This is a genomic window from Rathayibacter sp. PhB151 (genome assembly GCF_004366415.1).
Taxonomy (GTDB): Bacteria; Actinomycetota; Actinomycetes; order Actinomycetales; family Microbacteriaceae; genus Rathayibacter; species Rathayibacter festucae.
In genome coordinates, this window is the sequence record NZ_SOEN01000007.1 from 735819 (window position 1) to 956992 (window position 221174).

Below are 221174 nucleotides of genomic sequence, written 5' to 3' on the forward strand. Positions count from 1 at the left end.
GGTCCTCCGCATTGTCCGCCGAGCAGATCCAGCAGAGCGCCGCGGGTGTCCACTCCGCGCTCGCGACGAAGGACGCGGCGGTGTCGCTCGGCGGCACGTCCGCTGTCACCGCGGATCTCTCCCTCCCCGCCGGCGGCGCGAACGGCTCGACTCTCACCTGGTCCTCCAGCGCTCCCCGCACGGTCTCCAGCACCGGAGCGGTCACCCGGCCGGCCGCCGGCAGCTCCGATGCCGTCGTGCAGCTGACCCCGACCGCCACCCACGGGGCGGCGACCGTCATCGGCTCACCGATCACCGTCACCGTGAAGGCGTTCGCCGCCGGTGACAGCGTGCAGGCCGAGCTCGCTCGCGCCGTCGCCGACGCCGTGCGCAGCGACCCGGCACTGCAGGGGCCGGTCCGCGGCAGTCTCTCGCTGCCCGACTCGGGAGCCGACCTCGACGCGGTCGCCTCCCGAGCGGGAGCCGCGGACGCGGTGATCGAGTGGTCCTCCTCCGCACCCGCCGTCGTCAGCGCCGTCGATGAGGGCGCGGAGCCGGACGTCGTCCGGAAGGGCTCGGTCACCCGCGGGAGCACCGACACCGCCGTCACCCTGACCGCCACCGTGCGCGTCGCCGGGACGACCCCGGTGACGGTGTCGCTGCCGGTCACGGTGCTCGCCGCATCGCCTCTCGACCCCGCCGACCTGGACGCCTACCTGTTCGTCTACTTCACCGGCGACAGCGTCGAGGGCGAGAAGCTGCGCTTCGCGACGTCCGACGGCGACAACGCCCTGCAGTGGAAGACCCTCAACGACGCCCAGCCGGTCCTCACCTCGACCAAGGGGACCCAGGGGCTCCGAGACCCGTACATCCTGCGCTCGGCCGAGGGCGATCGCTTCTTCCTCATCGCGACCGACCTCTCCGTCGGCCGCTCGGGCTGGGGAGAGGCGACCAGCAACGGCAGCCGCCACCTGGAGGTCTGGGAGTCCACCGATCTCGTGAACTGGGGCGAGCAGCGCCACATCGAGGTCAACGTCCCGAACGCCGGGATGACCTGGGCGCCCGAGGCGACCTACGACCCGGCCATCGACGCCTACGTCGTCTACTGGACCTCCTCGATGTACCTCGACGACGCGCGCACCCGGCCCGACGGCAACGGGCCGCAGATCGTCACCTCCATCACCCGCGACTTCCGCACCTTCACCGAACCCGAGCCGTGGTTCGCCTCCGCCGACGTCGCCGGGCTGAACAAGGGCAACGGCCTGATCGACGCGACCGTGCTCAGGGAGGGCGATCAGTACTACCGCTTCACCAAGGCCACCCAGAGCTCCGGGTGCCCGTCGCCGGACATCATCGGCCAGCGCTCCAGCGACCTCCGCGCCACCACCGCCTCCGGCGCCTGGAGCCTCATCGACACCTGCATCGGCCGCACCGCCGGCACCCCCGAGGTGGAGGGTCCCGAGATCTTCCGCGCCAACCCCGGCGACACCAGCGGCTACCGGTACTTCCTCTGGGTCGACAACTACGGGGGAGTGGGGTACATCCCGCTCGGGACGAACTCGCTCGAGGGCGACATCCAGTGGACGTACCCCGCCGCGTTCTCGCTGCCGAGCTCGCCCCGGCACGGCTCCGTGGTGTCGATCACGGCGAAGGAGCGCGACGCGCTCGCGGCGAAGTGGAACCCGGCCCTCCTGGTCACCTCGGTGAAGCCCGTCGCCGCCACCGCCCCGGTCGGCGCCACGACGGTGGCACTGCCCGCCACCGTCTCGGCCGGCTTCCGGGACGGTCACAGCGAGACCGTCGGCGTGACCTGGCGCACGGCCGACCTCTCAGGGCTGAAGAAGGCCGGCGACAGCGTCCAGGTGACGGGACGGCTGCAGAACTCGTCGGCGACCCTCGCCGTGGCGACGATCACGGCCACGGCGCCCCCGGCGGCCCCCGCGATCGCGGCGACGGCCACGGCGTCGACCCGCTGCGTGCAGGGCAAGGTCGTCCTCTCGGTCGTCGCGACGAACCCGAACGCCTTCCCGGTGAAGATGGTCGTCACCTCGACCTCGGGCTCGAAGACGTTCGCGGAGGTGGCCGCCGGCAAGAGCGTCACCCACTCGTTCACGACCCGCACCGCTGCGCTGCCCGCCGGCTCCGCGACCGCCACGGCCACCGCGTTCGTCGCGGGCAAGCCGGCCACCGCGACGGCCACGGCGCCGTACGCGGCGGCGAGCTGCGGCTGAACCCTGTTCCTTCCACGACCCGACCGACCACCCGACACCACTGAACCGGACGGCGAAGCTGCCGTCTCGAGAACGGAGAACACCCGCATGCAGAACCACACCTCCACGGCTCGCTCCTTCCTCCTCCGCGGCGCCGCCGGTCTCGCCGGAGGCCTGCTCCTACTCGGCGTCGCCGGCACCGCCTTCGCCGACGAGCAGCAGGGCGCGGACGACGTCGACGTGAACGTGCAGATCGCGCCGCTGACCGGCGGCGGCGCCCTCTCGATGACCGTCGCGAGCGACTCCACCGCCCTGACCGAGAACGGCTCGAACAGCGTCGTCCGCCAGTTCACCGGCACCCTGCCGACCGTGACGGTGACCGACACCCGCGACCCGGCCGACATCCCGGCGGAGGCCGGCTGGTACGTCCTCGGAACCGCGAGCGACTTCACCTCGTCGACCGGCGACATCATCGGCGCGGAGAACCTCGGCTGGGCGCCGAACCTGATCGACGGCGGCGACTCCGGCCTCGTCGCCGAGGGCGACGTCGTCGACACCGCCATCGACGGCGGCCCCGACGGCGTCGGCCTCGTCGACCAGGAGCTGCTCGCCATCACCAACGACAGCGCCGGCGTCGCGGAGGAGGGCTCCTGGACCGCGAACGCGGCCCTGACCCTGAAGACCCCGACCACCGTCGACGCGGGCGACTACAGCTCGACGCTCACCCTCTCCCTCTTCGAGTGACCCGGCGCACGCCGACCGAGCGGCCGCCGTCGTGCCCCTTCGATGCTGGTCGAGTAGCCACCCCCCGGCGGCGCGTGCGCGTCATGCTGGTCGAGTAGCCGCCGCAGGCGGCGTATCGAGACCCACCCTGCCGAGCACGGTCGATCTCGACCCACCCACTCCGCGGCCCACTCGATCAGCACGCCGACGTCCCCGCCCGCCACCGCCCGCCCCTTTCCCCCAGGGATGACCTTGCGCTCACCGCACCCCCGATCACTCGGCCTCCGCTCCTGATGGCAGCCTTCCGCCCTGACGCGGTTCCCATCACCTGCCGCTCCTGCGCCGCCGGCCGGTCCCTCGACGCCCTGATCCTCATCGAGCTCGCGCGAGGCGTGAACTGCGATGAATCGCGCCTGCTGTCGGCTCTGGCGGTTCGAGTGGATCACCGGATCGGCCTCGTGCAGTTGCGGTCACGACTCCGCGAGCTCACGAACCGAGGCATGGTGCTCCTGGAAGGACACCGTCGAACGATGCTGCTGCGCATCGCGCAGTTCTCGATCACGCGTGCCGGGCGGGACTCCCTCGCCGCTCACGCGCGAGCGCTGGACCTCCTCGCGGAGGAGATCCATGTCGCGCTCCTCACCCGGCGCTGACGGCGACGCCGCCGAACCCACGCGCGCACCGAGGTCGGGACGGGGCCCGTGGTCGCCACGGTGCGGTGACAGGGCCCCGCGCGGTCGCCGGTCAGCCCGCAGGGCGGCCGCTCGTGCCCGTCCAGCAGCCACCGATGCGGCCACTCCTGCTGCCACGAAGAGCCACCGAGGCAGCCCATCGTGCTGGTCGAGTAGCCGCCTCCAGCGGCAGATCGAGCGGAGGGAGCGCCTTCGGTGCCGGCGCAGGGCGGGGAAGAGACAGCCGTCCTCACGCTGGGCGGGTCTCGATACGCCTCTTCGGGGCTACTCGACCAGCATGTCTGCGGACGTCTCTTCCCAGTAGACCCACCCGTTGGTCGAGTAGCCGCCTTCGGAGGCGTATCGAGACCCCACATCGCCGAGACATCCGGGAGCGAGTCTCCTCCACACTCGTCGATCCGACGGCGTTGTCCCCGATCAGCCCATGGTTCCGGTCCCGGTGTCGGTGGCTCCTGCTTCAATACGCGTATGTCAGAAGATGAGAATGCGGCAGCACTCGCGGAGGTGCGCGACTGCTTCACCGACGCCGCCGCCACCGAGCGCGCCGCATCCCCGACGCGCCTGAGAACCGCGGAACGCATCCACCGCGGCTACCGCGTCGCGCTCACCGTCCCGGAATCGTTCGCTCGCGGCACGTCCCGCAGTGAGACCCGGGTCCTCGTCGAGCGCTCCATCCGCGCCGAGCTCGCGGTAACGCTCGGCGTCTCCGAGCGAGACGTCTCGCGCCGCCTCGAGACCGCGCAGATGCTGATGGAGCACCTGCCGCTCACTCGCGCCCTGCTCAGGGACGCGCGGATCCTCTGGGAGGCGGGCGAGGCGATCTGCAGAACCGCGATCAGCCTTCCCGAGGCCTCCCGCGCGGCCCTCGACGAGCGCGCGGCCGACGCCGCGCTCACGATGACGACGACCCAGCTGCGCCGCGCCCTGAGTCGCTGGCGCGAGGAACTGCACGAGCAGCCCCTTGCCGAGCGCCACTCCCGCGCCACGCTGGACCGCGCGGTCTGGGTCACACCGGATGTCGACGGCATGGCCACGCTCTGCGTCCACGCTCCCGCGCCGGCGGTGACGGGCGCGTACGACCGGCTGCGCCGCATCGCGCGCACCCTCCGCGATGACGGCGACCCCCACACCCTGCAGCAGCTCAGCGCGGACGCCGCGGTCGATCTGCTCTGCGACGGCGACATCGCCGGCACCACCCCGGACCCCGAGCACCGACCCGACCCGACCTTCGTCCCCGGAGTGCGGGCCGAGGTGCGCCTCACCCTCGCCGCCTCGACCGCGGTCGGTCTCGACGATGCGCACGCGGACCTCGACGGCTACGGACCGGTCCCCGCACCGATCGAGCGCGAGCTGATCCGCACCGCAGCCTCCTTCACCCGCGTCCTCACCGACTCCGATACCGGCGCGGTCGTCTCCGTGGGCCGCACCTACCGCGTCCCACCGCCGCAGATGCGCCTGCACCTGCAGCTGCGGGACCAGACCTGCCGCTTCGCCGGCTGCACCCGCCCCGCCAGCACCAGCGAGGCCGACCACACCCTCGAGTGGCGCAACGGCGGAGAGACCTCCCTCGAGAACCTCGTCTCGCTCTGCACTTCGCACCACCACGTCCGGCACGGGGACCAATGGACCTACGTCACAAGCGGTGACGGGACAATCGTCTGGACGAGCCCGACGGGCCGGCGGATCAGCAGCCAGCCACCGGCACTACCCGGGCGTCCGCCCGACCCGCCACCGAAGCCCCGCTTCGACGACGTACCCGCACCGTTCTGACGACCGTGGATCTCGATACGCCCGCTGCGCGGGCTACTCGATCAGCATGCACCGCGCGGGACGTCGGTGTGAGCCCGTACGTGCTGCACGAACCGCACTCAGGGTGCGCTGGCGCACGTCCGCACAGGCTGGTCGAGCAGCGCGCAGCGCGTGTCGAGACCCGCCGTGGTCAGGCAGGCAGCCGCTGGGGCTGCGACACGGGGGACTCGGTCGGCACGGCGGCGGCGGCCACCGACGCCGGGTCCTCGCCGCTGCGCAGGGGGAGGAGGCGGAAGTGCTGGCGGTAGGGGCCCTTCTCCGGGGTGTTGCTGTACTTCTCCGGGCGCGTCTGCACGTCCCAGTTGCCGCCCTGGAGGCCCTCCTGGGCGGCGTCGACCCGGACGACCGTCCTCGTCGACGAGGGGACCTCGTGCCAGTGCCGGCGGTCGGCCAGCTCGTCCGGGCTGTTCGGCTGAGCGTTGAAGAACATGCTCCCGGCCGACGTGCTGCCGCCGGACGTGCTGCCGTCGGACGCACTGCCGCCGGACGCACTGCCGCCGGAGGTGCCGTCGCCGGCCAGGACGAGCACGCCCGCGCCGCCGCCGTCGACGAGGGCGGCCCAGCGGGTGTCGGCCTTGTTCGCGCTGTCCTGCGGGCGGCTGTATCGGGTCGGCTGGTCGGCGACGGCACCGCTCCAGCGGCCGAAGAACGCCGACGCCCGGCGGTCGGCGGACGACTCGTGCGGGCCGCGGCCGTACCAGTGCAAAGTCGAAAGCTCCGGCGCGAGCCCGAACGTGGTGCCGACGACCTGCGGGTTCGGCGTGCCCTCGACCGGCGAGAAGGTGGAGCGCACGTCGACCTGACCCGTGCCGTGGATCGTGTAGACGATCGACTGCGGAGAGGTCGTCACCCGGCCGCTCGGCCGGAACGGCACCGCCGTCGTCACCGACCCGTCGACCGTGATGCGGACGGCGCCCGGCGTCTCCTCGACGTCCACCCGATCGATCGCCCACTCCTCGCCGACGCCGCGCCAGGGCAGCGACGGCTCCGGGCGCTCGAGCCGGATGTCCGGGATGGAGAGCTCGGGGTCGTTCGGGGTGCGCCAGAAGTTCGGCAGCAGCGGCGCGGCGAGCCGCTCGCGACCGCCGTAGCGGAGCGAGGTCAGGCGGCCGGTGGAGCGGTCGACGGTCGCGGAGAACGCGGGCCCGCGCACGACGATCGCCGTGCCCTCCTCGGTCGCGGTCACCGGCGGCAGCTCCCGCGGCGCCCGGCGGCGGGCCGCAGAGGCGTCGACGGGCAGCTCGAACTGGGCGCGCGCGACGACGTGTCCCTCCTCCGCCCAGGCGGTGGGAGCGGCGAGTGCCAGCTGCACGTCGAGGCGGTACTCGCGCGCCGCGTCCTGCGCGGCGGGCTCCGGCAGCGGGTAGGGCAGCGTGACCCGCCCCTCCTCCTGCGGGCCGATGGCCCACTCCGCGCCGGGCAGCGAGCCCCGCTGCACCGGCTCGCCGTCCGCCGACACGGTCCAGTGCACGACGTAGCCGTCGAGCCCGGTGAACAGGTGCTCGTTCGCGACGAGGAGCTCGCCGGCGCGCAGATCGACCGCGGTGACGGAGACCGGCTGGTACGCGAGCGCCGCCTCGGCCAGCTTCGGGGTCGGCGTGCGGTCGGCGAGGACGAGGCCGCTCATGTGGGCGCTCTCCTGGTTCGGCTCGTCGCCCCAGTCGCCGCCGTAGGCGAGGAACTCCTCCTCGGGCCGGTCGGGGCGCGGCCAGTACAGGCCCTTGTCAGCCCAGTCCCAGAGGAAGCCGCCGGGCATCGCGCGCGGGTCCTCACGGGCGGCCGCCCAGTACTCCTCGAGGTAGCCGGAGGTGTTGCCCTGGCTGAAGGCGTACTCGACCAGCAGGTAGGGCCGCGGATCCCGGCGCGAGCGCTCGGCGAACTGCGCGACCGGCGGGTAGAAGTCGCCGTCGAAGTCCGAGAGGCCGGCCGGGACGACCCAGGTGCCGGAGCCGACGGGGTCCTGGTAGCTGACGGGGCGGGTCGGGTCGTGCTCCTTCGCCCACTCGTACATCGCCTGCAGGTTCGCGCCGACTCCGGACTCGTTGCCGATCGACCAGGCGATCACGCTGGGGTGGTTCTTGTCCCGCTCGACCATGCTCCGCATCCGCTGGAGCAGGGGAGCGCGCAGCTCCGGGCGGTCGCCGGGCAGGAAGGGCGCCCCGTCGTCGTCGATGCGGTTGATGTGCGTCTCGTTGTTCGCCTCGTCGACGAGGTAGAGCCCGTACTCGTCGGCCAGGTCGTACCAGCGCGGGTCGTTCGGGTAGTGCGAGGTGCGGACGGCCGTGATGTTGCTCTGCTTCATCAGCCGGATGTCCGCGATCATGTCGTCGCGGCTCAGCGTGCGGCCGGTGCCCGGGCTCCACTCGTGCCGGTTGACGCCGCGGAGCGAGACCGCCCGGCCGTTCACGAGCAGCACGCCGTCCACGATCTCGACGCGGCGGAAGCCGACCCGGACGGCGACGCGCTCGAGGACGGCGCCGGTCGCGTCGCTCAGCTCGACGACGAGCGTGGAGATTTCGGGGGTCTCCGCGGACCAGAGTCGCGGGGACGAGACGGGGATGCTCGCCTGGTTCTCCGCGCGGCCGTCGGTGTCGAGAACGACCGTCCGACTCTGTCCGCCGACCTCCGCCGCACCCGGCGCGGTGCCGTCGAACAGCCGCATGCGGAGCTCGAGACCGGCCGCGGACGCTCCGGGGCGCGCGTCGATCGCGACCGAGACCTCGACCGACCCGGCGGTGAACGTGTCATCGAGCGGCGTGCGCACCGTGACGTCGCGGATCATCGCCGCCGCGCGCGAGAGCAGCCGCACGCTCCGGAAGATCCCCGAGAGGCGGACGTTGTCCTGGTTCTCGAGGTAGGAGCCCGTGCACCAGCGGTGCACCTCGACGGCGAGGACGTTCGAGCCGGCCCGCACGTGCTCCGTGACCTCGAACTCGCCCGTCGTGTAGCTGTCCTCCCGGTAGCCGAGGCGCTGCCCGTTGAGCCACACCGAGCAAGCCGACTCCACGCCGTCGAACTGGAGGAAGGTGCGGCGCTCGGCCCAGCCGTCCGGCAGCTCGAAGGCGGTGCGGTACTGGCCGACCGGGTTGTAGAGGGTCGGCGCGTTCGGGTAGTCGCCGCGCGGGTCCGGCTGCTCGTGCCGCCCGTTCGCGCCGGTCCACGGCAGCACGAGATTGGTGCCGATCGGGAAGTCGTAGCCGTGCAGCTGCCAGCTGGCGGGGACGGGGACGGTCGGCCAGGCCGAGTCGTCCCAGTCCTCGGCCGCGAAGCCGTCCAGGCGGGCGGCCGGGTTCGGCGCCCAGTGGAAGCGCCAGTCGCCGTCGAGGCTGTGCGCGAGCGGCGTGCTCGCGCGGTCGCCCTCCAGTGCGGCGTCGAGCGTGGCGAAGGGGGTGAGCTGGGCGTGCGCCGGCTCCGTGCCCCACTCGAACACGTCGGGGTCGTTCCACTCCTGGGCGAGGGTCATGCGGTGCTCCTTGGGGTGCGTCGTGCGTGGGGCGTCGGGCTTGGTGCGTCGGGCGTGCAGCGGTGCGGGCGGTGACAGCGGAGTCCCCTCCCGCCGCCCGGGTCGCGGGCGAGGGGAGGGGACGGGTGAGCCGCTACTGGTCGTAGGCGCTCTGCCAGATCTCGGCGTAGCGGTCCGCGCCGAGGCTGGTCAGGGCGTCGAGGTAGGACTGCCAGTCGGCGTCGCTCTCGGGGTCGCGGACGCCGGTGACGAACTCGGCGGTCGTCGTGGCGACGCTGCTCTCGACGTTGGCGGTGAGGGTGGAGAGCTCGCTCGCGTCCTCCGAGGGGACCCAGATGTTCCAGTAGGGGAACATCGCGTCCGACTCCTTGCCGGCGTACTGGTCGGTCGCCTCGAACAGGCGGCGCTCGAAGCCCGCCTCGGTGTAGATGTCGAGCGGCTGGACCTGGCTGGCGCGGAACTCGGCCGTGTCGAACACCTGGGCCATCGGGCCCCAGTTGCCGTTGTAGTCGGCCTCGTTCGCCTCGTCCATCTTCGTGTCGACGAGGGACGGCTCGAGGCTCTGGTCGAGCGCGATCTCGCCCTCCTCGGGGGCGCGCCAGCCGATGCCCTCCTCGCCGAACTCACCGCGGACGTGGCCCTCCGGCGAGAACAGGTAGTCCATCATCTCGACGATGACCTTCTGCTCCACCTCGTCGGCCGCCTTGGTCACGACGAAGGTCGCACCGGGGACGCTCGGGAGCAGGAAGGTGGCGTTCTGGCCGCCGGGGCCCGTCAGCGGCGGGAGCAGGTCGTACTGCGTGTCGCGCCCGTCCTCCTGGCCGATGGTCACGGCGAAGCCGGGGTGGATGGCGGTGAAGCCGCCGATCAGGACACCCTGCGCCGCGTTGCCGGTCGCGGTCATCTGGTCGCCGCCCTGCGAGAAGGTGGCGGGGTCGATCAGACCGGCGTCCCACAGCTTGCGGAGGAACTTGAGGCCGTCGCGCCAGCCGTCCTGCATGGTCTGCAGCTGCACGGTGTCGCCGTCGAGACCGAGCGAGACGGGCTGGCCGTTCGCGCCGGAGCCGGTGTTGAACGCGTTGTAGATGAAGGCGTTCATGATGTACGGCACCAGCGACTGCTGGGTGCTGCCGGTCAGCGGGATCTCGTCGGCCTGGCCGTTGCCGTTCGGGTCCTGGGTCTTGAAGGCCTGCATCACCGCGAAGAACTCGTCGGGGGTGGTCGGAGCGGCGAGCCCGAGGGTGTCGAGCCAGTCGGTGTTGATCCAGAACTTGTAGGGGTAGGAGCAGTGATAGCAGTCGTTCCACTGCGGCAGGCCCCAGATCTTCCCGTCCGGGGTCTCGGTGAGCTCCTTGAAGCCCGGCTCCGCGTCGAGGGCCGCCTTGATGTTCGGGCCGTTCTCGTCGATGAGGTCGTTGAGCTGCACGAGCAGGCCCTGGTCGCCGTAGCGCTGGAGTTCGGCGCGGCTGAACTGCGAGGCCCACGGGACGAGCATGTACGCCTCGGGCAGGTCGCCGCCGGCGAGCGAGATCTGGCGGGCCTCGGCCGCCTCGGACGCGCCGTAGGAGGTGGTCTCGAACTGGATGTCCACGTCGAACTTGTCCTCGAGGACCTTGGTGAACGAGTTGGTGTTCAGGTCGATCTGCGCGCCCTGCTCGCCGAAGATCCGGATGACCTTGCGGTCCGCCTCCGGGCTCTCGCCGGTGCAGCCGGTGAGCCCGATGATCGCGGTGGTGAGGACGGCGCCGAGGAGGAGGTGCTTCCTCCGCGCGGCGACTCTGCCGTGCTGTGTGCGAGAGAACTGCTGTGTGCGAGAGAACAAGGTGTTTCCTTCCATGGGTGAGAGAGCCGCGGGGGAGTTCCGCGCGACCGGGAGGAGTCGGCCCGCGAGGGGCGGGCTCGGGGGTGCTCAGCCCTTGACGGCGCCGAGCATGATGCCCTTGTTGAAGTACCGGGCGACGAAGGGGTAGAGGATCATCACCGGGACCGTCGAGATGACGATCAGCGAGTACTTGAGGAGATCCGCGAGCTGCTGGCGCTCGATCTGCGCGGCCGCGTCCATGCCCGGTGTCGCCTGATTGAGGATCAGGACGTTCCGCAGCACGAGCTGCAGCGGATAGAGGCTTGGATCGCGGAGATAGAGCAGGGCGTCGAAGTAGGAGTTCCACTGGTAGATCGCGTACATCAGCGCGACCACCGCGAGCAGCGGCTTCGAGAGCGGGAGCACGATCGTCCAGAGGAAGCGCAGATCGCTCGCGCCGTCCAGCTGCGCCGCCTCGTAGAGCTCGTCCGGGATGGAGGAGCGGAAGAAGACGACCGCGATGATCACCTGCCAGACGCCGACGGCCTGGGGGAGGATCAGCGCCCAGCGGGTGTCGAGCAGGCCGAGCTGCTGCACCACCAGATAGGTGGGGATGATGCCGCCGGCGAAGAGCATCGTGAAGATGACGCCGAGGGTGATCCCGCCGCGGCCCCAGAAGTCCTTCCGCGAGAGCGGATAGGCGATCGCGACGGTCAGCGCGAGGCTGACGAAGGTGCCGGCGGCCGTGTAGAAGAGCGAGTTGGCGAAGCCGGTGACGATCGTCGAGTCGCCGAGGGCGCGCTCGTAGCCCTCGAGGGTGAAGTCGATCGGCCAGAAGCTCACCCGGCCGGACGAGACGGCCAGCGGCGAGCTGAACGAGCTGGCCAGGATGTAGAGCAGCGGCAGGAGGACTGCGAGCAGGAACGTCGTGAGCAGGACGTAGACGGCGATCATGAAGACGCGGTCGACCATCGGGTCCTTGATCCGGGTCGCGCGCTGCCGGCGGCGCGGCGGCCGGGCGGCCTCGCCGTCCTCGTGAGCGGTGGTCGATGGCGTGTCGAGTGCGGTCACCAGAGCCCCTGTCCCGTGATCCGCTTCGCGAGCGAGTTGACGCCCAGGAGCAGGACCAGATTGATCATTCCGTTGAAGAGCCCGATGGCCGCGGCCTGACTGAAGTCGGCGTTGAGCAGACCCACCTTGTAGACGTAGGTGGGGATGATCTCGGACTGCGAGAGATTGAGGGAGTTCTGCAGGAGGAAGGCCTTCTCGAATCCGATCGCCATCACATTGCCGACGCCGAGGATCAGGATGGTGATCGCCGTGGGCATGATGCCCGGGATATCGACGTGCCAGATCTTCTGCAGCCGGCTCGCGCCGTCCATCCGGGCGGCCTCCTAGAGCGAGGTGTCGATGGAGGAGAGGGCCGCCAGATAGAGGACGGCGGAATAGCCGGTCGTCTGCCAGACGTCGCTGAAGACGTAGATGTGCCGGAAGAAGTCCGGGTCGCCGAGGAAGTCGATCGCCCCGAGTCCGAAGAACGACGTGACGTCGCTGACCGGGCCGAGCTTGGGCGAGAGGAACAGGATCGTCATCGAGATCACGACGACCGTGGAGATGAAGTAGGGCGCGTAGGTGACCATCTGCACGGTGCGCTGGAAGAAGCGCAGCCGCACCTCGTTCAGGGCCAGCGCGAGCAGGATCGGGAACGGGAAGCCGGCCAGCACCACGTAGGCGGAGAGCAGGAAGGTGTTCTTCAGCAGCGTCCAGAAGATCGGGTTCGAGAAGAACCGCTCGAAGTGCTTGAGGCCCACCCAGGGGCTGCCCCAGACGCCGTCGATGACGTTGTAGTCCTTGAACGCGATGATCGCGTTCGACATTGGCACGTACTTGAAGACGAGGAAGTAGAGCAGCGGCGCCAGGATCAGCAGGTAGAGCTGCCAGTGCCGCCGGAAGCTGCGCCGGGCGGCGCGGAAGCCGCGGGCGTTCGAGCGGCCTCGGATCGACGCCGGGCCGCCGGGGACCGGCGCCTCCGGACCGGGGGCGCCGGGCACGGTCGAGCCGGGGACGGTGGTCCCGGGGGCGCCGGTCAGCGGCATCACCATGCCGTGCCAACCGGTGTGGGGAGGAGGGGCGGACGGGTCGCCGTGCAGGCGTCGCGTGCCCCAGGTCGGGTCGTCATGTCGAGAGCATCCAATCGCCGGTGATTCGGAACGAGGACGAGACTAAGCAGCCGATAACTCCCGTGTCAATAAGAAAACGAAACGTTTCGTGTACTTCTCGAGCGATGCCTGGAAAAGACGGGGGCGGTGATTCTTTCGAAAGTGTAAGAAGACGTTATTGCGAAAGTTCCGGCTATTCTTGCGAAAGCGGGCGAAGGTGGATCCGCGATAATCCGATGAATCCGAGAACGGCCGAGTCTGCGCCGTCCATGCTGGTCGAGCAGCGCGCAGTGCGCATCGAGACCCACGCTCTGCAGGACGGCGGATCTCGATACGCCCGCTCCGCGGGCTACTCGATCAGCATGGAGGGGGCCCACGCCGCGGGCTGCTGGGTCGGCATGCGGGGGCCGCTGCGCGGGCTGCTGGGTCGGCATGCACGGCGCGCTGCGCGGGGCGAGTGCATCGCAGCCCCTCCATGCTGGTCGAGTAGCGCGGAGCGCGTATCGAGACCCGGGCTCCGGCGGACGATGGATCTCGATACGCCCGCGGCGCGGGCTGCTCGATCAGCAGGAAGGGGCAGCCGCTCGGGCTGCTCGATCAGCGGGCGGGGGCCGCCCCGCGGGCTACGCCGGCGGCTGCTCCGGCATCGCCGCTGTGCCCGTGGCGCGCAGGCGCTCCTTGACGAGCTCCGGGAAGAGGGGGCGGCCGTAGAAGTAGCCCTGGGCGCGGTCGGCGCGCAGGGTCGTCAGCAGCTCGTGTGCGGACGGCGTCTCGACGCCCTCGACGATCGTGTGCATGTCGAGGTCCGAGACCAGGTTGATGATCGAGCGGAGGATCGTCGCGTGCCGGGGGTTCTCCTCGTCGGCGAGGAAGACGCGGTCGATCTTGACGATGCTCAGCGGCACCGTCAGCAGCGCCGCGGCGGCCGCGTGCTCCTGGCCGTAGTCGTCGAGCGCGATCGCGATGCCGTCCGCGGTGAGGGCGCGCACCCGCTCGATGACCGCCTCGTCGACGTGCCCGATCGAGCCCTCCGTCAGCTCGAGGCAGAGCTGGATGCCCTGCTCGGCGGTCCGGTGCGCGCCGATCACGTCGGTGACGCCGTCGTGCATCAGCTGCTCCGCCTCGATGTTGACGCTGAGGAACGTGACCGACGGATCGATCGCACGGAACTCGATCATGCAGGCCACCGCCTGGTCGACGATCTGCACCGTCAGCTCGTCGAGCACGCCCAGCGAGCGCGCGATGTCGACGAGGGTGATCGGGCTCAGCGCGGTGCCGTCCGTCCGGGTGTAGCGGGCCAGCGCCTCGAAGCCGACGATGCGCCGCTCGGCGACGTCGATCACGGGCTGGAAGGCGACGCGCACGGTCCCGTCGGCGACGGCGGTGCGGACCTCGGCGACGAGGTCCATACCCTGCGCCTCGGCCCCCTGCGGATCCTCGCCCTTGCGTTCCTTCTTCGTCTCGTACATCCGCTCGTCCGCCTCCTGCATCACCCGGTCGAATGAGCCGCCGTCGACAGCGACCGGGGCGCCGATGCTGATGCGGGGGTGGAGCTCGGCGTCGCCGACGACCAGGGGCCGCTCGACGGCGCGCGCGATCCGGAGCGCGACGGCTCCGGCGGTGATCGAGTCCAGGAGGACGGCGAACTCGTCGCCGCCGATGCGGGCGACGACGTCGTCCCCGCGCACGCTCTCGCGGATGCGACGGGCGACCTCCTGCAGGACGGTGTTGCCCGTCGAGTGGCCGTGGGTGTCGTTGACGGCCTTGAAGTCGTCGAGATCCATGAACAGCACCGCGCGCTCCTCCTGGTCGCTGATCGCCGCGAACTCCTCGTACAGACCGCGGAGGTTGCTGAGACCGGTGACCGAGTCGGTCGTGGCCTGGTCGCGCAGCACGCGAGTGCTGCGGCGATCGTAGAGGGCCTGGGTCGCGATGTGCGCGAGGGCGAGGAGGGTGCGGTGCTCGAGCGCGGTGAAGCCGCCGGAGTCGGGGCGCCGCGTCAGGACCACGTGACGCAGTCCCAGGCCGGGCGTGGCGATCGGCGCCGACAGCTCGAACGCGCGCCCGGGAGTGGCGGAGATCCGCGTGCTCGCTGACGGGATGGCCGTGCGGGCCGCCCGCTCGAGCGTCTCGAAGATCGCCTCCTGGTCGCCCCACGGCAGAGCGAGCGCCGCCTCGATCAGGCCGTTCAGCTTGCGCTCGATCCGGGCGCGACGCAGATACTGGCTGACCACGGCGACCGCCAGCGCGACGATCAGGAGCGTGTTCGCCGAGCGGATCTCGAGGCCGGCGCCGAGCTCGATGCGCTCGACCCCGGCGGAGAGGTGCGCGCCGTAGGCGAGGGCCACCAGCACGATGTTGAGGCCGAGCGCCAGCAGCACCCGGTCGGGCCGGAGCGCCGGCCGCGGCACGTCGCTGACCTCGGCCAGGGTCAGCCAGGCCTGCAGGTACTCCGCCCCGATCGAGAGCAGTCCGTAGGCCAGCACCGCCGGCACCGCTGCGAGGACCGGCCACCAGCCCGTCTGCGGGAAGAGGGAGAGGACGAGCAGGAACGCTCCGCCCGACAGCGCGGCGAGTCCGGTCCAGTAGACGACGGCGGCCCAGGGGCGCCGCGAGATCAGCTGGAACAGCGCGATCGCGAGCACCCACAGCAGCAGCGCCTGGACGCGCGGCACGTCCTGGGCCAGGAAGGCGAGCACCGACACGCCGACCCCGAAGGTGACCGTGCCGATGCCAGAGGCGAGCTCGAGCCGGAACGAGGCCGTGATCCACATCGCGGCGAGCAGCACCAGGAACGCGAGCCACAGCCCGGGGAGCGCCGGTGCGTGCGGGACGAGCAGGACCAGCGTCAGGAGGAGGCCCGCGCCGCCGACGCCGAGCCGGAGGGCGCGCACCGAGCGCGGTCCGCTGCGCTCCGAGAGCGCGTCGGGCACCACCACGGGCTCCTCGGCTCGCGCCGAGGAGAGTCCCGCCGCCGTGTCGCTCATGCGTTGGCCACCCCTTCCCGCGCGTCGGCCGTTCCACGATCCGGCGCGTGACCACTGTGGCAGAGCGGCGGTGCCTCCGCCCGCGCGCACGACCAGGTGAGGGAAGACGAGTCCGCGGACCGCCCTGTGGAGGAGGCCGGGTCTCGATACGCCCCTCCGGGGCTACTCGACCGGTATGATCGCCGGCGAACCCGGGTCGGCCGCACCGCATCCCTGCTGATCCAGCAGCGCGCGGAGCGACGCTCCCTGCTGATCGAGCAGCGCGGAGCGATGGCCCATGCTGATCGAGCAGCGCGGAGCGACGGCCCATGCTGATCGAGCAGCCCGCGGAGCGGGCGTATCGAGATCCACCCGCGCGAGAAGTCGAGTCTCCGGCCCGCCCCGACCCGCCTTCGCATCCGGGCCGGTCGCTCAGTCGTCCGTGGCGAGGACCCGCACGTCCCACGGGCCGAGCTGGAGCTCGGTGCCTGCGGGCAGCTCGGCTCCTGTCAGCACGTCGGTGGCGGCAGCCGGCAACGGGTACACCGAGGGCTCCCAGGACCAGTTGTGGACGAAGCGGATCCGCTCGCCGTGGCGGTTGGTCGCGCTGGTGACCGTCTGCGACGCGGTCGCGCGGCGCCACCCCGAGGCGGCGTCGCCGACGGCCCAGGACATCAGGGCCCGCGCCAGCTCGAGGTCGGGCACGGTCCCGACGGTCGTGACCCGGCCCGCGCCGTGCGCGCGCGTCGTCACGGCGGCGAATCGGCCGTGGTGCGGGTGGACGTAGCGCACCAGTACCTCGGCGTCGTCGGGCTGCAGGCCGTCGGCCCAGAGGGTGGCCGTCGCGCCGGCCGGCAGCGGGAAGCCCGATTCCGCGACGACCGGCAGCGGGACCGCGAGGTTCGCGAACTCGTCGTAGTGGACACCGGCGGCCTCGGCGAGGAACGCCGGCTTGCGCTGCAGCCGGGCCCGCGCCTCCTCGTCCTCGTAGCCGGTGCGCACGCCCACGACCAGATGCCCGCCCGCATCTGCGTACGCCTCCAGCCACTGCAGCTGCGCGTCGTCGGCGATGGTGAACGCCGCGGCGATCAGCACGGGATGCGCAGCGGCGAAGGCGGCAGGGGTCGTCTCGGTCAGCTGCGAGGGGTGCACCGTGTTCGACTGCAGCCCCGCGTCGAAGGCGCCGCGCGCGAAGGAATCGAAGACGGTCTGGAAGGTGCGCGTCGACGCCACCGGCACGCCGCGGGCGGCGCCGGTGCCCTGTGTCGGGTCGCTGAACGAGGGGTACTCCTCGAGCGCCCACTTGCTCTCGTTCGAGAACAGGATCGCCACGTCGGAGTCGGGGGTCAGCTCGGTCACCCGGTCGCCGGCGGCAGCGAAGTCGGCGCCCAGGGCGGCGATCTGCTCGTAGACGCGGCCCGGCTCCTGCGAGTGCGGCAGGATCCCGCCCCAGTAGGTCTCGGCGCCGTGGTGCAGCGTGTGCCAGTGCCAGTACTCGATCATCGTCGCGCCCCGCGAGACCAGAGCCCAGGCGGCCTGGCGCCACTGCCCGTCGTAGCCGGGCTCGTTCGACCACGGCATCCCGATCGCCTGCGCATCGGTCTCCGTCACCAGGAACGGCGCTTGCTTCGACGCGTACATCCGGTCGGCCGTGGCGTAGAGCGCCCAGGTGCCCGATGTCGTCCAGTGCTGGTCGAACACCCGCGCGTCCGGCAGCTCGAGCCCGTCCTGCATCCGGTAGTAGGGATTGCCGGCGGCGATGTCGAGGGAGCGCACGAGCTCCTCGTCCTGCACCGTCCTGCGCTCGTAGGAGATGCAGGTGGTGACGAACTGGTCGTCGCGGCCGGCCCGCGCGGTGATCTCCCGGACCATGTCGGCCTGCCAGCCGATGAAGTCCGTGGTCAGCGAGGCCTGGAAGCGGCGCCAGGCCAGGTCGTACTGCGGCTGCTGATTGGCGTCCGGGGTCCAGAGGTCGGCCCAGGTCGACAGGCGGTGCGACCAGTAGGTGAGCCCCCACTCGTCGTTCAGCGTCTCGACGGTGCCGTAGCGCGCGCGCAGGTGGTCGACGAAGCGCTGGAAGACCTGCCGGTTGTGGAAGATCTCGTTGCCCGGCTCGTTATCGACCTGGAAGCCGATCACCGCGGGGTGCGCGGCGTAGCGCTCGACGATCCTACGGATGAGCCGCTCGGCGTGGAAGAGGAAGGCCGGGTGCGAGTAGTCGATCTCCTGCCGGGCTCCCCAGCCCATCGGCCGACCGCTCGAGCGCTCGACGTTGATCTCGGGGTACAGCCGCGCGAGCCACATCGGCGCCGCGTAGGTCGGCGTGCCCAGCACGACCGCGATGCCGTGCTGGTGGGCCGCGTCGAGCACCGGCTGCAGCCAGTCGAGCTCGAAGACCCCGTTCTCGGGCTCCCAGGTCGACCAGACCGACTCGCCGACGCGGACGACCGTGAAGCCCGCGGCCTTCATCAGCCGGAAGTCCTCGGCGAGGTCGCGGCGGCCCAGCCGGGAGGTCGGCTGGTACTCGTGGTAGTAGGCCGCGCCGAACAGGATGCGGTCGGTGAGGTGCTGCATGGGAGGGCCTTTCGGACGTTCGGGAGAGGAGTGGCGGAGGAGGGCGGTGCGGGTGTCAGCCCTTGACGGCGCCCGCGGTCAGCCCGTCGAGCAGCTGCTTGCGCAGCAGGAAGAACACCAGGATCGTCGGCACCGAGGCGAGGACCGCGCCCGCCAGGACGAGGTCGTAGGAGCGGTTCTCCGATGCGAAGAGGATGTTCAGGCCCAGCGGGATCGTGTACTGCGACGAGTCCGAGAGCAGCACGAGCGGCCAGAGGAAGCTGTTGTAGCTCTGCAGGAAGCCCCAGACGCCCAGCGCTCCGAGGGAGGGGCGCAGCAGCGGCAGTACCACGCGCCAGAAGGTGCCGAACTCGCTGTTGCCGTCGATCCGGGCCGCCTCGATGATCTCGTCCGGGATCGACTGGACGATGAACTGCTGCATCATGAAGATCCCGAACGCGGGAGCGACCCACGGCACGATCAGCGCGAACCACGGGTTCGAGAGCCCCGCCTTCACGATCAGGATGAACAGCGGCACCAGGATCACGACGAACGGCACCGACAGCGACGAGAACATGATCGTGAAGAGCACCTTCTTGCCGCGGAAGGCGAACTTCGCGAAGCCGTAGCCCGCCATCGCGCAGACGAAGACCGAGACCGCGGTCGCCAGCAGCGAGGTGCCGACGCTCATGCCGAACCAGGCCCAGAAGGGCTGCGTGGTCAGCAGGTTGACGTAGTTGTCGGTGGTCGCCGGGTTCGGGACGAGCGACGGGGGAGTGGAGAAGATGTCGCCGCGGTTCTTGAACGAGCCGCTCAGCGCCCACAGCAGCGGGAACACGAAGACGAGCAGCAGGGCCGAGAGGGTGACGTAGAGCAGTCCGCGGCGGGCGCGCTCGCCTCCGCTCGCCCGGCGCTGCCTCCGCGGAATGCGGCGCTCCGGAGCGTCGGCGGTGACGATTCCCGTGGTGGCAGTCATGAGGTTCTCCCGATGGCGAGGGCGCGGTTGAGGATCTGGCTGACGGCGAAGACGAGCACGAAGAGCACGACTCCGGCCGCGGCGGCGTAGCCGAACTGCTGGCGTTCGAACGCGGCGCGGTAGATGAACATCGAGACGGAGAGGGTCGCCTCGCCCGGTCCGCCCCGCGTGAGCAGGTAGGGCTCGTCGAAGAGCTGGGCGGCGCTGATGAAGGAGGTGACGACGACGAACGCGGTCACCGGGCGGATCGCGGGGAGCGTCACGGTGCGGAACTTGGCGAGCACGCCGGCGCCGTCGAGCTCGGCCGCCTCGTACAGCTCCTTCGGCACGGCCTGCAGTGCGGCGAGGAAGAAGATCGTCAGGTAGCCGACCGTGCGCCAGAGCAGGACGAAACCGATCGCGACCTTGGCCAGCGTCGGGTCGCCGAGCCAGTCGATGTCGCCGAACCCGAAGACCGCGCGGATCAGCGAGTTCAGGAGTCCGTAGCTGCGGTCGAAGATCAGGCTGTAGATCAGCGCGATGACGATCGGCGAGAGCACCATCGGGATGAAGAAGGTGAGCCGGAACAGGTCGCGCGCCTTGAGCCCGCGGGCGTTCAGGCCCTGCGCGATCAGCAGCGAGCACGGCACGATGAGGAACACCGCGATCAGCGTGTAGATCAGCGTGTTCACCAGCGCAACGCCGAAGCTCGTGTCGCCGAGCAGGTTCCCGTAGTTGGCCAGCCCGACGAACTCGGGCGAGCCGAGGCCGACCCACTCCGTGAGGCTGAGGTAGATCGCCGCACCGACCGGGACGATCATGAACAACGCGTAGAGCAGGTAGAACGGCGCGATGAAGAGGTACGGGGCCCGGCCGCCGGAGGTGTTCAGGCGCTTCCGCTTCGCGGCGCGCCGGGCCTCGAGCGGGGAGCCGCCGCGGCCGTCCTGAGCGGAGGCGGGCGCCCCGGCCGTGGTGAGAGTCGACATCATCGATCCTTAGCTGCGGGCCTGGCCGCGGAAGTCCTCGGCCGTGGCGCGGAGCGCCTGCGCCGGGGAGAGGGTGCCCTTGTAGGCCTGGAGGAGGTAGCCCGACAGCACGGTCGTGAGGATCTGCTGGTCCTGGCTCTGGAAGAGCGACGGGACCTCGTCGATGATCTCGCCGTAGACGTCGAAGAGCGCCTGGCCGCCGAAGTAGTCGTCGGTGATCGTCGCGAGCTCGGGGTCGTCGTAGACCGAGCGCAGCGTCGGCAGATAGCCGAGATCGCGGTAGCGCTTCACCTGCTGGGCCGGGTCGAGGTAGGCGGCGAGGACGAGCTCGACCGCGGCGTCGCTGTTGGCCTTGCCGCTGACCGCCGCGAAGCCGGTGCCGCCGCCCACGGCCGTGCGGCTGCCACCGTTCTCGAAGCGGGGGAGCGTCTTCACCCGCCAGAGGCCGGCCTGCTCGGGCACGTTCGGCTTGATGCCGTAGCTCGAGTACCAGGTGGGCATGTCGACCCCGAGGATCGAGCCCTGCTTCAGGCCGCTCTGCATGCTCGGGCCGTAGTAGTCGGCGACGGTCGTGAAGAAGCCGGAGGCGAGTCCGTCGACCGCGAACTGCAGCGCCTCCTCGGCCTCCGGGGTGGCGAGGTCGAGGTTCCCGTCGCGGTCGAAGAGCTGTCCGCCGCGCTGCATCAGCAGCAGCTGGTAGCCCTGCACGACCTGCGGCAGATCGCTTCCGACGGAGAGCGCGCCGAAGGACACGCCCTCCCGCGCGCTGATCTCGCCGCCGACGCGGGCGAACTCCTCCCACGTCTCGAGGTCGGTCGGCACGCCGAGGCGCGCGAACTCGTCCTCCCGGTAGTAGTAGACGGCGAGCGGCGTGTCGGAGTCGAGCGCGTAGAGGGCGCCGTCCTTGCTGAACGCGTCGACGCGGGCGGCGATCAGGTCGTCGCGGTAGGGGGCGGTCGCCTCGGTGAGGTCGACCAGCAGCTCGGGCGCGATCGAGCCGCGGAGCGTGCGGGCGAAGTTCGCGACCTCGATGCCGACGAGGTCCGGCGTGCCGGAGCCGGCGACGGCCTGCGCGATCAGCTTGGTGACGATGTCGGTCGCGCCGATCTTGGTGACATCGAGCGAGTAGGAGAAGTCGGTGCGCGCATCGGCGAGGGCGAGCGCCTCCGAGAAGAACGTCACGTAGCCGTCGTCGTGCGTCCAGAACGAGAGGTCGACGGCGCCGGACTCGACGGCCGCCTGCGGACCGGTCGCGGCGCACGAGGCGAGCAGGGAGGCGAGGGCCGCCGAGCCGCCGGCGGCGGCGCCGAGACGGAGCAGCCCGCGGCGGGAGAGCGCGGGGGACAGTGGGTGCATGGAAGAGCTCCTTCGGAGAAGGGGGAGGGACGGGCCGGCGGGCGCGCCGGAGGGACCGCGCGCAGGCGGCTCGTGCGGACCGCACGGACGGCGGTGGGAAGGGACGGGGAGGGATGAAAGGGGGGAGCCGCGGGCCGAGAGCCGGAACGGGGAGCTACGGGACAGGGGAGCTACGGGACGGGGGAGCTACGGGACAGGGGGAGCTACGGGACAGGGACGGGCGGCGCCGGCGCCAGCGCCGCGCGCTCGGGGTTCGCGGGCCCGCTGGACGCGCGGACGATCAGCTGGGCGGGCACCGAGCGGTGCCGCTCGGTCGGCGCATGGCCGTCGAGGGTGCGGATCATCCGGTGCATCGCGATGCGCGTGACCTCGGCGAAGTCCTGCTTGACCGTGGTGAGCGGCCGGTGCAGGAACTCCGAGATCGGGTCGTCGTCGAAGCCGACGACGCTGAGGTCCTCGGGGATGCGCAGGCCGGCCGCCTCGGCGGCGTGGATCGCCCCGACGGCCATCTGGTCGTTGGCGGCGAAGACGGCGGTGACGTCGCGGCGGTGCAGGATCGACGCCATCGCCTCCGCCCCCGAGCGCGGGCTCCAGTCGCCGCTCAGAACGGGCGGCTCGGCGGCGTCGGCGTCGGCGAGGGCGGTCCGCCAGCCGTCGATGCGACGGCGGGTGGCCGACCAGGTGCCGGCGCCGGCGATGTGCCAGACCGTCTCATGGCCGAGGGCGAGGAGGTGCTCGGTGGCGCTGCGGGCGGCCCCGGCCTCGTCGGTGCCCACGACGAGCTCCTCGGGGCGGTGCGCCTCGCTCGGGTGGTCGAAGCTGAGCACGGTGACGTCGGCGGGGATGGTGAGGCGCGGATGCCCGAAGTCGACCGGCTCCGAGAGGATGATGCCGTCGACGCCCTGATCCACGAGGGCGTCGACCGCTTCCTGCAGCTCCGCGCCGCTGTTCTCCGCCGTGCGCACGACGCTGAGGGAGTAGCCGGCGGCACGAGAGGCCTGCTCGACGCCGTCGAGGATCGCGGACGGACCGTAGAGCGAGGTGCTCATCGTCACCATGCCGATCCGGCGGCTCCGCTGGGTGACCAGGGCTCGGGCCGCGGCGTTCGGCCGGAAGCCGAGGGTGCGGATCGCCGTGGCGACGCGCTCGCCGATCTCGGAGGAGACGTGCGCCTCCCCGTTGACGACGCGGGAGACCGTCTTCTGACTCACGCCGGCGGCGCGGGCCACGTCGGCCATCGAGACCCGGCGACCGCGGTCGTCCGGCTGCGGCACGGCCTTCGATGCGTCCACGTCGCAGCTCCTTCGCTCGTCCTCGGACCCGAGGTTGACAGCGCAGTCAACTGCGCGGTCCGACGAGTACAACACGGTTTGACTGCGTAGTCAATCGCGCCGTGGAAGGCCGTGCATGCTTCACACGACGAGGAAGGGCGGATGCCTGCTGATCGAGCAACCCGCGCAACGGAGATCCATGCTGATCGAGCAGCGCGCGCAGCGGGGATCCATGCTGATCGAGTAGCCCGCGCAGCGGGGATCCATGCTGATCGAGTAGCCCGCGCAGCGGGGATCCATGCTGATCGAGCAGCGCGCGCAGCGGGGATCCATGCTGATCGAGTAGCCGCGCAGCGGGCTTATCGAGATCCACCCGCGTCGGAAGGCGGGTCTGCAGACCACCCCGCTGAGGACGGTGGGTCTCGATACGCCGCCTGCGGCGGCTACTCGACCAGCATGCAACGAGCACGCCCGCATGCGGCCGCCGAGCGCGGATGCATGCTGGTCGAGCAGTCCGCGCAGCGGGCAACCATGCAGATCGACCAGCCCGCGCATCGGGGAACCATGCTGATCGAGTAGCCCGCGCAGCGGGCGTATCGAGATCCAGCAGCGTCAGACGGCGGGTCTGCCCGCCGATCTCGCGGGTCAGCCGCCGAGGGTCACGCGGAGGATCTTCTCGCTGCTGTTGTTCGGGATGCTGTCCTTGTCGCCGGTGTTGGAGGTCGTCATCCAGAGGCCGCCCCGGCCGTCGGGCTCGACGGTGCGCAGGCGGCCGTAGGTGCCGACGAAGGCCGAGGTCGGGGTGGCCAGCGCGTCGCCGGTGATCGGGGCGCGGTACAGGCGGGTGCCGCGGAGGCAGGCGATGTAGACGACGTCGCGGACGACGGTCAGGCCGGAGCAGGAGCCCGCGGAGGTCGGGTACGTCGCCTTCGGAGCGAGGAAGCCGGCGGTGCCGCAGCTGCCGCTGGTGCCCTCGCAGGCCGGCCAGCCGTAGTTGCCGCCGCGGACGATGAGGTTGGTCTCGTCCATGACGCTGTTGCCGAACTCCTGCTCCCACAGGCGGCCCTGCGAGTCGAAGGCGAGCCCCTGGGGGTTCCGGTGGCCGTAGCTCCAGACGGCGTTCCCGAACGGGTTGTCGGCGGGGATGCTGCCGTCCGGGTTGATCCGCAGAATCTTGCCGCTGAGCGAGTTCAGGTTCTGCGCGGTGGCGGTGTTCTGGCCGTCGCCGGTGCTGACGTAGAGCTTGCCGTCGGGGCCGAAGCGCAGGCGTCCGCCGTTGTGGTACTTGTTCCGCAGGATCCCGGAGGCGAGGACCTGCACCGTGCTCGTGTCGAGGCGGTCGCCGACGAGCTTGAGGCGGATCACCCGGTTGTCGGTGGGGGAGGTGTGCATCACGTACAGCCACTGGTCGGTGGCGAACGTCGGCGACACCGCGATGCCCAGCAGACCGCCCTCGCCGTCCGTGCTCTGCACGTTCGGCACGGTCCCGAGGCTGGTCTTCACGCCGGTCGTGGGGTTCAGACGGACGATGTCCTGCGCGTCGCGGCGGGAGTAGAGCACGGTCCCGTCGGGGACGGTGGTCAGCCCCCAGGGGATGTCGGTGTCGGTGGCGACCTGGGTGACGGTGCAGAACGCGGTGCTGCAGGCGCCGCCCGTGGTCACCGCGGCGGCGGCGCTGCGAGCAGAGGTGTTGCCCTGGGCGTCGACGGCCGCGACAGTGTAGGAGTAGGCGGTGTTCGCCGCGAGGCCGCTCTCGGTGAACGTCGTGACCGGCGCCGTCGTGCCGCTGCCGGCGACCGTGCCGACCTGCGCGGAGCCGCGGAAGACGGTGTAGCTGCGCACCCCGATGTCGTCGGTGCTCGCGGTCCAGGTGAGGGTGACAGCGGTGCCGGACGCCCTCGCGGTAAGCCCGGTCGGACTCGTCGGCGCCTGCGTGTCAGTGCTGCACTGCGGGACCGTGATCGCGACGGTGGCGCTGGCCTGTGAGACGTTGCCGGCGGCGTCCCGGGCGTTCACGTAGAGGCCCCACTGCGCGCCCGGCACCACGTCGAGGCCGGTGGACAGGACGTTCCCGGCGACGGACTTCATGAACTGGCCGTCGTGATACACGTCGTATCCCGCCACCCCGACGGCGTCCGTGGACGCGTTCCAGGAGAAGGTCGCCGTGCGGCAGGCGAGGTTCGTCACCCGCGGGCTCCCCGGCGCGGACGGGGCCGTGGTGTCCGCGACGACCGCGCTGGTCCGCCACTTCTGCCAGTCGCCGCCGGCGCAGGCCGCGATCTGCACCGATGAGCGGTTCGCCGTCTTCCGGTCCTTGACGCTCAGGCAGAGGCCCGAGGCGACAGCGCGGATGGTGCCGTCGCTCTCGACTCGCCAGCGCTGCCCGTCTCCGCCGACGCAGTCCGAGATCTGCACGTCGGCACCGGCCAACGTCGCGCGGTTGCGCACCTCCAGGCACTTCGCGCCGCCGTAGACGGTGATCTCGCCGGTCGTGGCGATCGTCCACTTCTGGTTGGCGCCGCTGTTGCAGTCGTAGAGGACCACGATCGTCCGGTTCGCGGTCGACCCGTTCGGCACGTCGAGGCAGCGCTTCGACGCGACCCCGGTGATCGGGCCGACCACGGGAGCTGCAGCTGCCGCCGCGGCCGCCGCCTGCGCCGGAGCGGGAGCCGCCTGAGCAGGAGCGCCGGAGACGATGAGCGCGACGGCCAGCACGGCGACGGCGAGACTGCGGGGGACAGCGGATCGGCGGACAGTGGATCGGCGGATAGTGAAACGCATCAGCGGGTTCCTCTACGGACGGAGCGACCGGGCGCCTGCACGACTCGCCCAGTGCCGACCCTGGCACTCGTGATGACCCGCGACAACGGGTCCTTGCCGTCATCTCGCGCCGTCCCTACCCCCCGAACGAGCGAGACCCGTCACCCCACGACCGGAGACCGCGGTCCTCCGCCAGGGCGGGCGCCGCGGTCGCGGAAGACGGCTCTCGATCGGCTCGCCTCTGCGCCAGGTCCTCGATCGCACGGCGCCGACTGCGCGCCGACTGCGCACCGACTGCGCACCGACTGCGCACCGACGACTCCGGCGATGCCGGAAGGCTGCTGGGCACCGTCGTGAGCACCTCCGCGAGAATGAGGGGAACAGGACGGGGCGGGAGCCGATGAGCGACGAGACAGCGGACGAGGGACGAACGGACGGAAGACGGACGGACGCCGAGGCGCTCCTCCGGGGCGACGGCGGACTCGAGCGGCTGTGGACGGGCGCCGTCTGGAGCGAGGGGCCGCTGTGGATCCCGGCCGAGGGGCGCCTGCGCTGGAGCGACATCCCGAACGACCGCATCCTGCAGTGGGACAGCGCGACCGGGGAGACCTCGGTGCACCGCGAGGGCGTGGAGTTCACCAACGGGCGGCTCCTCGACGCCGACGGGAGCGTGGTCCAGTGCTCGCACGGGCTGCGCCGACTGGAGCGCGAGCGGCCGGACGGCACGGTCGAGGAGCTCGTCTCGAGCTGGGACGGCGGGCGGCTGAACTCGCCCAACGACGTCGCGGTCGCGCCCGACGGCTCCTACTGGTTCACCGATCCGGACTACGGCATCCGGCAGCCGGCCGAAGGGCACCCGGGCGAGCGCGAGTACGGGGCGCGCTGGGTCTTCCGCTGGAGTGCCGAGGACGGCCTCGCGCCGGTCGTCACCGACATCGTGCAGCCGAACGGCATCGCCTTCTCCCCGGACGGCGCGACGGTCTACGTGACCGACACCGCGATGAGCCTCGAGGACGGTCCCGGCCACTGGATCCGCGCCTACGACGTCGTCGACCGGGGAGCGGGCGCCCGCGACGGCCGCCTCTTCGCGGTGATCGAGCACGGCCTGCCCGACGGGATCGCCGTCGACGAGCGCGGCCGGGTGTGGTCCTCGGCCGGCGACGGCGTGCACGTCTTCGCCCCGGACGGCGCCGAGCTGCTGTTCGTGCCCGTGCCGGAGGTCGTGGCGAACGTCTGCTTCGGCGGACCTGACGGCACCGACCTCTTCATCGCCGCCACCACCAGCCTGTACCGGCTGCGGACGCGCACCCGAGCCGCCCGCACCGTCACCGCATAGCGAATCCGTCCGCCATTCGCCAGGATCTGCTGTTCACCGGGGTCCGGAACAGCACATCCTGTCGAACGGAGGAGCCTGTCGATCGGGTGTCGGCAAGCGGGGCAGGTCGCACGCGGATTCGTCGTCGAGCGAGATCCGACAGGATCACGGCACTCTCAGCTCGTGCAGAGGGTCCCTGCTCGCCGCTCTCTGCGCGGGGAGCAGTGCGGCGACGACGGAGACCACGATCGCCAGAGTCCCCGTGGCGGCCAGGAAGTCGACGCTGGGAAGCGGGTCGCCGCCGGCCACCAGGAGCACGGCGGACCCCGCCGTCCCCAGCAGGGCGCCGATCGTCGCGACGAGGAGGACCTGACACACGACGAGCAGGACGATGAGGCCCCTCGTGGCGCCGAGAGCCCTTCGACGTCCGAAGTCCTTGCGCCGCATCAGGACGAGACCGTACTGCGTCGCACCGACCAAGACCGCGCCTGCGCCGGCGATGAGACCCACGAGATCTCGGCCGAAACCACCGAGAGTGCCCTCGAGAACGGCCCGCAGGTCCGCGTAAGGCGCGCTGGTGGTCACGGTGACGCCCTGCGGGTCCGTCGGAGCCAGAAGGGAGCCGATCGAACGCGTCAGCGGGCGGACCATCTCGGGCTCCGAAGCGATGACGATCACGTAGCCCACACTCCCGGACGAGGACGGAGGCATCGGGACCAGGACGGACGGGCCGAGGAAGGACAGGTACTCGGACGAGGCGAAGGTCCCGACGACGTCGACCCCGGCTCCACTGCCCGTCGAGACCGAGCCGGTCTCCTCGGCGAAGCCCAGAGCCGCGAGCGCGTCCTCGGACGTCCACGCCGACCCGCCGGGAGAATGCGCGGCATCGATGCCCAGCTCTGCGAAGTCGGAGGACCACACCGATCGAAGAGCGACCTTCCTCCCCTCCGCGATCCGGGAGTTCCCGACGTCACTGGCATCCGAGAACGCGGCCGCCCACTGCACTCCGGAGAGTCGGGAGATCCTCTCGAGTGCGTCCGACGACAGGCCCGCCTGCGCCTCTCCGCGGACCAGGAGGGACCGGGTTCCCGCCGAGTCCACCGTCGCGAGAACGCTCTGCTCGGCTCCCACCGTCCGCCCGGTCGTCAGAACGATCCCGGCGCACATCGCTACCACCATCACCAGGGTGAGGAGGGAGGTCACCGGTTGCGCGAGCGAGGAGGCGAGGGCCTCTCGGAGCACGGGCAGGACGAATCTCCGCTTCACAGGCGGATCCTCCGATCGCAGGAGGCGACGACCGTCTCGTCGTGAGTGACCACGATCACCGAGGATCCCGATCGGGCGCGCTCTCGCAGCGCGTCGACGACCACCGCCGCGGAGTCCGGATCGAGATTCCCCGTCGGCTCGTCCGCGAGGATGATCGTCGGATCGTTGATGAGCGCCCGGCACAGTGCTATCCGCTGCGCCTGGCCGCCGGAGACCTGGTGGGGTCTCGCCGAGGAGCGCAGGGCGACCCCGAAGCGCTCCATCAGCCCGTGCGCCGTGAGTTCCACTGCCGAGTTCCGGCACCCGCGATAGAGAGCCGTCTCGACGATGTTGTCGAGGACTGTTCTCGTGGGATCCAGAGCGGCGTCCTGGAAGACGAACCCGATGTTCTCGGCTCGGTACTCCGACCTCGATCGATCGCTCATGGCACTCACATCGACGCCGTCGATCCGGACTCCTCCCGATTCCGGCGTCGCCATCAGACCCAGGATGTAGAGCAGGGTCGACTTGCCCCTCCCGGACGGGCCGGTGATCGCGACCATCTCGGAGTGCGTCACGGCAGCACTGAAGTCCGTGAGTATCCGGGGACCTCGTCGATAGCGGAAGTCGATGCTCTCAGCAGTGATCATCGGGGTGCAGCATCATCGCCGTGGACGCGCACTTCCGTGCCCTCCTCGAGACCGGTCACGACCGAGACGCCCTTCGCTGCAGCGACGACCTCGACACGATGCCTCTCGCCGGCCGAATCGGTCACTTCGAGGTCCCCGTTCACGTCGGTCCGGATGCTCGCGGTCGGGACGGTCAGACCGGACGTCTCGGGTGTCGTCGTGATGAGGACGGGGAGGAGGGTGTCCTGCGTCACATCGAGATCCGCGCACGATTCGCCGCAGATGACCTCGCCGTCCGCGCCGGCGAGCGCTATCGACACCCCGACCTCGGGCTTCACCTCCTGGACCGCCGTGACCGCCCGCCAGGGTCCGTCCGGTCCGGTGATCTCCGCCGCGACTCCCACGCCGATCTGGGCGGCCTGCGCCGCTGTCGCCGTGACGGAGAACGTCGGCGTCTTCGGCAGCGTCCTCGCGACGACCTCGCCGCCGGAGACCACTGCTCCTCGGGTGATGAGGGTCTGGTCGACGACCAGCCGGGTCGGCACCTCGGGCACGAAGACCAGGTCGCCCCGACGGACGACGCCGTCCATCGGATATCCCGCAGCCGTCTGCCACTCCTTGATCGCGGCCGCGGTGCGCGGTCCCGGTGCACCGTCCGCAGCGCCGCGGTAGAACCCGAGGTCGCCCAGCAGCTCCTGGAGCTGACCCACGTCCTCGCCCTCGCTCGTCCCGTCGATGTCCCGGAACGCGGGGATCACGCCGCGCGCGAGAACCACGGGCCGAAGGTCCACGGTGTAGAGCTCCTCGCCCTGATCGGCGACGTCGCCGGGCACATGATCGACCGTCGTCACCGTGCCCTTCGCCGAATTGGTCCCCGCGGGGGATTGAGTCCAGTGGGCGGTCGCCACCAGGTTCACCGACGCGCTGACAGCACCGGCTCGAGCGACAGCGGTCGTGTAGTCGGTCACCGGTACGGCCTCCTCTGCGGGCGCGAAGATCACCGCACCCGCCCAGAGGCCCGCGACACCGGCCATCACCACCAGGCAGAAGGCGAGAGCGGCGACGGGAGAGAGAAGACGTCTCTCAGGCGATCGATCGTCTTTCACCAGCACAGTCCTTTCACCAGCAGAGTCCTTTCACCAGCAGAGGCCTTTCGCACGGAGATCGGTCGGAGGGCAGCTGTCGCCCTCCGACCGACCACGCCTGATCAGCGATCGCTGATCGAGGGCGAGAGCTCTCTTACTGGTAGCAACTCGCGCCCGAGCTGTTCAGGCTGGCCGTGCCGTTCGTTCCCACACTCCAACTCGAAACGTCGCGGAACGCCGACTGGGAGAATGTTCTGTGCGAACCCGGCAATTTGGCGGGTGAACTGAAATCCTTGCCGTAGGTCCGACCATTGGTCGACTCGTACCCGTGGAGAATCCCCCCGTCCCCGTCGCTCGACGTCGAGTAGACCGCCGAGATGCCGACTGTGCGGTTGCCCCCGCACGAATAGGACGCAGCGCTGGCCGGAGCCGGGACTATCAGCGCCAAAGCGATTCCCCCCACCAGAGCCACTGCTGCTGCTGCTGCTGGACGTGCTTTCCTCATCATGTTCTCCATTCTGTTTCTGCCACGAAATCCGTGACGTGGGTGAAGGCGGTCGCAGTGATCAGGCATGTGGAGCAGTGAGGCGCTCATCACTCCCCGAAGTAGCCCGGAGGCGTCTCCGGGCAGTCCTTGTTCACCGCGAGCCACTGCGTGTCCCCGGTGGGTTCGAAACTGAGGTAGGGGTTCCACGCCTCTCGCGAATCGATGGTGTCGCGGAAGGTCTCGTAGGTGGGCGCCTCCGGCACGTCGATGCCGTGACTCTCCAGGCACTCGGAGAGGTCGTGCGCGTAGTAGTGGTAAAGGAACTCGTACTGCGCCTCGCTCGTTGCCGTGTCGAATCTCGGATCCATCGGATACTGCGATTCGCACACGAACAGGGCGATGTCGTGAGTCTGCGTCTGCTCCGTGGGGAAGGAACCGTAGTCGAGGCCGCCGTCCGGAGTGGCCTTGGTCTCCGGGAAGCCGACTGAGACCATGCAGTCCGCGATCGCCGACGTCGACTCCGCGGGGTTCACGGTGCGGATCACATCGACCTCGGGTCGGACCGCGTTCGGATACTTCACCGCCAGCAGACCCCAGTCGGCGTCCTGCTTCTCGGCCACTGCACGCTCCACCTCAGCAGCCGGGAGCGGAGCGACAGTGGGCCTCGGCGGCGCGGCGTCTCCCGCTGTGCACCCGGAGAGCGAAGCGGCGATGGTGACGATCGAGGCGACGGCGATAGTCCTCGTCGCCGATGATCGCAGCGAGTTCTCAGTACGGATACTCATGTGTCCACCTCCACTGAGAGACCATACTGATATGGCCAGCGTCTCCGCCCGATTGGCGCGAGACGCGGCGACCTCGTCGCGGTCCGACCCCGATCGCGTCAGGAGACCGTTAGGTTTCCGAACAGGCCGCCGGTAATGCGGTAGAGATGCCCCTGGGCTCGCCGCGACGCGGGGCGCCGACGGCGGAGACGCCGCAGCTCCCTCGCCGCCCCGAGATCCGTCCCACCCGGAACCCTTGATGATCGGACCATCATGTCGACGACGACGACCCCCACCAGCCTCCGACGCTCCGTGTCGAACACCCTGAAGGGATCGGCGGGCAATCTCGTCGAGTGGTTCGACGTCTACGTCTACTCCGTCTTCGCCGTCTACTTCGAGTCGCAGTTCTTCGCTCCCGGCGAGAAGAACTCGACCCTCTACATCTGGGCGATCTTCGCGGTCACCTTCCTCATGCGGCCGATCGGCTCCTGGTTCTTCGGCCGCTTCGCGGACAGGCACGGGCGCCGCCTCGCGCTGACCGTCTCGGTCTCCGTGATGGCCGCCTGCTCCCTCCTCGTCGCGTTCGCGCCGACGGCCGAGTCGATCGGCGGGGGAGCGGTGGTCCTCCTGGTGCTCGCGCGCCTGCTGCAGGGCTTCGCCACCGGCGGGGAGTACGGGACGAGCGCCACCTACATGTCGGAGGCGGCGATCCCCGGCCGGCGCGGCTTCCTCTCGTCGTTCCACTACGTCACCCTCGTGGGCGGCCACGTCCTCGCCCAGCTGACGCTGCTCGTCATGGTGCTGACCCTGCCCGACGAGGCGATCTCCGCCTGGGGCTGGCGGGTGGCCTTCGGCATCGGCGGCGTCGCCGCGGTCGTCGTGTTCTGGCTCCGCCGCAGCATGGACGAATCGCTGGCGACGACCCGGATCGAGGCCGTCAGAGCAGGGGAGTCCCGCCGGAGCGGCTCGATGCGCGAGCTCCTCGTCCACCAGTGGCGGCCGCTGCTGCTCTGCTTCGCGGTGACGATGGGCGGCACGGTCGCCTTCTATACGTACTCGGTGACCGGCCCGAGCATCATCAAGAGCGCCTTCGCCGGAGACGACGTCGTCACGGGCACCGTCATCAACCTCATCGCCCTGACGACGCTGATGCTCCTGCAGCCGCTCGGCGGCTGGCTCTCGGACATCATCGGCCGGAAGACCCTCCTGGTCTTCTTCGGGATCGGGGGAGTGCTCTACACCTGGTTCCTCCTCACCGCCCTGCCGCAGCAGACCGCCCCGCTCGCCGCCTTCGCGATCCTGGTCGGCGGCTTCGTGATCCTCACCGGCTACACCTCCATCAACGCCGTCGTGAAGGCGCAGCTGTTCCCCACGCACGTCCGCGCCCTCGGGCTCGGCTTCGGCTACGCGCTCGCCAACTCGGTCTTCGGCGGCACCGCGCCGCTGCTCTACGCCGGCGCGCTCGGCGCCGACCAGGTGCCGGCCTTCATCGGCTACGCGACCGCCGTGATCGCCGTCTCCCTGGTGGTCTACGCGGTGTTCCTCCGCAACACGGGGCCGAACTGGCTGGACGACGAGGCCGCGATGCGGCTGCGGGAGGAGTCCCGCGGTGCGGAGTCAGCGCGCTCGCGCTCGTGAGCTCGCTTCCGAGCAGGCTGGTCCAGCAGCAGGGCGGATCTCCTCGGCACGGACGCCCACAGACCTGAGCTGGCAGGAGTGCGTCACCCCCCGGGCCGCGTCGCGTTGCCCGCCCGTCCCGCGCCCCACGCCGCACCCAGGCCGAAGAGCGTGTCGACTCCGTAGTGCTCCATCGCGGCGGAGATGCGGCGGCGGCCGGTGCGGGGGTTGATGCCGAGGCGGTTGGAGGCGCTGTCGAGGGTGTTGCCCTGCTGCATCAGACGCAGGAGCGGCAGCCAGGAGTGCTCGTCGCTGCCCAGCGGGTCCGCGCGCTGCCAGAGCTCGTCGAAGTAGGCGCGGACGATGTTCGCGAGGCCCGCGTGGCGGACTCCGAGCACGCTCGTCGGGGTCGCCTCGCCCCAGACGAAGGGGAGCGCGATGTGGTCGCCGTCGACCCAGAACCAGCCCGGCGGCCGGTCGAGCGAGCGGTATTCCAGACCGACCCGTCCGTAGACGGCCATCCGCTCGAGCACCCGGGGGTCGGCCGCCGCGGACGACGGGACGATGATGCGCACCGTGTCCCTCTCCTGCAGGGCATCACCGAAGCGGACTGCCCGGTCGATCGGCGCCGTCATCAGCCGGTCGATGCTGGCGAACACCGCGACGAGGGAGCCCGACGGGGTGCCGACGAGCTCCCACAGCAGGTCCTCCGCGGCATAGGGTCCGTGACGCAGCACCGTGGGCACCAGGTCGGCGGCCGCCTCGCCCGTCGACCAGGCGCGGAGCACGGTGGGCAGGTTCTCCAGGATCTTCTCGATGCCGGACATGGCGTCCTCGGCCGCGACCCGGACTCGTCGGGTGTGCACCGAGACGGCCTCGTTCGCCCAGTCCGCGGGCGGGGGATAGGCCAGGACGTCGCCGGTGCCGCCGATCAGTCCCCGGTCTCGGAGCCGCTGCACGGCCGCCGCGACCTGCGCGGGCTCGAGGTGGGTCGCGAGCACCGCGTCCTCGAGCGTCGCCGGCCGCCCACGCAGCAGGATGCCCAGCAGGGTCTCGTCGTCCATGACTCCCTCTCGGTGACGAACAGTCCGTCTCGGCACGACAGTGCCGGGACGACGGCGCGCCCACAAGGCACTCCGGAAGCCGCCCGGACCTGGTAGGGCTGCGGGTCCGCACGGTCAGCGGGCGCGGTCGGCGGCTGCGTCCCGCGTCAGGTGCCCCGGGTCGTCCGCTGGAGCAGCCTGGTCGCGGAACATGCACTCCCGGCCGCTCGCTGCAGACAGCCGATAATGCACATTATGTCAGTTCGGGTCGACGTGAGATGAGCTGGACTTCGCTCTGAATCGAAGGAGCCGTCCCCGTCGAGGCCGCGCTCGATCGTCGGAAGGCGGGTCAGCCGCCGACGGGCCACTGCACGGGGACCGCCAGTCGCCTCCGCTCGGGCGCTGCGTCACGACGCGATAGCCGGTCGATCAGGAGATCGGCGGCCTCCCGCCCGAGCTGCTCGCCGTCGACATCGACCGCGGGCACCCCGACCAGACCGAGTGCGTCGACGATCGAGCGCTCCGAGCTCACGACGAGCCCCTCCGGCATCCCGCCAGAGGACAGCAGCGCGTACTGCACGCCGAGGCCGAGTGCGGTCGCGTAGGGCACGACGGCTGTCGCTCCGGACTCTCGCACCGCCGCCGCGGTGCCCACTCCCGCTGCGAACGTGGCCGGGAACGGGCCCAGCACGGTCAGCTCCACTCCCCCGCGCCGAGCCGCCTCGCGGACCGCGGCCGCGCGCTGCCGGTCCTGCCATGACCCGTCCGGCCCGCCGATGTAGAGCACGCGCTCGTGGCCGTCGGCCGCGAAGCGCTCGACGAGCGCGCCGAACGCCGAGGCGGTGTCGGCGACGACAGAGGCGATCCCGTCGACCTCGCGGTCGACCAGTACCGTCGGCTTGTGCGATCCCGCTGAGAGCAGCAGCTCGTCACCGCCGCGCGGCGCGACCACGATGAAGCCGTCGACCTGCCGCGAGAGTCGGTCGAACGCTCCGAGCTCGCGCACCGCCTCGAGGGGATGCACAGCCACCGTGAGCTGCAGGCCGTCCTCGTCGGCGCGGCGTTGCGCACCGCCGATGATCGGGGTGAAGAACGCGTTGTCGAGCGTGGGCACGACCAGGGCGACGACGCCGGTGCGGCCGCGGGCCAGTTGGCGGGCCGCCGAGTTCGGGATGAATCCCAGTTTCGCCGCGGCGCTGAGCACGCGGGCTGCCGTCTCGGGCGAGACGACCTCGGGTCGCGACAGGGTGCGCGACGCGGTCGCCTTGGACACCCCGGCGAGAGCGGCGACATCGGCGAGCGTGGCCACGTGCTCCCCTTTCACTCTCCCCTGATCATAGGGGTATCCCTGCAACCGCTCACATCCGGTGCTGTCGATGGCCCCCGGCCCCGAAACACAGTGTTTACATACACGAATCGAAGTGGGTAGCTTCGCCGGTCTACTCTCGATGCAACCGGTTACATCCACTCCGCGGCCTTCCTGACGCCGCCCGACGCGTCCGATCGGAGGTACTCGTGAGGTCGAGGACCGCTCCCCTCCTGCTCCTGCCCGGGCTGGGCTTCCTGCTGCTCTTCTTCGTCGTCCCCTCGCTGGTGATGCTCTTCGCCCCTCCCGGCACGGGTCCCCTCGAGGTGATCGCCCGCGTCGGCGAGATGCTCACCGACCCCTACGAGCTGCGCATCATCGGCCGCACGGTCGGCATCGGGCTCGTGGTCACGCTGATCTGCGTCGTCCTCGGCTTCCCGATCGCCTACCTGCTGGCGCGCTCCTCATCGCGCTGGTCCGGCGTCCTGCTGGCCCTCGCGATCTTCCCGCTGCTGCTCAGCAACGTCGTGCGCACCTTCGGCTGGCTCGTGGTACTCGGCTCGAACGGCGCGATCGGCCAGCTGCTCGTGGGCCTGGGGGTCGTGTCCGAGGCGCCGCAGCTGCTCTACACGGAGCTCGCGATCGTGCTGGGCCTGACGCAGCTCTTCCTGCCGCTCGCGATCATCTCCTGCTACTCCGCCGTCTCCCAGGTCGACGCCGGCCTCGACGACGCCGCCCGCGGGCTCGGAGCGAGCCCCACCCGCACCTTCTGGGACGTGGTCGTCCCGCTCTCGCTGCCCGGCGTGGTCGTCGCCGCGACGCTGGTCTTCGCCGGCTCCGTCACCGCGTACACGACGCCCTACCTGCTCGGAGGGTCGAGCCAGCGGATGCTGAGCACCCAGCTGTTCTCCTACTCCAGCGTCACGATCGACTGGGCCGGCGCCTCCGCCACGGCGATCGTCATGACGGTCCTGGTCTTCCTGGTCTCCGGACTCTCCTCCCTCGTCGCCCGGAAGGGAGCCGTCTCATGAGGACCCGCCGCCCCGTCGCCGCGTCGCTCGCGGTCGCCGGCTACGTGATCATGATCGTGCCGATCCTGTTCGTCGTCGCCACGGCCTTCACCGCCGGCTCAACGCTCCGCTTCCCGCCGGAGGGCTTCTCGTTCCGCTGGTTCGGCGAGGCGCTCTCGTACGACCCGTTCCTGGAGTCGCTGGCGACCAGCGCGCAGCTCGCAGTGCTCTCGACGGCGATCGCCCTGCTGATCGGCATCCCCGCCACCCTGGCGATCTACCGGGGCCGCATCCCCGGGCGCTCGCTGATCGAGGGTCTCTTCCTCTCGCCGCTGATCGTGCCCGAGCTCGTGGTCGGCCTGGCGCTGTTCCAGCAGCTCGTCGTCACGCTCGACGTCGACAACGCGGCCGTGCTGCTGATCGGGCACACGGCGCTCCTGCTCCCCTACGCGGTCCGCGTGACCGGCGCCTCGCTCGCCACCAGCGACCCCGCGCTCGAGGAGGCCGCGCGAGGACTAGGTGCTGGTCCTCTGCGCACCTTCTTCACCGTGACGCTCCCGATCCTGCGCCCCGGCGTCTTCTCTGCCGCGCTGCTCGGATTCGTGACCTCGTTCAACAACGTCCCGCTGTCGCTGCTCCTGCAGAGCCGCGACGCCAGGACCCTGCCCGTCACGATGCTCGACTACGTCCAGCAGAGCTACGACCCCATGGTCGCGGCCACGTCCACCCTCATCCTCGCGGCGACCGTCGTCATCGCGATCATCGCCGAGCGCAGCGTCGGCTTCGCCCAGATCTTCGGAGGCATCAACCGATGAGCGCAGCAGCGGAATTCGTCGACGTCAGTCAGGTCTTCGGTGACTTCACCGCGGTCGACGGCATCGACCTGGCGATCCCGGCCGGGAAGCTGACCACCCTCCTCGGGCCCAGCGGATGCGGCAAGACCACGTCGCTGCGGATGCTCGCGGGCTACTCCACGCCGACCTCCGGCCGGATCCTGATCGACGGCGTCGACAGCACCCGGCTCGCCCCCGAGAAGCGCGGGCTGGGCATGGTGTTCCAGTCGTACGCGTTGTTCCCGCACCTCAGCGTCGCCGACAACGTGGGCTACGGCCTCAAGCTGCGCGGCCTCGGACGCGCCGAGCGAGCGCAGCGGGTGACCGAGAGCCTCGAGATGGTCGGGCTCGCGCATCTCGCGGCCAGCCGGCCGCGGCGGCTCTCGGGCGGTCAGCAGCAGCGCGTGGCCCTCGCCCGCGCCATCGCGATCCGCCCGCGGCTTCTCCTGCTCGACGAACCGCTCTCGAACCTCGATGCGCGGCTCCGCGTCCAGATGCGCTCCGAGATCCGCCGCATCCAGTCCGAGACGGGCCTGACCGTCGTTCTGGTCACCCACGACCAGGACGAGGCGCTCGAGATGAGCGACGAGATGGTGCTCATGCGCGCCGGGCGCATCATGCAGCAGGGCGGTCCGGCCGCAGTCTTCGGCGCTCCGGCCAACCGCTTCGTCGCCGACTTCCTCGGCTACGAGAACTTCCTCGGCCTCGCCGACGGATCGCTCGCGACCGTGCGGCCGGAGCACCTCGCGGTGACGAGCGGCGAGGCCACCGGCTCGTCCGCCTTGTCGCTGCCCGCGGTCGTCGTCGATGTCGCGTACCGAGGGGTCGACGTGCTCGTGACGGTCGAGGCGACGGACCCCGCCGGCGACCGGGTGCGGCTCGTGTCGGACGTGCGCGCCGACTCCGCCGCACGCGTCGCGCCCGGTGACCCCGTGATCGTCTCGGCCGCGGCGTCGCAGATCGTCGCCATCGCCCGCGACTGAGCGCGGGTCCTCCCGCCCCCGCCCCTTCTCCGAAGCCTCCGCTCCCCCGCAGCTCCCCTCCACAGCTCCCCTCGAAAGGAACCGCCATGTCCCGCATCACTCCCCGGCGCGCCATCAGCCTCACCGCCGGCGCCGTCATCGGCGCACTCGCTCTCGCCGGCTGCTCCGGCGGCTCCGACTCCGGCAGCGCGGAGGGCGCCTCCGACACCCTCGTCGTCAGCACCTTCCCCTTCGGGGTCGAGCAGTTCCAGGAGGCGGTCATCGACCCCTTCACCGAGGCGACCGGCATCGAGGTCGAGGTCGAGACCGGCTCCAACTCCGACCGGCTGTCGCAGCTGCAGCTCGCGGGCGGCGACGACCCCGGCGTCGACGTGATGCTCATCAGCGACTACTACGCCGCGCTCGGCCAGGAGGACGACCTCTTCGAGCAGGTCGACGTGGACGCCGTTCCCGCGATCGCCGACATCGCCGACTTCGCGAAGGAGGACGTCTACCTCGGTCCGGCCTACAGCTACCAGCTCAACGGCACGCTCTACTCCACCGACGCCTTCTCGTCCGAGCAGGCCGCCGACTGGGAGCTCTACGGCGACGCCGCGAACGCCGGCCGCGTCGCGCTGCCCGACATCTCGGTCACCGCGGGCCAGCTGATGATCAGCGGAGTCGCGGCCACCTACGGCGACGGGCCCTACGACATCGACACGGCGCTCGACACCCTCTCCGGCTGGGCGCCCGGCGTGCTGCAGTTCTACAGCTCCTCCACCGAGGTCACGAACCTGCTGACCCAGGGTGAGATCACCGCCGCCGACGCCCTCAGCGGCTTCGCCACCGACCTCGTCGCCTCGGGCGAGCCGATCGGCTGGACTCCGCCCGCCACCGGCCGCTACATGGCGACCAACCGCGCGATGATCCCCGCTGGAGCCGCGAACACCGACGCCGCGGAGCAGTTCATCGACTACCTGCTCTCCGTCGAAGCGCAGACCTCCTCCGCCGAGGTCGTGGGCGACCTGCCGGTGAACCTCGCCGCTCAGGTCCCGGAGTCGATCACCGCCGTCGTCGGGGACATCGCTGCCGACCCCACCGCCGCCGGCTACGAGACCCTCGACCCCACCGAGCTCGTCCCCACCCGCTCGGACTGGGTCGACCGCTTCGCCCGCGAGGTCACCGCCCAGTAGGCGGTGTGTCAGGGCGCGGCCGCCGTGTCGCGCCCTGACGCACTCCCTCCCCGCACCACCCGCACCACCCGGAGAGACCGCCATGAGCACCGAGACCGCCACCCCGACCGCCTCCGTCCCCGACGAGTGGATCCGCCGGATCCCCAAGGTCGACCTGCACTGCCACCTGATCGGCACCGTGCGCGCGAGCACGTTCGCCGAGCTCGCCCGCCGGGAGGGCCTCGCGCTGCCCGCCGACCCGGAGCGGATCTTCGCCGACATCAACTCCCTCCCGCCCGACCCGGCGCTCTACCGCGACACCGTCGTCCCGGTGCCGCAGGACCGCTCGGCGTGCGAGCCCGACGTCTCCTACTCCCTCTTCCAGGTCTCGGAGTGGGTCGTGCAGGTGCTCCGCTCCGCGGAGGACCTCACCCGGATCGTCTACGAGGCCTTCGAGGACGCGCACCACCGCAGCGGCACACGCCATCTCGAGCTCTTCTTCGACGGCGTGCCCGAGCACCTCGCGGGGCTCGGGTACCGCGGCAGCATCGAGGCCTACGCCGACGGCATCCGCGCCGCCGAGCGCGACTTCGGCATGACCGGGCGGATGATCGCCGGCATCGACCGCAGCCGCAGCGGGGAGGAAGCCCTCGCCCTCGTGCAGCAGGTCGTCGACTCCCCGCACGAGTACGTCGCCGGCATCGGCCTCGACAACCTCGAGACCGCCGGCCCGCCCGAGCGCTTCGCCGAGGCGTACGCGCTCGCCGGCCGGGCGGGACTGGGCCGCACCGCGCACTCCTCCGAGCACGCGCCCACCGCCGCGAACACGATCACCTGCCTCGACCTGCTGGGCTGCGACCGCATCGACCACGGCTACTTCGTGCTCGAAGATTCGGCGGTCGTCGAGCGGATGCGCGAGGACGGCGTCGTCTTCACCGTCGCGTCGACCACCTCCCGCCGCTCCTGGCGCCCGTGGCGCCGCGCCTCCATCCGCGCAATGCTCGACGCCGGTCTGCGGGTCACCCCCTGCTCGGACGACCCGGGCATGTTCCCGACCACCCTCGTCGACGAGTACCGCATCGCCGCCGGTCCGATCGGGGCGACGCCCGCCCAACTGCGCGCGATGGCACTGACAGGGGTCGACGCGTCGTGGCTGCCGGCGGCGGAGAAGGCCCGACTGCGCGAGGACTTCACGACCGAACTCGACGCTCTCGACACGGAGTTCGGTCTCGAGTCGACGGAGGCACGTGCCCAGGACGCTTCCGAGAACGACATCAGGAGTCTGGAGGGACCCTGACGGCTGGACGGCGCGGTCGGCGGACGGGAGCCGTGCGGCGCACGCCGAGCACGCGCTCGCGATCACAGAGGACGGACCACTCGTGCTGACCGCGTGACGTGCGGTCCGGTGTCTCGCTCATGCTGAGCAGTCGGGGAACGACGAATGCCCTGCCGAGGACGGCAGGGCATTCGGTGGCGTGGGCTTACGGGCGGATCAGCACCTTGAGGGCCTCGCGGGAGTCCATCAGGCGGTAGGCCTCCGCGATCTCCGCGAGCGGCATCTCACGGTCGAACACGCGGCCGGGCTCGATGGTTCCGTCCAGGACCTGCGGGAGGACCTGCTCGATGTACGCGCGGACGGTGGCGGGGCCGCCGGTGAGCGTGGCGTTCTTGCCGAAGAGCGACAGGAAGCCGACGGCCGCGTCCTCGTACTGCGGGACGCCGACGCGGCTGATGGTGCCACCGGGGCGGACGACCCGGTAGGCCTGCTCGTAGGCCGGCATGTGGCCGACGGCCTCGAGGACGACGTGCGACCCCTCACCGTCGGTGATCTCCATCACCTTCGCCACTCCCTCGTCGCCGCGCTCAGCGACGACGTGGGTGGCACCGAACTCGCGACCGAGATCGGTGCGGGCCGTGTGCCGGCCCATCAGGATGATCTTGTCGGCGCCGAGCTGCTTCGCCGCGAGGACCGCGGACAGGCCGACGGCGCCGTCACCGATGACCGTGACGGTCTTGCCGGGGCCGACATCGCCGCGCAGGGCGGCGTGATAGCCGGTGAGGTAGACGTCGGACAGCGTCAGCACGCTCGGCATGAGCGACTCGTCGGTGCCCGCCGGGATGACGACGGCGGTGCCGTCGGCCTGCGGGACGATGAGCTTCTCCGCCTGGGTCGCGGAGGGGGCTCCGTCGAAGAACCCGCCGTGGACGCAGGAGGTGGTGATGCCGTCCTGGCAGAAGGGACAGGTCCCGTCCGACCACGCGAAGGGCACGATGACGGTGTCGCCGACGGAGAGGGTCGTGACGTCGTCGCCGATCTGCTCCACCACTCCGATGGCCTCGTGGCCCATTCGGCGACCCTCGGGAGTGCCGCCGAGGTCGTGGTAGGGGTGGAGGTCGGAGCCGCAGACACAGGCGTAGGTCACTCGGATCAGGGCCTCGGTCGGCTGCTGGATGACGGGGTCCGGGACCTCTTCGACGCGGACGTCGCCGGCGCCGTACATGACAGTGGCTTTCATGGTGTTCCTTTCGGGAGGGGGGTCAGTCGGTGACGCGCTCGTAGGGCGTGGCCTGGCGCGAGTTCGTCGTCATGTGAAGCTCCTGCTCTGCTGGATCGCCGGGTGTCGCATCAGCGCGCGTCGAGGTGGTCGACGGTGAACGCGGTCCGGCGGCCGTAGAAGGTGATGATGAGGGCGACAGCGCCGAGGACCGCCATGAGGGCCGCCAGGACCAGTGCGGGAAGGGCCTCCAGGAGAAGAGCGCCGATGATGCCCGCCGCGAAGATCGCGAGGTTGAACGCGACGGGCAGGAACGAGTTCGCGATGTCGGAGTTCTCGCGCCCGGAGCGGCTGAGTGCCGACTGCAGCTGCGCGGAGGCGCCGCCGAAGCCGATGCCCCACAGCACGCCGGCCAGCAGGACGGCGGCGGGTGCGCCGCGGCCCACGAGCAGGATCAGACCGGCGAGCACGAACACCGCGAGGCTCGAGTGCAGCAGCGCCCGCGGGAAGCGGTCGATGGTCGCGGCGGTGATCGCGACGCCGAGGATCGAGGAGACGCCGTAGACGAGGAGAACGAGGTCGGGTCGGAGTCCTGATCCGCCCTCGCGCAGGAACGGCGCGATGTAGGTGTAGATGGTGTTGTGCGCGAGCATCCAGACGAGGATCGTCAGGCAGACGATCGCCACTCCTGGCATGGCGAAGACGCGCGCCAGCGGGAGGCTCCCGGCTGCGGCTCGCGGCCGGCCTGGGGTGTCCGGGACGAAGAGGGCGATCAGGACGAACGCGAGCAGCGCGAGAATGCTCAGACCGCCGAACGACCAGCGCCAGTCGAGGGCCGTGCCGAGCCACGCTCCGAGTGGCGTGCCGAGCGCGAAGCCGACCGGGGCGCCGACCGACACGATGGACAGCGCCAGTCCCGCTCTGCGAGGCGGGCTGATCCGGCGGCCGTACGCGGCGAGCATCCCCCAGATGATCCCGGTGAACGCTCCGGCGACGAATCGTGAGACGAGGGAGACCGCGACGTCGCTGGAGAGCGCAGTGACGGTGTTCGCGACGATCAGGCAGGCGATGCTCCCGAGGAGCAGCGGCTTGCGGCGGAATCCACGAGTGAGGCTGATCGCGGGGATGGTGACGATGACGGTGCCGAGCGCCCAGACGCTGATGAACTGTCCGACGACTCCTTCGCTGGTGTCCATTCCGTCAGCGATGATCGGCAGCAGGCCCGCCGGCATCGTCTCGGCGGCGACGAGGAGGAAGCCCGTCATGGCGAGCACAGCGAGCGCGAACCAGGGCATCGTCCGCGGTTCGACGCGCTCGCTCCCGTCGGGGAGGCGTACGGGCGCAGTGGAGGTCATGAGGTCCTTCGAGGGTTCGTGCCGGCGGATGAGGCCGTACCCACCGTGAGGCGGGGAGAGGAGAAAGGAAGAGGAGTCAGCTCACGGAGCCGGCGGTGAGGCGCGCGATGTCCTCGGTGGCGGCCCAGGTCGCGAGCATCCGGAGCTTCTCGTCGGAGGCGCTTCCGGGAACGGCGGGGTAGACCGTCATCGAGTGACCAGGGTCGTCCTGCAGCTCGCTCACCTGGAAGGTGAGCTCCAAGAGCCCGACGACCGGATGCTCGAACTGCTTGAGGCCGCTGTAGTGACGCCGGACGTTGTGCTCGGCCCACCGGGTCCGGAAGTCGTCGCTGCGCATCGACAGCTCGCCGATGAGAGCGGCGAGTTGCGCGTCGTGGGGGTTGCGGCCGGCGTCGCGGCGGAGGATCGCGACGTTCACGTCGGCCGCGCGCTCCCAGTCGGGGTAGAAGGTGTGCGCGCGGGGGTCGAAGAAGATGAACCGGGAGTGGTTCGCCGGCCGCGCGGTGTTGCGGTACATCTCCGAGTAGAGGGCGAAGCCGAGCGCGTTGGCGGCGACGAGATCCATCCGTGTGTTCGACACGAAGGCGGGCGCGCCCGTGATCGCGTCGAGCAGGTACTGCACCTCCGGCCGCACGGTCGCGACGGTGCGGGACCGCCTCGTGCGGACTCCGGCCTCGTTCGCGGTCCGCGCCAGATCGCAGAGGTGATCGTGCTCGGCACGGTCCAGGTGCAGCGCCCTGGCGATCGCATCGAGGACGGAGTCGGACACGCCGGCCAGGTTCCCGCGCTCCAGGCGGGTGTAGTAGTCGACGCTCACGCCCGCCAGCCGTGCAGCCTCGTCGCGACGGAGGCCTGCCACCCGGCGGCGGCCGCCGCCCGGCTCGACCCCGGCCTGCTCCGGGGTGAGGCGCCCCCGACGTGATGTCAGGAACTCGCGTACCTCTGCTCGGTGATCCATGCTCGCAACGGTAGGAGGGGCTGATGTCGCCGTGAAGGGTTCTGTCAGAACCTCCCTCGTAGCGCGGGGCCGCCGGAGTCGGCCGCCGAGCACCGGCGCGGAGGATCGAGGCGGGGAGCGGAGGCGCCGGCACCGGTAGCCTCGCGGCATGACCTTCGCGAACGTCGGCACCCTGGGAGCCGCACCCGGCAGACGCGACGAGCTCGTCGCCCTCCTCATCGAGCACAACGGCGCCCTCGTCGACGCCGGCTGCCTGGCCTACGAGGTCGGCGTCGACGACGAGCAGCCCGACACCGTCTTCGTCGTCGAGCTGTGGGAGAGCGCCGAGGCGCACCGGGCCTCGCTGGCCCTCCCGCAGGTCCAGGCCGCGATCGAGCGGGCGCGCCCGCTGCTCAGCGGCGCCTTCGGCGGCCACCGCTTCGACGTCGTGGGCTCTCCTCTCCGCAGCTGACCTCCGGCGCCGGCCCCGGAGCTGACCGCCCGGGCCGACCTCCGGGGCCGGCCTCCGCCGAGGGCTCGATGCGGGCTGCGCGGACGTCTCCCCCGGACGTCGACGCCGTCGGTGATCGCGCCTCCGTCCCTCCGCCCGCTGATTCCGATCCCGCCACCCCGCCACCCGAGAGCAGAGCGCCATGATCAGCACCTTCCTCGTCGAGCACGCCGCGCTCGTGCCGATCGGCTTCTGGATCGCGGTCGCGCTGGTCACGGCGCTGGCCTGGCTGCTGCACCGGCGCGGCGCGAGGAGGACCCTCCTCGTCCTCGCCGCGGTGGCCTTCCTCGCGGGCATCGCGCTGACGATGTACCCGCCGGACGGCACGCCGCTGATCTTCTGCACCGTGCAGTTCTCGGTGCCGTTCGACGGCATCGACACCCTCGCGAACATCGCCCTCCTGTTCCCCGGGACCCTGCTGCTCGCGGTCGCGGTCGGCCGCCGCGTGCTCGTCGCCGCCGCTGTCTCCGGCCTGTCCGCCCTGATCGAGCTGGTCCAGGCGAGCGTCCCGGCGATCGGCCGCTCCTGCGACACGAACGACTGGTTCATGAACACCATCGGCGCCGTCCTCGGCGCGCTCCTCGCCGCCGTGATCCTCGCGGTCGAGAACCGGCGGGCCGGTCGCCGCGTGTCGCGCTGACGCCGCCTCCTGTCGCGTCGCGCTCGACGTCTCGACGTCGGGTCAGTGCGGGGGGCGCAGCGACTCGGCCGGGCTCAGAGCCGTGTCGGCGGTGCAGCCGAGCTCGCCCGGCTGGAGCAGCACCGGGGCCACGACGACGCGGGTGACGGCGCCCGCCTCGCGCTTGACGAGGACGCAGTCCTCGGCGTGCCCCATCGCCACTCCGACGTCCGTGCCCCGCAGCGCGACCGTCGGCTGCGCGGCCACCTCCCGAGGTCCCGTCGGAGTCGCCAGACGCTCGCTGATCGCGGCGGCGATGTCCTCGATCGTGCCCGGGTCCTCGGGCAGCGCGGTCAGCACCTCGACCGCGGCCTCCTCCGCGTTCGCGGCCGGCACGACGACCTCGCGCGTGTCCGGCGGCGCAGTGACGCTCGGCGTCGAGGCGTCGCACTCGACGTCCTGCACCCCGGTCGTGGTGCCGAAGACGGTGACGCCGTCGACGCTGTGCCGGCCGTAGAAGTCGAACTCGATCCGGTAGCAGTAGGACTGTCCGTCCACGCCGACAGTGCGCGTGGTGAGGGCGCCGAACGCATCGCCGAGCTCGGGCGCGTCGAAGGACTCGATCCCGACGAGGTCGGCGCCCTCGGCGGCGGCCTCCCTCGCGACCTCGTCGATGTCGTCGAGCCGGTCGGTGCCGATCCGATCCGCCAGCGCGGCGGTACTCTCGCGCGCGGTCGTCTCGGCGACCTCCGTGGTCGCGTTCCCGGGGCCGTAGAGGGTCGGGGCGCAGCCGGTGAGCAGTGCCGTGGCCGCGAGGCCCGCCACAAGCGGCACGGTGCGAGAGCTGCGCGTCACGATCGATCCTCCCCGGTGGCGAGCGGTACCGGCGAGCCTAGACGGGCTTGCGTCTCCCCCGCCGTCTAGTGTCGGCAGCGATGGGGGCACGCCGCCCCCGCTGAGGGGATCACATGTCTTCGCTCTCGCGCGCCGCCGTCCGGCGCACGCTCGCACTCGCCGCCGCCGTCCTAGTCGCCGCCTCCGCACTCGCCACTCCCGCGTCCGCCGCCGATCAGGGGCCCACGGGCACGATCACCGGGCGGGTCCTGCTCGAGGGGACGCCCGACACGCCTGCCGCCGCCGGCACGGAGGTGCTCCTGCGCCCGACCAGCACCAGCGAGGTGAAGCCGCTCGTCGTCGCGACGACGGACGCTGCCGGCGCCTTCGAGGCCGCCGTCGTGCCCGACGAGACCTACACGGTCAGCGCGCTCGTCGAGGACGGCCTGCACGTCCAGCGCAACCTCGGCTCGGACCGACCGAACGCCGCGGGCACCGTCTTCTCCGTGAGCGCCGGCAAGACCCTCGCCCTGCCCGAGTACGTGCTCCCGCTGGGAGCCACGATCAGCGGCCACGTCGACACCGACGACGGGGTCTCCGTCCCCGTCACCGCCTTCAACCGGCCGCCGTACGGCAGCTACGTCGAGACCCGTACGGACGCGAACGGCGACTACACGATCCGCGGCCTCGACCTCGACTTCTACAACGTCTCCTTCGACGACCGCACCGGCGACCCGAAGGAGTGGTGGCCCAACAGCCCGACCCAGGACGGCGCCGCGCGCATCGTCATCACCAGCCTCGACCAGGCCGTCACCGGCATCGACGCGGACCTCCGCACGGCGCGCGCGAACCCGCTCGACTCCGCCCCCTGCCTCGACCGCTCGACGCTGACCGTTGCGAAGGCCACCGCGGCCGCCCGCGCGTACCTGCGCTCCCACGACCTGGACGCCCTGAAGACCCTCACGCGCGCCGATGTGAAGCAGTACCTCGCCCGCTGCGCCTGAGCACGACCCACCCGAGAAGCGGACGCCCTCGTTCCGCGGCGCCACGACGGTGTCGAGCCCTGACCGGGACGACGCTGCCGCCGGAGCCGGCGTCCGCCGGGCGGAGCATCGCCGACAGGGCGCAGAGGGTCGCGCGCGCGGGGGCGTGAAGGAGCCCGGCTGAAGCTGCTGAGCCGAGAGCCCCGCGGCCGGCGAGCTCCACAGCAGGCCGCGCGAGAGGAGCGGCGAGAGTGCGGTGAGCGCGTACCTCGACCGCGACGACGCGATGGGGGTATCGGGCCTCGCCCGCTCCGATCGGGCGGGCCGTGCGAGAGCCGGGATGATCGAGGCCTTCGTGGCCACGATCCGGCGACAGAGGCTGGGCACCACGCTCATCGGGGCCCTCTTCCCGCTCGCGGCCTGGCTCGGTCATCCCGGAACTCGCGCGCGATCTTTCCGGGGCGGCGAGTCGAGATCAGACGGTGCCCGGAGGTGCCGTGCCCTCCGGCGCGGGGACGACGTCGCCCGTCCGGCGGTCGACCAGCGGAACGCCGACCGGCCAGGGTGAGCCCGTGATGCGGTAGCCGGCGGAGGTCTCCTCCTCGAGGCGGACGGTGCCGTATCGACCGAGAACGAGGGACGCGACGACGCTGACGATGAAAGCGGCCAGCAGCCCGTAGACCGGCACGCCGACGGAGGGTGTTCGGAGCGCCTCGGGCGGCAGGAGCGACACCAGCAGGAGGAACAGGACCGCGCACGCCGTCCCGGCGAGAGACACCCAGCCGGCCCGGACCGCGTAGGCCGTCGAGTCGGTTCCGGGGAGCAGCCGGACGGTGGTGGGCCTGACCTGCGCCACGTCCTCGGCCATCCCGACGGCCGATGCCAGGAGGCGGAGTCGGTTCGCCAGCACCGAGACCGTGATCGCCGGAAGGTGCTGATCGCCGACGCCACCCGGACGCAGCGGGATCTCCACGGTGAGCGCTCGCTCTCCGTGTCGAACTCGGATCCGCAGACCGCCGAGCCTCGACGTGGGGCTCGGACCGTTCATCGCGACCACGCGGCTCCACGGCAGCACGGCACCCGGCTCCGCCTGGCGGCGGTCGTCCCAGAACTCCAGGCCCTCTGCGGTCCCGAGGATCAGCGGGTGCTGGCTGCGGCTGAGGCGGGGATAGCCGGGTGCGATCGCTCGGATGGCGACTTCGGCCCGGTAGTCGACGGCGGGGTACAGAACGATCGCCTCGGCGCTGCGCTTCGTGAATTCGGCCGATGCCACGGAGCGATCCTACGAGCGGGTCCGAGCCCGAGGCGGCGATGTCGCGTCTCACCTCCGCGGACGGAACGCTGTCCCGCGGGCCCGGGCTCTCCGGCACCTAGCCTGGGCGGATGGACGGCACGGTCGATCTGCTCACACGACGACTCCGGCTCCGGCGACTCACCCGGGAGGACGAGGCGGCGGTGACGGCGTACCGCGGTGACGCCCGCGCCTCCCGGTTCCTCGGTCACGGTCCGCTCGCGGAGGGGCAGTACGCCTCCTGGTTCGAGGAGCGGGACGCCGAATGGGAGCTGCGCGAGCCGGGTCACCGCCGCTTCTACGGCGTCGAGGTCCGGGCGACGGCGGCGCTCGTCGGTGACGCCGTGCTCGTCCGTTCAGCGGACGGGCAGCAGGGTGAGATCGGCATGTTCCTCCACCCGTCCACGGCCGGCCTGGGCTACTCGCTCGAAGCGGGCGGCGCTCTCCTCGACGTCGGGTTCGGGTCGCTCGGCCTGCACCGCATCATCGGACGCGCCGCAGCCGACAACCGCGGCTCCGTCCACGCGATGGAGCGGCTGGGACTGCGGCGCGAGGCCCTCTTCCTGCAGAGCGAGAGACGCGGCGAGACCTGGATCGACTCAGCGGTCTACGCGATCCTCGCGGACGAGTGGAGACGCGGGAGAGACGCCGAGACGGTCTTCACCCCGAGCGAGTGACGGACCGCTGCTTTCAGGGAGACGGACAGCGGCCCTCGAGATGCCCGGACATCCCTTCCTCTTCGGAACTCGGAGCAGCGATCCCGCTGGGGCGGGGCAGGATGACACCGTGCGCAGGATCCGATTCAGCAGTCCGGGGTGGGACGACGATGCGGACGTGACTGCACCGATCGATCCGGACCAGGGTCGGTACGCCCGCGACGACGGTGCGCGGTTCACGGCCGTCACTCTCACGTGCCTGTCCGTCCTGCCGGCGATCCTGCTCACCGCGGCGTTCTTCCTCGCGCGGCTCCCGCCCCTCGATCGCGACGACCACCCCGACTGGGCGGCGCCGGGCGCCCTGGACCTGGCCCCGTGGCTGCTGCTGTTCCTGCTCCCGCCCCTCGTCACCGGCGCTCTCAGTCGGCTCGTCGGCGGGCGGGACTCGCTCGCCGGATTCCGGCACTCGGCCGCCGTCTGCTTCGTCGTGATGGTGCCGTTCCTCGGCCTGTCGTCGCTGTCCCTCCTCGGGTAGCGCCGCCCGTCACCCCTCAGGGCGCCGACGATCGCGCCTCCTGAGACGACGGCTGCCAGGACACCACCGACCAGCACGGGCGCACCCCGCCGCGGTCCGCGGGTGCGACTGCTGCAGGCGGAGCCCTCGGCCGGTTCTCGGTCGGGCAGGCTCTGCCGGATCACCGACTCGACGGGGTCGCCGTCCGGTGTGCACTCGGCCGGAGTGTCCTCGAGCGTGAGGTAGCCGCCGCCGCCCTCCACGACGTCGCCCGTCGTCAGCGCTCCGCTCCTCCGCCCTCGGACGGGAGTCGCGAGGCGGAGGGCCGTGCTGGCACGATTCGGGAACAGTCCCCTCCGACCCTCCCCGACTCTCGACAGGACACGCGCGATGACGCCGCTCTTCCCCACCCGCTCTCTCGCCGCGCTCGTGACCGCCGGCGCGCTGCTCCTCGGGGGCGCACCCGCCTGGGCTGCCGAAGCGACGGCGTCCGTCGAGGCGGTCGGTGCATCCGCCGACCTGCTGAGATCAGGAGAGCGCCTCGACGGGGGCGAGCGTCTGGTCTCGCCGGACGAGAGCTCGAGCTTCGTGATGCAGACGGACGGCAACGCAGTGGTCTACGACGCCACAGGGCACGCGACCTGGGCGTCGGGCACTCAGGGCCGCGGACACCACCTCGACATGCAGAGCGACGGCAACGTCGTCGTCTCGACTGCCGACGGGCGCCCGGTCTGGGCGACCGGCACCGATGGTGAGCCCGGCGCGACGCTCGAGCTGCTGGACGACGCCGACCTCGTCGTGCACCGGGCGAACGGGACCGCCCTCTGGTCCTCGCTCGTCGGCGGTCTCCTGCCGCCACCGGTCTCGGATCTGCTGTCCGCGGGCGAGACCCTTCCGGAGGGCGGTCGGCTCACCTCGTACGACGGCTCGACCACTGCCGAGATGCAGACCGACGGGAACTTCGTCGTCTACTCCTCGGGTCGACCGCAGTGGGCCAGCGGCACCTTCGGCGACGGCAACAGCCTGATCATGCAGGGGGACGGCAACGCCGTGGTCCACGACGCGGGCGGCGCGCCACTGTGGTCGTCGGAGACGGCCGGCTCCTCGGGAGCCGTGATGCGCCTCCGAGCCGCGGACCTCGTTGTCACGGCGGACGGCGAGACGCTGTGGAGCAGCGCCGCCCAGGCCGGCCGGGACACCCTGAACGGCAGCGGCGCCCTCGACCCTGGTCAGCAGCTCCTCTCGCTCGACGGCCGCTGGCGCGCCGTCATGCAGGCCGACGGCAACTTCGTCGTCTACGGCGCCAACGGCGCCGCGTGGGCGACCATGACCTCCGGTTCGGACCCGAGGTTCTCGATGGTCGACGAGGGAAGACTCACCGTCGGCGCCGGGTACAGGACGATCTGGTCGGCTTACCCGAAGACATCGTTCGGTGCCGGGCAGCCGGGACTCGTCCAGCCCTACCGCCTCGTCATGCAGAACGACGGCAACCTCGTCGAGTACGACGGCCTCGGCCGAGCGGTCTGGGCGAGCCGCGGCTGACAGCGTGCTGTGCTAGTCGGCCTCTTCGGGGACGGCCCGGCCCGTGCATCAAGCGCGAACGCGATGCTTCCCGTGGTTCGCCGGCTCTCCCCGAGTGGACACCGTCGACCGGGGGTCGGGCGTTCTCAAGTCAGTTCCGGTTCACCGTCCACTCCTAGGACGTCTCGAGTCGTCAGTCGCCCTGCACCGCGGTGGCAGAACGCGACTGCACGAGGCCGGTCATCAGTCGGGCAGGCTCTGCCAGATCACCGACTCGACGGGGTCGCCGTCCGGTGTGCACTCGTCCGGAGTGTCCTCGAGCGTGAGGTAGCCACCGCCGCCCTCCACGACGTCGCCCGTCGTCAGCGCTCCTCGACCAGGGACGTCGATCGTCCGGCCGTCGCCACTGAGGCGCGAGCCGACCGGGAACACCAGCGGGAGGGCGGTCCCGTCGTTCTGCACGGCCAGGCAGCCCTCCTCGGTCGTCGTGAGAGTTCCGGCGATCGACGCCTGCATCACCAGGTCCGGGGCCTCGGAGGCGACCATCGCGGTGACGCCCTCGCTCCGCTGCACCCCGGCGTCGGAGCCGGAGCACGCCGTGAGCGTCATGGCCGAGGCAGCGCACAGCAGCACCGTCAGTGGGCGGAGTCGTCGATGCGGAATCATGAGAACAGCCTACGAATCCCTCCTCGGCGGAGTCGTACCGCTCAGCACTCCCCCGCTGGACACTGCACCGCGCGGGGCGGGTGACCGGTAGCCGAAGGGTCGCTCACCTGTCCGGACAGGGTCACTCTACGGGCCGACGGCCGGCAGGGTCAGCACGGCACCCACCGCAGTGACCGCCGCGAGCAGGACGCCGACCGGAACAGCGACACGGGGACGGTAGGCGCCGATGACGAGGGTGGAGAAGGTCAGGAGCGCGCCGACTCCGACGAGCGCGAACCATTGGACGAGCGGCCAGGCCGGCCCGGCGAGGCAGTCGACGGGCGGATCGTTCACCTCGAGGAACGTGCTGCGGTAGTCGCCCGCGCAGCCGAGGAGGATCAGCCAGTTCGTCACAGCGCCGAGCCCGGCGAGGACGACGCTGGAGACGGCGCCGACGACTCCGACGAGCGCGAGGATCGACGCGACGGCGTCGGAGGTAGCCGTCGTGGTGATCCGCCGGCTCATGGTCCTCCTGACGAGAACGTCGCGGCCGAGGCCGGACCGGAGGAAGAAGGCACGCGCAGGCCGATTCCGGGTCGACCCGTGTGCCGATCCTGAGGGCTCACCGCTCGACCGACCGCGCGGGCAGGTGGGAGGCCGCTCCGCGCCGCCGGCTCAGTGCCCAGACGAGCGCGCCCGCGAGGAGCACCGCGCAGGTCAGCCCGGCGACGTGCAGGACGAGCGACGGCACTCCGTTCTCGGGGAGCAGGAAGCCGTACGGCACCCATCCGTCGGTCGCTCCGCGGACGAGCACGACGACGACCCAGACGATCGGGTAGGGCAGGACCACCCACAGCCGGCGCCAGGAGAGCGGTCCGCGGTCGGCGACGACGATCCAGTCGAGGAGGACGAGCGCGGGGAGCACCACGTGCAGGACGGCGCTGACCCAGGGCGGGGCCGTTCCGGTACCGGGAACGAGAGTGTTGTAGATCACGGCGACGACGATCAGGTAGGCCGTCGCCGCGCCGCGGACGTGGCTCAGCCACCCCGGGGTCGGACGGCGGGCGAGCGCGACCGAACCGGCGACGATCAGCACCGCGCTCGCGAGGAGGCTGGTCTGGTTCGTGAAGTAGCCGAAGTAGTCGAACGGATTCGGCTCGCCGGCCGCGATGCTCAGCGCGTAGGTGTGGAGGATCACCGCGACCGCGGCTGCACCGACGGCGATGCGCGCAGCGCCCACGAGCGGGCGGATCGATGCCGGGGTAGCCACCGGCTCAGCCTAGGAGCCGTCGCGCTCACTGCTGACCCGCGACAGAGTTCTCCCTTTCGGCATGACGGCCGAGGACCTGTTCCACCTCACTGCGTTCCGCTTCCCTTTGAACGAGATTCTGCACGTCGGTGAAGAGCTGAACTCGCCAGCGGCGAGCATTCCGTCAGAGCGCCCCGCACAACCCCCTCAGCAGTGGGCGTGCTGCACTTCGCGCGGCTCGCAGGGGACGGGAGGGCTTGCCTGATCGCCCCGATCCCGGAGCCCGCCGCGCCCGCGTCGAGTGAGAACATCGCGGCCGACGCGATCCAGCTGACCGCCGACCAGATCGAGCGCTTCGACCCGTCTGCCGAGACTTCACTCGTCGGGTACTGCTCTCCCGCGATCGCAGCTTCGGACACGGGACAGAGGGACGACCTCGAATCGACGGAAACGCGCCCCGCCAAACGACGAACTGACGCGGCGCGTCCGGATCGCTATCTTGCTTGGCAATGTTCCATCGTGGAACTGGAGATGAGGGGTTCATGTTCGGATTCAAAACCAAGCTGGTGGCGGGGGTCGCCATCGCTGCGGTCTTCTTCCTCGGCGCCACGCCGGCCAGCGCAAGTACGACCTCGGAGACTCCGGAGGTCGCCAGCGCCCGTGCGTTCTTCTCGGAGTACAGGGTTGCGCCGCAGACGCAGGACGCGCTGATCGAGGCTTATCTCGCCGGCGAGGAGTGGGACTCGTTCTCGAGCTCGAACCCCACCGTCGACGTGGTCGAGGAGACGCGGGCGGACGGCGAGTACACGATCTCGACGTACGAGGACGGGTCGATCAGCGTCGTTCGCATCGGAGCGGATGCCGTGAGCGCAGAAGCACGCGGCATCACACAGTGCTCGGTGCGCGGTCCGGAACGGAACGGCTGCAAGATCGACACCTGGGTCGGTGTGGTGCAGATGAGCTTCTACACCTCTTTCAACCTCTCGAGCAACACCGTGACCGCTGACCCGTGGGGTCCGGCTTGGACGATCGGCGGCGCGTGCAGTTCGACGATGACCTACCTCGGCAGGCCGCTAGCGAATCGCGCCCAGATGAACATCAACGCGCAGATGTGCATCATCGGTTACACGACCACGTTCGAACTGCGCTTGACGGTCTCGGGAGGGGTCGCAACAGTCAGCTGGAACTGATGACCGCGGCTCAACGAGCCTGCATCATCGCCTCGTGCGCCCGCCGCGTTCTCACGTAGCGGGCGCACAAGCGCGATCCCAGGATCAGACTCACCACCCCGCCGACGAACGTGGCTGCGACCACGACCGTCCAGGTCGTCATGGTGGAACTCGGAGTGAGAGTGAACCAGTAGAAGAGCCCGGTGCCACCGCCGACGACTCCAGCCGTGACCAGCGGTGCGATCACAGCCGCCTTCTTCTCCGCGAGGGTCCACGAGGAGCAGAGCAGCAGCGCAACGATCCCGATCAGCCAGCCCGCGCCGGGGATCAGCAGCCAGCCGAACGCGTATGACAACGAGCTCGCAACAGCGAACCACGGGCGATCGAAGACGAGTCCACTACTGCTGGACGACCCGCCGGCCGCCGAGGCGATACGCGCAGGGGTCCCGAGCTCGGAGATGCGCTCTCGCGCAGCGTCGTCATCGAGGCCGTCCAGTTCCTCCGCTATCCCCCCATAGATCTCCTCGCGAAGTTCAGCGCGCACATCGGCGAGCGCGACCTTCAACTCTTCCAGGTAGCGGTCAGCTACCCGCGAGGTGGAGGCAGTCATGGGGTTCCCCTTCCGATCGTCTGGTTCACCTGACTGACGAACGACGGCCACTCCGCTCTGAAACGGCCGAGTTCGATCTTCCCCACGTCAGTCAGTGAGTAGTACTTCCGCGCGGGGCCTTGGTCGCTCGGCACGACGACAGCAGCGATGGACCCGCGATCCCGCAACCGCCCCAGAAGGGGATACAGCGTCCCGATGCTCCCGATGACCCCCACCTCCTGCAGGCGTGTCGACAGCTCCCACCCGTACATCGGCACACTGTCCAGGAGCCCGAGGATGCAGAACTCAGCAACGCCCTTTCGAAGCTGAGCGCCGACGCCTTCTATCATGCGTCACAGGTTACCCGCGCCGGGGCCCGAGTCGCCGGACGCCGCATCGATCGGCCACGTCGAGACGGACGACGGACCTCCTCCGGTAGCTGGACGGCGACGTCGGTGGCCGTCGGGCTGGGTGCCGCGGGCATCACTATGGTTCTCTCTCCGGCGTCCTCTCGAGGTCGAACTCGTGGAGTCGCATCTGATCGAGCACGTGCCGGGGACGGACGTTGGAACCGCTGACCACTCGTGGCGGTGATCGACCCGCTGACGGCACGGCCCCGGCCTGAGCGGTCTCCCGTGAGAGGGTGATCCGCATGCAGCCCACGACAGCGGTCCGGATCTCGGTGGTCGCGTCGGCCGTTCTCTCGTCCGCTCTGCTCTCCGGCTGTGCAGGAACTCCCGCGGAGCCGATCGTCGAGCGGACGTCGCAGATGGCCGTCGACTACCCCTCCTACGACCTGCCGCAGCTCGTCGGGCAGGCCGATCGCATCATCGAGGGCACCGCCGTCTCGACCCGCGACGCCGTCCTGTACCCGACCTACGAGGGCACCGACCCGCTCCTGAACCCGCTGAGCGAGGCGTCGGAGGAGGAGCAGCGCGCCGCCAGTCTCGAGGGCGCCATCGCCGCCACGGAGGTCGAGCTCGAGGTGACCGCCGTCCACAAGGGCGAGGCGGGTGACCGCCTCACCATCACGCAGACCGGCGGCGTCCTGGACGGCGTCCGCTACACGACCGTGCAGGAGCCCCTGCTCACCCCCGGGAGCTCCTACCTGCTCTTCCTGCACGAGGGCGAGCGTCCCGCCCTCCTCGGCGGGGGCGCGGGCAGCTACGAAGCGGGGGACGGCGGCTACCTCGCCATGGCCGCGCACGCACCCGTCGAGTCGTTCAGCCGCGACGAGCTGGCGCTCCTCCTCGCTGAGGACCGCAGCCCCACCGAGTGATGCGGGCGCCCGCCGGACCGCAGCGTGGACTCTCGAACACGCGGTGGATCTCGATACGCCCGCGGAGCGGGCTACTCGATCAGCATGAACGGCTCAGGCCCTGGAGACCTCGACCAGATCGATCCATGCGGGTCGAGTAGTCCCGAAGGGACGTATCGAGACCTGCCCACCGACCCGCCGCGACCCGGTGCTGCGGCCTAGTGCGCTCGCGTCGGGAGCGCGACCGGGAGGGTCAGCTCGCCGCGCTCGACGAGGCTCTCGAGGGCCTCGAGGACGGCGGCCTCCGGTTCGTACCGCGGCGCATAGCCGAGCAGCGTCGCCGCCTTCTCGATGGAGAAGTACTGGCTGCGGTGCAGGTGGCCCCAGCTCGCGTCGGCGAGGTCGTCGCCGACGGTGCGGCGGAACTCCTCCCAGCCGATATTCTTCAGCGCGGCCTCCTGCCCGAACCAGCCCGCGGCGATCTGCGCGAACCCGCGGACCGTGAGCGCCGAGGCGGCCACGATGTGGAAGTCCTCCCCCGCGGCCTCCTCCGGCCGGGCCACCGCGAGCTCGAACGCCTGGGCGACGTCGTCGGCGTGCACGTGGTGCAGGGACTCCGCGCCCGAGCCCGGCATCCGCAGCGTCTCGCCGGTGGCGAGGGTCTCCCAGACGGCGGGGTCGAGGTTGCCCAGCGGGCCGACCGCCGCCCAGCCGGGTCCGCTGATGTGGCCGGGGTGCAGCGTGGTGGTGCGCAGGCCGCCCGCGGCGGTCTCGGCCTTCAGGAGGAGGGCGATCGCCTCCTTCTGGCGGCCGTACTCGTCGATCGCGGGCGTCCCCTCGCCCTCCCGGATCGGGAGCTTCAGGGTGGGCCCGTAGCGCCAGACCGATCCGCAGCTGATCAGGTGGCCGACGTAACCGCGGAGCCCCTCGACGAGGGCCCGCGCCGAGTCGACGGTGAAGCAGACCAGGTCGATCACCACGTCCGGACGCAGATCGCGGACCCGGGCGGCGAAGACGCCGTCCTCGTCCTCCTGCTGCCGGTCGGCGACGACGTTCCGCACCTGCTGCCACTCAGTACCGGCGGTGTAGGGGGTGCTGGTGCCGCGGGTGATGTTCGTGACCTCGTGCCCGGCGCGGACGAGCCGGGGGACGAGGAAGGAGCCGATGTGGCCGCTCCCGCCGATGACGACGACGTGCATGGTGGCTCCTCGAGGGTGGTGACGGGCGGTTCGCTCCACTCCACCACACTCGCGACCGGCGGCGCTGGTACCCCTTCCCTGCTCCGAGCCACGCCCAGCACGTCGGCTCGGCCGGGACGTCTCGAGCGAGGGCGGGAGGCGCCTGCCGTTCAGAGCGCCGCGGGTGGCACCGGTGGCGGGTTCGGGATTTCGAAGACGGCCGAGCGCGGCCACATCAGCGTCGGCGTGCGCTTCCGCTCGGGACCGCCGACGATCAGCGCGGCGCCGAGCAGGTCCGCGGCGTGCGTGAGGACGTGCTCGACGTAGGCGGGGTGCACCCAGTGCGGTCCGGAGAAGGCGGAGATCAGGTCCTGGAGGGCACGGACGGACTCGTGCTGATTCTCGTCCCGCGGGGTCATGGCGGCTCGGATCGGTAGGAGAAGCCCTCTCGGCCGAGCGGTGTCACCGATCGGAGGGAGAGAGTTCGTGCACCTCCGCGACGCGGCCGGCATCCGTCACAGTACGCCTCGGACGACCTCGGAGAGGCGTTTCACGAATATCCCGGTGACACCGCAGAAACCGCCCTTCGCGTCTCCCTCCTGGCGACTGCGAGATCGATCGTCTCGGATCGGTGTGAGCAGTGCGGAACGGGGTTGGTCTCAGAGTCCATCCGAGACCTCGCGTGGCGAACCGCACCCTTCCCGGGCGCACGCGACGGCGGGACTCCCATGGGCAGGCTGCACGGCGACTCCGGCAGCGGTGCCGACGTCGACGGCCGGCCCCTCGCTCCCCCGCAGCCCGTGATCGGGACGAGCTCGGCACGAGCGCGTGCACGCGCGTACCCGGCTTCCTCCCGTGAGCACCAGCCGGCCGGCAAGCGGCGCCTTCGGTGAGGAGATCGACCGGCTGCTCGTGTCCTTCACCACGCTCCTGCCCGGCGAGGACGCTGCCACATCCGTGCTCGGCGCTCCCTTCGAGATGCAGACTCTCGCGGCGACCAGCCGTCGAGCGGCGACCCTCGACGAGACGCAGATCGACCTCGGTGAAGGGCCCGCCTGGAGCGCGTACCGCGCCTACCGCCCTGTCGAGCTGCAGGTCGACGACGAGCGGCACTTCGCCGGCTGGCCCGTGTTCGCGCTCTCCGCGGAGGCGGTAGGAACGAGGACCGTCCTCGCCGTCCCCCTGGTCATCGGCACCTCGAGCATCGGCGCCGTCACCCTGTACAGCAGCACCTCGATGCGGCTCGACGCCGAACAGCTGCGGCTCGCGGGCCGACTCTCAGGAGCGCTCGCCAGGGCCGTGGTCGATCAGGCGATCACCCTGCCGGAGAACGGGAGACTCGCCCGTGATCCCGCGCTCTCGCGCCGGGACGTGCACCAGGCGACCGTGATGGTGATCGGCCAGACCCGGTCGACGCCGGCGGACGCCCTCGCGATCATCCGCGCCTACGCCTTCGCGGAAGGCGTCGGAGTGCGCGACGTCGCCGCACGGATCCTCGCCGGATCGCTCGACTTCTCCCACGATCCGCCCGAGTGATCCCCCTGCTCCGAGGCGGTCGACTGCGGATCCAGCCGGCGGTGACCAGTGCGCCCGGCGCGCCCGGGATCTCGAGATCGATGCCGCCTCTCGAGACGCCCGCAGGATGGTCTTCCCGGCCCAGGAGGCGGCCGGTGCACCATCGCCGATCGTCTCCGAGATCGTCTACCGTGCGGTGATCACCTCACCGCGCATCCCGAGCGCCTGGAGATCGACACCCGTCGAGGAGACGATCGCCTCTCCGGTATCGCCGTCGTAGACGACCGTGTAGACGTCCCACTCCTTGGCCGGAAACCCGTAGGGCGCGTCGTTCACGACGGGGGCGTGCACACTCAGAGCCCACATCGGCGCCTCCGGTGAGATTCGAGTGTCGCCGCCGAGTCCCGGGGCGCAGGAGGACAGCTCCGCAGAGGTCGCCCGCACCGCGTAGATCGGGTACTGCTTCTTCTCCTCCACGCTGAGCGTCGAGAGGCGACTTCCGGCGCCGTCGGCCAGGTCGAGCGCCGGGTTCGTCAGCTGCTGGAGGTCGATCATCGGCCCGTATGCGGTGTCAGCAGTCGGGGGGCACGGCGGGGCTTCCGTCGGGAGTGGAGACGGCTGGGGGTCCCGAGGCGACGCCGGTGCTGCCTGTGTCTCCGTCGAGGTGGGCGTCGCCTTCGCGGTGGCGTCGATGGTGACGGGGCCGGAGCGGATGCGCATCGTCGTGGTGGTCTGCGTGAGGCTCACGTCTCCGGCGCCCAGGACGTCCCTCAGCCACTGCTCTCGTTCTCCGGCGGCATCGAGGCAGCCGACGGAGGTCGTGGCCGGGCCCCCGGTGACGAGCCGGACGGACGTCTGCAGACCTGCGTACTGGAGGTCGTAGGTGAGGGTGTTGCAGGGCCCGTCCACGCTGAGCTTCGACCGGCCGTCGATGTCGATGACGCGGAGGCCGACCGGGTGATCGAGCAGCCAGTCGCCTGATCCCCGAGCAGCGATGACCGCGGTGGTCTCGTAGACGGACTCGGTCGCTTCCTCGGCGCTGAGCAGATCTCCCGCGACCTGCGACGTCGACGGTGAGCCGGGGCCGGCGGCGCTCGCCGCGCAGCCGCTCAGGACGAGCGCCGCGGAGAGGCAGACGGCGCTGAGGGGAACTCTTCTCGCCCGTGTGGCGGTCACTGGTCGCCTCCGGTCTGCGTCGTGGGCGGGTCGGTGCAGTCGACCCTGGTGCTCAGTCCCGTGAAGATCAGGAGGCGCCCGCTCTCCTCGCAGACCTGGCTTCCGGCGAGGGAGTACTGGGCGGCGTCCGTCCCGTCGGTGGTCCCGCCGTCGGCACCCGCTGCGGTGAGTGCAGCGCACGCCGTGGCGAGTGCAGCGGTGGACCGGCCGACGGGTGTCCGGATCTCGCCCGACAGGACGACGCCCTGCCCGTCCGGCTCCCAGCAGGTGACGGGTGCAGCGACCGGAGTGCCGCGCTCCGTCGTCCCCGCCGTGAGGACTGCCGCGCTGAGGACCGCGCCCGCGATGCCCGCGAGCGTCACCGCCGCGGCCTGGCCGAGACGTCGGCGGCGGCGGATGCGGTGCGCGAGGCGTGCGCTGATGCGCTCGAGCTGCTCGTCGCTCAGGTCAGGATCGTCCATGGTCCTCTGTCCGTTCCGTCAGGGTTCTCGCCAGTGATGCCCGCACCCGCGAGAGGCGGTTGCGGACCGTCCCGTGGGACAGGCCGAGGGAGCGAGCGGCGTCGCTGTAGCTGAGGTCGTCCTCGATGCACGCCGTCCAGATCGCACGGTCCGTCGCGCTCATCTGCTGCACCAGACGCCGCACATCGAGCAGCCGGTCGCTCGTGTCCGCGTCGATGCAGCGAGAGGCGGTGTCGTCCGAGAGGGGCAGGTGGCGTCGGCGCTGCTCGCGGCGGTTGGTCGAGGAGCTGAGGTTGCGCGCCGTGACCAGCAGCCAGGGCAGCACCGACTCCCCCACGATGCGCACGCCCGAGCGGCGCTTCCAGAGCAGGAAGAAGGTCTCCTGCACGACGTCCTCCGCCTGGCCGGCGTCCACGAGGAAGCTCCCCGCGGCCCGGTGGACCGCGCGGCCGTGCATCCGGACGAGAGCATCCAGCGCCGAAGGGTCGCCGCCGCGAAGACGATCCACCAGCGTCACCTCATCAGCATCGACCATCCGACATCACCCCCCTCAGTAGTGAATGCCCTCAGCACACGGTTTCGTCTCAGACTTCAGGGAGCGATCGCAGACGACTCGGCGATACGTCCGGGCTCATCCCCTGAGGGGAGGCCCGGTCGCCCGACCGGCGGCGTTGCATTCGCTGAGCGGGCGTGTTCGACTGAACCGACGTCGACGATCGGAGATCACGATGTCCGAAGCACTGCTCATCATGGCGTTCGGCCTCGTCATCGCGGTCGGCTTCACTCCGGGACTCCTCCGACGCCGACGCTTCCGAGAAGCCGTGGCTCCCGCCGGCGCCGCAGCCAGTGTCCTCCGCGACGTGTATGCGGGCCGTGGAACCCAGGAGCGCTCAGCGGACGAGTTCACGGGCGACCCGACGACGTCCATCACTCTCGACGGCCCCGACCCCCTCCGCACCTTCGGCGTGGAGTCGGCGTCGCGCATCGAGCACCAGTAGAGGCGCAACGGTGGCAGCTGCCTTCAGGACATGGCTGCGCGAGAACGGATCGACCTGCTGACCACGACCGGAGCGGTTCTCGCTCCCCTCGGAGTGATCGTGGCCGTCGTGTTCCTCCTCCAGCCGTGGCGCACCTGCGCCGACGACGACGTGACCGCGGCCTGCGCGATGCACCCCGCGGATGCAAAGGTGATGGCGCTCGGAGTCATCGCGGCGATCGTCGGAGTGCTGCTCCTCTGGATCGGCGCTCACCGCGGGCGCCGGTGAGCCGTCGATCGACACTCAGGCGAGGCGGCCGAGGCGCTCGTTCCGGCTCGAACCGATAAGCGACAACGGTCGCACCGCGGTCACGGCAGGGTGAAGACTTCGGCCATGTGGTTGGAGGGGACGGCGCTCGAGCGCCGCTTGCGTGAGATGGACGGGCCTGGGCGTGAGGAGCCAGTCGACTTCGACGGTCCGCGGTTGGCGGCGAAGGTGAACGCGCTCGCTGAGCTGCTCGAGCAGAGCTTCCCCGGCGCCGTCTCGGTCGGCGATCCACTCCGGGACTGGCAGGACTCCGCGACCTTCACTCAGGTGACGGTGAACGGAGCGGCGAACCGCACATCGGCGAACCTCGTGGTCTGCATCAGTCGGCACGGGGACCTCTGCTTCCTCGCGCTCGAGACGCCGGGAGCGTACTCGCGGGAGGAGTTCGATGCGCTGGTCGAACCGGAGGACCTGAGACCGATGACCGCAGCTCTCGAAGCCTTGGATTTCACGGTCGCTGCCGAGGAGTCGCTGTGGGACCGGTACGACGGACCGATCGTGATGAGCCATCCGAGCTGGCACGAACGCTACTTCGGATACCCGCTGTGAGCGCGCATGGCTGACGACATCGGATTGCTCTACGACGCCGAGACGGCTGACCGCGCGCTGCAAGCTTTTGTGGAGAAGATGGTCGGCTTCACGGGACTCGACATGTGGACCTTGTTCTGCAGTATGGAGCGCGACTCGAACATCGAGGGAGTTCCCGACGACTCGGCGTTGTGGACCGACTGGATGTTCGAGCTGTGGACCGCGAGCGGATTCACGTACGACGTGACCGCAACAGAGTTCTCGAGCTTCGCCGCCCCACCGAGACGACCGGACGTCACGAACTCCTACCACCCCGTCACAGTGCAGGTCGGCGACAGAGTGCACCCCGTGAAGATGATGCTCGGCACCGACTCGCTCTGGCCCGCCGAGGCCTCGTACCTCTCCCACCCCCGAGGTCGGACTGAGGGCGAGTACTTCGACCTCATCGTCCGAGATCTGCACCTCCTCCTGACCCGGAACCCCGAACTCGAGGACAAGCGCGCGATGCTCGGCCTCCTGTCCGCCTGGGACGTCCCCGGCGCCAGCACGCACCGCGGACCGACCCGGGTGAGGTGACGCGCCGGCGGGGAGCCCGGTCCGCGTCTCCCGATCAGGCCGACGTGCCGGCGATCACCGAACTCGGACGCGTCGAACTCGAGAGAAGAGCCTCAGTCATCCCATTCGACCGTTGTTCACTCTATGTCCACGGTTTCTTCCAAGGAAGAACCAGGCGACCGAACCGAGGAAGGGAGCGATGATGACTACTGCCACCCACATGGCCTTCAGGATCAGCTCGTTCGGTGAGCGAAGAATTTGCACGAGAGCGAGTATCGCAATCGCAACATAGGCGGCACCGATGAGGGCGACCAGGATACTTGTGAGCAATGCTGACATGTCCATTGCCCGACCATACTCGCATCGAGTGCGTCTCACATCCCCCACGAGACGGAAGGCCTCGCGCCTGAATGGGCAGTTACAAGGCGCCTGATCCCGACGTACGGTGGAACCGGTGGCCTCTGATGTGACCCGCTTTGACTGCGCGCTGGCCTGCGTCACGAGATGCGATTTCACGGTCGGTCGTAGTATCAGACCACACTATTCGGGGGAATTTATGAGTAAGTATCTTTCATTCATCGGCGCTGGGGCGATGGTCCTCGGCACAGCTCTCGCAGCAACACCTACGTCCGCGGCAGTCAGTGAGACAGAGACGACCTACGTTCAGGAATGGGTCGATCAGGTCCAGTCGCTACATGCGTCGGGTGATGCGTCGGGCCTCACCGCCGAAGACTGCGTCGTTGAGACCACCACCACCGCGGGCGAGCAGTACATCTCGAGTGCCTAGAGGCGAAGGCCGCCGACCCGCCTGCGGAGGAGAAGGACCGCCTCATTGCCGCCGCTTCGGCCCAAGCGGTCACAGGCCGCCTCTACAGCCAGTTCACCAACGGGGCCGCCTACAGCCGTACGCAGAACGGTACTTGGTACTTCGACGGTACCTACTCGTGGGTCACTCAGGCTCGATACGGCTTCACCGGTTCGGACAGTTGCTTCACGACTTACTCCGTGAATATCACGGTCACCGGCGTCTCTTGCTCCGACACTGGCACCGAGACCGAACGGTACGGCGAGGACCACTACCAGGTCCAGGCCGTTATCGTCAATGACGGCTACTCGATGAAGGCGACTCTTTTCGCAGACGGAAACATCCCCGGATTCGGGGCAACGACCGGCTGAAGGAGATAGTCGACCTTCGTTCTACGGTGGAGGCTCTCTGTCTAGGACTCCGGTCCGTTCGGAGCGGAGTCGCTGACATCCGATTCGGGGCCACCCTTTTTCCGACCGGGGCCCCGAATTCAGCCCTGGCCCTACTTCACGAACCGATCATCCTCCGTTCGACCACGTCCGTCGGAACGTTATCGCCGTCTCGCATTCTGGCATCCCGCGTTCGCGCTGCTGAGAACCGATTCACCTTTGAGATTCGAGTTCGTCAAAGTCACCCGAAACGACTCAGCCTGAGTAAGACGCGACACGCAGCTCCGGCGGAAGGTCGCCAGACAACGCCGCGATCCACACACTCGGCGCCGCGCACTTTCGCGGCGCCCAGTGTCTCGTCTGCATGAACCGGGGGACGATCCCCTATCGGGACGGGTTCCACGGAGTGAGGGAAAGCACGTCGAGGGCGACCTGGTGGACGCTCCGACCATCGGTGCGTACTCGGTGGACGTCCGGAGCAGCTTGCGAGGCGAGTAGAACGGCGGCGGCCCCGCTCCGAGCAATCGCATCGTCCAACCCCGTTCCAACTTCTCGACCGGCGAGACGTCCGGCGATGGTCGAGTCGTCGGCGGTGAGCAGCACGCCAATCGATCGTGCCTCAGGATCGAGGGCTGCGACGAGGACGTCCCTCTCGAGCACGCTGACGGTGTTGGTGTAGAGAAGCCGGTGATACCCGGCCGCCCGGTAGTTCTTCCACATGGCTGCGAGGTTCAGCTCAGCGAGAGCGAGGCCTCGTCTCCACGGTTCGGGATGGGCTTGATCGAGGTTGTCGCCCTCGATGAGCGCATGGCTCACATCCGCCTCGGCAAGAAGCCGCGACACCTCGGCCGCAACGGAGGACTTGCCGACACCGGACCGCCCTCCGAGGAAGAGCACCTCCGTGCGCCCCTCATCCCCCGATTCGATCGCACCAGTGTTGTCGTCTCCCTCGGTCATGACTCGACGGTAGCGATCGTGACCGCAGAACGATCCTCATACGGGACGCCTGTAGGCCGGTCTGTCAGACGGGTCGCACGCATGCTTCGTCAATCGCTTCTTGCTCGTCGTCGGTCAGCATCGCTGCGCTCGTGCTGGGGAACCAGCCCTGGTTCGGCCACTGGTCGATGAAGTCGGTGCGGCTGGGCGCGTCGGGGTTCTCGATGCCGTTCGCTTCGTAGCAGGGCACGAGGTACTCGGTCAGGTAGCTGTAGAGGTAGTCGATCTGCTCGGACGTCATGGGCACCACGGGGGTCGTGGGATAGCTCGACCAGCAGGTGAACGCGGCGACCGATTCGGCTTCCGTCGAGGCGGACGTCATGATGCTGACGGGTCCGCCGCCGGTGGCGTTCGAGCCGAGGTCGACCGGCAGGCCGGCCGCGGTGAGGCAGCCCAGGAGTGCTGTCGAGTCGTTCGGGTCGCGGTAGTCCTGGAACGGGTCGGCGGGTCTCGTCGCGTCGGGGAAGCCGGCCAGGACTCCTTCCCATTGGCGATCCTGCTCCTGGATGCGCAGCTGCTCCTGCTCGTCGGGCGCGAGAGGTGCAGGGGCGGGAGAGGGACCAAGATCGGGCACCGGGTAGAGGACGACAGAGGAACTAGTCGCCTCGGGGGTGGGGCCAGGTGCGAGGGCCCACGTCGAGACCAGGGCGACCGCGAGGACGACGACGGCTCCGGCGGCGACGATCCAGATCACCCTCGCGCGGCCGGCTGGCTTCGGGTGAGTGCGGCTCTCGCCCAGGGCGGCGGCCGCGATGGATTCCGGTTCGTCGAAGGACCGCACGCGCTCGATGGCTTCTGCCGGCTCGAGAGCGGCGAGCTCCTCATCGATACCGTCTCGGATGGCGGAGGCGACGTCGCGAGGGACGGGCCGCAGCGCCCGATCCAGTCGCTTCAAGTAGGTCTGAACCTCGCGGGGCGCGCTGGTCGGGGTCATGTGTCGTCTCCTGCCACGATCGCTTGGACGGAACGGGTGAAGGGCTCCCACTGGCGGCGGAACTCGCCCAGCTCGGCCTGTCCGGAGGGGGTGAGCTTGTAGTACTTCCGGACCGGGCCCGAACCGCTCTCCCCTGCGTAGGACGTGATCAGCCCGCGATCCTTCAACCGCCCGAGCACCGGGTAGAGCGTGCCGATGCTCGCGATCATGCCCAGCGCCACCAGCTCCTCCGACAGGCGCCAGCCGTACATCGGCTCCCGCGACAGGAGCCCGAGGGCGCAGTACTCCACCACGCCCTTCCGGATCTGGGCCCCCACGTCGACTGTCATGCTTTGCATGTTAGCGTGCGATGCATACTAGCGGTGGTGGGATTCTGGCTGTCCGGCTACCGCGCGACGGGGGGATGCAGATGCAGCACGATCAGGAGGAATCGCCAGGAGGCGGCACCGGCCTTCGGGTGGCGATCACGCTCGTCGCGCTCTTCGGGATGATCATGGCGCCGCCGGTGTTCCTGTTCTTCTCGATCCAGGAGACCGGTATCCAGTTCGCCGGCGGAGGGTCACCGACGCCCGAACAGATCCGGGCGGCGGAGAACTGGCGGGCCACAGCAGGCGGAGCCGCCATCCTCAGCGCCATCGCCATCTGGGTACTCACAGGCATCCGCGCGCAGAAGAACACTCGGAACGGTTGGGAGATCTTCCTCTGCGGACTTGCGGTTCCCGCGCTACTCCTCGGAACGGCCCTGACGGCATTCACCGCATGACCCCGCAGCGACGTCCTCACTCACTTGCGCAGAAGTGGAAGCGCTGCCTTGCCGGTGCGTCCTGGGCGCAGTTCGTCGCGGTCGTCGTCCTCGGCTTCGGCTTGGACCGCCGCATTCCTGGCCTTCACGCTGGCGAGCGTGGCGTTGCAGGTCATTCGAAACTGGGTGGTGTGCTGAGCTCATCACTCAGTAGCTCCGTCGTCTTTCCTGCGCGACTACCCGATGACCGCCAGCCAGGCGGTCGCCCTCCACGGAGAAGCGTGATGGTCGCCGTATCGCCCGCGGCGCTCTTCCTGCCCCAGCTGCGGATGCTGTCGCGACCCGTCATCAACTAGGAGAACCCGTGTTCCTTGCGCTCCTCGCCGGCGCTCCCGCCGTGATCGGAGTCCTCTGGCTCGTCAACCTGTCAGGAGACGGGTCCCAGGAGAAGGTGCGGCGAGACACCTGCATCGGCGCCCTCGTCGTCGGCGTGCTGTTCATCGTCGGAGCCGTCGTCTACTGGTTCGTACCGGTGGAGACGAGCAACGATGCTCAGGGCTCGTTCGGCGCTTCCGCTGTCGTCGGCGCCGCGCTGCTCGTCAGCGGCATCCTCGGCCTCGTCCTCACTCTGATCCTCCGGCTCACGATGCCGGGAGAGGCCCGCGTCGATCGCCGGTGACGCCGAGCTCGGACGATCGGGCTCGCCGCAGGCCGCGCAGCGCGACTCAGCCCACCATCGGAGGGCAGGTCCGGGACGGGAGCCACTGCGGAAGAACACGAGATCCGGTCGGCGCTCCGCCGTACTCTCTCCCCCATGACGGACTACGCCCGACCCGCTGTCGAGGACCGCGTCTTCACCGACGAGGCCGGCCGGCCGATCCCCTACGGGAACCGCTGGAGAGGAGGACCACCTCCGGACGAGAGCTACTCCGTCACCCGCGACACCGAGCGGTTCCGACCCGTCCACACGATCGCGGACGCCCTGCTCGAGTACCTCGCTCGCAGCTACGACGTCAGGATCGAGGACGACCCGGCCCTCGCCGCCCGGGACGAAGCCGAGATCTCCTGGGCCGCCCGCGCCGTCCGCGTGACCCCTCGGTCGGTCGACGCCGCCCCGCTGACGATCGTCTGGACCGTCTTCCCCGGTGTCCTCCTCCACGCCGGAGCACTGCAGCGGTTCAACTATCCCGTCTGCGGCTGCGACGCCTGCGACGACGACTGGACCGCCCTCGCGGACGACCTCGAGCGAACCGTCCTCGACGTCGTCGCGGGACGCTACGAGGAGAGCATCACCGCTCATGACGGCGGCATCACCGTCGCCTACCGCATCGGAGGCGGTGGTGAGCTGGGCATGTCGAGCGGCTACACCAACGAGGAGGGCGTGCATGAGGTGACCAGTCACGACGGGCAGCAGCTGTCCGCGCCCTGGAGCCGGGCGTGGCAGGCCTGGCCGGAACGCAGGCGCTGACGGACGCTCCGCACGGAGTCACCCCAGCAGGAGCGCGCCGGTCGGGCGACCGCGATCCCGCGCCGCCCTTGACCTCCCTCCCCTATCTTCCTATTCTTCGGTCATGCCCAGACGGAAGCAGGGAGCGGTCCTCCCCCTCGAGCTCGACCTCCTGGACGCGCTCATCGATGCGGGCGAGCCGACGCACGGCTTCGCTCTCGCCGCGTCGCTCGCCACCGGAGACGGCCGGCCGCTCACCGCGCACGGCACGCTCTACAAGGCGCTGGGGAGGATGCAGGAGCGCGGTCTCGTCTCGTCGTCCTGGGAGGACAAGGCGGAGGCGAACGCGCAGGGCCGCCCTCCGCGCCGCCGCTACGAGGTGACCGGCGAGGGACGCGCCGTCGCCCACGCGGCCGCCGCTGCCCGCTCGAGCGCTGCCGGTCGCGCCCCGTTCGTCCTCGGTGGAACGGCGTGAGCGCCCGATCGTCGGCGGCGGTGCGCCGCTCCACGGTCGCCGCGCTGCGCTGGTGCCGCTTCTACACCCGCGGACTGGATCCGCACTTCGCGACCGAGCGGGCGGAGGAGATCGCGTCCGACCTCTTCGAGCACACCCGGTGGGCCGAGGAGAGGGAGCAGGCTCCCCGCCGCACGGCTCGCCAAATCGCCTCGCGCACGGTCCGGGGCGCCGGGGCGGATCTGCTGTGGCGCCGCGCCCGACTCCACGAGGGCAGCGCGGAGATGCTCTTCGACGCGCGAGTGGGGTCGCTCTCCACCGCCCTCTGGGCTGTCGTGTTCGTGCTCGTCCTGGCCTCCGTCGTCGTCGGCGGGTGGGCGAGCATCCGCCTGGTCACGGAGAGTCCGGTGCCGTTCGCGACGACGGCACCGGTGTTCGCGGCGACCGCCGTCGCCGCGCTGGCTCTGCTGCTGCTCCTGCACCACCGGACCCGCCGTGCCGGCGCCGTGCTGGGAGCGGTCGCCGTCTCGGTCCTCCCGACGGTCGCGGTCGATGCGCTCTGGTACATCAGCGCCACGGTCCCCGTGCTCGTGTCCTCGGTGCCCTCCCTCGACCTCCTTCTCCTGCTGCTGGGGAACGCGCAAGGACTCGTCCTGCTCGCCGCCGCCCTCTGCTGGTCCATCGCCCGACGCCCCACCGGAAGCCAGGTCACGACATGACGGATCCCCGCCCTCGAGGCACCACCCGGCTGCGCGCCACGATCGCCCTCGCCGCGGGAGGACTGCTCCTCACGGCAGGCCTCGGCGCCGTCCTCGCCACCACCACGGCGTCGGCCGTCCAGGACTACGACGACCGCTTCGCCGCCGCGCGGGCGGCCGACCCGCCCGTCGTCGAGGACGACGTCGCCTCGTCGCCGCTCCCCTCGGTCACCCCCGCCGCCCACGAGCCGGGCACGCCGTTCGAGGAGACGACGCCGACCGCCGCCCCCGACGGGCACCGCTACGACCAGTGGGGCGTCCGCCTCTACGACGTCTCCGACGCACCGGACGACATCACCTACCCGGCGAGCCTCGTCGGCGACGAGCTCGGCAACGCGGTCAGCTGGGTCGACATGCAGCTGCGCATCGCCGGCTGCATGCGCGAGGAGGGCTTCGACTACACCTTCAAGCTGTGGTGGGACCGCTCGCCCGAGGACCGGGGCTCCGAGCCCCTCGCGGAGGACAGCGAGGCCATGGCCGCCCTCTACGGCACGAACCTCACCTCCACCGGCCCCTACGACTGGACGCAGGCCGGCTGCCACGGCCGGATCGTGCACGAGATGGGCAACGACGACGCCCACTGACGCCCCGACAAGCAAGCGTCGACACGGAGCCGGCCTCGCGGCCCCTCGCCGACCGTGTGCCGCTCCGGCGGTGCGCTCAGACCTCGTCCTGCCGCGTCGCCCAGGCGATCAGGCGGCGGAGGATCTCGCGGTGCTCGGGCGACTCGAAGGAGCGGGCGTCGTGGCCGAGGGCGTCGTAGGCGACGCGGCCGCTACCGCCGGTCGCCTCGCGCAGCCAGATGAGGGGGTGCTCGACGCCGTCGTGCTCGTGGACCGCGAGGACCTCGTTGTCGGCGGCGGTGCGGAGGGACGTGTAGCGCTCGTCCTGCAGGACGAAGTCCCCGACCCCGGCGGTGAGCGGGTGGCCGCGGAGGCGGACGCGGGCCTCGCCGTGCTCGGGGTGGAAGGACGTCCCCCGCTCCCACCGGCCCCCGATCGACTGCTCCCACTCCGGCGCGTCGACGAAGCTCGTCGAGGAGGCGTGCAGCGCGAGCACGGGAGCACCGGAGGCGAGCAGGCGTCGGAGGCCGGCACGCGCCGCGGCGGCGGGCGACGGTGAGCCGTCCCGGGGCAGCCCGACGTTGACGACGACGAGATCCGGAGCGTCCTCGAACCGCTGCAGCGCGTCGTCCACGTTCGGCGCGACGGTGAGCGCGAAGCCCGACTCGCGCAGGATGCCGGCCACGCACTCCGTCGTCTCGTCGAAGGGGTGCCAAGGATCTGCGTATCGGCCGGCACCGGGGAGGACGAGGGCGGAGAGGGTTCGCGACACGCTCGGAGCCTAGACGGGGGTCGGGAGCGCGTGCCTCGACCCGGTCCTCGACGCCGCCCGGAGGCGCGGCGCTCCGGACGGTCACTCCCCGCTGGTGTGGACGCTCGCCACGTCGTCGCAGGTCGCCGTCATCGCGGCAACGACCGCGGGGTCGTCCTGCGCGAGGTCGTCGCCGCCGCTCGTGACGGCGCCGTTGGTCGCGGTGCGCCCGTCGGCCGAGAGCTCCACCTGCGTCGAGGTGATGCTGTAGCGCCCGTCGGCGTCCCGCGCGGCGAGGACGCCGGAGATCGAGTGGTGGCCGTCGGCGTCGGCCGCGCCGCAGGTGACGCCCGTGCCGGCGTCACCGAAGCCGGCGAGCACGAATCGGTACGGCTCCCCGTCGACGCCGATCGGCGTCACGAACGCGCAGTCGGTGAAGGCGAAGAGCGCGGCGGTCCTGCCGTCGCTGAGGACGGTCGCCGCGAGGGTCGGGCTCACCGCGACCGTCCAGCCGCGGTGGGTCGCCGGGCCCGCCAGCGTGTCCTGCTGCAGGAAGGTCGCGCCCGAGGCGGTGCGGATGCCGTAGTCGAAGCCGCCGTCCTCGTCGTAGAACGCCTGGTCCGCCCGGCCGTCGCCGTCGACGTCGCCGATCTCCGCCGTCGCGACGCCGGCCGGGACGGGAGTGTCGTTCGGGGTGCAGCCGGTCGAGGACGCGGGCGGTGCGGACGACGGTGCCGACGCGGAAGGGCTCGCCGGTGCGGCGGTCGCGCTGGACGCGGCCGTCGACGTGGACGCCGAGGGCGCCGTCGACGCCTGCGTCTCCTGAGCCGCCCCCGTCGAGCAGCCCGTCACGCCGGCGAGCCCGCCGATCACCGCGACGGAGAGCACGAGCAGACGGAGCGTGAACGGACGGGACTTCCTGCTTGCCGAACGAACCATGACGACCTCCTCGTTCACGATAGGACTGCCGCGCCGCTCGCGCCTCCTCGGGATCTCCACCTCGCCTCCTCCCGGTCTCCCGGGGCCGGCTCAGCGTCCCGGCACGGTGTCGAGCGACCGGGAACGGGCGGCGAGTAGCTCGGCGTAGGTGCCGTCCCGCTCCGCCCAGCGCAGTCGCTGCGCGGCCCGGACGACGATCTCGTCCGGGGTGGGCTCCTGGGTCAGGAGCTCGAGGACCTCGTCGAGGTAGGCGTCGAGGGGCAGGGCCGTCGGATTGACCGCCTCCTGGCCCGCGGTCGCGACGGCCGGCGGGACGAGCTCGGTCACCCGGACGCCCGTGCCGGCGAGCTGCGCCCGCAGCGACTCGGTGTAGGCGTGGACGCCCGCCTTCGACGCGCCGTAGCTGGGCATCAGCGGGAACGGCAGGAAGGCGATGCCCGAGGAGACGGTGACGATGTCGCCCCCGCCCCGGCCGAGGAGGTGCGGGGTGAAGGCGTCGACGGCGCGGATCGTGCCGAGCAGGTTGACGGCGACGGTCCGCTCCGCGGTGGCGAAATGGGCGGGGTCGCGGAGGTCCTCCTGGGGCAGGACCCCGGACATGGTGACGACCGTGTCGAGGCCGGGATGCGCCGCCAGCACCTCGTCCCTGGCCCGGGTCACGGAGTCGGCGTCGGTGACGTCGATCCGGACGGTCTCGAGGTCGGCGATCCGGGCGGTGTCGCGCCCGCCGACGACGACGGTGCTGCCGGCGGCGGCGAAGCGGCGGGCGAGGCCGAGGCCGATGCCCGAGGTGCCGCCGATGACGAGGACGGTGCGGTCGGTGATGTCCATGGTGTCTCCTCCTGGGGGAACGGGTCCGTGCTGAGCGGGCCCGCAGGTGACGGGCCCGTGCTGAACGGCTCGGCTCGATGGTCGTCGGCGCCGCCGGAGGCAGCCAGGTCCCGGCGGATCCGGGGAGTGGCAGGGCCTCTCTCCGCGCGCGACCGGGTGGGTATCGTCGGCCCCATGGATGTCGACGCACCGGCGAACGCGCTCGGCGAGTACCTGCAGGCCCGGCGCGCGCTCGTCGCTCCCGAGCGGGTGGGCCTGCCGTCGGGGACGCGGCGGCGGGTGCCGGGCCTCCGCCGCGAGGAGGTCGCCCTCCTCGCCGGCATCAGCGCCGACTACTACGTCCGGCTCGAGCGCGGCCGCGACGACAACCCCTCCGCGCAAGTGCTCGAGGCCCTCGCCCGCGTCCTGCAGCTGGACGACGTCGAGACCGCCTGGCTGCACGACCTCGCCGCGCCGAAGCCCCGCATGCGGCGGCGCGCGCGGCCGGCGGAGCAGGTCCCCGCGCGGCTGCACCACCTCCTCGCCGCGCTCGACGTCCCCGCGTTCGTCGAGGGCCGCTACTTCGACGTCCTCGCCTCGAACCGGGCGGCCGTGTCGCTCTCGCCGCGGCTCGCCCCCGGCCACAACCGCCTGCGGTCGCTGCTGCTCGATCCCGAGGAGCGCCTCTTCCACCGCGACTGGGAGACGGCGGTCGAGTCGTTCGTCGGCGTGGCCCGGCAGACCCTCGGGCACGACGCGAGCGACTCCCGCGCGGTCGAGCTCGTCGGCGAGCTGTCCCTCGCCAGCGCCCGCTTCCGCACCCTCTGGGCCCGGCACGACGTCCGCCCGCTCCGCGGCGGCACCGCGACGATCGACCACCCCCGGGTCGGTCCCCTCGACCTGCACCGCGAGAAGCTGCCGGTGGACGGGCTCGTCCTGGTGATCTACTACCCCGACGAGCACGGCGACAGTGCCGACCGGCTCCGTCTGCTCGCGGCCTGGGACGGCAGCATCCCCGAGTCCGCCCTCGGGTCCCGCGACTGACGGTCCCCGGAAGCGGACGACGTCAGAGCCGCGGTGCCCGCAGGGACGGTGCCGGAGTCACGGTCCGCGGCGGACGCTCCCCCTCGGGCTCCGGCTCGTCGGTGAGGCGCAGCCCGCCCGGGGCGTAGGAGTCCGCGATCCAGCGCCGCACCCAGGCCTGGTTGAGGACGACGCGATCGGCACTGGCGTAGCGGAACCGGAGCGCGCTCGCGGGATGCAGCCAGATCGAGGTGCGACCGCTGCCCACGGCCGGCAGATCCTTTCAGGAGAGGTAGAAGCTCTCGCCCCGGCCGAGCTTGGTGCCGATGACGACCTGGAGGTGACCGAGGAGGCGGTCCTCGAAGTCCACGTCGAGCCGCGAGTCGTAGACGAGTCGTCCCATGGGGATCCTGACGACGGGTGCATCCGGAATGGATGCTGTGGCCACGCGAAAGGGGTCCGGATGGGGTCGGAACGGAGGCTACGCCCGAACGGGCCGGAATCCTCACGCTTCGTCGATATCGGTGCGACATCCCCCTCCTGGTTCCGCCGGCGGCGTCCGCGCCGGGCGGTGACCGCGGTCCCGGGGGGCGTCCGTGCAGCTTCGGGACCGGCCGGCGATGCTCCTTCCCTCGAACGCTTCCCAGAGCGGCTCGCGAGGTCTAGGTTGCAGACACACGGGGTTCCGGATCCGAATCGGAGGCCGTGAGGAGGGGGCTCACTGTCCTGGCGGCGCCGCCTCTGCGCGGGTTCCCGTCGGCTGCGCGCACTCCGACGGGCGCCGCAGTGCGGAGCCGACCCGACCCGCGCGGCAGTGCGAGCGCCTCGCACCGCAGGACGAGCGGCGGGTCCGCGGCACGGGTCGCTCGCCCGGCACTCCTGTCCGCAAGCGGACATGTCCGCTAGAGGATCTTGCCGCGGGCACTCCCCCGCTGCGACACTCGCCCCGATGAGCACCCACGGCGTCCGCGACCCCCGCCCCTCCGACGTCGCGAGGTGCACCGTGCTCGGGGCCGCCTGGTCGACCCCGGTCGTCGCGGTCGCGACCGCCGCGCCGATGGCGGCGGCCAGCACCGCCGGGCTCACGGCCCGCCTGTCCTGGGACGGCCCGAGGGGCGTCCAGACGGAGTCGTCCCTCCTGTTCCTCACCCTGGAGTCGCCCCCGCGCGGGACGCCGGTGGTCCGCGGGACCGGCACTCTCACCCTGACCGTCCTCGAGGAGTACGCCTTCTCCCCGGCGAGGTCGGTCGTCGCACCGACGGGGTGGACGGTGATCAACGACAACGGCCGGACGATCACGATCCTCGCCCCCGAGGGCGTGACGGCGGGGACCAAGGGCTTCAACGTCGAGTGGGGTGAGCTGTCCGGCAACTGGACGACCACGGCCACCTGGACCGAGAGCGAGGTCGCCGGCTCCGTCTCGTCGACCATCGAGGTCGGGCCGCGGGGCTTCCCCGTACTGGAGTGGCTGACGAACCCCGCCGTCGTCGGCGGGACGTCGACGCTCCGGCTGCTGGTGCCCGCCGACTGCTACGCGATCGGCTACCCCGGGCTCCTGCTGATCCCCGCGGAGTTCTTCGACGCGTCGACGATCGCCCTGCCCGCGGGCTGGAGCGTCGTCGACGAGGACAGCGCCGCGTTCGCCTACCTCACCGGCCCGACCGTCGCCGGTGCGGCCGACTTCGCCTTCACGTTCGGCCCGGGCTCGACCACGACCAGCCCGATCGTGCAGTGGATCTCCCCGGCGGCACCGGGGACGACGCCGATCCAGCCCCGACCGCCCCTCCGGCTCACGCCCGCCTGACGCGCCGCGGCCGGCAGCGCACCCATGCTGATCGAGTAGCCCGCGCAGCGGGCGCATCGAGATCCACCAGCACGGGGCGGCGAGTCTCGATACGCGCCTGCGGCGCTGCTCGACCAGCATGGAAGGCGCGCAGCCGCCTGCTGCCTGCAGCGCACCCATGCTGATCGAGTAGCCCGCGCAGCGGGCGCATCGATCTCCACCATCACCGACACGTCAGGCGACAGCGGGTCTCGATACGCGCCTGCGGCGCTACTCGACCAGCATGGGGCGGCGGGTTTCGACACATCCCTGCGGCGCTGCTCGACCAGCATGCAGAGGGCTCCGCCTCCGCCTGCTGCGGTGCGGCGCACCAGGGCGCCGGCTAGGCCGGGTTCGACTTCAGCAGCCGGGTCACCGCGATCATCGCGCCGCCCACCACCGCGGGGATCCCGCCGCCGGGGTGCACCGACGCTCCGACCCGCCACAGCCAGGGCCGCAGGCGGTCGTGGTACGCGGGCCGGTGGAAGGGCCCGCTCTGCCAGGAGGGCCGCGCCGCGCCGTAGAGCGCGCCGTGCGGTTCGCCGCCCTCGCCGTAGTACTGCGGATCGAGCACCGTCTGCTCGTCGAGGAGGTCGGTGAGGAGCCCGTCGAGCCCCATCGCCCGCGAGACGCGCTCGACCTCGCGCCGCACGAAGGGGTGCTCGGCGGTGTACCGGCCGCCGTCGGCGGGCGCGGTGAGCAGGACGCCGAGGGTGCTGTGCGGATTCGGGTACACCTCGCCCGCGCGGTACTGGTTGACGAACACCATGGTGTCCGCCGGCTCGTCGCCCGCCTCGAGGCTGCGGTGGAGCGCGGCGGGCCGCGTCGGCAGCACCACGCTGTGCGTCGCGATGCTCGCCGGCAGCTCCTCCCGCAGCACGCCGTAGAGCGCGATCGCCGAGCAGGAGAGGGTGCGGGGGCGCAGGCGGGGCAGCGCCGGCAGCCGCGACGGACCCGTCAGCGCCTCGAGCCGGTCCGCGTCCAGGGCGCTGACGACGAGGTCGGCGGAGTAGTGCCCTGCGTCCGTGGTGACCGACCCGCGCTCGATGCGGACGACCGCCTCGCCGGTGCGCACCTCGACGCCGGCCGCCTCGGCCAGCCGGCCCAGCGCCAGCACGATCTCGTAGACGCCGCCGCGGGGCACCCAGACCCCGGTTTCGGCCATGATCGCCGGCATGCTCGCGTAGAGGGCGGGGGTGCGCGCGGGCGAGACACCCGCGTTCAGGGTGTGGATCGCGATGATCTCGCGCAGCCCCTCCGGCAGCCAGGGCAGGCCGTCGAGGTAGGCGCGCGTGGTGAGGCGCGAGCCGTAGACGGCCAGCAGCCGGCGCAGCGCCGGGAGGGCGGCCCGGTCGAGCGGATCGGCGAGCAGCAGCTCGGTCACGTCGTCGGCGAGGGGCGCGTGCAGCTCGGAGAAGCGCCGCCAGGCCGGGTACCAGGGGTGGTCCGGCGCGACCGGCAGCGAGGTCTCCGCGCCGTCGTAGTAGTAGCGGCCCACCTCGGGCATCCGCACCAGGTCGAGCCGGCCGGCGTCCCGGACGCGCTCGGGGGCGCGCTCGCCGTCGCCGAGGCGCCGCAGCAGCTCGTCCCACACCGCCGGGAACGTCACCAGGGACGGCCCGGTGTCGATGCGGTCGTCGCCCAGCTGGAGGCGGCGGCTCTTGCCGCCGAGCTCGGCGGAGGCCTCCAGGAGGGTGACCCGGTGGCCGGCGTGTGCGAGCAGCGCGGCCGCGGTGAGCCCGCCGATCCCGCCGCCGACGACGACGATGCGGCTCATGCGGAGCCTCCCAGCACGATCGAGACCAGCAGCAGGACCCCGGTGAAGGAGCCCGCGATGTACGGGAAGGCGACCGACAGGCGGTAGAGCCGGTGACCGGTCTCCGGCGTCGGGTCGCGCAGCAGGCGCACGACGAGGACGCCGGCGATCAGGAGGTTGACCGCGGCGACAGGCAGGCTCACCAGGGCGAACAGCACCGTGGAGACGATCCACCAGGCCCCGCTCCACAGGGCCGTCCCGCGTGCTCCGAGCCGCACCGCGGTGGTGGTGATGCCCGCGTCGCGGTCCTCCACGATGTCCTGCACCGCGTCGAAGGCGTGCTTGGCCACGCTCCAGGCCATCAGCCCGAGGGCGGCCGGCCAGACCGGCGCCACCTCGAAGGCGGCGGGCACGATGACCAGCGGCAGCGCGTAGGCCGCGTTGCTCAGCGAGTCGAGGAAGGGCCGCGCCTTGAAGCGCAGCGGCGGAGCGGAGTAGAAGACGAACACGCCCGCGTAGAGCAGGATCGCGGCGTTCGCGAGCGGCGGCAGCGCGAGGAGGAAGTAGGCCAGGAACGGGACGTTGGTCGCCGCCACAGCCCAGGCGATCAGCCGCACCTCGGACTGCCGGATCCTGGCGCCCTCGATCGAGCCCTTGCGGGGGTTGGACGCGTCCGTGTCCTGGTCGTAGACGTCGTTGACGCCGTAGATCAGCAGATTGAACGGCAGGGTGAGCCACAGGATGATCGGCAGCGCCCGCAGGTCGAACAGTGCGCCGGTGAGCCACACGGCGACGAGGCCGGAGCCGATGGTGTTGATCCAGAGCACCGGGCGCGAGATGTGCACGAGGCGGCGCACGACCGCGCCGATCGCGAGCGGTGCGGTGCTCGCCGTCCGCTCACTGCCATCAGTCACCCGCCCGAGGCTACCCGGCCCCTCGACGACGGGTGACGACTTGCGGGCCACACTGGGGGGATGCGTATGATGCTCGCCACCGCCGGCACCCGGGGCGATGTGGAGCCCTTCGCGGCCCTCGCCCGGCAGGCCGTCGCCCGCGGTCACGAGGTCCTGCTGGCCCTGCCCGACGACGCGGACGCCCCCGAGGGCGTGGACACCGTGGCCCTCGGCCTGGACGCTCGGCGGGTGCTCTCCCCCGCCGGCCGCACCCCGTGGGCTCTCGCGAACCATCTGCGCCGGGAGGTGCGGCCCGCGATGCGGCGGATGCTCGCCACCGCGGTGCGGGAGACTCTCGCCTTCGAGCCCGATGTGGTGGTCCACCACCCGCTGATCCTCAGTGCGCCGATGGCGGCGGACGCGCTCGGCGTGCCCCGCGTGCTGGTGGAGTTCGCGCCGGTGGCCACCCCGAGCGAGCGGTTCCCTGCCGCCGGCGGTCCCACGGCCACCCGCGACCTCGGCGCCTTGAACCGGCACACCTACGCCGTGCCGCGCAGCGCCGCCCGGCTCTTCGAGGCCGACGTGGCCCGCGCCGCCGCCGAGCTGCCGGGCGGGCGTCGTCCGGACCGGCGGTCGCCGTCGCGCGCGACGCTCATGGCGGTGAGCCCCGCGCTGCTGCCGCGGCCCGACGACTGGCCGCAGCGGGTGCACCAGACGGGAGCGTGGTTCGCGGAGTCGGCCGCGTCTCCCGACCCCGCGGTCGCCGAGTTCCTGGCCGGCGGACCCTTCCTCGTCGCGTCGTTCGGCTCGATGGCGACCGGAGACGCCTCGGCTCGCGGCGACGCGATCGTCACGGCCGCCCGCGCTCACGGCCTGCGGGTGCTGCTCGTCACCGGCTGGGGCGGACTCGCGCTGCCGGAGGAGTGCCGCGGTCCCGACGTGCTGGCGGTGCGGTCGGCGCCGTTCGACGCGGTCCTGCCGACCGCCGCGCTCGCCGTGCACCACGGCGGGGCCGGCACCTCGCACGCCGTCGCCCGGGCCGGCGTGCCCGCCGTCGTCGTGCCCGTCACCGCCGACCAGCCGTTCTGGGCCGTACAGCTGCACCGGCAGGGTCTCGCCGCCGCCCCGGTCCCGCTGCGCCGCCTCTCGGCCGCCACCCTCGTGCCCGCGATGCGCGACGCCCTGTCCCGGCGGGAGCGGGCCGCCGAGGTGGGCCGTCTCCTGCGGACCGAGCACGGGGTCCAGCGGGCGGTCGAGGTGCTCGAGGCGCTCTGACTCGAGGCGCTCTGAGGCGGGCTCTCGACCCGTCGGCAGCGTCGTCCCGCGGGGCGTGCGGCACAATCCCGTGGCCGAGGAGGAGGTCGAGATCGTGCTGATCGAGACCGTCACCACCGCACACACCGGCGACGTCGTCGTCGCCGGCACCGTGCCGATCGCCGCGCAGCTGAACGGCTCATCGCAGCCGGGGGCCTGACCGCTCGCTCGAAGCGGGCGCCGCCCTGCTCGTCGCCGGGTTCCGATCGCCGGGACTCCGCCCGGGTGTACTCTCTCCTCATCTGAGGTAAAAAGCAGTCCGCACTCGTCCGCGGTCTGTGCGCACACGCGGCATCGAGTGATCCGCCACTTCTTCCCCGTGAAGGAGTGCGCCCATGGTGCCCGACGCCCCCGATCCGCCCCGCGAGGCACGGCCCCACGCCGCCTGCGCGAGGAGCGGATCGCCCTCACCGGCCGGTCGGCCGCGCCCCTGCTCGGGATGCTCGACAGCTCGATCCTCACCGTCGCCCTGCCCACCCTCGGCCGCGACCTGCACGCGTCGACCGCGGGCCTGCAGCGGGTGGCCGGCGCCTCCTCGGCCGCGACCGGCGGCCGCCGTCCTCGCGGGGACCGGCTTCGTGATCCGTCAGCGCGCCGCCCGACCTCCTCCGCTTCCAGGACGCGACCACCGTCGCCGCCCTGGCCCTCGCTCTCGCCGCCGCGGTGCTCGTCGCCGCCGGCGCCCTCCGTTCCCGCACCACCTCGACCCAGGAGACCACCGATGTCCGACACCCTCACGCCGCCGCCCTTCGACCCCGAGCTCGCGACCTTCCTCGACCGTTTGCAGGAGCGCGGACCCTTCACCCTGACCACGGCGATGCTCCCGCGCATGCGCGAGCTGGAGACGACGGAGCAGGAGCTCGACGACGCACTGCGCGCCCGCGGCCTCGAACGGCGCACCATCACCGTCCCCGGGCACGACGGTGATCCGATCGACCTCGGCATCCTCCAGCGCGCCGGTCGCACCGGCACCGCCCCCTGCTTCTTCACCATTCACGGCGGCGGCATGATGTTCGGCCACTACCTCGGGAACCTCGATTCCTACGACGACTGGCTGCTCACCCACGACGTCGTCCTCGTCACCGTCGACTACCGCCTCGCCCCCGAGCACCCCGATCCCTACCCCGTGGAGGACTGCTACGCCGGTCTCGTCTGGACCGCCGAGCACGCCGACGCACTGGGCGTCGACCCCGACCGCATCGTCCTGGTCGGCCAGAGCGCCGGTGGCGGACTCGCCGCGGGCACCGCCCTGCTCGCGCGCGACCGCCGGGGACCGTCGATCCTGGCCCAGATCCTGATCTCCCCGATGCTCGACGACAGCGATTCGACCGTCTCGACGAGGCAGATCGACGGGATCGGCGTCGCCGACCGAGCCATGACCCGGTTCGGCTGGGACGCCTACCTCGGCGCCCGGCGCGGCGGCGAGGACGTCTCCGTCTACGCCGCGCCTGCACGAGCCGGCGATCTGTCCGGACTCCCCCAGGCCTACCTCGACTGCGGCAGCGCCGAGGTTTTCCGGGACGAGACGGTCGCCTACGCGAGCCGCCTCTGGGAAGCCGGAGTCCAGGCGGAGCTCCACGTCTGGCCCGGAGCGTTCCACGGCTTCACCAGCATGATGCGCGGCGCCGAGTTGTCCCGCGCCGCCGTCACCGCGCTGGCCCGGTGGACGACCCGCCTCCTGGAGGGACGACCGTGAGCGGCGAGCGGGCGGGGCGCTGAGCGGTTCGCGCGCCGCCCGTCCGCCGGGTCGGGCCGCGTCCCGCAGCGCGCGCCCGTCCTCCGCGGGGACTGCGACCTCAGGGGGAGGCTCGCGCCGAGCCCCGCGGCTACCGTGAAGGGATGGCTTCGAACGAGAATCCCGCCGCGCCGGTCGCGGTCTGGTACTTCGTGGGAGCGACGTTCGTCGCCGCCCTGCCGATGATCCTGCTCCCGGACCTGCCCTGGCCGCTGCGCCTGGGCAGCATCGCGCTCGCGCTCGCCCTGATCGCGGGCGGCGGTGCGCAGCTGCGCCGCGAGAAGCGCGACGCCGCCCGTCGCGGGGACCAGCCGCCCGAGGCGTAGCGCCGGCCTCCGGAGAAGCCGAGCGCCGCCGCGCCCGGCTTCCCCGGTCGAGAGCGTCGACTCCTCATCCCGGACCCTCTCCACTCCGCTGTGCGACACCGGCGGGGCGGGGCGGATGATGGTCAGGTGAACCGCATCGATCGTCTCTACGGGCTCGTCGAGGAGCTGCGAGCGGTCTCGCCCCGGCCGCGGAGCGCACGCCGCCTCGCCGAGCGGTTCGAGGTGTCCGTGCGGACCATCGAGCGGGATCTGTCCGCACTGCAGCAGTCCGGACTGCCGATCTGGGCGGAGCCGGGCCGGACGGGCGGCTACGTCATCGACGCGTCCGCGACCCTCGGCCCCGCGGGATTCACACTCGACGAGGCCCTCGCCGTGCTGATCGGCCTCAGCGCGCTGGAGCGCAGTCCCTTCCGTCACGCAGCCCGGACCGCCGCCCGGAAAGCGGGCCGCCTCATCCGGAGCGAGCACGGCGTGCAGCGAGCGGTCGAGGTGCTCGAGGCGCTCTGAGGCGGTTCCGGCGCGGGGCCTCCGCGAAGAGGATCGGCCCACGAGTCGTCTTGAGTGGAACGCCGCCGAGGCCGACTCGATCCCCGGCCTCGGCGTCCTCCGCGAGAACGTCATCCGTCCGAAACCACCTGGAAACAGCTCCGCGGCTACCGTGCGGATGACCGAGCGTCACTGTGCACCACCGAGAGAGAGTCCTGACATGACCGAGCGCCCCGCAGGCCTGAGCAACATCGTCGACGTCCTCGCCATCGATGCGAGCACCCTGCCCTGGCAGGAGCTGCACGTCGAGCAGATCGACGCCCGGCTCCCCGTGAAGCCCCTGCTCTCCGACCCCGACACCGGCATGACCGTGCAGCTCATCCGCTACCCGGCGGGCTTCACGAACCGCTGGCACACCCACTCCGCGGCGCACGGGATGTACGTCCTCGACGGCGTGCTGCGGACCCACCAGGGCGACTTTGGCCCCGGCAGCTGGGTCTGGTTCCCCGAGGGCGGCTGGATGGAGCACGGCGCAGCGGAGTCCGACACCACCTTCCTCTTCATCACCAACAAGGCCTTCGACATCCACTACACGGAGCAGGAGTCCGCGCCCTACCCGCAGTCCTGACAGGGCTCCGACCACCCGGTCGACCATCCTGCGCGAGACCGGCGGGGCGGGGCGGATGATGGTCGGATGAACCGCACCGATCGTCTCTACGGGCTCGTCGAGGAGCTGCGAGCGGTCTCGCCCCGGCCGCGGAGCGCACGCCGCCTCGCCGAGCGGTTCGAGGTGTCCGTGCGGACCATCGAGCGGGACCTGTCCGCGCTGCAGCAGTCCGGACTGCCGATCTGGGCGGAGCCGGGCCGGACGGGCGGCTACGTCATCGACGCGTCCGCGACCCTCGGCCCCGCGGGATTCACACTCGACGAGGCCCTCGCCGTGCTGATCGGCCTCAGCGCGCTGGAGCGCAGTCCCTTCCGTCACGCAGCCCGGACCGCCGCCCGGAAGACGCTCGCGGTCCTGCCGGACGGGGAGGCCGCCCGTGTCGGCGCGGTCGCCTCGCGGGTGCACTTCCTCGAGAGCGAGGAGGAAGCGGTCGTTCCGGCGGAGTTCGCGACAGCCCTTCGAGCGGAGCGGGTCGTCCGGCTCCGCTACCGGCACAGCAGCGGTGCGGAGTCCGTGCGCGACATCGAACCGCTGGGCTCGATCGGAAAAGAGGAGCACTGGTACCTGATCGCCTGGTGCCGGCTGCGCGAGGGGGTCCGCGCGTTCCGCGGCGACCGCATGCTGTCGGTCGAGATGACCGAGGAGCGGACCCCGCAGCGGACCCTCCGAGCCGAGGACCTCGCGCTCCAGTACGGACGGCTGCGGTCCGTCGTCGACGGCTGATCCGGCGTGCGGATCTCCCGGAGACGCCGACGATCTCCGGAAACACCGACAGGACGGTGTCGCGACGACCGGCGAGCCTGGTGGGACGACCTCACCCTCACCCCTGAAGGAGCTCCATGTCGTTCACCTCCCTCCGCATCGTCACCGACGACCTCGAAGGCCTGGTGGCCTTCTACGAGAAGGTCATCGGCCGACCAGCCGAGCGCCCGGCGCCGGTCTTCGCTCAGTTCACCGGAGCGGGCGCGACCCTCGCCATCGCCCACACCGCGACGGTCGGGATGCTCCACGGCGCCGTCACCCCTGCGTCGAACCACTCCGTCCTGCTCGAGTTCGAGGTGGCCGACGTGGACCGCGCCTTCACCGAGCTCGGACCCGGGAGCGAGGACGTGGTGCTCGCGCCGACCACCATGCCATGGGGCAACCGCTCCGCCCTCGTCCGCGACCCGGACGGCAACGTCGTCAATCTGTTCAGCAGGCCCGCCCCCTGATCGGCCGCACGCCATCGGCCGCGACCGCTCCAGCACGCACACCCCGGTCGGTCTCCCTCGGAGTCGAGACCATCGACGTCCCCGCCCGGACCTCCTCCGACGCCCTCTTCCGGACATGACCGCTGGAGGACGTTGCGTCCCGGTTCGGGAGCGGCCGATGACGGTCGGCCCCACCCGACCCGAAAGCCGCCCGTGCGCTCCGCTTCCCTCCCGACCACCGCCGACATCCCTCCGTCTCGCGGCCCGCGGCGACTCGCCGCCGTGCTCACCGCCCACCTCGGGCGGCGTCTCCTCGAAGGTCGTCCTCCCGCCGAACACGCAGTTCGTGTCCGCCACCGGCACGTACACCCGCGTCGGGAACCTCGTCGTCTTCCAGCGCTCGAAGCTCGCGAACGGGCAGAGCGTCACCGAGAAGATCACGGTCACGGCGACCGCCACCGGGAAGGGCACCGCGCTCGCGACGGGACGAGCAGCGCCATCCGACCGCGAGAGGGGGTCACCACGGGGCCTCCGGAGTGGTGAGGGGGCTGCCGGGGAAGGCATGACGATGATGCACGATGTCGTCGGCGACGTCGGTGACGGAGCGGTCGTGGGCGAACGCGTGAGCGCGCAGGAGCAGCAGCGCGTTCTCCGGCGTGGTGCGGTAGTGGGCGAGGAGCACGCCCATCGCCTGGTGCACGATCCGCCGGGAGCGGGGATCGCTGCTCTCCTCCTCCCTGGTGTCGCTGAGAACTGCGGTGAGCACGCGGAGCGAGGTCATGGTCGATGCGGCCGTGATGTCCCTCACGACGGTGTCGGCGAGAGATCCCGGGGTGCGGGAGTAGACGTCGACGGCGCCGACGGAGAGTCCGGCGAAGACGAGCGGGAACGCAAACACCGCGCGGACGCCGATGGCGCTGACCGCGTCGGCGAACACCGGCCATCGGGTCTCGATGGTCGTGTCAGGAACAGAGACCGGGGCGTCGGAGGTGATGGCGTCCCAGCAGGGTCCTTCACCGAGATCCAGCTGGATCTCATCCAGACGCAGCGCCGTGAGGTCGCTCGTCGCGACGGTCTCGGCGTGGAAGGAGCTCCCGATGGTCGAGATCGCGACACCGTCGATGGGGAAGCCGCGCAGGTACGGCTCGCAGAGGGCGACACCGTTCTCAGCGCCCGCCCTCAGCGCGGGTCGCGGGCGGAGCTCTCGCAGCTGCTCCGCGACGTGTCGAGCGAGACCCGGATGGAGGGCGCCCGGCGGATCGAGAGCGGCGAGCAGATCATCGATGACGGGTTCTGCGGGGTCGCGCACGATCGAGACCTTTCAGACAGCGACCCGCGATCGCCTCCCCTGCCCGCTCACGTGCTGAACGGCCGGGCATTCATCGCACGGGGTCCGGGCGCGACGAAGGACTGGCCCCGACCGTAGGGGACCGGATTCTCGGAGTCGAGAGCGTTGACTTCCGCACCCCGGACCCTCTCGACTCCCTCGTGAACCCCGTCGACGACGGTCCCGTGCGCCGTGCTGTCCGTGCGCCGTGCTGTCCGTGCGCCGTGCTGTCCGTGCGCCGTGCTGTCCGTGCGCCGCAGGCGGAGGGTACAAGCGGGCGCGCGGCCGAGGAACCACCCGAGGCCTCTCCGCCGCGGACGGGTCCGGACGCCCTAGGGTCCTGGGCATGGCTGATTCTGACCGCGAGGTGCTTCTCGCCGAGGTGTTCGTCGCTCTCGCGAGGTCGCTCGAGCCCGACCACGACGTCATCGACACGATGGACGTCCTCGTGCAGGCCGCCACGCGGTTCACGTCCACCGTGGACGCCGGCATCGTCCTCGCCGACGAGAACGGGACCTTGCATGTACTGGCGTCCACGAGCGAACGGGCGGCGGACGTCGAGGAGGAGCAGCTCGGCGTCCACGAGGGACCGTGCCTCGAGTCCTACCGCACCGGGGAGACCGTCGACCTCCCGGACGTCGCGGACGCCGACCGCTGGCCGGCGTTCAGCCGCGTCGCCCTCGGCCGCGGCTACCGATCAGCGCACGCCACACCGCTGCGGCTCGGTACCCGCACGCTCGGAGCGCTGAACGTCTTCTCCGAGGAGCCCGGGCCGCTCGGCTCCCGCGACATCGCTCTTCTCCAGGCGTTCACCGACGTCGCGGCCCTCGCGCTCGTGCACAGCGAGAACCTCCGGCAGCAGAACGACCTCGCCGCCCAGCTCCGGCACGCCCTCGACTCGCGCGTGCTCATCGAGCAGGCCAAGGGCGTCATCGCCGAGCGCAACGGCATCAGCATCGACCGCGCCTTCGCCCTCATCCGCACTCACGCCCGCGCGAACAGCACGCGGCTGCACGACGTCGCCCACCGCATCGTCACCACCACGACCGGCCTCTAAGGACCTCAGTACTGCAGGGTCTGGCTCGGGTACTCGCCGAAGCGGGCGGCGTACGCGGCGGAGAAGCGGCCGAGGTGGCCGAATCCCCACTCGCGGGCGATGTCGGCCACCGTGGTCCGCTCCGGATCCGCGAGCCGGAGGTCGGTCCGCGCCCGGTCGAGGCGCAGGTCGCGGAGGTACTGCAGCGGTGTGGTGCCGAGGACACGCTGGAAGGCGACCTGCAGTCCGCGCACGCTCAGGTGCGCTGCAGCGGCGATCTCGATCGGCCCGAGCGCGAGATGGGCGTTCTCGTGGAGGAACTCGACAGCGGAGCGCACTCCGGCGTTCGGCGGGGTGAGGAGCACCTCGGGCAGCACCGCGGCCTCCGGCGGGTACAGCTCGAGGAACGCGGCGGCCCCGCGGCGCGACAGGCGGTCCCAGAGCAGCGGCGTCACCCGCCCGGTGCGCACGGCGTTCGAGATCTCGCTGATCGCGGCGTGCCACCGGCCGGCGGCCGCCGGATCGACCGGGCGGAGGTGGTCGAAGCGGAGCGGTCCGCGGAGGCCCCGCTCGCGGGCGGTGCGGTCGACGTGGTCGCGGCCCAGGTGCACGAGCTTCTGGTCGTAGTCGGTGAAGGTGAACTCGAACGAGCGGTGGGCGGGGAAGAGCAGGGGGACGCCGCGCCGCTGCGGGATCGCGTCGCGATGGAGGTCGATCGTCGAGCTGCCCGCGACGAGCCACTGCACGATGTAGTCGTCGCCGACGGGGATGTCGCCGGAGTTGGTGCCCTGCATCTGGGAGGTCCGCAGGGTCATCGCCGCGTCGCCGAGGGCGGCGTAGCGGAACGAGAACGGCGCGTCCGACGGGGTCACCGTCCAGTCGGTCCCGGCATAGAAGCCGCTGAGGACGACGGGCGCGCGCTCGACGTCGTCGCCGACGGCCTCGATGCGGATGCTCCCCTGATCCCCCGGAGCATCGCCGGGCGCCGGGTCAGACGTCACGGCGCTGCTTCGAGCGCTGAGCAGGGGCGGCCTGCTCGAAGACGGCGGCCATCTTCTCGAGGGTGTCGATGAGCGTGTCGATCACGGAGTCCTCGAGCCGGTCGACCAGCGCGGTCGCCTCCCGGTCGGCCGGGCCGAACGCGTCGTCGATCGCCTCGCGACCCCGCGGAGTGAGTGCCAGCCAGCGCCGGCGCCCGTCGGACTCGTCGTCGATCCGCTGGAGGTAGCCGGCCTCGACCAGGCGCTTGGACGCCATCGACGCAGCGGCTCGGGTGAGATCGAGCCAGCCGGCGAGCTCCGCGACGGTGACGGAGTGCTCGCGCGCCCGGGCGACGTACTGCAGGACCGCGATGTCCGTGCCGCCGATCCCGAGCTGCGCACGACCGCGCGCGGTCAGCTTCCGCTGCGCGTCCTGCGCGTGCTCGACCGCCTCGACGACGCGGGCGGCACGATTGCCCGTCGGCTCGAACCGTAGATGCTCCGACATCCGACCTGCCTTCATCCGCTCGACCTGGTGCTTCACGCCTCGCCCGTCTCGGCGCCGGAAGTGTGCACCCAGTGGGCAGCCCACCCGGACTGGGGACTGAGCAAAAAAATTGCCTTCTTCATGCACACAGCACAAACCGTCAGCCCCGGACCTCGGCAGACAGGACGACAACCACGCTGCAGCTCCTCTACGGAGCGGTCGATGCAGTCACGACGCGCTCCGTGCCGCCCGCCGACAACGACGACCCGGAAGCGCGCGACGACCGCCAGTGGCCCGCTGAACCGGGTGCACTCCTCCGACATCGATCACGGGGCATCGAGAGAACCGTCTCCTCGAACGAAGTCGCCGCCCCGCCGCCCTCGGCCGAGTTGAGCGACATCGAACGACGACACTCGTGCCGCAGAGGGTCCGCGGCGGAGGAGGACGAGCAGGGTCTGGGACATGACCGTCTCGTCGTGCTGGTCGATCAGCTCGATGCCGATGCGGACGAGGCCCCTGTCGGGTCGTGAGGTGGAGGGGCGCGCGGAGAGGACGACGAAGCGGCCACGCAGCCGGTCGCCCGGGCGCACCGGGAGGTGCCAGCGCAGGTCGTCCACTCCGGGCGAGGCGATGCTGGCGCGCTCGTTGAGGAAGGTGTCGACCAGGAGCCGCATCGTCATCGCCGTGGTGTGCCACCCGCTGGCGATCAGGCCGCCGAAGTCACCCGCACGGGCGGCCTCGGGGTCGGTGTGCATGATGTGCGGGTCGAACGCCGTGGCGAAGGCGACGATCTCGGCCTCGGTCACCTCGATCGGCCCGGAGGTGCCTCCGAGTCCGGGACGGTAGTCGTCGAAGTACCGCTCGGCGAGGGGAACGGTGAAGGGCTCCATCGTCCGACCGTACCGCCCTCAGAATCGACAGCCTGCACGACGGCGTCGACGCCTTCGTCGACGAAGTGGTCGTGGGCGGGGCCGCCGTCTCCGACCCGCTCACCCGAGCAGGTCGAGGCCGCCCTCGGTCACGACGGCCCGCACCTCGGTCAGGTAGCGCCGGGCCTGCTCGGTGAGGGGGATGGCGGAGTGCCCGATCCAGCCGATCTCGATGCGCTCGTCGACGTCGAGCGGGACGGCGACGATGGCCGGGTCGAGGTCGTCGCTGATGATCCCGGTCGAGATGGTGTAGCCGTCGAGGCCGATCATGAGGTTGAAGATCGTCGCCCGGTCGGACACCCGGATCTCCCGGTCGCTCGACAGCGTGGACAGGATCTCCTCGGCGAAGTAGAAGGAGTTGTCCGCCCCCTGGTCGAAGGTGAGCCGCGGCAGATCGGCGAGATCGGCGAGGGTGACCCGCTCGCGCGAGGCCAGCGGGTTCCTCCGCGAGACGAAGATGTGCGGCAGGGCGAGGAAGAGGGGATGGAAGACGAGCCCCGCGTCCCGAAGGATCTTGTCGATGACGTCCCGGTTGAAGTCGTTCCGGTACAGGATCCCCAGCTCGCTGCGGAGAGTGCGGACGTCCTCGATGATGTCCCGGGTGCGGGTCTCGCGCAGCGAGAACTCGTACTTCTCCCCCTCCGTGCTCCGGACCATCCGCACGAAGGCGTCCACGGCGAACGAGTAGTGCTGCGTGGACACCCCGAGCAGACGGCGCGACGGCGGCCGCCCCAGATAGCGCTGCTCGAGGAGCGCCACCTGCTCGATGACCTGCCGGGCGTAGCCGAGGAACTCGGTCCCCTCGGTGGTGAGCGTGACGCCTCGTGCGACGCGGACGAGGAGGGCGCGTCCCACCCGGGTCTCGAGGTCCTTCATCGCCGCGGACATGGTCGGCTGGGCGACGTAGAGCAGATCGGCGGCGGCGGAGATCGAGCCCTCGGACGCGACCTCGACGAAGTAGTGCAGCTGCTGGAGCGAGATCCCGCCCGTTCGACGTGCCATAGGACGGGACTATACCTCGGCATAGTCGCGCCGGATTCTTCGATGCCTCCCGGTGACGGGCACTCTGGTCCCGCACGCTTCCACCAGGGCCGGTGCGGCCTGCTGATCATCGGATTGGGCGCTCATGGCGAACGACGTCACCTTCAGGATCACGACGACCTGCTTCGACGAGCACTACTCGCCGTCGTCTAGCTCGCGGGCCACCACGAACTTCGCCAACCTCGCCCGGGGCGAGCACCGCCGGCAGAACCTCCGCAACGCCCTGACGATGATCGACCGCCGGTTCAACGACCTCGCCCACTGGGACAACCCCGGCCGGGACCGCTACGCCGTCGAGCTCGAGATCGTCTCGGTCGAGGTGCGGTTCCCCGCCGAGGAGGCGGTCCGCGACTTCCCTCTCCTCGAGGTCCTCGACGTCACGATCTGCGACACGCTGACCGGTGTGCGCCACCACGGGATCGTCGGCAACAACTTCTCGTCCTACGTCCGCGACTTCGACTTCAGCGTGCGGCTGCCGGCGGCGAACAAGGGGGCGGCGGAGTTCACCGTTCCGGACGACTTCGGCGATCTGCACGGCGCCCTGTTCCAGAGCTTCCTCGACTCCGACGCCTATCGGGAGCGCTTCTCGGCGCCGCCCGTCATCTGCATCAGCGTGTCGACGAGCAGGACCTACCACCGGACCGCGAACCACCACCCGGTCCTCGGCGTCGAGTACCGGCAGGACGAGCGGTCCCTGACCGACGAGTACTTCGGCCGGATGGGGCTGCAGGTCCGGTACTTCCTGGCGCCCGGCTCCGTCGCGCCGCTCGCGTACTACTTCCGCGGCGACCTGCTCAACGGCCACTCGAACCTCCAGCTGGCCGGCACGATCAGCACGATGGAGACGTTCCAGAAGATCTACCGCCCGGAGATCTACAACACGAACTCCGCCGCGGCGGACGTCTTCCGGCCGAGCCTGCAGCAGCAGGACTACTCGCGGACGCAGATCGACTACGACCGTGCCGAGCGCGATCGGCTCGCCGTCGAGCAGGGCGCGTACACGGCGGAGCACTTCATCGAGCCGCACCGGGACCTGCTGGACGCCTGGGTGTCGAAGCACCGGACCCCCGCCCGCTGACCAGAGAAGGATCGCCACCCGTGAACACTCTCCTGCCCACCTCCATCGCCGGCAGCCTGCCCAAGCCCTCCTGGCTCGCCGAGCCGGAGACCCTGTGGTCCCCCTGGAAGCTCGAGGGCGACGAGCTGGTCGAGGGCAAGCAGGACGCCCTGCGCATCGCCGCCCACGAGCAGCACCGGCGCGGCATCGACATCATCAGCGACGGCGAGCAGACCCGGCAGCACTTCGTCACGACCTTCATCGAGCACCTCGCCGGAGTGGACCACGTGAACCGCGAGACGGTGCGGATCCGGGACCGCTACGACGCGAGCGTGCCGACCGTCGTCGGCGCCGTGAGCCGTGAGCGACCGGTGTTCGTCGACGACGCGAGGTTCCTCCGCCGGCACACGTCGCAGCCGATCAAGTGGGCCCTCCCCGGTCCGATGACCATGATCGACACCCTCGCCGACCGCCACTACGGGAGCCGGGAGGAGCTGGCGTGGGAGTTCGCGGCGATCCTCAACCAGGAGGCGCGGGAGCTCGAGGCCGCCGGCGTCGACATCGTCCAGTTCGACGAGCCGGCCTTCAACGTCTTCCACGACGACGTCCGGGACTGGGGGGTCGCCGTCCTGGAGCGGGCGGCGGAGGGGCTGCGCGCCCAGACGGCCGTGCACATCTGCTACGGCTACGGGATCAAGGCCAACACCGACTGGAAGCAGACCCTCGGGCCGGAGTGGCGCCAGTACGAGACGTCGTTCCCGCTGCTGCAGCGCTCCACGATCGACATCGTGTCGCTGGAGTGCCACCACTCCCGCGTCCCGATGGAGCTCATCGAGCTCCTCCGCGGCAAGAAGGTCATGCTCGGCGCGGTCGACGTGGCGAGCGAGACCGTCGAGACCCCGGAGGAGGTCGCCGACACCCTCCGCAAGGCCCTCCGCTTCGTCGACGCAGCGGACCTCCTGCCGAGCTCGAACTGCGGCCTGGCTCCCCTGCCCCGCGGGGTCGCCCTCGGGAAGCTGAGCGCGCTGACCGCCGGTGCGGCGATCGTCCGCGCGGAGCTCGCCGGCTCGGCGGCCTGACCGCTCGACGGTCGACCGGGCGCCGACCTCGAGGGGCTTCCCGGGCGCGACGCGTCGGGCGACGCGGATCGTGGTCGGGGTGGTGCCTCCGCGTGAGGCGGGTTCAGGCGGACACGTTGATGAAGTCGACGAGCGGGCGGACCGTGCGGAAGACGCCGACGATCTCCTCGCGGGCGTCCTCGCTCTGGGCGCGGGTCATGGACAGCGGATGGTTGGCGCAGAAGCCCTTCATCCGCAGGTACTCGATCGCGGGGTCCTCCGGGTCGTAGCCGTGCGGGGCGATCTTGAGCGTCTCGGGCGCGGTCAGGCCGCCGGGGAACGCTGCCGTCATCTCGTCGGATTCGACGATGGCGAGCCACCGGTCGTAGCGGTCGGAGATGCGTCGGCGGACGTCGTCGAGCAACGGCGGGGCGGTGGTGAACACTCCCCCGCCGGCGTAGCTGTTGCCGCGCTCGACGTGGAGGTAGTAGCCGGCGGAGCCGGTCGCGCCCCCGACGCTGGTCAGGGAGATGAACGCGTCGGTCTTGTAGGGCGGCTTGCTCCCCTTGGTGAAGCGCATGTCGCGGTGGGTGCGGCTGACGCAGCGAGCCGGGTCGGGGTTCGCATCGCTGACACGCGGATCGAACTCGCTCGCGGCGGCAATGAGCTCCTGGGCGACGTCGACGAGGTTCTCGCGCATCGCGTCGTACTCGTCGCGGTGCGCCTCGAACCAGTCCTTCGAGTTGTTCTTCTCGAGCTGAGCGAAGTAGTCGTAGGTGGAGCGGTCGATCATCGGGCGTCCCTTCCGGTGCTGTCGAGGGGTCCGTTGGGCAGGACGGAGACGGTGACGTGCCCGCCGGGTCGGTCGCCGACGAACGCGAGGGCGTCGTTCACCTCGTCGAGGGTGAAGGTGCGGTGCTCGAGGAAGGAGAGGTCGATGACCCCGCTGCCGAGCAGGGCGAGGAGGTCGTACATCTGCGCCCGGGTGGCGAGGCCGGTCCCGACGATCGGAGTGCTGGCGGCCATCGCCTCGGAGTAGGACCGGGTGATGTCGCCCTCGGCGCCGCCCGCTGCGAGAGCGACGCTCCCGGCGGAGCGGACGGTGGCGACGAGTGCGTCGGTGGAGTTCGCGTCTCCGCCCACGCCGAGGCAGTCGTAGAGGACGTCGACGCCCAGGCCGGCCGTCTTCTCGCGCACCCAGGAGGTGGGGTCGGTCTCGTCCTCGCTGGAGAGCACGTCGATGCGCTCCGGTGCGAGGTCGCGGAGGAGTTCGAGCCGCTCGCGGTTGCGGCCGATGCCGAGGATGCGGGTGGCGCCCAGGGCGAGAGCGATCGCGGCGGCGGCAACGCCCAGAGTGCCGGTGACGCCGTTGATCAGCACCGTCTTCCCGGGCGTGAACCGGGCTGCCATCAGGCCGTTGTAGGAGGTGCCGATGTAGCCCAGCCGGGAGGCGGTGAGGAAGTCGAGCGAGTCGGGCAGGAGGTGGATCTTGTCGTCGGGGGCGATCGTGTACTGCGCGAGGCCGCCGTCGCGCCACTGGTCGATGATCTCGCTCGAGCGGGGGCTGGTGCCCATGTAGCCGCGCAGCGTGGCGAACGGGCAGCCGCCGCGGCCGCTGCGGCAGGAGTCGCAGGTCCTGCAGACGAACACGGGGTCGATCCATACGCGGTCGCCGACCGAGAGGTTCAGCACGTCCTCGCCGACGGCGTCGATGGTGCCGGCGGTGTCGAGTCCGAAGACGTAGGGCATCGTCGGCAGCGCGAACGGCGTCCGCCCGTTGACGACGTTCCAGGAGTTGGGGACCAGGCCGCACGCGGCGACCCTCACCCGCACCTCCTTCGGTCCGGGCGCCGGCACGTCGGCGGTACCCACTTCCAGCGGCTCGCCGATCGCCACCAGCCGGGCGACGTTCATGTCGGTCATGTCTCTCCAAACGGGGTGCAACTCGTCGGGGCGAGTTGAGGGGAACGGGAACGGTACGAGGCGTACTGATTATTTCTACCGGGAGCCCCACGAAACAAGACAGTCGCGTACCTTTTCTCCCAGCCTGTTCGCAGCAGGTCCCGGATCGGCCCGTCCCCGGATAGGTACGATTGAGTACGATTCACGAGGAGGTCCGCATGGAGGACACCGCTGCCGCCCGGCCGCGCCGAGGACGCCCGCGCGCCGAGGACGCCGGCGAGGTCGACCGCCGCATCCTGGACGCGGCGACCGCCGTGATCCTCGAGAACGGCTACGGCCGCGCGACGATGGAGCAGATCGCCGACGCGGCTCGCGCCGGCAAGACGACCCTGTACAGCCGGTACCCCACGAAGGCCGACCTCTTCGCGGCGGTCGTCACCCGCTCCAACGAGACCTTCGCCCTCGCGGACCGCTCCCCCGCCTCCGGAGTCCCGCTGCGGGAGCGGGTGATCACCGCCGGCAGCGAGGTCGCCGATCTGACCCTGACCCCCGAGAGCATCGCCCTGATGCGGGCGACGTCGGCCGAGAGCGAGACGTTCCCCGAGGTCGCCCGCGAGGGCTTCCGGCTCGGGTTCGAGAACTGCGCGCGTCACGTCGCCCGCGCCCTCGCCGACGACGCGACCGAGGACTCGGTCGACGCGGCGATGCCGCTGGCGAAGCGGTTCGTGGAGCTCGCGCTGCACCCCCTCTACATGCACGCGTTCTTCGGCACCGACCTGGCCGAGCTGCGCGAGCGCTCCCGCGCCTGCGTGCTCGAGGTCACCGACCACCTGCTCACCGTGACGGACCGCTCGTGACCGTCGTGCTCGGGCTCGTCGGTGGCGAGAGCCGGCCCGACGCGCTGCTCGCGCAGGCCGCCGTCGAGGCGGTCCCGGCCGGCTTCCCCTCGCCCGCGCAGGGCTACTACTCCGGACCCGTCGACCTCAACCGACATCTGATGCGCGACCCGACCGCGACGTTCCTCATCCGTGTCAGCGGCGACAGCATGACCGGGATTGGCATCTACGACGGCGACGAGCTGATCGTGGACCGCGGCCTCGACGCGCACGACGGCGACGTCGTGGTCGCCATCGTCAACGCCGAGCTGACCGTGAAGCGCCTCCTGCTGCACGGCGACCTGATCGCCCTCGCCCCCGAGAACCCCGCCTACCCGGTGATCACCCTGTCCGAGCTGGACGAGCTGAGCGTCTGGGGCGTCGTGACGCGGTGCCTGCACCGTGTCTGAGCGCCGGCACCTCGCGATCGTCGACGCGAACAACTTCTACGTCTCCTGCGAGCGCGTCTTCGACCCGCGCCTGGAGGGGAAGCCCGTCGTCGTGCTCTCCAACAACGACGGCTGCGTCGTCGCCCGCTCGCAGGAGGCGAAGGCGCTGAACATCGACATGGCCGCCCCGTGGCACAGCATCGCCGCCGAGGCTCGGGTGCACGGCGTCATCGCCCGCTCGAGCAACTACGAGCTCTACGGCGACATGTCCGCCCGCGCCGCCGAGATCCTCAGCCGCTACTCCCCCGACCAGGAGGTGTACTCGATCGACGAGAGCTTCATCGCCCTCACCGGCACCGTCGCCGAGACCACCGCCCAGGCCCGCGACATCCGCCGCACCCTCAAGAAGCTCCTCGGACTGCCGATGAGCGTCGGCCTCGCCCCCACCAAGACCCTCGCGAAGCTCGCCAACCGCGGCTCCAAATCCAGCCCCGCCCTCGGCGGCGTCTGCCACTTCAGCGCCTACGACCGCGACCAGCAGACCGCGATCATGCGCACCGTCCCCAGCAAGGCCGTCTGGGGTATCGGCAGCCGCACCGCGAAGAAGCTCGCGGGCCTGGGCATCCACGACGCCGCCGACCTCCGGGACGCCGACGCCGCCCGCATCCGCAGCCGCTTCGGCGTCGTCCAGGCCCGTGTCGTCCAGGAGCTGCGCGGCATCGACTGCCTCCCGCTCGAGGAGCTGCAGACCTCCCGCGACACGATCCAGCACTCCCGCTCCTTCGCGATCCCCATCAGCACCGTCGCCGAGCTGGAAGAGGTGCTCTCCGTCTACACCCAGCGCGCCGCCGCACGGCTGCGCAAGCAGGGGTCGCTCGCGCGGAGCATGCGCTGCTTCGCCGCGACGTCCCCGTTCGCGGAGACGAAGCACACCGCCCACCACGTCTCCCTCGCCTTCCCGGAGCCGATCGACGACGCCGGGACCCTCTACCGCGCCGCCGTCTCCGCCCTCGCTCCGCAGTTCGAACCGGGGCTCAAGTACGTCCGCGTCGGCGTCACGCTCGGCGAGCTCACCCCCGCGGACGAGCACGCCTCCCTCGACATCTTCGGCACCCGCACCGAGACGCCCGCGACGAGTGCCGTCGTCGACCTCATCGCCGAGCGCTTCGGCGAGGAGAGCGTCGGCCTCGGCCTCGGCGGCCTGCGCCAGCGCCGCGCCTGGACGATGAAGCGCGACATGGTCTCCCCGCGGGCCACCACCCACTGGGACGAACTCGCTGTCGCGACCGCGAAGTAGCTCCCGGTGACCCGATCCCGCGGGACGGCCGAGGAACCCCGAGCGCGAGCACTGTCGTCGAGAGCGACCCGGCTCGAGTGAGCGTCGGGGTGTCCGTGCCGGCTCCGAGATCCGCGGCGATGACCGCCACGGGCGTCGCATCACCGTCGTCGTCGAAGGGGAGAGTGTCGGCGTAGGTCGTGTCGCCCCCGGAAGGCGACGCGACCATGGAGTTCCTCCGGGCGTCGTCCTCGACGCGCCCCTGTCGCGTGTACCCGGACACGTGCCGAGCACCATCCGTGAGGCCGACGTTCGGAACGCTGCCGGCGGCGCGGCCGGTCGCGATCCCGTCGTCCGCCGCTGCTCACCTGCCCGCGCACCTTCACGGACATCCGGTCGAGCGGGACGAAGCGGATCACCGCGCGTGCGCCGTCGCCAGCTCCCCCCAGTGGGTCGTCGCGCGCAGCGACAGCGCGCCGCGCTTCATCGTCCAGACCGGCCCCTTGCGGATCCCGGCGAGTCCGAGGCCGACGACGGAGCGGCCGTGGCGCTTGGTGACGGCGTCGATCGTCGCGCCGAGACCCTTGCTGTCGAACGCGGTGTCGAACACCTCGAGGAGGGCGTGCGAGTCGCGCGGCGACAGGTTCGTCAGGATCACGCCGGCCCGCACGTAGCGCGCGCCCTCGCGCAGCCGGGGTCGCAGCGTGCCGATCGCGGCCTTGACGATCGCCACCGGGTCGTCGGTGGGCACGGGGAAGCCGGCCAGTCCGCCCGCGGACTCGTACGGCGCGTCCGCGAACGGCGACGTCGATGCGAAGACGCTCATCGTCTTCGTCACCGACCCCTGCGCGCGCAGCCGGTGCGCGGCGCGCTGCGCGTAGACGGAGAGCACCTGCTCCATGTCCGCGATCGTCGTCACCGGAGTGGCGAACGAGCGGGAGAAGATCAGCTGATCGCGCACCGTCCGCGCCGCCTCGAGCGGGATGCAGTCGACCCCGCGCAGCTCGTAGACGGAGCGCTGCAGCACGACGGAGAACTTCTGCCGGATCAGCGCCGGGTCGGCGTCGCGCAGATCCCGGATCGTGTGGATGGACAGCTCCGCGAGGCGCTTCCCGGTGCGGCCGGCCACTCCCCACAGCTCGGTGACGTGCTGCGAGGCCATCAGCGCGTCGAGCTGCGCCGGCGTGTACCAGTCGGTGTCGCAGACCCCGCCCAGGCGCGGGTGCTTCTTCGCGCCGCCCTTGTTGACGAACTTCGCGAGCGTCTTGCTCGGCCCGAACCCCACGCACACCGGCAGGCCGACGTTCTTCGCGACGGCCGCCCGCATCGCCCGGCCGATTCGCGCCCGCTCCGCCACATCCCCGTCGACGCCGAGGAAGCTCTCGTCGATCGAGTACACCTCCTGCCACGCCGAGTAGCGGCCCAGCAGCTCCATCACCCGCGCGGACAGCTCGCCGTACAGCTCGTAGTTGCTGGAGCGGGCGATCACCTCCGGCAGCCGGCCCGAGCGGATGAGCGGCTCGACCTTGAACCAGGGCGTCCCGTTCTCGATGCCGAGCTTCTTCACCTCGTCCGAGCGGGCGACCACGCAGCCGTCGTTGTTCGAGAGGACGACGACCGGCCGCCCCTGCAGCTTCGGGTCGAACAGCCGCTCGCAGGAGACGTAGAAGCTGTTCACGTCGACCAGGCCGATGCGTCGCTCAGAGCGCACGGTGCAGCCGGTGCAGGCAGACGGTGACGACGCCCCAGATCTGCAGGTCGCTCAGCTCGGCGACGAGGATCGGCGGGTAGTCCGGGTTCTCCGCGCGCAGCACCACTCCCCCGGGGCTCAGCTCGAGCCGCTTGACGGTCAGCTCGCCGTCGAGGATCGCGATCACCACGCTGCCGTGCGTCGGCGTGAGCGAGCGGTCGACCACGAGCTCGTCGCCGTCGCTGATGCCGGCGCCGGTCATGCTCTCGCCCGAGACGCGGACGATGAACGTGGAGGTCTTGTCCCGGATCAGGTGGTCGTTGAGGTCGAGCGAGCCGTCGAAGTAGTCCTGCGCCGGCGACGGGAAGCCCGCCGCCACCGCGTCGGCGGGGACGAGGAGGGAGACGGCCACGGCGTCCCGGGCCGGGGTCGCGATGCGGTCCACCACGGTCACGCTCATTCTCGGCCCTCCTCACGGGATCGAACATGTGTTCGAATACGTCCGAGTGTAGGTCGACCCCACCGACATCGGCACCGGAGGCTCCTTCTTCGTGGACGCCCCCGATGCGCGAGGATCGGACCCGTGGATGCGGAGCGGGTTCTCGGAGACGGTCGTGCCGACGGGGTGTGGTGCCGGCTCGGCGAGCCGCTGACGGTGGCGCAGATCGCGCGCGGCGGACCCGCCTGGCTCTGCCTGGACGCGCAGCACGGCGCCTTCGACGACGCCGCGGTCCTAGGGACCATGCGCGCGCTGGCGACGGTGAGCGAGCGGCCGCCCGTCGCCGTCCGGGTCGCCGGGCTCTCGGACCCGCTGATCGGGCGGGCGCTCGACGCCGGAGCCGACATCGTCGTCGTCCCGATGATCGAGTCGGTCGAGGACGCGGCCGCGGCGGTCCGCGCCGCGCACTACCCGCCGCTCGGCCGACGCAGCTGGGGACCGATGACCGACCTCTGGGGCGCCGCGCCGCCGTCGGCCGCCGAGGCGCGGCCGGCCCTGTGGCTGATGATCGAGACGCAGGCCGGCCTCGACGCGGTCGAGGAGATCCTCGCGGTGCCGGGGGTCGCCGGCGTCTTCGTCGGCCCGTTCGACCTCGCGATCGGACTCGGCCGGGAGCTGCCCGACCTGCTCGCCGCGGACGGACCCGAGGACCCGCTGCCCAGGATCGCCGCGGCCGCCCGACGCGCAGGCAAGGGCGCCGGTGCCTACGCGGGCGACCCGGAGCGCGCGCGGCAGCTTCGCAGCCTCGGCTTCCCGCGGGTCGCCGTCGCGACCGACCAGTCGCTGATCGCGCTCGGCACGGCGGCGGCGCTCGGCGCGGTGGCGGACGGCTTCGGCTGCTGAGCCTCCGAGGGATGCGACGACGGCGATGACGACGACTCTCGAGCGGCTGATCCAGCGGACCGCCGACGCCGCAGACGACGACCTTGCCCCGGGCGCTCCGGCCGACGCGCGCCGCACGCTGACGGCGGCGCTGGAGGCGCATGTCAGGGACGACCACGAGGCCGAGGCCGCGCTGCTCGCCCCTCTCGCCCGCCGCATCTCGGACTCCTGGCCGCACACGTCGGCGCTCGGCCGGGACGTGCTCGGTTACGTGCAGGCCGTTCGGCGCTGAGGCGCGAGCGCGGGCGGAGGCTGAGACGAGTCCGACGTCAGCAGCCGGGTCCCCGCGATCTGCAGCAGCGTGCACTGGAGCAGGGGACCCTCCCGCAGATGCAGTTGCAGCACGCACTGAGCAGCCGCGTCGCCGTCGAGCAGGCCAAGGGTGCTCTCGCCTACGAGCTGGACATCACGGTCGAGGAAGCGTTCGAGCTGCTCCGGAACCGGTCGCGGGCAACGTCCACGCCGATCACGGCGCTCGCTCGGCAGATCCTCGACAGTCATCAGTAGCGGCGACGGGATGGACGGGGCGGCGGGGCGGAACGTGGGGGCACCGCCGACCCTCCACGAGGTCGCGGCCGGCCTCACCGGAGCGGTCTACACCTTCGCTCCGCAGCACCACCTCGAGCCGTTCACCGCGTCCTCCGACCTGGCCAGCGGCCGGCTGGTCGCCGTGAGCGTGTCGTACACCTACTATCAGCACCCCTCACGGCCGGAGGACCCGCGCAACTTCGTCGATCTCACCTTGCAGCAGCGCACGGCGATTGCGCGCGCCGAGACGTCGGCGCTGCCCGACTGGCTGCGGGATCAGATCCGCCGCATGCGCTACCCGACCCTGTTCGACGCGGTCCGGACGTCGCTCCCCTTCCCCGCAGAGCGTGCGCACCCCGTGGAGGGCCGGCTCGAGGCGCACCTCACGGACTCGCTGCGCACCCTCTTCCCGGGCCAGCACCTCTCCACCCGCCTGCGCACCGTCCGCGGCGCACCGCTCGCGGAGTACAAGGTTCACCGCGGGGTCCCCCTCTCCGTCGACGGAGAGATCCACCGCAGCACCCGCGTCGAGATCGCGGGGCACGTGTTCGCCTTCGGCACCCGCTACGTCACCGCCGTCATCCCCTGGGACCTGCGCGCCGACATCGTCCCGGCGCTCGTCATCCTCCGCACGGCGGGCACGCCCCGCGCCTAGGCTCGCGGAACGGCGAGTGCCGGAGTGCAACCCGGCGCTCCTTCTCGCCCGAGATGTACGAGAGGAGATTGCAACGATGGGACTGTTCTCCCGGCGCCGCCCCGAGAGCGGCGATGTGGATGCGGTGGCGGTGGTCGCCGATCCGGCCGCGAAGCGAGCGCGAGTAGGTGCCGACGCCGTGCGGATCCTCCCGCTGGTGCTGGACGACCGCTCCGTCGCGGCGCTGCTCACCCGATCCGCGCCTGCCGACGCTCCGGTCCTGGCGCCGCACGCGTCAGGGCCGACCATCGCCCACGTCCTCGACCGGGACGGGGCGTGGGAGTACGTGACGGCGTCGACGGCGTCGCGCCTCGGGCACACCGCGCAGTCCCTCGCCACGGAGGCGCTCGCCTGGCTGGCGCGCATCGACCCCATCGTGTCCGGCGGCGACGGGCGATTCCTCCTCGAGACACCGCCCGGCAGCGAGGACCTCGCGGCGTCCCTGATCCTGCGCGCGGGGTTCCTGCACGCCCTGTTCGACGAATTCGACGCCGGCGACCCGGTGATCGCGATCGGTCAACGCGTGTCGATGCACGTCTGCGGCACGGAGGACTCCGACGCGGTGGCGGGCCTCCACGAGCTTGCCCGCGGCCTCTACGACGGCGGCGCCGCGGCCCCGGTCAGCACCACCCTCTACCGCCTCAGCGCTGACGGATCGGCCACGCCCTACTGACGACTCATTACCCGCCCTGCTGAGGCCGACGGGTGCTGGCGCTCTCGAGCGCGGCAAGCCCACTGCGGCCGAAACCAGTAAGGCGTCAGAACGCCTGCTTGTCGAACCCCTCCGGGGCAGTGTTCATTGGATCCGCCCACTGCAGGCCGGCGGCGACCGCGCGAGCCAAGCTCTCCAGGCCGGTGCCGAAGTAGCAGTACCCGTGAGTCGTCTCGACCTGCTGATGCGGCGGCATCACCACGAGCCGCCAGTTGAACAGCATCTTCCACACCTCGACCGTGAAGGTCTCCGTCTCCTGCAGCCGGAAGCCGTTCTCTGTCCGCACGATCCGCTCCCCCGCGACGTCGGCCTCGGAACGCAGCTGCTGCTCGAGGTCATCCAGCGCCTCGGCTCGGGTGCGCAGCATCGCCTTCTGGTCCACCACTCCAGTGTCCCGATAGCCGCCCCGTCACCGGGCATTTCATCGGGCGGGTCTTGCGGGACTGTGGAGTTGATCGCTCTGTGGCGGCGTTCTGCCGAGACCCTGTCGCAGTCGGTGCCGAGATAAGAATCGCGGCGAGGGAATCTGGTGCCGGGAACAGCGTCGTCGGCGCTGGCCGATGGGCTACCGCTCGGAAGACGCTTCATCTCGTCGGCGAGGAGGGGCGGTGCTTGCTCGCAGGATGAACTTGGTCGGAACGGTGATCTCGCGTTGCTCGAGGGCTTCTCCTCTGAGCAACGCCAGGACGGTGTGTGCCGCGAGTCGGCCTTGTTCGTGCACCGACTGGCCGACTGTGGTGAGGTCCAGCAGTGCTGCGAGCGGATGGTCATCGATTCCGACGATCGAGATGTCCGCAGGAACGGAGAAGCCCGAGCGTCGGACGCTGCGCAGAGCGCCGGCCGCGACCTCATCCGAGTGCGCATAGACGGCGGTCGGGGGATCGGCGCTGCTCCACGATCAACCGAGTTCGACGCTGCACGCGCCCGCGTCGAACTCAGCTGATCGGCGGTAAAGTACGCGACCGCGTTCTCAGCGGGCAACATCGTTCTTTAGACCTCAAATAATTCCACTTCAGCTACCCCATTGATCTACAATCTAGAACGTGCAGTCAGTTTCTCAGTTGGGCCTGGGGACACTACCGCTGTCCGGCGCATACGGTTCAGTGGGAGAAGGGGTAGCCCAGCGGGTCGTGAGTAGGGCAATTGATCTCGGAGCGACATTGATCGATACTGCGGACGCATACGGTGAAGGCCTAGCAGAGCAGCTGATTGGACGCGCAATAGTCGGCCGGCATCATGAGGTAGAGGTTGCAACAAAAGTCGGTTTGGTCGATGGGGGCCGTGGCGGAGTTCGCAACGACCGCGTCTACCTACGCGCAGCAGTAGCTGCCAGCAAGGCTCGCCTGGGAGTGGAAAGAATCGATCTGCTGTTTCTGCACCGCATCGACCGAAAAATTCCTATCGAGGAGACCGTCGGTATTCTCGGTGAATTTGTTCAAGAAGGAATTGTGGCACGCATTGGACTAAGCGAGGTTACCTCCATCGAGCTGCAACGCGCGTTGGCTGTGCATCCTATCGCTGCGGTGCAATCAGAATGGTCCGTCTGGAGCCGCGACGTCGAGCGACGCATCGTGCCGATGTGTGCTCGCACAGATGTCATCTTCGTCAGCTCCTCACCATTAGGGCGCGGATTTCTTTCCGGACGCACGACGGCACCCCTGAACGGCGATCGGCGTAGTGGAGTACCGCGTCTGTCCAATGATCATCGCTCATTGAATATACCTATCGCACATGAACTCGCGCGCCTCGCCAAGCGGGAGCGGATGAGTCCCGCGCAGGTTGCGCTCGTCTGGTTGCGCGAGACCGGTCGGCGTGCGGGTGTCGACCTGCTGCCGATTCCCGGTGCTCGCTCGGTCGCTCACGTTGAGGAAAATCTGGCATCGCTCGACTGCACCATGACGATTGAAACCCTCGAAGCCTTAGACGGCGTCGCCCATAAAGCATCAGGCAATCGCGGCAATCCTGACTGGCTCTCTTTCGGGCATGAGTGATTTAGCCGAGCTCGGCAATAAGTCCTCCGATCTGAACAGTTTGAATACTTGCTATGCGGGCGCTACGGGCAGCATCTGATGGCCGGCACACTATCGGCTCATCGTGGAGGTTGTACGAGGTGTTGATGATCACCCGCTGCCCGACAAGCCGTTCCAACTCGTCCAAGATTGCCGTCGCGGGCTCGTCGTCGTCGAGCAGTTGAGGTCGCGCCGTGCCATCGACATGAACAACAGCCGGATAGTCACGGCGCATGGCGGCCGTGCAAGGTACGGCGGCTGTCATCGTGCTAAGGGACCCACTTAGGGCTGGTATGTGCGCGAATAGGTCGACCGCATCGCGAACGCGGGCCATGGGTGCAAACGGCATAACGGTGGACCGACGGAGCCTCGCGTTGAGCATCCGCGCCATCCGCGCATCGTTCGCTGGGGCCAGAATGCTCCGGTGACCAAGCGCGCGCGGGCCGTACTCGACGCCCCCGACTAAACGGGCGACGACCTTCCCTCGGGCAAGCTCGGCTCCCAGGACGAGTTCAGGGGCGGAAGCAGGCCGGTAGATGTGGTATCCCTCGCGTAAGAAGGCATCGGAGCTTTCTTGATCTGAGTATGCGGGGCCGAGCCCCAGGTCGCCGAGCGGTATCGGCGCAATACCGTGCTCCGCCGCCGTTACCGCGGCCGCCCCGAGTGCGATACCCGCGTCGGTCATCGCCGGATGTACATGCAAGCGGTCAACCGCGGAGAGTTCGGCCAGCCTTCGGTTGAGACTCACGTTGGCGAAAACACCACCCGCGACCACAAGTGACCGCGATCGTGTGTGCGACAGATGCCACGTGACGAAGTCGGCGACCAGGTTCTCCAAAAAATACTGCACGGTAACGGCAGCATTTGCCGGGGGGACGCTTCCCACAATGTCACGGACAAGGTCGTTATGAAGGTCCGGACGGCGATCGGGGTACGGCCCCACTACCATCCCGTCACTTAGCCGCCCCCGAATTGCTCCCGTCGCATCATCAAGATCGAAGCGGTTCTCTAGCCAAGCCTGAATGCGGCGATCGATGGTGCCCGAGGCGGCCATTGCCTGCAGCTTGCCTTCGTCGCGCTGCGGGCGGAGACCGCAGGCGACAGTGAAAGCCGAGTATAGGTGGCCGAGGGAGCTTTCCGTCGGTAGCGCCAAGTTGCGGGCAAGCCTGCCCCCGTTGCCCATCGAGACCGAGCCGGAGAGGTCATCGCCCTTGCCGTCGAGAGTGACGACCAAAGCGTGATCCTCGCCCGACAGCAGATACGCGCCGCCAGCGTGCGCCGCGTGGTGGTCAACAAACGAGACGGGCAGCTGTGCGGCGAGACCTGCCTCTGCGACCACCCTCTCCAATGTCTCTACCCGACGACGCTGTGTAATCGCGGGAAGTTGCCGGAGTGCATCGGAGCTTAGGCCAAGCTCCTTCGCGCGACGAAGCCGCTGGCGCTCTCCTGCATCGACGGATGCGTCAAAGTTTGCCATCGCGATACGTGACAGGTCGTCGGGATGCGCTAGGCCGAACGCTATTCGAGTGACGGGCTCCTTCAACATGGCAAGGCAGAACGCGACGCTTTCCCGTGGCGGCGCATGATGTCCAGGTCGAGCGTCGTGATTCTTGATCCGGGAGAATCGCTCCTCCTCCACGGCAGCCACGACACATCCGTCGTCAGAGAGGAGCGCGGCCCCGGCATTGTGGCCGTCGTATACGCCGAGAATGCTCAATCCGGCTCGCCGCCGAGTTTGATGCGGATGAGGCGGCGCTTCACGTCCTGTTGAATGCTTGGACCGCGATGAAGGTTTGCCCGATTGTCGAACATGAGCAGATGCCCGGGCTTGACCACGGCACGCACCGGGGGCATCGCGTCGATGGTGGCACGAAACAGGTCGACGGCCTTTTGGAGCTCGCCATCGAGATGGCCCTCTAGGTCAGCGAGCACCGATCCAACCCATCGCGGAGCGTCGAGAGCGAGAATGGGCGCTACGAGGGGGCGTCGATCGGGGAAGTTTCGGCGCCACGGGATTGGTGCAGAACGTAGCGCGTGGAGTGCAGCGGGGTAATCGCTCATAGCTTGGTCGACCATGGCGAGTGGAAGCAGCTCAGTTGCCGGGGCGCTCCGCCCCGACGCCAGATGAACCTGGCCGAGTAGCGTCATCGCGTTCGGTCGCCGCCACGGCGTACTGTCCACGTGCCACTTCTGGTCGTCACGGTGCCCGAGTCCCGATCGCACGATGGTGACCGTTCCTCCAAGGTCCTCGTGTATAGAGTCGGAAGCGGGCCCGATCCACGCGCCGAGGGCCGCTGCGGCATGTAAAGCGCCGTACTCCTGCGGATAGGAGAAGCACGCATGTGCCCCCACCGACGAACGGACCCCGGCCGCGAGCACGCGCACCTCGTCTGGCGTGGTTTGCCGCACGAGTTCGACGAGCGGATGCGACGGGGAGCGCAGCACGGCCCGCACGGTAGCGTCGTCTCCAGCAAGCGGGACGCCGGTGAACCAGGATGCCGGGAGAGGGATGTCGTTCACAGCCGCTCCGGAAGATGACGAAGGAGCGCACCGCGGACGCGCTCGATGCGCTCTTGGGTGGCATCCTGCGTGACGAAAACGTCGAGCTCGGCGTTGTGGCTGAGAGGACTGAAGCTCCCAGTAAATGCGCGAGATGCGCCATCGAGCACGCTCAAGCCGAACCCCGGATATGTGGAATCGAACGAGTGCCCCAGATAAAAGGCGAGCGAGCGCTGGCGCGTGGTCTGCGCGTCGCGCTCCCGATAATTCTCGAGACTGAAGCGCGGATGGCACGCGTCGAGGAGCACCTTCGGCGCGCGCCACACCGGCATGATGATGCGCTGATGGCCGAGAGGCCGGACGGGATAGGCGAGCGGCGCGCGACCGTTCATCAGTGTGAAGGTGAGCTCGGCGAGCAGATCTTCGCGGTTGTAGCCGAATGCCAAATCGCCAAATCCGTGTCGGTGCGCAATGGTGCGGGCCGCGCGAAGGATTAGAAAAGTACCGAAGAAGTGCACCGCCTCCTCACCGAAGGCGTGTTGAAAGTCGTCGTACATCTCAGGCAGAGACGTGCGAAGCCCCAGGAGCACGGCCGTCTCGTCTTCGGAGTAGACCTGGTGGGCGATACCGAGGTCCTGGCATAGCACCGACGCGCGATCGGCCGCGGCGGCCGTCATTACATCACGGAACACGAGGGTGAAGGCGCTGAGTCGATCCGGCGGCATGCCACTCGCGAGTCCAAAGGCGAGCGCATTGCTGTCGCCTCCGCCAGATACACCGAATACGCAGCCGCGCTGACTCACGCCGTGCTCTTTGACAAAGTCGACAACTTGACCGGTGACCAGTTCCTTCGCGCGCTCGGCCTCCAGCAGGGCGCCCTCGGCAACGGCTACATCTTCGGCAAACGAGATGCCGGAGATCCCTGCGCCCTCACCCGCTGTGCGCGCGTCGTCGCCCCACGGGAGAATCGTTTCAAAGAGAGTGTTACGCAGCGCACGCACGACGATCCGGTTCACGTCTGAGGGGACATCTGGTAGACGAGTCCACCCGGGTACGGGCGTGAGCGCGACACCGCGCTCGAGGTAGGCTTGCACCATTGTCCGCGGGATGCCGTTGAGCGCGAGCAGGTCGTCGATCGTCTCAGGTCGGGCACGGAGAGTGCGCGCGCCGCGGACGTGCTCCAAGACGGTCGGGGGCTCGGTCATGATGTCGTCTCCAAGTCGGGGATGAGTGCAGCGCTGCGTCGTCCTATGAGAGCAAGGCGGGCTGCGTAGGGCTCGCCCCCGCCGAATGCGCTGAGCGCAACAGAAATTTGCGTGCGGGCGTAAAGATCTGCCGGGCAACGGCGCGGACCAGAGCCGAACGGCAGTGGAGCCACGGAATCCATGCGCTCGGGGTCGAAGCGTAGGGGTTCATGCCATGCAGTGGAGCGATGGGTAAGCCATGGGCTCACCACTGCCAAGTCACCAACCGACCCCCAGGACTCATTACCCGTCAGCTCGCGCACGATTAGCCAGCTCGGCGGGTAGAGCCTCAGCAACTCGACGATCTTGGCCTCGTCGGGGTCGGTACCAAAGCCCAGAGCCAGCGCCGTCGTGACAGCGGCGGCGGTGCTTTCCCACCCGGCCAGTGCGAGGACGATAAGTTCCTCAACAATCCGGCCGGTCGCCCAACCGCTCGCGCGCAGGGACGACAGGAATGCCGTATCGGCATCGGCCACTCGCCTAGTGAGCGATGCCATGAGTGTAGCGCGGTCATCATTCACCCCTCGCCCCCGCGATACGCCCGTCTGAGCAGTCTCGGCGTCGGCTGTTGCGGCGGCGACGCCTGCCATCAGCACCCCTAGATCCAGTGCAGTAGTGTCACCGCCCGCGAGGTCATGCAACATCCAACGAGTGAACGCAGCTGGAGCTTCATCACGCGGCGGAGCGCCGGAGCCGATCGTGGCCGCGAGGCTCGCTGCCATCGCCGTTCGATCGGCAGCTGCTCGCGACAACGCGACCACGACGTCGCTCCGCCCGCGGTAGAAGGCAGAGCCATTGAGCGATGGATAGCCGCCGATTGCGTTCCGAGAGCGGGCCGAACGCCCTTTCACCACATCGCGACGGCGTAGAAGGCTCCGTGCTTTGGTCGGGTCGATCACAACCCACCCTTGGCGTCTACCAAAGCGCGCCTCGACGACATCGTGCTCGAAGGGGTAAGCGAGCAAAGCGTTGAAGAGCGCCGGCCGCTGGCGCAGCGTTAACTCAGGAAACGTGGCAACATCCGACACGGTCGTCGGAGGTCGTTACATCTGAGCGGTGAGAGCGGATACGCAGAGGACGAATTCGACGCCCCCCTCGGTCATGGTCTGCATGCCCTGTTCGGTGAGCGAACCAAACACAATCCGGCTCGTGGTCTCGACCGTAGCGGGAGTGGCGGTGTCTGCAGTCATTGTTCCTCCGGTTTGGATGAGCTTAGGCCGATGCTATCGCTCCTCAAGCACCCATGGCGAGGTTCGTACGTAGCATTTCGCCCACCCATGGAGGAATCGATCAAGGACCGCGTCTACGCGGCCACGGAGACCATCAACGCCGAGTGCAACCGACGGTCACCTTCGTGCGCTCCGAAGCCGGGGTCAGCAACGCTGACGCGGCGCGGTACCTTAAGAAGTGGCGTGAGCAGAAGCAGACCGCCGACTCCACGATTGCCGCCACTCCCCCGCCCTTCGCGGAGCAGTCGATTCGCCTCGCCAGCGGATCGCGGGCGGAAGCATCCCCGCTGGCGGCATCGTCCCACGCCGTCCTCGAGCGGGAGTGGCGGGAGCAGCACCAGGAGAAGAAGATTGCGGAACTCTGCGACGGCCTCCAGAAGAGCACCGCACAGCATGCGGCCGGGCTTGGAACGCAAGCTGACCGCATCGCGCAACTCGAGCAGACCGCCGCAGGTAGCGCGGCGACCGCGGCGCTCGCGACAGCACGCGCCGAGCACGAGCACGCCCTCTCCGCGCTACGCGCCCAGCTCAGCGAAGTACGCGGCGAGCCCTGGCCGTGAACGTCGGAGTGTCTGCGCGCGCGTGAGGCGCGCAGACACGGTGATCTCTTGCGCAAGTCGCTGCTCAAGCAAGGGTCTACATGTCGGTCTGAGGTGCGCCCACCTGACAGGTCTCACTGCTTCAATGCGACGCGACAAGGGCGCCCCGCGGCGACAGGGAGCGGTCGCAGCGATCTTCCGTCGCGCGCCAGATTGGCGGGTGCAATCGGCGGTGGCGGAGCCGGTTATCGTGCTCGCCCATGATTCGCGCCCCCTGGTCGTGGCGCTAGCCGCGCGTTCGGGCGCGTTCTGCCACGGCGATGTCACGGGCGTCAACATGACATGGGACGCTAACGACCTCGTGCTACTCGACTGGGGCAGGCCACGTTCGCCCCCTAGCTTTAGATGTCGCCCGCTTCCTCCCGTCGGGCTTACGAGGATCGCAGATCAGCAACGACGAGTTGCTGCAGATCTACCGGACTACGACAGGTGCGAGATTCGACCTGGTCGGACTCGAACTCTCACTGCTCGCGGCCTTCGTCTGGTACAGCTGGCAGAAGTCGCTTGACGCCACCTGAGGTGGCGACTCAGCGACGCGCGGGTGGGAAACCGTCCGGCACGTGTGGTGGTGCGACCGGCTACCGGCGGCCCTCAGTTACCTGAGGTGACCTGCGCGTCTCACTCGTCGCTTTTGAAGTCCGCGGTGTTCCACATTTCCTGTGCAGGACCCACTTTCCCAGCATCGGAGACCTCGTGCACCGTCGCGACTCCGCTCGGCACATCGATCTGAATTACCTGCCTGCCGACCTGGTCCGGTGCTTCGCCGACCTGATCAGGGAAGGCTTCGGTCTGTCCGTCCGCTGCCAGGTTCTTGGACATCCATGACGGCTCCATCTGGATGTCAGCGACATTTTTCGTCATCTTCGGCCGTTGATGCTTCCGCGCGTTCGTTGTCTTCACCTCGGTCACAACGACCTGACCAGAAGGCGAGAGACTCTCGATATCGATGCCCTGCCGGCGTGCGCCGGGGGTGTGCTGGGTCAATATCTCGTGCTTCATTCCGGCGTTGAGAATCACGGCGGCTAGCGCCTCGCCGTAGTCGCCTAGTGGGCCGCTTGAGTGCACGGGAGGCGTCACGTTGCGAGGCGGTTTGATGCATGCCATCCGACTCAATCCCTTCTCGCGTATCGCTATGCTAGGACACCTCCGACCCGGAGGCGATACCGACCTTGACCCGAAATTCACACCGGTGACCCTCATGCCCGTTGAACCGACTCCTCCGATCCTCGTGCGCTTCTGGGGTCAGCTCGGCAGCGCGGAGAGAGCACGGGTCTATTTGCGCGAAGCGGCCGTTCCGGGTGCGCCGGTGCTGGCCGATGCCTGGCGAATGCTGGCGGGAAGCGCCGTGCCGCCGCCGGCGTCGGTGGTGCCGATCACCTGGGTCGACGATCGTTCCTTCGCCTGCCTCGTCACTGGCGACGACCTCCCTGGCCGCCGCATAGGCGACGTCATCCGCTGGCATCTCGACGCCATCGACGCCGCCTACCAGGGCGCGCTTCTCGACACCGATGCCAACCAGTACGTCGCGTCGGTCCTCGAAGAAACCGGTCCCGCCTGGCAAAAGGGTTATGACGGGGTTATCGCACTATCGCAGCGGTATCAGCGCGAATTTGTAGAGCCGGGTGAAACCCCGAAGCCCCACCAGCTCCGGCCGTTCCAGCTCGCCTGCCAGAACGTAATCATTGGCCTCGCGGCGTTCCGGCACGACGCCATGATCGACGGTCTCAGCGTGCCGTTCTGGCAGACCTGCGAGGTGCCGCACGTCGCGACCTCGGAAGCTAACCGGGCGATGGCCGCCGTCATGCTCTGTGACGCCTTCCAGTCCGGAGGCACCATGGAGGTGCGATTCACCGGACATCCGGAGGGTCGCGTGCCAGCGTCCCTCCGCCGGTTCGGCCGCACGCTCGGGCTCGCCCTGGGAAAGCAGTCAGACGACGGTGCGAGCCTCTCGCCCGCCGAGTCGCGCGCGCTGTTCTGGGCGGTCACTCCGATGCCCGACGGCCTGCGCAACAGGGCGGCCCACTACGTGGAGAACGGCATCGTGTCGGTCGAGCGTCTGTGTTACTCGCTGCTATCGCCAATCTGGACCGCTCCCGCCCTCGACTTCCTGATGGCGACCGGCGAGCCGCCACGCACCGCTTCGATCCTGGAAGGCGGTGCGACCCCGGACGACCGCCCGGCTCGGACCGCCGAGCTCGAGCTCATGCGCGCCGCTCTACTAGTCGACATGCTGATCTCGCGAGCCAACTCGCGCGACGCCGCCGGCAACACCGACGTCCGCACGTTCGAGGACACCACCGTCGGGGTGATCTGGAGCATGCGAGGTGACCTAGGCGCCGTCGCACTCTCGGGACTCGACGGAGCCGGGCTACCGTGGGGCGCTGACGCGGATGCGAGGGCACAGGTCCTGGCGATCCCGCGCGCACATGTGACCGCGCGCGACGTCGACATGGTGCGCGACTTGATCGCCACCGGTGACTCGGGTGAGATGTCGGTCGTGATCGTGACGACACAGGATGCCAGCCATATCGCCGCTGACGTGACCGTCCTCCGTGCCCCGATCCGTCTGTCCGAACTCGACGCGCAGATCGACCGCAATTTGGTCGCTTCGACTCTGGGGCGCGTATGAGCCGGGAGGAGGTGCTGCACGTGCGACTCGCGCCCGAGCACGCCGAGCGGGCCGCGATGCTCCGGGAGCAACTGGCAGCGGCCGCATACCACCTTGAGCGCTCGGGGTGGGACGACCGCCGCGTCGTCATGCGGTACGAGATTGTGGCGAGCCAGCTCGAGGGGCTCGCGTTCGACGCCCTCGCAGGCGGCGGGCAGACGCTGCCGGTGCCGGACGACGAGTCCGTCACCATCACATGGCCGTTCGCGATCGGCGCGCCCTCATCGGGCTTACCAGCGCGGGACGTTCGACCTCCTTCCGACATGTGGCGCGCTAGCGACCCGCGAGCCAGCCGCACGCAGGCGACGCGGGAGAGGTTCGCAACGCAGGTGAGCGCGTGGGCGAACCGAACTGCTGGGGCGGGCCATCCAGACGTCAACCCGAGCGGTATTCAGAATCGGGCGCTCACCACTGTGCTGCGACGATATGCGGAGGCGGACGGCGGGTCAGTCGTGCACGCGCCGATCACCTACCGCGACGGATCATCGGCGCGCCCGTTCCCGCTGCGGTCCGTGAAGCTTGCTGACGAGGTGCCCGCGGACGGGCGGGAGGAGCTGCGCTTCACGCTGATGTCGGTGCGGCATTTCGAGATGGACCGCGAAGTCGACGGTGCCTGGCTGCGCAATCGCGAGGTCAGCATCCGGCGCCCGCTCGCGCAGACCGACGAGCTCGTTTACGGGCAGTCGATGGCGCAGCTCGCAAGCCTGGTCGTCGATGGCCCGCTAACGATTCACTTATACCAGACCGGTCTCGAGGTGGCGATCGTCGGCTTCTACCGTGCCCTTGTCGACTTCCGGCTCGCCGAGGGTCGCGAAACGGTGTGCGTCATCCCTTACTTCTTCGCGGGCGGGACCCGCTTCGAGAGGGGAACGCCGTGGACGTTCCTGTGAACGAGGAATTGGTCGTCTCCGAGCTCTCCACCTGGACAGCGCTCTGCAAGGACTGCCACAACCGCAAGCTCGCCGAGAGGCGACGCAAGAAGGGCGACGCCCGGCAAGAAGAGTTTGAGTACTCAGAAATGTCGGCGACGCGGGCGATCGAGCGCGGACAGACCCGGTCTGATCGTTGCCCTGAGTGTCGTCGTCGGCACCGGAAGGAGATCAGCGCGTTCCCGGTCGCCTATGTCGACATCACGGCAATCGGTGAGGCGGCGACCTACGTAGCCGATCCCGAGGTCGGACCGACCGGTCCGCTCGGCGGGCTCGGTCCACTGCCTTCGATTCACAGCCGGCGCACTGAGTCGGTCGACCTCCGGTCGTTCGCACTTGGCCTGTCCGATCGCGACATGCTGCACGTGATCGAGACCATGTCGTCCCACCAGGTCGTGGTGCTAGAGGCCGGAACCGGAACTGGCAAATCGACTCTCGCACCCTTTCGCCTCATGAACCCGCCGGAGGGCTCGGCGTACCGACCCGCCGACATAGGCCCGATCGTCGTCACCGAGCCCCGCGTGCCCGCCACCAAGGAGATCGCGAAGTTCGTCGGCGAGGCGATGTGCTTCGGGCACGATCCACGGGAATGCGTCCGGCATGTGGGGCCCGGGTATCCGGTCGGGTATCAGTGCGAGGGCATCAAGGTGTGGGATGACGCATGCAGCCTCATATACGTCACCGACGGCACCATGATCAACTGGATCCTCAACGGCGACCTGGCCCGCTTCAGCACAGTGATCGTCGACGAGGCGCACGAACGCAGCGAGAACATCGATCTAATCCTGACCCTGCTGGCCGCCCACCTGCCGCGCTACCCGCACCTTCGTGTCCTGATCGCCTCCGCCACCATCGATGCGGCCTACTTCACGCAGTTCTTCGCGGCGACGCCGACCGTGACGGTCGGGCATGTGTCGATCGCCGCGGCCAAGTCGATCGGGTACGGAGTGCCGCTCTTCGCCGACGTCGATTTCACGGAAGAGGTGCTAGCGAACGGGTTCAGCGCCCCCGACCTCGCCGATCCGGATGCGGCGCCGCGGTTCAGCCTGCCCGGCTGGTCGACGCAGCCGCTTGCCGAGACTGGCGGGCGCAGCCCGCGCGACGTCACAAGGGACACGATGCTGGGCCTTCGGGCACCCGCGTCGCACTGGCCGGAGAGCATCGACGTCGCGGGAGCGCAGCAGACCATGCGCATCCTTGAGGGGACGGATGAAGGCGATGTTCTCGTCTTCATGCCCAGCCAGACCACGGTACTGCGGACTCGGGACATGGTGCTGGCCGCACTGGATGAGCATCCCTGGGGCGAGTCGGTCGACGTCTACTGGATGATGGCGGCCGCGCCGGACGATCAAAAGCGCGGCGCCCTCGGTGAGACCCCTGCCGGCCGGCGCAAGGTGGTTGTGGCGAGCAATCTTGCCGAGACCTCGCTCACCATCGCCGGAATCCGCTATGTCGTTGACTCGGGGTTGGTGGTCCAGGGCCAATGGGATCCAGCGCTGGCCCTCAAGTACACGCGTACCCACCCGCACAGTCAGGCCGGGGTACGCCAGAGATGGGGGCGGGTCGGCCGCAAGACGCACGGTTGGGTCTTCCCCCTCTACTCGCTCGCGCAATATCAAACGCTGCCCCGCGACAGCCCGGCCGGCTCGACCCAGGCGAACCTTGAAGGCTCGATGCTCAAGGTGCTGGCCGCAGGGGAGGACCCGGAGCGGCTGCAGTTCCCCGCCGACTTCGAGGCCGACGGGATCGTGCGGGACGCATTCGCCCGAGAGAGTGCCCAGGTCTTCCGAGAGGAACGCCACCGGGCTATGACGGCACTGCGGGCGAGCGGCGCGGTCGACGCCGACGGCAAGGCGCTGACGCGACTCGGATCGGAGCTAGTGCGATCGCGTCTGCCTGCGGAGCAGGCGATCGCCCTAATGTTCGCCGACCGGCTCGCGTGTGTGCCTGAGGTCGCCATGGCGCTTGTGGTGCTGCAGGCCGACCGGCTGGTGGGACGCTCGGGAATACTCGCGGCGGACGAGCGTTGGCCGTCGGCTTGGAATGTGCACGCCCGGCAATGCCACGAGACGCTGGCGTACGGTTGCGCCGACGATCTCGATCTACTTATCCGCATCTTCGCGGACTGGACAGCCGCGCCCGATCCGGAGCGCTGGTGCCGGCAGTGGTGGATCAATGAGTCGGCGCTGGTGGCAGCGAAGGCGACGGCGGCGAAGGTGATCGAGTCGCTGGCGCCCGGGATGGCTAGGGAGGCCAACCGACCCCTGGAGTCGGGATTAGCGCTGCGGGCGCGGGCAGCGCTGTCGCGCGCCCTATCGGGAATGCGTTTCGTGAGCGGAGAGGATGGGCTCTGGCATGCGCGCTCAACGCCGCAGGCGCACACGGTCTCGGTGTCGCCGCTGCACCTGGTCCCTCCCCCCAGCGATCTTGTCGCGCTCGGGCGAAGGCGCGCACCCGATCGAGGATGGGTGCTCGGAGCTGGGTCGGTCTTCGGTCTGGTCGCCTGGCAGGACTGGGCTTTCGAGGGGGAGCCCGACGACTTCGAGCTGCTGCGTCGGGTGTCTCGCCGGAGCAACGGCGACGGCGGCGCCGACGACCCCGCGCGGCTGTTGCGTGCTGGCTTTACTATCGGTTCTACCCTGCGCGTTTCGCCTGATGCAACCTCGAGCGCACCCTTAATCGAGAAGACGACCGACGGTCTGAAGATGCCCGCCGTCTCTCTGAAAGAGTCCAATGACTCTGCGCTCACCACTGGGTCGTCGCTGGTCTACAGCACCGAAACGACCCACCGCGATGCCGACCAGGTGATCTTGGAGGATATCGTCAACACCGATCCCCTGGTGGAGGTCCACCCCGAGGGCGAGATCAAGGAGGTGACGGGCACCGACGACGACGACGACGCCGCGGAGGAGGTCACCAGCGCGGCGGCCGAAATCCCGGAGGAGGAGTTTCGTCTCGCTCCTATTCCTATTCTCGAGCTGGAGAACGCAGATCTCGAGGAGTTTATCGATGCCGAGGACGCGCGGCACGACGGCGCGACCTTCGCATTCGCCGCGTTCGTGAATGCCCCGTCGTTGACGGTGCGGGGACCTCAGCCGGACTGGGATACGCCGTGGGAGGCGCGTGTAGTGGGCTACCACTTCACCGAGGACGCGCCATCGCTCGTTGTGGAGGTAATTTTCGGCGATGAAGACGATTGGCCCGAGATTGGGGAGCAGGTGAGCGTCGTTGCGGGAGAGCTCGCCACGACCCACTTCGCACGGGGACGCGTGTTCCGTCAGGTCGACGCGGAAGGTGCCTTCGCCCGCGCGCCCAAGCACTTGGTCTTCGAGTCGCTGATCGATCAGCGGGTCGGGTCTGATCCGGATGCAGTCCCAGAGGGAAGTATCTGGTCTGCGCGCATGTTGCCCGGTCGGAGCGCCGTGGACTCCGCGCGAATCAGCCTGACCGAGGATGCGGCGCGACGCCTCGCAGCCGCTCCGGGCTCGGGCACGATGCCATTCTGCACTCTCGGTACGGCGCGTTTCCGCGACTGGCAGGGGCGGGAGTTCGTAGCGGCCGAAGTGCAAGATCCATCGGCGGGGGGCTTCTCGCCCACCGTCTCAATCCCGATCTCACGCCTAGAGAAATTTGGGATCACCCCGATGCCCGGCATCCGGCTGCGCATCGACCTTCGCAATGACATCACCGCCCGGCAGTCAGATGTATGGCCGGCAGAGCTCATTGACGCGGCGGTCGAGTTCGCTCCCGACCGTTTCGAAAAGGGGCGGAAGCGTGGCCAGTTGCGTCTTGCGGGGCCGAGCCCGCTAACGAACCACGAACGGGACGCACTGGTCGCCCTCGACCCATCGTCGCCCGCGGTGCTCCGGAATGCCTGGCTGCTCTGGGACACCGGACGCCGGCTCATGGTGCGGTCCGCATCCATCGTCGCCGAGGCGAACGTGCCGGTCGACGACGTGCAACGCATCCGCACCGATCTCGCGACGGACCTGCGCAAGACGCACGACGTCAGCCTGACCGTGTCCGCCGCGGGCAAGCTCGTCATCACCGGTCCGCCCGTGAACGTGCAAGCCGCGCTGGAAAACCTCAAAAATTCCCTGTCGCAGGCCCCCACCATCCTGCAACTTCCCGTGAACGCCACCGGTCGCTACCCCGCATTCCCCGAAGTGAGGGCCGTGCTATCGGCAATGGGCGAGCCCGCAAAGTACGATGCCCGCACCGGCCAAGTGTCCGTGCCCGCGCATGCCGACACCGGGGACGCGTTCGTTGCAGCCTTCAACGCCCGGTTCGCGTGGACCGATCGGCAGCTAGTGTTCGCCGAATTTCCCGGCTTCCTAGGATTCCAGAAAAAGCCAAACTGGGACGCAATCAGCGCCGGGATCCCCGGAATCCAGCGGTCTATCGCCCAGGGCGGGCGCTCGTGGCGGCTTCAGGTGCTAGATTACGCGCAGTTCGACCTGGTCGTCGAGCGCACGCGTGCCCTAATCCCGCGCGCGGTATTTACTGTCGCCACGGAGGAGCTAACGACCCAGCGCGTCGCCGGCGCCGCGCGGACCGACACTATGAAGGTGTCGTACCTGACCCCAACGTCTGCTGTAGAGGATGCTGTCGAAGAGCGGGCCACCTGGGTCAAAACCACCGCTTCCGGCAACAGCTTCCTCGTCACTCTGGCCCCCGATGGAACCACTCTCACCGAGCGCAGCGCGTTCGACCCGGAGCAATGGCGCGGCGAGTCATCGGGCGCACGCTGGACCATCGGCGCCCACGCTGTAGAGTTCGGCGCAGATCCCGTGGGTGTCTCGCTAGCCGTCGAGCATGGCCTGGACGGCGCCGTCGACGTCGCCACCGTCCGACTAAACGACCTCGAAGACGAACGGGCGCGCGCGCTTAAGGCGGTCGAGGGCGTAGGCGTCATGCTCATCACCGAAGGTGACGACGGCGAGCTGTACGAGTGCCGTCTGCTCGATGTCGCCCGGGGCGGTGAGGAGTGGTGGACGATCTCGGTCGATGCCGGCGACGACCACGTCGTGGTGTCCGCCGGCGGTTATGTCGCGGTCACCACCCGGGCACCCGGCGGGTACTGGTCGGGGGACGAAATGCTTCCCGAGGGAGGCGCAGGCCGACGAACCTGGCTTTGGCTCAACGGTGCCATGTCAGAACGAGTGCTGAACTGATTCCGCCCGGCCGTCGCTGGCAGATGAGGGCGATATCACCAAGCCCGTTTAGTTGCCGTGGGTAGCTCCCACGAGTGTCGGGGCCGGTGATATCGACGAAAGGCCGCAGCGGTTCCGCCGGCTTGGGGTCGGCCCATGAGGGTCAGTGTGAGGTACACCCCAACTACACGTCAGACGATCAGGCCGAAGCACGTCCGAATAGGGCCGCAATCAGCCTTGTCTGACACTTGCCCCTAGGGCTCCTAGACTTCAACTGGACAAGTAGGGGTCGGAGGCGGCATGTCGGGTCAGCGAGTCGGGTACGTGCGGGTGAGCACGTTGGATCAGAGCACGTTGCGCCAGCTCGACGGCGTGACGCTGGATCGAGTCTTCGAGGACAAGGCCTCCGGCAAGGACGTGAACCGTCCGCAGCTCGAAGAGATGATCGGGTTCGTCCGCGACGGGGACACGGTGCTCGTGCACTCGATGGACCGGCTCGCGCGGAACCTCGAGGATCTTCGCCGGCTGGTGCGCCGCCTGACGGACAAGCGGGTCCGGGTCGAGTTCGTCAAGGAGCAGCTGACCTTCACCGGCGAAGACAGCGCGATGGCGAACCTGCTGCTGAACATGATGGGCGCATTCGCAGAGTTCGAACGCGAACTCATTCGAGAACGTCAACGCGAAGGCATCGCCCTGGCCAAGCAGCGCGGCGCCTACCGCGGGCGCGCCCGGTCCCTCTCCCCGACCCAGATCGCTGAGTTGCGCGAGCGTGCCAGCGCCGGCATGCCGAAGACGACGCTGGCGAAGGAATACGGCATCAGCCGAGAGACCGTCTATGCCTACTTGCGTGTCAGCGAAACGCCTTGCGCCTAGGGTGGCGCGGTGCTGGTTACCCTGGCCGGGTGGACTTCATTGGGTTGGCGCCCCAGCACTTTGACACCGCGCTCAGCGCGGTACTGACCACAGCTATGCAGGCGCAGGGCTGGAGCGCACAGAAGGTCGCCGTGTTCGCACGGCTCCGACCGCGCACCGTCTGACGCATCCTGACCGGTAAAACTTCGGCCGGCACCGTACAACTGCATCGCCTCCTGCGAGTCCTGCAACTCGACCATGACGCCACTATGCGCACCGTCTACATCGGAGCGCGAGTCGCGCAGCTGGCCGCGGACACCGAAGCGGCCGAGGACCGCGACCGCACCCGGGACATGCTCGGATGATGACCGGCAACGACCTCGCCGTTCTCCTCAACCCGTTCGTCATCCTCGGCGCCGTCGTCATCGTCACGGCGATCCTCGGCGGGCCGTGGCTGCGCGACCGGTACATCTTCCGAGAACTCAACCGCGACACCGGCGTCACCCGCCAACAGCCCACCGCCCTCTTCACCCCCGGACGCACCGGTAACCCGCCGCTGGTGTACTTCCTGGAACTGCACTACGCCGAACGCCTCGACACAGTGCTGATGCTGCGCCGCGTCGGCGCCATCGCCAGCCTCCACGACGGCTCCATGACCATGCACGACCGCGCCGGACGCCTCCTCCCCCACCTCAACGCACTCGACGTCGCCTACTACCGCCGCCTCAACGACACAGCCCCGCAACCACCCAATCTGTAATAGACAAGCCCGCCCGGCGCTCAGCCTCCCCTGCCCCGTTTCACGCCCCCTCAGCGGAATCACCACAGGACAGGTCTGACGAGGCAGGAGAGTAACGTCAACAGCCCGTAGCTTCGTCGTGTTTAGGTGCTCGACAGCGGCACTCCGTCAAGCGTGTTACCCCAAACCGCTCGGCGAGCTGGGCCACCGCGTAAGACCCGTACTCCGCCACCAGGTGCGCCTCGATCTTCAGAAAGAGCTTTGGCTCCTGGCCGCATGTGTCCCCTTGTCGTGCACGTCTGGATGAGGACGACCTCGAACTCCGCGATCATCGCGAGCATGCTGAACAGCAGCCGGCTCATCGCGTCGGTCTGGTCGTGTAGCGACACGCCGATGCTCAACCGCGCTCCATTGCACGTCAGCTCGTCCACGATGTCGCGCGCGTCCGAAATTTACCGCGCGAGGAGGTCGGGCTTCGTCATGAACCGGGTGGAGCCGGTGTCGCACGAGGCAAGGGACGCGCGTAGCGCGGGCTGCTCACGGTGCGACCCGATAAGACCGGCGCCGATGTAGATCCGGTCGACCGATACACCGCGGCGAGGAGCGCGACACGTTGCGCCCGAGCACGCTGCACATCGGTCGAGGCGCGCGGGATGAGTGCCGTCTGCCTGGCGACAGACCCGTCGGGCGCTGCCGAGGTCTGCCCAACGTGCGACCGAGCGCTCTGCACCTACTCAGATGTACCCCGTTTTGTCCCCAGAAGAGACGACACAATCCTGTGAGGATTTTCAGTAAGTTCTGAGTGCGAGCATCGCAGGGCTGCGGAGTCCTAGGCACGTTAGCCCTCTTTTACTCCGAAGCGCGACAGTTCAACAAGCCACCTTGATAACGAAAGCCATGCTGCCGTGTCTAATATAAAACTTCGCACTCTTGCCGCCGTGACGACAGCCCTGTTGGCGGTTTCTGTTGTGAATGCGACGGCCGCGCACGCTGCCGACTCGGATGCAGACGATGTCGTCAAGGTACTTGAATCGGTCCCCACGGAGATTCCACTCCTGCAAGGAGTGACTACCGGTTCCGCAACGGACTTGGTCGAAGCTGGAAATTCTTCAAGCGAGCGCGCAGCCATTCGAGATGTGGCAGATGTGTTCGTGTCGGGAGCCGGAAAAAAGCCGCTCGCCGTCGAGTTGCTCGCAGCTCAAAACGCGACGGAAGTGAGCGTGTCGAGTGAAGGAATCGAAGTAATTGACAATGGAAATGGCTCGTCGACAGTTCCGCTGAAGCACGCCGACGGGTCGCTGCAGATCGTAACGGTGATCGAAAGTTCAAATGCGCCGACGGAGTACGCGGTGGACGTTGAATTGCCTCTCGGCGTCGTCTTGACTCGGACCGACGACGGAGCGCTTCTCGCAACAGATTCGAATGGTGCATTGGTGCTCGGCGTAGCACCCGCTTGGGCCTACGACGCTGACGGCGTCTCCGTACCCACTCGCTACGTCGTCCAAGATACGAAAATCGTCCAGATCGTCGATCACGCTTCCGGAAACTTCAGCTACCCGGTCTCCGCCGACCCCTGGCTTGGAGTCCGCCTCTTCGACCCCATGACCGTCAATCGACAGGGAACCTTCAACGGCCGGAACGTCTACTCCGGTCGCCTCACGCCATGGGGAGTCACGATGGGACTCTCTGCTCAGGGACACGCCATCATGGCGGGCGCAGGATGGGAGGAGTTCGCCTCTCAATGGTCCGCGGTGAGGAGCAGCACGAGCCTGTATCAGCAGTACCAGTGCCACGCCGCATATGGACGTGCCATCATCGGCGCAGGTTTCCACTGGGACCTTGAGGCCTCTCGCCCTGCCAACGGAAACTGGCCCAACGTGCTCGCTCACAGGTGCAACTGGTGAGTCCTACTACAGGTAGATTGCGGCGCAAACCTTTCTCGTTCCTCCTCGCCGGCTTCATCGTCGGATGTCTTCTCACCGGCGGGATCACCGTCGTAGCCGGCATGCTTACCGACGATTCACGGTCCGGCATAGCGCTTCAGGACATCGTCCGCGAGAACGTACCGGGCTTCACGGGCGTTGATAATTCAAACAACGACGCGTGCGGCGACAGGAGGGGTTGCGAGGAAGGCATCGAGGGGTCTGGTGCGTCGTTGTACCGCTACAGTTCCCTCGATCTCGCGCGACAAGCTGTCATCTACAGCACTGCTGATTTTTATCGTTCCGATCGGCTTGTAATTGAGTTTGAAGAGAACATGACAGCCGACGAGCGCTACCGACTGATTCAAGTCGTCGAGGGAACCTGGACTGGCAGCGACGACTAAGGTTTAACAAGGTGATTGAAGCGGTGAGGCTCTCAGCAGTTGGTCGAGGGCCGGCCCGTCCCCGGATGGAGAAGCTCTGGTCTTCATCGCCGACCGGCTGCGCTCAGGCGTACTCCCCGCCGACGTGCGGGCATCCCTCTACCAGGCGGCAGCACTCATCCCCGGTGTCGAGTTCATCGAAGACCAGGCCACCCTCGATGCCCGCACGGGCACCGCGATCGGCCGAGTCGAGACCAACGCCAACTTCCGCCAGGACATCATCATCGACCCCGACACGGGTCTGTTCATCGGTGAGCGGACAACGCAGCTCACTGCTGAAGACGGGATCCCCGCCGACACGATTACCGGGTGGTCCGCGGTAACGACCACCGTGGTTCCCGACGCCCCCGCCGGCAAAACCCAGAATGGGACATTTGACGAGATGGGGTGCACGACGACGAACGGCGCCTCCGTCTGCCCGCAGTAGGACCGAGTGGATGCGGCGCCCTGGCACGTCAACGTGGCGCGGCGCCGCAGCCCCCTTCGTTCGTTGCCGAGGGGTGGGCGAACAGAGCAGGGCCACTGTCGCCGAACTGCGACACGGAGCGCTGTCAGGACGCCGCCTCGGAGCTCTGCAATCCACAACACTCAGCCCCGCGGATTTTCGCGGCGCTCGGTGTCGCGTCTGCGTGTACCGGTCAGCGATCGGCTATCGGGACATGCGTGGGACCTCGCAACCGGACAGGCGGATCACGCGGACGAGGCGGCCCGGCCGCGCATTTTCGCGCAGGTCGGGCCGCTTCGTGGTGATGGTGGGAGCTGGTGCTCAGAAGCCGCCGGCGGGGCGCACCTGGTAGTGCTCTTCGAGCGCGGTGACCTCGTCCGGGGTGAGGTCGATGTCGACAGCGGCGGCCGCGTCGTCGAGGTGGTGGGGCTTGGTCGCGCCGATGATCGGTGCGCTGACGACGGGGTTGTTGAGCACCCACGCCATCGCGATCTGCGCCATGGACACGTTCCGCGCCTCCGCGATCTTCTGCACGGCGTCGATGACGGGGCGGTCGCGTTCGGTGTCGGCGAAGAAGCTGTTGCCCACGGGGTCGTCGGAGGAGCGCTGGGTCTGCTCTCCGGCGGGGCGGGCGACGCGGCCCTTCGCGAGGGGGCTGTAGGGGATGCTGCCGACGCCCTGGTCAGCGAGCAGGCCGAACATCTCGCGCTCTTCCTCGCGGTAGAGGAGCGAGTACTGGTCCTGCATGGACACGAAACGGGTCCAGCCGTGCAGGTCCGCGGCGTGCTGCATGTTGGCGAACTGCCACGTCCACATCGCGGACGCGCCGATGTAGCGGGCCTTCCCGGCCTTGACGACGTCGTGCAGGGCTTCCATCGTCTCCTCGATCGGGGTCTCCGGATCGAAGCGGTGGATCTGATACAGGTCGACGTAGTCGGTGCCGAGGCGGGTCTGCGACGCGTCGATCTGCTGCATGATCGCCTTCCGCGACAGGCCGGCCACGCGCAGCCCCGGACCACTGCCAGCGGTGTCGCCGAAGTGGGCCTTGGTCGCGAGGACGATCTCGTCACGGTGGGTGAACTGGCGCAGCGCTTCACCGACGATGCGCTCGGAGTCGCCGTAGGAGTACACGTTCGCGGTGTCCCAGAACGTGATGCCGAGCTCGAGCGCCTGCCGGAAGAACGGCAGCGCATCGTCCTTGGGGAGTGACCACTGGAGGTGGCCGCTGGCCGGGTCGCCGAAGCTCATGCAGCCGAGCGCGATGCTGCTGATCTTCAGGCCGGAATTGCCGAGGCGGGTGTACTTCATGGCGTGAATCCTCTCGATGGGCGCGACGACGACAGCCGGGGCGGCTGGGGTGTCGAGCGGGTGCAGTGACGCGGGCGGGGTGAGCCCGCCGCTGTCACTGGGTCGTGGTGGGGGCCGTGGTCGGGATGGGGCTGGCGGTCCAACTGGCCAGGACGCGGAGACGTTCTTCCGACACGGAGGCGGGTTCGGTGACGTAGGTGATGATCGTGATGTCCGGTTCGCTGGCGAGGGTGAGCGCTTCGCCGGTGACCTCGACCTCACCGACAGTGGGGTTGTGCAGGGTCTTCGTGGCGCTGGTGTGCAGGCGCACGTTGTGGGAGGCCCACCAGGTGCGGAACGGGCCGCTGCGGGTGCTCAGCTCACCGATGAGGTCGGTGAGGGACCGGTCGAAGGGGGTGCGGCCGGCTTCGATGCGGAACGCGGACACCATGTCGCGGGCGACGCGCTCCCAGTCGCCGTAGAACTCCTGCGAGGACGGGTCGAGGAAGAGGTACCGGGCGAGGTTCGCCGGCTCGTCCCCGTTCGGGACCAGGCCCGGCATGAGGGCTGCGCCGAGCTGGTTCATCGCGATGATGTCGGTGCGGCCGTTCCGGGCGTACGCGGGCAGTCCGCTCATCCCGTCGAGGATGCGCTGCACACGGTTGCTGGCACGAAACTTCGCGGGGGTGCGCTTGGGTGCGGGTCGGGTCAGGGCGTGCTCGGCGTTCGCGGCCCGGGCGAGGTCGAACAGGTGCTGCTCTTCGGAGTCATCGAGCTGCAACGCCCGTGCGACGGCGAAGAGGACGGACTCGGAGACGCCGGCGAGCTTCCCGCGCTCCATCCGGTTGTAGTACTCCGCGCTGACCCCGGCGAGGGTCGCGACCTCCTCGCGGCGCAGGCCCTTCACGCGCCGACCCGTCGCGGAGGCGGTGAGGCCGGCCGCTTCGGGGGTGATGCGGTCGCGACGGGTGCGGAGGAAGTCGCTCGCTTCGGTTCCGGTGTCCATGTGGGTCAGCGTAGGCCGGACCCGGACGGGTGAAACAGACACTGCCAGTACACCAAACGCCGCTGCCTGTTCCATCAGAAGGGGCCGCTGTTGGATGGGATCACCGGCGGAACCGCAGCCGGTCCGCTTCTTGGAAGGAACGCTCGTGAGCACCATCCCCACCGTCACCCTGAACACCGGCGCTGAGATGCCGCAGCTCGGCTTCGGCGTGTTCCAGATCCCCGCCGAGGACACCGAGCAGGCCGTCATGGACGCGATCACGGCCGGGTACCGCCTCATCGACACCGCCGCCTCCTACGCCAACGAGGAGGCTGTCGGCCGCGGCATCGCCGCCAGCGGCGTGCCGCGCGAGGAGCTGTTCATCACCTCGAAGCTGTGGATCCAGCGCCGCGGCGAGGAGGGCGCCCGCGAGGCGATCACCACGTCCCTGCAGAAGCTCGGCCTGGACTACCTCGACCTGTACCTGATCCACCAGCCCTTCGGTGACTACTACGGCGAGTGGCGTGCGCTCGAGCAGGCCCACAAGGACGGCCGGCTCCGCGCGATCGGCGTCTCCAACTTCGCCTCCGACCGCCTCGTGGACCTCATCGCGTTCGCCGACGTCGTGCCCGCGGTGAACCAGATGGAGACGAACCCCTTCCACCAGCAGGTCGACTACCAGGAGCTGCTGCACGCCGGGGGTGTGCAGCTCGAGGCGTGGGCGCCGTTCGCCGAGGGCAAGAACGACCTGTTCACGAACCCCGTCCTGACCGAGATCGGTGATGCGCACGGCAAGTCCGTCGCTCAGGTCGTGCTCCGCTGGCTCGTGCAGCGCGGCGTCGTGGTCGTGTCCAAGTCCGTCAAGCCCGAGCGCATGCAGCAGAACCTCGACGTCCTCGACTTCGAGCTCACCGAGGAGCAGATGGGGAAGATCGCCGAGCTCGAGGCGGGCGAGTCGCTGTTCTTCTCCCACGTCGACCCCGACATGGTCCGCTGGCTCACCGGCCGCGCCGAAGCGTAGGCATGCCCGTCCACCAGCCCACCCGCAGGCAGCTCCTGCGCAGCGCCGCGGCCGGCGCGATCAGCGCCGCCGCGGCCGGGCTGCTGGCCGCTTGCACCACCCCGGCACCTCTTCCCTCCCCGTCCACGCCTGACGCCGCCGCGCCGGCGCCTTCGAGCTCGACAGGAACCTCCGTGTCTCCCACCCCCAGCAGCCGGATCCTGATCGCCTACTTCTCCCGCCCGGGCGAGAACTACTGGAACGGCGGCCGCCGCACCCTCGACGTCGGCAACACCGAGGTCCTCGCCGGCCTGATCAGCGACCGCGTCGACTGCGACGTCTACCGCATCGACGCCGCCGACCCGTACTCCGACCGCTACGACCCCACCGTGGCGCGCAACATGCAGGAGCAGGACACGAACGCGCGACCCGCGATCGCGAACCCCCTCCCCGACCTCACCGGCTACGACACGGTGCTGCTGGGCAGCCCGATCTGGAACGTGCAGCCGCCGATGATCCTCGCGACCTTCGCCGAGGGCGTCGGCCTCACCGGGAAGACGCTGCTCCCCTTCGTCACCTACGCCGTCAGCGGCCTGGGCTCCACCACTTCCTTCTACCGAGACCTCGGCACCGGCGCGCAGCTCGGCGACGGACTCGCCGTCCGCGGCGAAGACGTCGCCGAGGGCGCCCCCGACGTCGCGACCGACGTCGACCAGTGGCTCACCGCCTCCGGCCTGGCCTGAAAGGCACCCTCATGACCGACTCCACCCTCACCGTCCTCCTCGTCGGCGCCACCGGCAGCGTCGGCCGCCACGTCGTCACAGCCTCCCTCACCGCCGGGCACCGCACCCGCGCGCTCGTGCGCACCCCGTCCCGCGCCAGGGGCGTGCATCCCCGTGCGGAGACCGTCGTCGGGGACCTCACCGACGCGGCGACCCTCACCGACGCGGTCGAGGGGATCAACGCGGTGATCTTCACCCACGGCGACAACGCCCACGCCGAGGCCGTGAACTACGGCGCCGTCCGCAATGTCCTCCAGGCGTTGAACGGGCGCCCGGTGCGCATCGCGCTGATGACGACCATCGGCGTCACCGTCCGCCACCCCAGCTCAGAGTGGAAGCGCCGCGGAGAACGCCTCGTCCGCGCCAGCGGCAACCGATACACGATCGTCCGGCCCGGCTGGTTCGACTACAACGACGCGAACGAGCGCAGGATCCTGATGCTGCAGGGCGACACCCGCCGCAGCGGCTCCCCCGCCGACGGTGCGATCGCGCGCGACCAACTCGCCCGCGTCCTCGTCGCCACCCTCACCGATCCCGCCGCCGAGGGCCGCACCTTCGAGCTCTTCGACGAGCGCGGCCCCGAGCAGGACGACCTCAGCCCCCTGTTCGCCGCCCTCGACACGGACCCCGCCAGATCCGTCGATGGAGTGCTCGACCAAGCGAACCTGCCGCTCGAGCAGGAACCCGCGCCCGTCCGCGCGGACCTCGACCGCGTCCGCGCCACCCGCTGACCATCACCACCGACGGGAGAAGCATCACGACACGAAGCCCCGTGAAAACACCGCCACGAAGCGCCGAGATCCACACCCCTACGCGGTGAACCCCGCTCGTCGACCTGACGCGGTGAACGACCCCCGTACGGGACGGGCGCGTCGCCTCCCCTGCCGTCACTAGTGTGACATTTTGACAGCATGGTGACGTATATTCGTCGCATGCACCCTCCGCAGCTCGCCGAGCACGACCCGCCCTTCCAGGATCTGGTGCTCAGCGTCTTCCACCTCAGCAACGTGCTGTCCGCGTCCGGGGACCGCCTCGTTGCGGATCTCGGGTTGACCTCGGCGCGCTGGCAGATCCTCGGAGCCCTCGCCGCGGGTGCGCCGCGGCCGGTCGCGTGGCTCGCCCGCGACCTGGACGTCTCCCGGCAGAACGTCCAGCGGATCGTGAACGACCTCGAGCGCGACGGCTTCGTGGCCTTCCGGCCCAACCCGCACCACCGGCGGGCGCAGCTCGTCACCCTGACGCCGGAGGGTGACGCCGTGCTCGCCGCCGCCGCCGCCCGCGCCGCGCCCTGGGCGGGGAACGCCGCCGCGGGCCTCGATCCGGCCGACGTCGACACCGCCCGGCGCGTGCTCCACGCGATCGGCACCGCGGTCCAGGCCCACGACACCGACTCCCGCCCGAAGGACACCGAATGAACGACCGACCGGACCTCCCGCCCCTGCTGAAGTACGGCAACGCGGCGGTGAAACTCCTCAACCGACTCGGCGTCCCGGCCGGACCGCCGAGGATCCTCACCGTCCGCGGACGCATCAGCGGGCAACCCCGCTCCACGCCCGTCTCGATCGTCACCCTCGAGGGCGCCCGCTACGTCGTCGCCGGGCAGCGGATGGAGTGGGTGAAGAACGTCCGCGCGGCAGGCGAGGGCGAGATCCAGCGCGGCCGACGACGCGAGAGCGTGACCTTCACCGAGCTCCCCGAGGAGCAGCGCGGCCCCGTCCTCCGCGCCTACTGGCACCAGCACAGCCAGGGACGCAAAGTCGCCGCCCGCATCTTCGAAGCCGGCGAGAACGCCGGCCCCGACGACTTTGTAGCGGCCGCCCCGCGCTGCGCCGTGTTCCAGCTCGCGACCATCAACCTCGATCGCTGACCCGAAAACCGCCTCACCACTCTGTACCGGTCAACGATCGGCTAACGGACGTTTTGGATGGTGCTCCTGACCCGTCGATAGCCTGAAGCGATGGTCCTACTGAGCCAATATCTGTTCGCGATCTCGATCACTGTTCTTCTCGGCGTCCTCATGCTCGGTGACCGCCTGCCCGAATGATGCGCGCCGGTCTCCACAGCTCTTGCAGTCGCGGGCGCCCTCGTCTTCCTGGTCTCTCTCATCGACGCCCGTCGGCGTCAGAACGACACGGACCGCCGAGCCGTCCTTCAGCAGGGCGCCGAGCCGGAAAGGCGTCGGTGATCTTCGGCGCTCCTGATGCGCGGGTGCTCGCTTCGCGTCGTGATCGACCTCTAGTGTCGGCAGCGATGGGGGCGCAGCGCCCCCGCTGAGGGGATCACATGTCTTCGCTCTCGCGCGGCGCCGTCCGGCGCACGCTCGCTCTCGCCGCCGCCGTCCTGGTCGCGGCCACCGCACTCGCCACACCATCCGCCGCCGACCCGGACAGAGGGACCGACACCATCACCGGCCACCTCCTCCTGGAAGGCACACCGAACACCCCGCCCCCCGCCGGCACCGAGGTGGTCACCTACAACACGTTCGATCCGATCGGCTACTACGCGACGACCGCCGACGACGGCACCTTCACCTTCGACGGGCTGGCCGCAGGCACGTACTCCGTCAGAACGGAGTACGAAGACGGCGTCCACGTCCCGATCGACCTGGGTCGGACACGATCCGCGACGGCACCGGCGACTCCTTCCCTCTCACAGCAGGCGGGACGCTGACGCTTCCCGACTACGTGCTCCCGATCGGCGGCTCCATCAGCGGCCACGTCGACACCGACGACGGGAAGCCGATCAAAGTGTCCGCCTACCAGGGCCCCTTCCGCGGCTACTTCGATACGAAGACCGACGCGAACGGCGACTACACCATCGGCGGCCTCGAGACCGCCGACTACATCATCGGCTTCGACGATCGAGGCCCCGACGCCACCTACAAGAAGTGGTGGCCCGACTCCCCCGACATGAACGGCGCGCAGACCCTCACCATCACGCGACTCGGCCAGACCATCACCGGCATCGACGGCGACCTGCGCACGGTGCGCACCAACCCGCTCGACTCCGCCCCCTGCCTGGACCGCTCGAAGCTCACCCTCGCCAAGGCCACCACCGCCGCCCGCGCCTACCTCCGCAGCCACCACGACCTCGACGCACTGACGACCCTCACCCGCGTCGACGTGAAGCAGTACCTCACCCGCTGCGCCTGAGCACGTCCCACCCGAGAAGCGGCCGCCGGCACCACGCCGGCGGCCGCTTCGTCGTGAACGACGGGTCGGTGAAGACGATCGGCTCACGGTGACCGGTCAGCGATGGCCTGCCGGTCGCTCACCAGGCGAGCCGGTGGTCGTCCTCGAAGACCGCGCCGGTCGGGCCGTCGGCGGGCAGGGTGGCCAGGCGGACGGCGACCGCCGCGCCTTCGTCCGGTGTCCGGCTGCCGCGGAAGTCGTTGAAGTCAGTGGCGACGTGCCCCGGGGCCGCGCCGTTGATCTTCAGCGTCGTGGCGGCGAACTCGCGGGCGTAGTGCACGGTCAGCGCATTGAGGGCGGTCTTCGAGCTGGAGTAGGCCATGGAGGGCTGGCCCACCCAGGCGCCCTCCTCGCCGAGCGAGCCGCGCTTGCTCGTGATGTTCACCACCCGCCCATCCTCCGCCCGGGTGAGGAGTGGCAGGAACGCCGTCATCATCCGCACGACGGCGAAGACGTTGACCTCGTACACGCTCCTGATGTCGTCGACTGTCTCCTCGGTCGGCGTCGGCAGGTGATCCATCGGGTGGAAGGTGAGCGTGTTGACGCCGGCATTGTTCACCAGCACGTCGAGACGCCCGAACTCCTCCGCGACGCGCGCCGCGAGGGCATCGACGTGGTCCTGCCGGGTGACGTCGAGAAGGACGGGCCGGACGTCGCCGTCGAGGGTCCCCGCCGCGTCCCGGCCGGCGTCGACGCTCCTCGCTCCGAGCAGGACGGTGAACCCCTGCCATGCGAGGCCGCGCGCGATGGCCAGGCCGATGCCCTTGTTGCCGCCGGTGACGAGGGCGAGCTTCGTCGCAGAATTTCTGAGTGTTGTCATGTCAACACTCTGCGCTCCGGCCGTTGTCGTGTCAACACCAGCACCGTAGGCTGGGCGGATGACCGCACCGCTGAGCGAGCAGGAGCAACTTCTCTGGCATGCGTGGAAGATCGCAGCGGACCAGGTCCGGCAGCGCGTCGCCGAGGAGATCAAGACCGGCACGGGTCTCTCCGACCCGGACTTCGGCATCCTGACGCGCCTGATCGAGCTCGGCGGCGGGGAGCTCCGCCAGAGCGACCTCGCCACCTCGATGCAGTGGCACCGCAGCCGGCTCTCGCACCAACTGACCCGCATGGAGCAGCGCGGTCTGCTCGGTCGTCGGAGCGCGGACGCCGGCGTCCAGGTGCAGATCACCGATGAGGGGCGGGATGCCGTCCGCGCTGCCCGGCCGATCCACGCCGCCGCTGTCCGCAGGCACCTCGTCGATCGCACCGACGGCATCGATCGCGCGACCCTGATGCAGGTGCTCGAGCGGCTCGCGCAGGACTCCTCGCCGTCCCGATGAGGAATCCCCTCACGGGACAAGCGCGCCGGCTTGGACTGGGGTGACAAGTTCTCATCGGACTCACTTCGCCCACCGCTCGACTCGACAGACGCGCCGGCCCTGAGCTCGCTGGTCAGAGGTCTCGTCGGGCGGTGAGCGGCTCGGAGCCGAGAACCTCCAGCAAGGCGAGGTTCTCGGCGTCCCGTGAGCCTGCCGGCGCGGTGTAGAGCACGAGATGCTGGTCGCGTTCGGTGATGGCGAGGGAGTCGCAGTCGACGGTGATCGCCCCCACCGGCGTGCGGCGGAACGTCTTCCGCAGGGGTGGCGGCGTCTGAACGTCGTGCCGTCTCCAGAGCCATGCGAACTCGGCGCTGCCGGTCTGGAGCTCGTCGATGAGTTCCGCGACGATGGGGTCTGAGGGGTATGTGGCTTGAGCGTTGCGGAGCTGCGTGACGACGCCCTCTTGGAATGCGATCTCGTCCGAGATTCCGTAGATCGCTTCCGGTGGTTGCTCTGCGGCAAGGAAGGTCTTCCTCGCGAGGTTGCGGTCGCGCGGCGGCAGCAACGAGAAGTCCTCCATGAGGGCTGCTGCGAGATCGTTCCACGCGAGCACCTCGAAGGTGGCGGACAGGACGATGCCGGCGGTGTGCGGGAGTCGTTCGAGGAGCGCGAGGACGCTCGGTCGAACGTCGCGACGGTGCAAGCCCGACTGGGTCGGAGCGGTGCCGGCGAGCCGGTGCAGGTGGTCGGACTCCTCGGACGTGAGACGGAGAGCACCAGCGATACCACCGAGGACGACGTCCGAGGGTCGAGGAGCGCGGCCCTGTTCGAGACGGGCGTAGTACTCGGTGGAGATGTGCGCGAGAACGGCGATCTCCTCCCGGCGCAGTCCCGGTGTTCTGCGGCGTGGTCCCGACGGTAATCCGACGTCCTCCGGCCGAAGACGCTCGCGGCGACTTCGGAGGAACGCTGCAAGCTCACCCTTGTCCATGCTCCCCAGTGTGCGCCTGAGCCGGCGATGGATCCTCGTACCGTTTGTGCCTGGATGCGGATTCTTCGGGCGGTGACGGTGTTCGTATGACACACACCAACGAATCCACACCGATCGGCCTGCTGACCGGCAAAGTCATCTTCATCACCGGAGCCAGCCGTGGCATCGGCGCCGCAGCGGCTCGCCTCTTCGCCGGCGAGGGTGCCGCTGTCGTGCTGGCGGCCCGCAACACGAAAGCGCTCGGCTCGATCGTCGACGAGATCCGCGGTCAGGGCGGCACGGCTGATGCCGTTGCCATGGACCTCGCTGACCGGGCGAGCATCCGCGCCGCCGTGGACCACGTCGAGGAGCTCCACGGACGCCTCGACGGCGCCTTCAACAACGGCGGCGTGAACCAGCAGAACGTCGGTCCCCTCGACACCACTTCCGACGACGACATCGACGAGCAGTTCGCGGTGAACTTCCGCGCTCACTGGGTCGCGATGCTCGCCGAAGCAGCCCTCATGAGGAGATCCGGAGGCGGTGCGATCGTCAACACCTCCAGCATCGGCAGCCGCCGCGCCGTTCCGCCCCTGCCCGCCTACGGGGCGATGAAGCGAGCACTGAACAGCATCACCGAGACCGCGGCCGTGACCTGGGCCGGGGAAGGCATCCGCGTCAATGGGATCACGCCAGGTGGAACCGCAACGGAAATGATGGACGAGTGGGAGAAGAGGACGCCGGGCATCATCGAGGCGAACAACGCAGCCAGCCCCCTCGGCCGCATGGCGACCGCCCTCGAGGTCGCCGAAGTCGCCGGATTTCTCCTGAGCGACCGAGCCTCAGCCGTGACGGGCGCCATCGTGCCCGTCGACGGCGGCGCCGGTGCCGGCGCCTGAGGCAGGGGGAACGCACATGACCGACACAACCACCGACAACGGCTCGACCCGCGGTAGCGGACCCTCTTGGACGGACCTCAGCAGCCGGGTGGCGGTCGTCACCGGGGCCAGCCGAGGGATCGGGCAAGCGATTGCAATCCGACTCGGCCTGCTCGGCGCCAGCGTCGTCGTGAACTACTCACGCGACGCAGCAGGAGCAGCAGACACCGTCGCCGCCATCACGGCAGCCGGCTCCAACGCCGTGGCCGTCCAGGCCGACGTGTCAGATCCGAGGCAGGTCGACTCGCTGTTCAACTCAGCGCTAGCTCAGTTCGGAGGTGTCGACGTCGTCGTGGCGAACGCCGGTATTGATGAAACCGGCGGACCGATCGTCGACGTCACCGAAGCGGATTACGACCGGATGTTCGGCGTCAACGCCAAGGGTGCGTTCTTCACGCTCCAGCAGGCAGCACGCACGGTGAACCGGGGCGGAACGATTCTCTACATCGGATCGGGTTCCGTACTGCGACCCATCGCAGGGTTCGGGCTCTACGCGTCCAGCAAGCTGGTCGGCGGGTACCTCACCGGGGTGCTTGCTCAGGAGGTCGGAGGGCGTGGCGTGACCGTCAACACCATCATCGCCAGCGCGACGGACGGCGCCGGGTACTTCGCCGCCGCGTCCGATGATGACCCGCTCCGCACGCTGGTGCAGACCGCCAGCCCCCTCGGATCGAGGATGGGCTCGGTCGATGACGTAGCCGACGCGGTCGAGTTCTTCGTCGGCCCGCTCGCACGCTGGGTCAGCGGCGGTGAACTCCTCGTCAGCGGCGGATAGAACTGAAGACGGCACAGCTGATCACGACCCCGCTCGAGCGTCATGCCCGAGCGGGGTCTCCAACCCGCGAGTCCTGACCGTCCTCAGCCGTCGCTCGAGAGGCCCCCGAGTGCGATACCTCTGCCTGTTGTGCAGATGACCTCGAGCATCTGAATTTTCACGGTCGTCTGCACGGGTGCCTCGACGTCGCGATCAGTCGTGCAGGCGATCATGAGAAACGACACACGTCGAGACGCCATCTTCGGCGGCCGGACGACGACCCCTCATCGGACGCCCGCAGCGGCGGCCATGGCCGGTACGGTGACCGCATGAACGACGACGAAGAACGTCACAACCTGGTGGCACTCACCGAGATCCTCAACGGCTACATCAGAGCGATCGAGAACCCCGAGAAGCTGTTTCAGGTGTGCGCGAACGTCTCGGGAGGTCGCGACGACGAGAGGGCAGCCGTCGCCGCGGCATTCGAGGTCAGCGACGTGGTGGCCAATGCGATTCTTGACTTGCAAGTGAGGCGCTTCACGCCAAGGTCGATCGAGCAGATGCGGAACGAACTGGCCGACTACAACCGTCGACTAGCCGAACTCAACCGACCGGAGGCGATCCCCATACGGGACGAGCCGCCGCCGTGGCCGGTGTAGAAGTCACGCCGACCTCAGGAAGCGTTGATGTCCCCGTGGATCGTCAGGAACCAGGCCGTGTCGCCGTCCGCGTTTGACGCGGTAGCCTCGACAGTCGAAATCGGCTTTTCGCCGAGCGCCGCCGGGTCGATCTCGTGCGGGCCATCGGCACAGTCGATCGCCTCGAGGGTCGTCGTCGTCCTCGTCGTCGGGCCTCCTGCCGTGGACAGCGATCCGATCTCGAGATCGATCACACCGTCCCCGAGACATTCAAAGGTGATCGCTGTCGGCAGGGCGGGTCGTGCGAGAGTCGCTTCGACGTGGCCACCATCATCGTCGGCGTTAGCGTTCAGCGAGAGGATCGCAACAACGTCATGGTCCGTTTCCACATCCGCTTGGCGCTCTGCACGCCACTGAGTGATGCGAGGGTCCTCCCCAGATATCGGGGCGCAGCCTGCGAGAGACGCCACGAGAACAAGACCAACTACTGCGCTGATGGGACGGTGCCTCATCGCTACACAGTAGGGGCAGGCGATCGCAGATGGACGAACTTCTGACCCGATGGCGAGATAGTGAAGCTCAGCGCTGAACAACCGGGCCTCTTCGCCCACGTCGATCGGATCTGTGCCTTGCGGTCCTACTCTCCCCACTGTCGCGTTCAGCACTACGGATCCTGGGCGGAACCGTGCCGGTGAACGATCCCCATACGAGACGCTCGGCTGCGCAGAGCGCAGCTGAGTACGATCGGGCCATGCAGCGCACAGTAGGCGGAGTCGTCATCGAGGTCACCCACGCGAGAACCGATGACGCGACTCCGACACCCGACGGTCCGATCCAGATGTGGACGATCGCCCTCTCCGGAGTAGGCATCGATCACACTGCGACGGTCGGTGTCGCCGGCACTTCCATGGAGCCGAACGACGACGTGTTCGCCACAGTTCTCGACGTGGCCGTGGTGCAGTACGACTCCGTGTCCGAGGACACGGACCCGCTCGCGACCCCTGCGATCCGCGAGTGGAAGCAAGACCAAGCGACCGAACTGCAGGAGCTCGTGAAGACGCTTCGAGCGACCAGCAGCTAACACCCTCGCGGCGCACTCGGTTCCGGACTCTTCACGGCTCACCACAGGCCGACACTCGAACGAGAGCCACCGGCTGAACCGTTGGCGATCCCCTAGTGGGACGCGGTTGCTCGACCGTCATCTTCCCTGCACGCCTGCAGCTGACGGTCTGCTCGTATCGTTAGGGCATGGGGGATCGTTGGCTGTTGGTGACGGGGGTCGCGGTGACCGCACTTGTCTGCGCAGCCGCGACATGGTTCCCCTGGTCATCGCCTCCGCCGCCTCGGTTCTCCGTTTCGGGCGTCGTCGTGAATGAGGCCGGTGAGCCGATGGGTGGATGCCTCCTCGATTCCTTGACAGGAGAGGAGTCGGGTATGTTTACCCGCCGGGACGGCACGTTCCCATGGCCGTTTCTGGTCATCGGATTCCGGGAGTACGACATGGGAGCCCGCTGCGAAGGTGGCAAGGTAGCCAGCGACACCGTTCTCGTCACCGGAGACATGTACATTCGCCTCGTCGCGAGGTAAGCCGCGGCCAACTTCTCCTCGTGAAGCCGACATCGCGGAGTGAGAGGTCTCCACTCACCCTCGAGTTGCGCCAGTCGGGTACGGGCCGGGCGCCCATGATGGAAGAGACCGTCCCGAGCAGGGCTAGGGTCTCGACATGAGCGACGACGAGCACGAATCCACCGGAGACCGCCGATACAGGTGGCGCTACGGTCCGGTGCGGCTGGTCATGCCGTGGCTGGCCATCGCTCTCGGTACCTTCCAGACCATCCGCGCTGCAACCGGTGAGGCCGGCGCCGTCTTCCTCTACCTGGGCCCGGCCCTCATCGCGCTGGGGATCGTGGCGTTCTTCGTGTTCCGGTGGATGGCCAAGCGTGGCATTTGAAAGATCGAGGGGGACCATCGAGGAAGACGGGAGGGCATACGGTCGAGCTCAACCCCTCGTCAGCCGTTGGCGCGAAAAATCTTCACGAGACCGATGACGGTCAGCACCACACCGGCGGGAATGCCGATCACGACCATCGTCAGCGGGCGACCTTCGGACACGGCAGTGCCGTTGATCGAGAACATCGCCAGGACGATGAGTCCCATCACGGCGAGACCCAGACCTAGACCCAGGTACTGCGGTCCCGTCATCTGCTTACTTGATCGCGCCACTCCGAGATCCTCCGATTCGGGTCGAGAACAGCCTCCCCCAGTGTGGCCCTGCCACCACCTCTAAGAGGTGGTGAAACCAACCGGTCACCATCCCCTTACGGGACGGCCGGTACGCCGACTCTCCCCGACAGAATCGTGCATCCGTGTCACGCCATCAGGGGTGCAGGGTTGAGCCAGACTGGCGGAGTGTCAGCACTGCGCCATTGGGCGCCACTCCCCTTCGTCGCAGTCGCCATCGTCACGACGGTGATCCTCACCGCTCTCCACCTGGTCGAGCTGTATGTGCTGACTACCCAGCAGCTCGCGCAGGACGGGACTGGGCAAAATTCCGCAGGAACAGTCGCGTTCTTCGCGGTTTACCTCATTCCGTCCGCCCTGATCGAAGGTCTGCTCATCGGGCTGGCCGCGTTCGCTGTCGCTCGGCTCCTGAAGCGCGGCCACCGAGTCTCGCAACGCGCGATCGCACTGCTCGCCGGCCTGGTCGCGGCGGTCGTCGCCCTCTGCCTGATGGTGGTGCCGTTGGTCGGGTACGCCACAGGTGGGCTTCTCCAGCTGGGCGCCGGGATCGCCGCCCTCCTCTCTGGCGAAGCCGGAAGCGGACCGGCGAACCTGATCGCAGCCATCGCGCTCGCCCTCCTCCTCTACGTCGGAGCCTTCACCCTGAGCGCACGCCGCCTCTTCAATACCGCTGCGGCCGGGGACGCTCACGCCCGCTGACATCTACAGCTCCTCGGATGGTCCCGCTGGACGATCCCCTATCGGGACTCGGACTCGACCGCTGACACCGTGACGTCGCAGTCGCGGACGCAGTCCAGCAGATCGGCGAGTCCCGACCGGACCGTGCCGACCCGGACGAGCGCGGCGTCGCCCACCCCCGCGCCGTCGTGCGTGAAGACGACGAGCTCGCGGCGGTCCGGCGACCAGACGACGTCTCCCGCCCGGTAGTCGGCGACCGGCTCTACTGAGGCGAGGGCCCCCGCCACGGCGACGTCCTCGGCGACGAGCGCGGCGCCCATCCGGTCCTCGAACATCAGAGAGGCGGGGAGCTCGGTCGCGATCGAGCGCGCGGCGGGCGAGTCGTCGACCTGGATGATGATCGTGGTCCCCTCCGCAGTGGCGAGGGGGACCGGAACGGTGAAGGCGAGAGCCGGAGCGAGCAGCGCGACGAGCCGCGCCTGGGCGAGAGCACCGAGGAGGACTCCCGGGCGGCGACGCGACGGCGCGCCCGTCGTGCGGCGGATCGGGGCGCCGTCGGTCTGGCGGTCGTCGGTCGTGCTCAGGGCGGGTCTCATCCGTGCCTCCGTGGTCGAATCGAGCCGATGACCGCGGTGGTCGACCTGTGCTGCCTCCGCGGTACGACCCAGCGAACCGCTCGGTGCCGGCCCCCGGGAGTCCCGTCGCTGACGCGCCCTCTCAGGGCGCCCCACTCCGGCCGAGGGTCGACCTACTGTTGCCGCATGGTCGATCGATCCGAGATCCGCGAGTTCCTGGTGTCGCGCCGCGCCCGCGTCGAGCCCGAGCAGGTCGGCCTCCTGCGCGGGACGGACCGGCGGGTGCCGGGCCTGCGCCGAGGCGAGGCCGCCGCGCTGGCCGGCGTCAGCGTCGAGTACTACGCCCGACTCGAGCGGGGAGCGATCGGCGGCGCCTCCGACGCGGTCCTCGACGGACTCGCCCGCGCCCTGCGGATGGACGACGCCGAGCGCGAGCACCTCGGCCGACTCGCCCGCGGCGCCGGAGACGCACCGTCGACCCGGAGCCGGGCGAGACCGACGCCCGGGTGGACCCCCTCCCCCAGCGTCCAGTGGCTGCTCGACTCCGTCGGCACCGCCGCCGCCCTCATCGGGAACGGCCGCACCGATCTGCTCGCCGGGAACCGCCTCGGCCGCGCCCTGATGTCGGACCTGATCACCACCGCGACGACGCAGCCGCCGAACTTCGCCCGCTTCCTCTTCCTCGAGCCCGCCTCCCGCCTCTTCTACCCCGACTGGGACGCCGCCGCACGGATGAACGTCGCCCAGCTGCGCACCGAGGCCGGCCGCGACCCGCACAGCAAGGAGCTGCACGACCTCGTCGGCGAGCTCTCCACCGGCAGCGACCACTTCCGGCACCTCTGGGCCCGGCACGACGTCTGGCAGCACGACTCCGGCACCAAGCGCTACCACCACTCCACCGTCGGCACGATGACGCTCCACTTCGACGGCCTCGACCTCGTCGGACACCCCGCGATTCAGCTCACCGTCCTCACCGCCGAGCCCGGCACCCCCGACCACGACGCACTGCAGCTCCTCGGCTCCCTCTTCACCACGCCGGCGGAAACCGACCGCACGGTGGACACGAAGAGAAGGTGAAGAGCGGTTGCTCCGCACCTGTACCGAGGCGGAGGACAGGGGTCAGCAGGAGTGCGACTGCTCTCGCCGGAGGTGGGTTTCAGTCGAGTGCGCCTGTTGCCGCCCAGCTGCTGAGGAGGGTGAGTCTATCCGCGGTGTCGGAGCCGTCATCGGCGGTGTAGGTGGTGATCGACAGCCCGTTCTCGCCAGGCATCTCGAACACGTCGTAGGTGAGGTCGAGGTCGCCGACAGCGGGATGCCGGTAGATCTTCCGTCCGGTGCGGTGCTCGTGGACGTCGCGGTCGGCCCAATCGATCCGGAACTGCGGGCTTCGCGTGGCTAGGTCTCCGATGAGTGCTGTCAGTTCGGCGTTCAGGGGATCTCGACCTGCTTCGAACCGGAGCATCGCGGCAGTGAGGCTGCAGGCGAGGGACCAGTCCTCGTAGAAGTCTCGTGCTCGGGAGTCGAGGAAGATGAAGCGCGCCAGGTTGGGGTGCTCCGCTTCGAAGTGCGGGGCGAAGAGGGCGCGGCCGGCGAGGTTGGACGCGATGAGCGACTGGGCGGCGTCGATGACGACGGCAGGCACTGCCATGTTGTCGAGGACGCGCTGGACCGACTCGCGAACAGCGGGGGGCGAGGAGGCGTCGCCGTGCTGAGCCGCGAGGGCGAGTGGGGCTGTCCGAGCGAGATCGAACAGGTGCTCCCGTTCGACGTCATCGAGGTGCAAGGCACGCGCGATCGCATTCAGGATGCTGTCCGAGGCGCCTTCCAGCCCGCCTCGCTCGAGCCGGGTGTAGTAGTCCGCGCTGATTCCCGCGAGCATCGCCACTTCCTCGCGGCGCAGACCAGGAACGCGGCGTTCACCGCCGAGGACAGGGATCCCGGCGTCGGCCGGCGTCAGGTTGCCGCGGCGGGAGATGAGGAACTCCCGGATGTCGCTCTTCCGATTCATGATCGCTCCAAGCTAGGACGCCGAGGCGCCGAGGTCTGCAGGGGGGCACCTCGCCGCCTCGGGATGGTGGTGGCTAGAGGGTGAGAAGGACTTTCGTCGCGCGGCGCTCGTCCATGGCCTTGTAGCCCTCGGGCGCCTGCTCGAGCGGAAGGGTGAGGTCGAAGACCTTGCCCGGGTCGATCGCGCGGTCCCAGATCAGCTGGATCAGGTCCGGCAGGAAGCGGCGGACAGGAGCCGGCCCGCCCTGGGTGTGGATGCCGGCCATGAACAGGTCGATGCCGGGGAGCTGCACGCCGTAGTTCACGCCGACGAAGCCGAGGTGGCCTCCCCCGCGAGTGGCGCCGACGGCCTGCATGAAGGACTCCTGCGTGCCGACCGCTTCCACGACCGAGTGGGCTCCGAGGCCGCCGGTGAGCTCCTTGATCCGTGCCACTCCCTCGTCGCCGCGCTCCTCGACGATGTCGGTCGCTCCGTAGAACCGGGCGAGCTCCTGCCGGTCCTTGTGCCGCGACATGGCGATGATGCGCTCTGCACCGAGCTGCTTCGCGGCGAGGATCGCCATCAGCCCCACTGCTCCGTCGCCGACGACGGCGACCGTCTTACCGGGTCCGGCCTCGGCCGCGACCGCGGCGTACCAGCCGGTTCCGAGGACGTCGGACGCGGCCAGCAGCGACGGGATGAGGTCCGCGTCCGGCTGGCCCGGGGTGGCGACGAGGGTCCCATCGGCGTAGGGAATCCGAGCTTTCTCCGCTTGCGTGCCGATGGTCGACGCCACGAACTCAGCGTGAACGCACTTGGACTGGAAGCCCGCCTGACAGATCTCGCACGTGTTGTCGGAGATGACGAACGAGCCGACGACGAAGTCCCCCGGCTTCACGGTCTTCACGTCCGCGCCGACCTCCTCGACGATGCCGACGTACTCGTGACCCATCGCCTGATGATCCGCCGGCTCCACCCCGCGGTAGGGCCACAGGTCCGATCCGCAGATGCACGTGGCGGTGAGCTTCACGATGGCATCGGTCGGGTGGACGATCGTCGGGTCCTCCCGCTCCTCCACTCGAACATCGCCGGCGGTGTGCATGACCACTCCAAGCATGGGTTTCCTCCTTGCTCTCGGCATCCGTGATGCCGTTACGAACGATGGGCGTCCTCGCGACCCCACACGTTCATAGAACGACGACGCACCGCGGAAGTGGGAGACCCGATCCGGTCCCCCCAGCGCCCCACAGCCCTCGAGAGCGCTCGTAGAGAGCCGAGCGCTCTGAGAGCAGATCCCAGGGCATGCGCGTCCGTTCAGCGATCTCCATATGGGACGCGTGCCGACGCGCGGATCCGGATGCCGTGCGACTCAGAGTGCTCTGTCGACGACGAGGGTCGTGACGGCGGTGTACTGCTGCTCGGTCCCCGCCGGGATCGCGCCCTGATCGGAAGAGGTGAGGGTCCGCTCCCCAATGAAGAGTCCTGTCGCAGGGTCGATGACGATCTCGGGGACGTCCGCGTCGGCGTCGAGGCTGAAAGCGATGCCAGTCCGTCCGTCGAGGACGGCGCTCCCGTCCGCGATGCGAATCCCCGGGATCATCGCCAGAGCACGGTAGAGCGTGGAGCGCTCGGCACCGGTCAACGTGCCGGACCGGAGAAGCTCCGCCGCGCCCGACAGTGCACCCGCATCGGTCCCATCGCCCCACGGGAGGCGGCGCAGCGCAGCCAGCGCCTCCCCGGGATCGGTCGGCAGCGACTCCTCGGCGACCTCGCCGCCGAGCTCGGCGGCGTGCACGAAGTCTCCCTCGGGATCCTTCGTGATCTGCACCACTCCACTCTGCACGGTCGAAGCCCAATCGCGCTCGGCGGCCGCTCGCGACGCCTCGCCGTAGAACGCGGTGGCCGGCTCGGCAGTGACCCGCTGCACCCAGTCGGTGCCGGCGTCGGCGGGAATGAACACCTCGGTGATGCTCGGGGAGAGGTAGGCGGTGTAGTCGCCATCGGCGTCGACCTCGTAGGCGAGGTAAGCGGCCTCCGTCGTGATCTTGAGGTACTGACCGGCACCGACGATCGGATCCTCGACGGTGATGGTCGCATCGGCCGCGCTCCGCAGCGCCTCGGATGCCTCCGCACTGCCCGCCCCCGGATCGAGAACGACGACCCCGAGAACCAGGGCGGCGGCGAGAGGAACGGCGACGAGCCCGGTGATCAGCGCGCCTCGCGCCCGAGCCGGCCTGGGTGCGGTGCTCTGCTCGACCGTCTCGACGAGGAGGCTGCGGAGAGCCGTGGTCTGGTCCTGTCCGGGGGATGTCATCGTCGTCCACTCGTTCCTGTCGGGCTGATCGCGCTGGTCGTGTTCGTCGGGAGGGAGGGTGCTCGCAGGCGAGCGGCGAGAGCCTTCTTCGCGCGGTGCAGCCGCGACTTGATAGTCCCCTGAGGCACGCCGAGCGCCTCCCCGGCCTCGGTCTCGCTCAAGCCCTCAATCACGCAAAGGGTGATCACGTCGCGATGGTGCGGCGCGAGGTTCCGAAGCGCAGCCACCGCGGGGCCCTCGTCGAGCAGCTCCTCCGGGCTGGCGAGCCCTTCCGATCGGGGAACCCGCTCGAGGAGGGCTCGGTACCGGCGAGCCGACCGGGAGACGTTACGCGAGGAGTGCGTCGCGGTCACCAGCAGCCACGGCAGCAGCGACCCCTTCACGAAGCGCACACTCGCGCGCTTCCGCCACGCCTCGAGGAACGTGATCCCCACCACGTCCTGCGCGTCATCGATGCTCGGCACGAGCGCGAGGCTGTGACGGAAGACCCGGGACTGGTGCCGGTCGAAGACGCGCGCGAACGCTTCGCCGTCTCCCGATCGGGCCGCGCGCCACTCATCGGCGTCGCTTGCGGGGATGCTCATACCTGAAGTGTCCGGGACCGCCAGGAAGGTTCCCCTCCATCGAGAATGACCCACAGAACGATCCCTTTACGGGACGGGTGGGTTGCAGGGCATCGCGCTGAAATCTGTTTGCGGCGTCAATCGCACAGCTCCTGAGTGGGGGCGCGATCTCGCCCGTGGATCTAGGTGTCGTTACGGGCGCCCTCTGGTTGCAATGACGACCTGAGAAGGGGCGTGCGGGGCGAGTTCCATCGCGCGGGATCCGCAGGAGCAGAGCAGATAGGTCAGCCGCCCGTCGCTGACGACATGGGAGGAGAGACGGGTCCAGGTGTGCTCGTGCATGAGGCGATGCTCGCGTAAGCCATCGGAGGCGTTCAACCATTACAGTCGCGGCATGTCCTTCGACCACCGGCACCAGGTCGGCCCCCGTCTGGCCGCCTCGCTCGTGAACGCCCGCTCCAACGACGCGATCGAGCCGCTGCTCCGCGAGCACGGCGTCCGCGAGCCCGCACTGACGTCCTTCGAGGGCGAGGAGCTGCGCGGGTGGGCACAGCGACTGCGCGCCGTCTTCACCGCGACCGACGTGCAGGAGCGCTGCGACGAGGTGAACGAGCTGCTCGCGACGGTGGCGGGGTCGCTCGTCGTCGCGACCCACGACGGCATGCCGCCACACCTGCACCTCGTGCCCGACGACAGCGACGTGGTGACGCGAGTGCGGTCGGTGACGACGGGCGGCCTGGCTTTCTTCCTCTCCTGGGCAGCCGGACGGCGGATGGGCGTCTGCGCGCGGGAGCACTGCGAGCAGGTCTTCGTCGACGAGTCCCGAGCGGGCCGGCAGCGCTACTGCTCCGCGCGATGCGGAAACACCGACGCGGTCGCCCGGCACCGCCGCCGGTAGCAGCACTCGGCGCACCCGCGCCTTTAGGAAGCGCACACCAGGCGTGCCCGATTGCTGCCACTCACCATCGGAACGGCGAAAGGAACCTCGATTGATCTCGGACGGCCATCCGCTCTTGAAGTGGGCACCACGTTGCTGAGAAAGTGCAACATTTTCCCGAGTCGTCCGCCGTGAATAGCCGCGAGCCCTCGCGAGTAGGGTCGCTTTCGTCCCGTCGAGGTCATTGATGAGTTCGATGCATGTGGGACGAGATGAGAGGAACACTGTGGTGAGTCGCACCGAAGAAATTGACACTCTTGCGAAGCTGTTGAAGGACTTCCAGTTCGCGATGCTGTCGACGATCGACCCGGGTCAGAACATCGTCGGTCATCCCATGACCGTGCAGGAGAGTGAGTTCGATGGGGATCTCTGGTTCATCATCGGCCTCGACTCCTCAGCGGTCGAGCATCTGCGAGCGATGAACAGGGTCGGGGTGACCTTCAGCTCGAACGACTCCTGGGTGTCCTTGGCGGGTACCGCGACCGTGGTCGATGACCACGCGAAACTCGAGGACCTCTGGAATTCGCGAGTGGAAGCGTGGTTCCCCGACGGACCGACGGATCCGAACGTGGGCCTCGTCAAGTTCACCGCGGAGAGTGCCGAGTACTGGGACACCCCGGGCGGCAAGGTGTCCGCGCTCGTCTCGTTCGTGAAGTCCAAGGTGACCGGCGAGACGCTGCAGGCGGGCAACGAGAAGATCGACCTCTAAGAACCGCCATCAAGAAACGACACTGAAGGTCGGCTGCGTTCACGCGGCCGACCTTCAGTGTTCCTGGTCTATTCGGTCCACACTCCCGTGGTTGCGGTGGCGTCGGCGTAGTCGCGGAAGTCGCGGGCGGGGCGGCCGAGCACTGAATCGATGTCCTCGGACGTGTGATCGAGCGCTCCGGTGCCGATCTGGTTGTAGAGAGCTGCGAGCATCTGCGCGAATTCCTCGGGCACACCCGTCGCCTGCTGCTCTTCGATGTAGGTGTCGGTGCTGATGGGTTCGTAGCGGATGCTTCGTCCTGTCGCGCGGGAGAGCTCGTCGGCGATGTCGTGGAAGGACAGGCTTCGAGGACCGGTGAGGTCGTAGGAGCGTCCGATCCGCGTCGTCTCGGTGAGTGCGGCCAGGGCGACCTCGGCGATGTCGTCGGCGTCGACGAACGCCTCCCTCCCGGATCCGGCCGGTAGTCGCAGGACGCCCTGACGAACGGAGTCGGTGAGGAAGTCCTCGCTGAAGTTCTGGTTGAACCAGCGAAGACGCAGGACCGTCAGCGCGAGGCCCGCGTCGGTGAACTGCTGTTCCGTGGTCGCGACGACGTCCGTGTCCATTCCGCCGGTCTCGGGGAAGGACACCATGACCGCGGTTCTCACGCCCGCCGCGGAGGCTGCTCGCGCGAAGGAGCGGACCTGATCGACGGTGGAGGCGCTTCCCAGGTCCGGGAGGACGACGTAGACCGCGTCGATGTCTGCGAGCGCGGCCGGCCAGGTCGCGGTGTCGTCCCAGTCGAACGGGGTCGCGGCGTTTCGGGATCCTTCGCGGACGGTGTGGCCTGCTGCGCGCAGCAGTGGCACCAGGCGGCGGCCGGTCTTGCCGGTCGCTCCGGTGACGAGGACTGTCGAGGTGGTCAAGAGGATCTCCTTCGTAGCGTTCGTGAAGTGGTCAGGTCGGAAGGCGCGCGCCTGTCCGTCTCCAGTGGAGGTGGCGCGGCTGTTGGCTGGTCGTTCCGATCGCGGCGGCTCGGGATCAGTGCCCAGAGCGCTGGCAGGAGCAGGCATGCTCCGACGGAGTAGGCGAAGTCCTCGATGGGGGCCAGCCCGAGTCGGAGACCGAGGATCAGATCGGGGTTGTAGTCGACGATTCCTGCGGCGATGAGCACGTTGTCGAACACCGCGGTGTCCACGACGAGCACGACGAGGGCGATGGCGAGAGCTCGCCTGGAGGGGAGCGCTCGTCGACGGTGGATGCAGGCGAGCAGGAGCGCGGCGACGATGGGGAGGAAGAACACGGTGTTGAGTGCGAGATAGGTCATGAGGCGGCTTGTTCGCGTCGCGAGATCCAGCCGAGGACGTTCAGGGTCACGTAGCACATCAGTGCCAGGAAGAAGGGTTCCTCCAGGGGGAGCTCGGGGGCGAGGAGGACACCGGTCATCACTGTCGTGGTGCCGCGGAAGAAGATGCCGAGTCCGATCCCGACGACATCCCAGACGAGGAAGAACGCTATTCCCAGGGCCATGACCCAGGTCGCTTTCGTCGGGTCGCGCCAGAAGGTCAAGGAGTACTTCCGATCGAGCACCACCTGCCCTGCCAGCGAGAACAGCAGCGCGCCGAGAGAGAGCAGACCCATTTCCGTCACCGTCTTTCTCGACTGGCTGTCGCCGTCCGGACGCTCGTCACGGGGTCAGAGTTTCGGAGCTGCTCCCGGTGCGGGCCGGCTCCTGCTGGTGATCGGTGACGACGTCGGACCCTGGGCCGTGACGGCGCAGCAGGACCCCGGTGGTGACGACGCCGAGGGCGAGGACCACGGCGACGACGATCATGACGGCGGTGTAGCCGCCGTCGTACGCCTGTCCCGCTGCCCGCACGAGAGCTTCTCTGATCGCGGGGTTCTGCTCGGCGACGGTCAGAGCGCTGTCGATGCTGTCCCGGGCCGCCCCATCGGCCCCGTCCGGCAGCTGCAGAGTGGTCGTGAAGACGGCGGTCGCCAGGCTCCCCAGGAGGGCGACGGCGGTGAGGTTGCCGAACTCGTAAGAGACCTCCTCGATGGAGGACGCCATTCCCGCGCGACTCGCGGGCACGTTGCCGATGATCGCCGCAGACGCGACCGACATCGTCGCCCCCAGGCCCAGACCCGTCAGGACGAGTCCTGCGACGAAGATCGGCACGGCGGAATCGAACGAGACGACCGCGACGGTGACGCCGAGCAGCGCAGTTCCGAGGCCACCGCTGACCAGGGGCAGCAGGCCGGTGCGGTGGACGAACGCGCCGCCGAGGATCGAGGTCGGCAGCGAACCCGCCGCGATCGCCGCGACCATCAGTCCCGCCTCGAGCGGAGTGAACCCCTCTACGAGCTGGAATCGCTGCGTGGTGACGAGCTGGACGCCGGCGACCGTGAACATCGCGAACCCTGCGGCGAGCGTGCCCGCGAGGAACACCGGGTTGCGGAAGATGCTGAACACCAGGAGCGGATACGGGAGGACGGCCTGGCGTCGCACGAACAGCACCGCGCCGACGATCGCGATGGTCAGGGCGACCACGATCACCCACACGGAGCTGTCGACTTTCGCGGTCTCCTTGATGGTGATGACCAGAGCGACCAGAGCGACCAGCGCCAGCACCGAGGAGAGCAGATCCCACTTCTTCGTCGGATCCGCGTCGTTGTGCGGAGCGAGGAGGACCGTCGCGATGAACGCTGCGATGACGACGGGCACGTTGACCAGGAACACGGACCCCCAGGAGAACTGCGAGAGCAGCAGACCACTGAGAATCGGCCCGAGGGAACTTCCCACGACGGCCATGCTGCCCCACACCCCGATGCCGATGTTCCGCTCTCGCTCGTCCTCGAAGGTCAACCGGATGAGGGCCAGCGTCGCCGGCATCATCGCCGCCGCACCGACGGCGAGAACGGCGCGTGAGGCGATCAGGAACTCCGGAGTCGGAGAGAACGCGGCGGCGAGCGAAGCGGCGCCGAAGACGACCAGACCGATGAGGAACATGCGACGGTGCCCGACACGATCCCCCAGCGTCCCCGCCCCCAGCAGGAGACCGGCCATGACGACCGGGTACGCGTTGATGATCCACAGACTCTCGGAGCTGGTCGCGCCGAGCTCGTCCACCAGCGTCGGGAGCGCGGTGTAGAGGATCGAGTTGTCGAGGCTGATCAACAGCAGCCCTGCCGCCACGGTGGCGAGAACAGCCCAGCGCTCGCGTGAATTCAATGTCCTACCTCGGTTCCTGGAAGCGCGCGCTTCGTCCACAACCTTACCGTACAAAAGGTATAGTTTGAGGTGTGGGTGTGACCGACACGTCACGGAGAGAGCGGAACAGCATGAGAGAGAGCAAGCGCACGCAGATCCTGGATGCCGCTGCGCGCGTCGTTCAGCGCGACGGTGTCGGCAGCGTCACCTATGACACGGTCGCCGCGGAAGCCGGCCTGACCAAGGGCGGCCTCGTCTACCATTTCCCCTCCCGCGAGGCGCTGATCCTCGCCGTGCACCAGCGCCTCGCCGACGAGTGGGAGGCGACCATGGCTGCCGCGATCGACGTCGGCGCCGACGAGGCCACCGAGACGCAGAAGCTGCAGGGTTACGCCCGTGCGGCGACGCAGAGCTCGACCCGTGCGGAGCTGCTGATGATGCTCGAGGGCGCGACGACGGCCGAGCACGCCGCCCCTTGGAACGCGGTTCTCGAGCGGTGGACTCCCGCGCCACCCGCAGCGGACGCCGACGAGCGGACGCTCGAGCGCTTCATCACGCGCCTGGCCGCAGACGGGTTGTGGGCGTACGAATCCCTGGCGGACCGGCCTCTGGACCCCGTCGTTCGCGGCCGCCTCGCGGACCTGCTCGCCGCGCGCTTCACCGACTCCGACACCGGACGGGATGCCTTCGATGAGTGACCCCGCTCGCCTCCCCTGGATCAGCCGCATCTTCATCATCGCCGCGATCCTGGAGGCGTTCACCTGGGCGGGCCTGCTCGTGGGCATGCTCCTGAAGTACGTCACCAAGACCACCGACGTCGGAGTCAGCATCTTCGGCGCCCTGCACGGCGGCATATTCCTCGTCTACGCGGCCGTCGCCATCATCACCGCGATCACCCTGCGATGGACCTGGCGGCTTACCGCCATCGCCCTGATCGCCGCTGTTCCCCCGCTCGTGACCATCCCGCTGGAGCTGGCGCTTCGGCGAACCGGACGTTTCGCTCCGCGAGCAACTCCGCAGGCGAGCAGCACGAACACCCCGCAGGTCACCTCTCGAGAGGACCACCGGAGCATCCGATGACCAACGCCGGCCCCCCGCAACACAGCCCCTACCTCCCCTTCGACCCGACCGTCGCTCTCTACAGCAGCTCGCTGGGCAGCTTCACCCCGTACGAGTTCAGCGACTTCCGCACCGAGGAGGAGTCCTGGAAGCGCACCGCCTACCTCCATGCAGGCCTGAACCCGCCGATGCCCCACCGCCTCACCGGACCTGACGCTCTCCGCCTGCTCCGGGACGCGTGCATCAACGACTTCACCCGCTTCTCGATCGGCGCGTCCAAGCAGGCCGTGCTCTGCAACACCGCCGGCCGGATCATGGCCGACGGCACCGTTCTGCGAGTGGGCGAGCAGGAGTACATCAGCTACTTCCTCACGCCCTACCTCGACTACCTCATTGCCTCCGGCCGCTACGACGTCACCGGCACCGACCTCACCGGACAGGTGTTCCTCCACCAAGTCGGCGGGCCCCGCTCCCTCGACGTCATCGAAGCCGCGACCGGCGAGGACTTCTCCGACCTGCCCTTCATCTGGCACCGACCCGCGACCATCCCCCACCCCGAAACCGGCGTCCTCCTGCAGGTTCGGATCTACCGGCTGGGCGTCGCCGGCACTCTCGCCTACGAGGTGCACGGCGACGCCTCGGATGCCCCAGCCGTCTACCAGGCGCTCCACGACGCCGGCCGCCCGCTCGGGATCGTGAAGCTCGGGCTGCGCGCCTACGGGATGAACCACACCGAGAACGGATTCGCCCAGTCGTTCCTCCACTTCCTCCCGGCCTGGACCGATGACCCCGACTTCCTCGACTGGATGGGCGTCACCGCGAACACCGCCTTCTCCTCACTTCCCGGCAGCGCCGGCACCGACCCGTCCAAGCGGTACGCGACTCCCCTCGAGCTCGGCTGGGGTCACCTCATTACCTACGACCACGACTTCACCGGCCGGGCCGCCCTCGAGAACACATCAGCGCAGCGCACACCCGTCACCCTCATCTGGAACCCGGACGACGTCACCGACGTCTTCGCCTCCCAGTTCCGGTCGGGCCACGAGCATCCCTTCATGGACCTTGCAGCGAACCCGATCTGGACCGGAGACAACAGCGTCGTCCACACCGACGACGTGCTCTTCGACGGCGAGCTCGTCGGGACCAGCAGCGGCCGCATCTTCAGCAGCAGCTACCACTCGATGATCTCCCTCGCCCTCCTCGACGTCCGCCACACCACCCTCGGAACTCAGCTCGACATCGTGTGGGGCGACCCAGGCACGCGACAGAAGCAGATCCGCGCAACCGTCGCCCGCTACCCAATGCTCGACCTCCCCCGCAACAAGGACATCGACACCACCGGCTGAGAAGCGTTCCGATCAGCCGTCCCTCTACGGAACGGTCCTACGCCGGCCGGTTACGACCGCAGAGCTCACCGACTCAGCCAGGCGATGATCCGGTCAGCTGTGCGTCGCGCGCTCGGCAGCGTCGGGTCATCGAGGTGCCCGTGCACGGTCCCCGGCTCCACGACCGATTCCACGTCGACGCCGGCGGAGGCGAGTTCTGTGGCGAAGGCTTCTCCGGAGGCGCGGACGGTGTCGATGTCGCAGTCGATGATCAGCGTCGGCGGGAGTCCGGTGAGGTCGTGTCCGCCGGGGAAGGCGTAGGGGTCGTGGAGGACGTCGGGCGCGTTGCCGACGTAGTTGAGGGTGATGAGGTCGACCACGTCAGGGGTGAGCGGTATCCCCGCGGTCGGTGGCATCTGCTCGAGTCGGGTGGCGAGCTCGGGAGAGGCTTCGGGGAGGGAGTGGTGCAGGAGGGGGCAGACGAGGACGAGGCGTGAGGGTGCGGTGGCGCCCTGGTCGCGCAGGCGCACGGCTGCTCCGGCGGTGAGTGCGCCGCCGGCGCTGGCGCCGCCGAGCGCCCAGCCCTGAGGGCTGAGGGGGCGCAGCGCGTCGTCGGCCCAGGCGAGGACGGTGTCGACTTCGTGACTGGCCACGGGGAAGTGCGACTCGCCTCGTCCGGGCTCGGCGCCGAGGTCGAGCGCCCATTGCGGGACGGGGGCGAGGCGGTAGTCGACGGCGACGACGGCGACGCCGGCTTCGGCGAGCCGGGCGGCTGTGGTGTCGCTCTCGGCAGTGTCGAGGCCCCCGTAGACGAACGCTCCGCCGTGGCACCACACGAGTCCGATCGGCTCGGGGAGGGGCGTCGTGGGGAGGTACAGGCGTACGGGGATGTCGCCGTGCGGGCCGGGGATGCTGCGCTCCTCGGTCTGGAAGGCGGGTTCGGCGGTGCCGTGGGTGGTGGTCGCGGTCTGGTGGTCGGCGGTCATCGGGTGGCCGCCTCGTCGCGGGTGCCGAAGTGCAGGAGCTGCTCCTCGACGGCGAATTCACTGCGGCTGCGGTGGCGGAAGGTGAACCAGAGCAGGGTGACGGAGAGCGCGGTGATCACGGCGAGCCCGGCGTAGAAGAGCTGTCCGTTCGCGAGGAGCAGCGAGGGGGTCACGACCTGCACGAGGACGGGGATCAGTCGGGCGATGGCCATGATCGTGCCCTGCGCGGTGCTGCGCAGCTGGGTCGGGAAGGACTCCTGCATCCAGACTTTCAGGATCGTCTCGAACGCGAAGCACATGCCGATATTGCTCAGCAGGGTCCCGGCGATGAGGGTGGGCAGGCTGAAGCCGAGGATCGCGACGAGGGCGTAGCCGGCGGTCATCATCACGGCGCCGACGGCGAAGTAGGTCATTCGCCAGCGGGTGTCGACGACGCGCATGAACCAGAGCGTCGCGCCGATCGCGAGGACAGAGATTCCCAGGAGCACGGCCGAGAACAGGGCGACGTCGACGCCGGCGAGGTTGACGGCGATGAAGGCGCCGAAGCCGCCCAGGGTGCCGGCGCCGATCGCGAGCAGTGAGTAGGAGACGGCGAGGACCAGGAACGGGACGAGGTAGGAGCCGCGGAAGAGGTCGCGGACGCGGGTGCGGTCGGCGGTGATCGTGCTGATGCCGCGGGTCTGCAGCCAGAGGGTGGACTCGGGGATCAGCAGGCGCAGGATCAGCACGATGACGGCGATGACGGCGATCTGGCCGAACAGGATCTGCCCCGCGATGAGGCCGAGGTTGCCGACGGCGGTCGAGATCGCGAGGGTGACCAGGATTCCTGCGGTCCAGAGCACGTGCGAGAAGACGACTGCGCCGCCGCGGTTGCGCTCGGTGGCGGCTTCGGAGATGGTCGCGAGCGAGACGGGGAGGTCCGCTCCGATTCCGGTGCCCATGATGATGATTCCGGCGATGAGCAGCGGGAAGGATGCGCCGAAGGTCAGCATTGTCGCGCCGACGATGATCAGGACCATCGTGACGGTGAAGACGCGGCGGCGCCCGAACCGGTCGCCGAGCCTGCCGCCGATCGCGGAGCCGAGTCCGACGAACAGGGTCAGCGCGGCGATGAGGACGCCGAACTGGTCGGCCGTGATACCGAGCTCGGTCTGGAAGATCGCGAGCGCGAGGCCGGTGGACACGAGTCCTGCGGCGTCGAGGTAGGAGGCGAGGCCGCAGACGACCGCGACGAATTTCAGGGACGGCTCGCGGCGAGCCGGCTTTGCTGGCATGGGATCTCCTTTGATCGGGGGTGTCGGGGAGGGGTTAGCGGAGTCGGTCGGTGAGGTAGGCCTCGGCGATGCTGAGGTGTCCCTGGCTGCCGAGGGAGTTCTTCGCGAACTGCGGGTAGGCGTGGTTCGCGAGCGGGATCGGCACGGTCGTCACGTCCACTCCGAGGGCGCGGGCGGAGTCCGCCCAGGCGAACTGATCGGCAGGATCGATCAGGTCATCGCGCATCGGGGTCATCACGAGGGTCTGCGGGACGGCGGCTGAGAGGTAGGTGGCGGCGTTCACCGCGGCGTACCGCTCCGGGAACTCCTCGGGCGTGCCGCCGGTGTAGCTGGTCGCGAAGTCGCGGGTGCTGATCCCGGCGACGTCGAAGGTGTTCTCGTAGACGCTGGTCACGTCCACCGCGGGGAAGTCGGCGACGATCACGGCCGGCACCGGGACGGTGCCGCCGCACGAGGACACCGCGGTGCCCTGCGCTGCGGCGCTGGCGACGTTGATGACGAGGTTGCCGCCGGCGCTCTCGCCCCAGAACACAAGGCGGTCGAGGTCCGCGCCGAGAGCAGCCGCGTTCGACTGGATCCACGTAGCGGCGCAGGCGACCTCCGAGGGCGCGGACTGCCACGTCGCGTTCTCCGCCGTGGCGAGTTCGTACTCGACGGACACGACGAGGTAGCCGTGATCGGCGAGGGTGCGCAGCTCGGAGCTCAGCGTGTCGGGCTCCCCGGAGATCCAGCCGCCGCCGTGCACGAACATGATCGTCGGAGCCGCGCCGGTATCGGCGGAGGGTTCGTAGAGGGACAGGGACAGGTCCTCCCCCGAGCTCGACGTCGTGTACGCCTCGGTCCGGTCGGGGGTTGCTGCGCCCATCGCCGAGAGCCCGAACGTCGCCGTCGCGACGTTCACCGTGCCTCCGGCGGAGGCGACGGCGGCGACCATGACCACGACAGCGGTGATGTGGGTTGCGGCGCCGATCCCACCGAGAACCGCCGCCGCGGCGCCGGTGCGCCGAAGGCCTCGGCGGAAGGCGAGGACCCCGACGACGAGGGCGATGACGCCCAGCAGCGCCAGCACCGGGGCGATCGTCGGCGCCAGCAGCGCCGCTGCCATGCTCAGCAGCCCGACCCCCGGGACCAGCGTCGCGAGGCCGACCACAGCAGCCGCCACACCCAGCAGGAGCGCGAGAACAAGAACCACCGACCAGAGCGCTTTCGCGAGCCCTCCTCGACCGTGATCCGGTGTTGTTCTCGTCGCTTCGGCCATCTGTCGTCGTTCCTCCAGGTCGTCGGCACCTCGAAGGAGCGTGGTGACCGATTCGGTCAACTGTAGATCGAATCGGTCAAAGCTGTAAAGTGGGGCCGTGGGCCGCATCCGGATGACGAAAAACGAGATCGACGTCGAGATCCTCGACGTCGCCGCCGGCCTGCTCGCCAGCCAGGGGATCAAAGGCACCTCGATGCAAACCCTCGCGGCCGCGACCGGCTACTCGAAGGCCGCGATGTTCGCCCGCTTCGAGTCCAAGGAGCACCTGATCAGCCGCGCTATCAGCCAGTGCGTCGCGCTGGGTGAACGGGCCCTCGCCGCCGTCGACTCTGTGGAGGAAGGGCCCGAGAGGGACCGCCGAGCCGTCGAGGAGCTGGCCGCGATCGGGCTCGAGCGTCCCGGGTTCATGGCGCTCGTCATCGCCGCGGTCACGACCATCCACGATCAGACCCTCGACGCGCTCCTGCTCCCCATCGGCGACTCCCTCTTCCGGATGTTCGGACTGCCCACCCCGCCCGCGCCGATGAACGTCGACCGCGGTCTCGCCGTCGCGGCGACCCTCGGCGGCCTCTCAGTCCTCGTCCTCAACTACCGCGCCTTCACGGACGAGGCGACCGCCCGCGCCAGGATCGCGCAGATCGCCGGCGCGCCTCTCGGCGTCCACTCGGCAACCTTTTGAAGCTGCCGCGTTCTTTTGCGATGACCACTCCCCCCTGCCGGACACCTGCAAAGGGCTAGGGTCAGTAGGGCCAGCCCGAACCCCGCTGGCGGGGACAGGTCGCTGGCTTTCCGCTGGCGGCCTGTCGTCAATCGAGCAGGTTGAATCCCAAACACTGCCTGACTGGGACGTAGCCTCGTCGCTTTGGCACCTCGGACTCATTCTGCCTTGAATGTCATTCTCCGCGCGTGTTAGCGGCCTGCAACGATCGTTGGATGCAGCAGATGACTCATGCTTCTGCGACGTTCACAGTGACCGATGACCTGCGAGTGATCGGAATGGACGAGGACGTTAGGCGGAGGAGTCGCCGGTGCTTGAGGTCGCGCGGTCGAGTTCGGCCTCGGTGAGAATGACCAGCCCGCGATCGTTGTGGGAGGTCTCGAGCATGGCGACGACCCACGCCTTGTTGATGACGGGGGGCCGGCTGCCGGAGAAGCGGAACTGCAGAGGAATCGACGGCGCGATCCACAGCGAGGCACGTCCGGAGCCCTGCTCGACGCCGATCGGCCAGGAAAGCAGGAAGCTTTCCTGCCGACGGAGTTTCGCGGTCAAGGCGAGTTTCACGTGCGCGAGTGTGCGGTCGTCCATCTCGTAGACGGTCCCGGGTCCGTCGATCAGCTGTCCCACGCCTGCAGTTCTCCACATGCCGTACTCGACGGATGCCGACGGGTCAGCGAGGTCGCCCGCCGACACCCCGCTCCGTAACGTGGTAGTGCCGGCTCACGTTGCGACGCCCCGGCATGAACGGGGAACCATGCTGCAAGTCACGATGGCGGACAAGACCTATCTCCTCGCTGCGGAGGCGACGATGGAGCAGACGAAACAGGCTGTTCTCGACGCCGTTCGCGCCGCACCCGCCTTCCTCTCCCTGCGCACGGTTCTGGACGCTCAGGTCGAAGTGCTGGTCACGCCAGCGAGCACGGTGGTCCTCGAGCAGCACGACGACGCCCCACTGCTGCCCGCGACTTCACGTGATGGTTTCGCTGAGAACGAGTACGAAGACTTGTACGGGCTGGACTACGTCTAGGCGGGCGCCTCAAGCCGTCACTCACGTCTAGGCACTCCGTCCCGATGACTGCGCCAAGAACCTCGTCGAACTCGTAAGGCGTCGCATGCAGCCGGCACGTCCGTCCTGGAGCGAGGAAATGACCGACATTCCGCCGCTCGATTTTCTTGACTTCGCGGATGCCACGGACCTCGAGTCGGCGCAGCAAGATCCCTTCGGCTGACGAGCGCAGCGAACAGCGACACCGAGGACGCCGGACCCGAAGAACGGCGGCGTGAGGCGGGGCAGCTGCCCCCTGGGCGCGTCCTCTCGCCTTCGTTGGCGGCGCGCTCGTTGTCCTCGTCCGCGACTGACAGGAACCACCGCCCGCCCGCCGATCGCTACTCGGGCCGGCATTCAGCATGGGTGCTGACCTGATTCGTCCCCTGAGTGGGGGTGTCGCGCATACTCGCCATGAGGAGAGCGGAGCAGGTCGCTCTGTCACGATGACCGAATGCTCACTCGCCGGTCGGGTCAGCGGTGACCGACGACGACGCCGCTGAGCTCTGCGCTCTCATCTCGCGCGTCGCGGACGGCGATCATCGCGCTTTTGCGCGGTTCTACGACCTCACCATCAGAGATGTACTCACGGTCGTCGTTTCTGTCCTGCGCGATCGCTCTCTCGCACAGGAGGTGACTCAAGAGGTCTACCGCGAGGTGTGGCGTCAGGCGCGGCGCCTCGACCCTGCTCGAGCTCCGCACCACCTGCTGCGGCAGATGGCGAAACGGCGCGCGATCGATCGCATCCGTTCGGTGCAGTCCGATCGCGTACGTGATCACGAGTACGCCCTGCGAAGCCAGGAGTCGCCGTACGACCAGCCGGCGGAGAACAGCGAGATCCGCCTCTCCTATGCCCCGGTCGCGGAGGCGATCCGGCAACTCCCCCGCATCCATCACGACGTCCTCTTCCTCGCCTACGTCCGCGGATACAGCCACACCCAAATCGCGGAAGAACTGCAGCTCCCCCTCGGCACAGTCAAATCGCGCCTGCGCGACACCCTCCACCGGTTGCGCCGCCAGAATCCCGGCCACGGCGACGGCCCCTGCGTGCCGTGCCGTCCACACACAACGGGCGGAGCCTAGGGGCGTGCTCGTGTTCGAGGAACCACCCAAGACCTCTTCGTCGCGGGGAGGTCCGGGGACCGTAGGTTCCTGGCATGGCCGGTTCTGACCGCGAGGTGCGTCTCGCTGAGGTGTTCGTCGCTCTCGCGCGATCGCTCGAGCCCGACCACGACGTCATCGACACGATGGACGTCCTCGTCCAGGCCGCGACGCTGTTCACGTCCGCCGCGGACGCGGGCATCGTCCTCGCCGACGAGAACGGGACGCTGCACGTGCTCGCGTCCACGAGCGAGCGGGCGGCCGACGTCGAGGAGGAGCAGCTCGGCGTTCGGGAGGGACCGTGCCTGGAGTCCTTCCGCACCGGCGAGCCCGTCGATCTCCCGGACCTCGCGGACACGGAGCAGTGGCCGGCATTCACCCGCGTCGCCCTGGAACAAGGCTTCCGCTCCGCGCATGCCACTCCCCTGCGCCTGGGCAGCCGCACGCTCGGCGCCCTGAATGTCTTCTCCGAGAGCAGCGGGTCCCTCAGCGACGGAGAGATCGCCCTCCTGCAGGCGTTCACCGACGTCGCGGCCCTCGCGCTCGTGCACAGCGAGAACCTCCGGCAGCAGAACGACCTCGCCGCCCAGCTGCGGCACGCCCTCGACTCGCGCGCGCTCATCGAGCAGGCCAAGGGCGTCATCGCCGAGCGCAACAGCATCAGCATCGACCGCGCCTTCACCCTCATCCGCACTCACGCCCGCGAGAACAGCACGCGGCTGCACGACGTCGCCCACCGCATCGTCACCACCACGACCAGCCTCTGACCCTCGATCCGGCCCGGCCGATACCGGCTGGCCCCTCGTCAGCCGTCGCGCCCGCTCGGTCGCGTCAGTGACCGAAGGAGCGCAACCCCCTCGCTCCACCGCCGGGCTCGACGTAGCGTCTATTACCCCGCATCCCGGTCCCTGGTGTCGGAACACTTCTCGTGCTCGGACTAGAGGATCTGATGAACACCTTTTTCTACGCCGGTATCGCCGCCCTCATCGAGGACGCGACCGCCACTGCCGTCATGGACTACTCCAGCGCTCTCGCCCGGCAGGGGCGGGTCGACACCGTCACGCTCCTGGATCACGCCTCGCCGGCGGAGCAGGCCCACGTGCTCGTGACACTCGGCGCAGGAGTTCCCCTTGCCGTGCGAAGCGCAGCGGATTCCTCGCTGGCCACGACGAGTGAGGATCTTCGGCAGCGTCTGGATGCTCTGCGCGCACCGGCCGTCGCGCCGTCGGACACCGATCCCCGGATCATCGACGATCGGGACGTTGACTTCTCCTGGCCCGACATCGAGCCCACGGTCACGAGTTACTCCGGCGATTGAACCGTGGTCGATAGCGACCGGAGCCGCAGGGATACGCGAGTCAGACGGTCTCGTCCTCGTCGTGGTTCTGGGCGTCGTAGTCGTTGGTGATGATCGTGAGCGCCGTGTACGGGGTGATGAGGATCTGAGCCGTGTTCGCCCGACCCTCCCCGTAGTTGACGGTGAGCCACTGCGGGGTCGAAGCAGCAAGAGCCGCGTCGACCTCCGCACGAAACTCCTCGACAGTGCGATTGCTCACGGTGTGCGCGACACCGTTGTAGATCAGGTCGATGCGCTTCACAGATGCTCACCGTGGGAGGCCGGGCGGACGGAGTCCGTGGGCTCGGCCGTGACGTAGAGGCCGCCAGCGGAGTTCGCGAGATCGGTCAGCGCGCCGATCCACGCCGGGTTGATACGGGGCATCCGCCCGCCAAAGTACTTGTAGCGCAGGGCGTGGGAGGGGTGGAGCCAGATGGCGCTGCGGCCGTCGCCCATGCTGTGGTCGTCGCGCCAGCTGAGCAGGAACGATTCGTTGCGGCGCAGCTTCGCCGTGATCACGATCTGCAGGTGCGCGAGCACGCGATCCTCGAAGTCGATTTCGGTCGATCCGTCGTAGAACAGCTTTCCCATCGGCGTCTCCAGCCCTCATCATCGGCGGCAGGCGCGCCTTCCCACTGCATCTTCCCGTTCGGTCCAGTGACCATTTCGGGGGAAAGAGAATCGCCGGAACTCCTGGTAGCGACTCGTGTGCACCACGGTAGTTGCAGTGGCCCGCAGTCGCCATCACCCGCCTTGGACCAGCCCTGCATGGGCAGGCAAGCCCTACTTGCGCGCGGACTGCTCGGCAGCGATTGACCGTCGAGCGGCTTCCGCCTGATGGCGATAGAGCGTTGCCCGGCTCCACCCGACGAGACGAGCAGCGTCCTCTGCGGTGCGGCCGCGTCCGCGTGCGTCCGCAGCGATGGCCAGCTTCTCGGCTACCACCACCGGGTCCGACAGAGCCCGCGCCCGTCCGCGCGGACCTCGACCGCGTCCGCACCACCCGCTGACCGTCACCACTGACGGGAGGAGCATCCCGACACGAAGCCCCGTCAAAGCACCGCCACGAAAGAATGGCGAAATGATCGACGTCGACCTCGCACTGAGCCGCTTCGTGGGCGGAGTCGACGCAGAGGGGCTCCGCGCCCTGGGCGTCGTCGTACGGGTCGGTGATCAGCAGAGACAACACCGCTGGCGCAACGACGGCCGCACGAACATCTACTCGGTCTCCAAGGGCGTGTCGGTCCTGGCCGCTGGACTCGCCTTCGATGAGGGACTGCTGACCCCTGACTCGCGGGTCGGACAGCTGCTACCAGCCGCCTCCCTCGGCGCGGACGTCGACGGAGTGACGATCGAGCACCTGCTGTCGATGACCAGCGGTATCGACTTCCCGTGGTTCGAGGGCGACCCCTGGCCGGAAGCCGACCTCGCACACGCCGTGCTCAGCACGCCTTCCCGCGGGCCCGGCCTCGTCTTCCAGTACTCCGACGCCAGCACGTACGTCGCGATGCGGATGCTGGGCGCGATCGTCGGCGACGTCCGGGACTGGCTGATCCCCAGGCTGTTCACACCGCTGGGCATCGACGATCCCGAGTGGCACCGATGCCCGCACGGATGGATCATCGCCGGCAGCGGCCTCGAACTGCGAACGGAGGAGTTGGCCCGCGTCGGCCGGCTCCTCCGCGACCGCGGGATGTGGAACGGCCGACAGTTGATCAGTGCACAACGGATCGACCGCATGCACAGTTCGTGGATCGACACGGGCGGCCCCGCTCCATTCACGCGCTACGGCTCAGCGGGCTGGGACGGACCGCGTGACTGCTGGCGACTCGACGGTGCGCGCGGACAGTACGTCGTCGTAGACGCTGCACGCGACGCCGTCATCACCATCACCGCCGACGAGCCAGAACGCGACCACCGGCTCGCTGAACTCGCCGCGGACGCCCTCCTCGGATGACAACGCCGGCGGGGCACAGGCGCCCGGCGGCTCCCTGCACGATCACCGTTTCGGTGGACGATCCCCACACGGACGCAGGCCGCGCAACGAGCAGAGATACTCTTCCCGGATGTCGTCCCCGTCCATCCCCCGCGAAACCGTCGATGCTGCCGAGGATCGATTGCTGGACGCGATGCGCGCAAGCGACGTCGATGCGCTTGGTCGACTGCTCGCACCCGAGCTGATCTTCACGACACCCGAAGGCTCGATCATCAGCCGGGACGACGATCTCGGAGCACATTCGTCGGGCACGACGAAGTTCGAGTCGATTGCTGAAATCAGTCGCAGCACGCTGGCCGTCGCCGGCGGCGCCCGGACCAGGTCCGTCGTGGACGTCGTTGTGATCGACCACGGCAAGCGGATCGAGGCTCGGCTTCACTACGTCCGCGCATGGCAGCGAATCGCCGGGCGCTGGATGGTCGTCTCCGGAAGCGCAACACTCGCACCCGCACCGAACGCCTGATCGTTCCGCTGAAGGATCCCCATAAGGCACGACTGCCGGGACCCTGCAACCCTTTGATGAAGCATCACGGACGCGGAGTGCGCCTGGAGGATCGATGCGCGATGTCCGTTCAGTCGTCGGCCGGCCGCTCATTCCAGACGCCGGCTCAGGGGGTGAGCTCGTCCTCGACCTTGTTCTGGAGGCCGCGGGCCTGTCCTTCGATGCGGCGCAGGCGGCGGAGGTACTGGTCCTTGTCGGAGATGTAACCGTGGGTGCCGGCGGTTTCGTCGTGCTCGATGGTCTGCTCGGTCACGGTGTCCTCGTCCCCCTGGTGCCCGGTGCAGCTCGACCGCCGCCGGCGTGCGGCGGGCGGGTGCGGAGGGGGTTCTCAGCAGCTCCGGCTGCTTTCTGAATACTCTAGGGGGGTATGCCCGGGTGTCCCTTTCGGATGCCCGTGAAGGTGTGGTGTGCGGTTTCGGAGGTGTGGATCATGAGCGACAGCGTCGTTTCCAGGCTGTCCACGCCGCTGACGCGCGCGATTGTCGTGGTCCTGACGTCGGCGGCGCTGCTGCTGGGAGTGTCCGCGATGCACTCCATGATGGGCAGCCACTCCGACGCCTCCCTGTCCGCGGGACACACGCATGCGGAGTCGGGGCACGCCGACACGGTGGCCGCCTCGACCGGCGGAATGTCACCCGCGGCCGGCACCGATCACGGCGCGGTCGTACCGATGGTGCCGTGTGATGACAGTTGCGCGATGGGGTGCGCTCTGATGGCCGCGACCTGCGTCATCGTCTTCTTCCTCGCGTCCCTGATCCTCCTGGCCCGGGTGCCGGCGCTGTTCGCGCGGGTGCTCGACGCCGGTCCGCGCCTGCTGCGCCTGGTGCCGCGCGCGAAGTTCCACGTGTATCTGCCGTCGTTGACGGTCTTGTCGATCAGTCGCACCTGATTCGCCCCGTCGTCGCAGCCTCCGCTGCGACCTCATCACCGCGCCCGAAGGGCGCGATTCCGGCGACCTCTGCAACCTAGTGAATGGACACGACGACTCATGAACACGAAGCGCACTCTTCTCGCCTCGACCCTCGCTCTGGCGACCGCGATCACCCTCTCTGCCTGCTCGAACAGCTCCTCCGGGACGGGCGGCATGGAGGGAATGGACCACAGCAGCTCCTCCGCGTCCGCGTCCCCGTCTTCTACCGCCGCGGCGGCGGCGGACTTCAACGATCAGGACGTGACGTTCGCGCAGATGATGAAGCCCCACCACGAGCAGGCGGTGGAGATGGCCGACATGATCCTCGCGAAGGACGGCATCAGAACGGACGTGACCGGCCTCGCGACGCAGATCAAGGAAGCGCAGGGCCCGGAGATCTCTCAGCTCGAGGAGTGGATCACCGCCTGGGGTGCTGAGGACGCGATGTCGGGCATGGATCACAGCATGGACGGGATGATGTCCGGCGAGGACATGTCCGCGCTGGAGAACGCGACCGGCCCTGAGACGGAGAAGCTGTTCCTCGAGCAGATGACGATGCACCACGAGGGTGCTGTGGAGATGGCGCAGACCGAGGTCGACGAAGGCCGGAACACGGACGCGATCGAGATGGCGAACACCATCGTGCAGACGCAGACGGAGGAGATCGCGACCATGCAGGATCTCCTCGCGTCCCGCTGACCCGGTCGCCAGCGGCGACTACGGACGCACCTGGACGGTGCTGCGGCCCTTCTCGTGAGGGACCGGGCTGCTGCCACGCTCGCGCGCGGCGCGGGTGCTGGCCTGCGGGGACAGGTCCAGGCGCCGCAGCAGTTGCGCGTTCACGGCGACGACGACCGTGGACGCGGACATCAGCAGCGCACCGACCGACACAGGCAGCACGAACCCGATCGGGGCGAGCACACCTGCGGCCAGAGGGACGGAGAGCAGGTTGTAGCCGGCCGCCCACCACAGGTTCTGCTTCATCTTCCGGAAGCTCGCCCGGGACAGCTCGATCACGGACAGCACCGACCGGGGATCATCCGATGCGAGGATCACCCCGGCGGACGCGATCGCGACGTCCGTGCCGGCACCGATCGCGATACCGACATCGGCCTGCGCGAGAGCGGGCGCGTCGTTGACGCCGTCCCCGACCATCGCGACGCGGCGACCCTCCTTCTGCAGCTCGATGACCTTCGCGGCCTTGTCCTCGGGCTTCACGCCGGCGAACACCCGGTCGATGCCGAGCTCGTCCCCGACGGTGCGGGCGACGGCTTCGGCGTCACCGGTGATCATGACCACCTGCACGCCGATCGCGTGCAGCGCGTCGACCGCCTGCCGGGACTCCTCCCGCACCTCATCCGCGAGCCCCAGAGCCCCGATGACCCGGCCGTCGCGGAGCACGTGCAGGATGATCATCCCGTCCGCCTCCCACGCCCGCGTCTGCTCGAGCGGCGCAGCGTCGTGCGCGCGGAGCATCGACGGACCGCCCACGCTCACTTTCACGCCCTCGACGCTCGCTGTGACACCGACCGCTGTCGACGCCTCGAAGCCGGTCGCCTTCGCCACCGTGACACCCCGCGACGCAGCGGCGGTGACGATCGCGCGAGCGAGGGGGTGCTCGCTGTCCGCCTCGACCGCCGCGGCGATCGCGAGCAGCTGCTCCTCCGACAGATCCCCGGAGACGTGCACCGCCGAGAGGGTCGGCTCGCCCTTGGTGAGGGTGCCCGTCTTATCGAACAGGACCGTGTCGACGGTGCGCATGCTCTCCAACGCGAGACGGTCCTTGACCAGGACACCGCCCTTCGCGGCGCGCTCGGTCGCGATGGACACCACCAGCGGGATCGCCAGGCCCAGCGCGTGCGGGCACGCGATCACCAGAACGGTGATCGTGCGGATCACCGCATCGTCCGGGCTGCCCAGCAGCGACCACACGATCGCGGTGATCACCCCGGCGCCCAACGCGAACCAGAACAGCCACCCCGCCGCGACGTCCGCGATCCGCTGCGCGCGGGAGGACGAGTTCTGCGCCTCGGTGACCAGGCGCTGGATGCCGGCGAGAGCAGTGTCGTCGCCGACCGCTGTCACCTCCACCCGTAGCGCGGTGTCCGTGGCGACCGTGCCCGCCACGACCATCGATCCCGGACCGCGGCTGACGGCGCGCGACTCCCCCGTGATCATCGACTCGTCCACATCAGCGGTGCCCTCGATCACCCGGCCGTCCGCCGGCACCCGGCCGCCGGGACGCACGATCACGACGTCGCCCTGCACCAGATCCGCGGGAGACACCTTCTCCACCTCGTCGTCGCGCACCCGTTCCGCCTCATCCGGCAGCAGCGCCGCGAGAGAGTCCAGGGCCGAGGACGTCTGCGCGAGGGAGCGCATCTCGATCCAGTGCCCGAGCAGCATGATCACGATCAGCAGCGCGAGCTCCCACCAGAAATCGAGCTCGTGATCCAGCAGCCCGGCGCTCGCACCCCACGACGCGAGGAAAGCGACCGTGATCGCCAACGCGATCAGCAGCATCATCCCCGGCGTCCGGGAGCGCAGCTCCGACACCGCCCCTTCCAGGAACGGCCGGCCGCCCCACACGTACATGACCGTGCCCAGTACCGGCGAGATCCACGCGACCCCCGAAGCCTCGGGCAGCGGATAGCCCAGGATCATCGCGAACATGCTGCTGAACGCCACCACCGGCACGGCGAAGACCACCATGATCCAGAACAGACGCCGGAACTGGCCCACGTGATCACCATGACCCCCATGGCCGCTGTGCCCCCCATGGCCGCTGTGCCCTGCGTGACCGCTGTGATCGTGGTGGCCGGCGTCACTGTCGTGCTCGCCGTGACCCGGGTGACCGGCGGGGTCCCCGTGCTCACTGTCGACGGTGTGACCGGCGTGACCATCGGGAGCTGTGCTCACGGCCTGACCGTGCGGGGACCCGTGATCCTCCGGCATCGCGTGGCCGCTGTGCTCGGACTGCGCCGGCACCGACGCCGCACCGTGATGTTCACCGTGCCCGCTGGAATGCCCCTCGTGCTTGACCATCGTGACTCCTTCCGGCCTGAACCGACCTCACCGAACCGTATACCCCCCGGGGGTATCTGACAACGGGTTGAAAGCGGTGTTCATTCCCCGTGCGTGCGCTCTCAGTGGCCGGGCTCCAGCCGCCGTCGACGTCCTCTTCCGGCTCGCGCACAGACGCGGGACGCACCGCGTTCACCGCCTGGTCCCCCGGAACGCGGTCTCGCCCTGAAGAACGACAACGGACGATCAGGGTCGCGGGGAATCGCCGCCGTCCCGACGGGGAGGGCTCGATGGGCCCGTCTTCGGCGGTCGCGCTACCGAGTTGCCGACCGGCACTTGGACCGGCTCGCCCCGGTGGAGCAGCTAGGGCTGCGGGGTCGCCTCGCCGGCGATCTCGGCGAGGGCCGCCACATGCCCGTCGAACGCGCGCTGTCCGCTCGGGGTGAGCGTCAGCCAGGTCAGCTGACGGCGGTCGCTCCGTCCGGCCGACGAGGCTTTGCGGGAGGACACGTAGCCGTTGTCGGCGAGGGCGCGGAGGTGCTTGGAGAGGCTCGCGTCCGCGATGCCGAGGGTGTCGCGGAGCACGGTGAAGTCGATCTGATCGACGCGGCGCAGGATCCCGCAGATACGCAGGCGGGCGGGAGCGTGGATCAGCTCGTCGAAGGCGGCGTCAGCCACGGCGGGCGATCTGCCGGACCGCCGCGCGGAACGCGAGCGTCGACAGCCAGGTGACGAGGAGGAACGCGGCGATCGCGGCGATCGCCACGGCCCAGCCGAGTCCCTGGGCGACGAGCCCGAGCGAGACCGAGAACAGGAGGAGGCACGAAGCGAGGGCCGCGCCGACGAGCAGCATCGCTTCGACGCCGACCCGCCGGAGCCGGATACCCGTGGCGCGTCGCAGGAGCACCACGAGCACGACGGCCGCAGCGATCACGAGCCACGACGTGGTGGGCGGCTCGTAGTCGGCGCCCGGTGAGAGCGCGGCGGCCTGCGCCACCCAGAGCAGTGCGAGGACGCCGAACCCGGCGAGGTGCCGGCGCGGTGTGGAGATTCGGGCGACGAGGGCCTCCCGGTCGGACCGGAGGCCGTCGAGGGCGGAGGACGCGTCGGATGCTCGATCGTTTTCCATAAGGGAAAACTACACATCGTTTTCCTGTCATGCAAGTGATGTCGGTGGTGCTCGATCACGCCTCGGCTGCACACGGCTCAGGCCGGACGGGTCTGACCGGCGCGAACGGCGCCGGCAGGACCACGCTGCTGCGGCTCCTCGCGGGCGAGCTCGCGCCCACGTCGGGCTCGATCAGCCGCTCGGCGGCGGTCGGCGTGCTGCCCCAGCACCTCGCCCGCCTCACTGCGACATGCGATTGACGATGGAGGGCATCGCCGGCCGCGCGGGCACCGGCAAGCAGACGCTCTACCGGACCTGGCCGTCGACGGCAGCGATCGTGTTCGACGCTCTTCTCGCCCGGAGCGAGACTCCGGAGGGCACGGTCTCCCTACCGGACACCGGCGATCTGAAGGCCGACCTGCTCCTCCTGATCGAGGAGACGGTCCAGGAGCTCACCTCACCCGCGACCGAACCTCTGCTGCGGGCCGTCACCGCCGCGATCCAGACCGACCTCGAGCTCGCTCGCCAGTACCGCGAACGGCTGCTCGAACCCCAGATGGCCGCCGTCGCTCGGCGCTTCGAGCTGGCGGGCGCCGCCGAACCGGCCGCGGCGGCGGAGCTCCTGCTCGGCCCCGTCCTCCACCGGTGGCTGCTCCGAAGCGGCGACTTCGACCGCGAGTGGATGCAGCGGCACACCGACCGGGCCCTGCTCGGCGCGCACGTGCGCTGAGTCATGGAGCGCGACCGGTGAACGATCCTGTTCGCTGAAGGCATTCGGTGACCACGGCTGCTGACGATCGAGCGAAGGCAGCAGCACACGTCATCGGCGCTCGAGAAGCCGCCGACGAGCTCGAGAGAACTGGGATCGCTCTTCTCGCCCGCTGATTCCTGCCGCGCCCACTCGTGTCCACCGCGCAGCAGCCGATCTCGAGCACGACTGGCGAGCGCGCATCGAACGTGGATCAGTCGGGCCGACGTCGTTCGATGAGGACCGTGTCGCGCCAGGTGCCGACGGCTGGTCCGTAGGTCATCAGGGCGATGCGTTCGCGGGTGCCGACGCGGCGGAAACCGGCGCGGTCGTGCAGGGCGAGGCTGGCGGAGTTCTCCGGGAAGACGCTCGACTGGATGGTCCAGAGTCCGGCGTCGTCGGCGGCCTCGATGAGCGCCTGCACGAGCATCGCGCCGATGCCGAGGCCACGAGCGGCAGCGGCGATGTAGACGGAATGCTCGACGACTCCCCGGTACACGGGGCGGTTCGAGACGGGCGAGAACGCCGCCCAGCCGAGGATCTCGTCGCCGTCCGCGGCGACCAGGCGCCCGACGTCGAGCTTCCCCGCATCGAACGCCACCCAGGACGGCGGCTCCGCCTCGAAGGTGGCGTGCCCGGTGGCGATCCCTTCGCGGTAGATCGCTTCGACCGCCGCCCAGTCCTCGGGGAGCATCGCCCGGATCGCGGTCATGAGCATCAGCTTCCTCCGGCGGATCCGATGTCGGTGGAGCACACGCCGGTCTCGGGGAGCACGGACATCGCGCTCGATGCGACCGGAAACGTCGGGGACGATCGCGTCAACGCCGGCCAGCTCGCCGTGTTCGAGGACGTCGCACGCAACCCTGGAGCATCGATCGCCGACATCACCGCCCGCACCGGTCTCGCGCAGAGCCTCATCTCGCGGATCGTGCACGCCGCCGCCGGCGCAGACGCGATGACGGTGACGGTCGACGAGCGCGACCGCCGCAGGGTGCGCGTCGAACTCAGCCCCTCCACACGGAAGGCTGTGATGGAGCGAGCAGGCAACTCGCTCGACACGGCTCTCGCCGCCCACACCCCTGCGCTCAGCGCGAACGAACGCGCCGCGCTGCTCCAGCACCTCGCATTCGCAGCCGAACTCCTCTCCCGCTGATCTCTCCGCTCGAACCTCGACGTCTTCACGCTCACTCCCTCTTCGGGGAGGCGTGGGAAGCCTGTCCTGCCTGGCGCGGAGGAGACTCCGGTGCTTCGATGAGCCTCATGCCGACCGGTCCGACTCCTCCGCCCTCCACCCCTCGCGCGGAGCCGCATGACGGCGCGATCTCGGGGCGCCTGAACTGGTTGCGGGCCGGTGTGCTGGGCGCGAACGACGGCATCGTCTCGGTCGCCGCTCTCGTCGTGGGTGTCGCCGGAGCGACGACCGCCACGGCGCCGATCCTGACGGCAGGTGTCGCGGGTGTCGTCGGCGGTGCGATCTCGATGGCGCTGGGTGAGTACGTGTCGGTGAGCAGCCAGAGCGACAGCCAGCGCGCGCTGATCGCGAAGGAGCGCGCCGAGCTGGCCGAGGACCCCGCTGGGGAGCTCGACGAACTCGCCGGGCTCTATCGAGCGCGTGGCCTGACCCCGGAGACAGCGCATCAGGTCGCCCGCGAGCTGACCGAGAACGACGCTCTGACCGCACATCTGGAGGCGGAGCTCGGGTTGAACGAGGAAGCGGTCGCCAGCCCGCTCGCCGCCGCCGGCGCCTCGGCCCTGGCGTTCTCCCTCGGAGCCGTGCTGCCGCTGCTCGCGATCCTGCTCCCGCCGCCGGAGCTGCGGGTTCCGGTGACCTTCGTCATGGTGCTGATCGCCCTCGCCGCGACCGGCTACATCAGCGCGCGGGTCGGCGGCAGCCCGGCTCTGCGCCCGATGATCCGCATCGTCGTCGGCGGCGCTCTGGCCCTCGCCGCGACCTTCCTGATCGGCTCGCTGCTCGGTACGTCCGGCGCGGTCTGATGTCCCGGATCCTCGTCGTCGAGGACGACCCGCAGATGGGCGCCCTCGTCGAGCGCGGGCTGCGGGAGGACGGCTACGACGTGCAGCTCGTCGACAACGGCGTCGACGCGCTGATCGCCTTCACGGCGGGAGACGTCGACGTCGCCGTCGTCGATGTGATGCTGCCGGGGATGACCGGGTTCGAGGTCTGCCGGCGGATGCGGGAGTCGGGCAGCACCGTCCCGGTGGTGCTGATCACGGCGCGGGACGCCGTCGAGGACCGGATCTTCGGGCTGGACTCGGGCGCCGACGACTACGTCACGAAGCCGTTCCACTTCGGCGAGCTGAGCGCCCGGATCCGCGCGCAGATCCGCCGCCGGGCCAGCGGCCCGCAGCCGGTGGTCCAGATCGGAGCGCTGCGCCTGGACGCCCTGTCCGTGCGAGCCACGGTCCGAGAGCGCCCCTTCGCGCTGAGCGTGAAGGAGTTCACGCTGCTGCGCTTCTTCGCGGTGCATCTCGATGAGGTGCTGAACCGGACGGAGATCCTCACCGAGGTGTGGGGATCACCTGAGACGTTCGAGCCGACCCTCGTGGACCAGTACGTCAGCTACCTCCGCAAGAAGCTCGCCCTGGCCGACGCGGGCCTGCGGATCACGACCGTCCGCGGCGCGGGGTACCGGCTGGAGCGCACCGAGTGAGGCTGCTGCGCTCCCTGTCGATCCGCTCCCGGATCACCCTCGGCAGCCTCCTCGTCGCGCTGATCGGTGTCGGCGTGATCACCCTCGTGCTGCACGGGCAGTTCCGCAGCATCGTCGTCGCGTCCGAGGTGACACTCGCCGAGGGCGACCTCGCCCCGTATCTCGCCGATCTGGGATCGGACCCGACCGAGACCCCGGACCCACCGGCCGAGGGGATCCTGATCTTCGCGCGCGCTCCCGGCGGGGCGGTCCCCGTCGACACGATGCCGCACGACGTCCACGAGGTTCTGGAGCGCAGCACCGGCAGCGACGGCACCTCGACGGTGATCACCGACGAGGACGTCCGGTTCACGATCGTCTCCCGGACCCTGGACACGAGTGCGGGCACGTGGGAGCTGTGGGCGGCGCGCAGCGGCGCCGGCAGCGACCTCACCGTCTCGGCCCTGGACCGGACGCTGCTCATCAGCGCCGCGGCCCTCGTGATCCTGTCCGCTCTCGCCGCATGGCTGCTCACCGGGGCTGCTCTTCGTCCGGTCGAGCGGATGCGCCGCACCGCCGCGTCCCTCGGCGACCGGGGCGGCGGCGAGCTCCCTGTCGGGCCGGCGACTGATGAGCTGTCGGATCTGGCGGAGACGTTGAACGCGTTCATCGCCCGGATGCGGGACACCGCGGATCGGGAGCGGCAGATGGTGTCCGCGGCCAGCCACGAGATCCGCACCCCGCTGGCCGTCGTCATCACCCAGCTCGAACTCGCGCACCGGCACTTCGGCGACGCGGACGCCCTCGCGAAGGAGATCCGCGCCGCCGAGGGATCCCTCGCTCGCCTGTCCCGCCTGGCGACGAACCTCCTCGAGCTCTCCCGCCTGGACGCCGCCCCGCCCGTCGCCGCGCGCGCGACGGCGAGCGAGCTGGAGACCGAGCTGATGGACTCCGTCGACCGGCTGAGGACGATCACGGGCGGTGCCGGCCCCGAGATCGAGCTCGACACCGCGATCGAGCGGGCCGATGCGCCCTACCCGCTCTCGGTGAGCGCGTTCTCGCGGATCCTCGACAATCTCGGCGCGAACGCGATCGCCGCGACGCCCCCTGCCGGACGCATCACCCTCCTCCTCGAGCAGCACGACTCCACCCTCGAGCTGCGCGTGGAGGACACCGGGCACGGCATGCCGGAGGAGTTCGTGCCGCACGCGTTCGAGCGCTTCTCCCGGCCCGACGAGGCGCGCACCAGCCGCGACGGCGGCAGCGGGCTCGGGCTCGCCCTCGTCGCAGCCCTCGTCGACACCGCCGACGGATCGGTCACCCTCGAGAACCGCCGCCCCAGCGGAGTGAGGGTGACGGTCGTGCTGCCCGAGCGGTGACATGTGAGACCTCGAACACGAATCGGACTCCGGCGGGGAATCGGCACGCATCCCTCATAGCCGGCACCAAGACTTCCCCGCGACGGTGAGAGCGCGCCCCCGAAAACCCCGGGTCGGCGCACTCGACACCGACCGGAGGGCGCCGCCGTGAGCACCACGATCCGACCGACCAGGGCACCTGCGCCCCACGCCCCGACCACGCTGCGGCGGTCCCAGGCCGACCGCGAGCGATCCCTGCGCCGGCGCCTGCGTTCCGCGGACGCGCTCGTCACCGCCGGCTGGGTGTCGGTCGCCCTCGCCATCGCGCTCTACCTCGCAGCCGGCGGACCCGCGCAGGTCACCGACCTCGCCGGAGCCCTCACGGCCGCGGGGATCGTCGCCGGTCTCGTCGGCACCGACCTGATCCTGGTCATGCTCGTCCTGGCCGCCCGGATCCCCTGGATCGATCGCACCTTCGGCCAGGACACCGCGATGGCGCTGCACCGTCGCCTCGGCAAGCCCGCCCTGTCTCTGATCCTCGGGCACGGCGCCCTGCTCACCGTCGGCTACGCCCTCACCGACGGGCTGACGCTGTGGAACGAGACGCTCGCCCTGTACTCCGGCGCCGACATGCTCCTGGCGCTGCTCGGCAGCACCCTGCTGGTGCTCGTCGTCGTCACCTCCCTCGTCGCCGTGCGCCGCCGCTTCGCGTACGAGGCGTGGCACGCGATCCACCTGCTCAGCTACGCCGCCGTCCTCGTCGCCGTCCCGCACCAGCTCTCCGCCGGCCAGGTCCTCGCCGAGAGCACCCCGCAGCGCGTCTACTGGATCGCCCTCTACGTCCTGGCGTTCGGCGCGATCGCCTGGTTCCGGTTCGCGGTACCGGTCCTCGCGACGCTGCGGCACCGGATCCGGGTCGAGGCCGTCGAGACGATCGCCCCCGGCGTCTTCTCGATCCACCTCTCCGGCCGCGACCTCTCCCGCCTCGGCGTGATCGGCGGGCAGTACGCGATCTGGCGGTTCTGGAGCCGCGGCACCTGGTGGCACGCGCATCCGATCTCCTTCTCCGCGGTCCCGACCGACACCCGCGCGCGGATCACCGTCCGCGCACTCGGAGCCGGGACCGACCGTCTCGCGCGACTGCGCCCCGGGACCACGGTCTCGATCGAGGGCCCTTACGGGATCTTCACCGACGTCGCCCGCACCGCCCCGCGCCTCGCGATCATCGCCGCGGGCATCGGCATCACCCCCGCCCGAGCACTCCTCGAGCACGGCGGCCTCCGACCCGGCGAGGCCACCGTCCTGCTGCGCGCCACCGACGACTCCGAGACCTACCTCTGGGACGAGACGCAGACCCTGGTCCGCAGCAGCCGCGGCGCGCTGTTCGGGATGATCGGCCGGCGGCCGGCAGGGCTCGCGACGTGGATGTCCGCCGAGTCCATCGCCCGCGGTGTGACGATCACCTCGGCGCTGCCCGGCCTGCTCGAATCCGACCTGTTCGTCTGCGGTCCCACCGCCTGGGCCGACCTCGTCGTCCGCGACGCGCGAGCGGCAGGCCTGCCCGATCGGCAGATCCACGTGGAGAGGTTCGACTGGTGAGAACACGAGCAGCAGCCGCCAGCGTCCTCGCCTCGCTCGCCGTCCTCGTCGGAGGCTGGCAGATGGGATCCGCCGGAGCCACCGGGTCCCCGCTCGCCACCGGGACCAGCGCCACCACGGCCACGGACCCGACCGCCCCCGCGGCGACCACGCCGACCCCGGCCGGCACCCCGGCCCCGACGACGCCCGCAGCACCCTCCACCGGCGCGACCACCGACCCGTCGGCCGGTGCGAGCTCGACGGCCACCGCGAGCCCGTCCACCTCGACCGACGGCACCTCGACCGACGGCACCTGGACCGGCTCGTCCGTGGCGACGCGCTTCGGCGCGGTGCAGGTCGCGATCACCGTCGCCGGCGGGCAGATCACCGACGTGACCGCCGTGCACCTCACGGACAAGGACGGCCGGTCGGTGTCGATCTCCGACCGGGCCGCGCCGATCCTGCGTCAGGAAGTCCTCGCCGCCCAGTCCGCGAACGTGCAGGCGGTCAGCGGAGCGACGTACACCAGCGACGGATACCTCACGTCCCTGCAATCGGCGATCGACCACGCCGGACTCTGACCGTGCACACGTTCACGACGATGGGCACCGTCGTCAGCCTGCGCGCCGCCCACGACGCCCCGGTCAGTGACGTCGAGGCCGTCTTCGCCGAGGCCGACGCCCGCTTCAGCCTGTACCGGCCGGAGTCGGAGGCGTCCCGGATCGCCCGAGGTGAGCTCGCGCTGACCGCCGCGTCCGAGCAGATGCGGACCGCGTACACCGAATCGCTCCAGTGGCGCACCGCGACGGACGGCGCCTTCACCCCGCACCGGCCCGACGGGGTCATCGACCTCGCCGGAACCGTCAAGGCGACCACCATGGCGCAGGCGGCCCGGCTGCTCGGAGACGGCGAATGGCTCCTCGACGTCGGTGGCGACGTCCTCACCTCGCCCCTCGGCAGCTGGAGGGTCGGCATCGTGGATCCCGGCGACCGGCGGGCGCTGCTCTGCGTCGTCCCGCTCGGCGACGGGCGCCGCGCAGTCGCCACCTCCGGGACCGCCGAACGCGGAGAGCACGTCTGGCGCCGACCTGCGGAGCCCGGCGACGTCCCCTTCGTGCAGGTGTCCGTGATCGCCGAGGACATCGTCACCGCCGACGTCCTCGCGACCGCGATCCTCGCCGGCGGCACTCCGACGCTCGACACCGCCACCGACCGCTTCGACGTCGACGTCCTCACCGTCGACGCCACCGGCGCCCTTCTCGTGACCGACCGGCTCCGCCGCCTGATCGCACCGGCGAGCGAGCACACGCACTGACTGCGCCCGGTCGGCACCCCGCCTCGGGGCGGTGAAGCGGGGAGTCGGCTCCGAGGACGAGCGAGCGATCGTTCGAGGGCTCACACGAACCCCTCTGTCGGAACGGCGCACCGGATCCAGCGGGTTAGCGTCACGAGGACACCACTCCTCGACCGAAGGCGCCCCGATGAACGACTGGCAGATCAACGGCCTCCCCCTCCATCCGCTCCTCGTGCACGCCGTCGTGGTCCTGCTCCCCCTCGCCGCACTGATGCTCATCCTCGGCAGCGTCTGGCCCGCCGCCCGCCGCAAGTTCGGGATCCTCACCCCGATCATCGCCCTCGCCGCGCTGATCGCCGTCCCGCTCACCACGCAGGCCGGCGAAGCCCTCGAACGCCGGACGGAGCCGTCCGCGATCCTCGAGCAGCACACCGAACTCGGCGACCACCTGCTCCCCTGGGCCGCCGGCCTGTTCCTCGTCGCCCTGGTGCAGTGGCTCTGGTTCCGCCGCACGCGACGAACCGAGGACCGACCCGCCACCCGCCGCCCCCTCGTCGGGATCGTGCTCGCCGTCGCAGCGATCGCCGTCTCCGTCGGAGCGACCATCGACGTCGTCCGCATCGGCGACTCCGGCGCGCAAGCCGTCTGGTCCGACTCCACCTCGAGCACCGGCACCGATCAGGCACCCGCGCCCGACGGCGACGACTGACCCACCCGCTCTCGGGCAGTGCCCTCTCCGGCGGACACCGGAAACACTCGCGCATGCTCTTTCTCGCCCCCGCTCCTCGTCCGGACGATGGCAGGTCCTGTCTTCAGGACGGAGTTCTCCCACGCCGTGGCGGCGAACTCCCCGTCAGCCGCGGACAGGATTGACGCCGGTACAGCTGATCACGACCCCGCTCGAACGTCACGGGACGCTTCAGCAGCGATGGCGGGTGCCTGAGTCGGAGCTCCTGCTCGGATCTGCACGAGGGTGAGGTCGAGGAGCGGCGTCGGGACGCTCAGCTCCCGCGCTCGGCGAGCGAGGTCGCCGAGCAGGTGCTCGGCCTCGGTGGGCAGGCCGGCGACGAGGTCGCGGTAGAGCGAGGTCGTGAAGGCGGACCCCTCCTCGGTGAGGATCGCGAGGGACTGCTCGTGCGCCGCGGCGGACACCGGCAGGCCGGCCGCGTCGGCGACGGTCTCCGCCTCCTCGATCGCGTCGAGGATCCACGGGAGGGCCCCCGCCTCGAGGGCCGGGCCGATCGCGCTTCGGAAGAGGCAGGTGACGACGCCCGCTGCGGCGATGAAGACCCACTTCTCCCACAGCGCCGAGAGCACGTCATCCGACACCCGCAGGTCGATGCCGGGGACGTCGAGCGCTTCGGCCACGTGAGCCGGCACCGGTGCGTCCGTCAGCGAGCCGATCGTGAGCACCGAGAGCCCGGTCATCTGGCGGACCGCGCCGCCGTCGAGAGTCGCGACGATCTTGGCCGAGCCGCCGAGCACTCGCCCGGGGAACTCGGTCTCCAGCAGGTCGATGTGCGCCATGCCGTTGAGGATCGGCAGCACGAGCGTCTTCTCGGTGACCCAGGCGCGAACATCGGCTACGGCGTCGTTCAGCGCCGACGCCTTGACCGTCACGAGCACCAGATCGAAGGCGGACGCCGCCTCCCCCACGACCAGTGTCGTCACGTCGAGGGTGCGGTCCTCCGAAGGCGAGACGAAGCGGAGTCCGTCTCTCCGAAGCGACTCGGCCCTGCCTGCACGCACCAGGTAGGTGACGTCGCGGCCGGCTTCCTGCAGGCGGCTCCCGAACGCACCACCGGTCGCGCCCGCTCCGACGATGAGAATCCGCATGGCGATGCCCTTCTGTCGCGACCACGAGTCCTCCGAGAGTAGGACGTGGCCGCCACCCTCACGACCAGCCGCAGCGCACTCAGGAGCAGACCTGACCTTCCGCAACTCCTGGGGAGAGATGGTCTTCACGCCGGGTGAGTGATGTCCGACCGCTCGGCAAGTCCGGTCGACCGACGCGACGGCACCCCGGCCGACGCCACCGGGAGTGCGGCGCTGAACGATCCCGCTACGGGACGCCCGCCGCCCATAGCCTGTGGGCATGCGGCCACTGAGGAGACGACTGCCCGGCTGGGCGCTCGTGCTCCTGTCGGTCCCGCTCGGTCTCGCCTCGATCGCCCTCGGATGGACCTTCGCCGGGAGGGATCCGATGAGCGTGCAGTGCTCGCGAGGGCCGTTTTCCGAGGTGGGCGATCCGTCCGACGAGTCCGTCCGCATCACCGGTGATCCGACGCTCCTGCCCCTGGGGGTGGACTGCACCTACGACGCCGACGGTGATGACGTCGGCCCGCAGACGATTCGTCACTACGACTTCCCTGCGACGGTCGGCCTCCTCGTGAGCGTCCTCGCTCTCGGCGGAGGCGGGGCCCTCGTCCTCGTCCGCGACCAGGGGCCGTCAGCGCCCGCCAGAACATTCCTCTGCGGGACACCACCTCACGTCGGCTCGTCGCGCGGGCGCCCTCATGCCAGGATCGGGCCATGGGGATCAGCAGAATCGGAATCACGCTCTCGATCACGGCTCTAGCCGGCGTACTCGTGCTGTCCGGCTGCACCGCGGACGAGACCGCCGGCGACGAATCGTCGACAGTTGCTGTCGAATCGTCGGGCGTGGATTCGGCAGGCTCGCCGGGTCCGGCCGTGTCCGACGACCCTCAGCTCAGTGCATTCGAGCAGCAGCTCCCTCTGAGGGGCGAGTTCGTCAGCCAGCAGACCGAGACGACAGGATCGGTCCTGATCGAGCGCCGCGCGGACGGATCGACCTGGGCGACCGTCACCGGATTCTCGACCGGTGACGCCTCTGATCTGAGGCTGGAGCTCAAGGAGGGCGCGCTCGAGCAGGACGGCTCGGGCGCCTGGGTCGACACTGCCGGCTACTCCTTCGACATCGGTCCCCTGGACCCGGAACAGCCGGACCAGGAGATCGCCATACCCGGAGCACACACCATGCCGGTGATCAGGACCCTCACCGCCGTGAATTACGAAGGCCCGGATTACCCGTCCTTCGGGTCCGTCTCCCTGGAAAGGTAGCCCATCGCGCACTCGTCGACGCCGAGACGGAGCGCGGCTTCGGAGGTCATTGCAATGCAGGCGAAGGGATTATCCAGTGACACGACCGCGATCAGACGCGAGAACGGTCCGCGCGAGGATCCGTCTGCGTCCGACCAGCGACGGCGGCCGGCAGGCGCCCATCGGTCTCGACGGAAGGTATCGACCTCATGCGGTCGTCGTCGGCGGCGACGGAACGCATCTCGGCGTGATCGTGCGCAGCAGCGAGGCTGCGGAAGTCGAACCCGGCGAGACGAGCGAAGTGACCCTTCAACTTCTGTACGACATCGACTACAGCTCCCTCAGCGCCGGAGCGGACTTCACCATCGTTGAAGGCTCCAAGTCCGTGGGCGACGGACGAGTCCTGTGAAACAGCCGCCTGAGGAGGCCGCCGTGCTCGGGAAGCACGGTCGAGCGTTCCGCCTGATGACGCCCGAGCAGGGACCCCATACCGAACGGCCGACGCATCGGCCGTCAGCGCAGGGGCCTCGGTCGCCGCGATCCTGCGCATGCGTCGGAGATCTGGCCGCAACTGCTCGGTCAGCGCGCTCCGGGGCCTCGGCCACCGCCGTGATGGCGAGACTGCGGGTGACGATCGGTCACTCCTGAAGAAGGGCCGTGTCGATCAGCGGTTCTCCGAAGGCGGTGCGGGACTTGTCGACGTCGACGGTGCGCGGGTCCCCTTCGATCCGGTCGCGCAGGCGACGCCGGGGTGTCGTCTGCTGCGATTCGCCGTCCGCAGCCGCCCCGTCGGCAACGCCGTCGCCGGCTCGCCTGCGGTCGCCCCGCCCGCAGCAGGCTCATCCCCCGAAGCCCGCTGTCTAGGGTCGAGTCATGGACTCCGTCTGGCCCGCCGCCGTCGCCCTGCTCGGGGGATCCGTGCTCGCGATCGTCGGCCTGGTGCCGTGGGCGGCGCTGCAGTACCGGCGGCGCGGCGAGTTGGGGCTCGGGCCGGCGGTCCTCGCCTTCCTCACCGTCGTGTATGCGCTGGCGCTCGTCACCTACACGCTGCTGCCGCTGCCGGACGCGAGCACGGTGGAGGCGCTGTGCCGCACCCCGTCGTCGCCGCAGCTGCGGCCCTTCACCTTCCTCGCCGACATCGCGAAGGAGGGCGGGCTGAGCGGACCGCTCTCGATCGTGACGAACCGGGCGTCGGCGCAGGTCGTCTTCAACGTGATCCTCTTCGTGCCGCTCGGGATGCTCGTGCGCCAGGTGGTCCTGCGGGGCAGGCTCGCGGCGGGCGTGGTCGCCGGCGGTCTCGCCGGGCTGGCGGTGTCGCTGCTGATCGAGTTCACCCAGCTCACGGGCGACTGGTTCCTCTTCCCCTTCGCCTACCGCCTCTTCGACGTCGACGATCTGCTCGCGAACACCGCCGGCGCCCTGCTCGGCACGGTGCTCGCTCCCGTGCTCGTCCTGCTCACCGGGCGGCGCGGCGAGCGCGACGCGGGGCAGCCGCGGCCGGTCACCCTGCGGCGCCGGCTGTTCGGGATGCTCTGCGACGCCCTCGTGCTGACCCTGGTGTCGGGAGCGCTGGCGTCGGTGACCGCGCTCGGCCTCGTGCTCCTCGAGCCGGGCGTGCCGGCGGGGCTCAGCCCGCTGGTGCTGGGCGTCCTCGCGTTCGCAGCGCCGGTGCTCCAGCTCGTGCTCGTGCTGCGCACCGGGCGCACGATCGGCGAGGCCGTCGTCCGCCTGACGCCCTCGACGCTGCCGGCGCTGTGGCAGCGGCTGGTCCGCTGGGCGCTGGGGTCCGGCGGATGGGCGGCCGCGCTCGCCTCCCCGCTGCCCGGTTCCGGCACCGGCGCGACGCTGCTCGTCCTGGCGGCGCTCGTCGGGGTGCTCGCCACCCGGGATCGACGCGGCTTCGCGAGCGCGGTGGCGAAGCTCGGCGTCGTCGACGACCGGGCGCCGGCCGTCGAAAGACCGGCGAGCGGCACCGATACGCACTGACCGCGAAAGTCCGCGTATCTGACTGGAGTGACGTTATAGTGAGAAACGCAGGGCGAGGCAGGGCCGCCCCGAGCCGTCTCCCTCCCCCGCTCCCGCCCGCTCCCGACTCCCCTTGGATGCCCCGTGATCACAGCCACCGCCGTCCGCACCGCGACCTCGCGCCCGTTCTGGAGCAGAGCTGCCGGCACCGGCATCACGCTGGGCGGCGCCCTCCTGCTGCTCGCGACCGTCCTGGAGTGGCGGCAGGCCCGTGAGGGCTCCGCCGCGCTGCTGCCCGCCATCACCGCCCTCCTCCTGGTCTCGACGGCGGCGCACGCGGCGGCGATGCTCCCGCTCGCGTTCGGCCGCCGCGGTGGCGACGGCGCCGTGGCGGGGTCCGTCGTGGGCAAGGCTGCTCTCCTCGTCTTCGGGGCGGCGTTCCTCGCGAATCAGCTCAGCTATCTCGCCGCCGCCTACGCACCGCCCTCGCAGGTCGACTACGCGGCGCTCGGCGACTTCCAGCTCGCGGCCGGAGTCGTGCAGTCCGCGGCGCTGCTGATCGGCGGCATCGTCATCGCCCGCCGGGGCGTCGCGACCGGAGCCGCCCGCTGGGCTCTCCTCGTGCTGGCGATCCTCTCGATCGTCCTCGGCGTCTCGACGCGGAGCGCCCAGGATCTCGACGCGCTGACCGCCCTGCTGCTCCTGTCCACGGTCGCGCAGATCGTCACCGGGGTCGTCTTCCTCCGTCACCGCCGACGGTCCCGCAGATGACGGCCTCCACCGGGCGCGCCCGGGCACCCGCCTCCGTAAGCTCGTCGGGATGAGTGGCGGCGACGAGCAGAAGGCGGCCTCCCGGCCCTACGACGCCCGGCGGCGGCGCGAGCGCGGGGACACCGATCGCGCGCAGACCCGGACGCGGATCCTTGACGCCGCCGCGGGCCTGTTCCTCAGCCAGGGCTACGCGGGGACGACGATCTCGCAGCTGGCCCGCGCGGCAGGGACCTCCGTGCAGACCATCTACCTCGCGATCGGCGGCAAGGCCGACGTGCTCCGCGCGCTCACGGCGGCGATGACGACCGGGGCGGACTCCGAGGCGGACGTCACCGACCAGGACTGGGTCGCGGCGGTCGCGGTCGAGTCCGATCCCGAGCGGCAGCTGCGGCAGCTCGCGCACCACTCCGTCGCCCTGGCGCAGCGGGCCGCGCCGCTCTGGAACGTGATGGCCGCCGCCGCGCAGGACGACCCCGCCCTCGCCGAGGATCTCGCCCGGCAGAGCGCCGGCCGACTCGCCGACCAGCAGGCGTTCGCCCGGCTCGTGCGCGCTCCGCTGCGCGACGACATGACCCCGGAGCAGGCGGGCGACATCCTCTACGCCCTCGCCAGCCCGCAGCTCTGGAACCTGCTCGCCCTCGACCGCGGCTGGAGCGCCGAGCAGCTCGAGCGGTTCCTCGGGGACGCGCTCACCCGCCTGCTCCTCCCGCCGCACGCCGAGAGCCCCGTGCACCACCCCGAAGACCCCGCGCACCACCCCTGATCGACCTGACCGAGGAGCCGTCGTGGCCACCATCCTGCTCTGCAGCACTCCCCTCTACGGCCACCTCGCACCGCTGCTCGCCCTCGGCAGGCATCTCGCCGAGCGCGGGCACCACGTCATCGTGCTGACCGGCTCCGCCTTCGAGGAGCGCGTGCACGACGCCGGCCTGCACCACGAGGCCCTCACCGGTCGAGCCGACTTCGACGAGCGCGACGAGGCGGGCTTCCTACCCGACCTGCACCGGCACCGCGGCCTCGCGCTCTCGCGGTACCAGGTCGAGCAGACCTTCGTGGCGACCCTCCCGGAGCAGCACCGCGCCGTCCGGGCGGTCCTCGACCGGGAGCGGATCGACGCCGTCGTGACCGACTCCTTCTTCGCCGGGATCCTGCCGCTGCTCGAGGCGGACCCGGCCTCGCGACCGCCGATCCTCGGCGTCGGCATCGGCCCGCTCGTGCAGGTCAGCCGCGACGTCGCCCCGTTCAACACGGCGCTCCCGCCTTCCGCGACGACGCTCGGGCGGCTGCGGAACCGCGCGCTGAACCTGCTCGTGGCCCGCCTGCTCTTCGCGAAGACCCAGCGGCTCGCGGAGCGGCTGGTGCAGGAGTCCGCGGGCGTGCCGCTCCGCACCTTCGTCCTGGACTTCACCGCGGCGTTCGACCGCTTCGTGCAGCTGGGCCCGGCGGAGTTCGAGTACCCCCGCTCGGACCTCAGTCCGAACGTCGTCTTCGCCGGACCGATCCCGAGCACGCCCTCGCCGGCCGCTCTGCCCGACTGGTGGGCCGACCTGCACGACGGCCGCCCGGTGGTGCACGTCACCCAGGGCACGCTCGACAACCACGACTTCGGGAAGGTCGTCCGGCCCACCCTCGAGGCGCTCGCGCACGAGGACGTGCTCGTCGTCGTCAGCACCGGCCGCGCGCCGCTCGCCTCACTCGGCCCGCTGCCGGCCAACGCCCGCGCCGCGGAGTTCCTGCCCTACGAGCAGCTGCTGCCGCTGACGTCCGTGATGGTCACCAACGGCGGCTTCGGCGGCACCCTGCTCGCCCTCCGTCACGGCGTCCCGCTGGTCGTCGCCGGCGCCGCCGAGGACAAGCCCGAGGTCGCCGCCCGCGTCGCGCACTTCGGCGTCGGCGTCGACCTGCGGACCGGGCGGCCCTCCGCCGAGGCGCTCCGCACGGCGATCCGCGCCGTCCTGCGCGACCCGTCCTACCGCGCGCGAGCCGTCGAGATGGCGGCGGCCATCGCCCGCTGCTCCCCGCTGGCCACGATCGACGACGAGCTGAGCCGCCTCCTGCGGGGGGAGCGGAGGGGCTGAGAGCGCTCCCGGGCGACCGGCCCCCGCCTGACCCCCGAGGGGGATCACGACCGACGCCGGTGCCTCCCCCGCCGCTAGCCTGGGGCCGTCGGCTCCGCACCGGGCCGGCTCGAGGGGGGTACTCGTGGACGATCAGCGGACGGCATCGGCGTGGCGGCGGTTCTGGGAGCGCGGCGGGGGCTGGCGGGCGCTGCTGCTGGCGGCCGTCTACTACGGCCTCTACGAGCTGATCGGCTACCTCCTCGGCTTCGTGGTCGGCGACACCGGCAGTCCCCTCCGCGGCGAGGAGGGATCGGCGACCGATGTCTTCTTCTCGATCGGGCTGCCGATCCTGCTCGCGTGCGTGCTGCTGGTGCTCTTCGCGCTCTCCCTCGGCTGGCTGCGCGAGCTGTTCGCCCCGCAGCGGATCCGCGGTCGCGGCTGGATGTGGACCGGGGTCGCCGTCGTCCTCGCGATCAACGCGTCCGCCCTGCTCGATCTCGACTACGCCGGCGCGGGCGGCGCGCTCATCGCCTCCTGGCTGCTGACCGGCCTGTTCGTCGGCTTCGCCGAGGAGACGCTCACCCGCGGCTTCGTCGTGAACCTGATGCGCAAGCGCGGCCACGGCGAGATCCGCGTCGCGCTGGTCTCGGCCGGGATCTTCGCGGCCCTGCACATCGGCAACGTCTTCACCAGCGACCAGGGCGTCGCCGTCACCGCGCTCCAGGTCGCCTACACCTTCGGCTTCGGCATCGTGATGTACCTGGCGCTCCGGGTGACCGGCAGCCTGCTCGGGCCGATCCTGCTGCACGCCTCCACCGATCCCACGCTCTTCCTCCACGGCGCGCACCCCGCCGGCACGATCGCCGGTCTCCTGCCCGCCCTCAGCACCTTCCTCGTCATCGGGACGGGGCTGGTCCTGCTGCTCGTCCTGATACTCGGCGAGCGCCGTCGGACCCGGAGCGCCGTCTCGGAGGGAGCAGTCGCATGACCGCGAGCGCCGATCGGCGCGCGGTCCCGCGCACGATCCCGGTCGGGATCGCGGCCGCCGTCCTCTACGTGCTGATCGCCGCCGGCGTCGGCACCCTGCTCGATCCGCTCGCCGGCGGTGACGACACTCTCGACTTCGTGATCGGGACCTGGCTGCCCGTCGGCGTCCTGATCGTGATCGGGCTGCTGTTCGCGCGGCGCGCGGGCTGGCTGCGGGAGGCGTGGACGGCGCCGTCGCCGTTCACCGAGCGGCGGCGCTGGTGGCTGCTCGCGATCCCCGTCGTGCTCGCCGTCCAGACCGTGCAGCTCCTGCTCGCCGTGCCGTGGGCGGAGCGGGCGCTGCCGATGGTGCTGGTCTACCTGGTCGGCTGCCTGATGATCGGCTTCGGTGAGGAGCTCTACTTCCGCGGTCTCTTCCGGGTCGCCGTCCGCGGGCACCACGGCGAGCTCGCGGCGCTGCTGATCACCTCGATCGCGTTCGGCCTCGGGCACGTCGCCGGCTATCTCCTCAACGGCGTTCCGCTGCCGGCGACCGCGGTCGCGGTGGCGTTCCTGGCGATGGACGGCGCGATCTTCTACGGCGCCCTCCGCGCGACGGGGACGCTGTGGGTGCCGATCCTGCTGCACGGCCTCGGCGACTTCGCCCGCTTCCTGCAGCAGGGCGGCGACGACCAGTCGGCCGCCCCCGAGGTCAGCGGCGACGCGTTCACCGCGCTCGTCGAGTACATCCTGATCGGCCTCTCGATCGCGCTGGTGGTCAGCGTCGCCCGGAGCGGCCGTCGCGAGCGGAAGGCGAGGAGGGCCGCCGCCGTCCCGGAGTGACGCGGCGTCCGAGGCTCCCGGCGGCAGTCGCCCGGGCCGCGGTCGTAGGGAACCCGTGAGGTTCCGGCGTCGACCCGTATGGGAACCGTGAGCACCGCCGAGCGGCGGGCCGCGGAGGTGTCTAGTGAGTGCTCGTGCCAGCTCTGGCACGTGCCCGCGGTTCCGCGGTCACGATCCGCCTCCGGATGGAGTCCTCCCGTGCTCGACCTCGTCTCCGTGATCGGCGTCCTCGCCGTCTTCACCCTCCTCGGCGTCCTCGCCAAGGGGGTCGAGAAGCTGAGCCCCCGGGCCGGCGTCGCCGACCCCCGCGACGCGCGGACGGGAGGGGACCGGCCGTGATCGTCCTCGACACCCTCGCCGCGGTTCTCGCGATCGCCGCGATCGGCTACCTCGTCGTCGCCCTCGTGAAGCCGGAGCGCTTCTGATGGCCGCCTTCCTCGCGATCCTGCAGGTGGCCTCCGCCGCCCTGATCCTCGTGCTGGTGCACCGCCCGCTGGGCGACTACATGGCGCACCTCTACTCCTCGCCGAAGGACCTCGCCGTCGAGCGCGGCTTCTACCGGCTCATCGGCGTGGACGCCCGCGCCGAGCAGAGCTGGCAGGCCTACCTGCGCGGCGTGCTCGCGTTCTCGCTCGTCAGCGTGCTGCTGCTCTATGCGATCCAGCGGGCGCAGGCCGTGCTGCCGTACTCGCTCGGCTTCCCGGCGATCCCGGAGGGGCTCTCCTTCAACACGGCGATCTCGTTCGTGACCAACACGAACTGGCAGTCGTACTCCCCCGACGTGACGATGGGCTACTCCGTCCAGCTGATCGGCCTCGCCGTGCAGAACTTCGTCTCGGCCGCGGTCGGCATCGCCGTCGCGATCGCCCTCGTCCGCGGCTTCGCCCGGCGCGGCAGCGGCACGATCGGCAACTTCTGGGTCGACCTCACCCGCGGCCTCCTCCGGCTGCTCCTGCCCCTGGCCGTGCTCAGCGCTGTCCTGCTCCTGGCCGGCGGCGTGATCCAGAACGTCACCGGATTCACCGACGTCACCACGGTCACCGGCGCCACGCAGAGCATCCCGGGCGGCCCGGTCGCCTCGCAGGAGGCGATCAAGATGCTCGGCACCAACGGCGGCGGCTTCTTCAACGCCAACTCGGCGCACCCCTTCGAGAACCCCACCGCCTGGACCAGCCTGCTGCAGGTGGTCCTCATGCTCGCGATCCCGTTCTCGCTCCCCCGCACCTTCGGGCGGATGGTCGGCGACGCGAAGCAGGGCTCCGCGATCCTCGCGGCGATGGCCACGATCTTCCTCGTCTCCCTCACCGCGCTCACGCTCCTGGAGCTCGGCGGGAGCGGCGGCGCCCCGCAGGCCGCCGGCGGCGCGATGGAGGGCAAGGAGACCCGGTTCGGGATCGCCGGCTCGACGCTCTTCGGCGCCACCAGCACCCTCACCTCCACCGGCGCGGTCAACTCGATGCACGACTCCTACACCGCCCTCGGCGGAATGCTGCCGATGCTGAACATGATGCTCGGCGAGGTCGCCCCCGGCGGCGTCGGCTCCGGCCTCTACGGGATGCTCGTGCTCGCGGTCCTCGCGGTCTTCATCGGCGGACTGCTCGTCGGCCGGACGCCGGAGTACCTGGGCAAGAAGCTCGGCCCGCTCGAGATCAAGCTCGCCAGCATCTCCATCCTGATCACGCCGACCCTGGTGCTCGCGGGCACCGCGCTCAGCTTCGCGATCCCCGCGGTGCGGGCCGACGTCGAGAGCACGTCGATCGGGAACCCCGGCCTGCACGGCCTCTCCGAGGTGCTCTACGCCTTCACCTCCGCGGCCAACAACAACGGCTCGGCCTTCGCCGGGCTCACCGCGAACACGCCGTGGTTCAACGCGGCTCTCGGAGTCGCGATGCTGCTCGGCCGGTTCCTGCCGATCGTGATGGTGCTCGCCCTCGCCGGCTCGCTGGCCCGGCAGGGCGCCGCACCGGCGACCGCGGGCACGCTCCCCACCCACCGGCCGCAGTTCGTCGGCCTCCTCGTGGGCGTCACCGCCATCGTGACCGCCCTCACCTACTTCCCCGTGCTCGCACTCGGACCCCTCGCAGAAGGACTGCAGTCATGACCGCCACTCTCGACCGACCCGCCGCCTCCCCCATCCCCGAGAAGACCCCGCGGCGCGGCGCCTCCGCGTTCAGCCCCGAGCAGGTCCTCGCCGCGGTGCCCGGCGCGTTCCGCAAGCTCGACCCGCGCCTGATGGTGCGGAACCCGGTGATGTTCCTGGTCGAGGTCGGCGCCGCGCTGACCACCGTCCTCGCGATCGCCGAGCCGTTCCTCGGCGGCGCTCAGGAGTCCGGCGGCTCCCCGGTCCCCGGCTCCTTCACCTGGGGCATCGCGCTCTGGCTCTGGGCGACCGTCGTCTTCGCGAACCTCGCCGAGTCGGTCGCCGAGGGTCGCGGCAAGGCGCAGGCCGACAGCCTCCGGCAGACCCGCACCAGCACGATGGCCCGCCGCCTGCTGGAGTACCGCGCCGGCGACGGCGCCGCGGCCCACGGCCAGGTGCGCGAGGTCTCCTCGGCGGACCTGCAGCTCGGCGACCACGTCGTCGTCGAGGCGGGCGACCTGGTCCCCGGCGACGGCGACATCGTCTGGGGCATCGCCTCGGTCGACGAGTCCGCGATCACCGGCGAGTCGGCCCCCGTGGTCCGCGAGTCCGGCGGCGACCGCAGCGCCGTCACCGGCGGCACCCGGGTGCTCTCCGACCGCATCGTGGTGCGGATCACCTCGAAGCCGGGCGAGACCTTCGTCGACCGGATGATCGGCCTGGTCGAGGGCGCCTCGCGCCAGAAGACGCCGAACGAGATCGCGCTGAACATCCTCCTCGCGAGCCTCTCGATCGTCTTCCTCGTCGTCACCCTCACCCTGAACCCGATCGCCTCCTACGCCGCCGCCCCCGTCAGCGTCCCGGTGCTGGTCGCCCTGCTGGTCTGCCTGATCCCGACCACCATCGGCGCCCTGCTCTCCGCGATCGGCATCGCCGGGATGGACCGGCTCGTGCAGCGCAACGTGCTCGCGATGTCCGGCCGCGCCGTCGAGGCCGCCGGCGACGTCACCACGCTGCTGCTCGACAAGACCGGCACCATCACCTACGGCAACCGCCGCGCCACCGAGTTCGTCCCCGTCGGCGGGACCGGCGAGGACGAGCTGATCCGCGCCGCCGCGTCCTCCTCCCTCAGCGACCCGACACCCGAGGGGAAGTCGATCGTCGACCTCGCCGCCGCCCGCGGGATCCGCGAGGAGGCGCTCGCGAGCGACGTCCTCTCCGCCGAGATCGTGCCCTTCACGGCGCAGACCCGGATGAGCGGCCTCGACCTCCCCGACGGCGCGATGATCCGCAAGGGCGCCGGCTCGGCCGTCACCGCCTGGCTCGCGGACGGCGGCCCGCTCACCGCCGCCGCCGAACTCGAGGCGCAGGTGCACCGCATCTCGGAGAGCGGCGGCACCCCGCTGGTCGTCGCCGTGAAGGACGCGAGCGGCAGCGGCCGGATCCTCGGCGTCGTCCACCTCAAGGACGTCGTCAAGGAGGGGCTCAAGGAGCGCTTCGCCGACCTGCGCGCGATGGGCATCCGCACGGTGATGATCACCGGCGACAACCCGCTCACCGCGAAGGCGATCGCCGCGGAGGCCGGCGTCGACGACTACCTCGCCGAGGCCACCCCCGAGCAGAAGCTCGAGTACATCCGCCGCGAGCAGGAGGGCGGGAACCTGGTCGCGATGACCGGCGACGGCACCAACGACGCCCCGGCGCTCGCGCAGGCCGACGTCGGGGTCGCGATGAACACCGGCACGTCGGCGGCGAAGGAGGCCGGCAACATGGTCGACCTCGACTCCGACCCGACCAAGCTGATCGACATCGTCCGGATCGGCAAGCAGCTGCTGATCACCCGCGGAGCGCTCACCACTTTCTCGATCGCCAACGACATCGCGAAGTACTTCGCGATCATCCCCGCGATGTTCACCGGGATCTTCCCCGGCCTCGCCGTGCTGAACGTGATGCAGCTGCACTCGCCGTCCTCGGCGATCCTCTCGGCGATCGTCTTCAACGCGCTCGTCATCATCGCCCTCATCCCGCTCGCCCTCCGCGGCGTGGCCTACCGGGCGCTCAGCGCCTCGAAGGTCCTCAGTCGCAACCTCCTCGTCTACGGGCTCGGCGGGGTGATCGCGCCGTTCGTCGGCATCAAGCTGATCGACCTCGTCGTCTCCCTCCTCCCCGGCTTCTAGCCGGGGCCCGCAGTCCTCGGCGCTCGCAGCACTCCAAGCCCTCCCAGCACTCCTCACCACGACTCACCAGGAAGCAGACCACCCCATGACCACCCCCCGCACCGGGCTCCGGCAGTACGGAGTCGCCCTCCGCGCCCTCCTCGTGCTCACCGTCGCCCTCGGCGTCCTCTACCCCCTCGCGATCACCGGCGTCGGGCAGCTCGCCTTCGCCCGCCAGGCGAACGGCTCCCTGCTCACCGAGAACGGCGAGACCGTCGGCTCCAGCCTCATCGGCCAGTCCTTCACCGACGCCGACGGGAACCCTCTGCCCGAGTGGTTCCAGTCCCGGCCCTCCGCCGCGGGCGACGGCTACGACGCGAGCGCCTCCGGCGGCTCCAACCTCGGCCCCGAGAACGAGGACCTCATCGCCGCGATCCAGGAGCGCCGCGCCGCGATCGCCGCGTTCGACGGCGTCGACCCGGCCGCCGTCCCCGCCGACGCCCTCACCGCCTCCGCCTCGGGCCTGGACCCGCAGATCAGCCCCGCCTACGCCGCGATCCAGGTCGCCCGCGTCGCCGCCGCCCGCGGGCTCACCCAGGAGGACGTCCGCGCCCTCGTCGCCGAGCACACCCAGGGGCGCGACCTCGGGTTCCTCGGCGACGAGACCGTGAACGTCCTCGAGCTCAACCTCGCCCTCGCGGCGCAGGCGAGCTGAGGCGGCGATGAGGACGGGGCGGCTCCGGGTGCTGCTGGGCGCCGCCCCGGGCGTCGGCAAGACCTACGAGATGCTCGAGGAGGGCCGGCGCCTCCGCAGCGAGGGCCGCGACGTCGTCGTCGCCTTCGTCGAGACCCACGGCCGCGCCGCCACCGCCGCGATGGTCACCGGGCTCGAGGTCGTCCCGCGGACCACCCTCGAGCACCGCGGCGTGCGGCTCGACGAGCTGGACCTCGACGCCGTCCTCGCCCGGCGGCCCGGGATCGCCCTCGTCGACGAGCTCGCGCACACCAACGCGCCCGGCTCGGCCCACGAGAAGCGCTGGCAGGACGTGCGGACCCTCCTGGACGCCGGGATCGACGTCGTCTCCACCGTCAACATCCAGCACATCGAGTCGCTCAACGACGTCGTCCAGCAGATCACCGGAGTCCCGCAGCGCGAGACGATCCCCGACGCGATCCTGCGCGGCGCCGACCAGATCGAGGTCGTCGACCTCGCCCCGCAGGCCCTCCGCGACCGCCTCGCGGCCGGCCGCGTCTACCCGTCCGAGCGGATCGACGCCGCCCTGTCCAACTACTTCCGGCTCGGCAACCTCACGGCGCTGCGCGAGCTCGCGCTGCTGTGGCTGGCCGACGAGGTCGACTCCGCGCTGAACGGCTACCGCGTCGAGCACGGCATCGACAGCACCTGGGAGGCGCGCGAGCGCGTCGTCGTCACCCTGACCGGCGGACCCGAGGGCGAGACCCTGCTGCGCCGCGGCGCCCGCATCGCCGCCCGCTCCTCCGGCGGCGAGCTGCTCGCCGTGCACGTCACCAGCCAGGACGGCCTGCGCGCCGCCCGCCCGGAGGTGCTGGCCGAGCAGCGCGCCCTCGTCGACACCCTCGGCGGCAGCTACCACCAGATCGTCGGCGAGGACGTGCCCCGCGCCCTCGTCGAGTTCGCCCGCTCCGTCAACGCCACCCAGCTCGTCCTCGGCGTCAGCCGGCGGAGCAGGCTCGCCGCCGCGCTCACCGGCCCCGGCATCGGCGCGACGGTCATCCGCGAGTCGGGGACGATCGACGTCCACATCGTCACCCACGCCTCCGCGGGCCGCTCCCCCGCGCTGCCCCGGCTCGGCGGAGCGCTGACGCTGAAGCGGCGCGTCCTCGGCCTGCTGCTCGCCCTCGTCGGCGGGCCGCTGCTCACCTGGCTGCTCGCCGCCTTCCGGAGCGACGAGTCGATCACCAGCGACGTCCTCGCCTACCAGGTCCTCGTCGTCCTGGTCGCCCTCGCCGGCGGCCTCGGGCCGGCGCTGTTCGCCGCCGTGCTGTCCGGGCTCACCCTCGACTTCTTCTTCGTCGACCCGCTCTACACCGTCACCGTCGACGAACCGCTGCACGCCCTCGCCCTCCTGCTCTACATCGCCAACGCGATCCTGGTGAGCGCCGTCGTCGACCGCGCCGCCCGCCGCGCCCGCACCGCCCGCCGGGCCGGAGCCGAGGCCGAGCTGCTCGCCACCATCGCCGGCGGCGTCATCCGCGGCCAGGACGCCCTGCAGGCGATCCTCGAGCGCGCCCGCGAGGCCTTCGGGCTGACCGGCGTCCGCCTGCTCCGCGGCTCCGAGCTCCTCGGCGCCGACGGCGAGCCCGGCGGCGAGCACGAGACCGTCCCCGTCGGCCGCACCGCCGTCCTCGAGCTGCACGGCCGACCCGTCGGCGCGGGCGAGCGGCGCCTGCTCTCCGTCGTCGTCGCGCAGCTCGACGCCGCCCTGGAGCACGAGGACCTCAGCGAGACGGCGAGCGGCCTCGCCCCCCTCGCCGAGACCGACCGGGTGCGCAGCGCCCTGCTCTCGGCCGTCAGCCACGACCTGCGCCGGCCGCTCGCCGCCGCGACCGCCGCGATCAGCGGACTGCGCTCCACCGACATCGCCTGGAGCGCCGCGGACCGCGCGGAGCTGCTCGCCACCGCCGACGAGAGCCTCGGCACCCTCGCCGACCTCGTCACGAACCTCCTCGACGTCACCCGGCTGCAGGCCGGAGTGCTCGCCGTCTCCCTCGCCCCCGTCGACCCCTCCGACGTCGTCCTCCCCGCGATCGACGAGCTCGGCCTCGGACCGGCGGAGCTCGACCTCGATCTCGACCTCGACCTGCCGCCGGCGCTCGCCGACGCGGGGCTGCTCCAGCGCGTGGTGGTGAACCTGCTCGCCAACGCCGTCCGGCACTCCCCGGCCGACCGGCGCGTGCGGATCTCGACCAGTGGCTTCGGCGGCACGCTCCAGATCCGGGTCGCCGACCACGGACCGGGCATCGCCCCCGAGCGCCGGGCCGACGTCTTCGTCCCGTTCCAGCGCCTCGGCGACACCGACAACACCACCGGCCTCGGCCTCGGCCTCGCCCTGTCCAAGGGCTTCACCGAGGGGATGGGCGGCACGCTCGACACCGAGGACACCCCCGGCGGCGGCCTGACCATGGTCGTCACCCTCCCGCTCGCGCCGCCACCGACCGCGCCCCCGCCCGCACCGACGCCCCGGGAGGGAGCCCGATGAAGGGCTGCCGGTTCGTCCCCGGAGAGACACCGGTGGCCGGCTGAGCGCACTCGGCGGCTTCAGCGGACGGCGGCGTCGGGGGCGGGCGGCGTCAGTACTGCGCGAGCGGCGCGACGCCGACGCGCACCGCGCCGCCCGAGGCGCGCCGGATCCCCTCGTCGAGATCCGCCAGCGCCACCGTCTCGCCGACCAGGCCGGCGAACGGCCACGCCTGCCAGCGGTCGACGAGGTACGCCGAGGCCGCGGCGAGGTGCTCGGGCGTGTAGTTGTGCACGCCCCGCACGGTCAGCAGCCCGCGCACCACGCGCTCCGGGTCCAGCGGCACCGGCTCGGTCGGGAAGACGCTGCCGACCAGGACGACCACGCCGCCGACCGCGGCACGGGCGAGCGCCGAACCGACGGCCGCCCGCGCACCGGACGCCTCGAGGACCACGTCGAACTCGCCGCCCTCCTCATCGGGTCGCCGCGCTCGGGCGCCGAAGCGCTCGGCGAGCGCGCGGCGAGCGGGATCCGGCTCGACGAGGGTGACGACCGCCCCGCGGTCCGTCGCCATCGCCGCCGCGGTGAGCCCGATCAGGCCCGCGCCGCTGATCAGCACGTCCGCCCCGGTGAGCGGACGGACCGCCTCGGCGGCGGCGAGCGCGGCCCAGGCGGTGGCGGTCCCGCAGGACGCGGGCGCCAGGACGGCGGCCGGCACGTCCTCGGGCAGCCGGATGATCGGCGTGCCCGCGACGACGTGCGCATGGGTCGCGAAGCCGCCGGACAGTGCCCAGGCGTCGCTCATCCGCTCGTGGCCGTACTTGCGCAGCGACCGGCACTTCTGCGGCAGCCCGCCCACACAGCGGTCGCAGGAGCCGCAGCTCGCGGCGATCGACCACAGCACGCGGTCGCCCACGGCGAGGAGCGAGCCGTCGAGCGCGCGGGGCCCGCCGGTGCCGAGCTCGACGACGCGACCGAGCTGCTCGTGCCCGAGCACGAGCGGTGCGGGAGCGCTCCGGTCGCCGTGCACGGTGTGCACGTCCGAGCCGCAGATCGTCGCCAGCTCGATCTCGACCAGCACGTCGCCCGGCGCGAGCCGGACGGTGACGAACGCGACCGCCTCGTGCGGGCGGTCGGGCGCCAGCCAGACCATCGCGGTGGCGGAGGGCCGCAGCTCGACGCGCCGCGACTCCGGATCGATGCGCGGCGGCGCGCTCGCCGTCCTCATCGCAGCGAGAGCGTGAGCAGCGCGGTGACGTCCTCGATCACGGCGTGCGCGCCGGCCGCGCTCAGACGGTCGCGGTCGTGCGCTCCGCTCAGCACGCCCACCACGAGCCCGGCGCCCGCGCGCAGTCCCGAGAGGACGTCGCTGGCCGTGTCGCCGACGACCGCGACGGCGCTCATCGCGCTGACTTGCGCGCGCAGGGCGGCGGTCAGCACGAGGTCGGGTGCGGGGCGGCCCCGGCCGGCGTCGGCCGGCGAGAGGGCGATCCCGACGAGGTCGCGCCAGCCGAGCGCGTCGAGGATCGCGTCGCGGGTGACGGGAGCGAAGCCGGTGGTCAGCGCCACGCCGACCCCCGCGGCGCGCAGCTCGCGCAGCAGCTCCTCGGCACCGGGGATCGGCGCGGCGGCGCCCTCGAGGATCAGCTCGGCGTAGGCGTCCTCGAACGCGGCGGTCGCCCGCTCCGCGGCGGCGACGTCGCCCCCGGCGAGGTGCGTGAACACGTCGATCTTCGACTGCCCCATCGTCTCGCGCACGTAGTCGAGCGCCTCGGCCCACGGCAGGCGGTCGGCGACGCCGGTGCGCTCGGCCGCACGCTGGAACGCCTGCTCGACGACCCCGTCGTCGGTGACGGTGGTGCCCGCCATGTCGAGCACGACGAGCTCGATGCCGGCGAGGGCCGGGCCGGGACCGGCGGTGCCGAGGGGAGCGGGAGCGGGAATCGTGCTGGTCATCAGCGGCCTTCCGAGGAGACGAGGAGGGATGCGGTGCTGTCGAAGCGGTCCGCGAGGGTGGTCTCGGCGAGACCGAGCCCGGTGGTCATGCCGATGCCCGTGGTGACGGTGCGCACGAGGACGCCCGGCATCGGCTCGGCGACGAGGAACTCGTCGCGCCCGCTGGCGTAGACGCCCTGCCAGCGCTCCAGCACCCGCGGCGCCGCCCCGAACAGGCGGGCGGTCTCCTCGAGGAGGAGCTCCGCGGTCGCCTCGGACTGGAACGGCTCCGGCGTGATCGAGCGGTGGTGGGAGTCGCCGACGACGACGCTCCCGTCGGGCAGCTGCGTGTACATCTGGTTGAGGTCGATCGCCGCGAGGTCCGGCCGCTCGGCGTGCAGCCGGGCCCGCACCGCGGCGGCCTCGGGCAGGCGCGCGAAGCCGCTGTAGCGCACGAGCGACCAGCCCGTCAGCAGCGGCGCGGCCAGCGGAGCGCGCAGCGGCAGCTCCACGCGGAGCATGTCGAGGGAGCAGCGGACGACGTCGTGCGCCTCGGCGAGCTCGGGGAGGAGCTGATCGAGGTCGTGGTTGACCGCGACGACGACCGTGTCGGCGAGGATCGCGCCCCTGCTGGTCTCCACGACGCCCTCGGCGACCCGCCCGACGGCCGTGCGCATCCGGAACTCGACGCCGAGCTCGGCGAGGTGCCGGACGATCGCGGCCGCGGCCGTGCGCGGATCCGCCTGCAGGTCGTAGGGCAGCACCGCTCCCCCGACGACGACCGCGGGGTCGACCGGGGTCGCCGCCGCGGTCTGCCTCGCGTCGAGCAGCTCGATCTCGGGGCCGTCGCCGAAGCCGAACGGCGCCTGCGCGGCCGCCGACTCCAGCAGGGCGAGCTCGTCGGCGTGGCGCGCGACGATGTGCGTGCCGCGGCGGCCGAGCGCGAAGCCGGCGTCCCGCGAGAGCCGCAGCCACGCCTCCCGCGCCGCGAGCCCGTAGCGCAGCGCCTCGCCCGCCTGCGGGGTGAAGCAGAGGTGGCCGAAGTTGCGGACGGTCGAGCCCATCGGCGCGGCGGTCCGGTCGAGCACCACGACGCGAAGCCCCCGGCGGACGGCGGCATAGGCGGCGCCGAGACCGACGATCCCGGAGCCGACGACGGCGACGTCGTACCGGGCGCTCATCGGAGCACCTTCCGCAGCCACATCGCCAGGCCCTCGACGACGAGCACGGTCACCAGGATCATCAGGACGATGGCGGTCACGGTCGCGTAGTTCGAGCCCTGCGCGGCGTTCAGCAGGTAGTAGCCGATCCCGCCGCCGCCGACGATGCCCAGCAGGGTCGCCGCGCGGATGTTGGTGTCGAGCAGGTAGAAGGTGTGGCCGAGCATTGCGCGCGCCCCCTGGGGCAGGGTCGCTCCGGCGTAGACCTGCAGCCGCGTGGCGCCGGTCGCGATGAGGGCGCGCTCCGGTCCGGAGTCGACCTCCTCCAGCGAGTCGGCGATCAGCTTGCCGAGCAGGCCGACCCCGCCGACCGCGAGGGCGATCGTGCCGGCCTGGGTGCCCAGCCCCGAGACGACGATGAGCAGGATGGCGAGGATGAGCTCGGGCACGCCGCGGACCGCGACCAGCAGCAGCCGGAAGCCGCTGCGGGCGCCGCGGGTCGGGGCGACGTTGCGGGCGGCGAGCGAGCCGATCAGCACCGACGCGACGACGGTGAGCAGCGCCGCCGCGAGAGCGATCGCGATCGTCTCGCGCATCGCCTCGATCATCGTGCCGGCGTCGTAGCTGCCGAAGGACGGCGGCCAGAACTGCGCCGCGACGGCGGGGACGCGGCCCCAGAAGGTGAGCGCGTCGCTCCAGGTGATGTCGCTGACGACGACGCCCGCGACGATCACGAGGGCCGTCACCACGCCGGCGAGGGCGTTCCGGAGGCGCGTGGGGGTCCACGGCCGGCGCAGCGCCGACTCCGGGGTCGACCGCGGCGTCGCGGCCGCCGGCCGCCCCGCGGTGCCGCTCGCGCGGTCGCCGCGGAACCGGCGCACGAGCGCGCCGACCGGGCCGGAGCCGGACGCGCCGGAGCCGGAGGCGCCGCGGCCGAGCATCGCCGCGCGCACCGAGCTCGAGACGATCTCCATCGCCACGCAGAGCGCGAAGATCACCAGGGCGATGCCGATGCCCCGCCCGTACTGCAGCGACTTGAAGGCGTAGGACATCTCGAGGCCGAGGCCCGCGACGCCGACGTAGCCGAGGATCACGGAGCCGCGCAGATTGATGTCGTTGCGGTGCAGCACCGTCGCGACCCAGGACGGCAGCACCTGGGGCAGCACGCCCGAGGTGAACTCCTGCAGCCTCGTGCCGCCGGCGGCGCGGATCGCGAGGCGCGGTCCCTCGTCGATCTGCTCGATCGCGTCGGCGAACAGCTTCGAGATCATGCCGACGGAGTGCAGGCCGATCGCGAGGATGCCGGGCAGCGAGCCGAGCGAGAACATCAGCACGAAGACCATCGCGAGGACGACGTCCGGGATCGCGCGGGCCAGCACGCCGAGGAAGCGCGCGACCGCCCGGGCCGCGTGACCGGGCGTGGTGTTGGCCGCCGCGAGGTACGCCAGCGGCGCCGACAGCACCGCGGCGAGCAGCGTGCCCGTGAGCACCAGCCCGAGGGTCTGCGCGGTGAGGGCGAGCAGCTCCGCCGGCTCGGGGAAGCTGATCGCGCCGACCCGGCCGAGGAAGCGCTCGGCGTTCGAGAGCGACTGCAGCATCCGCGGCACCGAGATGTCGACCTCGATCAGCGCGGCGACGGCGAGCCCCGCGAGGGCGAGCAGGGTCAGGACCGCGGCGATCCGCTCCGGGGAGCGCCGTGGCCGCGGAGCGCGCGCGGCGACGGCCGGGTTCGGGCGGCGCGCGGTGCGCGGCGGCAGCACGGCCGTCATCGGGTGGCCTCCGGTGTGAGCAGCTCGTTCTGCACGGCCTCGAGCTCCGAGGTCGTCGTGGCCACGCGGCCGTAGATCTCCATGACCTCGGCCTTGGACAGCCCCGCCGCGGGAGTGTCGAGGACGACCGCGCCGTGCCGGAGGCCGACGATCCGGTCGGCCCAGGAGATGGCGAGGTCCACCTGGTGCAGGCTGCAGAGCACGGTGAGCCCCTCCTCCGCGGCGATCTCGCGGATCAGACCCATGACCTGATCGCTCGACTCGGGGTCCAGGGAGGCGACGGGCTCGTCCGCCAGGAGGATCGAGGGGTTCTGCATCAGGGCGCGCGCGATCGCGACGCGCTGCTGCTGCCCGCCCGAGAGGGTGTCGGCGCGCTGGTAGGCGCGCTCGAGCAGGCCGACCCGCTCGAGGTGCTGCAGCGCGCGCAGCTTCTTCGCCTTGGGGTAGCTCCAGAGGCCCAGACGCGGCCCGCGCAGCTCCGCGAGCGCCCCGGTCAGCACGTTCTCGAGCACCGTCAGCGACGGCACGAGCTCGAACTGCTGGAAGATGAAGCCCACCTTCCCGCGGAGCGTGCGCAGCCGACCGCCCCGCAGCGCGGGCACGTCCTCGCCGAGCACGCGGACCGCGCCGCTCGTCGGCGCCTCGAGGGCGTCGACGTGGCGCAGCAGGGTGGACTTGCCCGACCCGGAGAGCCCGAGCAGGACGACGATCTCCCCGCGGCGCACGGTGAGCGACACCGCGTCGAGCGCGGTCGTCGCGCCGAAGCGCTTGGTGAGGTCGGTGATCTCGACCACGGCGTCGGCCGCGGGAGGGGAGGAAGTCGTCATCGGAGTCTCCAGGTCGGGTCGGTCGGTTCAGCGCTCGACGGCGGGGCGCCGGGTCAGGCCTGGCACTGCGTGGCGTCGGTCGCCTCGCAGATCTCGCGGATCTGGTCGTAGTACGCGTCGTCGACCGGCTTGGTCTCGTAGAAGACGCTGCGGAAGCCGTCGCTGTCGGCCGACTCGACGCCCGCGGCGATGATGTCGTCGATGGTGACGTCGGAGAGGATGTCCTTCAGCTGCTGCTTCAAATCGTCCGGGAGGGCGTCCGACTCGACGATCGGCGCGCCGGGGACCATGGTCCGCTCGATCACGGTGACGGCGTCGGACTTCTCGACCTCGCTGTCCTCCGCGAAGCCGGCCTCGCACTCGACGTTCTCGCCGACCTTCTGCACCGACACGTCGTGCTTGCCGGCGAACACCGGCGTGATGTCGGTCTCGGGGTCCAGGCCCGCCTCGATCAGGTTGTAGCTCGGGAAGAGGTAGCCGGAGGTGGAGGACGGGTCGACGAAGCAGACCTTCTTGCCCTTCATGTCGGCGATCGAGGCGATGTCGCTGCCGTTGGGGACGATGGCCTCGGAGTAGTAGCCGGGCTCCTGCCCCTCGGAGGTCACGATCGAGGAGATCGGGGTGAGCTCGGCGCCGTTGTTCGTGGCGGTGACGTAGGTGAAGCCGGAGAAGCTGGCGACGTCGATCTGCCCGGCGATGGCCGCCTCGATCAGCGCCGCGTAGTCGGTCGACTCGTGGTACTCGACGGTCTTGCCGGTCTCCTGCGCGATGTAGTCCATCAGCGGCTGGTAGTTGGTCTCGGTGTCGACGGAGTCGGGGACGACGCCGAAGACGAGGGTGCTCGAGTCGACGGCGAAGCCGCCCTCGGCGTCGCCGGCGGCGGTCGAGCCGGCCGATGCGGTGCCGGAGCAGCCGGCCAGGAGCGCGAGGGCGCCGGCGGCGGCCAGCGCGGTGAGGGCCGATCGGGAGAAGGGGGTCAGGCGGGCGCGGGTCTGCATGATGGCCTTTCGGGCGGAGGGCGTCGAGGGGGACGACTGGAACTCTGCCGCACCGGGCGCCTACGTATGTACCTATCTCGCCACTGTTCACGACGTGTTCACCCATCTCGCGCGGCCGTAGCCCGCGTCACCCGATTCGGCGGCGGGGCCGGTGACGCTCCGCTCAGAAACGCCCCTCCGCCCAGTAAGGTGCCTACGTGGCTGATGTGATGTACAAGGCGATCGCCGACGACCTGCGTCAGTCGATCGCGAGCGGCCTGCTGGCCCCCGGCGACGAGGTCCCGACCGAGGGCGAGCTCGCCGCGAAGTGGAAGACGTCGCGCGGCCCGATCCGCAACGCCCTGGCGGCGCTGCGCAGCGAGGGCCTGATCGAGACCACCCGCGGTCGCCCGAGCCGGGTCATCGAGCGCAAGGCCCAGCAGGCCGTCGACGTCTCGATCCCCTTCACCCGCTGGGCGCGGACGATGGGCGCGCGGCCCGGGGCGCTCACCCAGCAGGTCTCGCTCCGGCGCTCGGACGCCGACCAGGCCGCCCTGCTCGGCATCGAGCCGGGCGAGCTCGTCGTCGACGTCCTCCGGCTGCGCTCGCTGGACGACCGGCCGACGATGCTCGAGCGGCTGACCTTCATCGAGCCGGCCGGCCGCAACCTCTTCGACGTCGACCTCGACACGGTCTCGATCACCGAGTTCCTCGACTCGCGCGGCTGGAAGTCGGCCGAGGTCGACCACGAGATCGACGCCGTGGCCGCGGACGAGACCGACGCGCAGCTGCTCGAGCTCGCACCCGGCTCCCCCGTGCTCCGCCTGCACCGCATCACCCGCGACGCCGACGGCCGGACCTTCGAGGCCTCCGACGACCGCTACCGCAGCGACATCGTCCGCTTCACGGTCTCGGCGACCGGACGGCGCCGCGACGGCGCCCACTTCATCCGCCCCGTCGGTCTCTGATCCGCGCCGTCACACCGAGAGCAGCACGATCCCGCCGGCCACCACGAGCGAGGCCGCGATCCGCCGCACCGCCGAGCCCTCGCGGAGCACCAGCGCGCCGAAGAGCGACACCAGGATCACGCTCATCTCGCGCATCGGCGCGACCAGGGCGACCGGCGCGAGCGTCACGGCCTGCAGCACCAGGATGTAGGAGAGCGGCGAGAGCACCCCGAACGCCAGCACCCGCGGCCAGTGCTGCCGGAGGACGGGCAGCAGCTCCGCCCGCCGCCGGCGCAGCGGCACGAGGTAGACCACGATCTCGACCAGCGTGCAGCCGACCATGAACGCCACCGGGGACAGCCCCCAGGTCCGGAGGGCGTGCGCGTCCCAGATCGTGTACACCGCGATCGCGACGCCGGTGAGGACACCGAAGAGGATGCCCGGATCGACGAGGCGGCGCCCCGAGGGGGCCTGCGCGGTCGGCCGGTCGATCAGCCCGGTGGCGATCACCCCGGTCACCACGACGGCGACGCCGAGCACCGCCACCGGCGAGATCCGCTCCCCGAGCAGCAGCACCGCCAGCCCGGCGCTGAGCGCGGGGCCCGTCCCCCGGGCGGTCGCGTAGACCGTCGACAGCCGGCCCCGGGCGTAGCCCGCCTGCAGCACGACCATGTAGCCGACGTGCAGCAGCCCCGAGACGCCCGCGCCGATCAGCAGACCGCGCGGCAGATCGTCGCCCGAGCCGAGCCCTCCCGTGAAGGGGACGAGCGGTCCCCAGACCAGCGTGCTCGCGACCGCCCCCCACCAGAGGAAGGGCAGCCCGATGCCGCTGACCCGGTGCGCGACGACGTTCCACGCCGCATGGCAGAGCGCCGCGGTCAGCACGAGGGCGAGGACGAAGGCAGACATGTTCGGGACCTTTCCGCGCGCGCCGACGCGCGCCGCAGCGGTCCTCCAGGCTTCTGTCCCTTGAGATGACGGACTCCGATGGCGGAGACCCGTGGCGCCGCTCGAACCAGCCGGACGACGTGTCGTCCCGGAACCCTAGGCGCTATCGGGACGACGGTACCGCACGGGCGGAGGCCCCTCGTCGCCGTCGCGGAATCGTTCACCCGGCCTCGTCCGCGCCCGTCCCGCCCGCCGCGCCCAGGGTGAACAGCCGCTGAACGTGTCTGCATATCCTTGCCGTCGGCTTCCAGATAGGTACAGACGTGGGCAGTCTGGCGGCGCGCGGTCGCCTCCGCGCTCCACCTCACCCCTCCTGGAGTCGTCGATGTCCCTGCCCCTCCGCGCCCTCGGCGCCGTCTGCGTCTCGGCGGTGATCGGCGGCCTGCTGCTCGCCGCGCCGTCCGCCTCCGCCGCCGGCACCACCTACAACGGCCTGCCCTCCGGCACCCGCACCGCGAAGACCCTCGTCGTCGGCATCGACGGCGCGTCCTTCGACCAGCTCGACGCGGCCGACATGCCCGCGCTCGACTCCCTCCGCGCCGAGGGACTCACCTCGAGCTCGAACCTCTACGCCGCGCCGATGTCCGGCACCGTGTCCGGGCCCGGCTGGTCGACCATCGCCACCGGCGCCTGGCCCGACAAGCACGGCGTCGTCGACAACGCGTTCACCGCCCCGCGCTTCGGGCAGTACCCGGACTACCTCAGCCGCATCGAGGCCGCCGACCCCTCCCGCTCGAGCCTGGTCGTCGCCACCTGGTCCCCCGTCGCCGAGACGATCTTCGGCTCGGCCGTCGACGTCCGCCGCACCGGCGGCGGCGACGCGCAGACCACCGCCACCGCCGTCGACTACCTGGCGAACGGCAACCCCGACAACACCTTCGTCCACCTCGACGAGGTCGACGGCGCCGGCCACTCGATCGGCACGAACGGGGCCGCCTACGCCACGGCCCTCGCCCGCGCCGACGCCCAGCTGGGCGAGATGATCGCCGCCGTCCGCGCCCGCCCGAGCTACGCGAGCGAGCAGTGGACGATCCTGGTCACCGCGGACCACGGCCACACCCCCACCGGCGGGCACGGCGGGAACAGCCTCGCCGAGCGGAAGGTCTTCGTCATCGCGTCCGGCCCCGGCATCGCCGCGGGCTCCACGCGGAACGACGTGAAGATCGTCGACATCGCCCCCACCGTCCTCGCCGTGAACGGCCTCGCGAACGACCCCGCCTGGACCCTCGACGGCATCGCCCTCGGCACGCCGTCGACCGACGCCTTCGACACCCTGCGGCCCGCTCTGCAGCCCCGCCTCGACGAGACGCGACCAGCGGCCGGACTGCTCGGCTGGACCCGCACCGCGCCCCAGGGCTGGCGGATCGACGACTCGGCGATGCCCGCGGGCGGCGTGCGGGAGTGGTCGGGCTGGTCCTTCGCGACCGACTCGTTCTTCACGAGCGTCGAGCCCGGCCAGAAGCGCGAGACCAACGTCCGCGCCCGCGACGTCTTCGCCGTCGCGGACTCCGACGAGTGGGACGACAGGACGCACGCCGCGGGGCAGTTCGACTCCACCCTGATCAGCCCGGCGTACCCCGTGAACGGCAGCGCCACCGCGACCCTCTCCTACGCCACCGACTATGTCATCGACGGACCGCAAAGCGCCGTCGTCTCGGTCTCCTTCGACGGCGCCGCCCCCGTCGTGGTGAAGAACTACACCGCGACCACGAACGCGAACGAGACGCTCCGGATCGACGTCCCGGCCGGCGCCCGCACCGCCGAATTCCGGTTCCGCTACACCGGCCAGAACAGCGCCTTCTGGACGCTCGACCAGGTCGCCCTCACCCAGGCCGCCGTTCCCGCGGTCGCCGTCACGGCCACCGCGTCGACCCGCTGCCTCGCCGGCAGGGCCGTCGTCACCGTCCAGGCGCGCAACGACGACGCGGTGCCCGTCGCGCTGACGGCCGCCTCGGCCTTCGGGACGAAGACCTTCGCTCCGCTCGCCCCGGGCCGGACCACCTCGCACGCGTTCAGCACCCGTGCGGTCTCGATCCCCGCCGGAGCGGTCGAGGTCGTCGCGACCGCCACGGTCGACGGCGCCCCCGCGACCACGACCGTGCGCGCCCCGTACTCCGCCACCACCTGCAACTGACCCGCCCGACCCGAGGAGACCCCGCCATGAGAAGACCCGCCCTCGCCGCCCGCTGCGCGGCCGTCGCCGCAGGCGCCCTGCTGCTGACCGCCGTCGCCTCCGCGGCCGCCGCCGACGACGTCCTCGACGACCGGAGCGTCGACATCGGCGTCTCGATCGCCGAGCCCACCGCGCCCGGGGTGCTCGCGATGACCGTCGCCGCCGGCTCGACCGCCCTGACCGAGGACGGCTCGACCGAGCTCGTCCGCCGGTTCACCGGCGCCCTGCCGACGGTGACCGTCACCGACACGCGGAGCCCGGAGGAGATCCCCGCCGGAGCCGGCTGGTACGTGCTCGGCTCCGCGTCCGCCTTCACCGCGTCCGACGGGCAGGAGCCGATCGGCGCCGACCACCTCGGCTGGACTCCCCGCCTCCTGGACGGCGGCGACTCCGGTCTCGTCACCGAGGGCGATCCGGTCGACACGGTGCTGGACGAGGGGGACGACGCGGTCGGCCTCGTCGACCAGGAGCTGCTCGCCCTGGCCCTCGACTCCGGCGCGGTCGCGGAGGAGGGCGCGTGGACCGCCTCCGCGGACCTCGTCCTGAGCACCGAGCCCGACGTCGCCGCCGGCGACTACTCCGGCTCGCTGACCCTCTCCCTCTTCGAGTGAGACCCGGTGGGCGCAGGCGTCACGCGCCTGCGCCCACCGCGGTCGGCCGAGCGTGGGCGCGGCAGCCGCGCGTCGGCGCTCGCGATCGATACAGCACTCCGTGTACTGTGGCCGCGTGACCGACACCGCGACCGTGACCGTGACCCACTCCGCCGCCCTCGCGCGCCTGGGCTCCGCTCTGGCGGACGAGACCCGGGCGCGGATCCTGCTCGCGCTGCGCGAGGCGCCGGCCGTCCCCTCCGATCTGGCGGACGCGCTCGGCGTGTCCCGGCAGGTGATGTCGAACCAGCTCGCCTGCCTGCGCGGCTGCGGACTCGTCGAGGCCGTCAAGGACGGCCGCTACACCTGGTACCGCCTGGCGGAGACCCGGCTGGCCGGCGCGCTCGACGACCTGCTGCGCCTGGTCCTCGTGGTCGACCCGGACTGCTGCTCCGGCGCGGACTGCCACTGCGCATGAGCGCCCTCCCGCTCCGCGCCCCGCTCGCCCCGGCCCGCCGCCTCGTCCTGCAGCGGCGCATCCGGTGGATCGTCGCGGCGACCATCGGCTACAACGTCGTCGAGGCGATCGTCGCCCTCGCGGCCGGGACGGTCGCGTCCTCCGCCGCACTCGTCGGCTTCGGCCTCGACTCCGTCGTCGAGGTGCTGTCGGCGACCGCCGTGGCCTGGCAGTTCTCCGGCCGCGATCCGCACGCCCGCGAGCGCACGGCGCTGCGGGTGATCGCCCTGTCCTTCTTCGGCCTGGCCGCCTTCGTCGCGGCCGACTCCGCCCGCGCCCTGCTCGGCTTCTCCGAGGCGCAGCACTCCCCCGTCGGCATCGTGCTCGCGGCGGTGAGCCTGCTCGTGATGCCGGCCTTCTCGCTGGTCGAGCGGCGCACCGGCCAGGAGCTCGGCTCCGCCTCCGCCGTGGCCGACTCGAAGCAGACGCTGCTCTGCTCCTACCTCTCCGCCGCCGTCCTCGTCGGCCTGCTGCTCAACAGCACCCTCGGCTGGACCTGGGCCGACCCGGTCGCCGGACTCGTCATCGCCGCCTTCGCCGTCCGCGAGGGCCTCGAGGCCTGGCGCGGCGACGCCTGCAAGCAGCCGGTCGCCGCCCTCACCGCCGAGAACAGCCCCTCCTGCACCTGCTGCTGACAGGACCGGCCGGCGCGCTCATTCTCATGCTGATCGAGTAGCCCGCGCAGCGGGCGTATCGAGATCCACCCCGGCAAGGACCTGGGACGCAGCACACCCGCCGCACCACCCGCGCAGGCCCGCCCCGCGGCTTCCTCCACATCCGGCGGTCGGCGCTGAGAACGTCCATATCTCCGCGGATCCGGCCGATTCCCGCCCGTCGTCGGTGCGACCATGACCGTGGGAGGCCCTGATGCGTGACGCGGTGCTGGTCGTGGAAGACGACCTCGAGATGGGGGAGCTCCTCGTGCGAGGTCTCACCGGCGACGGCTACGACGTCGACCTGTTCCCCGAGGGCGTCGGTGCGCTGAACGCGGCGCGCGGCACCGAGTACGCGGCGGCCGTCCTGGACGTGATGCTTCCCGGCATGAGCGGCTTCGAGATCTGCCGCCACCTGCGCGCGACCGGCGCCACGCTCCCGGTGATCATGCTCACCGCCCGCGACGCGCTGCAGGACCGGGTCTTCGGCCTCGATGCCGGCGCCGACGACTACCTGGCGAAACCGTTCCACTTCGAGGAGCTCTCCGCCCGCCTTCGGGCGATGATCCGCCGCGAGCGCCTGACGAACCGCGCCCCGGTCGTGCTCGGCGATCTCCGGGTGGACCCCTACACGCACACCGCGTCCGTCGACGGCGCCGTGCTGCCGCTGAGTCCGAAGGAGTTCGGGGTGCTCCGCGCGCTCGCGGCGCGGGCCGGCGAGTTCGTGCCGCGGGAGGAGATCCTGCTCGAGGTGTGGGGCTCCGCGGAGTTCGTCGACCACAACATCGCGGAGCAGTACATCAGCTACCTCCGCCGCAAGCTCACTGCCGGCGGGGCATCGGTCGAGATCACCACCCGGCGGGGTGCGGGCTACCGCCTCGGAGTGAAGCCGTGAGCTGGCGGTCGCTGTCGATCCGCGTGCGGATCACGGTGTCGAGCCTGCTGGTCGCGATGCTGTTCTTCGGGATCGTCGCGATCGTCGTGCGCGAGCAGCTCGATCACATCCTCGACGCCTCCACGATCGAGCTGGTCCGCTCGGGAGCGTCGCAGGCACTGATCGAGGAGAGCCGCGACACCGCCGAGGCGGTCGTCGGCGGCGTCAGCACCACCCTGCTGATCGCCCTGGCGATCCTGTTCGTCGCGTTCACCGCCACGTCCTGGGCCCTGGTCGGCCTCGCCCTGCGCCCCGTCGGCCGGATGCGCGCCATCGCCGACCGGCTGCGCCGCGGCCGCTCCACCGAGCTGCTCCCCGTCGGGCCGGCCCGCGACGAGCTCTCCGACCTCGCCTCGACGCTGAACGCGCTGATCGAGGATCTGCGGGAGTCCGCGGACCGGGAGCGGCGGCTCGTCGCCGATGCGAGTCACGAGCTGCGCACCCCGCTCGCCGCCCTGCGCACCCGCCTCGAGCTCGCCGATCGCGTCCGCGACGATCCGGCGGCGCTCTACGCCGACGTCGTCGAGGCGCGCCGCTCGATCGACCGCCTCCAGTCGCTGACCGACGGGCTGCTGATCCTCTCGAGGATCGACGCCGGCACCGTCGCCGGGGACGCCTCCTCGGCGGCCCTGCGCGAGGAGGTCGCCGACAGCGTCGACCGCGCCCGGATGCTCGCCCGCGACCGGGATCTCGCGATCGACTTCGTCGCCCCCGCCTCTGTCGCTGCAGCCCGCTACCCGGTCTCCCCGACCGACTTCGGTCGGATCCTGGACAACCTGCTCGCGAACGCCGTCACCGCGACGCCCGACGGCGGCAGCGTCACCGCGACCCTCGTCGAGCGCGCCGAGGAGATCGTCCTCTCCGTCGACGACGACGGCCCGGGCGTCCCCGATGCGTTCCTCGCCGTCGCGACCGACCGCTTCACCCGCCCCGACGCCGCCCGCTCCCGCGAGGGCGGTGCCGGCCTCGGGCTCGCGATCGTGGCCGGCCTCAGCCGGGCCGCCGGCGGACAGCTCAGGATCCGCAACCTCGTCCCCCACGGCCTCGGTGTCGACGTCCGCATCCCCGCGACGCAGCCCCACCCGACCTCTCGCAAGGAGAACCGATGATCGACCCCCAATCCCTCCTCGACGGTGCCGGCCCCTGGGCGATCGCCCTGGTCTGCCTGATCGCCTTCGTCGAGACGGGCCTGCTGATCGGGTTCTTCCTCCCCGGCGACACCCTGCTCTTCTTCACCGGCGTCTTCGTCGCGACCGGCGTGATCTCCCTCCCGGTGCCGCTGGTGATCCTGATGGTCGCCGTGTCCGCGTTCCTGGGCGATCAGCTCGGGTTCGTCATCGGCCGCGAGACCGGCCCGCGGATCTTCGAGCGCAAGGACAGCGGCCTGTTCAGCCGCTCGAGCGTCGCCCGCACCCAGAAGTTCTTCGACCGCTTCGGCGGCTGGGCGGTCACCATCGCCCGCTTCGTCCCGGTCGTGCGCACCTTCGCCCCCGTCGCTGCGGGCGTCGGGAAGATGCACTACGCCCACTTCGTCGGCTTCAACGCCCTCGGCGCGGCCGTCTGGTCCACCGGCGTCATCCTGCTCGGCTTCTTCCTCGGGCAGATCCCCGGCGTCGCGGACTTCGTGGGGAAGTACATCGACATCGTCCTCGTCGGCATCGTCGTGATCAGCCTCGCCGGCATCGCGCTCACCTACTGGCGGCAGAAGAACCGCGCCCGCCGCGACGCCGCCTGACCGCGTTCGTCAGACGGTCGGCGCCGGGACGGCGGCGCGTGGCCGACGGCCGACCGCGATCACGGCGACCAGCAGCAGGAACACCGCCAGAGCGGCGAGCGTGACCGGGCCCGTCCCCAGGCCGAGCCCGCTGCGACTCACCGGGTCCGCGAGCCAGTCGCACACCGACGCCCCGAGCGGTCGCGTGACGACGTAGGCGGACCAGAACGCGAAAACCGCAGTCATCCCCGCGAACCGGTGCGCGAGCGCCGGCACCGCGATGATCACCGCGAACAGGACAGCGGAGGTCAGGTAGCCGAAGCCGAGCGTCGACGCGGTCAGGTCCCCGGCGGCCGTGCCGAGCGCGAACGTCCCGGAGACGGCGAGCCAGTAGAACAGGGCGCGGCGCGGCGTCGTGACCGAGTGGATCGACAGCGTCCGCTCCACCCGCCACCACACGACGAAGACCAGGGCGAGGGCGACCGCGAACCCGAGAGTCGAGACGAGGTACGGGACCCCGGCGGCCACGTGCAGCACGTCGGCGGCCATCGTGCCGAAGACGCTCACCATCAGCACCGCCAGCCAGTACACCCAGGGGAGGTACCGGCGGACCGCGAACTGGAGCGCGAGGGCCGCAAGGAACGCGAGCCCGGTCACGCCGACCACGATCACCGGATCGAACGCGGTCGCGAGGAAGTCCGACGCCGTCTCGCCCATCCCGGTGGTCAGCACCTTCAGGATCCAGAACAGCGCCGTCGCCTCGGGCACCGTGGAGGCGACGTAGCGGCCGGCGAGAACACTGCCGCGAGGTCGAAGGGGCGGTGTTCGGCGCGGGGCGGCGAGATGCGTCATCCCGTCATGCTCGAGGAGCGTGCGGCATCGGATGCTGGGGTGTTCGCCGGGGTCGTTGAAGATGCACACAGCGATCCGGTTTCCGGCCGAGCACGGCCGTGACGATGCCTACTCTCGGAAGCGCTCGCGGGATCCCTCGCGACTCCTCTCCGACCGGAACGGACCCGATGGACATCCTCCAGGCGATCATCCTCGGCATCGTCGAGGGGCTGACCGAGTTCCTCCCGGTCTCCAGCACCGGGCACCTCACCATCGCCGAGAAGCTGATGGGCCTGAAGGTCGACGACCTCGGGGTGACCGCGTTCACCGCGATCATCCAGATCGGCGCGATCGCCGCCGTGCTCCTCTACTTCCGGAAGGACATCGCCGAGCTCGCCACCGCGTGGTTCGTCGGGCTGCGGCACCCTTCGCAGCGCAACCGGACGAACTACCGGATCGCCTGGCACGTGATCCTCGGATCGATCCCGATCGGGATCATCGGGTTCCTCGGCAAGGACCTCATCAGCGGAGGCCTGCGGAATCTGTGGGTGGTCGTCGCCGCACTGCTCGGCTGGAGCATCGTGATGCTCGTCGCCGAACGCGTCGGCGCCCAGACCAAGGACCGTCGCGCGATCACCCGGAAGGACGCGGTCATCATCGGCCTCGTGCAGTGCATCGCGCTGATCCCCGGCGTCTCTCGCTCCGGAGCGACCATCAGCGGAGGCCTGTTCCGCGGCCTCGATCGAGTGACCGCCACGAAGTTCGCGTTCTACCTCTCCATCCCCGCACTCACCGCCGCCGGCGCCTACGAAGCGGCGACCGCCGCGTCCGCGGTCAGCGCGAGCGTCGGCTGGATCCCGACCCTCGTCGCCACCGTCGTCTCCTTCGTGGTCGCGTACGCGTCGATCGCGTGGCTGCTGCGCTACGTCGCGGGTCACGGCTTCGGTGTCTTCGTGGCTTACCGCGTCGCCCTCGCCCTCGTCCTGTCCGGGCTGCTGGTCACCGGCACGATCGCGGCCAGCTGACCCGATTGCCCGGCGGGGGTCCTGCCGGACACACTGGACAGCGACGCCCGCCACCTCGTCCGCCACCCTCGCGAAAGGCTGTCCCGTGCAGTGGAATCTCGAAGTCGTCCCCGTCAGCGTCGAGGACGTCGACCGGGCGAAAGCGTTGTACGCCGACCAGGTCGGATTCCACCTCGACCTCGACGTGCGGATCAGCGACGAGATGCGCATCGTGCAGCTCACCCCGCCCGGCTCGCACAGCAGCATCCAGCTCAAGGGCGGCTCCCACCGCCTCGAGGGGCTGCAGCTCGTCGTCGACGACATCGACGTCGCCCGTGCCGAGCTCGCCGAGCGCGGGGTGGACGTCAGCCCGGTGACGCACTTCGAGGACGGAGTCCGCCTCGAAGGGCGCGGCGGGGAGTGGAACTCGTTCGTCTTCTTCACCGACCTCGACGGCAACACCTGGGTCCTCCAGGAACGCCCCTCCACCAGGTGACTCCGGCGGCCGTGGTCACGGCGGTCGCGATCTGCGCGGCAGTCTCCGTGGCCGCCCTCCGCGCCTTCGGAGTCGTCTCGTTCGCCCGGCCGGCGCTGGCGATCCTCCGCGGAGGCGCTCAGCTCGCGGTCCTCGCGGTGATCCTCTCGGGAGTCATCGCGGACCTCCGTTGGGTCCTGCTCTTCCTGGCCGTCATGTTCGGCGCCGCGGTGCTCACGGCGTCCGGTCGCCTCGGCCGCACCCGCCGCACGGTCCTCGCCGTCACCGCGGCGATGGCGGCCGGGGTCGCGGTGAGCGCCGGGATCGTCTTCGGGCTCGGGGCCGTCCCGTTCACCGGCCGCTACGTCCTCGCGGTCGGCGGGATCCTCCTCGGCGGCGCGATGACCGTCGCCACCGTCACCGGCCGAGCGCTGGCCGCGACGCTCGCCGACCGCTGGGATCAGGTCGAGGGCTGGCTGGCTCTCGGCGCCCGGCCGCGGCAGGCGACGATCGGCCTGGCGCGAGAGGCGGCCTGGACCGGGCTCGTCCCGCTGACCGACCAGACCAGGACCACCGGTCTCGTCGTCCTTCCCGGCGCGTTCATCGGCGCCGTCTTCGGCGGACTCTCGCCTGTGGCGGCGGGCGTCTTCCAGATCGTCGTGCTCGCGGGCCTGATCGCATCCGGGTCGATCGTCGCCGTCGTGCTCCTGACGATCCTCCGCGGCGACGTCGTGAGGCCTCGACCCTGACGAGCCGTCAGCTGAGGGCCCGCCGTCGGGCGATGCGGCGCCGGAGTGGCGGCGGTGACGCCACCCGTTCGGTGTGCAGCCGGACCGCGAGCGGCGCCCAGACGATCAGCGCCACTCCGGCGCCCAGGAGCAGTCCGCCGACGGTGTCGGAGATCCAGTGCGCTCCGAGGTAGGTGCGGCTGAGCATCATCGCCACCGTGTAGAAGGCACCGGCGATGCGGACCCACCACAGCGGGAAGACGATCGCGAGGACCGTCGCGGTCGTCGCGGCGTTCGCGCTGTGCCCCGAGGGGAACGAGCCGAAGTCCGCGTTCACGAGGATCTCCAGCGGCCGCGGACGCCCGACCGCGTTCTTGAGGATCTGCACCAGCAGCCCGCTGAGCGGAGCGGCGATCGCGAAGTACGTCGCCGCCCACCGACCCCGCCGGACCAGCAGCGCCACGAACACGACGAGCGGGATCACGATCGTGCCGAGGATCCCGCCGCCGAGGCTGTTCATCACCAGCGACGGCACCAGCCAGAACGTCGACCGGTGCTCGATGATCTCGTTCATCCACGCGGTGTCGAACCCGAACGGCTTGTCGTGCTCGCGGTAGAAGATCAGCGCGGCCAGAAGTCCCGTGAGCAGCACCGCGAGGCCCGCCGAGATCAGCGGCCAGCGCCGCGCCGCCCGATACGCGATCGCACCATCTGTCACGGGTTCCCGGTTCGGCATCAGTGTCGTCCTCGTCTCTCAGCGCGAAACACGCCGAAGAAGTCCACGCTACGAACGCGCGTTCACCCGCGGCCGAGGATTCTCCTGCAACCGTTGTGAAAGCACAGAACCTCAGCCCATCGGCTCGGTGCCGACCTGATCGCGGTCGGTGAGCTCCGGGTCGTTGTGAGCAAACACAACGCAGCACGGCGCATCCCGAGCCGCCGTCCACGTCCCGGCTGCGACTCTGCGGGCATGGACATCTCAACGACGACATCCCGCGCCTCGGGCCGGCGGCTGCTCAGCAAGGTCCCCGAGGTCACCATCTGGTTCTGGATCATCAAGATCCTCTGCACCACCGTCGGCGAGAGCTTCGCCGACTGGATCAACATGGTCCTCGGCGTCGGCCTTCTCGCCACCGCCGCCATCTTCATCGTCGTCACCGCGATCGTGCTCGCCGTGCAGATGCGGCTGCGCCGCTACCTGCCCGCCGCGTACTGGCTGACCGTCGTCGTCATGAGCGTCACCGGCACCCTGCTCACCGACATCCTCACCGACCAGCTCGGCGTCCCCCTCTGGGCCAGCTCCCTCGTCTTCTCCGTGCTCCTCGCGATCGTGTTCAGCGTCTGGTACTCCAAGGAGCGCACCCTCTCCATCCACAGCATCGACACCACCCCGCGCGAGGCCTTCTACTGGCTCACCGTCCTCGTCACCTTCGCGCTCGGCACCGCCCTCGGCGACTGGACCCTCGAACTCACCGGCTGGGGCCCCGGCGCCTCGATCCTCCTGCCCCTCGCGCTGATCGCCACCGTCACCGGACTCTGGCGCTACGGCGCGAACCCCGTCCTCGCGTTCTGGATCGCCTACATCCTCACCCGCCCCCTCGGCGCCAACATCGGCGACTGGCTCGGCCTCTCCCCCGACGAACAGGGCCTGGGCCTGGGCACCTTCGTCACCAGCATCGTCTTCCTGCTCGCGATCCTCGCGACGGTCGTGTACCTCTCCCTCAGCAAGGCCGACGTCGACAAGGGCGCTCAGGAGCACCACAACCCGCCCGTCGCCCGGGAGCTACGCTCGCTCGTCGCGTTCGCGGTCCTCGCCGTCGCTGTCGCCGGTCTGCTCGCCTTCACGAACAGCCAGCCGCACACCACCCCGGCACCCGAAGGCGCAGCCCCGGCCTGCGACGCATCAGGGACCTACTCCGCGGCCGACGCACAGGCGTCGGTGCAGGCGGACTTCCCGGCCGCCGACGTGCAGAACTTCCAAACCATCACCGCCGACACCCTCACCCTCGTCACCAGCGGCGACCAGGCCGCCGCGAAAGCCCGCGCCACCGACCTCGAGACCGCCTGGGACGACGCCGAGCCCGCCCTGAGCGCCGCGAACTGCCAGACGTGGACCTACGTCGACCAGCAGATCGACCCCGTCCTCTCCTCCGTCCGCTCCAGCAGCCCCGACCCGGCCGCCGAGACGACGAGCATCCAGGACCTGCTGACCACCCTGACCGGGAAGCAATGACCGGCGTCTGCAGCGGCGGTCCCCTCGGCCGGAGTGTGCGGAGGAGGACACGGCTGGGCGCCCGGCTCTAAACTCGCAGCAGGGCGTGTCGAGGATGACGCGCACCGACGGAACGAGTGCCCCGATGGACCTGGACGTCGCGCAGCAGCGCTCCCGCGAGACCGGCGCCCCGGCGCCGACGCCTGAGAGCGCGCGCCCGCTCACCACCTTCGCCGTCCGTCACCGGAGCGGACTCGACGTCGCCTTCCTCCTCGACGGCACCGACGGCGACTTCCAGATCGGCATGGGAGCCGCCTCGGAGGACTTCCGGAGCGTCCTCACCATCGGCGTCGATCAGCAGCGCGGCCGCCTGCGGGCCGTGTCGGAGTGGATGCTCGACGGCCGCAGCGTCCACGTCCCGGTCCGGATCCTGCACCGCTCGCCCACCGCGATCCTCGTCGAGGCCGCGGACCTGCCGCTGGAGCGCCGCCCCGCCTCGCTGAAGTGCTGGTCGTTCCTGCGCCGGCGGTCCGTCGACCACTGCGCCGAGGTCATCGCCTGCGTGTCGCCGGAGCTGGCCGGCCTCCCCGCGATCAGGTTCGTGACCGACCCGAGGACGGCCGCGACCCGCTGACCACCCGGGGATCCCGACCAATCCGCCGCGGCCGCCGCTGCGAACAGCATCAGGACGTCCTGGTCCCGCAGGGCGGTGCCGAACCCGATGAGGCTCCGCCCTGCAACGCCGGACGCGCCCTCAGGCGCCGGAATCAGGCGAAGTCGGCCGTGTCACCCACGAGTCGGGTGTTCTCCGCCGGGATCGGCTCGACCGCGGCGAGGGCGACCTCGGCCGCGAACTCGCCGACGTTGTAGAGCTTCCCCGCCGATTCGCGACGCGAGCTGATCGCCCCGGGGTTCGAGCGCTCGAGCAGCGTCGCGGTGATGGTGCCCTCGATCATGTCGCCCGAGACGACGACGAACTCGACGCCGCGCTCGGTCAGCGCCGGGAGGCGCTCGCGGAGGGCGTCCTCGCCCGCGCGCTTGGACAGCGCGACCGGCTCGTACTCCGGCATGGTCGGCGTGGTCCGGATGAAGTGCGCCTGGTGGCTGGTGACGAAGACGATGCGCGAGCCCTCGCCGAGCAGCGGCAGCGCCGACTCGAGCGTGGCGACCTGCGAGTCGCGGTTGAGGACCATCGCGTAGTCCTCGCCCATGTTGCTCTCCATGCCGCCGGAGGCGTTCAGCACGAGGACGTCGAGCCCGCCGAGCTTCTGCTCGATCTCCGCGAAGAGCGCCGTGCGCGACTCCGCGTCGGTGAGGTCGGCGCCCACGGCGAAGGCGGAGCCGCCCGCGGCGGTGATCTGGTCGACGAGCTTCGTCGCGCGCGGCGCCTTCGAGCGGTAGTTGACGACGACGCTCGCGCCGGCCTCGGCGAAGTAGCGGACGGTGTCGGCGCCGATGCCGCGCGAGGAGCCGGTGACGAGGACGCGCTTGCCGTCGAGCGAGCCGGGAGCGAGGGGGTTGGACACGAGGAGATCCTCCAGGACGCCGGCGCAGGAGCCGGATCGGGCACGGGTGACGGGCCCACGGCCCGACGCAGGAGCCTACCAAGCCGCCGCCGCCGGCGCCGGTCCCGCGCCGCCCACTCCCCTCCCAGCCCCCCTTGCTACCGTTGACTCCCGTGCTCGTAAGGGGAAGGAGCACCGCATGGACGCAGTGACTCAGTACGCCTGGATCCTCTGGATCGCCCTCATCCTGATCTTCGTGATCGTCGAGATGATCACTCTCGAGTTCACCTTCCTGATGCTCGCGGTCGGCAGCATCGGCGGCCTCGCGACCGGCCTGGTCGGCGCCCCGTTCTGGGTGCAGGTCCCGGTCGCCGCGGTCCTCGCCGTGCTGCTGCTCTTCCTGGTCAGGCCCCCGCTGCTGCGGCTGCTCAAGCGCGGCGGCGATCCGACGCCGACCGGAGCCGACGCGCTGCTCGGCCTCGCCGGCAGTGTCGTCATCGCCGGGCCCGGCCCCGGCCAGGTGAAGCTGGTCAACGGCGAGACGTGGACGCTCAAGCTGTCCCCGCTCGTCGAATCCCGTCCGCTCGGTCTCGGCGAACGTGTCGTCGTCACCGCCATCGAGGGCGCGACCGCGGTCGTCGTCCCCGCCGAAAGGAGCTCCTCGTGAACACCGCAGCAGTCGTGACCACGGTGATCATCGCGGTCATCGTGCTCTTCGCCCTGGTGGTGCTGTTCAAGGCCATCCGCATCGTCCCGCAGGCCACGGCCGGGGTCGTCGAGCGCCTGGGCAAGTACCACCGCACCCTCCTCCCGGGCCTCAACCTGGTGATCCCCTTCATCGACCGGGTCCGCCCGTCCGTCGACCTGCGCGAGCAGGTCGTCTCCTTCCCGCCGCAGCCCGTCATCACCGAGGACAACCTGGTCGTCTCGATCGACACGGTCGTCTACTTCCAGGTGACCGACGCCCGGGCCGCGACCTACGAGATCGCCAACTACCTCGGCGCCGTCGAGCAGCTCACCACCACCACGCTCCGCAACGTGGTCGGCGGGCTGAACCTCGAGGAGGCGCTGACCTCCCGCGACAACATCAACGGCCAGCTGCGCATCGTCCTCGACGAGGCCACCGGCAAATGGGGCATCCGCGTCGGACGCGTCGAGCTCAAGGCGATCGACCCGCCGATCTCCATCCAGGACTCGATGGAGAAGCAGATGCGCGCCGAACGCGACCGCCGCGCGGTGATCCTCACCGCCGAGGGCACGAAGCAGTCGCAGATCCTGAACGCGGAGGGACACCGCCAGGCGGCGATCCTCGCGGCCGAGGGTGATGCGAAGGCCGCGGTCCTCCGCGCCGAGGGTGAGGCGAAGGCGATCACCACCGTCTTCTCCGCCATCCACGAGGGCCGCCCGGACAACGAGCTGCTCGCCTACGAGTACCTGCAGATGCTGCCCAAGATCGCGGAGGGCAGCGCCAACAAGCTCTGGATCGTGCCGAGCGAGCTCACCGAGGCGCTCAAGGGCATGGGCCAGGCGTTCGGCAAGAACTCCCCGACCCGTCCGGAGCGTGGGCAGGACGGCTCGGGCATGACTCCCCCGGCCCCGTCCTTCTAGGACGCCTGCACCATGACGACCACGCGGCCGCCGTTCCTCTCGGGACGGCGGCCGCGCGTCATCGCCCACCGCGGCTTCGCCCCCGGCGCCGAGGGCAACACCCTGGAGTCGTTCGAGCGCGCTCTCGCCGCGGGCGCCGACCTGCTCGAGACCGACGTCCGCGCCTCGCTCGACGGCGTCGCGGTGCTCGTGCACGACGAGGAGGTCGCGGACGAGCGCGGTGTCCGCCATCGGATCGAGACCACCCGCTGGGAGGAGCTGGCCGAGCTCGTCCTGCCCTCCGGGGAGAGGCTGCTCCCCCTCGCCGAGGCGCTCCGCCTGCTCCCGCACGCCCGCTTCAACATCGACGTCAAGGCGAGGACGGCCGTCGTCCCGGTGGTCGAGGCGGTCCGGGCCGCGGGTGCGCGGGACCGCGTGCTGATCACCTCCTTCTCGGAGTCGCGGCGCCGCGCGGCCGTGCGACGGCTCCCGGGGGTCGCGACCTCCGCCTCCGCCCCCCGCTTCGTCGCCGCCCTCGTCGGCGCGCACCTCGGGTCCCCGTCCCTCGTCCGGCGGGCGCTCCGCGGCATCGACGCCCTCCAGGTCCCCGAGCGCGCGGCCGGACTGCGGGTCACCGCGCCCCGGATCCTCGCCCGGCTGCGGATCACCGGCGCCGAGATCCACCTCTGGACGATCAACGATCCCCGGCGGATGCGCGCCCTGCTCGAGCTCGGCGTCGACGGCCTCGTGACCGACCGGACCGACCTCGCCCGCCTCGCCGTGGACGGGGCTCCGGGCCGCGAGGACGACACCCGGGATCGCGTCGGAAAGGCCCCGCTCACCTGACGATCCTCTGGCAAACGGGAGCCTCTCCGGACCACCCCCAGGTCCGCGGTCGACACTTGTCGGAGCACAGCGAGAGGAGACCACACAATGGCAGATCGAAGCTTGCGCGGGATGAGGCTCGGCTCACAGAGCCTGCAGAGCGAAGAAGGCGTCGTCTTCTCACCGCGATCGACGTTCACATACCACTGCTCGGATTGCGGCCACGACACCGACATGGTGTTCTCGGCCGACGCCGAAGCGCCCGAGACCTGGGAGTGCCGCAACTGCGGCCACGAGGCCGTGCTGCTGGTGGATTCGAAGCCCGTCGTCGTCGACCGGGGCGAGCAGAAGGCACCGCGCACCCACTGGGACATGCTGCTGGAGCGACGCACCCGTGCGGAACTCGAGGAGCTGCTCGAGGAGCGCCTCGCCTACCTCCGCGCCCGTCGCGGAGAGCACAAGATCGGCGCATAGCGCCCCCAGGGTCCTGCTCGGCCGGCGTCCTCGCCGGCCGGCGGACCCTTCTTCGTGCCCGGACGCGGTCCGCGCGCTAGTGCCGACGACGCGGCGCGCGCGTCCGCAGCACGAACGACACGAGCCCGATGAGACTCGCGGCGAGGAAGTACCAGCCGAGGTTCCGCGCCCAGACCAGAGCCGGGGTCGTGACCGAGGCGAGCGGCACCTCGTCCACCATCGCACCCGGCTCGAACCACTCCAGCGAGTCGATCGTCGAGCCGTCGGGCGCGATGATCGCGCTGGTGCCGACCGTCGAGATGTTGACCACGCTGCGGCCCGTCTCGATCGCCCGCAGCCGCGCGATGGCCAGCTGCTGGACGCTCTCGTCCGTCCGCCCGAAGTCGGCGTTGTTGGTCTGCGCCAGCACCAGCTGCGCCCCGCCGTCGACCATGGCGTTCGTCAGCGAGTCGTCCGAGATGTCGAAGCAGATCGCGATGCCGGCCAGGATCCCGTTGATGTCGAAGACGTTCGAGCGGGTGCCGATCGAGTAGTCGCGGCTGACCAGGTCGACCAGGTCGGGCGCGAACATCCGCCAGAAGGCGCGGTCCGGCATGTACTCGGCGAACGGCACCGGGTGCACCTTGTCGTAGATCTGCGTCGCGCCCTCCCCCGCCTTCCAGAGCAGCGAGCTGTTGTAGAAGACGTCGTCCGAGGGGTTCGTGATCGTCCCGACGATGAAGGGCGCGTCCATCCGGCTGCTGAGGTAGTCGAGGACGGCGGCCGACTGCGCGTTCCGCGTCGGGTCGACGTCGACGCCGTTCTCCGGCCAGACCACCATGTCGACGTCCTCGTCGATGATCGGCAGCGTCGCGGAGGTGTGGTCCTCGAGGATCTCCCCGCGGTAGCTCTGCGAGAACAGACCCGCATCGGAGTCGCCCTGCACCGCGGCGATCCGCGTCGTCCCCTCGGTCGGCGCGGGCCAGGCCGGGAAGACGAGCGCGACGATCGAGAAGCCGGCGACGACGGCCGCGCGGCCCGAGGCCGGAACCGACGTCGTCCGCACCGCCTGCGCCAGCGTCGCCGCGAGGAACGCCACCACGAAGCTCAGGCCCGAGAAGCCGACCCAGGCGGCGAGGTCCGCGAGCGGCCCCAGCGACTGCGAGAGCGCGAGCCGCCCCCAGGCGAACCCGCCGTACGGCCACTGGATCGTGATCGTCTCGCGGCCCACCCAGAGCGCAGCGACCAGCGCGGGCAGCCCGATCATCCGGCCGAGCGGCCCCGTCCAGACCCGCTGCCCCCGCGTCAGCAGCATCGCCGTCAGGCCGGAGGAGAGCGCGAAGAAGATCGCCTGCAGCCCTGCCAGCGCCGCCCACGGCACGAGGCCGAGGTAGAGCGTCAGCCACTGGATGTGCACACCCCAGAAGACCGCACCGCCGACCAGGCCGACCAGCGCACCGCTCCAGAAGCCGCGGCCGGCCAGCGCGAACAGGATCGCGGCGGTGCCGACGATCGCGAGCGGCCAGACGTCGGAGTCGGGGAAGCCGCGGTCGAGGGTCGCCCCGCCGAGGGCTGCGAGCGGGATCGCCAGCCACAGCGGTGCCGTGCGCCCGGTGGGCGCCGAGATCACCGGCCTCATGCGACCGTCGAGTAGGCGACGATGCCGTGCCGGACGAGCTCGAGCGCGGCACGGGCGGCGCGCCCGACCTTGCCCTCGGCCACGAGCGAGAGCTGGTCGAGCAGGTCGATCGTCTGCTTCGCCCAGCGGACGAAGTCGCCGGCGGCCATGTCGGACTCGCGGAGGACCGCGTCGAGCGGCATCCCGCGCGCCCACATGTTCATCGGCAGCGCCAGGCTGGTGGAGATCGGGTTGCTGCCCGGAAGCCGGTGGTCGCGCTCGACGTCGTCGAGCTTCGCCCACAGCAGCTGCGTCTTCTCGAGCGCCTCGGGGAAGGTGCCGCGCGGGAGGTGCTTCTCGCCGAGGGTGCCCTCCTCGCGGCGGGGCTCGAAGACCAGGCAGCACGCCATCGCGGCGAGACCGGCCGGGTCGAGCTCGGTCCAGGCCTGCTTGCGCAGGCACTCCGCCACGAGCAGGTCGCGGTCGCCGTAGATGCGCTTGAGCGTCCGGCCGTTGGGAGTGAGGGACAGCTCGCCGGCCTCGTCGAGCCGGAAGTAGCCGAGCTCCCTCAGCACGTCCGTGATCCGGTCGAAGATCCGGGCGACCGCGCCGGTCCGCGAGCGGATCTGCCGCTCGATCTCGTCGGTCTCCTTGCGCAGCTTCCACCAGCGCTCCGCCCAGCGGGCGTGCTGCTCGCGATCCGAGCAGGCGTGGCAGGGGTGTGCCTTCATCCGGCGGCGCAGATCGCTGAGCTGCCCCTGCCGCTTCTCGCGCTCGCTGTGCGACGCGGACTCGCCGCGGACGGCGCCGCGGCGCTCCAGCTCGCCGATCTCGCGGCGGATCGCGGCGTACTGCTCGAAGTCGCCGAGGTGGCACTGCATCGCGGTGACGTAGCCCTCGAGTGACGACTCCTGCTGGCGGACCCGGCGTGCCAGGTCGACGACGGAGCGGTCGGCCTGGAACTGCGCGAACGAGGACTCGAGGATCTCGCGCGTGCGAGCTCGGCCGAACTGGTCGATCAGGTTGGCCGCCATGTTGTAGCTGGGACGGAAGGACGAGTTGAGCGGGTAGGTGCGGCGCGAGGCGAGCGAGGCGACGGCCTGGGGGTTCATCCCGCCGCGCCACTGGATCACCGAGTGGCCCTCGACGTCGATCCCGCGGCGGCCGGCGCGACCGGTCAGCTGGGTGTACTCGCCCGGCGTGATCGGCACCCGGGACTCGCCGTTGAACTTCTCGAGCTTCTCGAGCACGACGGTGCGGGCGGGCATGTTGATGCCGAGCGCGAGCGTCTCGGTGGCGAAGACCACGCGGACCAGGCGGCGGAGGAAGAGCTCCTCGACGACCTCCTTGAACGCGGGCAGCATGCCGGCGTGATGCGCGGCGACCCCGCGCTGCAGCCCATCGAGCCACTCCCAGTAGCCGAGGACGGCGAGGTCCTCGTCGCGGATCGTCCGGCAGCGCTCCTCGACGATCGCGCGGATCTCGTCGCGCTCGTGCCGCTCGGTGAGCCGGACGCCCGAGCGCAGCACCTGGCGGACGGCCTGGTCGCAGCCGTTCCGGCTGAAGACGAAGAAGATGGCGGGCAGCAGGTTCTTGCCGCGCAGGATCTCGACGACCTCGGAGCGCGGAACGAGGTCCTCGGTCCGCGTCTCGTGGAAGCGACCGCCGCCGCCGCCGCGTCCGCGCCCGGAGCCGCGACCGCCGCGCTCCACGCGGGTGCCGCCCTGCGCGAGGCGGGCGAGCTCGGGATTCACGCGGTTGGTCGCCGCGCGCCCGGACGAGTCGAAGAGGTCGAGCAGCTTGCCGCCGACGAGGACGTGCTGGTCGAGCGGCACCGGCCGCTCCTCGGAGACGATGACCTCGGTCTCGCCGCGGACGGTCTGCAGCCAGTCGCCGAACTCCTCGGCGTTCGACACGGTCGCGCTGAGCGAGACCAGCCGGACCGACTGCGGGAGGTGGATGATGACCTCCTCCCAGACCGCGCCGCGGAAGCGGTCGGCGAGGTAGTGCACCTCGTCCATTACGACGTAGGCGAGGTCGCGGAGCAGGTCGGAGTCCGCGTAGAGCATGTTGCGGAGCACCTCGGTCGTCATCACGACGATCCTGGCGCGCGCATTGACGTTCGAATCGCCGGTGAGCAGGCCGACCTCGGACGCTCCGTAGTCCTCGACGAACTCCTGGAACTTCTGGTTGCTCAGCGCCTTCATCGGCGTCGTGTAGAAGACCTTGGCGTTCGGATCCTGCATCGCCAGGTGGATGGCGAACTCGGCCACAGCCGTCTTGCCGGCGCCGGTCGGTGCGGCGACGAGGACGCTGCGCCCGTCGTCGAGCGCGCTGCAGGCCTCGTACTGGAAGGGGTCGAGGTCGAACGCGAGGGTCGAGCGGAACGCCTCGACCCTCGCGTGTCCCTGTCGTGTGCGGAACGCAGCGAAGCGCTCGGCGGGAGTGGCGCCGGTCACGCCGGCAGGTCGGAGGGGCTGCCGTCGAAGACGATCTGCCGCTTGGCGACGCGCCTGTCGTGCAGGAGCGCGATGCCGCAGGCGGCGAAGAACAGGATCGTGATCGGGATCGCCAGCAGGAACATCGAGATCGGGTCCGCCGCCGGGGTGGCGATGGCCGTGAAGAGCACGATCACCATGATGGCGACGCGCCACGACTTGATCATCAGCGAGCCGGGCAGGATGCCGACGAAGTTCAGCAGCACCAGGAAGACCGGCAGCACGAAGGCGATGCCGACGACCAGCACGAGCTTGAGCACGAAGTCGTAGTACGTCTTCGCGCTCAGCACGCTCGCCGCGTCCGAGCCGGTGAAGCTCGTCAGCAGCTCGACGATGTGCGGGAAGACGAACCAGCCCGAGGCGCAGCCCGCGAAGAACAGCGGGATCGCGGTGAGGATGAAGCCCAGGCCGTAGCGGACCTCCTTGCCGGTCAGACCGGGGACGAGGAACGCCCAGATCTGGAACAGCCAGACGGGGCTCGCGATCACGATGCCGATGGTCATCGCGATCTGGAGCTTGAGGTCGAACGCGCCGGTGATCGTCTCGAAGTTGAGGACCGCGGTCTTGTTCTGATCGCGGGCGACCTCGGCGATCGGGGCCTTGAGGGCCTCGAGCACCCAGTCCGAGAGGAACCAGCCGGCGACGCAGCAGACCGCGATCGCGATCGCCGCGATGAAGAGCCGGTTGCGAAGCTCGATCAGGTGGGACCCGAGGGACATGCGTCCCTCGGGGTTCTTCCCCGCTCGCTTCGTCCGTGGCTTCTTCGCTGCCACGGAGGTCATTACTTGAGCGGGGACTCGGGCGGCAGCGTCGTGCCGGTGCCGGTGCCGGTGGTCGTGCCCGTGGCGGATCCCGTGGCGGTGGTCGAGCCCGAAGCCGTGGTCGAGTCCGTCGCGTCCTTGCGCTCGGTCCCGTCCTCGTCCTTCATGGTCTTGACCTCGCTCTTGAAGATGCGCATCGACTGCCCGACGCTGCGCGCGAGCTGAGGAAGCTTGGGCGCACCGAAGAGGAGGAGGATGACGGCGAGGATGATGAGGAGGTGCCACCCCTGGAGGCCAGCGAACATTGCAGTCTCACTTCACTTGTCGGTTGCGGTGTACCAGGAGCCTACCCCGTTCGACCCGGAGTGACCGGCGATCCTCGGTCCTCTCCCGGCGGGCGTCCCGGCGGGACTCGTAACCGCGGCGGACCTCGTCGCGGTCGGCGAAGAGCGAGGACGGCGGCCGGGTCGACGCCTCGGCGGGCTCCGGCACCTGAAGGGCGTCGAGCTTCGCGGTGATCTCCTCCAGCTGGCCGAGCAGCAGCCGGCCCTTCCGCCAGTAGGACAGCCCGAACAGCACGAGCACCGCCAGGGCGGCGATCGCGAGGGCGAGCCAGATCAGGATCCAGGACCACCAGGTCACGGGGTCTCCTCTCCGTTGGCCGTCAGCGCGGCGCGGGTCCACTCGGCGACGGCGGTGCGCGCCGCCTCGGGGGCGACGACGGTCACGAGCCCGGGCAGCGAGGCGACCAGGCGGGTGAGGCCGGCGAGGTGCGCGACGCGGATCCGGACGAGCACTCCCGCGCCCTCGTCTCCGGCGGGAACCGACGGGAACTCGGCGTCCGCAGCGTAGTCGCCCAGCAGCGCGACCGAGCCCGGGGCGACCCGGAGGTCGATCAGGAGGTCGGAGGCGGACGCCTCGAACAGCCGGTCGGGCAGCGTGACCTCGTTGCGGCGGCGGACGATCGGCGTCCCGGTGTCGGTGAGCGAGCGCATCCGGTCCACGCGGAAGGTGCGGACGCCCTCGCGGAGGTGGTCCCAGCCGCGCAGGTACCAGTCGCGGTCGACAGACTCCAGCAGGAACGGATCGACGAGGCGCGACTCCGTCTCGCCGCGAGCGCTGCGGTAGTCGAAGGCGAGCTGCGTCCCGCTCGCGAGCGAGGTGCGGATCGTGGCGAGCGAGGCGTCCGCGCCGACGCCCCGGGCGACCGCGACGGCGGTCGGGGCCGAGGAGGCGCCGCGGGCGAGCTTGCCCATCAGCGAGGCGATGCGGTCGTTGCCCTGGTTCTCGGGCAGGGCGGCCAGGTACTGCATCCCGGCGATGAGCGCCGCGGCCTCGCGCGCCGAGAAGCGCGGCGAGTCGTCGATGGCGACCTGCTGAGTGAGGACGATGTGGTCGTTCTCCTCGAAGTCGTCCCAGCTGATGTCGAAGAGGTCGTTGGACTGGTACTGCGAGGTCTCGCCGGGGATGCCGGAGACGGCGATCAGCCGGACGGCGCGGCGGACCTCCTCCTCGGCGATCTCGAAGTGCGCGGCGACCTCGGCCACGCTCACCCGGCCGCGGTCGAGCAGGTACGGGACGAGCGAGAGCAGGACGGCCAGGCGGTCCCGCGCCTGGAGCGAACGGGGCCTAGCCACGGGCGGCTCCCCCGTGCTCACCGGCGGAGTGGTCGCCGGAGGAGTGGTCGCCGGCGGAGTGGTCGCTGAGGGAGCGGCGCAGGCGGTCGACGACCTTGCGGCGCAGCGGCTCCGGCTCGAGGACGACGACCTCGGGGCCGTAGCCGGCGAGCTCGTCCGCGAGGACGTCGGCGTCGGTGAAGTGCAGGCGCAGCAGGTCTGTGCCCTCCCCCGCCGCCTCGGCGCGCACGCCGAGCCGGAGTGCCGCGTCGGAGTCGGGCGCGACCTGCAGGAGGGCAGTGCTGCGGGCGAGGATCTCGTCGAGCTGGGCGAGGGCGGTGGCGGCGTGGTCGCCCGGCTCGGCCGGGGCGGTGCGACCGGTGGTCGCGACGGGTCCGACGATGCGGGAGAGGAGGAAGGTGCGGGTGCCCTCGGCGGTCTCGTCCCAGCCGTGCAGGTGCCAGCGGCCCTGGTGGTTGACGAGCGCGCGCGGACGGACGGTGCGCGTCCGCGGCTCGTCGCCACCGGGCTTGAGGTAGGGGAAGCGGACGACCTGCCCGCGGTCGAGCGCCGCGTTGAGCGGCTCGAAGGAGGCCTCGCGCACCCGGATCGAGGGGCTGATGCCGATCACCGGGTCGACCGAGTCGACGCCGAGCGAGCGCAGCTTGATCAGGGCGCGGCGCGACTCCGCGGAGAGCGTGCCCTCGCGCCAGACCGCGCCGGCGAGACGCAGCAGCGCCATCTCCTCCTGGTCGAAGGAGAGGTCGGCGGGGAGGTCGTAGCTGCGCTTGGCGATCCGGTAGCGGACCGTCTGGGTGTTGCCCGGGTCGCCGGGCGCGTCGACCGTCTCGATCGGGATGCCGAGCTCGCGCAGATCGTCCTTGTCGCGCTCGAACTGCCGCTCGAGAGAGGCGCGGTCTCCCGGGTCGGACCGCTGCCGATAGCCCTGCACCGTGGAGAGCACGTCGGCCTTCGTCAGTCCGTTCTCGGCAGCCACGAGCGCCAGCACCAGGTTGAACAGACGCTCCTCGGCCGGGATGCGGCTCGAGGTCGAAGCGTCGGCGGGCACGCCCTCCAGTCTAGGGCCGGGCCCCGCC

234 protein-coding genes and 4 pseudogenes (1 of these 238 only partly in view) are annotated in these 221174 nt (G+C 70.3%); 133 read left to right on the forward strand and 105 right to left on the reverse strand.

Annotated features, from left to right (window positions below; genetic code table 11):
- The 4 genes from EDF35_RS10840 to EDF35_RS10855 form a co-directional block, all read left to right on the forward strand.
- A protein-coding gene (locus EDF35_RS10840) for a LamG-like jellyroll fold domain-containing protein (protein WP_166674080.1) crosses the window boundary here: on the forward strand, positions 1-2210 show its 3' portion. Its footprint begins 793 nt before the window's first position; the window shows 2210 of its 3003 coding nt (coding positions 794-3003); its start codon lies off the left edge, out of view; the stop codon is at positions 2208-2210.
- An 87-nt stretch (positions 2211-2297) separates the two neighbouring features.
- A complete protein-coding gene (locus EDF35_RS20825; RefSeq protein ID WP_166674081.1) occupies positions 2298-2933 on the forward strand; it encodes a hypothetical protein in 636 nt (211 codons plus the stop codon).
- Positions 2934-3205: 272 nt separating this feature from the next.
- On the forward strand, positions 3206-3565 hold the full coding sequence (locus EDF35_RS10850) for a hypothetical protein (RefSeq protein ID WP_123703838.1): 360 nt from the start codon (positions 3206-3208) through the stop codon (positions 3563-3565).
- A 507-nt stretch (positions 3566-4072) separates the two neighbouring features.
- Positions 4073-5374, forward strand: a complete 1302-nt coding sequence (locus EDF35_RS10855; protein WP_123703840.1) for an HNH endonuclease signature motif containing protein — start codon at positions 4073-4075, stop codon at positions 5372-5374.
- 169 nt (positions 5375-5543) lie between these two features.
- On the opposite strand, the gene EDF35_RS10860 is transcribed toward EDF35_RS10855, so the two are convergent.
- The 13 genes from EDF35_RS10860 to EDF35_RS10915 all read right to left on the reverse strand — a co-directional run bounded on the left by EDF35_RS10860 (position 5544) and on the right by EDF35_RS10915 (position 25704).
- Positions 5544-8876 carry a glycoside hydrolase family 2 TIM barrel-domain containing protein gene (locus tag EDF35_RS10860; RefSeq protein ID WP_133962330.1) on the reverse strand — a complete coding sequence of 1111 codons (3333 nt, stop codon included), beginning with the start codon at positions 8874-8876 and terminating at the stop codon, positions 5544-5546.
- Between the two features lie 133 nt (positions 8877-9009).
- On the reverse strand, positions 9010-10698 hold the full coding sequence (locus EDF35_RS10865) for an extracellular solute-binding protein (protein WP_166674082.1): 1689 nt from the start codon (positions 10696-10698) through the stop codon (positions 9010-9012).
- Positions 10699-10785: 87 nt separating this feature from the next.
- Complete coding sequence (locus tag EDF35_RS10870) at positions 10786-11748, reverse strand: carbohydrate ABC transporter permease (protein WP_243586899.1); 963 nt, start codon at positions 11746-11748, stop codon at positions 10786-10788.
- The gene (locus EDF35_RS21230) at positions 11745-12059 is read right to left on the reverse strand and encodes a hypothetical protein (protein WP_243839931.1); all 315 of its coding nucleotides are present in this window, start codon (positions 12057-12059) and stop codon (positions 11745-11747) included. Before EDF35_RS21230 ends, EDF35_RS10870 begins: the two co-directional genes overlap by 4 nt.
- A gap of 12 nt (positions 12060-12071) precedes the next feature.
- Positions 12072-12779, reverse strand: coding sequence for a hypothetical protein (locus tag EDF35_RS10875; protein ID WP_243839932.1), 708 nt, complete (start codon positions 12777-12779; stop codon positions 12072-12074).
- Positions 12780-13459: 680 nt separating this feature from the next.
- Positions 13460-15823, reverse strand: a complete 2364-nt coding sequence (locus EDF35_RS10880) for an EAL domain-containing protein (RefSeq protein ID WP_123703846.1) — start codon at positions 15821-15823, stop codon at positions 13460-13462.
- Between the two features lie 411 nt (positions 15824-16234).
- Complete coding sequence (locus tag EDF35_RS10885; protein ID WP_133962332.1) at positions 16235-18376, reverse strand: beta-galactosidase; 2142 nt, start codon at positions 18374-18376, stop codon at positions 16235-16237.
- A 55-nt stretch (positions 18377-18431) separates the two neighbouring features.
- On the reverse strand, positions 18432-19331 hold the full coding sequence (locus EDF35_RS10890) for a carbohydrate ABC transporter permease (RefSeq protein WP_123703850.1): 900 nt from the start codon (positions 19329-19331) through the stop codon (positions 18432-18434).
- Positions 19328-20296 carry a sugar ABC transporter permease gene (locus EDF35_RS10895; RefSeq protein WP_123733300.1) on the reverse strand — a complete coding sequence of 323 codons (969 nt, stop codon included), beginning with the start codon at positions 20294-20296 and terminating at the stop codon, positions 19328-19330. The genes EDF35_RS10890 and EDF35_RS10895 overlap by 4 nt, the downstream gene beginning before the upstream one ends.
- A gap of 9 nt (positions 20297-20305) precedes the next feature.
- The gene (locus EDF35_RS10900) at positions 20306-21652 is read right to left on the reverse strand and encodes an extracellular solute-binding protein (RefSeq protein ID WP_123733299.1); all 1347 of its coding nucleotides are present in this window, start codon (positions 21650-21652) and stop codon (positions 20306-20308) included.
- 203 nt (positions 21653-21855) lie between these two features.
- A complete protein-coding gene (locus EDF35_RS10905) occupies positions 21856-22944 on the reverse strand; it encodes a LacI family DNA-binding transcriptional regulator (protein ID WP_243839933.1) in 1089 nt (362 codons plus the stop codon).
- Positions 22945-23064: 120 nt separating this feature from the next.
- A complete protein-coding gene (locus EDF35_RS10910) occupies positions 23065-23478 on the reverse strand; it encodes a hypothetical protein (protein ID WP_133962333.1) in 414 nt (137 codons plus the stop codon).
- Positions 23479-23568: 90 nt separating this feature from the next.
- Complete coding sequence (locus EDF35_RS10915; RefSeq protein ID WP_133962334.1) at positions 23569-25704, reverse strand: PQQ-dependent sugar dehydrogenase; 2136 nt, start codon at positions 25702-25704, stop codon at positions 23569-23571.
- Between the two features lie 379 nt (positions 25705-26083).
- Between EDF35_RS10915 and EDF35_RS10920 the strand changes: the two genes are divergently transcribed.
- Positions 26084-27019: an SMP-30/gluconolactonase/LRE family protein gene (locus EDF35_RS10920; protein WP_133962335.1), complete on the forward strand. Its 936-nt coding sequence runs from the start codon at positions 26084-26086 to the stop codon at positions 27017-27019.
- Between the two features lie 144 nt (positions 27020-27163).
- On the opposite strand, the gene EDF35_RS10925 is transcribed toward EDF35_RS10920, so the two are convergent.
- The 4 genes from EDF35_RS10925 to EDF35_RS10940 form a co-directional block, all read right to left on the reverse strand.
- Positions 27164-28264 carry an FtsX-like permease family protein gene (locus EDF35_RS10925; protein WP_133962336.1) on the reverse strand — a complete coding sequence of 367 codons (1101 nt, stop codon included), beginning with the start codon at positions 28262-28264 and terminating at the stop codon, positions 27164-27166.
- Positions 28261-28893 carry an ABC transporter ATP-binding protein gene (locus EDF35_RS10930; protein WP_133962337.1) on the reverse strand — a complete coding sequence of 211 codons (633 nt, stop codon included), beginning with the start codon at positions 28891-28893 and terminating at the stop codon, positions 28261-28263. Before EDF35_RS10930 ends, EDF35_RS10925 begins: the two co-directional genes overlap by 4 nt.
- Entirely contained in the window at positions 28890-29978 is a 1089-nt protein-coding gene (locus EDF35_RS10935; RefSeq protein ID WP_133962338.1) for a peptidoglycan-binding domain-containing protein, read from the reverse strand. The genes EDF35_RS10930 and EDF35_RS10935 overlap by 4 nt, the downstream gene beginning before the upstream one ends.
- 573 nt (positions 29979-30551) lie before the next feature.
- A complete protein-coding gene (locus EDF35_RS10940) occupies positions 30552-31229 on the reverse strand; it encodes a hypothetical protein (protein ID WP_133962339.1) in 678 nt (225 codons plus the stop codon).
- A 252-nt stretch (positions 31230-31481) separates the two neighbouring features.
- Between EDF35_RS10940 and EDF35_RS10945 the strand changes: the two genes are divergently transcribed.
- Complete coding sequence (locus EDF35_RS10945) at positions 31482-32846, forward strand: MFS transporter (protein ID WP_133962340.1); 1365 nt, start codon at positions 31482-31484, stop codon at positions 32844-32846.
- 83 nt (positions 32847-32929) lie between these two features.
- On the opposite strand, the gene EDF35_RS10950 is transcribed toward EDF35_RS10945, so the two are convergent.
- A complete protein-coding gene (locus tag EDF35_RS10950; RefSeq protein ID WP_133962341.1) occupies positions 32930-33889 on the reverse strand; it encodes a hypothetical protein in 960 nt (319 codons plus the stop codon).
- Positions 33890-34217: 328 nt separating this feature from the next.
- On the reverse strand, positions 34218-35177 hold the full coding sequence (locus EDF35_RS10955) for a LacI family DNA-binding transcriptional regulator (protein ID WP_133962342.1): 960 nt from the start codon (positions 35175-35177) through the stop codon (positions 34218-34220).
- A gap of 206 nt (positions 35178-35383) precedes the next feature.
- Between EDF35_RS10955 and EDF35_RS10960 the strand changes: the two genes are divergently transcribed.
- The 6 genes and pseudogenes from EDF35_RS10960 to EDF35_RS21235 all read left to right on the forward strand — a co-directional run.
- On the forward strand, positions 35384-36205 hold the full coding sequence (locus tag EDF35_RS10960; RefSeq protein WP_123703877.1) for an ABC transporter permease: 822 nt from the start codon (positions 35384-35386) through the stop codon (positions 36203-36205).
- A complete protein-coding gene (locus EDF35_RS10965) occupies positions 36202-36999 on the forward strand; it encodes an ABC transporter permease (protein WP_123446479.1) in 798 nt (265 codons plus the stop codon). The genes EDF35_RS10960 and EDF35_RS10965 overlap by 4 nt, the downstream gene beginning before the upstream one ends.
- On the forward strand, positions 36996-38000 hold the full coding sequence (locus tag EDF35_RS10970; RefSeq protein WP_123703879.1) for an ABC transporter ATP-binding protein: 1005 nt from the start codon (positions 36996-36998) through the stop codon (positions 37998-38000). The genes EDF35_RS10965 and EDF35_RS10970 overlap by 4 nt, the downstream gene beginning before the upstream one ends.
- Positions 38001-38086: 86 nt before the next feature.
- Positions 38087-39172 carry an extracellular solute-binding protein gene (locus EDF35_RS10975; protein ID WP_133962343.1) on the forward strand — a complete coding sequence of 362 codons (1086 nt, stop codon included), beginning with the start codon at positions 38087-38089 and terminating at the stop codon, positions 39170-39172.
- Between the two features lie 82 nt (positions 39173-39254).
- Positions 39255-40448 (forward strand): hypothetical protein, encoded by a 1194-nt coding sequence (locus EDF35_RS10980; RefSeq protein ID WP_243839935.1) that lies wholly within the window; start codon positions 39255-39257, stop codon positions 40446-40448.
- Positions 40420-40545: pseudogene (locus tag EDF35_RS21235) on the forward strand (type I methionyl aminopeptidase); the annotation flags it as partial. The gene EDF35_RS10980 and the pseudogene EDF35_RS21235, both read left to right, overlap by 29 nt.
- An 87-nt stretch (positions 40546-40632) precedes the next feature.
- Here the strand turns inward: EDF35_RS21235 and EDF35_RS10990 are convergent.
- The 3 genes from EDF35_RS10990 to EDF35_RS11000 form a co-directional block, all read right to left on the reverse strand.
- Positions 40633-41667, reverse strand: a complete 1035-nt coding sequence (locus tag EDF35_RS10990; RefSeq protein ID WP_208323053.1) for an alcohol dehydrogenase catalytic domain-containing protein — start codon at positions 41665-41667, stop codon at positions 40633-40635.
- Positions 41668-41777: 110 nt separating this feature from the next.
- Complete coding sequence (locus tag EDF35_RS10995; RefSeq protein WP_243839936.1) at positions 41778-43001, reverse strand: MFS transporter; 1224 nt, start codon at positions 42999-43001, stop codon at positions 41778-41780.
- Between the two features lie 76 nt (positions 43002-43077).
- A complete protein-coding gene (locus tag EDF35_RS11000; RefSeq protein WP_123703887.1) occupies positions 43078-43959 on the reverse strand; it encodes a helix-turn-helix transcriptional regulator in 882 nt (293 codons plus the stop codon).
- Between the two features lie 148 nt (positions 43960-44107).
- Between EDF35_RS11000 and EDF35_RS11005 the strand changes: the two genes are divergently transcribed.
- Positions 44108-44410, forward strand: coding sequence for a putative quinol monooxygenase (locus EDF35_RS11005; RefSeq protein WP_133962344.1), 303 nt, complete (start codon positions 44108-44110; stop codon positions 44408-44410).
- A 181-nt stretch (positions 44411-44591) separates the two neighbouring features.
- Positions 44592-45089, forward strand: coding sequence for a VanZ family protein (locus tag EDF35_RS11010; RefSeq protein ID WP_133962345.1), 498 nt, complete (start codon positions 44592-44594; stop codon positions 45087-45089).
- A 42-nt stretch (positions 45090-45131) separates the two neighbouring features.
- Here the strand turns inward: EDF35_RS11010 and EDF35_RS11015 are convergent, their stop codons facing one another.
- The gene (locus tag EDF35_RS11015) at positions 45132-45923 is read right to left on the reverse strand and encodes a hypothetical protein (protein WP_133962346.1); all 792 of its coding nucleotides are present in this window, start codon (positions 45921-45923) and stop codon (positions 45132-45134) included.
- A gap of 113 nt (positions 45924-46036) precedes the next feature.
- Between EDF35_RS11015 and EDF35_RS11020 the strand changes: the two genes are divergently transcribed.
- Positions 46037-46906: a carboxypeptidase-like regulatory domain-containing protein gene (locus EDF35_RS11020; protein ID WP_133962347.1), complete on the forward strand. Its 870-nt coding sequence runs from the start codon at positions 46037-46039 to the stop codon at positions 46904-46906.
- 454 nt (positions 46907-47360) lie between these two features.
- Here the strand turns inward: EDF35_RS11020 and EDF35_RS11025 are convergent, their stop codons facing one another.
- Positions 47361-48158 carry a hypothetical protein gene (locus EDF35_RS11025; RefSeq protein ID WP_133962348.1) on the reverse strand — a complete coding sequence of 266 codons (798 nt, stop codon included), beginning with the start codon at positions 48156-48158 and terminating at the stop codon, positions 47361-47363.
- A 110-nt stretch (positions 48159-48268) separates the two neighbouring features.
- Here EDF35_RS11025 and EDF35_RS11030 point away from each other — a divergent pair, with 110 nt between their 5' ends.
- From EDF35_RS11030 to EDF35_RS11040, 3 genes are all read left to right on the forward strand, one after another.
- Positions 48269-48853, forward strand: a complete 585-nt coding sequence (locus tag EDF35_RS11030) for a GNAT family protein (RefSeq protein WP_133962349.1) — start codon at positions 48269-48271, stop codon at positions 48851-48853.
- 157 nt (positions 48854-49010) lie between these two features.
- Positions 49011-49367: a hypothetical protein gene (locus EDF35_RS11035; RefSeq protein ID WP_133962350.1), complete on the forward strand. Its 357-nt coding sequence runs from the start codon at positions 49011-49013 to the stop codon at positions 49365-49367.
- A gap of 369 nt (positions 49368-49736) precedes the next feature.
- The gene (locus tag EDF35_RS11040) at positions 49737-50888 is read left to right on the forward strand and encodes a hypothetical protein (protein ID WP_133962351.1); all 1152 of its coding nucleotides are present in this window, start codon (positions 49737-49739) and stop codon (positions 50886-50888) included.
- A gap of 222 nt (positions 50889-51110) precedes the next feature.
- Here the strand turns inward: EDF35_RS11040 and EDF35_RS11045 are convergent, their stop codons facing one another.
- The 3 genes from EDF35_RS11045 to EDF35_RS11055 all read right to left on the reverse strand — a co-directional run bounded on the left by EDF35_RS11045 (position 51111) and on the right by EDF35_RS11055 (position 52782).
- Positions 51111-51533 (reverse strand): hypothetical protein, encoded by a 423-nt coding sequence (locus tag EDF35_RS11045; protein WP_133962352.1) that lies wholly within the window; start codon positions 51531-51533, stop codon positions 51111-51113.
- Positions 51534-51659: 126 nt separating this feature from the next.
- Positions 51660-52037: a hypothetical protein gene (locus EDF35_RS11050; RefSeq protein WP_133962353.1), complete on the reverse strand. Its 378-nt coding sequence runs from the start codon at positions 52035-52037 to the stop codon at positions 51660-51662.
- 97 nt (positions 52038-52134) lie between these two features.
- The gene (locus EDF35_RS11055; protein WP_243839937.1) at positions 52135-52782 is read right to left on the reverse strand and encodes a Pr6Pr family membrane protein; all 648 of its coding nucleotides are present in this window, start codon (positions 52780-52782) and stop codon (positions 52135-52137) included.
- A gap of 521 nt (positions 52783-53303) precedes the next feature.
- Between EDF35_RS11055 and EDF35_RS11060 the strand changes: the two genes are divergently transcribed.
- Complete coding sequence (locus tag EDF35_RS11060) at positions 53304-53951, forward strand: hypothetical protein (RefSeq protein WP_133962354.1); 648 nt, start codon at positions 53304-53306, stop codon at positions 53949-53951.
- Between the two features lie 10 nt (positions 53952-53961).
- Here EDF35_RS11060 and EDF35_RS11065 read toward each other — a convergent pair whose 3' ends face one another.
- Positions 53962-54540, reverse strand: coding sequence for a hypothetical protein (locus tag EDF35_RS11065; protein WP_123733259.1), 579 nt, complete (start codon positions 54538-54540; stop codon positions 53962-53964).
- A complete protein-coding gene (locus EDF35_RS11070) occupies positions 54537-54869 on the reverse strand; it encodes a PadR family transcriptional regulator (protein WP_123733258.1) in 333 nt (110 codons plus the stop codon). The genes EDF35_RS11065 and EDF35_RS11070 overlap by 4 nt, the downstream gene beginning before the upstream one ends.
- 302 nt (positions 54870-55171) lie before the next feature.
- Between EDF35_RS11070 and EDF35_RS11075 the strand changes: the two genes are divergently transcribed.
- Positions 55172-55798 carry a hypothetical protein gene (locus EDF35_RS11075; protein ID WP_133962355.1) on the forward strand — a complete coding sequence of 209 codons (627 nt, stop codon included), beginning with the start codon at positions 55172-55174 and terminating at the stop codon, positions 55796-55798.
- A 197-nt stretch (positions 55799-55995) separates the two neighbouring features.
- Here the strand turns inward: EDF35_RS11075 and EDF35_RS11080 are convergent, their stop codons facing one another.
- Positions 55996-56976 carry an NAD-dependent epimerase/dehydratase family protein gene (locus EDF35_RS11080; protein WP_133962356.1) on the reverse strand — a complete coding sequence of 327 codons (981 nt, stop codon included), beginning with the start codon at positions 56974-56976 and terminating at the stop codon, positions 55996-55998.
- Positions 56977-57125: 149 nt separating this feature from the next.
- On the reverse strand, positions 57126-57374 hold the full coding sequence (locus EDF35_RS11085; RefSeq protein ID WP_133962357.1) for a hypothetical protein: 249 nt from the start codon (positions 57372-57374) through the stop codon (positions 57126-57128).
- A 436-nt stretch (positions 57375-57810) separates the two neighbouring features.
- On the opposite strand from EDF35_RS11085, the gene EDF35_RS11090 reads away from it, so the two are divergent.
- A complete protein-coding gene (locus tag EDF35_RS11090) occupies positions 57811-58491 on the forward strand; it encodes a GAF and ANTAR domain-containing protein (RefSeq protein ID WP_133962358.1) in 681 nt (226 codons plus the stop codon).
- Positions 58492-58656: 165 nt separating this feature from the next.
- Here EDF35_RS11090 and EDF35_RS11095 read toward each other — a convergent pair whose 3' ends face one another.
- The 3 genes from EDF35_RS11095 to EDF35_RS11105 are packed head-to-tail and all read right to left on the reverse strand — an operon-like array spanning position 58657 to position 60615.
- Entirely contained in the window at positions 58657-59646 is a 990-nt protein-coding gene (locus tag EDF35_RS11095) for a hypothetical protein (RefSeq protein ID WP_133962359.1), read from the reverse strand.
- Positions 59643-60107 carry a hypothetical protein gene (locus EDF35_RS11100; RefSeq protein WP_133962360.1) on the reverse strand — a complete coding sequence of 155 codons (465 nt, stop codon included), beginning with the start codon at positions 60105-60107 and terminating at the stop codon, positions 59643-59645. Before EDF35_RS11100 ends, EDF35_RS11095 begins: the two co-directional genes overlap by 4 nt.
- Positions 60094-60615 (reverse strand): sigma-70 family RNA polymerase sigma factor, encoded by a 522-nt coding sequence (locus EDF35_RS11105; RefSeq protein ID WP_166674083.1) that lies wholly within the window; start codon positions 60613-60615, stop codon positions 60094-60096. Before EDF35_RS11105 ends, EDF35_RS11100 begins: the two co-directional genes overlap by 14 nt.
- Before the next feature lie 220 nt (positions 60616-60835).
- Between EDF35_RS11105 and EDF35_RS11110 the strand changes: the two genes are divergently transcribed.
- The 4 genes from EDF35_RS11110 (at position 60836) to EDF35_RS11125 (ending at position 62515) form a co-directional block, all read left to right on the forward strand.
- On the forward strand, positions 60836-61105 hold the full coding sequence (locus EDF35_RS11110) for a hypothetical protein (protein WP_133962362.1): 270 nt from the start codon (positions 60836-60838) through the stop codon (positions 61103-61105).
- 30 nt (positions 61106-61135) lie between these two features.
- Positions 61136-61372, forward strand: a complete 237-nt coding sequence (locus EDF35_RS11115; RefSeq protein WP_133962363.1) for a hypothetical protein — start codon at positions 61136-61138, stop codon at positions 61370-61372.
- A 105-nt stretch (positions 61373-61477) separates the two neighbouring features.
- The gene (locus EDF35_RS11120) at positions 61478-61960 is read left to right on the forward strand and encodes a hypothetical protein (protein WP_133962364.1); all 483 of its coding nucleotides are present in this window, start codon (positions 61478-61480) and stop codon (positions 61958-61960) included.
- A gap of 6 nt (positions 61961-61966) precedes the next feature.
- A complete protein-coding gene (locus tag EDF35_RS11125; protein WP_133962365.1) occupies positions 61967-62515 on the forward strand; it encodes a hypothetical protein in 549 nt (182 codons plus the stop codon).
- A 96-nt stretch (positions 62516-62611) separates the two neighbouring features.
- Here EDF35_RS11125 and EDF35_RS11130 read toward each other — a convergent pair whose 3' ends face one another.
- Entirely contained in the window at positions 62612-62839 is a 228-nt protein-coding gene (locus EDF35_RS11130) for a PLD nuclease N-terminal domain-containing protein (RefSeq protein ID WP_133962366.1), read from the reverse strand.
- 660 nt (positions 62840-63499) lie between these two features.
- Here EDF35_RS11130 and EDF35_RS20830 point away from each other — a divergent pair.
- Positions 63500-63670 (forward strand): hypothetical protein, encoded by a 171-nt coding sequence (locus tag EDF35_RS20830; RefSeq protein WP_166674084.1) that lies wholly within the window; start codon positions 63500-63502, stop codon positions 63668-63670.
- Between the two features lie 402 nt (positions 63671-64072).
- On the opposite strand, the gene EDF35_RS11135 is transcribed toward EDF35_RS20830, so the two are convergent.
- From EDF35_RS11135 to EDF35_RS11145, 3 genes are all read right to left on the reverse strand, one after another.
- On the reverse strand, positions 64073-64645 hold the full coding sequence (locus tag EDF35_RS11135) for an adenylyl-sulfate kinase (RefSeq protein ID WP_133962367.1): 573 nt from the start codon (positions 64643-64645) through the stop codon (positions 64073-64075).
- A 64-nt stretch (positions 64646-64709) separates the two neighbouring features.
- A complete protein-coding gene (locus EDF35_RS11140; RefSeq protein WP_133962368.1) occupies positions 64710-65618 on the reverse strand; it encodes a hypothetical protein in 909 nt (302 codons plus the stop codon).
- Complete coding sequence (locus EDF35_RS11145; RefSeq protein WP_133962369.1) at positions 65615-65947, reverse strand: PadR family transcriptional regulator; 333 nt, start codon at positions 65945-65947, stop codon at positions 65615-65617. The genes EDF35_RS11140 and EDF35_RS11145 overlap by 4 nt, the downstream gene beginning before the upstream one ends.
- 74 nt (positions 65948-66021) lie before the next feature.
- On the opposite strand from EDF35_RS11145, the gene EDF35_RS11150 reads away from it, so the two are divergent.
- Positions 66022-66381, forward strand: a complete 360-nt coding sequence (locus EDF35_RS11150; protein WP_133962370.1) for a hypothetical protein — start codon at positions 66022-66024, stop codon at positions 66379-66381.
- Between the two features lie 20 nt (positions 66382-66401).
- Here the strand turns inward: EDF35_RS11150 and EDF35_RS21410 are convergent, their stop codons facing one another.
- The gene (locus tag EDF35_RS21410) at positions 66402-66536 is read right to left on the reverse strand and encodes a hypothetical protein (protein WP_279587523.1); all 135 of its coding nucleotides are present in this window, start codon (positions 66534-66536) and stop codon (positions 66402-66404) included.
- A gap of 188 nt (positions 66537-66724) precedes the next feature.
- Between EDF35_RS21410 and EDF35_RS11155 the strand changes: the two genes are divergently transcribed.
- The 5 genes from EDF35_RS11155 (at position 66725) to EDF35_RS11175 (ending at position 69603) form a co-directional block, all read left to right on the forward strand.
- Positions 66725-67039, forward strand: coding sequence for a hypothetical protein (locus EDF35_RS11155; protein ID WP_133962371.1), 315 nt, complete (start codon positions 66725-66727; stop codon positions 67037-67039).
- A 135-nt stretch (positions 67040-67174) separates the two neighbouring features.
- Positions 67175-67828: a DUF6226 family protein gene (locus EDF35_RS11160; protein WP_133962372.1), complete on the forward strand. Its 654-nt coding sequence runs from the start codon at positions 67175-67177 to the stop codon at positions 67826-67828.
- A 103-nt stretch (positions 67829-67931) separates the two neighbouring features.
- Positions 67932-68282, forward strand: coding sequence for a PadR family transcriptional regulator (locus tag EDF35_RS11165; protein WP_133962373.1), 351 nt, complete (start codon positions 67932-67934; stop codon positions 68280-68282).
- Complete coding sequence (locus tag EDF35_RS11170) at positions 68279-68980, forward strand: hypothetical protein (RefSeq protein ID WP_133962374.1); 702 nt, start codon at positions 68279-68281, stop codon at positions 68978-68980. The genes EDF35_RS11165 and EDF35_RS11170 overlap by 4 nt, the downstream gene beginning before the upstream one ends.
- Positions 68977-69603, forward strand: coding sequence for a hypothetical protein (locus EDF35_RS11175; protein WP_133962375.1), 627 nt, complete (start codon positions 68977-68979; stop codon positions 69601-69603). The genes EDF35_RS11170 and EDF35_RS11175 overlap by 4 nt, the downstream gene beginning before the upstream one ends.
- A 76-nt stretch (positions 69604-69679) precedes the next feature.
- On the opposite strand, the gene EDF35_RS11180 is transcribed toward EDF35_RS11175, so the two are convergent.
- The 3 genes from EDF35_RS11180 to EDF35_RS11190 all read right to left on the reverse strand — a co-directional run bounded on the left by EDF35_RS11180 (position 69680) and on the right by EDF35_RS11190 (position 72103).
- On the reverse strand, positions 69680-70354 hold the full coding sequence (locus tag EDF35_RS11180) for a ThuA domain-containing protein (RefSeq protein ID WP_133962376.1): 675 nt from the start codon (positions 70352-70354) through the stop codon (positions 69680-69682).
- 81 nt (positions 70355-70435) lie between these two features.
- Positions 70436-71272, reverse strand: coding sequence for a hypothetical protein (locus tag EDF35_RS11185; protein ID WP_133962377.1), 837 nt, complete (start codon positions 71270-71272; stop codon positions 70436-70438).
- Between the two features lie 90 nt (positions 71273-71362).
- Complete coding sequence (locus tag EDF35_RS11190; protein ID WP_133962378.1) at positions 71363-72103, reverse strand: SDR family NAD(P)-dependent oxidoreductase; 741 nt, start codon at positions 72101-72103, stop codon at positions 71363-71365.
- Between the two features lie 174 nt (positions 72104-72277).
- Here EDF35_RS11190 and EDF35_RS11195 point away from each other — a divergent pair, with 174 nt between their 5' ends.
- On the forward strand, positions 72278-73126 hold the full coding sequence (locus EDF35_RS11195) for a helix-turn-helix transcriptional regulator (RefSeq protein ID WP_133962379.1): 849 nt from the start codon (positions 72278-72280) through the stop codon (positions 73124-73126).
- 22 nt (positions 73127-73148) lie between these two features.
- Here the strand turns inward: EDF35_RS11195 and EDF35_RS21240 are convergent, their stop codons facing one another.
- A complete protein-coding gene (locus tag EDF35_RS21240) occupies positions 73149-73373 on the reverse strand; it encodes a hypothetical protein (RefSeq protein WP_243839938.1) in 225 nt (74 codons plus the stop codon).
- Between the two features lie 681 nt (positions 73374-74054).
- Here EDF35_RS21240 and EDF35_RS11205 point away from each other — a divergent pair.
- Positions 74055-74909, forward strand: coding sequence for a hypothetical protein (locus tag EDF35_RS11205; RefSeq protein ID WP_133962380.1), 855 nt, complete (start codon positions 74055-74057; stop codon positions 74907-74909).
- A 361-nt stretch (positions 74910-75270) separates the two neighbouring features.
- Here the strand turns inward: EDF35_RS11205 and EDF35_RS11210 are convergent, their stop codons facing one another.
- Positions 75271-76704: an FAD-dependent oxidoreductase gene (locus tag EDF35_RS11210; protein WP_133962381.1), complete on the reverse strand. Its 1434-nt coding sequence runs from the start codon at positions 76702-76704 to the stop codon at positions 75271-75273.
- The gene (locus tag EDF35_RS11215) at positions 76701-77597 is read right to left on the reverse strand and encodes a UbiA family prenyltransferase (RefSeq protein ID WP_133962382.1); all 897 of its coding nucleotides are present in this window, start codon (positions 77595-77597) and stop codon (positions 76701-76703) included. Before EDF35_RS11215 ends, EDF35_RS11210 begins: the two co-directional genes overlap by 4 nt.
- A 60-nt stretch (positions 77598-77657) precedes the next feature.
- Between EDF35_RS11215 and EDF35_RS11220 the strand changes: the two genes are divergently transcribed.
- From EDF35_RS11220 to EDF35_RS11255, 8 genes and pseudogenes are all read left to right on the forward strand, one after another.
- On the forward strand, positions 77658-78851 hold the full coding sequence (locus tag EDF35_RS11220) for a glycosyltransferase (RefSeq protein ID WP_133962383.1): 1194 nt from the start codon (positions 77658-77660) through the stop codon (positions 78849-78851).
- 55 nt (positions 78852-78906) lie between these two features.
- Positions 78907-79050, forward strand: a complete 144-nt coding sequence (locus tag EDF35_RS11225) for a hypothetical protein (protein WP_208323054.1) — start codon at positions 78907-78909, stop codon at positions 79048-79050.
- 561 nt (positions 79051-79611) lie between these two features.
- Positions 79612-80586: an alpha/beta hydrolase gene (locus EDF35_RS11230; RefSeq protein WP_133962384.1), complete on the forward strand. Its 975-nt coding sequence runs from the start codon at positions 79612-79614 to the stop codon at positions 80584-80586.
- 143 nt (positions 80587-80729) lie between these two features.
- Positions 80730-80951 carry a hypothetical protein gene (locus tag EDF35_RS11235; protein ID WP_123446411.1) on the forward strand — a complete coding sequence of 74 codons (222 nt, stop codon included), beginning with the start codon at positions 80730-80732 and terminating at the stop codon, positions 80949-80951.
- 126 nt (positions 80952-81077) lie between these two features.
- A pseudogene (locus EDF35_RS11240) lies at positions 81078-81392 on the forward strand (HTH domain-containing protein); the annotation flags it as partial.
- Between the two features lie 265 nt (positions 81393-81657).
- The gene (locus EDF35_RS11245; RefSeq protein WP_123446410.1) at positions 81658-82065 is read left to right on the forward strand and encodes a cupin domain-containing protein; all 408 of its coding nucleotides are present in this window, start codon (positions 81658-81660) and stop codon (positions 82063-82065) included.
- 66 nt (positions 82066-82131) lie between these two features.
- The gene (locus EDF35_RS11250) at positions 82132-82827 is read left to right on the forward strand and encodes a YafY family protein (protein ID WP_133962386.1); all 696 of its coding nucleotides are present in this window, start codon (positions 82132-82134) and stop codon (positions 82825-82827) included.
- 116 nt (positions 82828-82943) lie between these two features.
- Positions 82944-83315, forward strand: coding sequence for a VOC family protein (locus EDF35_RS11255; protein ID WP_133962387.1), 372 nt, complete (start codon positions 82944-82946; stop codon positions 83313-83315).
- A 496-nt stretch (positions 83316-83811) separates the two neighbouring features.
- Here the strand turns inward: EDF35_RS11255 and EDF35_RS11260 are convergent, their stop codons facing one another.
- The gene (locus EDF35_RS11260) at positions 83812-84603 is read right to left on the reverse strand and encodes a GAF and ANTAR domain-containing protein (RefSeq protein WP_133962388.1); all 792 of its coding nucleotides are present in this window, start codon (positions 84601-84603) and stop codon (positions 83812-83814) included.
- A gap of 364 nt (positions 84604-84967) precedes the next feature.
- Here EDF35_RS11260 and EDF35_RS11265 point away from each other — a divergent pair, with 364 nt between their 5' ends.
- Entirely contained in the window at positions 84968-85678 is a 711-nt protein-coding gene (locus tag EDF35_RS11265) for a GAF and ANTAR domain-containing protein (protein WP_133962389.1), read from the forward strand.
- Between the two features lie 5 nt (positions 85679-85683).
- On the opposite strand, the gene EDF35_RS11270 is transcribed toward EDF35_RS11265, so the two are convergent.
- From EDF35_RS11270 to EDF35_RS11285, 4 genes are all read right to left on the reverse strand, one after another.
- Positions 85684-86658, reverse strand: coding sequence for an AraC family transcriptional regulator (locus EDF35_RS11270; RefSeq protein WP_133962390.1), 975 nt, complete (start codon positions 86656-86658; stop codon positions 85684-85686).
- Positions 86648-87145 (reverse strand): MarR family transcriptional regulator, encoded by a 498-nt coding sequence (locus EDF35_RS11275; protein ID WP_166674085.1) that lies wholly within the window; start codon positions 87143-87145, stop codon positions 86648-86650. Before EDF35_RS11275 ends, EDF35_RS11270 begins: the two co-directional genes overlap by 11 nt.
- A gap of 305 nt (positions 87146-87450) precedes the next feature.
- On the reverse strand, positions 87451-88014 hold the full coding sequence (locus EDF35_RS11280) for a MaoC family dehydratase (RefSeq protein ID WP_133962392.1): 564 nt from the start codon (positions 88012-88014) through the stop codon (positions 87451-87453).
- 99 nt (positions 88015-88113) lie between these two features.
- Positions 88114-89055, reverse strand: a complete 942-nt coding sequence (locus tag EDF35_RS11285) for a LysR family transcriptional regulator (RefSeq protein WP_133962393.1) — start codon at positions 89053-89055, stop codon at positions 88114-88116.
- A 124-nt stretch (positions 89056-89179) separates the two neighbouring features.
- Between EDF35_RS11285 and EDF35_RS11290 the strand changes: the two genes are divergently transcribed.
- Positions 89180-90172, forward strand: a complete 993-nt coding sequence (locus EDF35_RS11290) for a putative oxygenase MesX (protein WP_133962394.1) — start codon at positions 89180-89182, stop codon at positions 90170-90172.
- Positions 90173-90192: 20 nt separating this feature from the next.
- Entirely contained in the window at positions 90193-91230 is a 1038-nt protein-coding gene (locus EDF35_RS11295; protein WP_133962395.1) for a methionine synthase, read from the forward strand.
- A 103-nt stretch (positions 91231-91333) separates the two neighbouring features.
- On the opposite strand, the gene EDF35_RS11300 is transcribed toward EDF35_RS11295, so the two are convergent.
- Both EDF35_RS11300 and EDF35_RS11305 read right to left on the reverse strand, forming a co-directional pair.
- Positions 91334-92002, reverse strand: a complete 669-nt coding sequence (locus EDF35_RS11300) for a DUF2461 domain-containing protein (protein WP_133962396.1) — start codon at positions 92000-92002, stop codon at positions 91334-91336.
- Positions 91999-93132 carry an alcohol dehydrogenase catalytic domain-containing protein gene (locus tag EDF35_RS11305; protein ID WP_133962397.1) on the reverse strand — a complete coding sequence of 378 codons (1134 nt, stop codon included), beginning with the start codon at positions 93130-93132 and terminating at the stop codon, positions 91999-92001. Before EDF35_RS11305 ends, EDF35_RS11300 begins: the two co-directional genes overlap by 4 nt.
- A gap of 197 nt (positions 93133-93329) precedes the next feature.
- Between EDF35_RS11305 and EDF35_RS11310 the strand changes: the two genes are divergently transcribed.
- The 3 genes from EDF35_RS11310 to EDF35_RS11320 are packed head-to-tail and all read left to right on the forward strand — an operon-like array spanning position 93330 to position 95672.
- Positions 93330-93968 carry a TetR/AcrR family transcriptional regulator gene (locus EDF35_RS11310; RefSeq protein WP_133962398.1) on the forward strand — a complete coding sequence of 213 codons (639 nt, stop codon included), beginning with the start codon at positions 93330-93332 and terminating at the stop codon, positions 93966-93968.
- Positions 93969-94012: 44 nt separating this feature from the next.
- Positions 94013-94396: a translesion error-prone DNA polymerase V autoproteolytic subunit gene (umuD, locus tag EDF35_RS11315; RefSeq protein WP_243839974.1), complete on the forward strand. Its 384-nt coding sequence runs from the start codon at positions 94013-94015 to the stop codon at positions 94394-94396.
- Positions 94389-95672 carry a Y-family DNA polymerase gene (locus tag EDF35_RS11320; RefSeq protein WP_133962400.1) on the forward strand — a complete coding sequence of 428 codons (1284 nt, stop codon included), beginning with the start codon at positions 94389-94391 and terminating at the stop codon, positions 95670-95672. The genes umuD (EDF35_RS11315) and EDF35_RS11320 overlap by 8 nt, the downstream gene beginning before the upstream one ends.
- A gap of 394 nt (positions 95673-96066) precedes the next feature.
- Here EDF35_RS11320 and EDF35_RS11325 read toward each other — a convergent pair whose 3' ends face one another.
- Positions 96067-97362 carry a Y-family DNA polymerase gene (locus tag EDF35_RS11325; protein WP_133962401.1) on the reverse strand — a complete coding sequence of 432 codons (1296 nt, stop codon included), beginning with the start codon at positions 97360-97362 and terminating at the stop codon, positions 96067-96069.
- Positions 97352-97801: a translesion error-prone DNA polymerase V autoproteolytic subunit gene (gene umuD, locus EDF35_RS11330; protein ID WP_123446383.1), complete on the reverse strand. Its 450-nt coding sequence runs from the start codon at positions 97799-97801 to the stop codon at positions 97352-97354. Before umuD (EDF35_RS11330) ends, EDF35_RS11325 begins: the two co-directional genes overlap by 11 nt.
- Before the next feature lie 123 nt (positions 97802-97924).
- Here umuD (EDF35_RS11330) and EDF35_RS11335 point away from each other — a divergent pair, with 123 nt between their 5' ends.
- The 5 genes from EDF35_RS11335 (at position 97925) to EDF35_RS11355 (ending at position 100617) form a co-directional block, all read left to right on the forward strand.
- A complete protein-coding gene (locus tag EDF35_RS11335; protein ID WP_166674086.1) occupies positions 97925-98683 on the forward strand; it encodes an aldolase/citrate lyase family protein in 759 nt (252 codons plus the stop codon).
- Positions 98684-98708: 25 nt separating this feature from the next.
- Complete coding sequence (locus tag EDF35_RS11340) at positions 98709-98954, forward strand: hypothetical protein (protein ID WP_133962403.1); 246 nt, start codon at positions 98709-98711, stop codon at positions 98952-98954.
- A 98-nt stretch (positions 98955-99052) separates the two neighbouring features.
- Positions 99053-99229: an ANTAR domain-containing protein gene (locus EDF35_RS11345; protein ID WP_123704022.1), complete on the forward strand. Its 177-nt coding sequence runs from the start codon at positions 99053-99055 to the stop codon at positions 99227-99229.
- Positions 99230-99263: 34 nt separating this feature from the next.
- Entirely contained in the window at positions 99264-99905 is a 642-nt protein-coding gene (locus EDF35_RS11350; RefSeq protein ID WP_133962404.1) for a hypothetical protein, read from the forward strand.
- Between the two features lie 76 nt (positions 99906-99981).
- Positions 99982-100617, forward strand: a complete 636-nt coding sequence (locus tag EDF35_RS11355; RefSeq protein ID WP_133962405.1) for a hypothetical protein — start codon at positions 99982-99984, stop codon at positions 100615-100617.
- Between the two features lie 85 nt (positions 100618-100702).
- Here EDF35_RS11355 and EDF35_RS11360 read toward each other — a convergent pair whose 3' ends face one another.
- Complete coding sequence (locus EDF35_RS11360; RefSeq protein WP_133962406.1) at positions 100703-101038, reverse strand: hypothetical protein; 336 nt, start codon at positions 101036-101038, stop codon at positions 100703-100705.
- A 661-nt stretch (positions 101039-101699) separates the two neighbouring features.
- Between EDF35_RS11360 and EDF35_RS11370 the strand changes: the two genes are divergently transcribed.
- Complete coding sequence (locus EDF35_RS11370; RefSeq protein ID WP_133962407.1) at positions 101700-102647, forward strand: aldo/keto reductase; 948 nt, start codon at positions 101700-101702, stop codon at positions 102645-102647.
- 1 nt (position 102648) lies between these two features.
- Here EDF35_RS11370 and EDF35_RS11375 read toward each other — a convergent pair whose 3' ends face one another.
- Genes EDF35_RS11375 through EDF35_RS11390 form a run of 4 tightly spaced genes read right to left on the reverse strand, consistent with a single transcriptional unit; the run spans position 102649 to position 107052 of the window.
- Positions 102649-104382, reverse strand: coding sequence for a carbamoyltransferase C-terminal domain-containing protein (locus EDF35_RS11375; protein ID WP_133962408.1), 1734 nt, complete (start codon positions 104380-104382; stop codon positions 102649-102651).
- On the reverse strand, positions 104379-105185 hold the full coding sequence (locus tag EDF35_RS11380; RefSeq protein WP_133962409.1) for a hypothetical protein: 807 nt from the start codon (positions 105183-105185) through the stop codon (positions 104379-104381). Before EDF35_RS11380 ends, EDF35_RS11375 begins: the two co-directional genes overlap by 4 nt.
- Positions 105182-106369, reverse strand: a complete 1188-nt coding sequence (locus EDF35_RS11385) for a hypothetical protein (RefSeq protein WP_133962410.1) — start codon at positions 106367-106369, stop codon at positions 105182-105184. The genes EDF35_RS11380 and EDF35_RS11385 overlap by 4 nt, the downstream gene beginning before the upstream one ends.
- Positions 106366-107052 carry a cytochrome P450 gene (locus EDF35_RS11390; protein ID WP_166674087.1) on the reverse strand — a complete coding sequence of 229 codons (687 nt, stop codon included), beginning with the start codon at positions 107050-107052 and terminating at the stop codon, positions 106366-106368. Before EDF35_RS11390 ends, EDF35_RS11385 begins: the two co-directional genes overlap by 4 nt.
- A 689-nt stretch (positions 107053-107741) precedes the next feature.
- Between EDF35_RS11390 and EDF35_RS11395 the strand changes: the two genes are divergently transcribed.
- Complete coding sequence (locus EDF35_RS11395; RefSeq protein WP_133962412.1) at positions 107742-108197, forward strand: DNA-binding protein; 456 nt, start codon at positions 107742-107744, stop codon at positions 108195-108197.
- A 657-nt stretch (positions 108198-108854) separates the two neighbouring features.
- On the opposite strand, the gene EDF35_RS11400 is transcribed toward EDF35_RS11395, so the two are convergent.
- On the reverse strand, positions 108855-109253 hold the full coding sequence (locus tag EDF35_RS11400; protein WP_133962413.1) for a hypothetical protein: 399 nt from the start codon (positions 109251-109253) through the stop codon (positions 108855-108857).
- A 172-nt stretch (positions 109254-109425) separates the two neighbouring features.
- Between EDF35_RS11400 and EDF35_RS11405 the strand changes: the two genes are divergently transcribed.
- The 8 genes from EDF35_RS11405 to EDF35_RS11445 all read left to right on the forward strand — a co-directional run bounded on the left by EDF35_RS11405 (position 109426) and on the right by EDF35_RS11445 (position 121369).
- Positions 109426-110865, forward strand: a complete 1440-nt coding sequence (locus tag EDF35_RS11405; protein WP_133962414.1) for a hypothetical protein — start codon at positions 109426-109428, stop codon at positions 110863-110865.
- A 20-nt stretch (positions 110866-110885) separates the two neighbouring features.
- Positions 110886-111794, forward strand: a complete 909-nt coding sequence (locus EDF35_RS11410; RefSeq protein ID WP_133962415.1) for a hypothetical protein — start codon at positions 110886-110888, stop codon at positions 111792-111794.
- Positions 111779-117007, forward strand: coding sequence for a DEAD/DEAH box helicase (locus EDF35_RS11415; protein ID WP_133962416.1), 5229 nt, complete (start codon positions 111779-111781; stop codon positions 117005-117007). Before EDF35_RS11410 ends, EDF35_RS11415 begins: the two co-directional genes overlap by 16 nt.
- A 279-nt stretch (positions 117008-117286) precedes the next feature.
- The gene (locus EDF35_RS11420; RefSeq protein WP_133962417.1) at positions 117287-117859 is read left to right on the forward strand and encodes a recombinase family protein; all 573 of its coding nucleotides are present in this window, start codon (positions 117287-117289) and stop codon (positions 117857-117859) included.
- 343 nt (positions 117860-118202) lie between these two features.
- The gene (locus EDF35_RS11425; RefSeq protein ID WP_133962418.1) at positions 118203-118598 is read left to right on the forward strand and encodes a hypothetical protein; all 396 of its coding nucleotides are present in this window, start codon (positions 118203-118205) and stop codon (positions 118596-118598) included.
- A gap of 917 nt (positions 118599-119515) precedes the next feature.
- The gene (locus EDF35_RS11435) at positions 119516-120481 is read left to right on the forward strand and encodes a DUF2599 domain-containing protein (protein ID WP_133962419.1); all 966 of its coding nucleotides are present in this window, start codon (positions 119516-119518) and stop codon (positions 120479-120481) included.
- On the forward strand, positions 120478-120903 hold the full coding sequence (locus EDF35_RS11440; RefSeq protein ID WP_133962420.1) for a hypothetical protein: 426 nt from the start codon (positions 120478-120480) through the stop codon (positions 120901-120903). Before EDF35_RS11435 ends, EDF35_RS11440 begins: the two co-directional genes overlap by 4 nt.
- A gap of 124 nt (positions 120904-121027) precedes the next feature.
- A complete protein-coding gene (locus EDF35_RS11445) occupies positions 121028-121369 on the forward strand; it encodes a hypothetical protein (protein WP_133962421.1) in 342 nt (113 codons plus the stop codon).
- 339 nt (positions 121370-121708) lie between these two features.
- On the opposite strand, the gene EDF35_RS11450 is transcribed toward EDF35_RS11445, so the two are convergent.
- Both EDF35_RS11450 and EDF35_RS11455 read right to left on the reverse strand, forming a co-directional pair.
- Complete coding sequence (locus tag EDF35_RS11450; RefSeq protein ID WP_133962422.1) at positions 121709-122695, reverse strand: aldo/keto reductase; 987 nt, start codon at positions 122693-122695, stop codon at positions 121709-121711.
- Between the two features lie 94 nt (positions 122696-122789).
- Positions 122790-123680 carry a helix-turn-helix transcriptional regulator gene (locus EDF35_RS11455; protein WP_123704039.1) on the reverse strand — a complete coding sequence of 297 codons (891 nt, stop codon included), beginning with the start codon at positions 123678-123680 and terminating at the stop codon, positions 122790-122792.
- A 145-nt stretch (positions 123681-123825) separates the two neighbouring features.
- Here EDF35_RS11455 and EDF35_RS11460 point away from each other — a divergent pair, with 145 nt between their 5' ends.
- The 7 genes from EDF35_RS11460 to EDF35_RS11490 all read left to right on the forward strand — a co-directional run bounded on the left by EDF35_RS11460 (position 123826) and on the right by EDF35_RS11490 (position 128593).
- Positions 123826-124680, forward strand: coding sequence for an aldo/keto reductase (locus EDF35_RS11460; protein WP_279587524.1), 855 nt, complete (start codon positions 123826-123828; stop codon positions 124678-124680).
- Between the two features lie 173 nt (positions 124681-124853).
- Positions 124854-125402 carry a flavodoxin gene (locus tag EDF35_RS11465; protein WP_243839939.1) on the forward strand — a complete coding sequence of 183 codons (549 nt, stop codon included), beginning with the start codon at positions 124854-124856 and terminating at the stop codon, positions 125400-125402.
- Between the two features lie 11 nt (positions 125403-125413).
- Positions 125414-126172 carry an SDR family oxidoreductase gene (locus EDF35_RS11470; RefSeq protein ID WP_123704043.1) on the forward strand — a complete coding sequence of 253 codons (759 nt, stop codon included), beginning with the start codon at positions 125414-125416 and terminating at the stop codon, positions 126170-126172.
- A 201-nt stretch (positions 126173-126373) separates the two neighbouring features.
- On the forward strand, positions 126374-126856 hold the full coding sequence (locus tag EDF35_RS11475) for a MarR family transcriptional regulator (RefSeq protein ID WP_133962424.1): 483 nt from the start codon (positions 126374-126376) through the stop codon (positions 126854-126856).
- On the forward strand, positions 126853-127308 hold the full coding sequence (locus EDF35_RS11480) for a nitroreductase family deazaflavin-dependent oxidoreductase (protein WP_133962425.1): 456 nt from the start codon (positions 126853-126855) through the stop codon (positions 127306-127308). The genes EDF35_RS11475 and EDF35_RS11480 overlap by 4 nt, the downstream gene beginning before the upstream one ends.
- Positions 127309-127724: 416 nt before the next feature.
- Entirely contained in the window at positions 127725-128111 is a 387-nt protein-coding gene (locus EDF35_RS11485; RefSeq protein WP_133962426.1) for a carboxypeptidase-like regulatory domain-containing protein, read from the forward strand.
- Between the two features lie 14 nt (positions 128112-128125).
- The gene (locus EDF35_RS11490) at positions 128126-128593 is read left to right on the forward strand and encodes a carboxypeptidase-like regulatory domain-containing protein (RefSeq protein ID WP_133962427.1); all 468 of its coding nucleotides are present in this window, start codon (positions 128126-128128) and stop codon (positions 128591-128593) included.
- 118 nt (positions 128594-128711) lie between these two features.
- On the opposite strand, the gene EDF35_RS11495 is transcribed toward EDF35_RS11490, so the two are convergent.
- The gene (locus tag EDF35_RS11495; RefSeq protein WP_133962428.1) at positions 128712-129452 is read right to left on the reverse strand and encodes an SDR family NAD(P)-dependent oxidoreductase; all 741 of its coding nucleotides are present in this window, start codon (positions 129450-129452) and stop codon (positions 128712-128714) included.
- A 58-nt stretch (positions 129453-129510) separates the two neighbouring features.
- On the opposite strand from EDF35_RS11495, the gene EDF35_RS11500 reads away from it, so the two are divergent.
- Complete coding sequence (locus EDF35_RS11500) at positions 129511-129957, forward strand: MarR family transcriptional regulator (protein WP_133962429.1); 447 nt, start codon at positions 129511-129513, stop codon at positions 129955-129957.
- A gap of 112 nt (positions 129958-130069) precedes the next feature.
- Here the strand turns inward: EDF35_RS11500 and EDF35_RS11505 are convergent, their stop codons facing one another.
- Positions 130070-130927, reverse strand: coding sequence for a helix-turn-helix transcriptional regulator (locus EDF35_RS11505; RefSeq protein WP_133962430.1), 858 nt, complete (start codon positions 130925-130927; stop codon positions 130070-130072).
- 86 nt (positions 130928-131013) lie between these two features.
- Here EDF35_RS11505 and EDF35_RS11510 point away from each other — a divergent pair, with 86 nt between their 5' ends.
- The 3 genes from EDF35_RS11510 to EDF35_RS11520 all read left to right on the forward strand — a co-directional run bounded on the left by EDF35_RS11510 (position 131014) and on the right by EDF35_RS11520 (position 133257).
- On the forward strand, positions 131014-131805 hold the full coding sequence (locus EDF35_RS11510; RefSeq protein WP_133962431.1) for an SDR family oxidoreductase: 792 nt from the start codon (positions 131014-131016) through the stop codon (positions 131803-131805).
- Positions 131806-131821: 16 nt separating this feature from the next.
- A complete protein-coding gene (locus tag EDF35_RS11515) occupies positions 131822-132619 on the forward strand; it encodes an SDR family oxidoreductase (RefSeq protein ID WP_133962432.1) in 798 nt (265 codons plus the stop codon).
- A 308-nt stretch (positions 132620-132927) separates the two neighbouring features.
- A complete protein-coding gene (locus tag EDF35_RS11520; protein WP_133962433.1) occupies positions 132928-133257 on the forward strand; it encodes a hypothetical protein in 330 nt (109 codons plus the stop codon).
- Positions 133258-133271: 14 nt separating this feature from the next.
- Here the strand turns inward: EDF35_RS11520 and EDF35_RS11525 are convergent, their stop codons facing one another.
- The gene (locus EDF35_RS11525) at positions 133272-133625 is read right to left on the reverse strand and encodes a hypothetical protein (RefSeq protein ID WP_133962434.1); all 354 of its coding nucleotides are present in this window, start codon (positions 133623-133625) and stop codon (positions 133272-133274) included.
- A gap of 362 nt (positions 133626-133987) precedes the next feature.
- On the opposite strand from EDF35_RS11525, the gene EDF35_RS11530 reads away from it, so the two are divergent.
- Both EDF35_RS11530 and EDF35_RS11535 read left to right on the forward strand, forming a co-directional pair.
- Positions 133988-134317, forward strand: a complete 330-nt coding sequence (locus EDF35_RS11530; protein WP_133962435.1) for a hypothetical protein — start codon at positions 133988-133990, stop codon at positions 134315-134317.
- A gap of 642 nt (positions 134318-134959) precedes the next feature.
- Positions 134960-135187 (forward strand): hypothetical protein, encoded by a 228-nt coding sequence (locus tag EDF35_RS11535; protein ID WP_133962436.1) that lies wholly within the window; start codon positions 134960-134962, stop codon positions 135185-135187.
- Positions 135188-135246: 59 nt separating this feature from the next.
- On the opposite strand, the gene EDF35_RS11540 is transcribed toward EDF35_RS11535, so the two are convergent.
- Positions 135247-135438: a hypothetical protein gene (locus EDF35_RS11540; protein WP_133962437.1), complete on the reverse strand. Its 192-nt coding sequence runs from the start codon at positions 135436-135438 to the stop codon at positions 135247-135249.
- Between the two features lie 207 nt (positions 135439-135645).
- Here EDF35_RS11540 and EDF35_RS11545 point away from each other — a divergent pair, with 207 nt between their 5' ends.
- Positions 135646-136176, forward strand: coding sequence for a hypothetical protein (locus EDF35_RS11545; RefSeq protein ID WP_133962438.1), 531 nt, complete (start codon positions 135646-135648; stop codon positions 136174-136176).
- Between the two features lie 38 nt (positions 136177-136214).
- Here the strand turns inward: EDF35_RS11545 and EDF35_RS11550 are convergent, their stop codons facing one another.
- The gene (locus tag EDF35_RS11550; RefSeq protein WP_123733192.1) at positions 136215-136751 is read right to left on the reverse strand and encodes a cyclophilin-like fold protein; all 537 of its coding nucleotides are present in this window, start codon (positions 136749-136751) and stop codon (positions 136215-136217) included.
- Positions 136752-136916: 165 nt separating this feature from the next.
- Here EDF35_RS11550 and EDF35_RS11555 point away from each other — a divergent pair, with 165 nt between their 5' ends.
- Complete coding sequence (locus EDF35_RS11555; RefSeq protein ID WP_133962439.1) at positions 136917-137807, forward strand: helix-turn-helix transcriptional regulator; 891 nt, start codon at positions 136917-136919, stop codon at positions 137805-137807.
- A 79-nt stretch (positions 137808-137886) separates the two neighbouring features.
- On the opposite strand, the gene EDF35_RS11560 is transcribed toward EDF35_RS11555, so the two are convergent.
- The 4 genes from EDF35_RS11560 to EDF35_RS11575 all read right to left on the reverse strand — a co-directional run bounded on the left by EDF35_RS11560 (position 137887) and on the right by EDF35_RS11575 (position 141615).
- Positions 137887-138738, reverse strand: a complete 852-nt coding sequence (locus tag EDF35_RS11560) for a helix-turn-helix transcriptional regulator (RefSeq protein WP_123733190.1) — start codon at positions 138736-138738, stop codon at positions 137887-137889.
- 73 nt (positions 138739-138811) lie between these two features.
- Positions 138812-139834 carry a zinc-dependent alcohol dehydrogenase family protein gene (locus tag EDF35_RS11565; RefSeq protein WP_208323056.1) on the reverse strand — a complete coding sequence of 341 codons (1023 nt, stop codon included), beginning with the start codon at positions 139832-139834 and terminating at the stop codon, positions 138812-138814.
- 252 nt (positions 139835-140086) lie between these two features.
- Entirely contained in the window at positions 140087-141031 is a 945-nt protein-coding gene (locus EDF35_RS11570) for a hypothetical protein (protein ID WP_123704056.1), read from the reverse strand.
- Positions 141028-141615 (reverse strand): RNA polymerase sigma factor, encoded by a 588-nt coding sequence (locus tag EDF35_RS11575; RefSeq protein ID WP_123704058.1) that lies wholly within the window; start codon positions 141613-141615, stop codon positions 141028-141030. The genes EDF35_RS11570 and EDF35_RS11575 overlap by 4 nt, the downstream gene beginning before the upstream one ends.
- Before the next feature lie 373 nt (positions 141616-141988).
- Here EDF35_RS11575 and EDF35_RS11580 point away from each other — a divergent pair, with 373 nt between their 5' ends.
- Together EDF35_RS11580 and EDF35_RS11585 are read left to right on the forward strand one after the other, a co-directional pair.
- Positions 141989-142492 (forward strand): CGNR zinc finger domain-containing protein, encoded by a 504-nt coding sequence (locus EDF35_RS11580; RefSeq protein ID WP_133962440.1) that lies wholly within the window; start codon positions 141989-141991, stop codon positions 142490-142492.
- A gap of 268 nt (positions 142493-142760) precedes the next feature.
- Positions 142761-143240 carry a pyridoxamine 5'-phosphate oxidase family protein gene (locus tag EDF35_RS11585; protein ID WP_243839940.1) on the forward strand — a complete coding sequence of 160 codons (480 nt, stop codon included), beginning with the start codon at positions 142761-142763 and terminating at the stop codon, positions 143238-143240.
- 68 nt (positions 143241-143308) lie between these two features.
- Here EDF35_RS11585 and EDF35_RS11590 read toward each other — a convergent pair whose 3' ends face one another.
- From EDF35_RS11590 to EDF35_RS11605, 4 genes are read right to left on the reverse strand one after another with little or no spacing between them, the layout of a single operon-like run.
- A complete protein-coding gene (locus EDF35_RS11590) occupies positions 143309-144145 on the reverse strand; it encodes an NmrA family NAD(P)-binding protein (protein ID WP_133962441.1) in 837 nt (278 codons plus the stop codon).
- A complete protein-coding gene (locus tag EDF35_RS11595; RefSeq protein WP_133962442.1) occupies positions 144142-144546 on the reverse strand; it encodes a lycopene cyclase domain-containing protein in 405 nt (134 codons plus the stop codon). The genes EDF35_RS11590 and EDF35_RS11595 overlap by 4 nt, the downstream gene beginning before the upstream one ends.
- Complete coding sequence (locus EDF35_RS11600; RefSeq protein ID WP_123704836.1) at positions 144543-144860, reverse strand: lycopene cyclase domain-containing protein; 318 nt, start codon at positions 144858-144860, stop codon at positions 144543-144545. The genes EDF35_RS11595 and EDF35_RS11600 overlap by 4 nt, the downstream gene beginning before the upstream one ends.
- A gap of 46 nt (positions 144861-144906) precedes the next feature.
- Entirely contained in the window at positions 144907-146451 is a 1545-nt protein-coding gene (locus EDF35_RS11605; RefSeq protein WP_133962443.1) for an MFS transporter, read from the reverse strand.
- A 71-nt stretch (positions 146452-146522) separates the two neighbouring features.
- On the opposite strand from EDF35_RS11605, the gene EDF35_RS11610 reads away from it, so the two are divergent.
- From EDF35_RS11610 to EDF35_RS11620, 3 genes are read left to right on the forward strand one after another with little or no spacing between them, the layout of a single operon-like run.
- The gene (locus tag EDF35_RS11610) at positions 146523-147128 is read left to right on the forward strand and encodes a TetR/AcrR family transcriptional regulator (protein WP_243839941.1); all 606 of its coding nucleotides are present in this window, start codon (positions 146523-146525) and stop codon (positions 147126-147128) included.
- Positions 147121-147510: a DUF3817 domain-containing protein gene (locus EDF35_RS11615; protein WP_166674089.1), complete on the forward strand. Its 390-nt coding sequence runs from the start codon at positions 147121-147123 to the stop codon at positions 147508-147510. The genes EDF35_RS11610 and EDF35_RS11615 overlap by 8 nt, the downstream gene beginning before the upstream one ends.
- A complete protein-coding gene (locus tag EDF35_RS11620) occupies positions 147507-148835 on the forward strand; it encodes an aminomethyltransferase family protein (protein ID WP_133962444.1) in 1329 nt (442 codons plus the stop codon). The genes EDF35_RS11615 and EDF35_RS11620 overlap by 4 nt, the downstream gene beginning before the upstream one ends.
- Positions 148836-148900: 65 nt before the next feature.
- On the opposite strand, the gene EDF35_RS11625 is transcribed toward EDF35_RS11620, so the two are convergent.
- From EDF35_RS11625 to EDF35_RS11635, 3 genes are read right to left on the reverse strand one after another with little or no spacing between them, the layout of a single operon-like run.
- Entirely contained in the window at positions 148901-149800 is a 900-nt protein-coding gene (locus EDF35_RS11625; RefSeq protein ID WP_133962445.1) for an alpha/beta hydrolase fold domain-containing protein, read from the reverse strand.
- Positions 149797-151074, reverse strand: a complete 1278-nt coding sequence (locus EDF35_RS11630) for an MFS transporter (protein WP_133962446.1) — start codon at positions 151072-151074, stop codon at positions 149797-149799. Before EDF35_RS11630 ends, EDF35_RS11625 begins: the two co-directional genes overlap by 4 nt.
- Positions 151075-151108: 34 nt before the next feature.
- On the reverse strand, positions 151109-152266 hold the full coding sequence (locus tag EDF35_RS11635; RefSeq protein ID WP_133962447.1) for an alpha/beta hydrolase: 1158 nt from the start codon (positions 152264-152266) through the stop codon (positions 151109-151111).
- A 178-nt stretch (positions 152267-152444) separates the two neighbouring features.
- Between EDF35_RS11635 and EDF35_RS11640 the strand changes: the two genes are divergently transcribed.
- Positions 152445-153011, forward strand: coding sequence for a TetR/AcrR family transcriptional regulator (locus tag EDF35_RS11640; RefSeq protein WP_133962448.1), 567 nt, complete (start codon positions 152445-152447; stop codon positions 153009-153011).
- A gap of 330 nt (positions 153012-153341) precedes the next feature.
- Here EDF35_RS11640 and EDF35_RS11645 read toward each other — a convergent pair whose 3' ends face one another.
- Positions 153342-153677 (reverse strand): hypothetical protein, encoded by a 336-nt coding sequence (locus EDF35_RS11645; RefSeq protein WP_123704082.1) that lies wholly within the window; start codon positions 153675-153677, stop codon positions 153342-153344.
- Between the two features lie 127 nt (positions 153678-153804).
- On the opposite strand from EDF35_RS11645, the gene EDF35_RS11650 reads away from it, so the two are divergent.
- The 4 genes from EDF35_RS11650 (at position 153805) to EDF35_RS11665 (ending at position 156514) form a co-directional block, all read left to right on the forward strand.
- A complete protein-coding gene (locus EDF35_RS11650) occupies positions 153805-154077 on the forward strand; it encodes a hypothetical protein (RefSeq protein ID WP_123704084.1) in 273 nt (90 codons plus the stop codon).
- Between the two features lie 498 nt (positions 154078-154575).
- Positions 154576-155178, forward strand: coding sequence for a sigma-70 family RNA polymerase sigma factor (locus EDF35_RS11655; RefSeq protein WP_133962450.1), 603 nt, complete (start codon positions 154576-154578; stop codon positions 155176-155178).
- A gap of 74 nt (positions 155179-155252) precedes the next feature.
- A complete protein-coding gene (locus EDF35_RS11660; protein ID WP_133962451.1) occupies positions 155253-155963 on the forward strand; it encodes a GAF and ANTAR domain-containing protein in 711 nt (236 codons plus the stop codon).
- Positions 155964-156145: 182 nt separating this feature from the next.
- Positions 156146-156514 (forward strand): hypothetical protein, encoded by a 369-nt coding sequence (locus EDF35_RS11665; protein ID WP_133962452.1) that lies wholly within the window; start codon positions 156146-156148, stop codon positions 156512-156514.
- A 40-nt stretch (positions 156515-156554) separates the two neighbouring features.
- Here the strand turns inward: EDF35_RS11665 and EDF35_RS11670 are convergent, their stop codons facing one another.
- The 3 genes and pseudogenes from EDF35_RS11670 to EDF35_RS21245 form a co-directional block, all read right to left on the reverse strand.
- Complete coding sequence (locus EDF35_RS11670; protein ID WP_123704092.1) at positions 156555-156794, reverse strand: hypothetical protein; 240 nt, start codon at positions 156792-156794, stop codon at positions 156555-156557.
- On the reverse strand, positions 156791-157123 hold the full coding sequence (locus EDF35_RS11675; RefSeq protein ID WP_123704094.1) for an ATP-dependent DNA ligase: 333 nt from the start codon (positions 157121-157123) through the stop codon (positions 156791-156793). The genes EDF35_RS11670 and EDF35_RS11675 overlap by 4 nt, the downstream gene beginning before the upstream one ends.
- Before the next feature lie 192 nt (positions 157124-157315).
- Positions 157316-157489, reverse strand: a pseudogene (locus EDF35_RS21245) (recombinase family protein); the annotation flags it as partial.
- A 157-nt stretch (positions 157490-157646) separates the two neighbouring features.
- Between EDF35_RS21245 and EDF35_RS11685 the strand changes: the two are divergent.
- Both EDF35_RS11685 and EDF35_RS11690 read left to right on the forward strand, forming a co-directional pair.
- The gene (locus EDF35_RS11685) at positions 157647-158489 is read left to right on the forward strand and encodes a serine hydrolase (protein WP_243839942.1); all 843 of its coding nucleotides are present in this window, start codon (positions 157647-157649) and stop codon (positions 158487-158489) included.
- A gap of 109 nt (positions 158490-158598) precedes the next feature.
- The gene (locus tag EDF35_RS11690; RefSeq protein ID WP_123704098.1) at positions 158599-158991 is read left to right on the forward strand and encodes a nuclear transport factor 2 family protein; all 393 of its coding nucleotides are present in this window, start codon (positions 158599-158601) and stop codon (positions 158989-158991) included.
- Positions 158992-159148: 157 nt separating this feature from the next.
- Here EDF35_RS11690 and EDF35_RS11695 read toward each other — a convergent pair.
- Positions 159149-159268, reverse strand: a pseudogene (locus EDF35_RS11695) (metal-sensing transcriptional repressor); the annotation flags it as partial.
- Positions 159269-159460: 192 nt separating this feature from the next.
- On the opposite strand from EDF35_RS11695, the gene EDF35_RS11700 reads away from it, so the two are divergent.
- The gene (locus tag EDF35_RS11700; RefSeq protein WP_133962455.1) at positions 159461-159919 is read left to right on the forward strand and encodes a hypothetical protein; all 459 of its coding nucleotides are present in this window, start codon (positions 159461-159463) and stop codon (positions 159917-159919) included.
- Positions 159920-160018: 99 nt separating this feature from the next.
- Positions 160019-160639, forward strand: coding sequence for a DUF305 domain-containing protein (locus tag EDF35_RS11705; RefSeq protein WP_133962456.1), 621 nt, complete (start codon positions 160019-160021; stop codon positions 160637-160639).
- An 18-nt stretch (positions 160640-160657) separates the two neighbouring features.
- On the opposite strand, the gene EDF35_RS11710 is transcribed toward EDF35_RS11705, so the two are convergent.
- The 3 genes from EDF35_RS11710 to EDF35_RS11720 form a co-directional block, all read right to left on the reverse strand.
- Positions 160658-162985, reverse strand: coding sequence for a heavy metal translocating P-type ATPase (locus EDF35_RS11710; protein ID WP_133962457.1), 2328 nt, complete (start codon positions 162983-162985; stop codon positions 160658-160660).
- A 342-nt stretch (positions 162986-163327) separates the two neighbouring features.
- Positions 163328-163642: a transcriptional regulator gene (locus tag EDF35_RS11715; RefSeq protein WP_123704108.1), complete on the reverse strand. Its 315-nt coding sequence runs from the start codon at positions 163640-163642 to the stop codon at positions 163328-163330.
- A complete protein-coding gene (locus EDF35_RS11720; RefSeq protein WP_133962458.1) occupies positions 163635-164093 on the reverse strand; it encodes a hypothetical protein in 459 nt (152 codons plus the stop codon). The genes EDF35_RS11715 and EDF35_RS11720 overlap by 8 nt, the downstream gene beginning before the upstream one ends.
- A 38-nt stretch (positions 164094-164131) precedes the next feature.
- Between EDF35_RS11720 and EDF35_RS11725 the strand changes: the two genes are divergently transcribed.
- Entirely contained in the window at positions 164132-164332 is a 201-nt protein-coding gene (locus EDF35_RS11725; protein WP_123704112.1) for an ATP-binding cassette domain-containing protein, read from the forward strand.
- The gene (locus EDF35_RS11730; RefSeq protein WP_133962742.1) at positions 164323-164802 is read left to right on the forward strand and encodes a TetR-like C-terminal domain-containing protein; all 480 of its coding nucleotides are present in this window, start codon (positions 164323-164325) and stop codon (positions 164800-164802) included. The genes EDF35_RS11725 and EDF35_RS11730 overlap by 10 nt, the downstream gene beginning before the upstream one ends.
- Positions 164803-165034: 232 nt before the next feature.
- Here the strand turns inward: EDF35_RS11730 and EDF35_RS11735 are convergent, their stop codons facing one another.
- Positions 165035-165532, reverse strand: a complete 498-nt coding sequence (locus tag EDF35_RS11735; protein WP_133962460.1) for a GNAT family N-acetyltransferase — start codon at positions 165530-165532, stop codon at positions 165035-165037.
- 33 nt (positions 165533-165565) lie between these two features.
- On the opposite strand from EDF35_RS11735, the gene EDF35_RS11740 reads away from it, so the two are divergent.
- The 8 genes from EDF35_RS11740 to EDF35_RS11775 all read left to right on the forward strand — a co-directional run bounded on the left by EDF35_RS11740 (position 165566) and on the right by EDF35_RS11775 (position 172410).
- A complete protein-coding gene (locus tag EDF35_RS11740; protein WP_133962461.1) occupies positions 165566-165973 on the forward strand; it encodes a helix-turn-helix domain-containing protein in 408 nt (135 codons plus the stop codon).
- Positions 165974-166080: 107 nt separating this feature from the next.
- Complete coding sequence (locus EDF35_RS11745; RefSeq protein WP_243839977.1) at positions 166081-166815, forward strand: VIT1/CCC1 transporter family protein; 735 nt, start codon at positions 166081-166083, stop codon at positions 166813-166815.
- On the forward strand, positions 166815-167492 hold the full coding sequence (locus EDF35_RS11750; RefSeq protein ID WP_123733165.1) for a response regulator transcription factor: 678 nt from the start codon (positions 166815-166817) through the stop codon (positions 167490-167492). The genes EDF35_RS11745 and EDF35_RS11750 overlap by 1 nt, the downstream gene beginning before the upstream one ends.
- Entirely contained in the window at positions 167489-168850 is a 1362-nt protein-coding gene (locus EDF35_RS11755; protein ID WP_133962463.1) for a HAMP domain-containing sensor histidine kinase, read from the forward strand. Before EDF35_RS11750 ends, EDF35_RS11755 begins: the two co-directional genes overlap by 4 nt.
- A gap of 147 nt (positions 168851-168997) precedes the next feature.
- A complete protein-coding gene (locus EDF35_RS11760; protein ID WP_243839943.1) occupies positions 168998-170428 on the forward strand; it encodes a ferredoxin reductase family protein in 1431 nt (476 codons plus the stop codon).
- Positions 170425-170988 (forward strand): FMN-binding protein, encoded by a 564-nt coding sequence (locus EDF35_RS11765; protein ID WP_243839944.1) that lies wholly within the window; start codon positions 170425-170427, stop codon positions 170986-170988. The genes EDF35_RS11760 and EDF35_RS11765 overlap by 4 nt, the downstream gene beginning before the upstream one ends.
- A 2-nt stretch (positions 170989-170990) precedes the next feature.
- Positions 170991-171722 (forward strand): FAD:protein FMN transferase, encoded by a 732-nt coding sequence (locus EDF35_RS11770; protein ID WP_243839945.1) that lies wholly within the window; start codon positions 170991-170993, stop codon positions 171720-171722.
- 166 nt (positions 171723-171888) lie between these two features.
- On the forward strand, positions 171889-172410 hold the full coding sequence (locus tag EDF35_RS11775) for a DUF2231 domain-containing protein (protein ID WP_133962464.1): 522 nt from the start codon (positions 171889-171891) through the stop codon (positions 172408-172410).
- Between the two features lie 179 nt (positions 172411-172589).
- Here the strand turns inward: EDF35_RS11775 and EDF35_RS11780 are convergent, their stop codons facing one another.
- On the reverse strand, positions 172590-173537 hold the full coding sequence (locus EDF35_RS11780) for a 2-dehydropantoate 2-reductase (RefSeq protein ID WP_133962465.1): 948 nt from the start codon (positions 173535-173537) through the stop codon (positions 172590-172592).
- Positions 173538-174233: 696 nt separating this feature from the next.
- On the opposite strand from EDF35_RS11780, the gene EDF35_RS11785 reads away from it, so the two are divergent.
- The 14 genes from EDF35_RS11785 (at position 174234) to EDF35_RS11845 (ending at position 188841) form a co-directional block, all read left to right on the forward strand.
- Entirely contained in the window at positions 174234-174782 is a 549-nt protein-coding gene (locus tag EDF35_RS11785; RefSeq protein ID WP_133962466.1) for a hypothetical protein, read from the forward strand.
- A gap of 76 nt (positions 174783-174858) precedes the next feature.
- Positions 174859-175170 (forward strand): hypothetical protein, encoded by a 312-nt coding sequence (locus EDF35_RS11790; RefSeq protein WP_133962467.1) that lies wholly within the window; start codon positions 174859-174861, stop codon positions 175168-175170.
- 464 nt (positions 175171-175634) lie between these two features.
- Positions 175635-176747: a VanZ family protein gene (locus tag EDF35_RS11795; RefSeq protein WP_133962468.1), complete on the forward strand. Its 1113-nt coding sequence runs from the start codon at positions 175635-175637 to the stop codon at positions 176745-176747.
- Positions 176748-176870: 123 nt separating this feature from the next.
- Positions 176871-177497, forward strand: coding sequence for a hypothetical protein (locus EDF35_RS11800; RefSeq protein ID WP_133962469.1), 627 nt, complete (start codon positions 176871-176873; stop codon positions 177495-177497).
- A gap of 49 nt (positions 177498-177546) precedes the next feature.
- Positions 177547-178260 (forward strand): TetR/AcrR family transcriptional regulator, encoded by a 714-nt coding sequence (locus EDF35_RS11805; protein ID WP_123704137.1) that lies wholly within the window; start codon positions 177547-177549, stop codon positions 178258-178260.
- Between the two features lie 22 nt (positions 178261-178282).
- A complete protein-coding gene (locus tag EDF35_RS11810) occupies positions 178283-179575 on the forward strand; it encodes a glycosyltransferase (protein WP_133962470.1) in 1293 nt (430 codons plus the stop codon).
- A gap of 124 nt (positions 179576-179699) precedes the next feature.
- On the forward strand, positions 179700-180545 hold the full coding sequence (locus EDF35_RS11815) for a CPBP family intramembrane glutamic endopeptidase (RefSeq protein WP_133962471.1): 846 nt from the start codon (positions 179700-179702) through the stop codon (positions 180543-180545).
- A complete protein-coding gene (locus EDF35_RS11820) occupies positions 180542-181366 on the forward strand; it encodes a type II CAAX endopeptidase family protein (protein ID WP_133962472.1) in 825 nt (274 codons plus the stop codon). The genes EDF35_RS11815 and EDF35_RS11820 overlap by 4 nt, the downstream gene beginning before the upstream one ends.
- 198 nt (positions 181367-181564) lie before the next feature.
- Positions 181565-181705, forward strand: coding sequence for a hypothetical protein (locus tag EDF35_RS20835; protein ID WP_166674090.1), 141 nt, complete (start codon positions 181565-181567; stop codon positions 181703-181705).
- Positions 181702-181791 (forward strand): potassium-transporting ATPase subunit F, encoded by a 90-nt coding sequence (locus tag EDF35_RS11825; RefSeq protein ID WP_123446358.1) that lies wholly within the window; start codon positions 181702-181704, stop codon positions 181789-181791. Before EDF35_RS20835 ends, EDF35_RS11825 begins: the two co-directional genes overlap by 4 nt.
- Positions 181791-183467, forward strand: coding sequence for a potassium-transporting ATPase subunit KdpA (kdpA, locus tag EDF35_RS11830; protein ID WP_133962473.1), 1677 nt, complete (start codon positions 181791-181793; stop codon positions 183465-183467). The genes EDF35_RS11825 and kdpA overlap by 1 nt, the downstream gene beginning before the upstream one ends.
- A complete protein-coding gene (gene kdpB, locus EDF35_RS11835) occupies positions 183464-185623 on the forward strand; it encodes a potassium-transporting ATPase subunit KdpB (protein WP_133962474.1) in 2160 nt (719 codons plus the stop codon). Before kdpA ends, kdpB begins: the two co-directional genes overlap by 4 nt.
- Before the next feature lie 85 nt (positions 185624-185708).
- Complete coding sequence (gene kdpC, locus EDF35_RS11840) at positions 185709-186317, forward strand: potassium-transporting ATPase subunit KdpC (RefSeq protein ID WP_133962475.1); 609 nt, start codon at positions 185709-185711, stop codon at positions 186315-186317.
- Between the two features lie 7 nt (positions 186318-186324).
- Entirely contained in the window at positions 186325-188841 is a 2517-nt protein-coding gene (locus EDF35_RS11845; protein ID WP_133962476.1) for an ATP-binding protein, read from the forward strand.
- Between the two features lie 91 nt (positions 188842-188932).
- On the opposite strand, the gene EDF35_RS11850 is transcribed toward EDF35_RS11845, so the two are convergent.
- From EDF35_RS11850 to EDF35_RS11875, 6 genes are read right to left on the reverse strand one after another with little or no spacing between them, the layout of a single operon-like run.
- A complete protein-coding gene (locus EDF35_RS11850; RefSeq protein WP_133962477.1) occupies positions 188933-190048 on the reverse strand; it encodes a zinc-binding dehydrogenase in 1116 nt (371 codons plus the stop codon).
- Positions 190045-190776 carry an HAD-IA family hydrolase gene (locus EDF35_RS11855; RefSeq protein WP_133962478.1) on the reverse strand — a complete coding sequence of 244 codons (732 nt, stop codon included), beginning with the start codon at positions 190774-190776 and terminating at the stop codon, positions 190045-190047. The genes EDF35_RS11850 and EDF35_RS11855 overlap by 4 nt, the downstream gene beginning before the upstream one ends.
- Positions 190776-191936: a TIGR03364 family FAD-dependent oxidoreductase gene (locus EDF35_RS11860; RefSeq protein ID WP_133962479.1), complete on the reverse strand. Its 1161-nt coding sequence runs from the start codon at positions 191934-191936 to the stop codon at positions 190776-190778. The genes EDF35_RS11855 and EDF35_RS11860 overlap by 1 nt, the downstream gene beginning before the upstream one ends.
- Positions 191933-193684 carry an ABC transporter permease subunit gene (locus EDF35_RS11865; protein ID WP_133962480.1) on the reverse strand — a complete coding sequence of 584 codons (1752 nt, stop codon included), beginning with the start codon at positions 193682-193684 and terminating at the stop codon, positions 191933-191935. Before EDF35_RS11865 ends, EDF35_RS11860 begins: the two co-directional genes overlap by 4 nt.
- Positions 193681-194511: a phosphonate ABC transporter ATP-binding protein gene (gene phnC, locus EDF35_RS11870; protein WP_123733147.1), complete on the reverse strand. Its 831-nt coding sequence runs from the start codon at positions 194509-194511 to the stop codon at positions 193681-193683. Before phnC ends, EDF35_RS11865 begins: the two co-directional genes overlap by 4 nt.
- A 53-nt stretch (positions 194512-194564) precedes the next feature.
- Positions 194565-195509 carry a phosphate/phosphite/phosphonate ABC transporter substrate-binding protein gene (locus EDF35_RS11875; RefSeq protein WP_123704162.1) on the reverse strand — a complete coding sequence of 315 codons (945 nt, stop codon included), beginning with the start codon at positions 195507-195509 and terminating at the stop codon, positions 194565-194567.
- Between the two features lie 197 nt (positions 195510-195706).
- On the opposite strand from EDF35_RS11875, the gene EDF35_RS11880 reads away from it, so the two are divergent.
- The gene (locus EDF35_RS11880; protein ID WP_243582754.1) at positions 195707-196456 is read left to right on the forward strand and encodes a GntR family transcriptional regulator; all 750 of its coding nucleotides are present in this window, start codon (positions 195707-195709) and stop codon (positions 196454-196456) included.
- A 9-nt stretch (positions 196457-196465) separates the two neighbouring features.
- On the opposite strand, the gene EDF35_RS11885 is transcribed toward EDF35_RS11880, so the two are convergent.
- Positions 196466-197344, reverse strand: a complete 879-nt coding sequence (locus EDF35_RS11885) for an EamA family transporter (protein ID WP_133962481.1) — start codon at positions 197342-197344, stop codon at positions 196466-196468.
- A 364-nt stretch (positions 197345-197708) separates the two neighbouring features.
- Between EDF35_RS11885 and EDF35_RS11890 the strand changes: the two genes are divergently transcribed.
- The 7 genes from EDF35_RS11890 to EDF35_RS11920 all read left to right on the forward strand — a co-directional run bounded on the left by EDF35_RS11890 (position 197709) and on the right by EDF35_RS11920 (position 203985).
- Positions 197709-199517: an alkaline phosphatase family protein gene (locus EDF35_RS11890; RefSeq protein ID WP_133962482.1), complete on the forward strand. Its 1809-nt coding sequence runs from the start codon at positions 197709-197711 to the stop codon at positions 199515-199517.
- A 26-nt stretch (positions 199518-199543) separates the two neighbouring features.
- Entirely contained in the window at positions 199544-200167 is a 624-nt protein-coding gene (locus EDF35_RS11895; RefSeq protein ID WP_133962483.1) for a hypothetical protein, read from the forward strand.
- A 115-nt stretch (positions 200168-200282) separates the two neighbouring features.
- Positions 200283-200624 carry a metalloregulator ArsR/SmtB family transcription factor gene (locus tag EDF35_RS11900; RefSeq protein WP_133962484.1) on the forward strand — a complete coding sequence of 114 codons (342 nt, stop codon included), beginning with the start codon at positions 200283-200285 and terminating at the stop codon, positions 200622-200624.
- Positions 200621-201298, forward strand: a complete 678-nt coding sequence (locus EDF35_RS11905; protein WP_133962485.1) for a cation transporter — start codon at positions 200621-200623, stop codon at positions 201296-201298. The genes EDF35_RS11900 and EDF35_RS11905 overlap by 4 nt, the downstream gene beginning before the upstream one ends.
- A gap of 232 nt (positions 201299-201530) precedes the next feature.
- A complete protein-coding gene (locus EDF35_RS11910; protein ID WP_123733141.1) occupies positions 201531-202211 on the forward strand; it encodes a response regulator transcription factor in 681 nt (226 codons plus the stop codon).
- A complete protein-coding gene (locus EDF35_RS11915) occupies positions 202208-203359 on the forward strand; it encodes a HAMP domain-containing sensor histidine kinase (protein ID WP_133962486.1) in 1152 nt (383 codons plus the stop codon). Before EDF35_RS11910 ends, EDF35_RS11915 begins: the two co-directional genes overlap by 4 nt.
- Entirely contained in the window at positions 203356-203985 is a 630-nt protein-coding gene (locus EDF35_RS11920; protein ID WP_133962487.1) for a VTT domain-containing protein, read from the forward strand. Before EDF35_RS11915 ends, EDF35_RS11920 begins: the two co-directional genes overlap by 4 nt.
- 9 nt (positions 203986-203994) lie before the next feature.
- On the opposite strand, the gene EDF35_RS11925 is transcribed toward EDF35_RS11920, so the two are convergent.
- Positions 203995-204816, reverse strand: a complete 822-nt coding sequence (locus tag EDF35_RS11925; protein WP_133962488.1) for a hypothetical protein — start codon at positions 204814-204816, stop codon at positions 203995-203997.
- Between the two features lie 167 nt (positions 204817-204983).
- On the opposite strand from EDF35_RS11925, the gene EDF35_RS11930 reads away from it, so the two are divergent.
- From EDF35_RS11930 to EDF35_RS11940, 3 genes are all read left to right on the forward strand, one after another.
- On the forward strand, positions 204984-205820 hold the full coding sequence (locus EDF35_RS11930) for an undecaprenyl-diphosphate phosphatase (protein ID WP_133962489.1): 837 nt from the start codon (positions 204984-204986) through the stop codon (positions 205818-205820).
- A gap of 85 nt (positions 205821-205905) precedes the next feature.
- Positions 205906-206295 carry a VOC family protein gene (locus tag EDF35_RS11935; RefSeq protein ID WP_133962490.1) on the forward strand — a complete coding sequence of 130 codons (390 nt, stop codon included), beginning with the start codon at positions 205906-205908 and terminating at the stop codon, positions 206293-206295.
- Complete coding sequence (locus tag EDF35_RS11940) at positions 206292-207023, forward strand: ABC transporter permease (RefSeq protein WP_243839946.1); 732 nt, start codon at positions 206292-206294, stop codon at positions 207021-207023. The genes EDF35_RS11935 and EDF35_RS11940 overlap by 4 nt, the downstream gene beginning before the upstream one ends.
- Before the next feature lie 7 nt (positions 207024-207030).
- On the opposite strand, the gene EDF35_RS11945 is transcribed toward EDF35_RS11940, so the two are convergent.
- Positions 207031-207738, reverse strand: coding sequence for a phosphatase PAP2 family protein (locus EDF35_RS11945; RefSeq protein WP_133962491.1), 708 nt, complete (start codon positions 207736-207738; stop codon positions 207031-207033).
- Positions 207739-207972: 234 nt separating this feature from the next.
- Between EDF35_RS11945 and EDF35_RS11950 the strand changes: the two genes are divergently transcribed.
- Complete coding sequence (locus EDF35_RS11950; RefSeq protein WP_133962492.1) at positions 207973-209235, forward strand: hypothetical protein; 1263 nt, start codon at positions 207973-207975, stop codon at positions 209233-209235.
- A 124-nt stretch (positions 209236-209359) separates the two neighbouring features.
- Positions 209360-209848, forward strand: a complete 489-nt coding sequence (locus tag EDF35_RS11955) for a hypothetical protein (protein ID WP_133962493.1) — start codon at positions 209360-209362, stop codon at positions 209846-209848.
- Between the two features lie 133 nt (positions 209849-209981).
- Here the strand turns inward: EDF35_RS11955 and EDF35_RS11960 are convergent, their stop codons facing one another.
- Positions 209982-210740 carry an SDR family oxidoreductase gene (locus EDF35_RS11960; protein WP_133962494.1) on the reverse strand — a complete coding sequence of 253 codons (759 nt, stop codon included), beginning with the start codon at positions 210738-210740 and terminating at the stop codon, positions 209982-209984.
- A 178-nt stretch (positions 210741-210918) separates the two neighbouring features.
- Between EDF35_RS11960 and EDF35_RS11965 the strand changes: the two genes are divergently transcribed.
- From EDF35_RS11965 to EDF35_RS11980, 4 genes are all read left to right on the forward strand, one after another.
- Entirely contained in the window at positions 210919-211386 is a 468-nt protein-coding gene (locus tag EDF35_RS11965) for an NfeD family protein (RefSeq protein ID WP_123704197.1), read from the forward strand.
- Positions 211383-212327, forward strand: coding sequence for an SPFH domain-containing protein (locus EDF35_RS11970; protein ID WP_123733131.1), 945 nt, complete (start codon positions 211383-211385; stop codon positions 212325-212327). Before EDF35_RS11965 ends, EDF35_RS11970 begins: the two co-directional genes overlap by 4 nt.
- A gap of 12 nt (positions 212328-212339) precedes the next feature.
- Entirely contained in the window at positions 212340-213152 is an 813-nt protein-coding gene (locus EDF35_RS11975; RefSeq protein ID WP_133962495.1) for a glycerophosphodiester phosphodiesterase family protein, read from the forward strand.
- Between the two features lie 87 nt (positions 213153-213239).
- Entirely contained in the window at positions 213240-213605 is a 366-nt protein-coding gene (locus EDF35_RS11980) for an RNA polymerase-binding protein RbpA (protein ID WP_123446336.1), read from the forward strand.
- 76 nt (positions 213606-213681) lie between these two features.
- On the opposite strand, the gene lnt is transcribed toward EDF35_RS11980, so the two are convergent.
- The 7 genes from lnt to EDF35_RS12015 all read right to left on the reverse strand — a co-directional run bounded on the left by lnt (position 213682) and on the right by EDF35_RS12015 (position 221146).
- Positions 213682-215214: an apolipoprotein N-acyltransferase gene (gene lnt / locus EDF35_RS11985; protein ID WP_243839947.1), complete on the reverse strand. Its 1533-nt coding sequence runs from the start codon at positions 215212-215214 to the stop codon at positions 213682-213684.
- Between the two features lie 5 nt (positions 215215-215219).
- Positions 215220-217661 carry a DEAD/DEAH box helicase gene (locus EDF35_RS11990; protein ID WP_123446334.1) on the reverse strand — a complete coding sequence of 814 codons (2442 nt, stop codon included), beginning with the start codon at positions 217659-217661 and terminating at the stop codon, positions 215220-215222.
- The gene (gene tatC / locus EDF35_RS11995) at positions 217658-218419 is read right to left on the reverse strand and encodes a twin-arginine translocase subunit TatC (protein WP_123446333.1); all 762 of its coding nucleotides are present in this window, start codon (positions 218417-218419) and stop codon (positions 217658-217660) included. The genes EDF35_RS11990 and tatC overlap by 4 nt, the downstream gene beginning before the upstream one ends.
- 62 nt (positions 218420-218481) lie before the next feature.
- Positions 218482-218766 carry a Sec-independent protein translocase subunit TatA gene (gene tatA / locus EDF35_RS12000; RefSeq protein WP_133962497.1) on the reverse strand — a complete coding sequence of 95 codons (285 nt, stop codon included), beginning with the start codon at positions 218764-218766 and terminating at the stop codon, positions 218482-218484.
- A 7-nt stretch (positions 218767-218773) separates the two neighbouring features.
- Positions 218774-219103: a hypothetical protein gene (locus EDF35_RS12005; protein WP_133962498.1), complete on the reverse strand. Its 330-nt coding sequence runs from the start codon at positions 219101-219103 to the stop codon at positions 218774-218776.
- The gene (locus tag EDF35_RS12010) at positions 219100-220098 is read right to left on the reverse strand and encodes a WYL domain-containing protein (protein WP_133962499.1); all 999 of its coding nucleotides are present in this window, start codon (positions 220096-220098) and stop codon (positions 219100-219102) included. Before EDF35_RS12010 ends, EDF35_RS12005 begins: the two co-directional genes overlap by 4 nt.
- On the reverse strand, positions 220091-221146 hold the full coding sequence (locus EDF35_RS12015; RefSeq protein ID WP_123735749.1) for a WYL domain-containing protein: 1056 nt from the start codon (positions 221144-221146) through the stop codon (positions 220091-220093). Before EDF35_RS12015 ends, EDF35_RS12010 begins: the two co-directional genes overlap by 8 nt.
- Positions 221147-221174 lie beyond the last annotated feature (28 nt).

What these genes read in the sequence shown, in the direction of transcription:
- EDF35_RS20825 (WP_166674081.1), top strand. Translation starts at nt 2,298, where the DNA reads ATGCAGAACCACACCTCCACGGCTCGCTCCTTCCTCCTCCGCGGCGCC.
- EDF35_RS10850 (WP_123703838.1), top strand. Translation starts at nt 3,206, where the DNA reads ATGGCAGCCTTCCGCCCTGACGCGGTTCCCATCACCTGCCGCTCCTGC.
- EDF35_RS10855 (WP_123703840.1), top strand. Translation starts at nt 4,073, where the DNA reads ATGTCAGAAGATGAGAATGCGGCAGCACTCGCGGAGGTGCGCGACTGC.
- EDF35_RS10860 (WP_133962330.1), bottom strand. Translation starts at nt 8,876, where the DNA reads ATGACCCTCGCCCAGGAGTGGAACGACCCCGACGTGTTCGAGTGGGGC.
- EDF35_RS21230 (WP_243839931.1), bottom strand. Translation starts at nt 12,059, where the DNA reads ATGGACGGCGCGAGCCGGCTGCAGAAGATCTGGCACGTCGATATCCCG.
- EDF35_RS10875 (WP_243839932.1), bottom strand. Translation starts at nt 12,779, where the DNA reads ATGGTGATGCCGCTGACCGGCGCCCCCGGGACCACCGTCCCCGGCTCG.
- EDF35_RS10880 (WP_123703846.1), bottom strand. Translation starts at nt 15,823, where the DNA reads ATGAGCGACACGGCGGCGGGACTCTCCTCGGCGCGAGCCGAGGAGCCC.
- EDF35_RS10885 (WP_133962332.1), bottom strand. Translation starts at nt 18,376, where the DNA reads ATGCAGCACCTCACCGACCGCATCCTGTTCGGCGCGGCCTACTACCAC.
- EDF35_RS10890 (WP_123703850.1), bottom strand. Translation starts at nt 19,331, where the DNA reads ATGACTGCCACCACGGGAATCGTCACCGCCGACGCTCCGGAGCGCCGC.
- EDF35_RS10895 (WP_123733300.1), bottom strand. Translation starts at nt 20,296, where the DNA reads ATGTCGACTCTCACCACGGCCGGGGCGCCCGCCTCCGCTCAGGACGGC.
- EDF35_RS10900 (WP_123733299.1), bottom strand. Translation starts at nt 21,652, where the DNA reads ATGCACCCACTGTCCCCCGCGCTCTCCCGCCGCGGGCTGCTCCGTCTC.
- EDF35_RS10910 (WP_133962333.1), bottom strand. Translation starts at nt 23,478, where the DNA reads ATGCGCGGGCTGGTCGATCTGCATGGTTGCCCGCTGCGCGGACTGCTC.
- EDF35_RS10915 (WP_133962334.1), bottom strand. Translation starts at nt 25,704, where the DNA reads ATGCGTTTCACTATCCGCCGATCCACTGTCCGCCGATCCGCTGTCCCC.
- EDF35_RS10920 (WP_133962335.1), top strand. Translation starts at nt 26,084, where the DNA reads ATGAGCGACGAGACAGCGGACGAGGGACGAACGGACGGAAGACGGACG.
- EDF35_RS10930 (WP_133962337.1), bottom strand. Translation starts at nt 28,893, where the DNA reads ATGATCACTGCTGAGAGCATCGACTTCCGCTATCGACGAGGTCCCCGG.
- EDF35_RS10940 (WP_133962339.1), bottom strand. Translation starts at nt 31,229, where the DNA reads ATGAGTATCCGTACTGAGAACTCGCTGCGATCATCGGCGACGAGGACT.
- EDF35_RS10945 (WP_133962340.1), top strand. Translation starts at nt 31,482, where the DNA reads ATGTCGACGACGACGACCCCCACCAGCCTCCGACGCTCCGTGTCGAAC.
- EDF35_RS10950 (WP_133962341.1), bottom strand. Translation starts at nt 33,889, where the DNA reads ATGGACGACGAGACCCTGCTGGGCATCCTGCTGCGTGGGCGGCCGGCG.
- EDF35_RS10965 (WP_123446479.1), top strand. Translation starts at nt 36,202, where the DNA reads ATGAGGACCCGCCGCCCCGTCGCCGCGTCGCTCGCGGTCGCCGGCTAC.
- EDF35_RS10970 (WP_123703879.1), top strand. Translation starts at nt 36,996, where the DNA reads ATGAGCGCAGCAGCGGAATTCGTCGACGTCAGTCAGGTCTTCGGTGAC.
- EDF35_RS10975 (WP_133962343.1), top strand. Translation starts at nt 38,087, where the DNA reads ATGTCCCGCATCACTCCCCGGCGCGCCATCAGCCTCACCGCCGGCGCC.
- EDF35_RS10980 (WP_243839935.1), top strand. Translation starts at nt 39,255, where the DNA reads ATGAGCACCGAGACCGCCACCCCGACCGCCTCCGTCCCCGACGAGTGG.
- EDF35_RS10990 (WP_208323053.1), bottom strand. Translation starts at nt 41,667, where the DNA reads ATGAAAGCCACTGTCATGTACGGCGCCGGCGACGTCCGCGTCGAAGAG.
- EDF35_RS10995 (WP_243839936.1), bottom strand. Translation starts at nt 43,001, where the DNA reads ATGACCTCCACTGCGCCCGTACGCCTCCCCGACGGGAGCGAGCGCGTC.
- EDF35_RS11000 (WP_123703887.1), bottom strand. Translation starts at nt 43,959, where the DNA reads ATGGATCACCGAGCAGAGGTACGCGAGTTCCTGACATCACGTCGGGGG.
- EDF35_RS11005 (WP_133962344.1), top strand. Translation starts at nt 44,108, where the DNA reads ATGACCTTCGCGAACGTCGGCACCCTGGGAGCCGCACCCGGCAGACGC.
- EDF35_RS11010 (WP_133962345.1), top strand. Translation starts at nt 44,592, where the DNA reads ATGATCAGCACCTTCCTCGTCGAGCACGCCGCGCTCGTGCCGATCGGC.
- EDF35_RS11020 (WP_133962347.1), top strand. Translation starts at nt 46,037, where the DNA reads ATGTCTTCGCTCTCGCGCGCCGCCGTCCGGCGCACGCTCGCACTCGCC.
- EDF35_RS11030 (WP_133962349.1), top strand. Translation starts at nt 48,269, where the DNA reads ATGGACGGCACGGTCGATCTGCTCACACGACGACTCCGGCTCCGGCGA.
- EDF35_RS11040 (WP_133962351.1), top strand. Translation starts at nt 49,737, where the DNA reads ATGACGCCGCTCTTCCCCACCCGCTCTCTCGCCGCGCTCGTGACCGCC.
- EDF35_RS11045 (WP_133962352.1), bottom strand. Translation starts at nt 51,533, where the DNA reads ATGATTCCGCATCGACGACTCCGCCCACTGACGGTGCTGCTGTGCGCT.
- EDF35_RS11050 (WP_133962353.1), bottom strand. Translation starts at nt 52,037, where the DNA reads ATGAGCCGGCGGATCACCACGACGGCTACCTCCGACGCCGTCGCGTCG.
- EDF35_RS11060 (WP_133962354.1), top strand. Translation starts at nt 53,304, where the DNA reads ATGTTCGGATTCAAAACCAAGCTGGTGGCGGGGGTCGCCATCGCTGCG.
- EDF35_RS11065 (WP_123733259.1), bottom strand. Translation starts at nt 54,540, where the DNA reads ATGACTGCCTCCACCTCGCGGGTAGCTGACCGCTACCTGGAAGAGTTG.
- EDF35_RS11070 (WP_123733258.1), bottom strand. Translation starts at nt 54,869, where the DNA reads ATGATAGAAGGCGTCGGCGCTCAGCTTCGAAAGGGCGTTGCTGAGTTC.
- EDF35_RS11075 (WP_133962355.1), top strand. Translation starts at nt 55,172, where the DNA reads ATGCAGCCCACGACAGCGGTCCGGATCTCGGTGGTCGCGTCGGCCGTT.
- EDF35_RS11080 (WP_133962356.1), bottom strand. Translation starts at nt 56,976, where the DNA reads ATGCACGTCGTCGTCATCGGCGGGAGCGGCCACATCGGCTCCTTCCTC.
- EDF35_RS11085 (WP_133962357.1), bottom strand. Translation starts at nt 57,374, where the DNA reads ATGACCCCGCGGGACGAGAATCAGCACGAGTCCGTCCGTGCCCTCCAG.
- EDF35_RS11100 (WP_133962360.1), bottom strand. Translation starts at nt 60,107, where the DNA reads ATGGACGATCCTGACCTGAGCGACGAGCAGCTCGAGCGCATCAGCGCA.
- EDF35_RS11110 (WP_133962362.1), top strand. Translation starts at nt 60,836, where the DNA reads ATGTCCGAAGCACTGCTCATCATGGCGTTCGGCCTCGTCATCGCGGTC.
- EDF35_RS11115 (WP_133962363.1), top strand. Translation starts at nt 61,136, where the DNA reads ATGGCTGCGCGAGAACGGATCGACCTGCTGACCACGACCGGAGCGGTT.
- EDF35_RS11120 (WP_133962364.1), top strand. Translation starts at nt 61,478, where the DNA reads ATGTGGTTGGAGGGGACGGCGCTCGAGCGCCGCTTGCGTGAGATGGAC.
- EDF35_RS11125 (WP_133962365.1), top strand. Translation starts at nt 61,967, where the DNA reads ATGGCTGACGACATCGGATTGCTCTACGACGCCGAGACGGCTGACCGC.
- EDF35_RS11130 (WP_133962366.1), bottom strand. Translation starts at nt 62,839, where the DNA reads ATGGACATGTCAGCATTGCTCACAAGTATCCTGGTCGCCCTCATCGGT.
- EDF35_RS11135 (WP_133962367.1), bottom strand. Translation starts at nt 64,645, where the DNA reads ATGACCGAGGGAGACGACAACACTGGTGCGATCGAATCGGGGGATGAG.
- EDF35_RS11140 (WP_133962368.1), bottom strand. Translation starts at nt 65,618, where the DNA reads ATGACCCCGACCAGCGCGCCCCGCGAGGTTCAGACCTACTTGAAGCGA.
- EDF35_RS11145 (WP_133962369.1), bottom strand. Translation starts at nt 65,947, where the DNA reads ATGACAGTCGACGTGGGGGCCCAGATCCGGAAGGGCGTGGTGGAGTAC.
- EDF35_RS11150 (WP_133962370.1), top strand. Translation starts at nt 66,022, where the DNA reads ATGCAGATGCAGCACGATCAGGAGGAATCGCCAGGAGGCGGCACCGGC.
- EDF35_RS21410 (WP_279587523.1), bottom strand. Translation starts at nt 66,536, where the DNA reads ATGACCTGCAACGCCACGCTCGCCAGCGTGAAGGCCAGGAATGCGGCG.
- EDF35_RS11160 (WP_133962372.1), top strand. Translation starts at nt 67,175, where the DNA reads ATGACGGACTACGCCCGACCCGCTGTCGAGGACCGCGTCTTCACCGAC.
- EDF35_RS11165 (WP_133962373.1), top strand. Translation starts at nt 67,932, where the DNA reads ATGCCCAGACGGAAGCAGGGAGCGGTCCTCCCCCTCGAGCTCGACCTC.
- EDF35_RS11175 (WP_133962375.1), top strand. Translation starts at nt 68,977, where the DNA reads ATGACGGATCCCCGCCCTCGAGGCACCACCCGGCTGCGCGCCACGATC.
- EDF35_RS11185 (WP_133962377.1), bottom strand. Translation starts at nt 71,272, where the DNA reads ATGGTTCGTTCGGCAAGCAGGAAGTCCCGTCCGTTCACGCTCCGTCTG.
- EDF35_RS11190 (WP_133962378.1), bottom strand. Translation starts at nt 72,103, where the DNA reads ATGGACATCACCGACCGCACCGTCCTCGTCATCGGCGGCACCTCGGGC.
- EDF35_RS11195 (WP_133962379.1), top strand. Translation starts at nt 72,278, where the DNA reads ATGGATGTCGACGCACCGGCGAACGCGCTCGGCGAGTACCTGCAGGCC.
- EDF35_RS11205 (WP_133962380.1), top strand. Translation starts at nt 74,055, where the DNA reads ATGAGCACCCACGGCGTCCGCGACCCCCGCCCCTCCGACGTCGCGAGG.
- EDF35_RS11210 (WP_133962381.1), bottom strand. Translation starts at nt 76,704, where the DNA reads ATGAGCCGCATCGTCGTCGTCGGCGGCGGGATCGGCGGGCTCACCGCG.
- EDF35_RS11220 (WP_133962383.1), top strand. Translation starts at nt 77,658, where the DNA reads ATGCGTATGATGCTCGCCACCGCCGGCACCCGGGGCGATGTGGAGCCC.
- EDF35_RS11230 (WP_133962384.1), top strand. Translation starts at nt 79,612, where the DNA reads ATGTCCGACACCCTCACGCCGCCGCCCTTCGACCCCGAGCTCGCGACC.
- EDF35_RS11235 (WP_123446411.1), top strand. Translation starts at nt 80,730, where the DNA reads ATGGCTTCGAACGAGAATCCCGCCGCGCCGGTCGCGGTCTGGTACTTC.
- EDF35_RS11245 (WP_123446410.1), top strand. Translation starts at nt 81,658, where the DNA reads ATGACCGAGCGCCCCGCAGGCCTGAGCAACATCGTCGACGTCCTCGCC.
- EDF35_RS11250 (WP_133962386.1), top strand. Translation starts at nt 82,132, where the DNA reads ATGAACCGCACCGATCGTCTCTACGGGCTCGTCGAGGAGCTGCGAGCG.
- EDF35_RS11255 (WP_133962387.1), top strand. Translation starts at nt 82,944, where the DNA reads ATGTCGTTCACCTCCCTCCGCATCGTCACCGACGACCTCGAAGGCCTG.
- EDF35_RS11265 (WP_133962389.1), top strand. Translation starts at nt 84,968, where the DNA reads ATGGCTGATTCTGACCGCGAGGTGCTTCTCGCCGAGGTGTTCGTCGCT.
- EDF35_RS11275 (WP_166674085.1), bottom strand. Translation starts at nt 87,145, where the DNA reads ATGTCGGAGCATCTACGGTTCGAGCCGACGGGCAATCGTGCCGCCCGC.
- EDF35_RS11280 (WP_133962392.1), bottom strand. Translation starts at nt 88,014, where the DNA reads ATGGAGCCCTTCACCGTTCCCCTCGCCGAGCGGTACTTCGACGACTAC.
- EDF35_RS11285 (WP_133962393.1), bottom strand. Translation starts at nt 89,055, where the DNA reads ATGGCACGTCGAACGGGCGGGATCTCGCTCCAGCAGCTGCACTACTTC.
- EDF35_RS11290 (WP_133962394.1), top strand. Translation starts at nt 89,180, where the DNA reads ATGGCGAACGACGTCACCTTCAGGATCACGACGACCTGCTTCGACGAG.
- EDF35_RS11300 (WP_133962396.1), bottom strand. Translation starts at nt 92,002, where the DNA reads ATGATCGACCGCTCCACCTACGACTACTTCGCTCAGCTCGAGAAGAAC.
- EDF35_RS11305 (WP_133962397.1), bottom strand. Translation starts at nt 93,132, where the DNA reads ATGACCGACATGAACGTCGCCCGGCTGGTGGCGATCGGCGAGCCGCTG.
- EDF35_RS11310 (WP_133962398.1), top strand. Translation starts at nt 93,330, where the DNA reads ATGGAGGACACCGCTGCCGCCCGGCCGCGCCGAGGACGCCCGCGCGCC.
- umuD (WP_123446383.1), bottom strand. Translation starts at nt 97,801, where the DNA reads ATGAGCGTGACCGTGGTGGACCGCATCGCGACCCCGGCCCGGGACGCC.
- EDF35_RS11340 (WP_133962403.1), top strand. Translation starts at nt 98,709, where the DNA reads ATGACGACGACTCTCGAGCGGCTGATCCAGCGGACCGCCGACGCCGCA.
- EDF35_RS11345 (WP_123704022.1), top strand. Translation starts at nt 99,053, where the DNA reads ATGCAGTTGCAGCACGCACTGAGCAGCCGCGTCGCCGTCGAGCAGGCC.
- EDF35_RS11355 (WP_133962405.1), top strand. Translation starts at nt 99,982, where the DNA reads ATGGGACTGTTCTCCCGGCGCCGCCCCGAGAGCGGCGATGTGGATGCG.
- EDF35_RS11385 (WP_133962410.1), bottom strand. Translation starts at nt 106,369, where the DNA reads ATGACCGAGCCCCCGACCGTCTTGGAGCACGTCCGCGGCGCGCGCACT.
- EDF35_RS11390 (WP_166674087.1), bottom strand. Translation starts at nt 107,052, where the DNA reads ATGTTGCATGACCTCGCGGGCGGTGACACTACTGCACTGGATCTAGGG.
- EDF35_RS11420 (WP_133962417.1), top strand. Translation starts at nt 117,287, where the DNA reads ATGTCGGGTCAGCGAGTCGGGTACGTGCGGGTGAGCACGTTGGATCAG.
- EDF35_RS11425 (WP_133962418.1), top strand. Translation starts at nt 118,203, where the DNA reads ATGACCGGCAACGACCTCGCCGTTCTCCTCAACCCGTTCGTCATCCTC.
- EDF35_RS11450 (WP_133962422.1), bottom strand. Translation starts at nt 122,695, where the DNA reads ATGAAGTACACCCGCCTCGGCAATTCCGGCCTGAAGATCAGCAGCATC.
- EDF35_RS11455 (WP_123704039.1), bottom strand. Translation starts at nt 123,680, where the DNA reads ATGGACACCGGAACCGAAGCGAGCGACTTCCTCCGCACCCGTCGCGAC.
- EDF35_RS11470 (WP_123704043.1), top strand. Translation starts at nt 125,414, where the DNA reads ATGACCGACTCCACCCTCACCGTCCTCCTCGTCGGCGCCACCGGCAGC.
- EDF35_RS11475 (WP_133962424.1), top strand. Translation starts at nt 126,374, where the DNA reads ATGCACCCTCCGCAGCTCGCCGAGCACGACCCGCCCTTCCAGGATCTG.
- EDF35_RS11480 (WP_133962425.1), top strand. Translation starts at nt 126,853, where the DNA reads ATGAACGACCGACCGGACCTCCCGCCCCTGCTGAAGTACGGCAACGCG.
- EDF35_RS11485 (WP_133962426.1), top strand. Translation starts at nt 127,725, where the DNA reads ATGTCTTCGCTCTCGCGCGGCGCCGTCCGGCGCACGCTCGCTCTCGCC.
- EDF35_RS11495 (WP_133962428.1), bottom strand. Translation starts at nt 129,452, where the DNA reads ATGACAACACTCAGAAATTCTGCGACGAAGCTCGCCCTCGTCACCGGC.
- EDF35_RS11500 (WP_133962429.1), top strand. Translation starts at nt 129,511, where the DNA reads ATGACCGCACCGCTGAGCGAGCAGGAGCAACTTCTCTGGCATGCGTGG.
- EDF35_RS11505 (WP_133962430.1), bottom strand. Translation starts at nt 130,927, where the DNA reads ATGGACAAGGGTGAGCTTGCAGCGTTCCTCCGAAGTCGCCGCGAGCGT.
- EDF35_RS11510 (WP_133962431.1), top strand. Translation starts at nt 131,014, where the DNA reads ATGACACACACCAACGAATCCACACCGATCGGCCTGCTGACCGGCAAA.
- EDF35_RS11515 (WP_133962432.1), top strand. Translation starts at nt 131,822, where the DNA reads ATGACCGACACAACCACCGACAACGGCTCGACCCGCGGTAGCGGACCC.
- EDF35_RS11520 (WP_133962433.1), top strand. Translation starts at nt 132,928, where the DNA reads ATGAACGACGACGAAGAACGTCACAACCTGGTGGCACTCACCGAGATC.
- EDF35_RS11530 (WP_133962435.1), top strand. Translation starts at nt 133,988, where the DNA reads ATGCAGCGCACAGTAGGCGGAGTCGTCATCGAGGTCACCCACGCGAGA.
- EDF35_RS11535 (WP_133962436.1), top strand. Translation starts at nt 134,960, where the DNA reads ATGAGCGACGACGAGCACGAATCCACCGGAGACCGCCGATACAGGTGG.
- EDF35_RS11540 (WP_133962437.1), bottom strand. Translation starts at nt 135,438, where the DNA reads ATGACGGGACCGCAGTACCTGGGTCTAGGTCTGGGTCTCGCCGTGATG.
- EDF35_RS11550 (WP_123733192.1), bottom strand. Translation starts at nt 136,751, where the DNA reads ATGAGACCCGCCCTGAGCACGACCGACGACCGCCAGACCGACGGCGCC.
- EDF35_RS11555 (WP_133962439.1), top strand. Translation starts at nt 136,917, where the DNA reads ATGGTCGATCGATCCGAGATCCGCGAGTTCCTGGTGTCGCGCCGCGCC.
- EDF35_RS11560 (WP_123733190.1), bottom strand. Translation starts at nt 138,738, where the DNA reads ATGAATCGGAAGAGCGACATCCGGGAGTTCCTCATCTCCCGCCGCGGC.
- EDF35_RS11565 (WP_208323056.1), bottom strand. Translation starts at nt 139,834, where the DNA reads ATGCTTGGAGTGGTCATGCACACCGCCGGCGATGTTCGAGTGGAGGAG.
- EDF35_RS11570 (WP_123704056.1), bottom strand. Translation starts at nt 141,031, where the DNA reads ATGACATCCCCCGGACAGGACCAGACCACGGCTCTCCGCAGCCTCCTC.
- EDF35_RS11575 (WP_123704058.1), bottom strand. Translation starts at nt 141,615, where the DNA reads ATGAGCATCCCCGCAAGCGACGCCGATGAGTGGCGCGCGGCCCGATCG.
- EDF35_RS11580 (WP_133962440.1), top strand. Translation starts at nt 141,989, where the DNA reads ATGTCCTTCGACCACCGGCACCAGGTCGGCCCCCGTCTGGCCGCCTCG.
- EDF35_RS11595 (WP_133962442.1), bottom strand. Translation starts at nt 144,546, where the DNA reads ATGACCTATCTCGCACTCAACACCGTGTTCTTCCTCCCCATCGTCGCC.
- EDF35_RS11600 (WP_123704836.1), bottom strand. Translation starts at nt 144,860, where the DNA reads ATGGGTCTGCTCTCTCTCGGCGCGCTGCTGTTCTCGCTGGCAGGGCAG.
- EDF35_RS11615 (WP_166674089.1), top strand. Translation starts at nt 147,121, where the DNA reads ATGAGTGACCCCGCTCGCCTCCCCTGGATCAGCCGCATCTTCATCATC.
- EDF35_RS11620 (WP_133962444.1), top strand. Translation starts at nt 147,507, where the DNA reads ATGACCAACGCCGGCCCCCCGCAACACAGCCCCTACCTCCCCTTCGAC.
- EDF35_RS11625 (WP_133962445.1), bottom strand. Translation starts at nt 149,800, where the DNA reads ATGACCGCCGACCACCAGACCGCGACCACCACCCACGGCACCGCCGAA.
- EDF35_RS11630 (WP_133962446.1), bottom strand. Translation starts at nt 151,074, where the DNA reads ATGCCAGCAAAGCCGGCTCGCCGCGAGCCGTCCCTGAAATTCGTCGCG.
- EDF35_RS11640 (WP_133962448.1), top strand. Translation starts at nt 152,445, where the DNA reads ATGACGAAAAACGAGATCGACGTCGAGATCCTCGACGTCGCCGCCGGC.
- EDF35_RS11650 (WP_123704084.1), top strand. Translation starts at nt 153,805, where the DNA reads ATGCTGCAAGTCACGATGGCGGACAAGACCTATCTCCTCGCTGCGGAG.
- EDF35_RS11660 (WP_133962451.1), top strand. Translation starts at nt 155,253, where the DNA reads ATGGCCGGTTCTGACCGCGAGGTGCGTCTCGCTGAGGTGTTCGTCGCT.
- EDF35_RS11665 (WP_133962452.1), top strand. Translation starts at nt 156,146, where the DNA reads ATGAACACCTTTTTCTACGCCGGTATCGCCGCCCTCATCGAGGACGCG.
- EDF35_RS11675 (WP_123704094.1), bottom strand. Translation starts at nt 157,123, where the DNA reads ATGGGAAAGCTGTTCTACGACGGATCGACCGAAATCGACTTCGAGGAT.
- EDF35_RS11690 (WP_123704098.1), top strand. Translation starts at nt 158,599, where the DNA reads ATGTCGTCCCCGTCCATCCCCCGCGAAACCGTCGATGCTGCCGAGGAT.
- EDF35_RS11700 (WP_133962455.1), top strand. Translation starts at nt 159,461, where the DNA reads ATGAGCGACAGCGTCGTTTCCAGGCTGTCCACGCCGCTGACGCGCGCG.
- EDF35_RS11705 (WP_133962456.1), top strand. Translation starts at nt 160,019, where the DNA reads ATGAACACGAAGCGCACTCTTCTCGCCTCGACCCTCGCTCTGGCGACC.
- EDF35_RS11710 (WP_133962457.1), bottom strand. Translation starts at nt 162,985, where the DNA reads ATGGTCAAGCACGAGGGGCATTCCAGCGGGCACGGTGAACATCACGGT.
- EDF35_RS11720 (WP_133962458.1), bottom strand. Translation starts at nt 164,093, where the DNA reads ATGGAAAACGATCGAGCATCCGACGCGTCCTCCGCCCTCGACGGCCTC.
- EDF35_RS11725 (WP_123704112.1), top strand. Translation starts at nt 164,132, where the DNA reads ATGTCGGTGGTGCTCGATCACGCCTCGGCTGCACACGGCTCAGGCCGG.
- EDF35_RS11730 (WP_133962742.1), top strand. Translation starts at nt 164,323, where the DNA reads ATGCGATTGACGATGGAGGGCATCGCCGGCCGCGCGGGCACCGGCAAG.
- EDF35_RS11735 (WP_133962460.1), bottom strand. Translation starts at nt 165,532, where the DNA reads ATGACCGCGATCCGGGCGATGCTCCCCGAGGACTGGGCGGCGGTCGAA.
- EDF35_RS11745 (WP_243839977.1), top strand. Translation starts at nt 166,081, where the DNA reads ATGCCGACCGGTCCGACTCCTCCGCCCTCCACCCCTCGCGCGGAGCCG.
- EDF35_RS11750 (WP_123733165.1), top strand. Translation starts at nt 166,815, where the DNA reads ATGTCCCGGATCCTCGTCGTCGAGGACGACCCGCAGATGGGCGCCCTC.
- EDF35_RS11775 (WP_133962464.1), top strand. Translation starts at nt 171,889, where the DNA reads ATGAACGACTGGCAGATCAACGGCCTCCCCCTCCATCCGCTCCTCGTG.
- EDF35_RS11780 (WP_133962465.1), bottom strand. Translation starts at nt 173,537, where the DNA reads ATGCGGATTCTCATCGTCGGAGCGGGCGCGACCGGTGGTGCGTTCGGG.
- EDF35_RS11785 (WP_133962466.1), top strand. Translation starts at nt 174,234, where the DNA reads ATGGGGATCAGCAGAATCGGAATCACGCTCTCGATCACGGCTCTAGCC.
- EDF35_RS11795 (WP_133962468.1), top strand. Translation starts at nt 175,635, where the DNA reads ATGGACTCCGTCTGGCCCGCCGCCGTCGCCCTGCTCGGGGGATCCGTG.
- EDF35_RS11805 (WP_123704137.1), top strand. Translation starts at nt 177,547, where the DNA reads ATGAGTGGCGGCGACGAGCAGAAGGCGGCCTCCCGGCCCTACGACGCC.
- EDF35_RS11820 (WP_133962472.1), top strand. Translation starts at nt 180,542, where the DNA reads ATGACCGCGAGCGCCGATCGGCGCGCGGTCCCGCGCACGATCCCGGTC.
- kdpA (WP_133962473.1), top strand. Translation starts at nt 181,791, where the DNA reads ATGGCCGCCTTCCTCGCGATCCTGCAGGTGGCCTCCGCCGCCCTGATC.
- kdpB (WP_133962474.1), top strand. Translation starts at nt 183,464, where the DNA reads ATGACCGCCACTCTCGACCGACCCGCCGCCTCCCCCATCCCCGAGAAG.
- kdpC (WP_133962475.1), top strand. Translation starts at nt 185,709, where the DNA reads ATGACCACCCCCCGCACCGGGCTCCGGCAGTACGGAGTCGCCCTCCGC.
- EDF35_RS11845 (WP_133962476.1), top strand. Translation starts at nt 186,325, where the DNA reads ATGAGGACGGGGCGGCTCCGGGTGCTGCTGGGCGCCGCCCCGGGCGTC.
- EDF35_RS11850 (WP_133962477.1), bottom strand. Translation starts at nt 190,048, where the DNA reads ATGAGGACGGCGAGCGCGCCGCCGCGCATCGATCCGGAGTCGCGGCGC.
- EDF35_RS11855 (WP_133962478.1), bottom strand. Translation starts at nt 190,776, where the DNA reads ATGACCAGCACGATTCCCGCTCCCGCTCCCCTCGGCACCGCCGGTCCC.
- EDF35_RS11860 (WP_133962479.1), bottom strand. Translation starts at nt 191,936, where the DNA reads ATGAGCGCCCGGTACGACGTCGCCGTCGTCGGCTCCGGGATCGTCGGT.
- EDF35_RS11865 (WP_133962480.1), bottom strand. Translation starts at nt 193,684, where the DNA reads ATGACGGCCGTGCTGCCGCCGCGCACCGCGCGCCGCCCGAACCCGGCC.
- phnC (WP_123733147.1), bottom strand. Translation starts at nt 194,511, where the DNA reads ATGACGACTTCCTCCCCTCCCGCGGCCGACGCCGTGGTCGAGATCACC.
- EDF35_RS11875 (WP_123704162.1), bottom strand. Translation starts at nt 195,509, where the DNA reads ATGCAGACCCGCGCCCGCCTGACCCCCTTCTCCCGATCGGCCCTCACC.
- EDF35_RS11885 (WP_133962481.1), bottom strand. Translation starts at nt 197,344, where the DNA reads ATGTCTGCCTTCGTCCTCGCCCTCGTGCTGACCGCGGCGCTCTGCCAT.
- EDF35_RS11890 (WP_133962482.1), top strand. Translation starts at nt 197,709, where the DNA reads ATGTCCCTGCCCCTCCGCGCCCTCGGCGCCGTCTGCGTCTCGGCGGTG.
- EDF35_RS11895 (WP_133962483.1), top strand. Translation starts at nt 199,544, where the DNA reads ATGAGAAGACCCGCCCTCGCCGCCCGCTGCGCGGCCGTCGCCGCAGGC.
- EDF35_RS11905 (WP_133962485.1), top strand. Translation starts at nt 200,621, where the DNA reads ATGAGCGCCCTCCCGCTCCGCGCCCCGCTCGCCCCGGCCCGCCGCCTC.
- EDF35_RS11910 (WP_123733141.1), top strand. Translation starts at nt 201,531, where the DNA reads ATGCGTGACGCGGTGCTGGTCGTGGAAGACGACCTCGAGATGGGGGAG.
- EDF35_RS11920 (WP_133962487.1), top strand. Translation starts at nt 203,356, where the DNA reads ATGATCGACCCCCAATCCCTCCTCGACGGTGCCGGCCCCTGGGCGATC.
- EDF35_RS11925 (WP_133962488.1), bottom strand. Translation starts at nt 204,816, where the DNA reads ATGACGCATCTCGCCGCCCCGCGCCGAACACCGCCCCTTCGACCTCGC.
- EDF35_RS11930 (WP_133962489.1), top strand. Translation starts at nt 204,984, where the DNA reads ATGGACATCCTCCAGGCGATCATCCTCGGCATCGTCGAGGGGCTGACC.
- EDF35_RS11945 (WP_133962491.1), bottom strand. Translation starts at nt 207,738, where the DNA reads ATGCCGAACCGGGAACCCGTGACAGATGGTGCGATCGCGTATCGGGCG.
- EDF35_RS11950 (WP_133962492.1), top strand. Translation starts at nt 207,973, where the DNA reads ATGGACATCTCAACGACGACATCCCGCGCCTCGGGCCGGCGGCTGCTC.
- EDF35_RS11955 (WP_133962493.1), top strand. Translation starts at nt 209,360, where the DNA reads ATGGACCTGGACGTCGCGCAGCAGCGCTCCCGCGAGACCGGCGCCCCG.
- EDF35_RS11965 (WP_123704197.1), top strand. Translation starts at nt 210,919, where the DNA reads ATGGACGCAGTGACTCAGTACGCCTGGATCCTCTGGATCGCCCTCATC.
- EDF35_RS11975 (WP_133962495.1), top strand. Translation starts at nt 212,340, where the DNA reads ATGACGACCACGCGGCCGCCGTTCCTCTCGGGACGGCGGCCGCGCGTC.
- EDF35_RS11980 (WP_123446336.1), top strand. Translation starts at nt 213,240, where the DNA reads ATGGCAGATCGAAGCTTGCGCGGGATGAGGCTCGGCTCACAGAGCCTG.
- tatC (WP_123446333.1), bottom strand. Translation starts at nt 218,419, where the DNA reads ATGTCCCTCGGGTCCCACCTGATCGAGCTTCGCAACCGGCTCTTCATC.
- tatA (WP_133962497.1), bottom strand. Translation starts at nt 218,766, where the DNA reads ATGTTCGCTGGCCTCCAGGGGTGGCACCTCCTCATCATCCTCGCCGTC.